Below are 229,093 nucleotides of genomic sequence, written 5' to 3'. Positions count from 1 at the left end.
GCTCGGCGGCGGTGAGCAGGTGCAGCCCGCACGCCTGAGCGCTCTCCAGATAGGCGGTGCCGTCGTCGGTGAGCAGGATCTCACCGGCGGCCGGCCGGCCGAGCGGATCGACGGTCGGCACCGGCAGCCGGCGCCCGCCGAGCGCCTCGGCGAGGACGGCGACGAAGCCGGGGCCGCCGTCGGCGAGCGGCCGGATCAGCAGTTCGTCGCCGGCGGCCACCTCTCGCCAGCCCTCGGCCACCGCGGCGGCCACCTCCTGGGCCGGCAGGGTGCCGGCGAACTTGTCCGGGCAGAGCAGCACGCGCATGCCCAGCAGTGTGGCAGCCCACATCTGGAGCGGCTGCGCGCCGGCCACGCTGTGGGACCATGGGAGGCGTGACTTCGACCTGGGTTGAGCCCTCCAACACCGCCACTGCGCTGCTGCTCCTCGGCCGCGGCAGCGACCCCGCCACCGAGCGTGGCGTGGAGTGTCCGGGTGACCTCCCCGCGCCGAGCGACCCGGACCTGGTGGCCCGGGCGGCGGCGGCCAAGGCCGCGCTCGGCACGAAGGTGTTCGTGCTGGGCCACCACTACCAGCGCGACGAGGTGATCCAGTTCGCCGACGTGACCGGCGACTCGTTCAAGCTCGCCCGCGAGGCGGCGGCCCGGCCCGACGCGGAATACATCGTCTTCTGCGGCGTGCACTTCATGGCCGAGAGCGCGGACATCCTCACCTCGGACGCCCAAAAGGTGATCCTGCCGGACCTGGCGGCCGGCTGCTCGATGGCCGACATGGCGGTGCTGTCGCAGGTCGAGACGGCCTGGGACGTGCTGACCGAGCTGGGCATCGCGCAGGACACCGTCCCGGTGACCTACATGAACTCCTCGGCCGACATCAAGGGCTTCGTCGGGCGCAACGGCGGCGTGGTCTGCACCTCGTCGAACGCGAAGCGGGCGCTGGACTGGGCGTTCGAGCAGGGGTCGAAGGTGCTCTTCCTGCCCGACCAGCACCTGGGCCGCAACACGGCCGTGCTGGAGATGGGCTTCTCGCTGGACGACTGCGTGCTCTACGACCCGCACAAGCCGAACGGCGGGTTGACCCCGGAGCAGCTGCGCGACGCGAAGATGATCCTCTGGCGCGGGCACTGCTCGGTGCACGGCCGGTTCACGCTGGACAGCGTCAACGACGTCCGGGAGCGGGTGCCGGGGGTGAACGTGCTGGTGCACCCGGAGTGCCGGCACGAGGTGGTCACCGCCGCCGATCACGTGGGCTCGACGGAATACATCATCAAGACCATCGAGGCGGCCCCGGCCGGCTCGGCGTGGGCGGTCGGCACCGAGCTGAACCTGGTCCGCCGGCTGGCGCTGGCCCACCCGGACAAGCAGATCATGTTCCTGGACAAGGCGGTCTGCTACTGCTCGACGATGAACCGGATCGACCTGCCGCACCTGGTGTGGGCGCTGGAGGAGCTGGTCGCCGGCCGGGTGGTCAACCAGATCACCGTGGACCCGGACACCGCGCACCACGCCCGGGTGGCGCTGGACCAGATGCTCGCCCTGCCCGGGGCGGACACCCCGCCGCCCACCGCCGCTTGATCACGGTCGGTCACGTCGCTGGTACGGAAACGCGCCGGACACCCCGGTTCGTGCCCTCGCTGGTGATGTGACCGATTCCATTTTCGTAACGGAGGGCTATGCTGCCGGGGCGACAACACATGCCGGCCGTTTTCACCTGGCCGCGTTTCGGGTAGCGATGCAGATCGTGAACCCCACCATCTACCCGGCAGCACCAACGCGCTGGAGGTTGCGTTGACCGACGACGTCCTGGTCGTACACGGAGGCACTCCGCTGGAAGGGCGGATCCGCGTGCGCGGCGCGAAGAACCTCGTTTCCAAGGCCATGGTCGCGGCCCTGCTGGCCGACTCGCCCAGCCGGCTGTTCGACGTGCCGCGGATCCGCGACGTCGAGGTGGTTCGCGGCCTGCTCGGCCTGCACGGGGTGAAGGTGAGCGACGGCGAGGAGGACGGCGAGCTCGTCCTCGACCCGTCGAACGTCGAGAGCGCCAGCACCGACCAGATCAACGTGCACGCGGGTTCCAGCCGGATCCCGATCCTGTTCTGCGGCCCGCTGCTGCACCGGCTCGGCCACGCCTTCATCCCCGACCTGGGCGGCTGCCACATCGGCCCCCGCCCGATCGACTTCCACATCCAGGCGCTGCGGGAGTTCGGCGCGACCGTCGACAAGACCCCCGAGGGGATGCACCTGTCGGCGCCGAACGGGCTGCACGGCACCAAGTTCGCCCTGCCGTACCCGAGCGTGGGCGCCACCGAGCAGGTGCTGCTCACCGCGGTGATGGCCGAGGGGGTCACCGAGCTGCGCAACGCGGCTGTGGAGCCGGAGATCATCGACCTGATCTGCATCCTGCAGAAGATGGGCGCGATCATCAAGGTGCACACCGACCGGGTGATCGAGATCCAGGGCGTGAAGAAGCTGCACGGCTACACCCACCGGCCGATCCCGGACCGGATCGAAGCGGCGAGCTGGGCGGCGGCGGCGCTGGCCACGCGCGGGCACGTCGAGGTGCTGGGCGCGCAGCAGGCCGACATGATGACCTTCCTGAACGTCTTCCGCTCGGTGGGCGGCGAGTACGAGGTGACCGACGCCCGCCCGCCGAAGCTGGGCGACCCGGGCCAGGAGGGCGGCATCCGGTTCTGGCACCCGGGCGGCGAGCTGAACGCGGTGGCCCTGGAGACCGACGTGCACCCCGGCTTCATGACCGACTGGCAGCAACCGCTCGTGGTGGCGCTGACCCAGGCCCGGGGCCTGTCGATCGTCCACGAGACGGTCTACGAGCAGCGGCTCGGCTACACCGAGGCGCTGAACTCGATGGGCGCCAACATCCAGGTCTACCGGGACTGCCTCGGCGGGACCCCGTGCCGCTTCGGTCGGCGCAACTTCAAGCACTCCGCGGTGATCGCCGGCCCGAGCAAGCTGCACGCGGCCGACCTGGTCATCCCGGACCTGCGGGCCGGTTTCAGCCACCTGATCGCGGCGCTCGCCGCCGAGGGCACCTCCCGGGTGTACGGCGTCGACCTGATCAACCGCGGCTACGAGGACTTCGAGGCGAAGCTGGCCGACCTGGGCGCGCACGTCGAGCGTCCGTAACGTCACACCGCTCCTCCCGCGCCCGGTGCACCCGCGATGTGCACCGGGCGCGGCTGTTTGGCTACTCTTCACCACGTGCCGTCGCTGTTTCGCCGCAAGCCCACCGACCTCGTCGAGGATTCCGTCACCCAGGTGACGACCGACGAGGCGTCCGCCGCCGCCCGCACCCGGGGCTACACCCCGAGCAAGAAGGAGCTGGGCCGGGTGACGCCGAAGCGGCCGACCGCCGGCCGCCGGACCAGCGCGCCGAGCCGCCCGCTGACCAAGGAGGAGGCCCGGGAGCAGCGCCGAACTGCCCGCGCGGAGGCGGCCTCGGAGTTCCGTCGCGAGGGCGGCCCCCGCGACCGGGGACCGGAGCGGCTGCTCGCCCGCAACGTGGTCGACTCCCGGCGTACGGTCGGCACCTGGTTCTTCGGCGGGGCGCTGATCGTGCTGGTCGGCTCCAACCAGGCCATGCCGCCGATCGTCCGGTTGGTCTCCAACGTGCTGTGGGGCGCGCTGGCGCTCGGCGTGGTGGTCGACTCCGTGCTGATCTGCCGCAAGATCAAGAAACTGATGCGGGAGCGGTTCCCGAAGAGCGACCAGAAGCTGGGCTCGCTCTACCTGTACGCGATCATGCGGTCGATCACCTTCCGCCGGATGCGCGCCCCCGCGCCGCAGGTCGACATCGGCGACAAGATCTGATCCGAACCCGTTCGGTACGAGGCGCTCGCGCCGGGCACCTTCGCCGTCCTGGTGATGGAACACCCGTGAGCCGCACACCCGGTCAGCCGGTGACCGCCGGAGCACGGTAGAGCCGGGCCACGACCTCCTCGATGTCCGGCTCGACGATCGAGATGTCGCGCAGCGTGGCCAGGCCGGCGAGCCCGGCGACCACCTCGGCGACGCCCGCCGATTCCAGGGCGAAGACCAGCCGGTGGCCGTCCGCCTCCACCCGGTGCAGCGGCGCGCCCGGCAGCGCCGGCGGCGCGGCGAGGGCGGTGTCCAGCTCGGCGACCACCAGCCGGCGGGAGCCGTACCGGCTGTGCAGAGCGGCGATCGAGCCGTCGTGCACCACCCGGCCGTGGTCGATCACCACGAGGCGGCGACACAGCCGCTCGATGTCGGCCAGGTCGTGGGTGGTGAGCACCAGGGTGGTGTCGCCGGCCCGGCCCAGCTCCCCCAGGAAGCCCCGGACGGCCTGCTTGCTCACCACGTCCAGCCCGATGGTCGGCTCGTCCAGGAAGAGCACCTCCGGGCCGTGCAGCAGGGCGGCGGTCAGCTCGCCGCGCATCCGCTGGCCGAGCGAGAGCTGCCGGACCGGGGTGTCCAGGAACTCGTCGAGGTCGAGCAGGTCCCGACAGCGACGCAGCCGGGCCGCGTGCTCGGCCGCCGGCACCCGGTAGACGTGCCGCAGCAGGTCGAACGAGTCGCGCAGCGGCAGGTCCCACCACAGCTGCGAGCGCTGGCCGAAGACCACCCCGATGCGCAGCGCCAGCCGGGTCCGCTCGGCCACCGGACGCAGGCCACAGACCCGGACCTCCCCCGCCGACGGCATCAGCACGCCGGTGAGCATCTTCAGGGTGGTCGACTTGCCGGCGCCGTTGGGCCCGATGTAGCCGAGCATCTCGCCGCGCTCCACCCGCAGGTCGACCCCGTCGACGGCGGCAACCACCCGCTTCTCCCGGCGCAACCGACCGGCCTTGACCCGGACGGTGAACTCCTTGCGCAGCTCGCGCACAAGGATGACCTCTGTTTGTGACTGCGGGGCTCGCAAGCTCACTCCTCGCACTGCACGATGACGACCTGGCTCATGACCCCGTGCTCCGGTAGTGGCGGATCCCGACCCGCCAGGCCGCGGCCGCGACCGCGGCGGCGACCAGCGCGACCGCCGGCGACGCCCAGCCGACCCAGGCCGGCAGGCCGAGCGGGTCGGGCCGGCCGAGCAGCGCCAGCGCCGGGTGGTAACTGACGAAGGCGAAGCCCATCCCGTACGCGAAGAGCGTCCGGAACCAGCCGCCGTAGATGGTGACCGGGTAGGACGTGAAGTCCCGCCCGCCGTAGGTGACCGAGTTGGCCAGCTCGCCCGAGTCGATCCAGTAGAACGACACCGTCGCGGTGGTCACGAAGACCGCGCCGAAGAAGACCACCCCGGCGAGCGGGGCGACCACGACCAGCAGCAACCGGCCCGGCGTCCAGTCGATCCCGGCCGAGGTGACCGCCACGACCAGCACGGCCAGGCCGAAGACCGCGCGGGACACCTTGCGCACCGGCAGGTCCATCAGCAGCAGCTGGGGCAGCGCGCCCAGCGGGCGGACCAGCACCGCGTCGAAGAGACCGGTGCGGACGTACCGGGGCAGCCGCTCGATGTTGCCGACCAGCAGATCGGCGGTGGCGAACGCGAACGACGAGAGGCCGACGATCACCAGCGCCTCGCGCAGGGTGAACCCGCCCAGCTCCCGGGTGACCCCGAAGAGCACCAGCACGGTGACCACGTCGAAGACGGTCGCCCCGACGTTGCCGACCAGGTCCACCACGAACGAGGTCCGGTACGCGGTCTGCGACCGGGCCTGCGCCCCCAGCAACGCCCGGTACGCGGCCAGCCGGTCAGCCACCCTGCACCACCAGCCGGCGTTCGGCCCGGCGCTGCACCAGCCGGCAGGCGGCGAGGATCAGCACCGCCCAGCCGACCTGCAGCCCCACCAGCCCGAGCTGGGCCGGGGGCGGCTCCCGCTCGACCAGCACGTCGAGCGGGGTCTGGAGCAGGCTCGGGAACGGGGTGCCGTACCAGAGCGCGTGCTGGAACCAGCCGGGCAGGAAGCGCAGCGGGAAGTACAGCCCGGCGAGCACCCCGGAGCTGAGCGTCCAGAGGATCATCGCGCCCCGCACGTCCTGCAGCCAGTACGCGGTGGCGTTGAGCAGGAACCGGCAGCCGAAGCAGAGCACCACGGCGATCAACACGGAGAGCACGAAGAGCGGCACGGTGGCCCAGCGACGCGGCAGGTACACGTCGAAGAAGAGTGGGCCGACCAGGACCGGCGGCAGTAGCCGGGAGAGCGCGGCGAACCCCGCGCGGCCCAGGTCGGTGGCGAGGTAACTGGTCACCGGGTGCACCGGCCGGAGCAGGTCGCTGGCGACCTCCCCGGTCCGGATCCGGTCCGCCAGGTCCGTCCAGCCCCAGAGCAGGATCACCGCCAGCAGGCCCTGCCCGGCCCAGACGAAGGTGGCCAGCTGCGCCCGGTCGTACCCGGCGACGGTGCCGGCCGCGCCGACCGCGGCGAGGAAGATGTAGCAGCGCAGGAAGCCGAAGACCGTGTTGGTGACCACGCCGGCGAAGGCGGCCTGCCGGTAGGTGGCATGGCGCCGGAAGCCCGACACGACTATCGCGCCAAATGTCCGAAACCATCGGGTAACGTTTGCATCCGTGGGCGGCGCCACAGTGGCGGTGACAGAGCCCACGCCGCTACCCTCCATCCGCAGCCCCGACGTGCTGGACCGGGCGACTCTACCGGCGCGTGGGGTGCCCAGCGCGCCAATTTTCAACGAGGTGACACCGCCGTGAGCGAGCGACGCGAGCCGGCCCCGGGGCCGCGCCGCGCGGGCGGCGACCGGGTGCCCCGATGAGCGGCGGCTACGACCGCTGGCCCGAGCCGGCCGAGCCCGCCTGGGCCGCCGAACCGACCACCGAGTGGCACCCCCAGTTCCCGGGCCAGCGCTACCCCGGCGACATCGGCATCGAGTACCTGACCCCGCCCGCCCCGCGCGGGCGCGCCGTCGTCGGGCGCGCCGAGGTGCAGCCGGTCAGCCCCGCCCCGGGTGGCCCGCGCGACGACGCCCACCCGGTCAGCCCCGCCTCGGACGACCGACGCGGCGCGTACCCGGTCAGCCCGGCTCCCGGCGACCGGCGCGGCACCTACCCCGTCAGCCCCGCCCCTGAGGACCGGCGCGGCACCCACCCGGTCGGCGCGGCCCCGGACGACCGACGCGGCGCGTACCCGGTAGTTCCGGGCGGCGGTGACCGGCGCGGCACCCACCCGGTCGACCCGGCCCCCGGCGACCGGCGCGGCGCGTACCCCGTGGGCCCCGGCGGCGGTGACCGGCGCGGCGCGTACCCGGTGATCCCCGGTCCGGACGCGCGGCGCGGCGCGGCGGACGGACGCGGTCGGGACGACCATCGCGGCACGCCCGACGGCCGCGAGCGTCCGGCCTGGCCGGACCGGCGCGACGACGTGGACGCCCCCTATCGGCGGCCCCGGCCGGACGGACGCGCCGAGGACGGCCGTACCGGCGACGACGCCCACCGGCGCGGCGCGGCGCAGCCCGGCGAGCGCGCCGACCACGGACCCGGCCGGTACGACCGGCGGGCGCCGGAGTGGACGGTCGACCGCGGCCGCGCCGCCGGCTGGCACGGCGACCGGCACGACCAGCCGTGGGGACGCCCGGAGTCCGGCCGGCGCACGCTCCCGCCCGACGGCGGCGCCCAGCGGCCGGTCTCCCCCGCACCGGAACCCGGCTGGCTGCCCGAGCCCGACGAGTTCCCGCGCCGGCCCCACCCGGCCGACCGGCGGCCCGACGCGCCGACGCGGTCGGAGCGGCGCTGGGGCACGCCGCCGGCCGACGGGCGGCCGACCGCCGCGCCGCGTGGGCCCGCGGACCGGCCGGACCAGGCTTCCGACGGCCCGCCGCCCCGGGAGCGCGACCCGCGCCGGGACGTCGCCGCGCGGGCCGAGACCTACCGCGACGCGCCTGCGGCGCCCGAGAGCGACGGCCTGCGCCGGCCGACCGTGGACCCGCACCGCCCGGCGCCCGGCCGGCTGGCCGGACAGCACGGCGACCCTCGTCCCGTCGGCCGGCCCGCCGCCGTCACTCCGGACGAGCGGCGGGACAGCGCCCGCCCCCAGGACGACCCCCGGTCGCGGCCCGACGCCGTCGACGAGCGGGCGGACTTCCCTCGCCGCCAGGGCGACCCCCGACCATGGTCCGACGAGCGGCCCGCCGAGCAGCGGGGCCGGACCGAGCCGGCCCGGTACCGGCCGGACGACGGGCCGCGCTCCCCGGCCGCACCGACGGGCCGGCCCGGCCCCGACGACCGGACGGCTCGCCCGGCCGACCCCGCGCCGCCCGGCCGGGACGAGCGCCGGCCCGCCGGGCCGCACCCGGACGGCTGGCAGCGCCACCCGGCCGGGGAGACCACTGCCCGGTACGACGGCCGGCGCCCCGAGTCGGGTGCCCCTCGACCCGACGACCGGCACCGGCCGGAGGACCGTCCCGCGTACCACCGCCCCGAGGAGCGGCAGGGCCACCCGGCCGAGCGGGGCACGGCCCGGCCGGCCGACGGTTGGCGTCCTCCGGCGGAGCCGGCCGCCCGGACCCGGCCCGACGAGGCGCCGAGCCGGCCGGTCGACTCCCCGCCGAACCGACACGACGACGGCCGACGCCCACCCGTCGAGCCCGCCGCCCGGGCCCGGCCCGACGACCGGCCGGTGGCGCCCACCTCGGCCGCCCCGGTGTCAGGCGGGCCGGCGTACCCGGTCTCGCCGGCGGACCAGCCGCGCCCCCGCGACCGTGCCCCGCAGCCGGCCCCGCCGGACGAGCCGACGCCGACCTCCGCGCCGCCGGCCGCCGGGCTGCGGCTGGAATTCCTCCCCGGGCCGGCGCGCACGCACGGTCCCGCCGGCCCGGACGCCGACGACGACCGGGCGGCCACGCGGCCGGCCGCGGGCCGGCACAGCGGGACGCACCCCGACGCCGACGCGCAGGCCCGCCCGGCGCCGCCGGCGTACCCCGGCCCGGCCGGACCCTGGCGGGACGAGCCGGGCACCCGGGCCGAGGACGGTACGAGGATCCCCGCGGCGCCCCGGCCGGTCTCCGCACCGCCGAGTCCGGTGTCCGCGCCGCCCGCCCGGCCGGTCGCCCCGCCGGCACCGGAGTCGGCGCCGCCCGCCCTCCCGGCGCCGGTGTCCGCGCCACCGGTCGCCGAGCCGGTCGCGCCGGCCGTCCCGTCGGCGCCGAGGTCGACGCCCCCGCCCGCCACGCCGCCAGCGGAGCGGGAGGATCCGGCCGGCCCGGTGCCCGTCGACGCCGCGCAGGCGGCTCCGCCCGGTCCCGTCGAGGAGGGCGAGGCGTGGTTCGGGCCGAGCCGCCCGACGCCGTCCTCCGAACCGGCCACGCCGACGGTCGCCGCGGAGCAGCCCGTTCCCGCGCCGCGGGCCGAGCCGGACCCCGCCGGTCCGCCCCGGTCCGCCCCACCGGCGTACCGGCCCGCCTCCGCGCCACCGGCGTACCAGCCCGCGCCACCCGCCGGGCAGGTCAGCGCCCCACCGGCAGCGCAGGTCAGCGCGCCGCCCGCCGAGCAGGTCAGTGCGCCACCGGCCCACTCGGCCCAGGTGGCACCCGCGCGGCCGATCTCCGCGCCGCCCGCGTCCGGGCCGGTCCCGCCGGCGCCCACCCCGGCCCAGGCCGGCGGGCGGCATGCCGGGACGGCCGGCACGTCGGCCGGGTCCGTCCCCGTGTCCGCCGCGGAGGGCCACCCCGCGCCGGGGCCGTCGGTGCGGCCGGTCTCCGCCCCACCGGGCGCGCCGTCGACCGCGCCGCCGGCAGTCCCCGTCTCGGCACCGCCCGCACCGGCGTCCGGGTCCGCAGCGCCCGTCTCGGCACCGCCCGCATCGGCGTCCACGCCCGCAGAGCCCGCCTCGGAGGCGCCCGCACCGGCCGACACGTCGGCGCAGCCCGGGGCCGGGCCGGCGATCCCGGTGTCGGGGCCGCCCGCGGAACCGCTGACGGCCGCTCCGGCACCGGAGTCGGACACCACCGCCGAGGCCGCAGAGCCGGCGGAGCCGCCGGCACCGGACCCGGAGCAGGCGCTGGCCGCGTTCCGGTGGCGGCTGGACCCGGAGACACTGCGCGAGGAGGCGACCGATCCGGCGGAGCTACGGGTCGTCCGGGACGGCCTCACTGCCAAGCTGGGGACCGCCCTCGACAACCGGAGCCGGGCCCGCCTGCTCAGCCTCCGCTCGGTCGCCTCGCGGATCCTCGGCGACCTGGACGACGCGCTCGCCGACGGTCGGCTCGCGGTCACGTACGCGGAGGCCACCGGCGAGTTGCGGCGGACCGCGTTGGCGCGGGCCCGGCTCGCCCAAGTGCTGCGCTGGCGGGGCGAGCACGCGGAGGCGGACCGGCTCTTCGCCGAGGCGAACTCGCCGGAGCTGCCCGACCGGCTGCGCGCGGCGCTGCACGAGCACGCCGGCCGGTCCTGCTTGGACCAGGGTCGGCTGATCGAGGCGTGCCACCACTTCGAGCGAGCGCTGGACCTGCGCCAGGGTGCCGACCCGGAGCTGGTCGCGCGTACCGGGGTGGCGCTGGACGCGGTCCGGGAGCGGGCCGCGGCCGGCGGGTTCGGCCCGTGGCCGCGCGACCGCGTCGCGATGCTGCGCGGCGAGCGGCCCCCGGCGCCGACCTTCGACGAGGAGCTGGAGCTCTGGGGGTACGCCGACGCCGAGGGCGACCTGGTGATCGACCACCGGTACGCCGAGGTGCAGCCGTTCCACGAGGGACTGGCCTGGGTACGCCGTCCGGAGGCCTCCCGGTGGGCGCTGATTGACACCTCGGGGGCCGCCCTGATCGAGGCGAACAACGGCTACCGGGCGGTCGGGGCGTTCTCGGCGGGCCTGGCCTGGGTGTCGATGGACGGCAAGGGCAACTGGATGGCGGTCGACCGGACCAACATGGTGAAGGTCCCGCCGGGCTTCGAGGACGTCCGCCCGTTCCGGGGCGGCCTGGCGGCGGTCCGCCGGGGCGGTTGGGGCGCGGTCGACCGGGCCGGTCAGCTCGTCGTCCCGACCCGGTACCACGGCTTCCCCACCGCCCTGGCCGACGGCCGGTACGTGGACGGCTTCACCGAGGAGGGCCTGGCGGTGGTGGAGGTGGCCGGCCGTCGGGGAGTGGTGGACCGGACCGGCCGGGTGGTCGTCGAGCCCGCGTACCGGGCGCTGGTGATCCATTCGGTCGCCTTCCTGGTCGGCGACGGCGCCGGGCGGTGGGGCGCGCTGGACCGGCACGGCGAGCGGCTGATCGACCCGGTGCATCCGAGCCGCGCCGACGTGGTCGCGGAGATCGACCGGCTGCTCGCCGACACCAGCCCGGTGCTCTGACCGGACGGGTCACGCCTGCGGGGGCGGTCCCAGCAGCTCGATGCCGTTGCGGGCGGCGGCGTGCCGCTGCGGCTGGGCCGAGGAGACCTTCCGCGACTGGCTCGCGACCCGGATGCGCGAGCCCTGCTGGCCGGCTGAGCGTCACACCCGGTCACGCCGACGGCTGACCACCGAACGGCGGGACTAGGGTCAGGGTATGGAATTCCGACACCTGGGCCGTTCCGGCCTGATGGTCAGCGAGATCTCGTACGGCAACTGGATCACCCACGGCTCACAGGTCGAGGAGGACGCCGCGACCGCGTGCGTCCGCGCCGCCCTGGACTCCGGCATCACCACCTTCGACACCGCCGACGTGTACGCCGGCACCAAGGCCGAGGCGGTCCTCGGGCGGGCGCTCAAGGGCGAGCGACGCGAAGGGCTGGAGATCTTCACCAAGGTCTACTGGCCGACCGGCCCGGGCCGCAACGACCGCGGCCTGTCCCGCAAGCACATCATGGAGTCGATCGACGGCTCGCTGCGTCGGCTGCAGACCGACCACGTGGACCTCTACCAGGCCCACCGGTACGACTACAGCACCCCGCTGGAGGAGACGATGGAGGCCTTCGCCGACGTCGTACGCTCCGGCAAGGCGCACTACATCGGTGTCTCCGAGTGGAAGGCGTCGCAGCTCCGGGAGGCCCACCAGCTCGCCCGCGAGCTGCGCATCCCGCTGGTCTCCAACCAGCCGCAGTACTCGATGCTGTGGCGGGTCATCGAGACCGAGGTCGTCCCCACCAGCGAGGAGCTGGGCGTCGGCCAGATCGTCTGGTCGCCGATGGCCCAGGGCGTGCTCTCCGGCAAGTACCTGCCGGGTCAGCCGCCGCCGGCCGGCTCCCGGGCCACCGACGAGAAGTCCGGCGCGGGCTTCATCGCCCGGTTCATGACCGACGACGTGCTCACCCGGGTGCAGCGGCTCAAGCCGCTGGCCGAGCAGGCCGGGCTGAGCATGGCGCAGCTCGCCATCGCCTGGGTGCTGCAGAACCCGAACGTCTCCTCGGCGATCATCGGGGCGTCCCGCCCCGAGCAGGTGCACGACAACGTCAAGGCGGCCGGCGTGAAGCTCGACGCCGACCTGCTCAAGGCGATCGACGAGATCGTCGAGCCGGTCACCGAGCGGGACGCGGCGAAGACCGAGAGCCCAGCACAGCGGCCGTGACGCTCACCCGGGCCGGCGCGGCGTCCGCGCCGGCCCGGGCCCCGTCCCGGGTACGCCCGGCCGACGCCGCCCCGCCGCTGCGCGGCGGCTGCCGGTGGGCGGCGGCTGCCGGTGGGCGGCGGCTGCCGGTGGGCGGGTCAGCCCTGCCAGAAGCGGAGCAGGTCGAGGCCGAGCGAGTAGAAGCCGGGCGGCAGGCCGAGCAGGTCGGCGATCGCGAAGACGGCGCCGAAGAACCAGCCGCCGATCCGCGGGCTCCACAGCAGCGCGAAGAGCAGGATGAAGCCGTACGGGGCGAACAGTTCGTACGTCCGGCGGTGCTGCGGGCTCAGCCACGGCTGGATCATGTTGCCGCCGTCCAGGCCGGGCACCGGCAGCAGGTTGAGCACGCTGGCGGTGAGCTGGAGGAACGCCAGCAGACCCACCCCGGCCCAGAACTCCAGCGAGCCGCCGCTGCCGAAGCCGATCCGCAGGGCCGCCACCAGCAGCAGGGTGAACAGCACGTTGGTGGCCGGGCCGGCCAGGCTGACCAGGCTGTCCCGCAGCCGGCCGGGGATGGCGCGCTGGTCCACCCAGACCGCCCCGCCGGGCAGGCCGATGCCACCGAGCAGCACCACGATCACCGGCAGCACGATCGACAGCAGCGGGTGGGTGTACTTGAACGGGTTGAGCGTCAGGTAGCCCCGGTGGGCGATGTCCCGGTCCCCGGCCCGGTACGCGACCACCGCGTGGGCGTACTCGTGCAGGCAGAGCGAGACCAGCCAGCCCGAGACCACGAAGAGGAACACGTCGAACCGGACGTTGCCGTACCGCTGCCAGGCCAGCACCCCGCTGGTCACGAAGAGCGCGACCAGGGCGAGGAAGATCGGGCTGGGTCGGAACGCCGCCCGGGGCACCCCGAGCACCAGGGGCTCGCCGGGGCGGTCGTAGCCCATCATTCGGCCGGGGGAAGCAGGCTCATCCGGTACTCCACCCGGTCGTCCTCGACGAGCGCGACGGAGGTGACGCCGGACGCCGCGAGCTCCCGCCAGGTCTGGCCGATCCACGACTCGGCGTCCGCCTGACTCGCGAACGACTCCGCCGGTCCGTCCACCGGCTTGCCGTCCGTGCCCTCGTACCGCCAGCTCCACGCCATGCCGCGTCTCCCCTCGCCGCCGTCGTCCCCCTGGGACGTAAACCCCCGCAAGCGTAGTCGGCCGGACGCGGACCGGCCCGGCCGACCACGGTCCGGACGGGCGACCGGGTGGATCAACGGGATCGGCGCCGGCCGGTACGGTGACGCGGTGCTGACTCAAGGAGTGGTGCTCAGCGACCGCTATCTGCTGAGCGAACGCATCGCGACCGGTGGCATGGGTGCCGTCTGGCGGTGCACCGACACCCTGCTCGGCCGGGAGGTCGCGGTGAAGGTGCTGCTGCCGTCGCTGGTCGCCGACCCGGAGTTCACCACCCGCTTCCACGCCGAGGCGCGGATGATGGCCGCGCTGCGGCACCCCGGCATCGTGCAGGTCCACGACTTCGGCTCGGCGACGCTCGCCGACGGCAGCCAGGTCAGCTACCTGGTGATGGAGTACGTCGACGGCGAGCCGCTGGTGACCTGGGTCCGCCGGGCCGGCCGGCTCGACCCGGCCTCCACCATGTCGGTGGTGGCGCAGGCCGCCCAGGCCCTGCACGCCGCCCACCTCGCCGGGATCGTCCACCGCGACGTCAAGCCGGGCAACCTGCTGGTCAAGCGGGACGGCAGCGTGGTGCTGGTGGACTTCGGCATCGCCCGGTCCACCACCATGGCCGGGATCACCGCCGCCCACATGGTGCTCGGCACCGCCTCCTACATGTCGCCGGAGCAGGCGGCCGGCCAGCCGGTGTCGCCGGCCACCGACGTGTACGCGCTCGGCGCGGTCGCCTACTACTGCCTCGCCGGACGCCCGCCGTTCGAGGGCGAGAACCCGCTCCAGGTGGCGCTGCGGCACGTCCAGGACGAGCCGGAGCCGCTGCCGGCGGGCACTCCCCCGGCGGTGCTGGAGGTGGTCCGCCGGGCGTTGGCCAAGAGCCCCGCCGACCGGTACCCGGCCGCGTACGCGATGGCCGAGGCCGCCCAGGACGCCCGGGACGCGACGCTGGCCAGCGTTCCGGTGCCGCCCCGGCCGCCGTGGGCGGTGCCGGGCCCCGCCGTGGCCGGTCCCGCCGCGCTCCCGACGCCCGACCCGGCGACCCCGACGCCGACCGGACCGCCGCCGGCCGGCGTCGCGCCCCGGGAGTCGCGACCGGCCGCGCCCGGGCGGACCGACGGGGCCGCTCCGGCCGCCCACCCCACCCGGGCGCCGGCGGGACCGCCGCCCGGTCAGCCCACCGGCGGACCCGGGGCCCAGTCGGGCGCGTCACCCCGGGCCGGCGCGCCCATCTCCGCACCGCCGGCCCACCCCGGCGGCTACCCGCCGGGCGCCGCCGGGCCGCGGCCCGGCGGGTACGGCCCGCGGCAGGACGGCCACGACGCTCCCGGCGCACCGCCGACCCTGGAGGAGCCGGCGGGCGGTCGGCCGCGTCGGAAGCTGGCCCTGGCGGGCGCGGCGGGCGTCGTACTGGTCGCCCTGGTCGCGGTGGCGGCGCTGCGCCCGCCGGCCGGGCCGGAGCAGGAACGCCGGGCCGCGCTGACCGGCGAGTCGGCGCCGGGCGGCCCGGGGCAGCCGGCCCCCGCGGCCAGCGGGGACACCCCGGCGGCGACGCCGAGCCGGACCGGCCGGGCCACCCGGTCCCCGTCGGCCGCGCCGACCAGCTCGACGGACCCGGTGACCGCCCCGACGACCGGCCCGGCGGCGACCCAACCGGCCGGTGGCACGTCCGCGTCGCCGAAGCCGTCCGGCACGACGAGCGCCCCGGAGAAGCCCAACCCGTACACGGCCGGGCAGGCGTGCGGCAGCGGCTACCAGGTGATCGACTCGGCGGCGTTGACCGCGGGCGGGATCCGCAAGGGCCGGGTCTACCTGCTCTACAACGCCGGCAACGGCTACAACTGCGTGGTCACCCTGAAGGACACCGACGTCGGCCGGGCCACCACCGTCTCGGCGTACCTGGAGGTGCAGGGGAAGGCTCGCAGCACCGACAGCGGGGCGTTCGAGTACTACGCCGGCCCGGTCCGGGCGGCCGCCGCGGGGGCCTGCGTGAAGTGGGGCGGCGCGGTGGCCGGGGCCAGCTACGGCAGCCCGTTCGAGCACTGCGGCTGAGCCCGGCGTCCGCCCGTCGGCCGGCGCACGGGGTGGCGGGCGGCGACCCGCCGCACGGCCTTAAGGTACGGGCATGTCCGTTGACGGGTGGAACACGCTCCTGGTGCTCGGCGGTATCCGGTCCGGCAAGTCCGAGTACGCGGAATCCCTGGTCGCCGACGCGCCGACGGTCCGCTACGTGGCCACCGCGCCGGAGGGGGATCCGGAGGACACCGAGTGGGCGACCCGGCTGGCCGCCCACCGGGCCCGGCGGCCGGGCAGCTGGACGACCGAGGAGACCGCGGACGACCCGCGCCGGCTGGCCGACGTCGTCGCCACCGCCGGGCCGAACGAGACGCTGCTCGTCGACGACCTCGGCGGCTGGGTGACCGTCCTGCTCGACCCGGCCCACCAGCCGGCCGACGACACCGCGACGGTCGAGGAACTGGCGGCGGCGATCCGGGCCAGCGCCGCGCGGATCGTGCTGGTCAGCCCGGAGGTCGGGCTCTCGCTGGTGCCGACCACCCCGCTCGGCCGGGCGTTCACCGACGCGCTGGGCGCGACCAACCGGGCGGTCGCCGACGCCTGCGACGCGGTGGTGCTGGTGGTCGCCGGGCAGCCGAGCTGGCTGAAGCCGGGCGGTGCCCCGCAGGCCGCCTCGGTGCCCGCGCAGGCCGGCCCCGGTCAGGCCGGCGCGCCCGCACAGCCCACGCCGACCCGCCCCACCGCGGCGCCGGAGGCCGAGCTGCCGGAGGTGTTCACCCCGGCCACGTCACCCGCGCCGGCCCCCGCGCCGGTCGAGGAGAGCGCGGCCTGGGCCGCACCGACCATGGCCCTGCCGATGGTCGCCACCGGCCTGGTCATCCAGCCCGGCATGGAACTACCGATGCCCGACGACTACGCCGGTCCGCAGGCCGTCGACCGCCTCGCCACCCTGGACGTGACCGGGGCCGGGCTGGGGGTGCTGGAGCGGGTGGTCGGCTTCGCCGCCGCCACCCAGGGCACCGCCACCCCGGCGCCCTGGGCCTCGGTGCGGGTGCTGCTGCTGCGCGGCGACCACGAGGGCGGGGCCGCCGCCGGCACGGTGCCCGGCGAGTCCGCCCGCCGCGCCCGGCAGGCCCGCGCGGGCCGGGGCGCGCTGGCCCGGCTGGCCGGGGAGGGCGGCGCCGGGCTCCAGGTGGTCGAGGCACCGACCTCCGCGCCGATGGAGGACGGGCCGGCGCTGACCGCCGACGAGGTCGACTCCGCGCTGCGGTACGGCTGGCGGCTGGCCGAGCAGGCCGCCGACGCGGGCGTACAGCTGCTGGTGCTGGCGGCGTGCGGTGCCGGCACCGAGGCCGCCGCCGCGGCGGTGCTCGCGGCGACGGCCGGCGCGGAACCGCCGGCCGTGCTCGGCCGGGTGGTCACCGAGGCCGGCGAGTTCGACGACGCGGCGTGGATGACCCGCTGCGCGGCGGTCCGCGACGCGCTGCACCGCACCCGGCGTTCGCCGCGTGACGCGAAGGACGTGCTGGCCGAGCTGGGCGGCGGCGACATCGCCGTGGCGACCGGGGTACTGCTCGGTGCGACCGCCCGGCGGGTGCCGGTGCTGCTCGACGGGCCGGTCGGGGTGGCCGCCGGCATGATCAGCCGGGACCTGGCCGGGCAGGCCCGGCACTGGTGCCTGCTGCCCGACCACGGCGGCCAGCCGGGGGTCCGGCTCGCCGCCGACGTGCTCGGCCTGACCCCGCTGCTCGACCTGCGGCTCGACCTCGGCGAGGGGGCCACCGCGCTGGCCACGCTGCCACTGCTGCGCTCGGCCCTGGCGCTGGCCGCCACCCTGCCGGTACACCCGTCGCTGGGCGGCGACCCGGACGACGAGGAGGACTTCGTCGAGCCGGAGCCGGCCGGGCCCGGGCCGACCACCACCGGGCCGGAGTTCGCCGAGCCGGAGCCGGCGGGGCCGGGACCCACCACCGTCGAGCCGGAGTTCGCCGAGCCGGGCCCGACCGCCGAGCCGGACGAGCGGGTCGCGGTGCCGGACTCCCCCGGTCGGCGTGCCGACTGAGTCGCGGCTCGCCGACGGGATCCGCCTGGCGGTCACCACCTTCACCACGCTGCCGCTGCGCGCCGGCCGGGTCGACCGGGCCGCGGCGGGCGCCGCGATGGCGCTCGCCCCGGCGGTCGGCGCGCTGCTCGGCGTGATCCTCGCGGCGGTGCTGCTGCTGACCGTCGCGCTCGCTCCCCCGCTGGTCGCCGCCGGGGTCACCGTCGGCGTCGGCGCGCTGCTCACCCGGGGCCTGCACCTGGACGGGCTGGCCGACACCGTGGACGCGCTGGGGTCGTACCGGCGGGGCGCCGCCGCGCTGGAGATCATGAAGAAGCCGGACGTGGGACCGTTCGGCGTGGTCGCGCTGGTGGTCGTACTGCTCGTGCAGGCGGCGGTGCTCGCGGAGCTGGCCGGGCGGTCCTGGTCGGCGGCGTTCGCGGGTGTGGTCGCCGCGACCGCGGCGGGCCGACTCGGCGTCGCGGTGGCCTGCCGGCGCGGCGTCCCGGCCGCCCGGCCGGACGGACTCGGCGCACTGGTGGCCGGCACGGTGGGGCCGGTCGCGCTGGCCGCCGGGACGGCCGCCGTGGCGCTGCTGGCGGTGCCGGCCGTGCCCGGTCGCCCGTGGCAGGGGCCGCTCGCCGTCGTCGCCGCCCTCGCCGTCGCGGTCGGGTTGCTCCGGCACGCGGTACGCCGGCTCGGCGGGGTCACCGGGGACGTGCTCGGCGCCACCGTGGAGATCGTCACCACGCTGGTCTACCTGGGACTGGTGCTGTCCGGCTGAGCGTGGCCCGCCCGGCCGGGTAGCGTTCGTGACGACAGCACCGGCGCGGTCGATGGGGGACGGCATGCTCATCACGGACGACTTCCTGCCCGTACCTGTGCCGGAGTCGCTCGACGCGACCTACCTGGTGCCCATCGCCGGGCTGCCGAAGGTCAGCCCGAAGACGGCGGTGGAGGGCCTCGCGGGGCGGCTCGCCGAGCCGGTGCACGGGCTGGCGAAGCAGATGCTCGACAGCCCGCTGATGACCGTGGACACCCGGCCGATCGGTGAGTTCCCGGAGCTGCCGCCGGACCTGCTCACCGCGTTCGGCGCCACCGAGCCCCAGCTGGCCCGGCTGGCCGCCGCGACGCATCTGGTGGTGGTCCAGGCGGAATACCGGCCGGGCTGGCCGCCCGCGCACGAGTGGGCGGCCCGGGCCGTGGCCGCCGGCATCGCCGAGACCGTCGGCAGCGACGTGGTGGACGTGTTCGGGCTGCAGTTCCTCGATCCGGCGGCGGCGCTGCGCTCGCTCCCCGACGAGCAGGGCCGGATCCGGCTGGTCGACTGGGTGCTGGTGCCGTACTCCTCCGACGCCGACGGGCTGTGGTTCACCACGAAGGGGCTGCGCCGGTTCGGGCTGCTGGAGTTGCAGGCGCAGGGGGTGCCGGACCACCTCACCCGGGCGTGGGGCGCGGTGATGACCGGCGCCGCCCGGCGGCTGCTGCGGGACTGGACCGACGGGCTGGCCGGCGAGGAGGTGCCGGCGTTCGTGCAGCTTCCGGTGCTGGCCACGGTGACCGGGCACGACATCGCGGTGGCGTACGGCAATCCGGAGCAGCACGGGGCGACGGCGCCGGTGCTGCTGCGGCTGGAGCTGGACCCGGCGACGGACCCGGACGCCGACTCGTTCCTCAGTCTCAAGCCGCCGCCCGGCCACCCGGGGCCGGCCGGACGCTACTTCGCCGCCGCCTGCGCCACGCTCTTCGCCGGCATCCAGCCGGACGTCCGGTACGCCCGCCCGGGCGACGCGATGAGCAAGGCGATCGCCACCGCGCGGGCCGGCCTGGGCGAGATCCGGACCCGGTTCCTGGCCGGTCGACTGCCCGCCGAGACCCAGCTGGTGGTCAAGTACGGCCTCCCCGGCGACGAAGGCCCCGAGTTCGTCTGGGCCGGGGTGACCTCCTGGGAGACCCCGGAGCGGATCGTCGGGGCCAGCGCCAGCGACGCCGCCACCGACCCGACGGTGCGGATCGGCGCCCCCGTGGTGATCGAGGCCACCGACGTCGTCGACTGGGCCGTCCTCGACGGCACCGGCGTCGTCGAGGGCGGCTGGACCCAGGCCGTCCTCGACGCCGGCGAACCCCCCGCCGCCGACTGACCCGCCGTACGCGTCAGCCCGATCACCGCGGGCCGGGGGGTGGGGGGTTACCTGACCGAGGGGGTGACGAAGGGGGGACGGGTGACGCGCATCTGGGCGCGGCGGCCTCGGATGTCGACCTCGACCACGTCGTCGTCGGACAGCTTCGGGTCGGTGGACAGCAGGGCCAGGGCGATGCCCTGCTTCCTGGTCGGGCTGAAGGTGCCGCTGGTGACGGTGCCGACCTGGGTGTCACCGACGTGGACCGCCATGCCGGGGCGCGGGATCGCCCGATCGACCGCCACCAGGCCGCGCAGCGTACGCCGGGGACCGGCCGCCTTCTCGGCGAGCAGCACGTCCCGGCCCCAGAAGGCCGGCTTGTCCCAGCCGACCGCCCAGCCGGAGCGGCCCTGCACCGGGGTGATCTCCAGCGACAGGTCCTGCCCGTGCAGCGGGTAGCCCATCTCGGTGCGCAGGGTATCCCGGGCGGCCAGGCCGCAGGCGCGCAGCTCGTACGCCGCCCCAGCGGCGAGGAGCGCGTCCCAGACGGCGACCGCGTGCGCCGCCGGCACGACCAGCTCGTAGCCCAGCTCACCGGTGTAGCCGGTGCGGCACACGGTCAGCCCCACCCCGTCGAGGCTGGCGGTGGAGAAGCTCATGTAGCCGTGCTCGGTGGGCAGCCCCAGCGCGCCGAGCAGCTCGGCCGAGCGCGGCCCCTGCACGGCCAGCACCGCGTACGCCTCGTGCTCGTCGGTGACCTGGACCCCGGTCGGCGCGGCGGCGCGCAGCCGGCGGACCACCTCGGCGGTGTTCGCCGCGTTCGGGATCAGGAAAACGTGGTCATCGGCGTGCAGGTAGGCGATGATGTCGTCCACCACGCCGCCGGTGGCGTCGTCGCAGCAGAGCGTGTACTGCGCCTGGCCGGGGCCGATCCGGCCGAGGTCGTTGGTGAGGCAGGCGTTGACGAAGTCCGCGGCGCCGGGCCCGGTGACCCGCGCCTTGCCCAGGTGCGAGACGTCGAAGACGCCCACCCCGGTACGGACCGCCGTGTGCTCCTTGAGCACGCCGCCACCGGCGTACTCCAGCGGCATCTCCCAGCCCCCGAACGGGGCGAACTTGGCGCCGAGAGCGGTGTGCCGCTCGTGCAGCGGGGAACGGCGCAGCGGGGTCGCGGCGGCGCCGGAGGTCACGTCGGTCATGGGTGGCAACTTACCGGGCCTGAACGGCTGGTTAGCATCGGCGGGACCCGTCAGGACGATCGGCGGGACGCACCCGACGTCCGGCGGGTAGGTTGCCGCCGGAGACCTTCATCGCCGGTACGCGACGTCGCGACCGGCCCGGCCCGCCCGGAGTAGCTTCAGTGACATCGCCCAGCACCACCCTGAGCCTGGTCGACACCGACCCCGCCGAACTCGCCGTCGACGCCATCGTGATCGGCGTGCACAGCCAGACCGGAGGGCAGGACGCCACCAGCGGACCCGCCGGTAACCTGCTGCTGGCCAGCGGCGCGGAGAGCATCGCCGCCGCGTTCGACGGCAAGCTGACCGAGACGCTGGCGCTGCTCGGCGCGACCGGCGGCCCCGGCGAGGTGATCAAGCTGGCCACGCTCGGCACCGTCACCGCCACGGTCGTGGCCGCGGTCGGCCTCGGCCCGGAGCCGACCGGCGCCGCCCCCGCCCCGGAGGCCCTGCGCCGGGCCGCCGGCGCCGCGGTGCGGGCGCTCGCCGGCGCACCGCGGGTGGCGCTGGCGCTGCCGCTGCCGGACGACGCCGACGCCCCGGCCGCGCTGCGCGCGGTCGCCGAGGGCGCGCTGCTCGGCGGGTACCGCTTCGCCGGTTACAAGACCAAGCCGCAGCCGGCCCGGCGGGAGCCGGTGGCCGAGGTGCTGGTGGCGGTGCCGGACGCCGGAGACGCGACCGCCCGGGCGGAGATCAGCCGCGCGCAGGCGGTGGCCGGCGCGGTCCGGCTCAGCCGGGACTGGGTGAACACCGCCCCGAACGAGCTGCGGCCCCCGTCGTTCGCCGACGCGGTGGCCGGCGCCGCCCGGGACGCCGGCCTCGGCGTCGAGGTGCTGGACGAGGCGGCCCTGGCGGCCGGCGGGTACGGCGGCATCATGGCCGTCGGGCAGGGCTCGGAGGCCCCGCCGCGGCTGGTCAAGCTGACCTACACGCCGGAGGGCGGTGGGTCCGGCAAGCGGGTGGCGCTGGTCGGCAAGGGCATCACCTTCGACACCGGCGGCATCTCGATCAAGCCGGCCCAGGGCATGTGGGAGATGAAGTCCGACATGGCCGGCGCGGCGGCGGTCGGCGCGGCCATGCTGGCGATCGCGGCGCTCAAGCCGTCGGTGGCGGTGACCGGGTACCTGCCGATGGCGGAGAACATGCCGTCGGGCACCAGCTACCGGCCGGGCGACGTGATCAGCATGTACAGCGGCAAGAAGGTCGAGGTGCTCAACACCGACGCCGAGGGCCGGATGATCCTCGCCGACGCCATCGCGCGGGCCTGCGAGGACGGCACCGACTACCTCTTCGAGACCTCCACCCTCACCGGTGGCCAGGTGATCGCGCTGGGCAAGAAGATCGCCGGCGTGATGGGCACCCCGGAGCTCTGCGAGCGGGTGAAGGCGGCCGGCGAGGCGACCGGCGAGCCGGCGTGGCCGATGCCGCTGCCGGACGACGTCCGCAAGGGCATGGACTCGGATGTCGCGGACATCTCCCAGGTCAACGCCGGGATGGACCGGGCCGGTCACATGCTGCAGGGCGGCGTCTTCCTGCGCGAGTTCGTCACCGACGAGGTCGCCTGGGCGCACATCGACATCGCCGGGCCGGGCTACCACTCGGGCGAGGCCACCGGCTACTGGACCAAGGGCGGCACCGGCGTCCCGGTCCGCACCCTGGTGCACCTGGTCGAGGACGTCGCCGCCAACGGCTGACGGCCACCGCACGGCACGACGGGGCGCTCCCTGCGCGGGGGCGCCCCGTCCGCGTTCCCGCCCTCAGAACAGCTCGGGGCGGCGCTTGCGGCGTTCGTTGTAGTCGCGCATGCGTTGCGGGTAGCCCATCAGCCGGACGTCGTAGATCGGGAAGGCCAGCTTGCGGGCGAAGCGACGGGCGCCCTCCGGGCCGTCGATCCGCCGGCGGGTCCACTCGCCGTCGTCGGCGATCAGCATGACGGTGGTCTCGGTGACGGTCGTCCGCGGCTCGATGTACGCCTCGACGCCCCGCCGGGTCCGGACGAAGTTCTCCAGATGGTCCAGGTCGGCGCGGTCGGCACCCCGCTCGCGGCTCGCCACGCTCGTCCGCTTCCGTCGACGGAACAACCCCACCGGACGCTCTCCTCCCCCGTGCACCATCGAAGACGGTGCCAAGCGTACGTGTCCACGACGTGTCGTTGGGCACCTCACTACGCGCCCTCGAGCTGGGAGTGACAAGATGACCGAGGTGGGGTGTGCCTGTTACTCCGCCGTAACCCTCGATGCAGCGACGCGACCTGGGAGTTGGACGTGAGCGAGCCGAACGACGCAACCTTCGACATCGTCATTCTCGGAGGTGGCAGCGGCGGCTACGCGGCGGCGCTGCGTGCCGCCCAGCTGGACCTCTCCGTCGCGCTCATCGAGAAGGGCAAGCTCGGCGGCACCTGCCTGCACAACGGCTGCATCCCGACGAAGGCCCTGCTGCACGCCGCCGAGATCGCCGACCAGACCCGCGAGTCGGAGCAGTTCGGCGTCAAGGCCGAGCTGGTCGGCATCGACATGGCCGCGGTCAACTCGTACAAGGACGGCGTGATCGCCCGGCTCTACAAGGGCCTGCAGGGCCTGGTCGGCGGCGCCAAGAACATCACCTACGTGGCGGGCGCCGGCAAGCTGGTCGGCAAGAACGTCGTCGAGGTGGACGGCAAGCGGTACACCGGCCGCAACGTCATCCTCGCCTCCGGCTCGTACGCGAAGAGCCTGCCCGGCCTCGAGATCGACGGCGAGCGGATCATCACCAGCGACCACGCCCTGGTCATGGACCGGGTCCCGTCCTCGGTGATCGTGCTCGGCGGCGGCGTGATCGGCGTCGAGTTCGCCAGCGTGTGGAAGTCCTTCGGGGTGGACGTGACCATCGTCGAGGCGCTGCCCCGCCTGGTCGCCGCCGAGGACGAGGAGTCGTCGAAGGCGCTGGAGCGGGCGTTCCGCAAGCGGAAGATCAACTTCAAGGTCGGCAAGCCGTTCGAGAAGGTCGAGAAGACCGACAACGGCGTCAAGCTGACCATCTCCGGTGGCGAGACCGTCGAGGCCGAGCTGCTGCTGGTCGCCGTCGGTCGCGGTCCGAACACCGCCAACCTTGGGTACGAGGAGCAGGGCGTCAAGATGGACCGCGGCTACGTGCTGACCGACGAGCGGCTGCGCACCAGCGTGCCGAACGTCTACGCGGTCGGCGACATCGTGCCCGGCCTCCAGCTCGCCCACCGCGGCTTCCAGCAGGGCATCTTCGTCGCCGAGGAGATCGCCGGCCAGAACCCGGCCGTGATCGACGAGGCCGGCATCCCGCGGGTCACCTACTGCGACCCGGAGCTGGCGTCTGTCGGCCTGACCGAGGCGAAGGCCAAGGAGCAGTACGGCGACAAGGTCAAGACCTACAACTACAACCTCGGTGGCAACGGCAAGAGCCAGATCCTCAAGACGGCCGGCTTCGTGAAGCTGGTCCGCCTGGAGGACGGTCCGGTGGTCGGCGTGCACATGGTCGGCGCCCGGGTCGGCGAGCTGGTCGGGGAGGCGCAGCTCATCTACAACTGGGAGGCGTACCCGGCCGAGGTGGCGCAGCTCGTGCACGCCCACCCCACGCAGACCGAGGCCCTGGGCGAGGCGCACCTGGCCCTCGCCGGCAAGCCGCTGCACGCGCACGCCTGATCACGACAACCGCGGCGTCCGGCGACGGGCGATGATCCCACCAGGGGAATGAAGGAGTCTGGAGAACATGCCGGTATCGGTCACCATGCCCCGGCTCGGCGAGAGCGTCACCGAGGGCACCGTCACGCGCTGGCTCAAGCAGGAGGGCGACACCGTCGAGGTCGACGAGCCGCTCCTCGAGGTCTCGACCGACAAGGTCGACACCGAGATCCCGTCGCCTGCGGCGGGCGTGCTGAGCCGCATCGTGGTCGGTGAGGACGAGACCGCCGAGGTCGGCAGCGAGTTGGCCGTCATCGCGGGCGAGGGCGAGGCGGCCGGCGCGGCCGCCCCGCAGCCGGAAGCCCCGGCCGAGCAGGCCGCGGAGGCCGCCGCGCAGCCGCAGGCCGAGGCCGAGCAGCCGGCCGTCGAGGCGCCGGCGGCCCCGGCCGCCCCGGCACCGTCGGGCGAGGGCACCCCGGTGAAGATGCCGGCCCTGGGCGAGAGCGTCACCGAGGGTACGGTCACCCGCTGGCTCAAGCAGGTCGGCGAGACCGTCGAGGTGGACGAGCCGCTGCTGGAGGTGTCCACCGACAAGGTCGACACCGAGATCCCGTCGCCGGTGGCCGGCACCGTGCTGGAGATCAAGGTCGCCGAGGACGAGACCGCCGAGGTCGGCACCGACCTGGCGATCATCGGCGCGGCCGGCGCCGCACCGGCCCAGCCGAAGGCGGAGCCCAAGCCGGAGCCCAAGGCCGAGGCGAAGCCCGAGCCCAAGCCCGAGCCGAAGGCCGAGGCGAAGCCGGCGCCCAAGGTCGAGGAGCCGACCCCGGGCGTGTCGTACAACGAGCCGGCCGCGGAGGCGGAGACCGCCGCCCAGCCGGTCAAGGCCGAGCAGGCGGCCCAGCCCGCCGCGCCGACGCCGACCCCGCAGCGCCCCTCCGCCCCGGTGCAGGGCGGCGGCGAGGAGGCGGCCGGCTACGTGACCCCGCTGGTGCGCAAGCTGGCCAGCGAGCACGGCGTCGACCTCTCCTCGGTCAACGGCACCGGCGTCGGCGGCCGGATCCGCAAGCAGGACGTGCTGGAGGCGGCCGAGAAGGCCAAGGCGGCCAAGGCCGCGCCGGCTCCGGCGCAGCCGGCCGCCGCTGCCCCGGCCCCGGCGAAGCCGGCCGCGAAGCCGCAGCCGAGCGGCAAGCGGGGCACCACCGAGAAGCTGACCCGGATCCGCACGGCCATCGCCAAGCGGATGCAGGAGTCGCTGCACGAGATGGCGCAGCTCACCACGGTGATCGAGGTGGACGTCACCAAGATCGCCAAGCTGCGGGCGCAGGCGAAGGACTCCTTCCAGCAGCGGCACGGCGTGAAGCTGTCCTTCCTGCCGTTCTTCGCCCTCGCCGCCGTCGAGGCGCTGCAGGCGTATCCGATCGTCAACGCCCGGATGGACCTGGCGGCCGGGACGATCACCTACCCGGACGCGGAGCACCTCGGCATCGCCGTGGACACCGAGCGGGGCCTTCTGGTGCCGGTCATCCACAACGCCGGCGACCTCAACCTGGGCGGCATCGCCAAGCGGGTCGCCGATCTGGCCGAGCGCACCCGGACCAACAAGATCAGCCCGGACGAGATCGCCGGGGCGACCTTCACGCTGACCAACACCGGCAGCCGGGGGGCGCTCTTCGACACCCCGATCGTGCCGTCGCCGCAGTCGGCGATGCTCGGCACGGGTGCCGTGGTGAAGCGTCCGGTCGTGGTCAACGACCCGGAGCTGGGCGAGGTCGTCGCGGTCCGGCAGATGGTCTACCTGGCCCTGTCCTACGACCACCGGGTGATCGACGGCGCGGACGCCGCCCGCTTCCTGGTCGCGGTCAAGGAGCGGCTGGAGGCCGGCAACTTCGAGGCCGAACTGGGCCTGTAGAACCGGTAGCAACGCCCGCAGGGGGCGCGCGGCTCACGCCGCGCGCCCCCTGCGTCGTTCCGGCCCGGTCAGGCGGCCCGCAGGTGCTCCTCGGAGACCTGCCAGAGCCGGTCGGCGGCCTCGGGGTCGCGGGCGTACGGGGCATACCCGGTGCGGGTGCCGGGCTGGTTCGGTCCGGCCTCCTGGCAGTCCTCGAAGTACCGCCCGCCGCTGCCGTTCAGCAGCGGCGAGGTGGCGACCAGCACCGACGTGGCCGCGCCCTGCTCGGTGTTCTTCCAGCTGGGCGTCGTCTCGCCGCCGCTCTCGGCGCGCAGCCGGGCGAGGTCCTCCTCGCTGACGTAGCGCTGGAGGTTGGTGCGGATCGCCCCGGGCATCAGCGCGTTGCTGAGGATGCCGTCGTCGGCCCAACGCCGGCTGGCCTCCACCGCGAAGAGCACGTTCGCGGTCTTGGACTGCCCGTAGGCCGCCCACGGCTCGTAGGGCCGCTGCCGGAAGTGGATGTCCTCGAACACCACGGGCGAGCGCAGGTGCGCTGACGAGCTGACCGAGACGATCCGGGCGCCGCCGGCCGCGGCGAGGGCCGGACGCAGCCCGGTGGCCAGGGCGAAGTGGCCCAGATGGTTGGTGGCGAACTGCATCTCCCAGCCCTGCGGGGTCCGCATCTCGGGCGAGGCCATGATGCCCGCGTTGTTGACCAGCATGTGCAGCGGCCCGTCCCAGGTCCGGACGAAGGCGGCCACCGACGCCAGGTCGGCCAGGTCCAGCGGGGCCACCAGGATCCGGTCGTTGCCGGTGGTGCCGGTGATGTCGGTGGCGGCCTGCTGACCGGCGTCGACGTTGCGTACGGCGAGCGTGACGTCGGCCCCGGCGGCGGCGAGCGCGCGGGCGGTCTCCACGCCGATTCCGGACGCGCCGCCGGTGACGACGGCCCGGCGCCCGGTGAGGTCGATCCCGCGCACCACCTCCATGGCGGTGGTCTCGCGGGAGTACGGCGTGGTGACGGGTGTGCTGGTGGTCATGATCCATCCTTGTCGGTGGCGACGCGGACGCCCGGTCCGGCCGCTACGATGAGAATCGGAGGATCCTCCGTTACGGTCGAGACTAACCGGAGGCTGCTCCGCTTGCCAACCCGACCGCGCCCCGGCCGGTCGCCCCGAGGAGGAGACGTGCCCGACACCGGCCCCCGACCGCTGCGCGCCGACGCGCTGCGCAACCGGCAACGGCTGCTGGACGCCGCGGTACGCGCGTTTTCCCACGCCGGGCCGGAGGTAACGCTCGACTCGATCGCCCGGGAGGCCGGAGTCGGCATCGGCACCCTGTACCGGCACTTCCCCACCCGGGAGGCCCTGGTCGAGGCGGCCTACCGCAACGAGCTGGCCAAGCTCTGCGACGCCGCACCCGAGCTGCTGGCCAGCCTGCCGCCGGACCGGGCGGTACGCGCCTGGATGGACCGTTTCATCGACTATCTCTCCACGAAGCGGGGCATGGCGGACGCGCTCCGGCTGGTCATCGCCTCCGGCGCCAACCCGTACGCGCAGAGCCGGGACCGCCTGGTCGCCGCGCTCGGCCTGCTGCTGGCGGCGGGCGGCGCGGCGGGCACCGTCCGGGCCGACGTCGCGCCCACGGACGTGCTGGCCGGCCTGAGCGGGGTCTCCCTGGTCGCCGGCGAACCCGACCAGCGCGAACAGGCCGGCCGCCTGCTCGACCTGCTGATGGACGGCCTGCGGCACCGTCCGCCGGGCTGATCGGATTCACGCCCGCGACCCACCCGGCGCTGACAGACTCGGTCGGTGGGCGGCAAGCGGCGGCGCTGGCGGCTGGGGCCGGCGGTCCCGGTCGCCCCCGGCGCCCGGGTGGACAAGTTCGAGATCTTCTTCGACCTCGTCTTCGTCTTCTCGTTCTTCATCATCACCCGGGCCACCGCCATGAACATCACCGCCGCGAACCTGTTCCACGCGCTGCTGGTGCTCGCCGTGCTGTGGTGGTGCTGGGTGGTGCACAGCGTGGTCGCCACCCGGGTCAGGCTCGGCGAGGGCTTCGTCCCGGTGCTCACCGTTGCCGGGATGGCCGCCCTGTTCACCTTCGCGCTGGCGCTGCCCCAGGCGTTCCGGGACCCGCGGGGCAACGCGGCGGGACCGATGGTGGTGGCGGTCAGCTACGTGGTGATCCGCGGCGTGCACCTGGCGCTCTTTCTGCACGTGGCGCGGGACGACCCGAAGGAGCGGCGGCAGCTGCTCCGGTTCGCCCCGGAGCTGGCGACCAGCACCGCCCTGCTGCTCGTCGCCGCGCTGGTCCCGCCCCGGCTCCACGACGCCGGCATGGCCGCCCTGATCCGCGACGCGCTGTGGGCGGGCGTCGTGGTGCTCCAGTACACCACCGGGCTGATCGCGCGCACCTGGGGCTGGGACGTCACCTCCGCCGAGCACTGGACGGAACGCTACGACCTCATCCTGATCATCGCCCTCGGCGAGTCGGTCATCTCGGTCGGCGTCGGCAGCAACCTGCTCGGCCAGCCGCCGACCTGGCCGGCGGTCGCCGCGGCCGTCCTCGGCATCGTCTTCACCGCCGCGCTCTGGTGGGCCCACTACGACATGATCGGGCCGGCCGCGCGGATCGCGTTGCACGCGGCCGAGGGCGCTCCCCGGGTGACGATGGCGCGTGACGCGTACGCGTACCTCTACCTGCCGATGATCGCCGGGATCATCCTGTTCGCCCTCGGCGCGGAGGGGATCGTGCACCAGATCGCCGACCCCGCGGTCGGACCCGCCGAGCGGGCGCACGGACCGAGCGTGCCGCTGCTCTTCGGCGGGGTGGCCTGCTACCTGTTCGGCAACATGCTCTTCCAGCTCCGCACCCTGCGCACGCTCACCTGGACCCGGGTCGGCACGGTGCTGCTGCTCGTGGTCGGCATCCCGGTCGCCGACCGGCTGCCGGGGCTGGCCGCCCTGGGGTTGCTGACCGCCATCTGCGTGGGGATGGCCGTGGTCGAGGTGGTGGCCATGGCCGACGCCCGCTCGGCGCTGCACCAGGTGGTTTTCGAAGAACGAACCAGCAACGAGGCGCACGACGCCGCGTACCGGGCCCGCTGGCACGAGCCGGCACCCGACGAGCCGTCGACCTGACGGACCGGGCATCCCGCACGCGGGTGCCCGGCGCGGCGACGAGACCCGTATGCTCGCCGGAGCGTCGCGGTGCGCCCGGCACGAAGACCGCCGTGGGCATGGAGGCGCGGGACAGCAGGGGACATGTGCACCCATCCCACGAGCCGAACGGGCGGCTGACCGCCCTCGGCAACCAGTTGATCGAGATTCACCTCTGGCTCCGCGAGGAGCTGGCCCGGCTCCGTACGAGCCTCGACTCCCCTGGCGGCGACCTCCGGTCGTCGCCGGACCTGCGCGCCCACTGCCTGGGTTTCTGCGCGGCGCTCACCCGACACCACGGCGACGAGGACGGCGGCGCGTTCCGGGTCCTCGCCGAACGGGAGCCGGCGCTGCGCCCGGTCCTCGCCGAGCTGGCGGAGGACCACCGGGTGGTGACGGACATCCTGCGCCGAATCGAGGACCTGACGACCGACCCGGCCGCCGGCCGGGCGGCGGTCCGCGCCGAGCTGGACGGGCTCGCCGCGCTGCTGGAGTCGCACTTCACCTACGAGGAGAAGAAGCTGGTCGCCGCGCTGAACCGGGAGGCCGGCGGCAGCGTGGAACTGCTCGGCGTCACACGTCCCGGCCGGGAGACCACCGGCTGATCGCGGATTCGCCGGTCAGCAGAATCGGCGGTCCGGGCTGGCTTCCGCGCGGCGGACGCCGGATGCTGGGCCGATGGTGATCTTCTCCGTCCAGGCCCGACCCACCGACGCGGCGAGCTGGCTCGACCTGGCCCGCCGGGTCGAGGCCGCCGGCTACGACGCCCTGCTGGCCTCGGACCACCCCGGCTACGGCGCGTCGCCGTTCGTCTCGCTGGCGGCAGCGGCGGCGGTGACCTCGACGCTCGGCCTCGGCTCGTACGTCTCCAACGCCGGCGTCCGCGAGCCGATCCTGCTCGCCACCGACGTCGCCACCCTGGACGTGGTCTCCGGCGGCCGGGCCCGGGTCGGCCTCGGCGCGGGCCACACCCCCGCCGAGTGGCGGGCCGTCGGCCGCGAGCGGCCCGACGTCGCCGCCCGGGTAGGCCGCTGTGTGGCCGTCGCCGAGGCCGTCCGGGACCTGCTGGCCGGCGGTGAGGTCACCGTGGACACCCCGGAGCTGGTCGCCCACGCGGCCCGGCTGGGCGGGCTGCGGCCCGTCCAGGACCGGGTGCCGCTGACCATGGGTACGGCCAACTCGGCGCTGCTGCGCTGGGCCGGCGCGCACGCCGACGTGGTCGGCCTGACCGGCTTCGGCCGTACCCTCGCCGACGGGCACGCCCACGACGTGCGGTGGCGGGCCGACCAGCTCGACGCGCAGCTCGCGCACGTGGCGGCCGGAGCCGCCGGCCGGGCCGAGCCGCCGGCGCTGGAGGCCCTGGTCCAGCAGGTGACGGTCACCGACGACGCCGAGGCCGCCGCCGCGGAGACCGCCGCCGACACCGGCCTGACCGTCGCCGAGCTGCTCGCCACCCCGTTCGTCCTGATCGGCACGGCGGAGGAGATCGTCGCGGCGGTCGCGGCACACCGGCACCGCTGGGGCGTCACCCGCTTCGTCGTCCGCGCCGACGCCGTCGCCCCGCTGACCCCACTACTCCCCCGCCTGGCCGCCTTGTAGCTCGTGGTACCGGAGACCCCGCCCGCCGGCCTGCTGCACGCCGCCGCGACCGCGCTGGCCGGGTGCCAGCGGCGCGCGGCGGCAGCAGCAGCCCACGCGACGCCGCCTCACTGCAGATGGAACCGTTCGTCGACGGCGAGGGCCGCCAGTTGCCGCACGGAGAACGGCATCGTCGTCAGCCCCGGCCGGCCGTCGCCGAGCTTGGCGCCCTGCGCGACGAAGACCACCACACCGTCCGGGTGCCGGTACGCCGCCCACTGGTCGAACCGGTCGTCGCCGGCAGGCCGGACGACCACGCCGACCTGTGCCGCGCCGACCGTCATCAGCTGGCACTCGCCCTGCATGCCCCAGAACTGCCGGGCCAGCGCGCACGGTTCGGCCGGTAGCTGACTGCCCGCGGCGTGCACCTCGACGAGCAATCGCCCCATCCGCTCCCCCTGAGCCAGGGCGACCGAGGACAGGTAACTCCACACGTCGACGCCATCAACCCTGTCCTCGAATTGCGCCTGGTGGGTTCGCAGCGGCAGCTGGTCAGCGGGCTGGTTCGCCGGGTTCTCCGGCGCGACGTAGCCGGGGGGCACGGCGGAGACGATCTCGTCCAGCAGCCGGACCCCCTGGTCGTACCTGGCACCCGCCCGCGCGGTCCGGTCCTCCTGCGGACGGCCGTCCGGTCCGGTTGGCCACGGCCTCGCGGTGTCCTTGGCCGACGGATGCGGGATGGCCTGCGGGCCAGGACCCGCCGGGCTGAAGCCGCCGGCACCCGGGGTGCCGATGCCCGCGACGCCGGCGACCGCAAGAACCACGGCCGCAGAGCCGGCGCAGGCCCAGGCGGTGCGGCGGCGGATACGCGCCCGCCGGGCGGCGCCGAGCGCGGCGGCCGCACTCAGCGGTGGCCGCGGGGTGGTGGCCGCCATCTCGGTGCGCAGCGCCTCGCGCAACTCCTCGCCGTTCATCGTGCCCCCTTCTCGATCCCGCTGTACGTGGTCGACAGGAGGCCGCGGAGCGTGTCCAGGCCGCGGGCCGCCTGGCTCTTCACCGTCCCGGCCGAGCACTCCAGCAGCGCCGCGGCCTCCTCGATCGACAGGTCCTCCCAGTACCGAAGAACCAGGACTGCCCGCTGGCGCGGCGGTACGGCGGCCAGTGCCTGGAGCATCACCAACCGGTTCTCCGGCGAGTCGGGCGGTGCCGGCCGCTCGGCGCCCTCCCCGCCCACCCGCTCCCGCCGCCACCAGCCGCGGCGCCGCTCATCTAGGAAGGTCCGGACCAGGATCTGGCGCACGTAGGCGTCGAGCACCTCGTGCCGGGAGATCCGGTTCCAGACCAGGTAGAGCTTCGTGAACGCGGTCTGGACCAGGTCCTCCGCCCGATGCCAGTCGCCGCAGAGCAGGTACGCGGTGCCGCGCATAGCGTCCGACCGTGCCGCGAAATACTCCGCGAACGCCGCGTCGCGATCGCCCATCCAAGCCTCCGATCCCCGATTCGAGATAGTCACGCGGGTTCCGGCTCCGAGGGTTGCTCCTCGGAGCGACATTTCGTGGCACCAGACTCCGAGCCGGCGGCGCACGCGACAGTCGGGTAGCTGAAAGATGCGTTGACCTGGCGATCGACCACGCTCACAGTCAGGGTGTCAGTGGGAAGGTGACACCGTCATGCACGTCGAGATCGCTGATCGCGCGGATCTCGATCGGGCGGAGGCGCTGGTCTCGTTGCTCCGGCGTCCCCACCTCGACCGGGTCACCGTCACGCTGCCCGGGCTCGACGCGACGGAACGCGAGCGTACGGCAGCAACAATCCGCCGCCTGTTCAACGACTGCGGCTGCGACTGGGGAGCGTCGGCCCTCGTCGCCGCCGTGGCCGGCGTCCTCGTGGTCGGCCCGAGCGGGGGCCGGGCCATCGCCACGGCCGTGCTCGGCTGCTTCGCGGCGGCGGTGGCCGGCAAGTTCCTCGGGTTGTCCTGGAGCCGCCGGCGCCTGCTCCTACGACTGCGCGCGCTGCGCGCGGCTTCCTGACTCGGAGGGGGGATCTCATGGCACTCGTCTGCACCGAAATCACCGAATGGGTCGAGGAGGAGATCTCCAAGCCCGTCGAGGAGTGGGAGGAGCGGCAGGAAAAGAAGTGCAAGGACTACCCGTGGTACGACCCACGTGGCTGGGTCTGCTGGTTCGTCACGTACTTCGTGAAGGTCGTCCGCTGGGTGATCGTCAAGGTCGGCAAGTGGGTGGTCCGTACGGTGTGCAAGCTCGTCGGGGTGGTCGTCGAGGCGGTGATCGACATCGCGATCGGGCTCTGGGACGTGATCGTCGGCATCGTCACGCTCGACTGGCGGCGGATCCTCGACGGGCTGTTGCGGCTGGGGATCGGCCTGGTGCTGGGGATCATCCGGCTGGCCCGCATCGTGTTCCTCGGCGACACGATCGAATACATCATCGAGGAGATCAACCGGGAGCGGCTGCGCCGATACGTGCGCGGCCTGCTCGAGGTGAAGTACTCCGGTGACACGCTGACCGAGATCAAGGAGGCGATCCGCCTCGACCACGGCGCGTTCGGGCTGCGCATGCACGGCACCGCGTACCGCACGATCCTGGACTCGGAGACCCCGTCGCCGCGCGAACCGGCCGTGCCCAACCTGGTCGTGCTGCACGAGCAGGGCGCGATCAACCTGCGGGAGCTCTGCGGCTTCGAGTTCCACGAGGGCTTCTGGAACCGCAAGCGGTACAAGACCCTGAAGAAGGGGACCGTCGTCGGTGGCGGCGGTGGCGGCGAGTTCGACAACCCCATCTCCGTCGACGAGCTGGACACCTACCTCAGCTCGCGGGGCGCGCAGGGGCCGGCGTTCATCGTGCTGCCGATGCGGGACGGCGCGCTGGACACCAAGGTGTCCGCGGCCCGCGAGAAGGGGCGTGAGCTCGCGCTGATGCTGGACTTCGACAGGGAAACCCAGCCGGTCACCGACCCCGACCACATCGTCCACAAGGGGTACGACCGACCGGACGCCCACCCCGCGCTGACCCGGTTCCTGATGGACGTGATCGGCCGGCACGACAAGACCACCGACCCGGACGGGGCGACGGCCGACCTCTGCCACCCGGTCGCCGTCGGGGTCTTCCGCTACACCGACACCCTGCGCGGGTTGGCCAACAACCTGCACGAGAGCGCCTGCGGGCTGAGCGGCAAGAACACCTCCGGCGCCACCTTCATCGACAACACGCCGGACCAGATCTGGAAGTACGTGCCGATCCACGAGCTGGGGCACACCTTCGGCCTCTGCCACACGGACGGGGTGGACCGCATCATGTTCTCGCCGAAGACCAACACCTGGTGGGGGAAGTGGTACCTGATCCCCCGCACGATATGGAGCACCTACCTCGACGGCGAACCGACGTTCACCTTCGACGAGGCGAAGGCGGCGTGGGACTACGTCGTGGCGCACTTCGCGCCCCAGTGCCTGGGCGCCCGACCGGTCGTCATCGGGGTGAGCCCGGCGGCGGTCCGCGGCGGCACCGTGGAGCGGCAGGGGTAGCCGGCAGGCAACGGCGGCGGCAGCACGAGCTGCCGCCGCCTCAGCTCTCGACCCGCTCGGCGACGAACACGCCGACGCCCTGGACGCCCTCCAACAGGCCCTCGGTCCTGAGCGCGAAGATGGCTTGCCGGACGACGATGGTCGAGACTCCGTGCTCCTGGCAGAGCTGAGCAGTGGACGGGAGCTTGTCTCCCGGAGCGAGTTCACCGGACGCGATCTGCGCACGGATGTGATCCGCGAGCTGCGCCCATTTGGCCTTGGCGGGCATCTGTTCTCCCTGGTCTGCCCCGCCATTTGAGCACGCAACAACTTGTTATGGCAACCGATGCCCAGCCATGCCTTGCTTTATATATCCGGTTATCTTAGGCTCGCCTCGACCGGCTCCTCCTGGTCTGCAAACCCGGAGCTGGTCGCCCGTAGGACACCCGGCCGGCCACTCCCCCGGTAGTCGGCCGGGTGCCACCCCTGCCCGCGGCCCGGTGTCGGCGGGCCCGTGAGCAGGCCCGGGGCGGGTGCCGGGCTCCGGCAGCACATTGCCGACCCCGCCCGTCTCGGCGCCGCCCCGAGGAGAGAGGCGGAGCAGCGTGCAGCCTGTGGTCGACCAACCGGTGGACGCGGTGGAGAAGGTGCTCGGCGAGTTGCCGGTGCCGTGGTTCGTCACGGCGGAGGATGTCCGGCTCGCAGTCCGGGCGGTGGTGGTGCACGCCCCCGAAGCCTGGCCCACCGGTTTGCTGTGCCGCAGCGACCGGACCCCGTACCCCTGTCTGCTGCACCGATGGGGGCGGCGGGTGCTGCGCTCCCGGGGCCTGCGCGACGACGTGATCGACGAGCTGGTGGCGCGCGGCGACCAGCCGGCGCGCGTACCGGATCGGCGGCGCTGATGATGTGGCCGCGACGGAACGCGAAGCCGGTGCCGCTCGCGCCCCGCCACCGGCGGACCTGGCGGGGCGGGCGGCGCTGGTGCTCGTGCGGCCTGCGCTGGGCCGCCTGCCCCGACCGGCACGCGCCGGCGCCCACCGAGCCGCCCGCGCCGCCGCCGAACACCCGCTGGTGGGACGAGGCGACCCGGGCGAACCCGCAGGTCGGCCGGGTCGGCCGGCTCACCCCGGCGCAGACCTGGCGAGCCAACGGCGGCCGCTGGTGAGCGGGCCCCCGCACGTGGCACTGCGCCCGCTCTGGCTCTGCCGGGCCTGCGCCGCCCCCTGGCCGTGCGCGACCGCCCGCCTCACCCTGCTCCGGGAATACGCCGACGACCGGGTGGCGCTGCTGATCTTCCTGGGCGGGCTGTTGCACGACGCGGCCGGCCACCTGCACACCCTGCACCCGCACTGCGGGCCCGGGCCTGGACAGCTCTTCGATCGCTTCCTCGGCTGGGCCGTCCCCCGCCGCACGAGGGCTGATTCCGAGGACAACATGAACCGAGAGATTTGAAGTAGCCTGGCCTCGATCATGGCCGACGATATCGACCGCATCGTGTCGATCCTCAACTCCGTCCGCGCCACCGCCGCGCCCGTACCGGAGGTGGCATAGCGGCATCGTGACGAGCTCGGCCGCCACTCCCCAGCGGTGCACCTTGTAGCACTTCGTAGCACCACACGGTAGACTGCCGCTGTGGCCGAGCATGCTTCTCGCGAGATCACGCAGCGTGAACTGCGGAACGACTCGGGTGCCATCATGCGTGGAGTCGAACGCGGGGAATCGTTCACGATCACCCGCAACGGCACTCCCATCGGTCGGCTGATCCCGATCCGGCGGCGTACGTTCGTCCCCCGAGCCGAGGTCATGGCGGCCTTCGCGACGTCGCCCGTGCTCGACGAGTCCCGATTCCGCGACGACCTCGACGCGGCGATGAACCAGGACCCCTTCGACCGTGAGTGGTGACCATCCGCTTCGCGGCCTGATCGACACCAACATCGTCATCCACCTTGCTGCCCTGGATCCCGCCGAGCTGCCGGACGAGATGGTCATCAGCGCGGTCACGCTGGCCGAGTTGTCCGCTGGACCGCACCACACCGACGACCCAAAGGAGCGGGCCCGCCGGATGAGCGTGCTCCAGCACGTCGAGGCGACGTTCGACCCGTTGCCGTTCGACGCGGAGGCCGCGCGGGCCTTCGGACTTGTCTCGGCCGCCGTGCTGGCAGCCGGACGCGGGACCCGGCGCCGGATCGCCGATCTGATGATCGCGTCGGTGGCGCACACCCACGGCCTGCCGTTGTACACCACCAACCCCGTCGACTTCGCCGGGCTGAACGACCTCCTGACGGTGCGAGCGGTACGTCGCCCGAGCTAGGCGAGCCGCACGCAGGGGCAGCGAGGCTTATCGAACTAACGTACGATCCGACAGGTGATCGATGAACGTTTCGAGCTGCCGCCCACGGCGGACGAGCGGACCCTGTTGCACACCTTCCTCGACTACCAGCGTGAGGCGCTGGTGCGGAAGTGCGCCGGGCTCACCGACGAGCAGCTACGCCGGCGGTCGGTGCCGTCGTCCAACCTCTCCCTGCTCGGCCTGGTGCGGCACCTGGCCACGGTCGAGCGGTGGTACTTCCAGGCGGTGATCGACGGGAACTTCCCGGGCGACCTGTTCACCCGCACCGACGACCGGGACGAGGACTTCAACGACGTCGAGCACGCCACCGGCGAGGAAACCTTCGCGATCTGGCGGGCTGAGGTCGAGGCGTCCCGGCGGATCGCCGCCGACCGTCCGCTGGGGGCTGTCGGCCGGTCCTTCGACACCGGCCGGGAGCACTCGCTGCGCTGGGTGCTCAACCACATGATCGACGAGTACGCCCGGCACCTCGGCCACGCCGACATCATCCGGGAGGCGATCGACGGCCAGACCGGCGAGTGAGTCGCTGATTCATCCACGTCATCAGCTCCATAGCGCACGAGCAGGCATCTTCTCCCCGTCGGTCGGCGCGGCGAAGGCGCGGCGGCCGGTTTCGGCGCAACGCATCCAAGCCGGGGTCGGTGGCAGAAGATATGGGCATGCGGATCCTCATGGCCGGTTCGTCCGGCTTCCTCGGCACCCGGCTGGTCGACCGGCTCACCTCGGGCGGGCACCAGGTCACCCGACTGGTCCGCCGGCCGGCGCGCACCCCCGACGAGCGGCAGTGGAATCCCTCGGCCGCGCAGCTCGACCCGGCGGTGGTCGCCGAGGCCGACGCGGTGGTCAACCTGGCCGGTGCCGGGGTCGGCGACAAGCGCTGGAGCGACGACTACAAGAAGCTGATCCGGTCCAGCCGGGTGGACAGCACGACCACGCTGGCCATCGCCATCGCCGGGCTGCCCGCCGCGGACCGGCCGTCGGTGCTGCTCAACTCCTCCGCCGTCGGCTGGTACGGCGACACCGGCGACCGCACGGTCGAGGAGGACGCCCCGGCGGGCGAGGGCTTCCTGGCCGACGTCTGCCGGGTCTGGGAGGCGGCGACCCGGCCGGCCGAGGACGCCGGCGTACGGGTGGTGCGGCTGCGTACCGGGCTGCCGCTGCACCGCGACGGCGGGATGCTCCAGCCGCAGCTGCTCCCGATCAAGCTGGGCCTCGGCGGGCGGCTGGGCAGCGGTCGGCAGTGGTGGTCCTGGATCTCGCTGCGCGACTGGGTGGACGCGGCGGCGTTCCTGCTGGAGCGGGACGACATTGCCGGCCCGGTCAACGGGGTCGGCCCGGACCCGGCAACCAACGCGCAGTTCACCCGGGAGCTGGCCCGCCACCTGCACCGCCCGGCGATCATCCCGATCCCGGCGCTGGCCCTGAAGGTGGCCCTCGGCGGCTTCGCCCAGGACATCCTCACCAGCACCCGCGTCCTGCCCGGCGTCCTCACCAAGGCCGGCTTCGAGTACCGCCACCCCGACCTCCCCGCCGCCCTGCACGCCGCGCTGACCGAGTGAGCGCCGCGGTCCCCCGCCTCGTCGGGGGACCGCTGCGCCAGCCGGGATCAGCAGCCGATCACCCAGTAGCTGGGGCCGGTCTGCTTGAGGGTGCTGGTGTAGAAGGTGTTGTACAGGCCCATCTTCTGGTTGCTGCCGAGGGCGTAGGCGTAGCCGCCGGACTGGTAGGCGCGGCCGGCGGTCACGTGCGCGTAGTTGCTGGCGGTGACGCAGACCGGCGAGGCCGTCGGGGTCGGGCTGGGCGAGGCGGTCGGGGTCGGGGAGGCGGTCGCGGTCGGCGTCGGGCTGGGCGTGACCCCGCCGTCGAGGCCGAAGAAGAGCGCGTCCCGGTACGTCGAGCAGATGGTGTCCAGGAAGTACGACGTGGCGGTGCCGCACTGGTCGGTCGCCGAGCCCGGGTCGACCGGGGTGCCGTGCCCCATCCCGGAGACCCGGTAGAGCCGGACCGCGTCGTTGCCGTACACCTCCAGGCTGGTGCCGGCGGGCAGCGAGGCGGTGCTGGTCGGGGTCTGCGAGACGCCGAGCACGTTGGTCCACTGGTCGCGGGACTCGGTGGCGTTCATCGGCACCACGGTGGTGTCGGAGGTGCCGTGCCAGATGGCCACCCGGGGACGCCGGCCGGTGTAGCCGGAGTAGGCGGCGCGGACCAGGTCGCCCCAGGCCGCCGGTGTCTTGTCCACCCCGCTGTACTGGCAGGTGCTGGTCGAGGCCGGCGGCGAGCAGCGGTAGGGGATGCCGGCGATGACCGAGCCGGCGGCGAAGACGTCGGGGTAGGTGGCGAGCATGACCGAGGTCATCGCGCCGCCGGCGGAGAGCCCGCTGACGTAGATCCGGTTGCCGTCCAGGCCGTAGTTGGACGTCGCGTAGTCGACCATCTGCCGGATCGACAGCGCCTCGCCCTGGCCCCGGCTGATGCCTCCCTCCGTGTACCAGTTGAAGCAGCTCAGCGGCTGGTTGGCCGACGACTGCTGGGGCACGATCAGGGCGAACTTCCACAGGTCGGCGTATTTCTGCCAGCCGGAGTTGGTGAAATAGCCGGCGGCGTTCTGAGTGCAGCCGTGCAGCAGCACCACGGCCGGCGCGTTGGCCGGCAGGCCGTCGGGGCGGTAGGCGTACATGCTCAGGTTGCCGGGGTTGGAGCCGAAGCCGGTGACCTGGGTGAGGGTGGCGGCCTGGGCGGGCACGGCGGCGGCGAGCGCGGCGGCGGCGGCCAGCACGACCGCGGTAGCCGCCCCGGCTAGCCGGGTGCGGAGGGATGGGGAACGGCGCACGGCGACCTCCTGGGTTGCGGATTGTGAACTGGGTCACCCCCGAGTTGCCGAGACGTTACGTCCGTGTTCCATCCCGCCGACATGGCCGGGACAACCACATCTGTCGATGCCGGGATATGGCCGGGGCGGACGTGGCGCAGTGAGGTTTCGTGTCTGACCGGCGGGTCCGGGTCGGGTTGGTAACGTCCGCTGCGTGCCGACCTCCCCGTCCCTGGCCACGGAACCGTCGCCCGGGTCCGCGCCCGTCACCCGGGACCGCCGCGCCGACCTGATCGTGGTGCTGGCCGCGCTGGCCCTGGCGGTCTGGGTGACCAGCGGCATGTGGCGCGACCCGAACACCCGGACGATCACCGTCAACTCCAGCGACCAGGCCCTCTTCGAGTGGCTGCTGGCCTTCGGCGGGCACTCGCTCACCCACGGGGAGAACCCGCTCTTCACCCACCTGATCAACGTCCCGGACGGGGTGAACCTCGCGGTCAACACCTCGATCACCGTGTACGCCTGGGTCCTCGCACCGCTGACGTACCTGATCGGGCCGCCCGCGACCTTCCTGGTGATCCTCACCCTCAACCTGGCCGCCACCGCGCTGGCCTGGTACTGGCTGCTCAGCCGGCACCTGGTGCGCAGCCGGCTGGCCGCCGCCGTCGCCGGACTCTTCATCGGCTACTGCCCGGCCATGGTGTCGCACGCCAACGCCCACCTGAACTGGACCGCCGGCTGGCTGGTGCCGCTGCTGATCCAGGGCGTGTTCGCGCTGCGCCGCCCCGGCAACGCGCTCCGTGGCGGGGTGCTGCTCGGCGTGCTGGTGGCGGTCGCCTTCTCGATCGCCGCCGAGGGGCTCTTCTTCACCGCCCTCGCGCTCGCCGGATTCCTCGCCCTCTGGGCGATGCAGCCGTCCCGCCGGGCCGAGGTCCGCGCCGCGCTGCCGCACTTCCTGCGCGGGCTGGGGGTGACCGCGCTGGTCGCCGGGATGCTGCTGGCGTACCCACTCTGGCTGCACTTCGCCGGGCCGCAGCGCTTCCACGGCACCGGCTTCGACCCGCTGATCCACTCCGAGGACATCGCCGCGTACGGGTCGTACCCCCGCCGGTCCCTCGCCGGCTGGGCCGGGCTGGGCACCTCGCTGGCGCCGAACCCGACCGAGGAGAACTCCTTCTTCGGCCTCCCCCTGCTGCTGCTCGCCACCGCCTGCTTCGGGCTGCTGTGGCGGCGCGCCGATCGGGCCTTCCGGGCCACCCTGTGGGCGCTGGCCGTCACCGCGATCGTCTTCGCGGTGCTCTCCTGGGGGCCGACGGCCAAGTGGAACGGCCGGCGCACCGACCAGCTGCTGCCGTTCGGCGTGCTGGACAACCTGCCGGTGATCAACGCGGCGCTGCCCTCCCGGCTGGCGCTGGTCGTGGCGCCGGTGATCGGGCTGCTGCTGGCGTACACGGTCGACCAGCTCCGGGCCCGGCCGCCCCGGCACCGCTCCACCGAGCTGGTCTGGGCGCTCGGCTTCGCCGCCGCGCTGCTGCCGCTGCTGCCCACCCCGCTGCTGACCAGCGTGCGCGAACCGATCCCGGCGTTCATCACCGCGGGCACCTGGAAGCAGCACGTCTCCCCCGGCGGGGTGCTGACCCCGCTGCCGCTGACCGTGGACGTCACGCCGGACGGCCAACGCTGGCAGGCGTACGCCCTGGCCCACCGGCAGGGCGAGTTCCGCATCCCGGCCGGCTTCTTCCTCGGCCCCGGCGGCCCGGACGGCCGCGGCCGGATCGGCCCGGTCCCCCGCACCTTCGACTCGCTGATGGACCAGGCCGGGCGGACCGGCCTCGTCCCGATCATCACCGACGGCAGCATCAGGGAGTCCCTGGCCGACCTGCGCTACTGGCACGTCGAGGCGGTGGTTCTGGCCGACCGGGTGCACGGCGCCAAGTACGACATCGACGAGGAAGCCGTCCGCCGCACCGCCACCGCCCTGCTCGGCCCCCCGCAGCGGGTCGACGACGTCTGGCTCTGGAAGGTCCCACCGGCCTGAGCGACGAGGCTCACGCAGCCCACCGGCGGTCGGCGGGACTAGTCTGGGCGGGTGAGCGTGACGACTTCCGGTTTGACCGCCGTCCGGGCTGGGCTCCTCGACTACCGCGCCGCCTGGGACGAACAGCGCCGACTGCACGAGGCCGTGGTGGCCGGCGAGCAGGGCGACACCGTGCTGCTGCTGGAGCACCCGAGCGTCTACACCGCCGGCAAGCGCACCGAGCCGTGGGACCGACCGATGGACGGCACCCCGGTGGTCGACGTGGACCGCGGCGGCAAGATCACCTGGCACGGGCCGGGGCAGCTCGTCGGCTACCCGATCGTCAAGCTGCCCGACCCGGTGGACGTGGTCGCGTACGTGCGCCGCACCGAGCAGCTGCTGATCGACGTCTGCGCCGAGTTCGGGCTGACCGCCGGCCGGGTCGAGGGACGCAGCGGCGTCTGGGTGCCGGAGGACGACCGCGGCCCCGCCCGCAAGGTCGCCGCCATCGGCATCCGGGTTGCCCGCGGGGTCACCCAGCACGGCTTCGCGATCAACTGCGACTGCGACCTGTCGTACTACGACCGGATCGTCCCGTGCGGCATCCGGGACGCCGGCACCACCTCGCTCACCGCCGAGCTGGGCCGTCCGGTCACCGTCGCCGACGTGCTCCCGGTCGTCGAGCGTCACCTGCCCACCCTGGTCGCGGTCGAGGGCTGACCGGGTGCGGCTCGATCTCGTCACCCTCGTCGTCGCCGACTACGACCCCGCCATCGACTTCTTCACCGAGGTGCTCGGCTTCGAGCTGGTCGAGGACAAGCCGTCCCTGACCAACGACGGCCGGCCAAAGCGCTGGGTGGTGGTCCGCCCGCCGGGTGGCGGGACCGGGCTGCTGCTGGCCCGCGCCGACGGCGAGCGGCAGGAGGCGGCGGTCGGCGACCAGACCGCCGGTCGGGTCGGCTTCTTCCTCCAGGTCGACGACTTCGAGGCCACCTACCGCCGGATGCGGGAGGCGAACGTCGAGTTCGTGAAACCGCCGCGCACCGAGCCGTACGGCCGGGTCGCCGTCTTCCGCGACCTCGCCGGCAACCCCTGGGACCTGCTCGGCCCCGCCTGACCGGGCGCAGGCGGGTGTCGACTCGGTCTCAACCAGATTGACCGCCCGTCCCCAGGAAGGTTGGCTGCTGTCGAGACGAGGCGCCGACGGAAGGACCCCCCGATGACCGACGTGCTGTCGATGCAGCAGCAGATCGCCGACGAACTCCAGGTGGCGACGACCTTCGACGCCGCAGGGGAGATCGAACGTCGCATCGTCTTCCTCGCCGACCGCCTGGTCGACACGGGGCTGACGGCGCTGGTCCTCGGCATCAGCGGCGGGGTGGACTCCACCACCACCGGTCGGCTCTGCCAGCTCGCGGTCGAACGGGCCCGCGACGCCGGCCATCCGGCGATCTTCGTCGCGATGCGGCTGCCGTACGGGGTGCAGGCCGACGAGCACCACGCCCAGGCCGCACTGGAGTTCATCCGGGCCGACCGGGTGCTGACGGTCGACGTCAAGCCGGCCAGCGATGCCGCGCTGGACGCGCTGGTGGCGGGCGGGCTGACCTTCCGGGACGCCGCCCAGCAGGACTTCGTGCACGGCAACATCAAGGCCCGCCAGCGCATGATCGCCCAGTACGCGGTGGCCGGGGCGATGGACGGGCTGGTGGTCGGCACCGACCACGCGGCCGAGGCGGTCACCGGCTTCTTCACCAAGCACGGCGACGGGGCCGCCGACGTCGTACCGCTGACCGGGCTGACCAAGCGGCGGGTGCGCGCGATCGCCGCGGCGCTCGGCGCCCCCGCCGAACTGGTCGGCAAGGCGCCCACCGCGGACCTGGAGAGCCTCGACCCGGGCAAGCTCGACGAGGACGCGCTCGGCCTGGCGTACGAGCACATCGACGACTACCTGGAGGGCCGGCCGGTGCCGGCCAAGGTCGAGCGGGCGCTGGTGGCCCGCTACCGGGCGACCGACCACAAGCGCCGCCTGCCGGTCACGCCGTAGCAGACCGGCAGGCCGCGTCGGCCCGGCCGGCGCCGGGCCGACGCGTACCGCTACGGGGTGAGCCGGTGCAGGTCGCGCGGGAAGGCGGTCACCTCGCGGACGTTGGCCGCGCCGGTGAGGCGGGCGACGAAGCGTTCCAGGCCGATGGCGAAGCCGCCGTGCGGCGGCATCCCGTGCCGGAACGCGTCCACGTAGCCGACGTACGGCTCGACCGGCTCGCCACGTGCGGCCAGGGCGGCCAGGTAGTCGTCGTACCGGTGCAGCCGCTGGCCCCCGGTGACCAGTTCCAACCCGCGGAAGAGCAGGTCGAACCCGTTGGAGTAGGCGGGCCGCGCCGGGTCGGGGTGGGTGTAGAAGGGGCGCTTCGCCATCGGGTACCCGGTGACGAAGAGGAAGTCCGAACCGTGCTCGGCCATGGCCCACTCCCCCAGCGCCCGCTCGTGCGCCGGGGCGAGGTCCGGCTCGTCGGCCGGCGCCCCAGCGATCTTCAACGCCTCGGTGAAGTGCACCGCCGGGATCTCGGCCGGCACCTCCGGCGCCTCGAGCCCGAGCGTGGCCAGCGCGGCGCCGGCCCGGTCCGTCACCGCGCCGAGCATCCCGGCCAGGGTGTCCCGCAGGACGACCATCACGTCCCGGTGGTCGGCGACGAAGCCCAGCTCGACGTCGAGCGAGGTGTACTGCGCCAGGTGCCGGACGGTGTCGTGCGGCTCGGCCCGGAACACCGGTCCGACCTCGTAGACCCGCTCGAACACGCCGACCATGAGCTGCTTGTAGAACTGCGGCGACTGGGCCAGGTACGCGGGCCGGCCGAACCAGTCCAGCGCGAACACGTTCGCCCCACTCTCGGTGGACGAGCCGACCACCTTCGGGGTGTGGATCTCGACGAAGTCGCGGGCGTCCAGCGCGGCCCGGAAGCCGGCCACACTCGCCGCCGAGATCCGCAGCGCCGCCGACCTCGACGGGTGGCGCAGCGCGGTCGGGGCGTTGTCGAGCTGGGTGGGCAGGGTGGCGGTCAGCGTGGGCCGGTACAGGTCGAACGGCGGCGGCACGGCGGGCGGGCCGAGCGGTCGTACCGCCGGGTCGGTCAGCTCGACCCCGGCGGGCGCGGTGTCGTTCGCGACCACCGTGGCGGTGACCTCGACGACCGTCTCCTCGGTGAGCTGCTCCAGCGCGGCGCGGGCGGCCGGGTCGGTGACCACCACCTGGGCCAGGCCGGCGGCGTCCCGGACGATCAGGAAGGCCACCGACTTGAGCAGCCGGCGGCGGTGCACCCAGCCGGCGACCCGCACGGTCTCGCCGACATGGGCACGGAGCTGGGTGGAAAGGATGCGTTGCACGGCGGTTACCTCCTCGATCAATCGCAACGCGATCCCCGGGAGGTGTGGGCGAGCGGGAACCTCGCGGTGCCACCACACCTTCGCCCCCGCCGGAGCGGGAGCCTCCTTCGTCGCCCGTGACGTGGGCCAGCCGGCGGGCTCTACTGGGCGCGGACGCCGTTCTTCCCGCAGCTCGGGAGGGTCTTCGCACGCCGGGACCAGACCGCCTCGCAGCAATCGGCGGCTCTCTGGACTGGCGGGACCGGTGCGCTACTCGGCTCCGTCGTCGCTGTTGCCGGAGACCGTAGCATCCGATCGGCCGTATGTGTGACGCTGATTTTTCGGCCCTCGGTGTCCGGTGTCACAACATCTGCGGCGTGACGCCGGTCGCCCGACGTTCATCGACGGCCGCCGTCCGGCGTAGGCTCGGTTTCGTGACGATCGAGCACTCCGCGCCGACGACTGAGCAGGCCACGCGCACCGCGACGGTCGCCCCCGAGGGGCGGCGCATGCTGCGGATCGAGGCGCGCAACGCCGAGACGCCGATCGAGCGCAAGCCGCCGTGGATCAAGGTCAAGGCCAAGATGGGGCCGGAGTACACCCAGCTGCGCGGGCTGGTCTCGCGCGAGGGGCTGCACACCGTCTGCCAGGAGGCCGGCTGTCCCAACATCTACGAATGCTGGGAGGACCGGGAGGCCACCTTCCTCATCGGTGGCGACCAGTGCACCCGGCGCTGCGACTTCTGCCAGATCGACACCGGCAAGCCCGCCGAGTTCGACGCCGACGAGCCCCGCCGGGTCGCCGAGTCGGTCGCCGCGATGGGGCTGCGCTACGCCACCATCACCGGCGTCGCCCGCGACGACCTGCCCGACGGCGGCGCCTGGCTGTACGCCGAGACGGTCCGGCAGATCCACGCCCTGCAGTCCGGCTGCGGCGTGGAGCTGCTGATCCCCGACTTCAACGCGGTCCCCGAGCAGCTCGCCGAGGTCTTCGGCTCGCGTCCGGAGGTGCTCGCGCACAACGTCGAGACCGTGCCGCGGATCTTCAAGCGGATCCGCCCGGCCTTCCGCTACGAGCGCTCCCTCGACGTGATCCGGCAGGCCCGCGCCGACGGCCTGGTCACCAAGAGCAACCTGATCCTGGGCATGGGCGAGGAGCGGGAAGAGGTCTCCCAGGCGCTGCGCGACCTGCACTCCGCCGGCTGCGAGCTGATCACCATCACCCAGTACCTGCGCCCCTCCCCCCGGCACCACCCGGTGACCCGGTGGGTCAAGCCGGAGGAGTTCGTCGAGCTCCGCGCGGAGGCCGAGGAGATCGGCTTCGCCGGCGTGATGAGCGGTCCGCTGGTCCGCTCGTCGTACCGGGCCGGTCGGCTCTACAAGCAGGCCCTCGAGGCTCGCGAAGGGGTCACCGCCGCCAGCTGAGCCGGGCAAATCCGGGCATTACCGCCCATTCGCCCGGGCCCCGATGCCACGATCACGGGCGTGTCCGCCGCCGCGGTACGCCAGGAGTCGCACGAGGCAGCGCGCCCACGCGCGCCCCGGCGTCACCGGCTGCCGGTGCTGCTCACCCTGCTCATGGTCCGCGCCGGGGTCGGCTACCGGCTGGTCCTGCTGCTGGCCGACGCGCCGCCGACCAACAGCGATGAGGCGACCATGGGCCTGGCCGCCCTGCACATCGCCCGCGGCCACGAGTTTCCGGTCTGGTTCTACGGCCAGGCGTACATGGGCACGCTGGAGGCGTACCTGGCCGCACCGCTGCTCGCGCTGACCGGGCCGTCGGTGCTCGCGCTGCGGCTGCCCACCCTCGCGCTCTACGCGCTCTTCCTCCTCCTGGTCTGGCGGCTGACCCGGCGACTCGGCGCGGACCGCTGGTTCGCCCTGCTGGTCGTCGGCTTCCTCGCGCTCGGCTCCGACCGGATCGTCAAGAACCAGTTGATCGCCGGCGGCGGCTACCCGGAGCTGAACCCGGCCGGCGTCGGGCTGGCCCTGCTCACCCTGGACCTCTGCGCCGGCCGGCCGGGCGCGCGGCTGCCCCGCTGGGCCGCGTGGGGGCTGATCTCCGGGCTGATGCTCTGGGTCGACCCGCTGCTGCTGCCGTACATCGCCGGGACGGGAGCGGTGCTGGTGGCGTGGCGGCGGCGGGAGCTGGCCGGCCGGGCCGGCATCGTGACCGTGGGGGCGACCCTGCTCGGCGCGGCGCCGATGCTGGTCGACAGCCTCCGGCACGGGCGCGACCCCTTGACGGCCGTCCTCGCCGCCAGCGGCGGAGACGCGGCGGCCGGCTGGGGCGAGCGGCTGCACGGCGGGCTCGTGCTGGGCCCCCCGCTCGGCATGGGCTTCTGTTCGCCGGGCCACTGCGCCACCTGGCAACTCTGGTGGGCCCTCGCGTTCCCGGTCCTGCTGCTGCTCGCCGCGCTCTCCGCCGGGCGCGCCCTCCGCATCCCGACCCCCACCCCCGGGTCGGTCCCGGCCGCGGCGGTGCGGCTGGCGCTGCTGGTGGGGGCGGTCGGGGTGCTCGGGGCGTACGTACTGAGCAGCGCCGCCGGGCGGACGCCGGTGGAGAGCGCCCGCTACCTGTCGTGCCTGGCGGTCGCCACCCCGGCCCTGCTCTGGCCGCTCCGGGCGGCGACCCGGGGCGGCCGGGGCCCCGCCCGGGTCGCCGCCGTCGCCGTGCTGGCCGCCATGCTCGGCACGGCCGGCGTCGCCACCGCCGCCGCCGGGCGCACCGTGCCGGCCACCCACGCCGAGGCCGACCGGTACCGCGCGCTGGTTGACACCCTCGACGAGCTGGGGGTACGGCACGTCCGCGGCGGCTACCGGACGTGCAACCGGCTCACCTTCGCCAGCGGGGAGGACGTGGTCTGCGCGGTGGTCGACGACGACCTGCGCCCGGGCCTCGACCGCTACCCCGCATACCGGCGGGCGGTGGACGCCGACCCCGGCGCGGGCTGGGTCGCGCCGGTCGGCTCGCCGCCGGCCGCCCGGCTCGACCGGCGGCTGGGCCCCGACCCGGGCGAGCTGGACGTGGTCACCGTCGAGGGCTGGCGGATCTACCTCCCCCGCGGCTGAGGCACGGTCGTGGTGGCGTCGTCCAGCAGGCCGAGGCGGTGCGCCAGCGCGGCGGCCTCGACCCGGTTGGTGACGTCCAGCTTGGCGATGATCCGGGAGACGTGCACGCTGGCCGTCTTCGGCGAGATGAAGAGCCGCTCGGCGATCCGGCTGTTGCTGTGCCCCTCGGCCACCAGCCGCAGCACCTCCTGCTCGCGGCTGGTCAGCAGGTCAGGGCCGGGGCGGCCACCACCGCGCAGCCCGACCCGACGGGCCAGGACGGTCGCCTGCTCGGCGAGCGGCGTCGCGCCGAGCCCGGCGGCGAGGTCGGCCGTCTCCCGGACCGCGGCGGCCACCGCGTCCCGTTCCCCGGCCGCGGCAGCCGCCTCCGCCAGCCCGAGCAGCGCCCGACCCAGCGGGTACGGTTGCCCGTTCGCACGCCACGCCTCGACCGCCGCCCGCCAGGCCGGCAGCGCCGCGCCGCCGGCTGCCAGGATCGCGTTCACCTGGGCGGCGTGTGCCCGCTCCGCCGGATAGCGGGCGGGCAGGGCGGCGGCCACCGCGGACACGTCGGCGGCCAGGCCGGTGTCCCCGGCCAGCGCGGCGGCGCGGGCCACGGCGCTGAGCACCGGCCAGCCCTCCCGGGGCAGGTCGGGCAGGCGCTCGTCGGCCAGCGCGGTGCGCGCCGCCCGGACCGCCTCCACCTTGTCGTCCGCGGCGAGCGCGGCCTCGACGCGCAGCTCGAGCAGCGGCAGCCGGTGGTTGGGCCAGAGGTACGGCCGGGCGAGGAAGGACAGCGCGCGACCGACCAGCTCGTCGGCGGCCGGATGCGCCCGGGCCAGCCGCAGCCCGGCCCGTAGCTGGAGCCAGTGCAGGCCGGAGACGCCGGCCGGGTCGATCCGGGCCGCCTCGGCGCAGGCCGCGTCGGCCTCGTCCCAGCGGCCCAGGGCGATCAACGCCTCGGCCCGGTTCGACAGCAGGTACGCCCCGGTGGAGCGGCTGATCCCGACCCGGCGCGCCTCGCTCACCCCGGCGGCGGCCGCCTGCTCCGACTCGGCGTAGCAGCCCAGCTCGAAGAGCACGTCGGAGAGGTGGACCAGGGCGCTGACCAGGGCGGGCGTGTTGCCGGTGGCGCGGGCCAGGGCCTCGGCCCGGCGCAGCTCGGCCAAGCCCAGGTCGGGGGCCTTGTCGGTGCGGCAGAGCAGGGCGATCCGGGTGGGCAGCAGCGCGACGTCCGCGCCGATCCGCTCGGCCGCGGCCATCGCTTCGGCAGCCACCGAGGCGGCCTGCACCGGGTCGATCTTCGCCAGGTGGGCGGCGATGTCGGCGAGCACCCGGAGCCGTTCCCGGCCGTCCGGCACCCCGGCCGCCAGCCGGTACGCCTCGCGCAGCTCGGCGGCGCCGTCGCTCTTGCCGAGCAGCGCCAGCAGTCGCCCCCGCTGGTCGAGCAGGCAGGCGGCGCGCAGCGGCTCGGCGGCGGTGTCCACCTCGGCCAGCGCGGCCCGGGTGAGGGTGGCCGCCCGGTTGTAGTCGCCGGCGGTGCTGGCGGCGGCCACGGTGTCCTCCAGCAGGCGCAGGTGGTCCATGCCGAGCCGGTCGGCGGCGTCGGGCACCAGTTCCCACAGCTCCAGCACCCGCTCCAACAGCCGACTCTGTTCGGCGTACGCGTAGCGGTCGGCGGCGGCGCAGGCCGCGGCGCGGGCGGCGACCAGGGCGCGGGGGTGGTCGTGCGCGGCGTACCAGTGGTGGGCGATCTCGGCCGGGGCACGACCGGCGGCCACCAGGTGCGGCTGTGCCTCGATCGCCGCGGCGTAGCGGGCGTGCAGCCGGGCGTGCTCGCCGGGGAGCAACTCGTCGTGGACGGCCTCGCGGACCAGCGCGTGCCGGAACTCGTAGTCGCCGTCGGGGTCGGCCACCACGAGCTGGGCGGCCACCGCGGCGCGCAGGGCGTCCTCCAGCTCGGACTCGGGCAGGCCGGCGACCTCGGCGAGGAGCTGGTGGGCGAAGCGGGTGCCGCCGGCCGCGGCGATCCGCAGCACCCGCTGGGCCGGCTCGGGCAGCCGGTCCACCCGGGCGAGCAGCAGGTCGCGCAGGGTCTCCGGCAGCGCGGCGCAGCCCACCGGGTCGCCCGCGGCGGCCAGTTCCTCGATGAAGAAGGGGTTGCCCTGGGTGCGGTCGTGCACGTCGTCGACCGCCCGCGGGGCGGGCTCGACACCGAGCAGGTCGGCCAGGATGGCGCCGGTGCCGTCCCGGTCGAGCCGGCCCAGCTCGACGCGGTCGACGCCCCGGGCCCGGTCCAGCTCGGCGAGGAAGGGCCGCAGCGGGTGGCCGCGGTGCAGCTCGTCGGTGCGGTAGGTGCAGACCAGCAGCAGCCGCGCGGTCCGAGCCGCCCGGACCAGGAAGCCGATCAGGTCCCGGGTGGACCGGTCGGCCCAGTGCAGGTCCTCGATCACCAGGACCAGGGGCTGCCCGGCGGCGAGCCGCTTGAAGAGGTCCCCCACCAGGTCGAAGAGGTAACCGCGCGGGGTGTCCGAGACGGGCAGGCCGCTCGGCGCGGCGACCCCGGCCGGCACCCGGGCCAGCTCCGGCAGCAGCCGGGCGAACTCCAGCTCGTAGCCGGAGAAGACGCCCGGGCCGTCGCGGCGCAACACCTCCCGCAGGGCCGCGGCGAACGGCGCGAAGGGCAGGCCCGCCTCACCCAGCTCCAGGCACTGGCCGACCAGGACGCGCGCCCCGGCGGCGGTGGCCAGGCCGCCGAACTCCTCCAGCAGCCGGGTCTTGCCGACGCCGGCCTCGCCGCCGACCAGGACGGTGGTGGGCTCCCCGGCCCGGGCCCGGACGAGCGCGTCGCGCAGCGCCGCCACCTCCTGGTGGCGGCCGACGAGGACGGTGCTGGCGGCGCGTACGGTCACGCCATCGAGCATGCCATGACGGGCACCGACCCCGACCCGGCCGACCGGCCGGTCTCCCGGCGGGCCGCCAGCCTCAACCCGGCTCGGGCCGGCCGCCCCCGTGGCGGCCGGCCCGGCGGTTCCGGTACCGGCGGTTCCGGTGGCGGCCGGACCGGTGACTCCGGTGCCGGCCGCCCGGTCAGTTCCCGCGGCGGCCGGAGCGGCGGTGCCGGTGGCGGGAGCCGCCGGCAGCGCGGGGGCGGTCACCGGCGGGCGTCGGTGACGCGACCGGCGTGCTGCCGCCGACTCAGCCAGCTGCGCGAGTGGCGGCGGGGCAGCGCCCGGGCGAGCCGGTCCGCGGCCGCGTCGGCCTGGAGCTCGGAGGCGTGCGTACGGTGGATGGTGAGCAGGAAGTCTGCGTCGTTGCCGAACATCTCGGTTCCCCTGTCGTGCGGTGTCGTTCGTTGTCGAGATTGACTTTCCGCCCGAAGGTGGCCCCGGGGCATGGGTGCGCCGCCTGATCTTCGCTCCGACAGCCTCCTTACCCGGGCGCCTCAGGCGCCCGGCGGCGACGTAAGGTACTCAGCCGCGTGGAGGGCCGGCCGCGGATCAAACGGGGCGGACGGCGACCACTAGACTCTGCGACATGGCAAAGCCCCAGGAGAAGGTCTCGTTCGGCCAGCGGCTGAAGCAGATCGGGATGGTGTTCCAGTTCACCGCGAAGCAGGACCGGTGGTTCGCGCCGCTGACCGCCGCGGCGGTGCTGATCCCGCTCGCGCTCACCGTGGTCGCGGTCATTCTCTGGAGTTGGATCTGGCTGCCGATCGGCATCCTGTTCGCCCTGCTCGCCGTGCTGATCGTGCTGAACCTGCGGTCCAACAAGGCGATGATGAACGCCGCCGAGGGCCAGCCGGGCGCGGCGGCGCAGATCATGGAGAGCATGCGCGGCGACTGGCGGGTGACCCCGGCGGTCAGCTCCACCACCCAGATGGACATGGTGCACCTGGTCGTCGGCCGGCCCGGCGTGATCCTGCTGGCGGAGGGGAACCCGCAGCGGGTCCGCGGCCTGCTCGGGCAGGAGAAGCGGCGGCTGGCCAAGGTGATCGGCTCCGCCCCGCTGCACGACTACGTGATCGGCCAGGACGAGGGCGAGCTGCCGATCCGCAAGCTGCGGATGACCCTGATGCGGCTGCCCCGCACGCTGGCCCCCAAGGATGTCAACGCCCTCGACAAGCGGCTGAAGGCGCTCACCGCCCGCCCGCAGATGCCCAAGGGCGCGATCCCGAAGAACATGCGGCCGCCGCGCGGCGCGTTCCGCCAGACCCGGGGCCGCTGACCCCCGTCGTACGCGCAGGAGAGCCGGGCCCCTTCGGGCCCGGCTCTTCGTCGTCCCGGATCAGGGGCGGGCGCGGCGAGGGGCGTCGGTGACGACCGAGCCGGCGAGGCGGTCGTGCAGGCCGCGACGGTGTTCGTCCATGATCAGGGCGGGCACGACCAGGGCGAGCAGCACGCCGCGGAGCAGGGCGCGGGCCACGCCGAGCCGGCCGCCGTCGGACCAGGCGACGCAGCGGATCCGGGTGATGTACATGCCGGGGGTCTGGGCGAAGAGGCCGAGGAAGAAGCCGTACTCCAGGACGAGCACCAGGACCGGGGCCCAGCCGTCGCGGACCGGGTTGGCGAAGAAGTTGGACACCAGCAGGCAGAGCACCCAGTCGACGACCAGCGCGCCGAAGCGGCGACCGAGGGTCGGCGGGGTGAAGGCGGGGTCCGTGGCGGGCGGCGCGGGGTGCTGCGGGTTGGTCACAGCGGTCAAGGGTAGTCAGCCGGCGCGGCCGGTCCGGATGCGCTCTCCCCGTCAAATCGGACCAAGCTGGTCAATTAGCACTACACCGCTACAGCAGGTATGGTCCGAACGGAGAACCAGAGGTGGCTGAGCGGCCGGGATGACGCTCCGCGAGGGACGTAACACGGCGGAAACAGAGGAGACACCGCCGGGCAACCGCACGGTCATAGCGTCGCCAGGAGCCCAGCCACCCCGTGGACGTGCCAGGAGGACGTGTGTTCGCCAATCCCGAGGAACTGCTGCGATACCTCAAGAACGAGGACGTGAAGTTCGTCGACGTACGTTTCTGTGACCTGCCCGGCGTGATGCAGCACTTCAACCTGCCGGTCGAGTCCTTCGACGACAGCGTCTTCACCGACGGCCTCGCGTTCGACGGTTCGTCGATCCGCGGCTTCCAGGCCATCCACGAGTCGGACATGCTCCTGCTCCCGGACGTCGCGACCGCCTTCATCGACCCGTTCCGCGCGCAGAAGACCCTCGCGCTGAACTTCTTCATCCACGACCCGTTCACCCGCGAGGCCTACTCGCGTGACCCGCGGAACGTGGCCAAGAAGGCCGAGGCCTACCTCGCCGCGAGCGGCATCGCCGACACCGCGTACTTCGGCGCCGAGGCGGAGTTCTACATCTTCGACTCGATCCGCCACGAGACCTCCGCGCACCAGTCGTTCTACTACATCGACTCGATCGAGGGCGCCTGGAACTCCGGCCGCGAGGAGGCGGGCGGCAACCGCGGCTACAAGACCGCGTACAAGGGCGGCTACTTCCCGGTGCCGCCGGTGGACCACTACGCCGACCTGCGCGACTCCATCGTGCGGCGCCTGGTCGACGGCGGCTTCACCGTCGAGCGTTCGCACCACGAGGTCGGCACCGCCGGCCAGTCGGAGATCAACTACAAGTTCTCCACCCTGCTGCACGCCGGTGACCAGCTCCAGCTCTTCAAGTACATCGTGAAGAACGAGGCCTGGGCGAACGGCAAGACCGCCACCTTCATGCCGAAGCCGCTCTTCGGCGACAACGGCTCCGGCATGCACACCCACCAGAGCCTCTGGCTGAACGGCGAGCCGCTGTTCTACGACGAGACCGGCTACGCCGGCCTGTCCGACACCGCCCGCTGGTACATCGGCGGTCTGCTGCACCACGCGCCGTCGCTGCTGGCCTTCACCAACCCGACGGTCAACTCGTACCGCCGCCTGGTGCCGGGCTTCGAGGCGCCGGTCAACCTGGTCTACTCGCAGCGCAACCGGTCCGCCTGCACCCGCATCCCGGTGACCGGCAGCAACCCGAAGGCCAAGCGGGTCGAGTTCCGGGTGCCGGACCCGTCCAGCAACCCGTACCTCGCCTTCTCGGCGATGATGATGGCCGGCCTGGACGGCATCAAGAACAAGATCGAGCCGCCGGCGCCGATCGACAAGGACCTGTACGACCTGCCGCCGGAGGAGTGGGGCGACGTCAAGCAGGTGCCGGGCTCGCTGCCCGAGGTGCTCGACGCCCTCGAGGCCGACCACGACTACCTGCTCGACGGCGGCGTGTTCACGCCGGACCTGATCTCCACCTGGGTGGGTTGGAAGCGGGCCAACGAGGTCGACCCGGTGCGCCTGCGCCCGACGCCGCACGAGTTCGCCATGTACTTCGACTGCTGAGGTCGATCAAGGCGCTGACCAGCACGAACAGGATCGCTACCGATCTTGGGTACAGGTTGGGTACAACCTGAGGGACGGCGGTCATGCTCGGCTCCCAGCCGGCGTGGCCGCCGTTTCGTGTTGACCTAGCGCGCTGTCAATAAGCAGCCGGGTCCGGTCGACCGCGTCCGGCCACTCGTGGACGTACGTGTTGAGCGTGACGGTAGGGGTGCTGTGCCCAAGCGAGAGCTGGACCGTCTTGACCGATGCGCCCGCGTGAATCAGCACCGTCGCGTAGTAGTGCCGCAGCCCGTGTATCCCCCACCGAGCCGGAAGGCCGACCGCTTCCCGAGCGGTCGCCCATGTCCGGGAGAAGGTCGCTGCGTTGACCGGCTCGCCCGCGACGCCCCTGAACAGCAGGCGTGCGGCCCGGCGTACCGGTCGGCGACGGTCCGTATCATCATCGACTTCAACCGCACCGCAGTCGTCGGCCAGGTGCTGACGCAGCGCCGCCGCTACGACCTCAGGTAGCTCGACGGTGCGAGCGCTAGTGGTGGTCTTGACCGGGCCGAGGAACGGCTGACGACCATTGATTACCTTGAGCTGGCGGCATACATGAACCTCTCGCGTCTCGAAGTCGACGTCGTCCACCTCTAGGCCGAGGATCTCGCCCATGCGCAGACCACAACCGGCCGCGAGATAGACCGTCGCGGCCAGCCGAGGCGGTAGCAGACGCGCCAAGTTGTGAACTTGGTCCGCCGTTGGGAGGATCCTGGTTCCCCGGCTGACCGATGGAAGCCGGATGCCCTTGTCGCACGGGCTGGCCGGAATCAGTCGGTCCCGCACGGCCATGGCAAACATCGAGCTCAGGTAGGTGTAGACCACCCGCAGCGTGGTCGGAGCAAGCACCGCCGACCGGTCCCGTACCCACCCTTGAATGTGACTCGGGCGGACATCCTTGATTTGCTGCTGGCCCAGCCCTGGCAGCACGTGGAGCCGGACGGCCTGCTCCACCCGGATGGTCGTGCTGTCGGTATGGAGCTGGGCGTTTCGCCACAGCCCAGCAAGGGCCGCAACAGTAATGCGGCCCGCCCGCTCATCGATGTACTGGCCCCGGCTCAGGTCGGCGCGAACGTTGGCGTCGTAGCGGTCGGCATCCACCTTCCGTTCGAACAACTGCGTACGCGTCTCGCCGAGGTTGTCCGTCCAGCGGACCCGCCACCGCTTGCCCCGCCCGTGCCGCTTTGACGGCAGCCGTGCCCCGTCAGGCCCCCGCGAGTTCAGGTACCACAGGTCATCGACGGGCATGGCCTACGCCGCCTGCTCGGCAAACCACGACCGCACGTCCTGCGGGTCGTATCTCAGGTGCCGTCCAACTTTGGCCGCAGGAGGCCCGAAACGGCGGTGCCGCCACTGGTACAGGGTGCCAACCGGAACGCCGAGGAAGGCGGAGACATCCTCCACCGTCCACAGCCGGTCGGCAGCGGTTGTCTGCCTCGGTGTGCTCATCAGTCCAGTACTCCAGTCACGAGTGCGGGCGGCCGAGGTTCGGCCGGTTCGGTGTCAAGGTGGGCTTGACGCTGGATGGTGCGTCAGGCGACGAGGGCCTGTAGGTACTCGCGGGCGTTGTCCTGGTGCTCTCGGGCCATCGCGGCGGAGGTGTTGGCGAGCAGCGCGTCAGCGGTGGTGTGCCAGCCGGCGCCCACGAATTGCAGGAAGTTGACCACGAGCGTGGTCGGCTCGGTGCCGGCCGCGGCTTCCTGCGGCCCGCTGCTCTGGGTGCGGCGGAACACGATGCGTTGGTTGCGCAGCAGGGCGAAGGTGACCGAGTAGCGGCGGGACTTGGTGAGGAAGTGGCCGCCGAAGCCGAGCATGTGCGCCCAGCGGCGCAGCCGTCGCCAGTCGCGGGGACGGCCGAGCATCCAGCACGCGTCGATGAGGCGTTCGGTGTGGCTGCCGGCCGGGTCGGCGTAGATGTCGACGGTGTCGCCGGTGAGCCGGGCAGAGGCGTGGCCGGTGACCTCGGTCGACTTGGTGGCGTACTTGGCCAGGTACGCCGCCACCTGGGCGTCGGTCACCTCGCCCCGGCCCGCCACGGTGATCACCTTGGTCAACACCTGAGTGCCCCAGGTGATCGGCCAGCCGCCCGGGTGAGCGGGATGGTCGGCGGTGGTGAAGCCGACGGTGGCGGCGGCGTGGTCGACGGCGGCCACCAGGTCGGCGGCGTCGAGCTGCGGCGGGGCCGGGACGATGGCGTCCGGGTCGTCGGGGTCGCGGCCGTCGAGGCGGATGATGGCGTGGAAGTGCACGACGCCGCGTCGCTGCATCTCGGCGGCCTTGCCAAACGACAGCCGCACCGGGGACACCCAACGGGTCTTGCCGGTGCGCTCGGAGACCACCGGAACGTCGGGGATGCCGCGAGCGGTCGCCAGCCGGTGCATGTAGCGGTTGATCGCGATGGTGGTGCGCCGCCACAGCTCCCCGGCGGACAGGTTCCAGACCGCCTGCGCGTCGTGGTCGTAGCAGTCCAGGCACAGCGGCGTGCCCAACCGAGCGTCGTCGGCTTCGTGGCGGGCGAAGCAGACCAGCCGCACGCCGTGCGGGCAGACGGTCAGCTCTCGGCGGGCGTGGCAGGGTTCGGCGCGGCAGTCGCAGGCAGTACGGCGGGTGCAGGTGTGCCGCTTGACGTGGCGGGTGTGGACCTGGCCGAAGGAGGGGGCGGTGAAGGTCGGGAACACCGCCGGGTGGTGCGCCACCTGCTCGGGCACGCCCTTACCGCCGACCAGGCCGGCGCGCACCACCTGGTAGGCGTCGCGCTGGTAGAGCTTGGAGCAGGTCGGGCACACGGCGGCGCGCCGGTTGCCGCACGGCTTGTAGATGACGCCGTCGGGCATGTCGGCCGTGGCGCGTTCGGCCAGGATCCGGCCGGTGGCCGCTTCGACGGTGGCGATGCTGCCGACCAGGCGGACAGGGCGGGTGCAGCCAGCCGCCGGGCGGACGTGACGCAGCCAGCCGGCCAGGTCGGGTTGGGTGAGCCGCGCGGCGGCCTGGCGTCGGATGTCCGAAGAGGTGGCGTACCAGGCGGGGGCGGTCGGCTCGGCGCACGGGGCCGTGCCCGAAGCAGGTGCTTCGGGTACGACGGTCAGCGTCGAGACGGTCAACGGGTGGCCTTCACGGGGCGTCCGTTGACGGGCCGGATGGGTCGGTTGTCGGTGTTCGGGTCGAGATCCATGACCGCGAGGGCTTGCGTGGCCTCATCGGAGGTCACCTTGAGGCGGACGGCCAGTTGGCCCGGGGTGATCGGCGTGCCGTGCTCGGTGCGGTACTGCTTCGCGACGCGGGTCGCTCGGGCGAGCAGGTCCGGGGCCACGATCGGCAGCGGAAGTTGGGCAGCGTCAGACGCGGTGACAGGAGTGTCGGTGGTGGACGGTGCCAACGTCGGAGCCGGGGTGTTCTCGGGCTTGCTCGGTCGGGGACGGGCGGGGCGGGCAGTGGCATCGGGCCGGGGCGTCGAGAGCTCCGGGATGACGGCCGGTCGCGGTGCGGCGATCCGGTCGGCCAGTTGCGCCGGGGTCGGGATCTCGGGCCGGGCCGGCGTCGGTGCCGGTTCGGCGGGTTCGATGGCGGGAACGATGGGCAGCTCGGGCCGGCCGGGCGTCGGTGCCGGGACGGCGGGAACGGTCACGGTGGGTGTGGGCGTGACGGCGGGTGCCGGGAACGTCGGTACGGTGCCGGTAGCGGTCGAGGTTCGGCCGCTTTCCCGGCGGATCAGGGCGCGCATGTGCACGGCCAGGCCGGCGACGGCCGGGGGCAGTGCCCCGACGATCGCTGCCAGGACCACGCGCCACACCTCGACTCCGGTGGAGAAGGTGGACAGCAGGTGGTACGCCGACTGGGCAGCGATGCCGATACCGGCCGCACCGTAGGTGTTCTTCTTGGCGAAAGCGGCAACCCGTGCGGGCACGGGCGCCATCCACAGCACCAGGGCGACGACGACGTAGCCGTCGACCGCGATGGGCATCAGCCAGGCCAAGGCGAGACTGACCCCGGCGATGGGGACGGTGATGCGGTCGGTGAAGCCGGCGAGCGTGGCCAGCGCGATCCAGGTCGAGGCGGACAGGCCGAACGACGCGGCCAGCACCGCCCACGACGCGATCGACGCCAACCGGGGCTCACCGGCCGCCGGTCGGACAGTGGTTGGATTCGGGTAGGTCTTCACGCCGTGGCCCTCCCGTCAGCGAGGCCGAACAAGGCCGGTTCCTCACCAGGAGCGGTGGACGTGGGTTGGACCGCCCTGCGGGTGGCCGTCCGGTTGGACCGGGCGACCTTGCGGTTGTGCAGGTCGGCGAACTGGTCAGGCGTCAGCACGCTGAGCGCCTGCTTGTCCTCGCCGCGCCGCCGGTAGAGCAGGGGGCGGATCGTGGCGTTGGTGGCGGGTCGACCCTGACTCGGGACTCCATGACTGTCGATGGCGAAGCCCCAGCCGGGTGTACCAGGCCAAGCTGGATTAGCCGATCGAGTGGCCTTATCCTGCCGCAATGCAGCAGACGTGGCGGGTGTCATTAGTGGGGCGGGCTTTCGGCATCTTCGTTCTGGTTCTGGCTGGCATCGTCGCCTCGGCCATCGTCGTCAGCGGGCTCGATCTCGCTTCGAAGATCGCCTCTGTGGTCCTGATCGGGGGTTTCGCGGCTTATGCCTACACGAGCGCATTGCGCCCATCGATCACGTTGACCAACTCCGAGCTGGTGATCCGGAACAAGTTCAGGACGTACCGGATCGATCTCAACACGATCGTGCGCGTAGACGCCGGCTATCACGGCGTAGGCGTGCAGACAAGGCACGGTCAGGTGGTCCACGGTTGGGCTGTCCAGAAGTCGAACCTCGCCCGATGGCTTGGCCGACAGACCCGCGCGGATCTCGTCGTCGAGGCGATCGAGAAGGCCAGATGGTCTACGCGGGATTCTCCGGCCTCTTCCTCGTTGCCGTCGTAGGGCTCGTCGCGGCCCCGTGGAAGCCGAAGGGCTGACGCAAGATGCGCAACGTACGAAGGCGGTCCTGACCCCTCGCTTGTAAGTTCTGGGCAGCCTTCCGACCGCGTCCACCTCAGGCCGGCCCGTCTCCGTCCGGCCCGCAGGGAACACGTGATCGTGCGCCGTCGTCCGTCAGGGTTGCTACAGGCGCTGCTACACCCGGCATTCGACGGGACCAGCGGATTAAGAGAAGACCGCGGATGGCTGGTCGAGCGGCTGCGCACCTGGTCAGATGGTCCGTAGTTGTCGGGCAGCGTCGGCGTGGGCGGGCGGTCTTGGCTGTACGGATGGCTGTACGGCCGGTCCGCCGACTCGACTGCTACCTGCTACGTGTCTCCTACCGACCATCCGTGGCGATGCAGCTCGTCCAACACTTTGCGCACGCCGATGGCCCAAAAGATCACCGCTTCGTGGTGGCCATGTGCCACGAACTTGACGCCGCTGGCCAGCACGGGGACGCGGCCGAAGCGGGAGATCGATACGAGGTTCGTCCGCGTAACTCGGAATTCTCCGAACATAGAGGAGATCACGATCTCCTTCGCTCCAACGCGGAGCCGAGCGAAGGGCCAGGTAGCGCGCCGGTGGCTCTTGAAACCGGATCCCCACGTTCCAACCTGCCGGTCGACGTAGGCAACGCCGCCGCGAGTGCTGAAGTCCTTGTCAGTCACGGAGCGATCATCGCTGACGCCGACAAGCGCTGGCCTCCGTGGGCTCAGGGCTGGGTCCAGGAACTCGCAGCTTGGGAATTGTCGATGTCTGGCTGCATGCTGGGCTGGAGGCCTGGTCTGGGCGGTCCCTGGTGGCCCCGGCTGACCCCTGCTGTCCTGGCCCAATGGCACGCTAATGGCACGCCGGGGCGCATTGGCGTCCGCACTAGATGATCTTCTAGGGAGTTCACCTTGAGTGGCAGTGATCTTGCGGCGCTGGTCCGCTCGTACCTCGATGACGGCGAGGTGGCGTTGCTGCCCGACGAGCCCGACCGGGAGCCTCGGCTAAACACCTGGTGCTACGGGGTACCCGAGGGGCAGATGGACGTGACAGCGGTGGTGGCAGCCCTTCACCTCGTCCGCCTCGAACTCCAGAAGCGGTGGTCCGGGCAAGACGCCTCCGGCACCTTCTATGCCTGGTACGACGAGCAAGCGGGTCAGCTCCGTTGCTCGCTGACCTCAGCATCTCCGGACCGGCTTCCGTTCGGTGCGCCGTACCGCTCGACGTCCGACGCGGCCGAGGTCGTCGCCCTGGCCGCCGCCGACCCCAGCCCCGGTCTCGTTCCATGGGAAGAGCTGGAAACCGAGTCCGCCGCGGCTTCCTCCGGTGACCAGGAGCTACCGTCGCCCTTCCCTGTCTGGGTCGCGCCCCTCGTTTGAGGGAGCCTCAACCTCTGCCTTGCAAAGATCAAGACTCCTGTCGGCTGGTGTCGGCTACTGCGTCTGGCCTGCCCGTCTCGTCGCCGTGCGTCCGCCAACAACGGTTGCTGTAGCCCGGCTTGGCTGTACCGATGGCTGTACAGTCGATCGATGTCGCTGGCTAGAACAGGTGAGAGTGACGAGATGGTCCGCAGTTGCACCTCCTCCCTGGAAGCACCGGACAGACTCTTCCAGATCACCCATGTCGCGAGGACGCACACACAGGTGTGGCTCCAGTCGGACCGATCACAGAGCACGGGCCGGTACCGCCTGGAGGTGCTGTTCCAGTGGGTTCAGTACGTCTGCATGCCGTTCGTGCTGCGCGGCCTCTCGCTGCGCCGCGCCACACAGGATGAGGGGGCTCGCTTGAGCGAGCTGCACCAGCTGGAGCATGATCCGCGGTGGAGCCTCTACATGCTCTCCCGCAGCCATGACTGGTTCATCGTGTCCGCCACACCCCTGTGGGCGGAGGCGGATCTGAGCTACGACGACGCGACGGCGATCTGGGGCCTCCCCGAGAATGATGACCGGCTGATCTCAAGGGGGACTCTGGAGTAGAGCGCGTTCGCGCCTGCGCTCGGCTGATCCGCCCACCCCGCTTCTCACCGGTGTGCCGTCGACTCACCCGAGGCGAGCCGACCCGCGGCGGGCCTCCCTGAGGTGACCGACGGAGGAGCGGCAACGTCAGTTTGGAAGAGCGTGCTCAACCGGCCGTAATGCCCGGAACGGCTGTTCGCGGCGGCCTGCCCGATCGCGTTTCGTGCCCGCTCGTGCCCGCTCAGCCTCGTGGTTACTGGCCCGTGGAAGGCCCACGGCGGCCCGATGATCCGAAGAAAGATCACGCCCGGCTGTACGGTCAGTCCGTGAACCGCGAGGTGCTGGTCTCCCCGCTTGCCGCCGAGCGCCGGGCGTTTGAGGCGTGCCGCAGGGCTGTGGATCGGGGATCATCCTTGGATATCTGGGAGGGGATGAGGAATGTCGGCGAGTGATCACCGCATGCCAGATCGCGGATCCGAAGCTGTGTGTGTGAACGACTCCGCACGGGTCGCCTGTACGGCGTGCGCGCAGGACTGGCAGACCTGGTACCGGGTCCGTGAGGACGGCCGGGTGTTCCTGCTCTGCCCGGAGTGCGACTCGATCTGGCTACCCGGCGACGATCGCCATGGGCCTCCGACGGGAGACCTGCGCGACCTGTTCGGTCCGCAGCCGAAGTTCTTCAATGCCTGGGAGCTGATCGAGGAGTGCGAGCCGCCGTCCGCTGGCTGAGAGCGGATCTCCTCGTCGGGCAGTCGCCAGACCGTCCAGCCTCCCCGGACGGGGACAAGGTGGAGCGCCCTACCGGACGAACGACCTTGGCCCCGTCCGGGGAGGCTGGTAGCCCTTGTGGTGCCCGGCGAGGGGATCCGCGGCTGATCTCTGAGGAGGGCCGGGGTTCGGGGCGGAGCCCCGAGGTCTTCAGGGTCCTAGTCATCCATCACCGGTGCCGGCCGGACCGGCCGATGCCGGCCGGAGGTCGCCAGCAGGCCGGGGCCGGGCCGGCGCGGCCCGCTTTGCGGGCCGCCTTGATCTATCCATAGGCCAACTCGGCAACAAGTGCGTGCAGACCGGGTTGTTGTCGGCATCAGGGTTTACCGCGGCCTGGCGCTGAGGTAGGTCGCGCCGTGGCACCGTCAGTTTGGAAGGTACCGAGTCTCAGCTTGGGAATCGGATTGATCTGCACGTTGGGTAGCCGCATCGCCCGGTAGGGGAACACGGAGCGTTCGGGTTGCGGCCGGCACGGTGCCGGCGTTTGGCTCGTGTTGACCTCTGCATCGGGCACGGATCGGGCACGCGATCGAGGCCTGCCGTCGTCCGGGTGAGAGGCTGAGCGGGTGGGGCTGGTGACGATCATGGGCCGGCTCTCACGGTCTCGGTCATCCGCCAAAGTGCGCTGCGACCCTCCACGTCGAACCGGTGCGCTTGACCCAGCACGCCCGCAGCATGCTCTTGACACTGACATGACGAGAGGAGGAAGACTCACCGCATGGACATCGACGATTATCGGACGCACTCCCCCTACAGTGATCCCCGCCAGCACGCCGTGCTCCTCGACGCCGTGCCCGCCGACATCGCCACCGTCGCGGCGACAGCCCGCAACGTGATCGTCCACTACCGCGCCGGTGGCGTGGAGCTGCCCGCGGACCGGCTGGACGAGGTGAACTGCCGCTGGGTGGATCGCATCCTCGACACTGACCAGTCCCGCTTTCCTCTGCCGCTCACCGCCGTGCGTCCGGTCGCCGACCGGGTCGCGGGCTGCTGCCGGGACCACACGCTGCTGTCTGTCGCGGTGCTGCGTCAGCACGGCATCCCCGCCCGCAGCCGGGTTGGCTTCGCCTCCTACTTCGCGCCCGGCTGGCACCACGATCACGTGCTGGTGGAGTACTGGAACGGCGAGCGCTGGGTCTGGGCCGATCCGGAGCTTGACCCGGCCGGTGAATGGCGGTTCGACGGCTATGACATCGACCCGAGGGCAGGGCTTTTCGACTCGGCGGCGCGGGTGTGGTCGGCGTACCGGGCCGGGACGATCGACCCCGACGTCTACGGCGTGGACTCAGGGCTGCCGATCCGCGGCGCGTGGTTCATCTACGACTACGTCCTGCACGAGCTCGCCCATCGACAGAAGGACGAGCTACTGCTCTGGGACGGCTTCGGCGCGATGACCGGCGACATCGCGGACGCGGATCTCGCGCTCGCCGACGAGATCGCCACACTGCTGCTCGCCGCTGACGACGGCGACGAGGCCGCGGAGAAGGTGCTCGCCGACCGGTACGCGGCCGACGCCCGACTGCGCCCCGGCCCCGAGATCCGCAGTAACTCCCCCACCACAGGCGTCTTCACCACGGTCGACCTGCACCGTTGAGGCACCACCGCGTTGCGCCCGACGCGATCGCTGATTCACCGACTCCTTCGTCCCGAAAGAACGATCATGACGAGTTGAGCTGCGTCATCACTCGCCGTGACCTGCTGGAACCATCCGTCGATGTCCGCGCTAGTCCATCGACGTCCCTTCCGGTTGTCACCCAGTTTGTCACTCAGCTCAGGTCGGGCTACCAGGAGATTCCGTCTCCACTGCGGAGTCCGAGACCCCGTTGATGAACCGCTGTCCTGCGTATGTAGCGAGCACCTGAATTACTTGGTCTTGTGATGCGCGGAGCGAGTCCAGAGGCAGCAGGATGATGGAGGGCCGGCCGTCGACCTTGTTCTGATATTCGGCCACCGTGCCCAAATCGGCGTCTGCCGACGGTACCAACAGCAGCCGCGGCGCGCCGGTGCTGTCCAACGTTCCCTGGTATGGCTCAAGTATCAACGCGTCAATCGACGCCCACGGTACGGACCGGTCGATGCCTGCCACGCGCAGCCGGAGTCCCGACTCATCCAGCGTAATCGGCGCGGGACGGAACATGCTGGCAAGACCGGCAAGAGCGCCCAGAACCATGATCAGGCCGACAACAAACAGAGCTCCCGAGCCCAACGGCACGACCAGGATTCTCAGCTGCCATCCGTTCTGGGAAGCCCAGATGATGCCGAGGCCCCCCACGATGAAGAAGGCGATCCAGAAGAGGTTGGGACGACGGCGGCGAAGCTCCATCGAGATCTCCAGAGAGCAGGGCAGATACTCCTTGGCCAAGGCCGTAGAGCAAGATCACGGTGAAGCTAGCAGTTGCGTCCATGGATGACAACGGCTCATGCACGTGCATGCACCGGTCATCCCGTATCCCGTTGTCCAGCCCCGGCTGGCGGGCCGTCGCCTGGGTCCGCCCCCCGTCAAGAGGACCTCAAATCCCGAGGCGCTGGCCGGCTGGCTGCTGGGCGACGAGGCCGTGGTGGGGATGCGGCGCGTGTACCCCGGGCAGGCCCCCGGCCTGCCGGCAATAGCCGGCCCGAGGGGTCGCAGAGGCTCCGGGGTCAAGGGCGGCCCGCAGGGCCGTCGCGCAGCGACGCGAAGCGCCCTTGACCTTGGAGGGGCGGCCCCGCACACTCCGCGCCGCATCCCCACCACGACCGGCGGTGACTCGCCCTACGGCGCGGCGGTGCGGCGGCCGCCGCGCCCTGGCCGGCTGCCGGCCCACCAGCTCGTCACTCAACGGCCTGTCGTGCTGCGGCGGCCCCCGGGCTCCCCGCTCTCCGCGCCAGCCGCCGGGCATCAGGCGTGACGGCCGCAGAGCGCCGGCGGCAGCGGCCGGCGCGCGCCCAGGCGGCGGCGCGTGCGGCCCGTTCAGGGCCGCCTTGAAGACGTACAGAAGCTTGAACCATCTCACCGGCAGCCAGCTCTGCCTCGTCTTGTCTAGTCCCACCTGATGCTTGACGAATCCGTCCCAGCACATGCACGACAGTCGGCCTTGGTTCCTCGGTCGTCCTGGTTACAGTCGGTGACATCTGAGTGCCTGCGGGCGCACTCACATGCCGAAGAGCGGATGTCCGATCTAACCTGCGCCGACGAGCGTCCCGCCTGGCGCCCGTCGTTCACGCCATCGCCAGTAGGGCGATGCCCATACCCGCGCTCATCACACCGTGGCACAGCGCCGACCAGTCCAGGGGACACGCCACCGCGTCCGTCGTCGCCGCGGACAGACCACCGATGCGCATCCCGCGGGCCACCCACCAGAATGCGGCGAGCACCAGGTAGCCCCCGAGCAGCGCATTGACCCATCCGGCACACCCGACCGGCGCATGACCCATCCCGGCCATGTCCATGCCGCCGTGACCGCCGGCGGAGGCGTGCCCCGGTATCGAGGCACCCATCCACACCATGGTCCCTGTCGCGGTGGCGAAGAACACCGGGACCGCACGACGTCGCGACGTCCGCACCGCCGGCACCACGAACCACCCCGTCGACATCATGAAAACGACAATCCAGGCAGCTGCCGGGACCGTCGCGCCCCACGGCCAGATCATCGCGATCATCGACAGGCCCATGACCAGGTGCAACATCTCGGAGAGTCGATGCTCCGCCACCGGAGAGAGCCACGCAGCGGGTGGGCGCAGGCACCGGAGCAGGTGAAAGACGGCGGCCCCTCCGAACGCCACCGTCAGCAACCATCGGAGAGGGTCAATATCGATCATCGTAGGAGACCTCCGGCGCATAAGCGGCGTGTCACCGTGCCCCCACGATAGGTGGCGGAGCATCGCCTTACCGACGGGCCGAGGCCGATAGCGATGCGGCGCACATACGCGGCCATCAACTCGGTAGGTCCGCGCCCTCGGCGGGCTATTTCATCCGATCGGCAGGCACCGAAGCTCAGTGGCAGCAATGGTGCTCGCTGCCGGCGGGCCCGGTGGCGCCCAAGTCGTCGTCACGGCCGGCGGCGAGGCGCGACCACTGCGAGGTGGGCCGCCCGTCGAGCCGGAACTGGTCGCCGTCGGTCCGGAAGCCCTGCGGCCAGCCGTCCGGCGAGTCCTCCCAGTCCTCCTGGCGACCGTAGACGGTCATGTCGAGCAGCCCGTACGACGGCGCCATCGCCTCGACGCCCCGCCCGGCGGTCCAGTAGGTCTCGAACACCCGGTCGCCCTGGCGCAGGTAGCACACCTTCATCCCGAACGCGCGCCCGGCGACGAGGGAGTCGAGCGACTCCCCGGGCACCGAGTACCAGGGCGCCTCCCAGCCCATGAAGTCGCGGTAGCGCGACGTCTCCTCGAACGGCCCCTGACAGAAGACCGCGAACGTGACGTCGCGCGAGTGCAGGTAGGACAGCTCGAGCACCTGGCCGGTGAAGAACGTACAGCCCTCGCACTGGTCGGCGGCCGGCCTGCCCGTGTGCCACATGTGGTACGACGCGAACAACTGGCTCCTGCCCTCGAAGGCGTCGAGCAGGGGGACCGGGCCGTCGGCGCCGACCAGGCGGGTGGTCGGGTCGACCTCGACCATCGGCAGCCGCCGGCGGGCCGCGGCGATGGCGTCGCCCTCGCGGGTGTGCGCCTTCTCGCGGAGCCGGAGCTCGTCGAGCTGCTTCTGCCAGGTCTCGCGGTCGGTGAGCGGGGGTGTTGCTGGCGTGGACATGGGTTCCTCCTCGTGTCGGGAGCTATGAGGCTAATAGTGAATGCTAGGATCGAGCAAGTACGAAATTCGTGAACTCGCCAGTGTGACGAACGGGCGGCGCGGTTCCGGACAAGGCGCAGGGAGGTATTCGGTGCCGACCCAGCGGGGTTATCGGCAGGCGTGCGGTGTCGCGCGTGGCCTCGACATCGTGGGTGAGCGGTGGTCGCTGCTCGTGGTGCGCGAGCTGCTGCTCGGGCCGAAGCGGTTCACCGACCTGCAGCAGGCGCTCCCGACCGCCAGCCCGAACGCGCTGTCCGACCGGCTGCGCGAGCTGGCCGACGCGGGCGTCGTACGCCGTCGGCAACTGCCTCCGCCAGGCAATGTGCGGGTCTACGAGCTGACCGCGTGGGGTCGCGGCCTCGAGCCGATCGTGGTCGCGCTCGGCACCTGGGCGCTGGCCGCCCCGCCGACCGCGGAACAGCTCTTCGTGAGCGCGGACAGCGCCATGCTGAGCATCCGCACCTTCTTCGCGCCCGGGCCGGAGCAGCCCGAGGCGACGCTCCGGATCGAACTACGCGACCACGGTCCCGCCGGAGTGTTCGGCGTCCGCCTCACGTCGGCCGGCGCCGACGTCGCCCACGAGCCGCCCGAAGAGCCGGACGCCGTCCTGGTCACCACGACGAATGCCCTCCTCGCCGCCTTCGGCAGCGACGACCTGGCCGGGCTCGTAGCTGCCGGCGCCGTCATCATCGGCGATCCCGAGGTCGTCCGCCATCTCGTCGCGGGCGTGCGTGTCCTGGCCTCCACAGATCGGTACTCAAACGGCACCTCCGGCCAAGGAGGGCGGGCGGATCGCCGCCAGACGCCGCCCGAAAGGTGACCCACTGTCGCGCCAGCTCGGGTTCGCCCTGTTCTGGTCGACACTCCGGCCCGGCGTCGACCAAGGTCACGTGCACGCATCAGCCGCGATCCGCGCGCTACACAGCGTTACGCCGAGCTGGCCCGGTTATCGTCCGGACGTGCCGATGAGCGCGAAACCGCGGAAGCGTCGGCTGGCATATGATCACCAGGTACGTGCAGTGCGATGTCTGCTCGACGAGGTGCCGTGGTGAATCGTGTGACTGCTGACCGGCTGATGCTCGTCAACGTGGTGGATCACTGGTTCTACCTGCAAGAGCCGACCTTCATCGACGCCGGGCAGACCTATTGGATCGATCACGAGACCAACGAGTTGTGCGTGGACCGCGGTGGTGACCGTGTAACGCGGCATGGTCGCGCCCGATACGCCGCTTGGATGTGTCGTTAGTCGAGACTGTCGCTCGCCAAGGTCAGCTATCCGCATCTGCCGCGATCCGATCGCTACGGGGCGTGGCGACCCATCGCCGGCGGTTCGGCCATGCCGCGATGCGCGCCCGTGTCGCGGACCGTGAAGGCTTCCGCGGCGCCCTCTGAGGATCATGTCGGGCATCAGGTGTGACGTGAGCGTCAAGCATGTCCCGTGACAGGACACGGCTCTGCCTCGTCTCGCCGGTGAGAACTTTCCATACGTCTTCAAGGCGGCCCTGCGGGCCGCTGCGCGCCGCTCGGGGCACGCCGCGCCTTGCCGCTTCGCTCCCGGCGCGGCGACCCCGGCTGCGCGCGGGCACCGGCGGGCATGACGAAGCCCGGCACCGCCGAGGTACAGCGATCACCGGGCTTCCGGACAGCACGTCGAGGACTACGGCGGCGAGCCGCCCCGCCGCTCCGGCCGACCAAGCGACGACCACGCTGCACGGGGCCGGCTCGACCGGGCCGGGTCGACGGCGTACCGCTCCCGCCAGTCGTGGACGCGCCGGTCCGAGGCCGCAGGGGCGATGCCTCCGGCGGGCAGGGCCTCCGGCCCTACGACCCGGGGAAGGCCTCCGGCGGCCGGGGCTACTCGCCCCGGACCCTCGGCGACTCTGGGATGCCCCGGCCGCCATCGGGTACCCGTCGCACACCGGAGGCCACCAGACCGCGCCGACCTGGTCCAGGTCGTTCGTCCAGCGGGGCGCTCCACCTGGACCAGGTCGGCGCGGCCCGGCAGGGCGGAGCCTGCGCGACGGGATGCTCCACCGGCCCACTTCCGAGCCACCCGCACACAACACGATTCCATGATCGTTAGGCACACGACGGGTACAAGGGCCACCAGGAAACGCCGAATAACGATGGCAGTTGATGTATGGCGTACGAGCTGCTCAGGGGCTTGATCGACACCACTCCCCCAGGTCAGCCGCAACGGGCAGTTAGTTCGCCATGTACTTCGACTGCTGACCTGCTCCACCAGCACCGCCCGGGCCGGCTCCGCGTTCGCGGGGCCGGCCCGGGCCGTTTCGCACCTCGCCGGGTTCAGCGGGCGCGTCGGGCCAGCGCCGCCCGGACCGCCCACCCCCCGACCGCCACCACCAGGGCGGTCATCGCGATCGCGCCCGGCGCCTTGGTGAACCGGGCCAGGTTGGTGCCGTCCGGCAGGGCCAGGAACGAGACCACCGCGCTGGGCAGCACGAACCAGACCGTCCGCGCCACCGGGACCGTGGCCACCGACAGCACCGCGAGGGGCCAGGTGGCGTACCAGGGGTGGAACACCGGGGCGAGCAGGACGGTGGCGGCCAACGCCAGGCCGGCCCCGGTGAGCGCCACCCGGGGTCGGGCGGCGGCCAGCCGGGCCGCCCGCTGCCGCACGTCGTTCAGCCGGCGCAGCGTCGACCAGGCCCACCACCAGAGCGCGACCAGCAGCACCGCCAACACCAGCAGCGCCACCAGCCGGGCCGCCGGCACCGCGTGCGGCTCCCGGCCGACCAGCGCCCCGGCGTAGTCGACGACGAAGCCCACGGCGGTCGGCGGCGAGGTCCACTGCTTCGAGTCACCGCTGTGGGTCAGGCCGCCCACCCAGCCGAAGCCGAGCCCGGTGACCAGGGACGTGGCCAGCAGCGCGGCCACCACTCCCCCGGCCAGCCAGGCCGCGTCCCGCAGCAGCGCGCGCGGCGTGTAGCGGCCCAGCACGGCGGCGAGCGCCGCGAACGGGAGCACCACCACCGCCACCGCCTTCACCGCCACCGCCAACCCGAGCAGCACCCCGGCCAACACCAGCGCCCGCGGCTTGCCGGGCCGGCGGACCAGCACCAGCAGGCCGAACAGCAGCAGGCCGAGCGGCAGCGCGTCGTTGTGCGCGCCGCCGACCAGATGCACGCCGACCAGCGGGCAGGCCAGCGCCAGCCAGGCCGCCCGCCGGGTCGGCACGCCGACGGCCCGGGCCAGCCCGGGCAGGCAGAGCGCGGCCAGCAGCACCCCCGCCACCGCGAGGACCCGCAGCAGCACGATCGCCCCGACCAGGCCACCGCCGAGCGCCACCGCCAGCCCGGCCAGCAGGACGAAGAACGGCCCGTACGGCGCCGGGGTGTCCCGCCAGATCGGCGACACCGCGTCCGTCCAGGGGCAGCCGGCCGCCGCGACCCCGACCCGGTACGGATCGGCGCCGTGCGTCCACGACCAGCCCTGGCAGACGTACGAGTAGACGTCCCGGCTGCCGACCGGCGGCGCGGCCAGCAGCGGCAGCAGCCAGAGCCCGGCGGTCAGGTACGCCCACCGCGTCGACGGCGCGCCCCGCCGCAGCGCCCACCAGGCGCCGACCAGCAGGACCGTGCCGGCCAGCCAGCAGCCGAGAACGGCCGGCCCGTGCGGGCCGCGCCAGATGCCGACCGGAGTGGTGGCGGGGGCGTCCGGCAGCGCCCCGCCCAGCCAGCCGGCGACGGTCAGCAGGGCCGCCCCGACCAGGCCGGCGTAGCGCGCGGCGCGGGCCCGGCCGAAGCCGTCGGGCACACCGCCGGGATCGCTCACCGGCACCTCTCCTCAGTCGGCGGGGGCCGGCTGGCGGGCCGCCCGAGCCGACCGTACCAACCGCACGGCCACCCAGATCACCAACAGCGTCATCAGCGGCGCCCCGGGCAATTTGCTGAACCGGGCCAGGCCGGTCCCGTCCGCCAGCACCAGGAACGACGACACCAGCGCGACGACGGTGAACCAGCCGGTACGCCGGGCGGTCGCCGCGAGCACGGCCAGCGGCCACGTCCAGTACCAGGGGTGGAACAGCGGGGCCAGGGCCACGGTGGCGGCCAGCGCCAGGCCGGCGTGCCAGAGCGGCTCCCGGTGTCGGGCCCGCCACCAGAGCCAGACCAGCAGCACCGCCAGCACCAGCACGCCGATCGCCCGGGTGGCCGGCAGCGCGTCCACGTGCGCGCCGAAGAGCGCCGCCAGGTACCCGACGGTCTGGCCGACCGCGGTGGACGGCGATGTCCAGGCGATGACGAGGTTGCCCTGCTCCAGCCCGGTGACCCAGCCGAAGTCCAGACCGGCAGCGAACGTGACGCCGACCACGGTGGCGACGGCCGCGCCGACGACCCACCCGCCGTCGCGCAGCAGCGCGCGGAACCGGTACGGCCCGGCGATCGCGGCCAGCGCGGCGAACGGCACCACGACCAGCGCGGTCACCTTGAGCCCGGCGGCCAGCCCGAGCAGCAGACCACCCGCGAGCAGCGGTCCGGGGCGGCCCGGACGGGACGCCACCACCGCGAGTCCCGCGGTCAGCAGGCCCACCATCAGCGCGTCGTTGTGCGCACCGCCGACCAGGTGCACGGCTACCAGCGGGCAGGCCAGCGCCAGCCACAACGCCCGCTCCACGGGGACCCCGCAGCGACGGGCCAGCGTGGGCAGGGCCCACGCGGTCAACGCCACGCCGGCCAGAGCCAGCAGCCGGAACAGCACGATGCTGCCGATCAGCGACCCGGTGGCCGAGACGACCGCCCCGGCGAGGACCACGAAGAGCGGGCCGTACGGCGCTGCGGTGTCCCGCCAGATGTAGGAAATGGTGTCCAGCCACGGGCAGGGCAGGGCGGAGACGCCCTGCTCGTACGGGTTGATCCCGCCGGACCAGCTCGCCCCCTGGCAGGCGTACGCGTAGACGTCGCGGCTGCCCAGCGGCGGGCAGACCAGCATCGGCAGCAGCCAGAGCGCGATCGTGACCAGCACCCAGCGGGTCGACGGCGCCCGGTCGCGCAGCGACCACCAGGCCCAGGCCATCAGGCCGGTGCCGATCAGCCAGAGCGCGATGATCAGCGGCCCGTTGCGGCCCTGCCAGATGCTGACCGGGGTGGGTCTCAGGTCGCCGTGGGGCAGCGCACCGCCGAGGAAGGCGGCCACGGCGAGCAGCACCGAGCCCGCCAGGCCGGTCCAGCGCGAGAGGTGGTGAGGCACGCGGGACATGCTGCCAGTACCGTGGTCGCGGTCAGGAGGTGGGCATGCGGGGCAGTCGGGTGGTGGCGGTGTCCGCCGCGTCCGCGCTCGCCCTCGGCGTGCTGTACCTGGCCCTGCCGGCCACGGGTTCGGACCTGTCCGCCCAGGTGGCCCGCGCCGACTTCTTCGCCGCCCACGGGACGACACCGGTGGACCTGCGCTGGTACGGCGGCGTCCACCCCTGGGGCTACAGCCTGGTCTCGCCGCCGCTGATGGCCCTGCTCGGGGTACGCCTCACCGGCGCGCTGGCGCTGCTCGCGGCGGCGACCGCGTTCGCGGCCCTGCTGGTGCGCGCCGGGGTGCCCCGGCCGCTGCCCGGCAGCCTGGTCGGGGTGCTCACCATCGCCGGCAACCTCGTCTCCGGCCGGGTGACGTACGCCCTCGGGGTGGCCTTCGGCCTGGCCGCGCTGCTCGCGCTGACCCTGCCGGCGCACGCCCCGCCGGGTCGCCGCTGGCTGCGGCCGGCGCTGGTCGCGGCCGGCGCCCTGCTGGCCTCGGCGACCAGCCCGGTGGCCGGGCTCTTCGTCGGCCTGGCCGGCGTCGCGCTGCTGCTGACCCGCCGGTACGTCGACGGTCTGCTGCTCGGCGCGGCCGCCGCGCTGCCGCTGGGGGTGACCGGGCTGCTCTTCGGCGAGGGCGGCTGGATGAACATCAGCCGCACCGACGCCCTGCACGCGGTGGTGACCAGCCTGCTGGTGGCGGCCCTGGTGAGCTACCGGCCGGTGCGGGTGGGGGCGCTGCTGTCGGCGGCCGGGGTGCTGGCCGCGGCGGTGGCACACACCCCGGTCGGATTGAACGCCACCCGCCTGGTGGTGATGTTCGCGCTGCCCGTGCTGGCCGCCGCGGCCCGACTGCCCCTGCTGGCCGCGCGGCTGCCCGGCCGGGTCGACCCGCCGCGCCGCCGGGTGGTCGGGGCAGTCGCCCTGGCGGTGCTGCTGGGCGCGGTGTGCTGGTGGCAGCCGCCGGTGGTGGCGGCCGACCTGCGCAGCGCGGGCGACCCGACCAGCGAACGGGCGTACTTCGACCCGCTCCGGGCGGAACTGGCCCGGCGGGGGTTGACCGGCCGGGTGGAGGTGCCACCGACCCGGAACTACTGGGAGGCCGCACACCTCGGCGAGACGCCGCTGGCCCGGGGCTGGCTGCGGCAGGCGGACATCGCCCGCAACCCGCTCTTCTTCACCACCGTCCCCGGCGCCACCGGCACCGGCGTGCCGCTGACCGCCGAGTCCTACCGGGCCTGGCTGACCGACAACGCGGTGCAATTCGTCGCCGTACCGGACACCGAGCTGTCCTGGGTGGGCCGGGCCGAGGCCGAGCTGGTCACCGCCGGCCTGCCGTACCTGACCGAGGTCTGGTCGGACCGGCGCTGGCGGCTGTACGCGGTCACCGACCCGACCCCGCTGGTGGGCGCCCCCGGTGAGCTGGTCCGCCAGGATGGCGCCTCGGTCACCTTCCGCACCTCCGGGGCGGCAACCGTGCCCGTCCGGGTGCGACACGACCGCTGGCTGGCCGTCTCCGGCGGTGCGACGACCGCCGCCGACGGCGAGTGGACGACGGTCACCGTGCCGCACGCAGGCACGTACACCCTGGGCGGCTGAGCCCCCGCCGCGAACCCGGCTGGACACCCCGGCCCCGCACCCCGGGCCCCACGCACCCCGCTCGCGCGGCCCAACCTCGCGCCCCAACCTCGCGCCCCAACCTCGCACCCCGCCCTCGCGGCCCAGCCTCGCGGCCGACCCTGCGCCGGCGCGGAACCGGCGAGGGCCAGGGACGGATATCCCTGTCATGCCCTATGGAGCTGATGTCGTAGACGAATCACCGAGCGGGCGCCGCACGGACGGACCACGGGCGGCATCGCACGGACGGACCACGGGCGGCATCGCACGGACGGACCACGGGCGGCATCGCACGGTGATTCGTTTACGACATCAGCTCCATAGCTACCCAGCACCATGTTCCTGGCTGGGCGAACCGCGTCGGCCGCAGGTGGCTCGGAAGGGCGGACCGCAACCGCCGGTCCCCCACCCGCCGACTCCCGAGCGAGCGAGAGGGCCAGGCCGCCGATGGTCAGCCCAGGCGGCCGGACCGGACGGTGCCGGGCCGGACCGGACGGTGCCGGGCCGGACCGGACGGTGCCGGGCCGGACCGGACGGTGCCGGGCCGGACCGAAGCGGGACCGACCACGCCGGGCCGCACCTGGGTGCCAGGCCGGGCCGCCAGGCGAGGGCGTCAGGCCGGGCCGTCAGGCGGGGGCGTCGAGGACGCGCTCCATGGCTGCCCGGGAGCGACGGCCCGTGCGCAGGTACTCGTCGAGGAACTCGCCGGGGTCCTCCCGGCCGAGCAGCCGGACCACGCCGGCCAGCTCCACCCCGTGCCGGGGCAGCTGGTCCCCGGCCCGACCGCGGACCAGCATCAACGCGTTACGGACCTGCGCGGCCAGGGTCCAGCCGGCGGCCATCGCCGCGGCGTCGTCCGCGTCGATCAGGCCGACGTCCCGGGCGGCGGCGAGCGCGTCGAGGGTACGCGTGCCGCGCAGCGCCGACAGCCGACCGGCGTGTCGGAGCTGGAGCAGCTGCACCGCCCACTCGACGTCGGCGAGCCCGCCCCGGCCCAGCTTGGTGTGGGTGGCCGGGTCGGCGCCCCGGGGCAGCCGCTCGTTCTCCACCCGGGCCTTGATCCGGCGGATCTCCACCACCTGCTCACGGGTCAGCCCGTCGGCCGGGTAACGGACCGGCTCGACCATCGCCTCGAACTCGGCGCCGAGGTCGGCGTCCCCGCAGACGAACCGGGCGCGCAGCAGCGCCTGCGCCTCCCACACCTTCGACCAGCGCGCGTAGTACTGGGCGTAAGCGGCGAGGCTGCGGACCAGCGGGCCCTGCCGCCCCTCCGGGCGCAGGTCGGCGTCCACGCCGAGCGGGGGATCGGGGGCGGGCACGCCGAGCAGCCGGCGCAACTCCTCGGCGATCGCTTGGGCGGCAGCGCTGGCCGCGCTCTCGTTCGCCCCGGCCGGCGGGTCATAGACAAAGAGCACGTCGGCGTCGGAGAGGTAGTTGGACTCGTACCCGCCGAGCCGGCCCATGCCGATCACCGCGAAGCGCAGCCCGGGCAGCTCCGGCTGGGTGGCCCGCGCGGTCCGCAGCGCGGCGGCCAGGGTGGCGTCGGTGACGTCGGACAGGGCGGCGCCGACCGCGCCGATGTCGCCGAGCGTGGGCACCCGCTCGGCGCGTACCCCGGGGTCGCCGGCGCGGGGCGTGAGCGGAGCGAGCACGCCGCCCCGACTGAGTACGTCGGCGCAGGCCAGCCGAACCAGCTCCCGGCGGCGCAGCGCGCGGACCGCCCTGGTGGCCTGCTCCGGGTCGGCGTGCCGGGCCGCCGCGGCGGCGAAGCCCTCGCAGAGCACTTCGCGGGGGCGGGGGGTCAGTTCGCTGTCCTCGGCGAGCAGTCGCAGCGCCTCCGGCTCCCGGGCCAGTAGGTCGGCTGCATACCGGGAGGAGGACAGCACCCGGGCCAGCCGGCGGGCCACCGGGCCCTCGTCGCGGAGCAGCCGGAGATACCAGGGGGTGCTGCCGAGCTTGTCGGAGACCTGCCGGTAGTTGAGCAGCCCTCGATCCGGCTCCGGCGCGTCGGCGAACTCGCTGAGCAGCACCGGCAGCAGGGTGCGCTGGATCGCGGCGGTCCGGCTGACCCCGCCGGTGAGGGCCTGGAGGTGCCGCAGCGCCCCGGCCGGATCGGCGAAGCCGAGGATCTCCAGCCGGTGCCGGGCCGCCTCCGGGGTCAGCCGCAGCCCGTCGGCGGGTACTCGGGCCACCGACTCCAGCAGCGGCCGGTAGAGCAACTTGGCGTGCAGCCGGCGTACCTCGGTGGCGTGAGTGACCCACTCGGCCCGGAACTCCTCGACGGCGCTGCGGCCCGGCGTGGCCGTGTAGCCCAGCGCGGCGGCCAGCCAGCGCAGCGCGGCCGGCTCCGTTGGCACGGTGTGGGTGCGGCGCAGGCCCTGGAGCTGGAGGCGGTGCTCGACGCCGCGCAGGAAGCGGTAGCCGCGCAACAGCGCCTCGCCGTCGGCCCGGCCGACGTACCCGCCGGCGACCAGCGCGCGCAGCGCCGGGATGGTGCCCGGCACCCGCAGCGACTCGTCGCCCCGGCCGTGCACCAGCTGGAGCAGCTGGACGGCGAACTCGATGTCGCGCAGCCCGCCCGGGCCGCGCTTGATCTCCCGCTCCAGCTCCTTGGGCGGGACGTTGTCGATGATCTTCCGGCGCATCGACCGGACGTCCTCGACCGCCTCAGGGCGCTCCGCGGCCGACCACACCAGCGGCGCGAGCTGGTCGATCCACTCCCGGGCCAGGTCCAGGTCGCCGGCCGCCGGCCGGGCCTTGAGCAGCGCCTGGAATTCCCAGGTGCGGGCCCAGCGCCGGTAGTAGGCCAGGTGGCTGGCGAGGGTACGCACCAGCGGCCCGCGGTTGCCCTCCGGCCGCAGCGCCGCGTCCACCGGCCAGGCGACCAACCCGCAGACGTGGATCAGCCGGGTGGCGACCAGGGTCGCGGCGGAAAGGTCGTCGTCGGAGGCGGCGACGAAGATGACGTCCACGTCGGAGACGTAGTTCAGCTCGTCCCCACCGCACTTGCCCATCGCCGCCACGGCCAGCCGGGGGCGCGGCGTCCCCACCGGCAGCTCCTCGACGGCGATCTCGTACGCGGCGGCCAGGGTGGCGTCGGCCAGCGCGGAGAGCGCCGCCATGGTCTGCTCCAGGCCGCGCCCGCCGGTCAGGTCGGCCGCCGCGATCCGCAGCAACGCCAGCCGGTACGCCTGCCGCAACACGGCGACCGGCTGGGTCGACGGGGTGAACCGGGCCGCAGCAGCCAGGTCGAGCCGGCCGTCGGCGGTCGGCGCGAGCCCGTCCGGGGCGGTGACCAGCACCGACCACTGGTGCGGGTTGGCCACCAAATGGTCGCCGAGCGCCGAGGACGCCCCCAGCACGGCGACCAGCCGGCGGCGCAGCCCCGGATCGTCATGCAACCCGTCGAGCAGCGCGGAGCCGGCTGTCTCCCCGGCGTCGCCGTCGGCAGCACCCGGCCGCCCGGCCCCCGCGGCGCGGCGTTCCGCCTCGACGAGGCGGTGCAGCTGGCGCAGCGCCAGGTCCGGGTCGGCGGCCCGGGACAGGGCGGCCAGCAGCTCGACGGCCCGCTCGCCGGCGGGCTCCTGGGCGTCCGGCCGCCACAGCCCGAGCCCGTCGGGGCCGAGCAGGTCGGCGGCGCGCGCCCGGCCGTCACCCTCGGCGAAGCCGTACCGGGCGAGGCGGCTCCTGGCCGGTCGCGTCATCTCAGTGCCCGAGCAGCGGCAGACCGCGGCGGGTGGCGTCGTGGTCCAGCTCGCCGAGGGCGAGCGCGGCGAACCGGATGGCGAACGGCTGCCAGACCTCCTCGACGTCGGCCATCACCCGGTCACAGGCGGCCACCACGAGTTCCTCGTCGTACCCCAGCTCGGCCAGCAGCTCCGAGTCGCGGGCCCAGTCGGCGATCATCGCGGTGTCGCACTCGATGTGGAACTGGAGCCCCCAGGCCCGGTCGCCGAGGCGGAACGCCTGGTGCGGGTAGCGGGTGGAGGCGGCCAGCAGGGTCGCGCCCCGGGGCAACTCGGTGATCTCGTCGGAGTGCCACTGGAGCACGTCCGGGATCAGCGGCACGTACCGGAAGAGCGGGTCGGCGTCGGCCGCGTCCCGCTTGCCGACCACGCCCGGGCCGACCTCCGGGCCGGACGGGCTCCGCTCGACCAGGCCGGCGTGCGCGGTGGCCAGCAGTTGGGCGCCGAGGCAGACGCCGAGGGTCGGGACGCGGTACCGCACTGCCTTGCGCAGCAGCCCCTCCAACGCCGGGAACCAGGGTGCGCCGGGGGTGCCGTCGGGCAGCGGGTACGCCTGCTGCTCGCCGCCGAGCACCACCAGCGCGGCGTACCCCGCCAGGTCGGCGGGGAGCTCCTCGCCCTCGTGCGGGCGGAGCACCCGCAGTTGGAGGCCCCCCTCGGTCAGCCACTCCCCCAGTCGGCGGAGGTCGTCGGTCGGGTCGTTCTCGATCACCAGCGCGGTCGCCACGGTGTCGAGGCTATCCCGTGCGCCGACGGCCGCCCGGAACGGCTCGGCCGGGTCAAGGCGACCGTTAGGCTGTGCCGCTGTGATCGAGACCGTCCTGCCACCCGTCCTGCGCCCCGGCGACACGGTGATGCTGGTGTCCCCGTCCGGCCCGACCCGGCCTGAGCGGGTGGCCCGGGGCGTCGAGCTGCTCACCGGCTGGGGGCTGCGCCCGGTGCTGGCGCCGAACGCGTACGCCCGGCGGGGCTACCTGGCCGGCGGCGACGAGCTGCGCGCGGCCGACCTGAACACCGCCTTCGCCGACCCGGAGGTACGCGGGGTGCTCTGCACCCGCGGCGGCTACGGCGCGCAGCGGGTGGTGGACCTGATCGACATGGCGGCGGTCCGCCGGGACCCGAAGGTGGTGGCCGGCTTCTCGGACATCACCGCCCTGCAGTTCGCGCTCTGGCGGGGGGCCCGGCTGGCCAGCGTGCACGGCCCGGGGGCGGCCTGGCTGGACGAGCGGACCCCGCTGCGCTCGGCGGAGTCGCTGCACGCCGCGCTGATGACCACCGAGCTGGTGACGGTGGCCGCCGTGGCCGAGGAGGAGACCTTCGGCGTGCGGGTGCCCGGGCGGGCGGTCGGCCCGCTGCTCGGCGGCAACCTCTGCCTGATCACCGCGTCGATCGGCACCCCGGACATGCCGGACCTGACCGGGGCGGTGCTGCTGGTCGAGGAGGTGCAGGAGCCGCCGTATAAGGTCGATCGGATGCTCACCCAGCTGCGCCGCTGCGGCGCCCTGGACGGGGTGGCCGGGGTGGCGGTGGGCCAGTTCACCGACTGCGCCGACGGCTGGGAGACGACTGTCGCGGACGTGCTCGGCGAGCGGCTGGGCGACCTCGGGGTGCCGGTCCTCGGCGGTCTCCCGATCGGCCACGGCGTGGGTCAGCTCACGGTCCCGGTCGGCACCCGGGCCGTTTTGGACGCCGACGCGGGCACCCTGACCGTGGCGCCGGCCGTCCGCTGAAGGCAGGACTTTCAGCTGGGTGACAGGGTCGGGACGGGTTTCCTCCAGGTTCGGCAGTCACTGTCGGTGAGGTCATCGCACCACCACCGATCAACTGGAGGACTGATGTCCCGCACGATGTCGAAGAAGCACCTGCTGGTGGGCCTGGCCGCCGCCGGCGTGCTCGGCGTGGGGATCGCCGCCCCCACGGTGGCGTTCGCCGAGGACGGCACCCCGACGCCGAGCGCCAGCAGCAGCAGTGACCAGGGCGCCGACCGGCAGCAGCAGCGGGCCGACCGGCAGGCCGACTTCGCCGCGGCGCTCGCCAAGGAGCTGGGCGTCCCGACCGACAAGGTCACCGCCGCGCTGGAGAAGCTGCGCGAGCAGCGTAAGGCCGACCGGCCGGAGCGGCCGTCCACCGAGGACCGGCAGGCCGCGCTCAAGGAGCGGCTGGACCAGGCGGTGAAGGACGGCAAGCTCACCCAGGAGCAGGCCGACGCGATCACCAAGGCCGCCGAGGCCGGCGTCTTCCCGGGCCCGGGCGGCCGGGGCCACCACGGCCCGGAGGGTAGGACCGGCAACTGACCCGGTGGCCCCGCCGTCTCCGCACCGGCCGCTCCTCCCTCCCGGCCGGACCGTCGCCGCGGCGGGGCCACCACTCCCGGACAGCGCTCGGCCCCGCCGTCGTGCGGGGCCGAGCGTCGGGTCCGCCCCGGCGGCGCTGCCGAGGCGGACGTGGCCGGGTCACCTCAGGTACGGCCCGTCCGCGCCGATCTTCCCCGGCGCCGGGTTGCCGGGCAGGCCGAGCACGTAGACGCGCAGGTTGCCCTTGCCGCTGACCGAGGCGGTGAGGGTGCCGTTGGCGACGGTCCGGACGTCCCCGGTCACCACGTCGGTGTACGTGCCGTTGAGTATTGGTGGCGCAGGGGTCGCCGGAGCCGACCTTGCCGGCGGCGACGGTGACCGTGCCGGTGCCGAGCCGGTAGTTCACGCCGTTGTTGTTGTCCCAGACGCCAGTGCCGTTGGTGAAGACCACCTGGAGGCCGCTGGCCGTGCCGAGGTCGATGGTCCGGCGGCGCCAGCCGGCACAGGCGGTGTCCATGGCGACGCCCGGCACCGGCGTCCAGGCCGCGCCGTCGACGCCGTAGTGGATGTTGACCGAGCTGCCCCAGGCGATGGGCGGCTGGTAGTAGACGGTGACCGTGTTCGCGGCGACCGCCGCGGTGAACGGCAGCAGGCTCGCGGTCAGGCCGGCGGCCAGCGCGAGGGCGCCCCACCGGCGACGGAAGCTGGTCGTGGTACGCCTCATCCTGGCTCTCCTGACCCCCCGCGCCCGCCCGGCGGGCGCAAGAAGCTGAAGGCTTTGCAAAAACTTGCGGGGTGTGGTGCCAGGAAGTTACCAGCTTCAATCCCCGGAAACCAGGGGTTCACAATCGACGAATATGAACGTCTTCGGCGTTCCTAACTGGAAGAGCTTGCACCTGCGGAAATGCCTTCCGAGGCATCTTCCTGCCGCCCGCCGGGGTGTCCGCCGCGCGACGGACACCCCGAGCGCGGTCATGCCGTGGCGGGCGGCGTGAAGACGCCGAGGTGGTTGCCGGAGGGGTCGAGCAGGTGGGCGAGGGTGAGCCCGCTCGGCGTCGTCTTCACCGGCACCAGCACCTTGCCGCCGGCCGCCTCGGCCCGCCGGCAGGTCTCCGCCACGTCGGCGACCTCCGCGTAGAAGATCGCGTAATTCGGCGACTGGCCGCCGGTGGACCGGATCGCGCCGCCGATCCCCCGCTCCCCACCTGCCTCCGTCTGCCGGTACGACGCACCCGGGCCGCCCTGCTCCTCGAAGCTCCAGCCGAAGAGCTCGGCGTAGAACTCCTCGGCCTCCTCCGGCCGCTCGGAGCCGATCTCGAACCAGGTGATGGGCGTGCTGGACATGCTGCCTCCTCCTCGTCGCGCCGGCCGGTCGGCCGGCGCCGTCAGGAAGCAGCCTCACCCCCGTCCGCGACACCGTCCTGTCGGTGTTTCCCAACGACCTCAGACCAGGCTGAGCGGGCGGACCACCTGCGCGGGGATGTCCAGGTCGCCTGGGTCGAGCTCTCGGGTCACCACCTCCGACAGCGCGGTCACCGACACCATCCGGTCGGTGCGGAAGCAGCGCAGCTCGCCGCGGAGCCGGCACCAGGCCAGCAGGTACCAGTGCCGGGGGTTGCCGAGGTAGCCGAGTGGCTCCACGTCCCGCGACGAGACCACGCCGGAGCGGTCCGCGTACGCCAGGCGGAGCACCCGCCGCGCGGTGACCGCGTCGGCGACGACGGCCGGGACGGGCGTGGCCGGCCCGTCGCCGATCAGGTGCACCCGGCCGGCCAGCCGGTGCGCCTCGGCCACATCGGCGGCCGGCATCACCGCGACCAGCTTGCGCAGCGCGGCGCCGGCGGCCGCCGCGAACGGCGTGCCGCCGAGCCGGTGCAGGGCCACGGCCATCGCCACCGCCTCGCCGGCGGTCAGGTTGACCGGCGGCAGGGTGTGCGCGCGGTCGACCACGTAGCCGCCGGTGCGGCCCGGCTCGGCCCAGATCGGCACGCCAGAGGCCTGCAACGCGCCGATGTCACGCTCGACGGTGCGGGTGCTGACCTCGAAGCGGCGGGCCAGCCAGGAGGCGCTGCGCGGGCGCGGCGACACCGCGCGCAGCTCCTCGACGAGGGCGTAGAGACGGTCGGTGCGGTTCACCCCCGGAAGCTAAGCCCCCGGTACGACACTCCCGCTAGAGCGACAGGTAGCGCTGCCGCTCGTACGGGGTGACCTCGCGGCGGTACTGCTCCCACTCGGCGCGCTTGTTGCGCAGGAAGAAGTCGAAGACGTGCTCGCCGAGCACCTCGGCGACCAGCTCCGAGCCAGCCATCACGTCGATGGCCTCGGCCAGGTTCTCCGGAAGGGCCTCGTAGCCCATCGCGCGGCGCTCGGCGCTGCTCAGCGACCAGACGTCGTCCTCGGCGCCCGGGGGCAGCTCGTAGCCCTCCTCGATGCCCTTGAGGCCGGCGCCGAGCATGACCGCGAAGGCCAGGTACGGGTTGGCCGCCGAGTCCAGCGAACGGACCTCGACCCGGGCCGAGTTCGGCTTGCCGTACGCCGGCACCCGGACGAGCGCGGAGCGGTTCAGGTGACCCCAGCAGACGTACGCCGGGCTCTCGGTGATCCGGTCCGGCAGCGCCTGCGGGAAGAGCCGCTTGTACGAGTTGACCCACTGGTTGGTGACGGCGGTGTACTCCCGAGCGTGCATCAGCAGGCCGGCGATGAAGGACTTCGCCACCTTGGAGAGCTTCATCGGGTCGCCGGCGTCGTGGAACGCGTTGCGCTCGCCCTCGAAGAGCGACAGGTGGGTGTGCATGCCGCTGCCGGGCTGGTCGGTGAAGGGCTTCGGCATGAAGCTGGCCTGCACCCCGGTGGAGAGCGCCACCTCCTTGACCACGTGCCGGAAGGTCATGATGTTGTCGGCGGTGGTCAGCGCGTCGGCGTAGCGCAGGTCGATCTCCTGCTGGCCCGGTGCCACCTCGTGGTGGCTGAACTCCACCGAGATGCCGATCCGCTCCAGCGCCAGTACGGCCTGCCGGCGGAAGTCCCGGGCGACGGCGTGGGTGGTGTGCTCGAAGTAGCCGCCGGTGTCGACCGGGATGGGCACCGAGCCGTCCTGGGCACCGTTCTCCAGCAGGAAGAACTCGATCTCGGGGTGGGTGTAGAAGGTGAAGCCCTTCTCGGCCGCCTTGGAGAGCATCCGGCGCAGCACGTGCCGCGGGTCGGCCCAGGAGGGCCCGCCGTCGGGCAGCAGGATGTCGCAGAACATCCGGGCGCTCTCGCCGCTGACGCCGCCCTCGAAGGGGAAGACCTGGAAGGTGGTCGGGTCGGGCATGGCCACCATGTCGGACTCGAAGACCCGGGCGAAGCCCTCGATCGCCGAGCCGTCGAAGCCGATGCCCTCCTCGAAGGCCGCCTCCAGCTCGGCGGGGGCCACCGACACGCTCTTCAGCGTCCCGAGCACGTCGGTGAACCACAGCCGGACGAACCGGATGTCCCGCTCTTCCAGCGTACGGAGGACGAACTCCTGCTGACGGTCCACTTCCACCCCTCGCGACACTGATCTCCGGCAACCGGTCGGGCCGGTCCGGCCTGACCGCCCAGTCTCCACCGGCCTCGTTACGCAGACGTTACGCGACCCTCCGGCGCGCGTCCCGCCGTGTCCCGCCGGGTGGCGCCAGGGGCGTCCGCCCGGTCCGGGCGGGGGTGGCCGGCGTCTCCCGCGTCCTGCCGTGAAGGGCCTGCGACGCTGGGGCAAGATGAGGACATGCCCACCCTGCGTCTCGCCCTGTGCCAGGTCAACCCGACCGTCGGCGACATCGCCGGCAACGCCGACCTGGTCCGCCGCTGGACCCGTAGGGCCGCCGACGCCGGCGCCCAGCTCGCACTCTTCCCGGAACTGATGCTGACCGGTTACCCGGTCGAGGACCTGGTCTTCCGCCGCTCCTTCGTCGCCGCTTCGAAGGCCGCGCTCCAGCGGCTCGCCGCGGATCTGGCCGCCGACGGGCTCGGCGACCTGCCGGTCCTGGTCGGCTACCTGGACGCGGACGGGCCGCCGCAGGTCAGCTCGGACGCCGAGCCGGGCCGAGGCGCCCGCAACGCCGCCGCGCTGCTGCACCGTGGGGCGGTCGTGGCCACCTACTTCAAGCACCACCTGCCCAACTACGGGGTGTTCGACGAGGACCGCTACTTCGTGTCCGGCGACACGCTGACCGTGGTGCGGATCGGCGGGGTGGACGTCGCGCTGACCATCTGCGAGGACCTCTGGCAGGCCGGCGGGCCGTTCGCGGTGGCCCGGCAGGCCGGCGTGGGACTGGTCCTCAACATCAACGGCTCGCCGTACGAGCTGAACAAGGACGACATCCGGCTGCCGCTGGTCCGCCGCCGGGCCGCGGAGGCGGGCGCCGCCATCGCGTACGTCAACATGGTCGGCGGCCAGGATGAGCTGGTCTTCGACGGCGACTCGATGATCGTGAGCGCGGATGGCGCGCTGCTCGCCCGGGCGCCACAGTTCATCGAGCACCTGCTGGTGCACGACGTGGAGCTGCCCCCGGCGAAGGAGCCGGTCGACGAGGCCGAGCAGCCCGCCGACGGGATGCGCATCGTCCGGTCGAAGGTCAGCGACATCCTGCCGCCCGCCCCCACCGACGAGATCGCCCGCGGCGGCATCATCGAGCCGGTCGCCGACGAGGCCGAGGTGTGGCAGGCGCTGGTGCTGGGCCTGCGCGACTACGTCAACAAGAACCGCTTCCCGTCGGTGGTGCTCGGCCTTTCCGGCGGCATCGACTCGGCCGTGGTCGGGGCCCTGGCCGTCGACGCGCTCGGCCCGGACCGGGTGGTCGGGGTGTCGCTGCCCAGCCAGCACTCCTCGGAGCACTCCCGCGCCGACGCCGAGGAGCTGGCCAAGCGGACCGGCCTGGACTACCGGATCGAGCCGATCCAGCCGATGGTGGACGCCTACCTGGCCAACATGTCGCTGTCCGGGGTGGCCGTGGAGAACCTCCAGGCCCGGGTGCGCGGCGTGATCCTGATGGCGCTGTCGAACCAGGAGGGCCACCTGGTCCTCACCACCGGCAACAAGAGCGAGCTGGCGGTGGGCTACTCCACCCTCTACGGCGACTCCGTGGGCGGCTACAACCCGGTCAAGGACGTCTGGAAGACGCTGATCTGGCGGCTGGCCAAGTGGCGCAACGCCGACGCGGTCCGCCGGGGCGAGACCGCCCCGATCCCGGAGAACTCGATCGGTAAGCCGCCGTCGGCGGAGTTGAGCCCCGGCCAGCTCGACAGCGACACCCTGCCGGACTACGACGTCCTCGACCCGATCCTGATCGGCTACGTCGACGGCGACCTCGGTCGGGACGGCCTGGTCGCGTCGGGGCACGACCCGGCGATCGTGGACAAGGTGCTGCGGATGGTGGATACCGCCGAGTACAAGCGGCGGCAGTCCGCCCCGGGCACCAAGATCTCCATCAAGGCGTTCGGCCGGGACCGCCGGCTGCCCATCACCAACCGCTGGCGCGAGCACGGCTGAGCCGCCGTCTCCCGCGGCCCGCGGGCCGGGGAGTGAAATCCTCCACTCCGCCCTGCCGTGGGCGGGTCGTCCGGTGCGACGATCGCGGCGGAACCCGGGGACCGCGGAGGCGGCCTCGAGGAAGGAGAGAGTCATGGTGGAGTCCACCCCGACCGAGGTGACCGCCCTGTACGGCGGGCCGGCCACCCGACGGGTCCGTACCCGCGACCTGATCACCGCCAAGGAGCGCGGTGAGCGCTGGGCGATGCTCACCTCGTACGACCAGTACACCGCCTCGATCTTCGACCAGGCGGGGATCCCGGTGCTGCTGGTCGGCGACTCGGCGGCGAACAACGTCTTCGGCTACGAGACCACCCTGCCGGTGACCGCCGAGGAGCTGCTGCCGCTGGTCCGCGCGGTGGTACGGGCGACCCGGCACTCGCTGATCGTCGGCGACCTGCCCTTCGGCTCGTACGAGGAGGGGCCGACGCAGGCGCTGCGCACGGCGGTGCGGTTCATGAAGGAGGGCGGCTGCCACGCGGTGAAGCTGGAGGGCGGCCGACGCTGCGCCGACCAGATCGCCGCGATCGTCGGCGCCGGCATCCCGGTGATGGCGCACATCGGCTTCACCCCGCAGAGCGAGCACACCCTGGGCGGGTACCGGGTGCAGGGCCGCGGCGACACGGCCGACGAGGTGATCGCCGACGCGCGGGCGGTGGCCGAGGCGGGCGCGTTCGCGGTGGTGCTGGAGATGGTGCCCGGCGAGGTGGCCAAGCGAATCACCGCCGAGCTGCGGATCCCCACCGTCGGCATCGGCGCCGGGCCGGACACCGACGCGCAGGTGCTGGTCTGGCAGGACATGGCCGGGCTGCGTACCGGCAAGGCGCCGCGCTTCGTGAAGCGCTACGCCGACCTGGCGGGCGCGCTGACCGACGCGACCCGCCGCTTCGCCGAGGAGGTCCGCGGCGGCGAGTTCCCGGCCGCCGAGCACACCTTCTGAGTACGACGGGCGGTGCGGCCGACCGGCCGCACCGCCCCACCACCGCGCCGGCCGGCTCCGGTCAGCCCACGCAGAACTCGTTGTCCTCGGGGTCGGCGAGCTGGACCGAGTAGTAGTTGTTCTCCGGGTCGTCCATCGCCCCCAGCACCCGCGCCCCGAGCGCCACCAGCCGGGCCACCTCGGCGTCGATCCTCGCCCGCCGCTCCGGCAGGGGCACCGACCGCCCACCACCGACCTTGAGGTCGATGTGCAGCCGGTTCTTCACCGACTTCGGCTCGGGCACCGGCTGGAACCAGATCCGCTGCCCGGCGCCGGTCGGGTCCTCCAAGCGGTCCAGGCAGTCGTCCTCACCCAGCTCGTCCGCCGGGACGCCGACCGACAGATACCAGTCACGCCAGGTCGGGTGCCCGTCCGGCGGCGGCTGCGGACGGTACCGCAGCGCCTCGGCCCAGAACGCGACGAGCCGCGCGGGCTCCCGACAGTCGATCACCAGTTGCCACTCCACCCGGAGATCCTCCCTGGCGGGTACGACATGCCCGACGCCGCCCCGGCGCTCGGCCGGCGCGGCGGCTCAGAGGTCGGTGACCCGGATGCCGGCGTGCGCCTTGTAGCGCTTGTTGATGGCGATCAGGTTGGCGGTGAACGCCTCGATCTGGTGGGCGTTACGCAACCGTCCGGCGTAGATGCCCCGCATGCCGGGGATCCGGGCGGCGAGCGCGGCCACCACGTCGACCAGCTCCCGGTCCTCGGTGCAGATCAGCACGTCGAGGTCGATCCGGTCGATCTCCGGGTCGGCCAGCAGCGGCGCGCTGACGTGGTTGAACGCCGCGCAGACCCGGGAGTCGGGCAGCAGCCGGGCGGCCTGCTGGACGGCGCTGCCCTCGTCGACCCGGAGGGCGTACGGGCCCTGCTTGTCGAAGCCGAGCGGGTTGACGCAGTCGACCACGATCTTGCCGGCGAGCGGCTCGGCCAGCGCGGCGACGGTGGCGGCGTGCCCGTCCCACGGGACGGCGATGATCACCACGTCGCTGGCACGGGCGACCTCGTCGTTGTCACCGCCGGACACCTGCGCGCCGGTGGGCACGCCGGGCAGCGCGGCGATCTCGGCGGCGGACTGCGCCGCGCGCTCGGCGGAACGGGAACCGATCAGCACGGTCTGCCCGGCCCGGGCGAACCGGTACGCGAGACCTCGCCCCTGGTCGCCGGTGCCACCGATGATGCCGACGGTCAGCCCGGAGACGTCGGGCAGCGTGGTCGCGTCGTAAGCCATACGGCCATCCTCGCAAACCGTCTCGGCGGGCAGCAGCGCGAGCCGCTGTGACAAACCCCGCTGGCCACCGCCGGCCGTCCGCGCGGCGGAGGGCGGTCAGGCCCGGGCGAAGAGGACCTTGCGCTGGGTCGGGTCGGCGGTGACCAGGCGGACCTGGATCCGCTCGCCGAGCGGCAGTTCGCCGGTGCACCGGGCGCGGACCGGCGGCTCGTCCAGGGCCACCGCGCCGCCGGGCTCCCGGACCGGCCTGGCGTTGCCGTTCGGCGGGGCGTCCACGTCCAGCACGGCCGCGGAGAAGGTCTCCCCCACCCGGTGCTCCAGCAGCACCGCCTCGGCCAGCTCGACCGCGCCGCGGGTGGCCGCCCCGGCGGTCCGGTCGGTGCTGGCCATCGCCTCGGGCAGCTTCGGCAGCGCGGCGCGGGCCCAGTCGGGCACCTCCCGGCCCTCGTGCAGAGCCAGGCAGACCTCCGTCGCGTACCGGTCGGCCAGCCGGCGCAGCGGCGCCGTGACGTGGGCGTACGCGGCGGCCACCCCGCCGTGCTCCGGCTGCTCCGGCAGCTCGCCGTCGAAGGCGGTGTACGCCGCGCCGCGCATCAGCTCGGCGGCCTGGTCGATGAAGGCCGCCGCCCGGGGCCGGGAGGCGTCCAACCCCGCGAGTACCTCGCCGACGCTGCGGTCCGCCGGCCAGTCCACGCCGAGCGGGGCGGCGGCGAGGCGCAGCCGGGCCACCGCCTCCGGCCTCGGCGGCGGCATGGTCCGCAGCAGCCCGATCCGGCCGGCGAGCATGATGTCGGCGGCGGCCATCCCGGTCAGTAGGGAGATCTGGGCGTTGTGGTCCTCCATCGGCCCCGGCCCGCGCAGCACCAGCTGCCAACCGTCGCCGTCGGATTCGACGTCCTGCTCGGGCAGGGGCAGGTTGATCGCGCCCCGGCGCAGCCCCCGGGCGGTGAGCAGCGCGCCGATCTCGGGCAGCAGGGCGATCGGCTCGGGCAGCCGGCCGGCATCGGCGTCACGCTGCACGCCGACGTAGTCGAGCTTGGCGCGGCTGCGCACCCGGGCGCGTTCCAGCGCGACGGCGACGGTGGCGCCGTCGGCGTCCAGGTCGATGGTCCACAGCACCGCCGCCCGGTCGGCGTCGGGCAGCAGGCTGGCCGCCCCCTCGCTGAGCGTGTGCGGGTGCAGCGGCACGTTGCCGTCGGGCAGGTAGACGGTCTGGCCGCGACGCCAGGTCTCCTCCTGCAACGGCCCGCCGGGGCGGACGTGCGTGGCGACGTCGGCGATCGCGTACCGGATCCGGAAGCCGCCACCGGGACGGCGGCTGAGGTGCATCGCCTGGTCGAGGTCGCGGGAGGTCGCGGGGTCGACCGTGACGAACGGGATGTCGGTGCGGTCGGCGGCGGCCGGCAGCGGTGCGGCCGCCGCCTCGTCCGCCTCGCGCTGCGCCGCGACCGGGAAGCCCTCGGGCAGTCCCAGCTCGCGGCGCAGCGCGCCGAAGTCGATGCGGGGCGCCAGTACGCGTCGGATCACCACGGGGTCAATCCTGACAGCGCTGCGCGTGATCCGCTCACCCGCGTGGCGGACGTCCGGTCAGCGGTGGGCGGCGGGCGTCAGCCGGCCGCCTTCCGGGCGCTCGCCGGCTTGATCGTCGAACGGCCGGCGACGACCCTCGTGCCGGCCGGCTTCCGGGCGGCGGTCATCCGCTTGTGGGTGCCCGTCGAGGTGCTCGTCCTGGCCTCGACAGGGCCCACGGACGACGCCGCGGAGGTCGCCTTCCTCGCCGCCGACTTGCGCGTGGTGGTCGAGGACGTGGCGGTGGCCTTCTTCGCCGGAGCCTTCTTCGCCGCCGCCTTGCGGGCGCCCCCGGTCGGGCGGGTCGAGGCGGCCTTCGTGGCGGTGGTCTTCTTGGCCGGGGCCTTCTTCGCCGCGGTCGTGGTCTTCTTCGCCGCGGTCTTCTTCGCCGCGGGGGCGGCCTTCTTCACCGCCGCGGTGGCCTTCTTCCCGGTGGAGGTGACCTTCCGGGTGGCGGCCGTGGTCTTCGCTGGGGCCTTCTTCGCCGCCGCCGTGGTCCTGGCGGGCGCCTTCTTGGCCGCAGGCGCCTTCTTGGCCGCGGTGGTCTCCTTGACCGCGGCGGTCTTCGCCGCCGCCTTGCGCGCGGGTGCCTTCTTCGCCGCCGCGGTGGTCTTCGCCGCCGCCTTGCGGGCGGGAGCCTTCTTCGCCGCCACGGTGGTCTTCCGGGCGGGGGCCTTCTTGGCGGGCGCCTTCTTGGCCGTGGTCCTCGTGGCCGGGGCCTTCTTGGCGGGTGCCTTCTTGGCCGTGGTCTTCGTGGCCGGGGCCTTCTTCGCGGGCGCCTTGCGCGCCGCCGACACGACCTTCTTGGCGGCCGCCTTCTTCGCGACGGCCTGCTTCGCCGGCACCCGACCGGCGCCGGCGCCCGAGGCGTTCGGCGAGGCCTTGGTGACCGTCGCCGTCCGGCCCGTGGCGGCCCCCGTGGACCGCCGCGTCGCGGCGGTCTTCTTCGCGGTCGTACGTTTGCCGGCCGGGCGGGTGGTGGCCTGTTGTGCTTCGGCCATCTCGGTTCCCTCCTTGGGGACGTGCTCTCGTGGCTCCTCGCGGAGCACGGAGTACCTCGACGCGGGCCGTCCCGCGCCGTCTACCTGCCCTCCCCGGCCCAACGGGCGTCCTCGGCGTCCCACGCTTCGTTGCGCTCCCGCACCTGCTGCAGGGCGTTCTCCGCGTCGGCGGCTGAGGCGTACGGTCCGAGAACGTGCTTCGCAGGGCACACGTCGGCGTCGGTCTCGACCCGGTGGTGTCGGGTGCACCAGTAGTAGTGCGCACCACTTCCGCTGTCGCTCATGAGATCACTGTGCACCGCATAGCGCCCGGCCGCCACCGGATCGCCACAAATAGCCGCCGATGTCCTCCACAGTAGACGTGCTGCCGGCCGCCGGATGCCGGAACGGCGAAGAACGGGGCAGCCGGGCACCGGGTGGGTGACGGACAATCCCCGGGTGCGGTTCGGGGGAGGAACATCAGCACGGCGGCGGCGACGCCTGGTGGCCGCCGCCGCGCTCGCGGCGCTCGCCGCGGCCGGGGTGCTGGCGGCGGTGCCGCTGCTGCGGGACCGGTCGCAGGACCGGCTGGACCGGCGCGCCGACCGGGAGGTGACGGCGACGGCGCAGCGGACCCGCGCCGCGCTGCTGGCCACGCCGTCGGCGTCCGGGCCGGCGCTGCGGGACGCCGCCGACGCCGTCGACGGGGTCGAGGTGCTGACGGTCGAGAGCGCCGGTGCGGGCGTACGGCTGGTTTTCCGGGTCCGGGTGGCGAAGACCGCCGCCTCGGTCTTCGGCTGGCAGCAGGCGAACGTCGGCGCGTGTTTCGCCCAGGTCGTGCGCCCCGCCGCCACCCCGGCGCCGATGGAGCGGCTGCCCTGCCCGGACTGACCCCGCGGCCGGGCGACGCCCGTCCCGCCACCGCCCGGCCCGGTCGGCTGAACGGCCGGTTCCGCCGGCCGGGGCCGCTCGGCAGGATCGGTCGTCGTGATCGACACGACGACCGGGACGGGCGCCTGTCCCCGCTGCACGGCGATCACCGTGTCGCTGCGGGACGCGACGCCGTGGTGTGCCGGCTGCGAGTGGAACCTGGACGCGTACGACCGGGACCGGCGAGGGCGCGAGTTCGGCTGGGTCCGGGTGGACCGGTGGACGTACCGGCTGGCGTACCGGATGACCACGCGGCAGTTCGACCGGCTGGTCGGACGGCCGCTGGACGACACCGGGCCGGCCACCGCCCGGGTGGTCACCGCGATCGCCTCGGTGCTGCTGCTCGGCGGCGCGCTCGCCCTCGCGGCCACCGGGGTGTGGCTGATCGTGGCCTTCTCCTTCCCCAACCCGTCGGTGGTGCTCGGCGTCGCGCTGCTCGGCCTCGCGTACGCGCTGCGGCCCCGGTTCGGCCGGCTGGACGAGGACCTGACGGTGCTCTCCCGGGACCGGGTGCCGGAGCTGTTCGCCCTCGTCGACGAGGTGGCCGCGGCGATCGGTGCGCCGGCGCCGCAGCTGGTCGGGGTGGACGGCGACATCAACGCGTACGCCGGCGTCGTCGGGCTGCGCCGGCGGCGGGTGCTCTGCCTGGGGCTGCCGCTGTGGGGGTCGCTGCCGGCGCGGGAGCGGGTGGCGCTGCTCGGCCACGAGCTGGGCCACTTCGTCAACGGCGACCCACGCCGGACACTGCTGGTGCAGCCGGCCGTCACCATGCTCGGCTCCGCCGCCGACCTGGTGCGTCCGGTGCGTACCGTCTCCGGCGGCGGGATCGCCGAGCTGGTCGGCACGGCCCTGGCGAACGCCGTCCAGTGGGTGCTGGCGCGGCTGCTCTTCGGCGCGCACCTGGTGCTGGTCAGCGTCGCGCTGCGGGACAGCCAGCGCGCCGAGTACCTGGCCGACGAGCTGGCGGCGCGGGCCGCCGGCACGGCGGCGGCGTCCGGCCTGCTCGACGCCTTCCTCGCCGCGGAGTCGATCGCGCTCGCCGTCCGCCGGGAGTCGCGGGCCGGGCACGGGCCGGACCGGTGGCGTACGGCGGTCGCCGGGTCCCGGTCCGCCGCGGCGGACCGGCTGCCGCTGCTGCGGCAGCTGTCGCTACGGGAGGAGGCCTCGCTGTTCGCCACCTATCCGCCGGCCGGGCTGCGGCAGCGGATGCTGGCGGGCCGGCCGGCGCACGAGCCGGCCGTGGAGCTGACCGAGGAGCGGATGGCGCGCATCGACGCCGAGCTGGCCCGCGAGTACGAGCGGGCACGCCGCGAGGTGAGCTGGTCGGGCTGACGGTCGGGGCGGGTCGGCTACGACAAGAAGATCCCTGATCGCGATGCCGGCCGTGATCTGCAACAGGAAGGGCTTCGGCGGCCATAGTGTGGTGTGACGCATCAGGTACGGCCGTCGGACGAGGAGCTGTGGTCCTCGATCACTGCTGGTGACCAGACGGCCTTCGGCTGGATCTTCGACAGGTACTCCCGCGCGGTCTACAACCATGCCTTCCGGCTGACCGGGTCGTGGACGACGGCAGAAGACATCACGCAGGAGACGTTCCTGATCGCGTGGCGCCGCCGTGACGTTGTCCGCCTGGTGGAGGGTTCGGCGTTGCCGTGGTTGCTCGTGGTGGCGACCAACGCGGTGCGTTCGGAGTGGCGGTCGGGCCGCCGGTGGCTGGCGTTGCTGCGACGGCTGCCGTCAGAGCGGCACACCGACGGTGATCTTGCCGACGCGGTAGCCGCGCGGCTGGACGACGAGCGGCGGATGGCCGAGATCTTGGCGGTGGTGCGCCGGCTTTCGCCAGCGGAACGGGAGGCGGTCGCGTTGTGCCTGTGGTCGGGCGTCTCGTATCCGGATGCGGCGATCGTGCTGGGAATCAGTGAGGTGGCGGTGCGATCCCGGGTGAGTCGTGCCCGCGGCCGCCTGGCCCGCCTGATACCTGAGGAGATCCAGGAGGGGAAGCGGTGAACGAGATCCTTGACCCGCCGGTTGAGCGGGACCTGCCGCCGGTAGCGGCGCGGAAGATGCGAGCGCATCTGCTTCATGCGGTGGCCCGTCGCCCGGCTCGTACGCCGCGGCTGAGGGTCGCCGTGGCTGCGGCCGTGCTGCTGGTCGTAACGTCTGGCGTGGCGGCATCTGTCTGGGACAGGCCGGACGGCCGGACGGTCCAGGTACTGGCGATGGGACCTGGCGAGTTGTCACCGACGCTGCGTGACGCGGCCGAGCAATGTCTCAGGTGGAGCGCCCGCGAGGAGAAGACCGGATCGGCCGGGGATGGGCGACAGGTCCTGCTGTCCCTGGCCGATCTTGCGGTGGCGACAGAGCGCGGTAACCGTGTCCTGGTGTTGTTCATGAACGATGTCGGCTATGCGACGTGTGACATGCAGTCGGCCGGACCGAACCAGGAGCCGTCCGGCGGGGGCTCAGCCGAATCCTGGCCGCATGGTGAATGGCTACCGGGCCCAGTGCAAAGGCTTCTGCTGACGTCCACCGAGTTTGATGGCGGGGACGTCAGTGTCAGTGGCCGGGTCAGCGGGCGCGTCGGCCGGTTGGTGCTCGACCACGGTGATGGCCGTACCACCGTCGCACGCCTCTCCGGCGGGGCGTTCGGACTGATGACGACCGGCGCTCGGCTCAAGGCCGACGACGATCCCCAGTTGGTCAGCTACGACGACCAGGGAGTGGAAATCGACAGGCGTCCGCTATTTCAAGCCGAGGACCAACTTGATCACTGCTACACCACACCGTCCGGGACGGTGATCTACGGTAAGCCCGCTACCAACTGCCTACCCGCCGAAGCGTGGAAGCGGTAGGTGTCCGCCGCCGAGGAATGGGAATCACGCAATTCGCCGGTCACCGTGCCATCCACGTGCCAGTAGTCGGTACCGCGGACGGTCACCAGGGGGCACGAACGGACACGCACTTCCCTGCCTTGACCTGGCCCACCAGGTCCTTGTCGGCCGTGATCTTCGTCCTTCCAAACTGGCGGTGTCGGTACGCGGGTGGATCGAGGATATACACCGAGGTCACCGCCTTGATCAAGGCGGTGACCTGTGGGCGACGGACGAGTCGACCTGTACGCCGGATTCTGTGACCGACGCGCCGTGCGGCGCGTCGGCGGCGGCCATCCATCTCGGCCTGCCGTCGCCGGCAGGCTCCAGCGGCCTACCCGCAGACATCGGGCGGGCAGCCCTCAAGCGTCTGCGCGGACCGTCATCTTGCGGTGACGACCCTTTCTTGGCCTTGCTCCGGGTGGGGTTTACCTAGCCATCCCGGTCACCCGGGATGCTGGTGGGCTCTTACCCCACCGTTTCACCCTTACCGTCCCATTTAGGGCCGGCGGTCTGTTTTCTGTGGCACTGTCCCGCGGGTCACCCCGGGTTGCCGTTAGCAACCACCCTGCCCTGTGGAGTCCGGACGTTCCTCGGCGACGGGCCGGAGCCCGTCGACGCGACCGCCCGGTCGACTCGTCCGTCGCGCTCTCATCCTAACGACGCGACGGCCTCGCTCATTTCCGACCCGGACACGGGTGGACGGCGGCGACCCGCCCGTCCCCGCCGCCGGATCACCAGTCCGACACCAGCCCTTCGCCGAAGAGGCGCTCACCCCGGTCCGGCTCGCGTACCGGGATCGACGCGAGGACCTGGCCGGCGGCGTCCAGCGCACGCACGTCCGCGGGTTCCCCGAGCGGCAGGGTGACCACCGCCGCGCCGTTGGTCACCGGCGCGGAGGAGCGCACCGTGCCGGATCCGACCACCTCCACCCGCGCGGCGCCCTCCTCCTCGGGTACGACGAGGAGCTGGTCGGTGAGTGCCGCGTGCCCACCCACCCGGGTCGGCACCCTGACCGCGATCAGGTCCGGAGAACTGCCGACGACCGTGCTCACCAGCGCCCAGTCGGTCCGGCTGGCCGCTCGGGTCTCCGTGTCGTCGGGTCGGGCGTCATCCGGCGCGGCCAGCGCCACGAGGGCGTCGTAGCTCGCCCCGACCTGCAGAACGGCCGGGCCGGTGCCCGAGGCCGGACCGACGAGCGCCGCCCCGGTGCCGTCCCCGCCGGGGACGCGGCCGCTCCAGCGCCGCACCGGCCCGGGATCGCCCGCCAGGCCGGTGGTCTCGACCAGCAGCGCGTAGGAGCTCATGGCCGTCTCCTCGGCCTGCCTGATCTCGCCGCCGACCGTCAGCGGTTCGCCGGCGCCCGCGCTCGGGTCCGGCGCCGGAGCGGAGTCTCGGCCGCTGATCTCGCCGGTCCCGAAGCCCATGGGGCCCTGGTCGCGGATCCTGCCGTCGCACTCGACCCGCCACCAGCCACGGATCGGTTGCCCGTCGAGGAGCAGATAGCCGGGCGTCGGCGTGGGGCGCCAGGCGCGGCGCAGCGTACCGTCCGGGGTCACCGTCGCCGATCCAGCGGACGAGACGGCGCAGCCGGCCGGCGCGAGACCCAGCAGCCACCGGGGCGTGTCCCTCTTCCCCTCGACAACGCCGTCGATCACGGTGAACGGCGAGATCCGCACGTTGCTGATACCGCCGGCGCGTACCAGGTCCCGGGGCGTGGAGCCGGCCGCACCCGTCGTCGCCACCAGGGCCGCGGAGGTGTCGGAGTGGTAGGCCACCACGACCCGGCGTGCCCCGAACGAGTCGTCGGCGAAGAGCACCTTGACCGTCGGCAGCGCGGAGTCCATGCCCGCCTCGTCGCGGTCCCGGTCGAAGACGCGGGTAAGCTCTTCGACCAACCGCCCGTCGGCGGCCAGGCTGCCCCGGGTGGGCGAGTCGATGAGTCGCCACACCCAGTCGTCGGTGACCGGGTAGCCGGACCCCGGCTCGGGGTCGCGGAACAGGTCGCCGAGACCGCCCGCCCCCACGCCGAGGGCAGGGGCGAAGATCACGGTGGCGAGCAGGCCGGCGAGCAGGGCAACGGCGCCGGACCACCGGTGCCGCCGACGGCGACGGGCATGCCTCATGAGCCGCCCGTACGGGTCGTCGTCGGGGACCACCGACGCGGCGACCCGGGCCAGACCGGCACGCAGTTCGTCCACACTCATGCCCGTTCCCCGATCACTCTGCCGGTCGCCATCGACCGGCCGGTCGACGCCGACGCCAAGACGTTCCGCAGCCGGGCGAGGCCCCGCGCCGCCTGGCTCTTCACCGTTCCGACGGAACACGCCATCACCGCCGCCACCTCGGCTTCCGGCAGGTCCTCCCAGTAGCGCAGCACCAGCACGGTCCGCATCCGGACCGGCAGCCGGTCCAGCGCGGTCAACAGCTCGTCCCGGACGGCGACGCCGTCGGTGGTGTCGGGCCCGACCGGGTCCGGTACTGCCGAGGTGAGCAGCTCCCGCAGGCCGATCCGGCGCCAGCGGCTGGCGCGTTCGTTCACCATCACCCGGCGGACGTACGCCATCGGCTCGTCGACCCGCCGCCAGTGCCGCATCACCTTCAGCAGCGCCTCGTGCACCAGGTCCTGGGCCACGTCCCGACTGCCGGTCAGCAGGTACGCGGTGCGCAGCAGGTCGGCGTAGCGAACCTCGACGAATTCACGGAACTCCGGGTCATCCACCCGTCGACCCCCCGTTGTGACCGTGCACGTCCGCTCCCCTCGTCGACCCTGTCGCAGGGAACGACGCGACAGGGTGACGAAAGGTTGAGTCCGGGGTTGCGTGGTGCGGACGGGAGCGGACTAGCCTCTGGGGATCATGAACCTCTCCGACGCCGCGCTCCTGCTCGCCGCCGGTCTCGCCGCGGGCACGGTGAACGCGGTGGCCGGGGGCGGTTCCCTCATCACCTTCCCGGCGTTGATCGCGGTCGGGCTGCCGCCGGTGCCGGCGAACGTGAGCAATTCGGTCTCCGTCTTCCCGGGGTACGTCGCGGCCGTCGCGGGCAGCCGGACGGACCTGCCGCCCGGGCGGCGGCTGTGGACGCTGCTGCCCACCGCCGTGCTCGGCACGGTCGTCGGCTGCGTGCTGCTGCTGGCCACCCCGGCGCGGGCCTTCGAGGTGGTGGTGCCGTTCCTGGTGCTGGGGGCGACCGCCGTGCTGGCCTTCCAGGATCCGCTGCGCCGGCTGGTCGGCCACCCGGCCGACCTCAGCCCGCGCCGCCGTACCGTCACCGTGCAGGCGATGGTCGCGGTGGGCACCGTGTACGGCGGCTACTTCGGCGCGGCGCTCGGGGTGATGCTGGTCGCCGGCTTGGCCCTGGTGCTGGACGCCACGCTGGCCCGGGTGTCGGCGATCAAGAATCTGCTCTCCGCGGTGGTGGGGCTGACCACCCTGGTCGTCTTCGCGCTCTTCGGCCCGGTCAACTGGGCAGCCGTCGCGGTGGTCGCGCCGGCGACGCTGGTCGGCGGGTACGTGGGCGCCCGGCTGGTCCGCCGGCTGCCGCCGGTGGTGCTGCGGACGGTGATCGTGGTCTTCGGTACGACGATCGGCCTCTACCTGCTCTGGCGCGCGCTGCGCTGACACCCGTCGCGCGCGCGGACGCCGAACCGCCCCGGCGCTGCGCGGCGCCGGGGCGGTTCGACCAGGGGCGGAGGGGAAGGCTCAATACGCTTCGCCGACCGGTTCCTCGGGGGCGTGCTCGGCGTCGCGGGCGGCGGAGTTCCAGCGGGACCAGAGCACCCGCTCGCCGTAGCCGGCAGCCATCACGTGCGCGAAGGCCAGGTAGACCAGCACGCCCACGGCGAGGACGGCGAAGCCGACCCAGAACGGCAGTGCCAGCCCGTGCTCGGCGAGCTTGCCGGAGATGATCGGCGCGGGCGCGGCGGCGCCCCAGCGGACCAGGTTGAACGCGCCGGTGGCCACCCGCCGGTCGCTGGAGCCGAGGCCGAGCGCCAGGTCGGTGAGGTTGGCGTTGGCCAGGCCCATGCAGAGGCCGGCGAGCACCAGCACGACCAGCGACTCGGCGGTGGAGCCGGAGGTGGCGAAGAGGACCATGCAGACCAGCAGGCCGCCGATGGCCACGCCGACGGTCTGCACCGCGCCGATCCGGTGGGCGAGCCGGTGTCCGATCAGCAGGATGCCGGCGGCCAGCCCGAGGCCCCACGCGGTGAACGCCAGTCCCAGTGGCACCACGTCGAGGTGCAGGAAGAGCGGGGTGTAGCCGAGCACCACGAAGAAGACGAAGTTGTAGGCGGCGGTGACCACGCAGAGGGTGATGAACGCGGGCTTGCGGTAGGTGGCGAAGATCTGGCCGACGCGTACGGGTGCCTGCCGGTTGGCCGGCTCGCGCAGCTTCCGGGACGCGACGGCCAGCGCGAGGACCATGAAGACGCCGCAGACGAAGAACGGCAGCCGCCAGCTCACGTGGCCCAGCAGCCCACCGATCAGCGGGCCGACGGCGAAGCCGAGACCGAGCGCGGTCTCGAAGAGCCCGACCACCCACTCCCGGTCGACGGCGAGGTTGACCAGCACCACCATGGCGGTGGCGAAGAACATCGCGTTGCCCAGCCCCCAGACGCCGCGCAGCACCGACAGCTGCACGATGTTGTCGCTGAACGAGGCGAGGATCGCCGCCGCGCCGACCACCGAGACGCCGGTGATCAGCACCGGCTTGAAGCCGAACTTCCCGCTCGCCAGGGTCGCCGGAATCATGCCGAGCGCCATCACCGCGATGTACGCGGTGAAGAGCAGCTCGACCTGCCAAGCGGTGACCCCGATCGCCTCACCGATGGCGGGCAGGATCGGGTCCACCACGGCGATGCCGGCGATGGCGAGGAAGGCCACCAGGGTGGTGGCGTAGATGGCACTGCGGTTGGGTTCGGATCGCCGATCCACTCCGCGCCTCCAGACAGATAGCTGTATCGTACAGATAATTCTGTTGTATCGTACAGCTATGACGGATGACCACACGACGGGTACGGGTCAGGACGAGGCCACACTCGGCCGGATCGAGACCGAGGTGGCCCTGCTGATGCGCTTCGGCGAGGCCACCCGGCGGGCCACCGGGACCGCCGAGCACCGCGTGCTCGACCGGGCGGCGTACGTGATCCTGCGGCACCTGGAAACGGCCGGGCCGCAGAACGTCTCCGCGCTCGCCGCGAAGCTCAACCTGGACGGCTCGACCGTGACCCGGCAGGTCTCGGCGATGCAGCGGGACGCCCTGATCGCCCGCACCCCCGACCCGGCCGACGGCCGCGGCACGGTCATCTCCCCCACCCCCGCCGGCCTGTCGCGGATGGCCGCCGTCCGGGCGGCCCGCACCCGGCTCTACGGCGACATCCTCGCCGCCTGGGACCCCGCGGACCGGGACACCCTCGCGGAGCTGCTGCACCGCCTCAACCAGGCCCTGATGTCCCGCCCCCGCGCCCGCTGACGCGCACGGAAGGGGCCCCCGGCTCACCAGCCGGGGACCCCTTCGCTCACCTCAGGCGACCGGCTCGCGGGCGGAGTCGGCGTCGCTCTCGGTGCCGGGGGCGACCCGCGGGTCGCCCTCGTCGGCGAAGTAGTCGTCGGGCGTGGTGTGGTCCACCCCGTCCGTCACCTTCGCGGCCCGCAGGGCCAGGGTCACCAGCGCGGCCACCACCAGGTTGACCAGCACCGCCACGATGCCCACGTAGATCGTCTTCTTGGTGTCGAAGCCGAACTCGGAGAGCGGGAAGGCCGAGCCGGCGAAGTGCTTCTTCCCGGTCGTCGGGTTCGCCACCTGGTAGAGCATCCACATGCCCATGCCCATGCCGGCGACCCAGCCGGCGATCAGGGCGCCCCGGTGGAACCACCGGGTGTAGAGGCCCAGTGCCACCGCCGGCAGCGTCTGAAGGATGATCACGCCGCCGATCAGCTGGAGGTCGATGGAGAACTGCGGGTCGAGGAAGATGATGAACGCGAGCGCGCCCACCTTGACCAGCAGCGAGGTCAGCTTCGAGACCTGTGCCTCCTGCGCCGGGCTGGCGTCCCGCTTCAGATACTCCTTGTAGATGTTGCGGGTGAACAGGTTCGCCGCCGCGATCGACATGATCGCCGCCGGCACCAGCGCGCCGATGCCGATGGCCGCGTACGCGACGCCCGCGAACCAGTTCGGGAACTGCTGGTCGAACAGCAGCGGCACCACGGTGTTGCTGTCCACACTGCCCGCCGAGGCCCCCGCCAGCGGCTTCACCTTCGCCGCGATCGCCATGTAGCCGAGCAGCGCGATCAGCCCGAGCAGCAGGCTGTACGCCGGCAGCGCGGACATGTTCCGCTTGATCACGTCCCGGTTCCGGCTGGCCAGCACGCCGGTGATGCTGTGCGGGTAGAGGAACAGCGCCAGCGCCGAGCCGAACGCCAGGGTGACGTACTGGAGCTGGTTGTTGGCGTTGAGCAGGATCCCGTCACCCGGGTTCGGGGATGCCTTGAACTTGGCGTCGGCCGCGTCGAAGATGCTGCCCCAGCCGCCGAGCTTGTACGGCAGGTAGATGATCGCCACCAGGATCACGATGTAGATCAGTGAGTCCTTGACGAAGGCGATCAGCGCCGGGGCGCGCAGCCCCGACTGGTAGGTGTAGGCCGCCAGGATGGCGAACGCGATGATGATCGGCAGGTGCCGGGCCAGCGCGTTGTCACCGGTCACACCCATCGTCTTGAGCACCGACTCGATGCCGACCAGCTGCAGGGCGATGTACGGCATGGTGGCGACGATGCCGGTGATGGCGACCAGCAGCGCCAGGATCGGCGAGTCGAACCGGTTGCGGACGAAGTCGGCCGGGGTGACGTAGCCGTGCCGGTGCGACACCGACCAGAGCCGGCAGAGCACCAGGAAGACCAGCGGGTAGATGACGATCGTGTACGGCACGGCGAAGAAGCCCATTGCGCCCGCGCCGAACACCAGCGCCGGCACCGCCACGAAGGTGTACGCGGTGTAGAGGTCGCCGCCGACCAGGAACCAGGTGATCCAGCCGCCGAAGTTGCGGCCGCCCAGCCCCCACTCGTCCAGGTGCGCCATGTCCCTCGGCGCCCGCCACCGGGCCGCCACGAAGCCCATCGCGCTCACCAGCAGGAAGAGGAACGTGAAGACGATGATCTCGGTCAGATGGTCACGCCACATCAGTGGTCACCCCGCTTCTTCGTCATCTGGTAGACCAGCGTGGTGGTGGCCACGCCGAGGATGATCCAGGCCAGTTGCAGCCAGTAGAAACGCGGGAAGCCGAACAGCCGGGGCGAGTCGGCGTTGAACAGGGCCGGGATGAGCGGCACCACGATCGGTATGAAGAGCAACCAGTTCCAGGGACTGTGGTCCTTCGCCCTGGATCGCGCCGAGGTCGGCGCCTCCGGTTCGGGTGCTGCCATGTGACACACCTCCGGGAAAAGTCGTAACTAGCCATGTGACGGCCGGAGGCTACGACCCGGTGACCGCGGTCACGTTGAACGCTGCGACCACCATGCGCCGAACGGCCGCCCGGATGCGCCGAGCGGCGCGGGCGGGCGGCCCCGGTGGCGGGGACGTCAGAGGTCGGTCAGGTGGGAGGTGTCGTTGACCGTGCGGACGGCCACGCCGCCGTCGGGGTAGAGGTCGAGCAGGGAGATGCCGGCGGTGTCCAGGTAGAGGCGGTGCAGGAAGGCGTCACCGGCCGCCAGGGCGTCGCGCAGCACCAGCTTGATCGGCGAGACGTGCGAGACCACCACCACGGTCTCCCCCGGGTACGCCGCGCGCAGCCGGTCGACCGCCCGGCCGGTCCGCTCGGCGACGGCGACGAACGACTCCCCCTCGGGCGGAGCGACCCGGGTCGAGGCGAGCCAGGCGTCCAGCTCCCCCGCCCAGCCCGCGCGCACCTCGGCGAAGGTGCACCCCTCCCACACCCCGAAGTCGCACTCGATCAGGTCGTCGTCGGGGCGTACCGGCGGGTTGCCGACGACCGCGGCGATCGCCTCGGCGGTGGCCGTACAGCGGGACAGCGGGGAACTGACCACGGCCGCGACGGACGGCGCGAGCGCGGCCACCCGGGCGGCCGTGGCCCGGGCCTGGGCCCGGCCCCGGTCGGTCAGCGGCACGTCGCCGCGACCCGAGTAGCGCTTCTGCACGGTCCGCTCACTCTCGCCGTGCCGGACCAGGATGAGCCGGGTGGCCTCGGCGGTGGGGCGGGGCTCCCACGAGGCCGGGATGGTGGCCGGGTCGGTGCCGGCGGCGCGCCCGGTGGCCGCCCGGGCGGCCACCTCGCGGGCGGCGGCGCGGGCCGCCGAGTCCGGGCCGGCGACCTCGCGCGGCGGCTCCACGATCCGGGGTGGCGCGACGGCCGCCCGGGTCGGGGCCTTCCCGGCGGCGACGTCCATCGCCGCGTTGGCGAGGGCGTCGGCGTGCTTGTTGCGCTCCCGCGGGATCCAGCTGAACCGCACGCTGTCGAACCGGCCGACCAGGCCGGCGGCCTGCGCGGCGAGCGGCCGCAGGCCGGGGTGCTTGATCTGCCAGCGGCCGCACATCTGCTCGACCACCAGCTTGGAGTCCATCCGCGCGTCGACCTCGACCGCGCCCAGCTCGGCGGCGGCCTCCAGCCCGGCGATCAGGCCGCGGTACTCCGCCACGTTGTTGGTGGCGGTGCCGATCGACTCCGAACGCTCGGCCAGCACCTCGCCGGTCTCCGGGTCACGGACCACCGCGCCGTAGCCGGCGGGACCGGGATTGCCCCGGGACCCGCCGTCGGCCTCGACCACGACCGCGCGCACCGCCACGGCGACTACAGGCCCGACTCGTTCGTACGCACCATGATCCGCCGGCACTCCTCGCAGCGGACCACGTCCTCCGGGTCGGCCTTGCGGATCCGGGCCAGGTCGGCGCCGGAGAGCTCCAGCCGGCAGCCGCCGCAGCGGCCCCCGGTGAGCAGCGCCGCGCCCAGCCCGGTGTCCTCGCGGATCTTGTCGTAGAGGCCGACCAGGTCGGCGGGGAGGTCACCGGCGAGCGGCTGGCGGGCGGAGCGCTTGAACTCCTCCTCCTTGGCGATCTCGGCGAGGCTGTCGTCGCGGCGCTGCTCGACCGTGGCGCGCCGGTCCCGGGCCTCGGCGATGCGCCGCTCGATGCCGTCGAGCACCCCCTGCGCGGTCTCCCGCTGCTCCATCAGCTCCAGCTCGGCGTCCTCCAGGTCGCTCTGCCGGCGGTTCAGCGAGACCAGCTCGTGCTGCAGCGCCTCCAGCTCCCGGGCCGGGCCGCTGCCGGCGGCCAGCCGGGCCTCGTCCTTGCTCTTGCGCGCCCGGACCTGGTCGACGTCCTTCTCCAGCCGGGCGATGTCCCGGTCCAGGTCGTCGACGGCCACCTGGGCGCGGACCCGCTCGTCCTCCAGCGCGGAGAGCTCCCGCGCCAGGGCCTCCAGCTCGGCCCGCTCCGGCAGCGACCGGCGGCGGTGGGCGAGCTGGGCGAGGGCGGTGTCGATCGCCTGCAGGTCGAGCAGGCGGCGCTGCACCTTCGGGTCAGCCTTCACGGGCGGGGCTCCTTGTCGTCCGGTCGGGGTGCGGCGGCATGCACGGTCCATGGGTCGGTGTCCAGGTCGGACACCACGGTCTCGACGCCCAGCGCCGCCCGCAGGTGGGCGGCCAGGTCGTCCAACCAGGGTCGTTCGGTCGCCCAGTGTGCGGCGTCCAGCAGAGCGGGGCCGCCGGCGGCGAGGTGCTCACCGGCGGGGTGGTGGCGCAGGTCGGCGGTGAGGAACGCGTCCACCCCGGCGGCGGTGGCCTCGGCGAGGAAACTGTCCCCGGCGCCGCCGCTGACGGCGAGGGTACGAACGATACGCCCGGGATCCCCGGCGGCGCGAACTCCCCAGGCGGTGACGGGCAGCACGGCGGCGGCGTGCCGGGTCAGCTCGCCGAGGGTCATCGGGGTGGGCAGCTCGCCGATCCGGCCGGCGCCCCGCCCCGGGCCGTCGGCCGGGGAGCCGGGGCGCGGCCGGTGCAGCGGGCGCAGCCCGGTCAGCCCGAAGCGGGCCGCCAGTGCGTCCGAGACGCCGGGGTCGGCCACGTCGGCGTTGGTGTGCGCCACGTACAGCGCCACGTCCGCCTTGATCAACCGGTGGACGATCCGCCCCTTGTACGTGGTCGCGGCGACCGAGGAGACCCCGCGCAGCAGCAGTGGGTGATGGGCGACGATCAGGTCGGCCCCGGCGGCGAGCGCCTCCTCCACCGTTTCGGGCACCACGTCCACCACACAGGCGACCCGGCGTACCCCGGTGGTGGGCTCCCCCAGGACCAGGCCCACCCGGTCCCACTCCTCCGCCCAGGCGGGCGGGTAGCGGCCGTCCAGCACGGCCACCACGTCGGCCACCGTGGGCGGGGATCCCGTTGTGCTCACGGCCGGCCAGCTTACCGGCGCGGGCCGTGACACACGCCCTCGACCACCGGGACGCGCAGCGGGCAGGACCGGACGACGCGCCGGCCGGACCCGGCGGACGACGACCCGGCGGCGCGCCCCGAGGCCATCCCGACCCGGCTCAGGCGACCGGGACGACCGGCCGCCGCACGCCGCGCAGCGCCGCCAGGCCGACCCCCCACGGGAAGGCGTCCTGCTGGCGCTCGCCGGCGCCGGGCGGGTGCAGCGGTACGACGTGGTCGCCGAAGACCACCGCCACCCCCCACTCCCGCAGCCGGGCCAGGCTGGCCCGGAACGCCGGGTGGCCGGCCATCGCCGCGTTCGTGTACGGCACCGCGGCGATCGGCAACCCGAGCCCCTGGCCCTCGACCAGCAGCCCGAGGGCGAGGGTGTCGGTGATCCCGACCGCCCACTTGTTGACCGTGTTGACCGTCGCCGGGCAGACCAGCATCGCGTCCGCCGGAGGCAGCACGTCCGGATCGCCCGGGTTCTTGTAGTGGGTGCGGACCGGATGGCCGGTCTGGCGGGCCAGCGCGGTCCGGTCCACGAACTTCGCGCCGTCCGGCGTGGTGATTACGCAGACGTCCCACCCGTCCTGGTGGGCCAGCTCGACCAGCCGACCCACCTGCCGAGCCAACGGCGAACCGCAGGCGATGACGTAGAGCACCTCGCGGCGCCCGTCGCTGATGCGCGGACCGTTCATCCGACCGGCGCCAGGCTCATACCCCGACTCCCATGTGCTCAGCCAACTCCGCAATCGGCGGAGGCGGCGTACCCCGTGTGCGACGGAGCACGTCCGCCATCACCTCGTGGGCGATCGGCCGGCAGCGGATCTCGGACGGCGCCAGCCGGTCGCCGCGCAGCAGCATCTCGCCCGCGTTCGACACGTCGCCGAGCTGCGCGTAGCCCCGGGCGATGTCGAGCAGGTGGTGCGCCCGCCGCTCGGGCAGCAGCGCGTTGAACGCCGCCTCGGAGATGGCGTGGTGGATCTCCACCGCCCGCCCGCCGTCGCCCAGCTCCACGGCGGCGGCCGCCCGGTGCAGCTCCAGGTTGGTCGGGCCGAACGAGGTCCAGTAGTGGTTCTGGTCGCCGCCGAGCAGTGTCGCCGCCTCCTGCGCGCCGGCGAGCAGGTCGTCGACGGTGGCGGAGTCGCCGATCCGGGCGGCGGCCATCGCGCCCTGCAGCAGCAGCATGCCGTAGACGGAGAGGCGGCCCGGGGAGGCGTCGTTGCCGCCGCCCGGGGCGAGTCGGTTGGCGATGTTGACGTTGAGTTCGAGCGCCGGCCGGGGCCGGCCCATGGCGACCAGCGCGTTGCAGACCCGGGTGGTGGCGATGCCGGCCAGCAGCTGGTCGTCGGCACGCTGGGCGACCGCCATCGAGCGGTCCGCGGCCAGCCAGGCCAGGTCGCACTCACCCAGCTTGCGCAGCACCGAGGAGGCGATCTGGTAGACCTGCCCGAGCAGGTGGGCCGACTCCCGGGCCTGGTCGCCGCCGTAGCCGGCGTCGGCGGCCTGGGCGTCGCGCAGCAGCTTCGGCAGGGCGCGGGTGAGCATCCCGTAGCGGCCGTACTGATAGGTGAGCCAGGCGTGGTTGACCGCCTTGCGCATGTCGGCCAGCGGCGGCGGGTACGGCGCGGCGTCGAAGTACGCGCTCATCGAGTCGTACCGCTCCAGCGCGGCCCGGATCTCCTCGACCTCGACCTGGTCGATGCAGTTCAGCGCGTCGGTACGCCGCTCCGGGTCCTTGCCGAGCAGCAGTTGGACGTCGACCTGGAGGATGTCGGCGATCTCGTAGAGGACGGAGAACTTGTCCAGCCGGCGGACGCCGCGCTCGACCTTGTCCACCCAGCTCTTGGACTTGCCGAGCCGGTCGGCGAAGACCTGCTGGGACATCTTGCGCCGGCCGCGCCAGTACGCCACCCGGCGGCCTATCGGTAGTTCGTCCATCCGGTCCTCCCCATTGAGATGCCGATCGATCCCCCACGCCACCAGGTTTTCGCTGGTCGCACACGCTGTACGTCGGCCGTACGGCCAGTCCTCGTAGTTTTCGTGCAAGTTGCACCAGCCGTTTCGTCAGCTCAACGATCCTGGGTTACGGCAGTGACGGCGTTCGACACGGGACGTGGGGACAGTCCGGCAGGGCGAGAGGAGATGGCACACATGTGGGGGAATGTCGGACCGCGCGTCGCTCACCTGTCGCCCCTGGAGCGGGTCCGGCTGCGCCGGGTCGCGGTCCGCTACGCCGGGCACGGCTGGGAGGTCACCCCCGGCGCCTGCCTCGCCAACAGCCGCTTCGTCTGCGGCCGGGCCGGCTGCCCCACGGTCGGCTGCCACCCCGCCCTGGAGAACTGGGAGCAGGCGGCCAGCGCCGACCCGGCCCGGGTGGCCACCTGGTGGCGCAGCCGCCCGCACGGGTTGCTGCTCCCCACCGGGCGCTCCTTCGACGTGCTGGAGGTCTCCGCCCACCTCGGCCGGCACGTGCTGGACGCCGTCGCGACCCACCCCGCCGGCTTCGGGGTACGCGGACCGGTCCTGGTCACCCCCACGGGCCGGTGGATGTTCCTGGTCCGCCCCGGCGACCCGCTCCGGCCCGAGCTGGAACACTGCTCCCACGTGGTGCGGCACGGCCCCGGCTCGTGGATCGCGGCGCCGCCGACCCGGCTGCCGGAGGGCGTCGTCCACTGGGCCGTCGCCCCCGAACAGGCCCGCTGGCAACTGCCCGACTCGTACCTGGTGCAGAACGCGCTGATCGACGCGTTACGGGCCGCCGGCGTGACGCTCACCTCCGACCTGCTCCCCGGCCAGCTCCCGCTGCCCCGCCGCGGCTGGTGACCGACCGCCGCCCCGGCCGGGTGAACGACCGCCTCGCGACAGCGACCCTGACGGCGTCGACCTCGTTGAACCCGGTGACGGCACACCGACGCCATTGAGCGGGGGTAGACCATGTCCAGGGACGACGCGGCACGCCACACCGGCGGCACCGGACCATCGCGGCCCGGCCGCCGCCCGTACGGCTGGGCCGGCACCCGCCCGTGGGGCACCCGCCCTGGCCGCCCCCGCCCGCCGGGCTCCCGCCCGGCCACCACCCACCGCCCCCTGCGCTGAGCCCGGGCCCCGGGTCAGTCCGCCAGGGGGAGACGGGTGGAGTGGAGCAGGCGGGCGTCATCGGTGACCACCGCGTGCAGGTGGTCGGGGAGACGGTCCAGCCAGCCGATGCCGGACCGGCCCATTGCCACGGCGGCGGTGGCGTACGCGTCGGCGACGCCGAGGTCCGCGCCGACCACGGTGACCGAGCGCAGGCCCTGGACCGCGGCGCCCCGGCGGGGGTCCAGCACGTGCTCGCCGCGCTCGTACACCCCGGAGGTGGCCACCGCCAGGTCGGTGCCGGTGAGCACCAGGCAGGTGGCCGACGGGTCCCACGGGTGCCGAACGCCGATCCGCCACGGGCCGCCGGTGGCGGAGTGGCCGCGTACCCGCACGTCGCCGCCGGCGTTGACGCAGTGGTTGGCGGCGCCGGCGGCGAGCAGCCGGTCCGAGGCGACCTGCGCCGACCAGCCCTTGACGTAGCCCGACGGGTCCAGCCGCCCGGTGACGTACGCGTCGAAGAAGCCGTCGGTGGCGCCCCACAGGTCGGCGCACCGCTCCAGCACCAACCGCAGGTCCGCCGACGCCTCGGCGAGCGGCAGCTCGCCCCGGTCGAACCGGCGCACCTCGCTGTCCTCCCGGTAGGTGCTGAACCGGGCGTCGACCTCGCGCAGCCAGCCGAAGGTCTCCTCGGCCAGCTCGTGCAGGGTCGCGGCGGGCAGGTCGTCGGCGAGGTCCAGGCTGATCGCCGTACCCATGATCTGCTCGACCCGGCGCAGGCCGGGACGGGCGCGGGACGCCGTCACCTCGACCACCACCTCAGGCCTTGTCGATCGCGGCCTGGAGCGACTGCTTGTACGCCGTGCTGGTGTAGGTGGCCCCGGAGACGGTGTTGAGGTTGGCGCTCTGCTTCGCCACCACCTCGCCGGAGGTGCCGCTGTAGCGGGCCTGCACGTCGTCGCTGCGCAGCCCGGACTGGCCGTCCTGCGGCATGCCGAGCGCGGTGGCGTCGACGATCCGGGTCCCGCTCAGGGTGATCCGCACCTGGAGGGAGCCGTACTTGTAGCTCACCGTCGGCCCGCTCACCGTGCGGGTGCTCGGCTTCGGCGCGGTGGTGGTCCGCGGCGCGGCCGTGGTCGCCTTGGCGGTGCCGGTGGTCTTCGTGGTGCCCGGCGTCCGGCTCGCCCCGGCGCTGGGCCGGACCGACGGTGCCGGACCGGACGCGGAGCCGGGAGCCGGGGTCACCCCGGGTGCGGGCCCGGACGCGCCCGGCACGACGGACGCCTGGTCGGCGGGGAGGTCCTGGGCGACCTGGCTGGCGCCCGGGGAGCCCTTGAGCACCACCAGCGCGGTGGTGCTGGCGGCCAGGCCGGTGATCGCGAGGACGGCGCGACGCATTCTAGGAGTGCCTTTCTACAGCTCGAAGGTGGCGAGGTGGATCTGCCGGCGGGGCACGCCGGTCCGGCGCAGCACCCGGACCGCCTCGTCGACCAGCCCGGCGGGACCGCAGAGGTAGATGTCGCGGCGGGTCACGTCCGGCACCAGCCGGCGCAGGCCCTCCGGGCTCATCACCTGGCGGGGGCCGGGATCGTCGCGGGAACCGATGACGTACCAGACGGCGGTCCGCCGGGCCTGGGCCAGCCAGTCCAGCTCCGGGTGGAGCAGCACGTCGGCCGGGGTGCGGGCGCGGTAGATCAGCGCGGCGCCGGGCGGCAGTTCCTCCAGCATCGCCCGCAGCGGGGCGATGCCGCTGCCGCCGGCGATGAGCAGGGCCCGTTCCCGGGTGCGGTGCGCGGCGGTGAAGGTGCCCGACGGTCCCTCCGCCCAGACCAGGGTGCCCGGCCGGAGGTCGCGCAGGTCGGCGGTGTGCCTACCGACCACCTTCACGGTCAGCCGGAGCCAACGGCCGTTGGTCGCGGCGGAGAGCGAGAACGGGTGCGACTGCCACCAGCCGCCGACGTTGAGGAAACGCCAGCGGAAGTACTGCCCGCCGAGCATGTCGATCTGGTTGAGCCGGCGACCGGTCAGGTAGATCGAAATGGTGTCCGGGCTCTCCGCCACCACGTCCGCCACCCGCAGCCGGTGCCGCAGGTTGAAGTGCAGCGGGGCGACCACCCGGCCCCAGATCAGCGCGGCGAGGACCAGCAGGTACGCGACGATCCAGCCGGTGCGGACCGGACCGGGCTCGAAGAGCTGGGCGCCGTTGCTGAACTGGTGGCCGAAGCCGAGCAGCAGGGCGGCGTAGCTGATCAGATGCAGGTGGTACCAGAGCTCGTACGGCAGGACCGTGCGGATCGCCCGGATGCCGGTGAAGCCGACCAGCATCATGATGCCGGCGGCCACGAACGCGGACACCATGTCCTCGTAGTCGCGCAGCAGCGAGCCGACCTCGCCGAGGATGGACTTGTCCTCCAGGCCGGCGTAGGCGACCACGATCAGCGACAGGTGGGCGAGCACCGCGACGAGGAGGGTGGCGCCGAGGTCCCGGTGCAGGCGGGACAGCCGCTCCCCACCGACCCAGCGTTCCAGCACGCCGAGCCGGCTCATCATCGCCACCTGGACCAGCAGGAGGTAGCCGGCGACCAGGCCGGTGATCCGCCCGGCCGCGGTGAGCACGTCGGTGCTGCCGGCGACCGAGCCGGCCGGGGTGTCCAGCCACCAGGGCAGCACCGCGGCCACCAGGCCGAGCCAGAACAGGGTGGTCAGGGTCCGCCGGCCGCCGGGCCCGCGGCGGGGCAGCGCCGGCGGCGGTGGCGGGGGTACGGGGGCAGCCGAACGGCCGCCGTACGGGAGCGAGGTCCCGGTACGGCGGCCGGTGGCGTGGATGTCCTGATACGTCACGCGTACAACTTCATGGGTACGTATTTCTGCCGGGGGAAGACCTTGTCCACTTCCGCAGTCGTGAGTCCGAATCGGCCCTGGGCCACGGACCCGTAAACGTTGAACATGTTGTTGTACTCGGGTACGTCTCCCGAGTCCAGTTCGTTCAACCCGTTCCACGTGCCGAGCAGCGACCCCGCGAGCTTACGCCCGGACAGGACGGTCACCACCCCACCGTGCCCGTGGTCGGTGCCGCCGCTGTTGGAGGCGACCCGGCGACCGAACTCGCTGGACACCATGACCGTCACGTCGGCGGCCCGGTCACCCAGGTCGGTGAAGAACGCGGCCATGGCGGTGGCCAGCTCCTTGAGCTTGCGCCAGAGGTTCCCGCCGTCCTGGGTGCCCTGGTTCTCGTGGGTGTCGTAGCCGCCCATGCCGACGGTGGCGACCCGCACGTTCGCCCCGCCCTTGATCAGCTGGGCGAGCTGCTGGAACGCGTACCCGACGCCCTCGTACCTCACCCCGGCCGCGGGCTGGTACGGCTTCGCCGCGAGCCGCTGGGCGGTGGCCAGCGCGCCCATCCCCTCGATGACCGCCTCCTCCACCGGGTGGTTGATCCCGGTGAACAGCCCGCGGATCGCCTTCTCGGTGGCCGCCCGGAACTTCTCGTCGCCGTTGAGTCGCAGCTCGCCGACGCTGTTCAGGGCGAGCGCGCCGTTGACCCCGACCAGCGACCGGGGCAGCGTGCTGCCGATGCCCACGCTGCGGAACGCGGTGCCCTTGCCGAGCGCGTCGACCAGGCTGTCCAGCCAGCCCCGGCCGCCGGTCTCGCCGGGCAGGCCACCCAGGTTGCAGGCGTCGGCGGCCTGGAAGTGGCTGCGGGACAGCCGGGGGTCGGAGACCGCCGGGATGAAGCCGAGTTGGCCGGCCTTGAGCCATTTCTCCAGCGGCGCGAACGCGCTGGTCAGCTTGAAGCCGCGGCCCAGGGCCAGCGAGTCGTTGCCGAGCAGCAGGTCCGGCCGGACCTTGCCGAGGATCGGGTCGGCGGTCGGGGCGACCAGGCTCAGCCCGTCCAGCCCGCCGTAGAGGAAGACGTGGATCAGGGTGCCGGTCTTCGTCGCCGCGAACGACGCCGAGGTGGTGACGAACGGGGCGGTGGCGAGCGCGGTGGCGGTGACGGCGGCTCCGGCGACGAAGGTGCGCCGGGTGACGCCCCGGCCGTCCTGCTGGGCCTCCTCCAGCTCCTCCAGCCGCCGGTAGCGGTCCGCCTCGGCGGCGTTCTCCGCCGCGACGATGTCGGCCTCCGCGCGCAGCAGCGCCTCGGCCGGGTCGTCGGCCAGCCGCCGCAGGTCCGGGCATTCGGGGTGCAGGGGGTACGAGTACACAGTCTTCTCCATCGAATGCCTCACCGGAGGTGGTGCTGGGGGGAAGCGAGGATCGTCCGCGCGACGGCGGCGACGGCCCCGTTGAACGTGGCGTCGACCTTGGTGGTCGCCGAGACGCCGGCGACGCCGAGGACCAGCGCCTTCTCCTTGGCGCTCAGCTTCTGGTGCACCAGCCGTTTGGCCAGCTCGTCCAGGTACGCCCCGGCGGTGGCCGGCGGGCGGGCCACCAGCTTCTCCGGCGCCGGGTACGTGAACTGCTTGCGCCAGCCGCCGAGCAGGTCACCGGCCTCGTTCCAGCCGTCGACCATGGTGCCGGCCGAGGTCCAGGCGACGTAGACGTCGGCGTAGCCGTCCGGGGTGGGCTTGCCCATCGGGTACTGGCCCAGCTCGCGCATCTTGTCCTGGATCTGCCGCAGCCCCTGGGCGTACGGGGTGCGCCGGTTGTCGCCCTGGAAACCGGGTGACGCCTCCGGCCGGACGCCGAGGGTCCGGTAGGTGGCGACCAGGTACTCCATCGGCCGGCGCACCTTCTGGCCCACCGCCGCCCAGAACTCCGACGAGCTGAAGAGCGTCAGCAGCACCGGCTTGATCAGGCCCTTGTTCGCCGCGTACGTCTTGGCCAGGCGATCCACCAGCGACTTCGGCGGGGTGTCCGAGACGAACCGGGTGGCCAGGCTCTGCGCCACGTACCGGGCGGTCGAGGGGTGCGTCGCGAGGTAGGCGATGTACTGGTCGATCACCCGGTCGGCGACCTTCGGGTCGGTCGAGCTGTTCGGGTGGCTGAAGCCCAGGATCTTCACCTTGCCGACGTAGTGCCGCTCCGGGTGGAAGACGTACTTCCCGTCGGCGACGCCCCGGCCGGTCTGCAGCATCGCGGCCTGCCGGACGTCCTTCTCGGTGTACCCGCCGTCGACGCCGACCGAGTACAGCTCCAGGTTCTCCCGGGCCAGGTTCTCGTTGACCGCGTCCTTGCGGGAGTCGACCTGGTTCAGGTAGAGCAGCAGCGCCGGGTGCCGGTTCGCGGCGATCAGCATCTCCGGGTAGCTGCCCAGCGCGTGCCTGCGGATGACGTCCCGGTCGAACGAGTTGCGGTACACCTCGCCGCCGTCGAAGTCGGCGGCGACGTGCAGGAAGTCGTTCCAGAAGTCGACCATCACCTCGAACAGCTGCCGGTCGGACCAGATCTGCCGGGCGATGGTGGCGTCGATCGTCTCCTTCTCCGGCTGGGCGCCCCGCTCGTTGAGCTGATCCCGCTGGTCGCGCAGCTGCTGCGGGCTCAGCTTGAGGGTGGGCAGCTCGGCGAGCTTCAGCTCGGCCGTCGTCGGGGCGATCTTGTCCGGTTCGAGCTGCCAGCGCAGCCAGCCGTCGATGCCGAGCCGCTTGATGTCGGCCAGCACCTTCGGGGTGGCGCCGAAGGTGGCCCGGCTGGCCAGGTGCCGGACCGGGTCCTTGGCGAGCACGGTCTTCACCGTCACCGGGGTCGCCGCGGCGGCGGCCGCCGGGCCGTCGAAGAGCCGGCCGCTGGTCGGCGAGTTGCGCCTCAGCGCCGCGCCGGCCCGGGAGCCCATGTAGCTCTCGTTCTGCTCGGTGTAGGTGCGCACCGTGCTCGGCTGCTGCCCGCTGGGCCGGGCGGCGGTGCCGTCGGTGACCACGGTGCCGGTGGCGTCGCCGGCCACCGGGTCCTCGCGGAACAGCCCGCGCACCTGGGGAGTCATGGCGAGGGCGGCCCCACCGGCGACCACCGCCGCGCCGCCGAGCGCGACGAGGGCGCGCCGTCGGCCGGCGCGGCGGCCCGGCTCGTCGTCATCGTCCAGGTTGGGCAGTCCCGCGCCGGGCGCGGGGGCGAAACCCTGGCGGCCGAAGCCGTCCGGGCCGACCCACTGCGAGCCCTGGGCGGGCCGGGCCGTGGTGGCGCCGGGGTACCCGGCGGATCCGCCGTAGCCGGCGGCGGGCCTGTACGTGCCCGCGTGGTCCGGGTCGCGGTACCCGTCCCCGGGGTGCTGTCGTCCGTCCCACCCGCGGTCGTCCCGGGGTCGACGTGGTGGCACATTCTGGTCGGCCATCTACCAATCCCGTTTTCTTCGAGCGCCGGCACGCCTGCGACCGGGGAGGAGAGCAGGGGCGGCGACTGTTGCGGCGGAGTTGCTACGGGAAAGTAACCACGGGTTCCCGGGCGCTCAAGGCGGGCGGAAAGCGCTCGGCAGGGCACTTAAGACGGTGCTCATGACCCCGGCCGGGCGGTCGGTCCGGCGCCCTCCGGGGGCGGGGACCTCCCCAGCAGGGCCGACATCCCCCCGGAACGCCCGGACGTAACGTTTTGGCCCGCCGTGGCGCTGCGTGCGCCGTTCAAGCGCACAGGCAAACTTAAGGTGCGGATAAGCCCGCGCTGAGGTCGTCCGACCGGAACCTGCCGGCCCCACGCCCGCACCCGCGGCGCCTCGCCGCCCCGGGCGAAAGTAGCAGCTGGAGCGGCGCGTGACCCGCCTCCGTTGCGGGTATGCCGCCGAACCGCTGAAGCCGTGAGGGGAAGGCACCGCCATGCTCAGCAAAGAGGATCAGCGCAGGTTCGAGCAGATCACCCGCCAGCTGCGGGAGAGCGATCCGCAGTTCTTCGCCCGGCTCGATCACCGGGCGCGCGCCCGCCGGGGCCGGTACCTCATGCTGTTGACGATCGTGCTGTGGGCCTCACTGCCGGCGATGACCGTGCTGGCCGGGCGGCTGGCCGGCGCGATCTGCGCCGTGGTGCTGCTGGCCAACGCCGGCCTCATGTGGCGGTTCCGACGACGCTGGCTGTGACCGTGCCGGCCCCGACCGGTCCGTCGACTCGGCCGGGCCGGTGCCGGTAGGCCGGTCCGACCTGGCCCGGCCGAGGTCCCGGTAGGCGCGGCGCAGCCGTTCCACCAGCCCCGGGCCGCCGATGGCCGACCCGGGCGGGCCGAGCTGGCGCAGCAGCAGGTCGGGGGTGGTCGACAGGGTCGGTGGCCGGTCCGGCACCGGCACCGGCGCCGTCCAGAACCGGTCGAGCGCGTCGGCCGCCGACGCCGCAGGCAGGGCGCCGAGCACCCGGGCCGCCCCGGCTGCCGTCGACGACGGGGGCGGCGCGACTCCCGCTGCCCGGGCGGGCGGCCGGCTCGTCGCCGGCGCCGCGCCGGGTGCGTGCGCCCCACCGGTCACCGGTTCCGGGGTACCGGTTCCGGCGGCGGCGCGCAGCGTACGGAGCCGGTCGAGCAGTTCGGCCCGGCTACGACCCCGCCAGTGCAGCAGCTGGAACGGGTCGGCGTCGAACGCCTCGGCGAGCAGGTAGAAGGTGGCCGCGAGGTGCTTGCACGGCACCGCGAAGTCGGGGCAGCCGCAGCGCTGGGTCAGTTCCTCCACGGTGGACGGGAAGAGCGGCGCGCCCGCCCCGGCGAACAACTCCTCGAGCTCGGCCGGGAGGTCGCCGGCGAGCAGCCGGGCACTGAAGAACGCCTGCCCGGCGAGTTCCGCCTCGATCCGGTCCCACACCTCGGCTGGGAAGGCCGGCAGCTCGATCCGGACCGGGTACGGGTCGGGCCGGGAACCCTGCACGGCGGCGGTGACCAGCCCGGGCGCGATGTCCAGCCGGAGCACCTGGCCACGGCGCGCGTACGCCCGACCCCGGGTGAGCCGGGTGCCGAGGGCGAAGGACTCCAGCACCTCCAGGAACCGCCGGGACCACCAGGACTGTCCGATCGCGCCCCGGGTGCTGCGCGCCCGCAGCCCGCCCTCCACCCGGCGCGGCGGCCCGAACTCGGCGAACCGCCCCGTCGTGTTCCCCTCCGGCGTGGTCACTCGACCACCGCCCCGGACTCCAGGGCGAACAGCTCGCGCAGCGCGCCGGTGGAGAGTTCGGTGACCCACTGCTCGCCGCTACCCACCACTCGTCCCGCCAGGCTCCGCTTGTCGGCGATCATGGCGGCCACCTTCTCCTCCACGGTGCCGGCGGAGACGAACTTGCGGACCTGGACGCGGCGACGCTGGCCGATCCGGAACGCGCGGTCGGTGGCCTGGTCCTCGACGGCCGGGTTCCACCACCGGTCGACGTGCACCACGTGGTTCGCCGCGGTGAGGGTGAGCCCGGTGCCGCCGGCCTTGAGCGAGAGGACGAAGAGCGGCGGTCCGTCCGGGGACTGGAACCGGGTGACCATGGTGTCCCGGTCGGCCTTGCCGACGCCGCCGTGCAGGAAGAGCACCTCCCGGCCGACCCGGGCCGACAGGTGCCCGCGCAGCATCCCGCCGAACTCGGCGTACTGGGTGAAGAGCAGGGCCTTCTCCCCCGCGGCGAGGACCTCGTCGACGATCTCCTCCAGCCGCTCCAGCTTGCCGGAGCGGCCGGGCAGCGGCGAGCCGTCCCGCAGCAACTGCGCCGGATGGTTGCAGACCTGCTTGAGCCGGGTCATGGTGGCCAGCACCAGCCCTCGGCGCTCCATCCCGTCGCTGGACTCGATCTTCGCCAGCATGTCGTCGACCACCGCCCGGTAGAGCGCGGCCTGCTCGGCGGTGAGGTTGCAGAGCACCTCCATCTCCAGTTTCTCCGGCAGGTCGGAGATGATCGACGAGTCGGTCTTGAGTCGGCGCAGCACGAACGGTCCGGTGATCCGGCGCAGCCGGCCGGCCACCTCGTCGTCGCCGTGCCGCTCGATCGGCTCGGCGAAGGTCTTCTTGAACGTGGCGGCCGGGCCGAGCAGGCCGGGATTCGCGAACTGCATGATCGACCAGAGGTCGGCCAGCCGGTTCTCCACCGGCGTACCGGTGACCGCGACCCGGTGCCGCGCGGGCAGCGATCGGACGGCCTCGGCCTGCCGGGTCGAGGCGTTCTTGATCGCCTGCGCCTCGTCGACCACGACCCGGTGCCAGTCGATGCCGGCGAACGCGAACGCATCCCGCGCGGCCACCGAGTAGGTGGTCAGGACCAGGTCCGCGCCGTGCACGGCCGCCCGGAACTCCGCCCCCCGCGCCCGCTCGGCCCCGTGATGCACGTGTACGCGCAGTCCCGGCGTGAACCGGGCCGCCTCCCGCTGCCAGTTGCCGACCAGCGACATCGGACAGACCAACAGGGTCGGTCCGGCCTCCGGCGGGTCCCCGGCCAGCAGGGCGAGCAGCTGCACGGTCTTGCCCAGCCCCATGTCGTCGGCGAGGATCCCGCCCAGCCCGAGCGACTGGAGGAAGGCCAGCCAGGCCAGCCCTCGCCGCTGGTACGGCCGCAGCGTGCCGTGGAAGCCGGGCGGCGGGTCGGCCGGGGTGAGCCGCCGCTCCGCGGCCCCGGCGAGCAGCTCGCCAAGCGCGCCGTCGGCGGTGACCTCCAGCACCGGCAGCTCGTCCGGCCGGTCGCTCTCGGCGAGGCCCAGCCGGAGCAGGTCGGCGACGGTCAGCTCGCCGGCCGAGCGGAGCAGCCGGAGACCGGCGGCGAGCCGCTTCGGGTCCAGTTCGACCCATTGCCCGCGCAGCCGGACCAGCGGGGACTTCAGCTCGGCCAGGGCGGCCAGCTCCTCGGCGGTCAGCGGCTGGTCGCCGAGGGCGACCTCCCAGCGGTAGTCGACCAGCGCGTCCAGCCCCAGCCCGCCGGAGGCGGCGGCGACGGTCCCCGGGGCGGTCCGGCTGCGCGCCCGCAGCCGGGCGCCGAGCCGCGTCGACGGCCGCCGCCACCAGGACGGCAGCAGCACCCCGAAGCCGGCCGCGTGCAGCACCGGGGCGCCCTCCCGCAGGAAACGGTGCGCCCCCTCCGGGTCCAGCTCCATCCCCTCCGGCGTGGCGGTACGCAGCGCGCCCTCCAGCTGGGGCCAGAGCCGGATGGCCCGGCCCAGCTCGGCGAGCAGGGTCTCCTGCGGATCGTCCACGGCGAGGGCGGGCAGGTCACCCGGTGCCCGCCACACCTGGCCCGCCTCGACCAGCAGCCCCGGCTCGTCGGCCGGCTGCAGGCCGAACTCGACCCGCCACCGGCCACCCTGCGCCACCACGGTGTCGGGGTCGGTCGGCACCACCAGCAGCGGTTCGGCGATCTCGTCGGGATCCGGCTCGACCAGGCGGAAGCTGGCCCGTACCGGGCCACCGGCGGCGTCGCGCTGCCAGGCGTCCAGCTCGGCTCGGAGGGTGTCCAGCCCGGCCGGGTCGGCGGTGAACTCCCGGCGGTCACCGGTGAGCGCCGCCAGCCAGGCCGGCACCGCCCCGACCGGCCGCAGGCCCCGGCCCAGCACGGTCCCCGCGAGAGCGGCCCGGGCCGCGGCGTCGGTCAACGCGTCCAGCGCGTCGGCGACCAGAGCGCCGGCCTCCGCCAGCCCACCCGGCCCGACCGGCGGACCTGCCTCGGCCGATGCCTGGGGCTCGGCCGCCGGACCTGCCTCGACCGGCGGACCCGGCTCGACCCGGGCGGGTGGAGCGGCGGCGGCGCGGGCGGCCGGCGGCAGCGCGAGGGCCAGGGATCGGGCCCAGCCGGCGTCCGTGCCGGTCAGCAGTGGCAGCCAGCCGGCCCGGGCGGTCACCACGGCGGCGTCGTCCGCCGGACCGGACCGGGCCGGCCGGTCCGGGCCGGCGGTCGGCGCGGCACCCGGCGCGGAGGCGGCCGGCGCGGTGCCGGCGGCGGAGACGACGCCGGGCAGGACCCGGCCGCGGGTGACCAGGTCGGCGGCGAAGTCGGCCAGCTCGGCCAGGTGGCGCAGGTCCGCCCCGGGCACGGCCGCGCCCAGGTCGAGCTCCCGCAGCAGGGCGAACGCGGCGCCCGGGGCGTACGTCAGGGTGGGAACCCGCCAGCCGGCGAGGGTGACCGGGCCGCGGACCGGTTCCGCGATGGCGGTCCGGACCAGCTCCGGCGAGTCGAGCGGCGAGCCGGCCCGGGTGGGGAGGGTGAGCAGGACGGACGTGGCCCGCGTCGGATGGTCGCCGAGCGCCCCGGCCAGCGTGGCGTGGCCGGCGGCGAACGGGTGCGGCCGCTCGCGCGGGGCCCGGCCGGGCCGACGCGGCGCCCGCGCCGGCAGCGTGGTGTCCTCGGCCCAGACGGCGAGCCCGACGCCGCACCGCCACACCCCGTGGATGACCAGCACGCACTCCCCCTCGTCGACGCCCGGGGCAAGGATAGGGGGACCCGGCCGGCTACTGTCGGCGCCATGTTCGATCTGCTCGTGATCGGCGGCCTGGGGGTCGATGTGCGGACCTGGGTCCCCGAGCTCCCGCTGCCGGCCGCCGACTCGCTGACCGTGCCCCCCATCGACCTGAGGATCGGCAACACCGGCGCCGGTGTGGCGCTCGCCGCGCACGCGCTCGGGCTGCGGGTGGCCCTGGTGGACGTGCTGGGCGCCGACCCGGCCGGGGACGTGGTCCGGGCGGCGCTGGCCCGCACCTCGGTGCACGCCGTGCTCGCCGACGCCCCGGCCGGGACCCGCCGCTCGGTCAACCTGGTCGACCCCGGCGGCCGGCGGATGTCCCTCTACGATCCGCGGCCCTGGCAGGGGCCGTCGCCGTTCCCGCCGGACGCGCTCACCGCGCTGGTCCGGGAGGCGGCCCACGTGCACGTGTCGATCATGGACTGGGCCCGCGACGTGCTGCCGGTCCTGCGCGCCGGGCTCGCCGAGGGCGCGCGACTCTCCACCGACCTGCACGACTGGGACGGGGACAACCCGTACCACCGGCCCTTCGCCGACGCGGCAGACCTGGTCTTCGTCAGCGGCGTCCGGCTCGGCGAGCGGGCCGGGAAGCTCGCGGCGGAGTTGGCGCCCCGGACGGTGCTGGTGACCGGCGGGGAGGCGGGTGCGACCCTGCACGCGCCGGGCGAGCTGCCGGTGCCGGTGCCCGCGACCACCCCGCCGGGCCGGGTGGTCGACAGCAACGGCGCGGGCGACGCCTTCGCCGCGGGCCTGATCGCCGCCCGGCTGCGCGGTGCCGCCCTGCCCGACGCGGCCGGGTACGCCGCCCGGGTCGCCGCCGCCGCCTGCACCCACGACGGGATGGAGTATCCGCCGAGCCTGCTGCCGCGCGAGTGAGCCGGCGGCCGGTCAGAGCGTGCCGGTCTCACCGTCGGTCAACTCGCGGAGGATGTCGGCGTGCCCGGCGTGCCGGGCCGTCTCCTCGATCAGGTGGACCATGATCCAGCGCAGCGACACCTCGCCGAGCTGCGGGTGCGGCACCACGTGGTCCAGGTCGAAGCGGGCGGCCACCTCGCGGGACCGGGCGCAGGCCCGCTCGTACGCCGCGGCCAGTTCCTCGACGGTGTCCGTCTCCTCGAGGGTGAAGCTCGCCAGCGCCTCCTCCTCGGTGGTCAGGTAGACGTCACCCGGTTCGGGCGCGAGGAGGCAGGGGAACCAGTTGCGTTCCACCAGGGCCAGGTGCTTGAGCAGGCCGGCGAGGGTGGTCAGGGAGGGCACCAGGCGCCGGCTCGCCTCGGCGTGGGAGAGGCCGCGCGCCTTGCGCAGCACCATGGCCCGGTGGAAGTCGAGGAACGATTCGAGGACCGCCCGTTCGTCACCCGTGCGGGCGAGGACCGGACCGAGCGTGGGGTCGATCGTGGTGTCCGCCATCCCCGGACGGTAGTCCCGGCGAGGGCCGGCCCGCTGCCCTGCCATCCGCTGCGGGCAGGGCGGCGTCCGGGGCAGGATGGGCGCATGGCATCCACGGTGCAGATCCCCCTGGTGGGCGGCACGGCCGACGGCGAGACCGTCACCGTCGAACTGGACGGCAACGGCCGTCCGCCGCTGACCCACCACCATCTCGGCCCGGAGGGGCTGGCCGAGGCGCAGATCTACGAGCTGGAGTCGGACGAACGGGCGGGCCGGCCGTGGATCTACACCTGGCGTGGGCCGGCGGTCTGACCGGCTGTCGGTGGGCGCCGGGCCGACTCAGGCCGCGTGGACCCCCGTCAGCCGCCGGGAGCGGATGCTCTCCAGCACGCCACGGGTCACCTGGGAGGTGCCCCGGGCCTGCTCGCACACCTCGGCCACCCGCCGGGCGGTCTCCTCCGCCCGCGCCTCCCGCTCGTCCCAGAGCCGATCCACCTCGGCCAGCAGCGGGCCTTCCACCTCCCGTTCCACGCCGCGCAGTGCCGGCACTCCGAGCCGCTGGGCCAGGTCGAAGACCTTCCCGGCGTACGGCAGCGGCAGGAACGGCGTGCCCACCATGGCCGCGAAGATCAGGAAGTGCAGCCGCATGCCGACCGCCAGGTCGAAGTGCCTCATCAGCCCGAGGACCTGGCGGGGCGAGTAGTCGCCGTGCAGGACCCGGCCCCGCTCGGCGGCGACCATGTGCGACATCACGCCGTGGGAGTGCCGGATGTCGTCGCGTTCCATCGGCACGAACAGCACGTACGCGTCGATCCGGTGCACCAGGAAGTCGCTGATCTGGGCGAGCAGCCGGTGGTAGCCGTCCACGTCGAGGCGTTCCGCCGCCCGACCCGGCTCGCGGACGCTGAGCCCGACGAGCCTCGTGCCGGCCGGGACCCCCTCCTCGCGCAGCCAGCTCGCCGGGAACTCCTCCGGTTCGAGCAGGAACGCCGGGTCGGCGGTGACGGTGATCGGGTTCACCAGGCCGGCCTCCTCCAGGACCATCCGGGACTCCTGGTCCCGCACGGTGACCTCGGTCGCCCCGGCCAGGGTCTCCCGGACCATCCCGGTGTCCACCCCGTCGCTGAGCGGCCCGACCCCCACCGCGTACGTCAGCAGGGGCAGGCCGCGTTCCTGGGCGACCCGGACCACCCGCAGGTAACGCCGTGCTTCCCGGTCGTAGAGGATGCCGCCGCCGCCGAGGATGAGCAGGTCCAGCTCGGACAGGGTCACCGACGAGTCGGCCCGGCTGACGCCCTCCCAGGGCACCGCCTCGACGTCCGGGTGGGCCAGGGCGGTGTGCGCCGGGTTGCGGGAGAAGACGATGATCCGGGCGTTCGGCTCCTGGTGCCGCAGGTCGTCCAGGAGTCCGCTGAGGATCGCCTCGTCACCGAGGTTGCGGCCTCCGTACGAACCGAGCACACCGATGGTCAGTCCGGCGCCATCCGTCATCCGTCGCTCCTCCCCAGGTGCGTCCGCGCCGGTTTCCCGCTGCGCCGGTGGACATACCTGGGCCTGTCGTCACCTCGCCGCTGTGGCGACCAGGCGGGACACCAGGGCGGAAACCACCTGGTCGGTGTCGAAGCCGGCGTCGACCGAGGTGGTGAGCAGGTCCAGCAGCAGCCCGTCGACGGCGTAGTGGAGCAGGGCGACCTCGAAGGCGCCGCCGGGCAGTCCCGCCGCGACGTGGAACGCGACGTCGTCGGCGTACCCCCGGCGGAGCACGTCGGAGAGAGCGCGGCGCAGCTCGGGCCGGCGGGATGCCTCCAGCCGCAGCTCGAACAGCGCGCGGGTGAGCTCGGGCTCCCGGGTGGCCCGCTCCACGATGTGGCGGAGGTAGTCGGTGACCAGTTCCAGGGACGGCTCGCGGGCGCCCAGCCGGGCCAGGACCGCCGGTTCGGGGGCCATCCGGTCGAAGATCCGCTCGCCGAGGGCGCCGAGCAGCGCGGCCCGGGACGGGAAGTAGTTGGAGGCGGTGCCGGTCGGCACGCCGGCCTCGGCGTCCACCGCGCGGTGGGTCAGCCCGCGCGCGCCGGACGCGGCGAGCACCCGCAGCCCCGCGTCGGCTAGCAGGGCGCGTCGTTCCGGATTCCTGGCCACGGGATCACCCTAGCGAAGACCACGACAGATGTTGTAGTTTACGAACCACGACATCCGTAGTGATTGAGGAGTACGTTTGCCCAAGCTCGTGTACTACGTCGCCAGCACCCTCGACGGGTTCATCGCCGCCCCCGACGGGTCCTACGACTTCTTCCCGCTGGAGCCCGACGTGGCCGCCCACCTGGCCGCCGAGTGGCCCCAGACCTTCCCCACCGCCGCCCACTCGCACTTCGGCATCGACGCCCCGCGGGGCCGCTTCGACACCCTGGTGATGGGCCGCGGCACCTACGACCCGGCCCTGAAGATCGGCGTCACCAGCCCGTACGCCCACCTGAAGCAGTACGTCTTCTCCCGCTCCCTGCCCCCGTCGGACGACCCGCAGGTGGAGATCGTCGTCGGCGACCCGGTCGCCTTCGTCCGCGAGCTGAAGCGGCGACCGGGCGGGGACATCTGGCTCTGCGGCGGCGGTCAGCTCGCCGGCCAGCTCCTGCCGGAGGTCGACGAGCTGGTGGTCAAGCTGCACCCGATCGTGGCCGGCAAGGGAATCCCGCTCGCCGATCGCGGATTCGCGCCGCACCGATTCGCCCTGGTCGACACACGCCCCTTCGACAGTGGACTGGTGATCCTCCGCTACGCCGCCACGCCCCGGTAATCGGCTTGCCCGGCGGCCCGGTCGGGCCCACGGTGGGGGGATGCGGAGCGCGGCGAAGACCCGGATCGGCTGGGCCGACCTGCCGGCCGACGTCCGGGCCACGGTCGAACAGATCCTCGGCGACCGGGTCGTCGACGCGGTGTCCCAGCCGGGCGGCTACTCCCCCGGCACCGCCGACCGGGTCCGCACCGCCGGCGGCCGGCGGGCCTTCGTCAAGGCGGTCAGCCCGGCGCAGAACGACCGCAGCCCGCACCTGCACCGCGCGGAGGCGCGGATCGCGGCCGCGCTGCCGTCGTACGCGCCGGCACCCCGGCTGCTGGGCAGCCACGACGACGGCGAGTGGGTGGCCCTGGTACTCACCGACGTCGACGGCCGGCACCCGGCCACGCCCTGGCTCGCCACCGAGCTGACGGCCGTGCTCGCCGCCCTGGCGGCCATGGCCGCCGCGCTGACCCCGACTCCGGTCGCGGCGGCGCCCACCGCCGCCGAGCAGCTCGGGTACGACTTCGCCGGCTGGCGGCGGATCGCGGCGGACCCGCCGGCCGACCTGGCGCCGTGGGCCCGCGCGCACCTGCCCGAGCTGTGCGCCGCGGCGGACCGGGGACTCACCGCCCTGACCGGCGACACGCTGTGCCACCTGGACGTCCGCGCCGACAACCTGCTGGTCGGCGCGGACGGCACGGTCAGCGTGGTGGACTGGCCGTGGGCCTGCCGGGGGCCGTCCTGGTTGGACACCCTGCTCCTGCTGGTCAACGTCCGGCTGCACGGCGGCCACGACACCGAGGCGCTGCTGCGCGACCTGCCACTGACCGCCGCGGTGGAGCCGGCCGCGCTGACCGGGGTGCTGGCCGGTCTCGCCGGGTTCTTCCTCGACGCCGCCCGGCAGCCACCCCCGCCCGGCATCCCGACGGTTCGGGCGTTCCAGCGGGCGCAGGGCGACGCGCTGCTGCCGTGGCTCGCCGAGCGCCTGGGCTGAGAGCCGGCGGGGCCGCGCCGAGGAGGTCCCTGCCGAACGAGACGTCCGATCTCCGCCGGACCGACGCCGCCGCAGCGGCGATGCTCATCTCATGACGATCACACTGGACGGAAAAGTCGCACTTGTCACCGGGGGTGGCCGGGGCATCGGGGCCGGGATCGCCCTGCGCCTGGCCACCGAGGGCGCCGACGTGGTGCTGACCTACCAGCGGGACGCCGATCGGGCCGGGTCGGTGGTGAAGGAGATCGAGGCGCTGGGCCGGCGAGGGCTGGCGGTGCGGGCCGACAGCGCGGACCCGGACGCGGTACGGGCGGCCGTGGACCGGACGGTCGAGGAACTGGGACGGCTCGACATCCTGGTCAACAACGCCGCCGTGTTCCTGGTCGGCCCGGTCGAGGAACTCGGCCCCGACGAGCTGGACCGGACGCTGGCGGTCAACGTCCGGGCGCCGTACGTGGCCGCCCGGGCGGCCGCCCGGCACATGACCGACGGCGGCCGGATCATCAACATCGGCAGCAACGTCGCCCGCCGGGCCCCGTTCCCCGGCCTCGCCCTCTACTCGATGAGCAAGACGGCGCTGGTCGGCCTCACCAAGGGGCTCGGCCGGGAGCTGGGTCCGCGTGGGATCACCGTCAACCTGGTGAACCCGGGTCCGACCGACACCGACGCCAACCCGGCGGACGGGCCGAACGCCGCGGCGATCAGCGGCCTCACCGCCCTCGGCCGGTACGCCGCACCGGCGGAGATCGCCGCCATGGTCGCCCACCTCGCCGGCGTCGGCGGCGGCTACGTCACCGGCGCGAGCATCGACGTCGACGGCGGCTTCGCCATCTGAGCCGTGGACCGCGGCGGCGGGGGTGCGGGGCCGATCGCCCCCACCCCCGCCGTCCGAGGGCGGGAGCGGGCGGGCGGTCAGGCCGTGGGACGGACCTCGTGGGTGAGGAAGGGCAGGACGGCGGCGGGCAGCGCCGTCGAGGTGATGATGTCGTAGTGGGTCAGGCCGGGCAGCACGGCCAGCCGCGCGGACGGCCGGTCCGAGCCGTCCCAGCCGGCGTCCCGGTGCCCGCCGCCGAGCAGGCCGAAGAACTCCGCCATGTGGGTGACCGGGATCGAGTCGGCGTCGGCGAAGACCAGCATCGTCGGCACGGTGAGCGCGGCCACCTCCGCTGACCAGTCGTACTCGCGGCGGAGCAGGTCGCCGGTCTTCGCCCAGAGCCGCGGCCAGTCCTCGGGGCGCGGCGCGACGGCCGCGTAGAGCTCGTGCGGCGGGGTGCCCCGCATCTGCTCGGCGAACCGCTCGTCCTGCATCGCCATGGCCGCCAGCACCTCGGGATACCAGCCGCGGCGCGCGCAGGGCGTGGAGACCAGCACCAGCCGGCGGGCCAGCCCGGGATGCTGGATCGCGGTACGCAGCGCCACCCCGCCGCCCAGCGAGTAGCCGAGCACGTCCGCCTCGGGCAGGTCGAGGTGCCGGAGCAGCTCGGCGATGTCGTCGGCCATCGACTCGAAGCGCAGCGGCCGGTCGACGTCCGCGGTGCGCCCGTGACCCTGCAGGTCGACCGCGACGACCCGCCGCCGGGCGGCGAGCGCGGGCAGGATTGGGGCGAACATCTCCACCGCGCCGTAGCCACCGTGCAACAGCACCAGCGGCCGGCCGGACCCGCTGATCTCGTACCAGAGCCGCACCCCGTTGACGTCCGCGTAGCTCACCCTCGGTTCCTCCGTCACTCGTGTCCGGGTCGCGCGACCGCCGCCCGTTTGCGGGGCGCATCCGATGAAACGCCGGCGACGGCGGAAAGTCATCGGCGCCCACCCCTTAGCGGGAAGGGACGCCGGTGGTGTGCCAGAGTGCAACGTGGCCATCCTCTCCGATTACCAGCTCCGCGACGAGATCCTTCGCCGGGAACCGGTCGACGGCATCCGGATCGTCGGCGTGGACGGGCCGAGCGGCGGCGGCAAGAGCACGCTGGCCCGGCGGCTGGCGGACCTGACCTCCGCGCCGATGGTCGAGGTCGACGACTTCCTCTCCTGGGACGACTTCGCCGGCTGGTGGCCCCGCTTCGACGCGCAGGTCCTCACCCCGCTACTCGCCGGCCGGGACGCCCACTACCAGGTACGCGACTGGGCCGGCGACTGGCGGGGCGGTTCGTTGGCCGGCTGGAAGGCCGTCCCCTGGCCTCCGCTGGTGATCGTCGAGGGGGTGACCTGCACCCGCCGGGACACGGTCGGCCGGCTCGCGTACGCGATCTGGGTGGAGGCCGATCCGGCCGTACGCCTGGCGCGCGGCCTGGCCCGCGACGGCGATGAGCACCGCGACCTGTGGCAGCGGTGGATGGGCGAGGAGGCGGCGTTCTTTGCCGCCGACGGCACCCGGGATCGGGCCGACCTGCGGTTGGACACCTCGGACCGCTGACCGGCCCGGCGGTGGGTGACCCTCCGCCGGGCCGGACCAGTACTACCCGGCGACGTACCGGTGCAGCGTCCCCTCGTCGGAGGCGACGACGCCGTCCCGGCGCAGGCCGGCCTTCTCCAGCACCCGAACGGACGGCACGTTGGCCGGGTCCACGGTGGCGAAGACCTCCGCCACCCCGGGCACGGTGCGGGAGAAGGCGACGAGGGCGCGGACGGCCTCGGTGGTGTAGCCCTGGCAGCGCCGGGATGGGACGACGCCGTAGCCGAACTCGACCGACCCGTCGGTGGGCGGCCACTTCAGCCCGATGGCGCCGATGGTCAGGCCGGTCTCCCGTTCGATCATCAGGTAGTGCCCGTGCGGCCGCTCCGGCTCGCGGGTGAGCAAGCCGGCGATCATGCGGTCGGCCTCGCCGGGGAAGCCCGACGCCCAGTGCGGGCGGCGCTCACCGGCGACGGCGGCGGCGGCCTCCTCGGCGGGCCACGGGCGCAGCACGAGACGGTCGGTGGTCAGGTCGGGAAAGGACAACGCGATTCTCCAAGGTCGTGGAGTGACCCGGGTCGCGGTCGGTCAGTCAGCGTGCGCGACCCGGAAAAAGGCATGGCAGGGGAAGCTCATGGCGGTCCATGGCCTCATCTCCCCTGCGCCCACGACGGTCGCGTGTCCGCGCGACGGCACTCTAACCCATGATCCGGCTACGCCGCACCCCCGCTGCCGTCGGGCCGGAGGCAGCGGGGGCGCGTCGAGGATCGGTCAGCTGACGCCGGTGACGGCCTTGACCAGGTTGATGCCGAAGTAGAACACGAACGCGACCGCGACCGCCCACATCAGCGGGTGGATCTGCCGGGCCTTGCCCTGCGCCACCCGGATCGCCACCCAGCTGACGAAGCCGGCGCCGATGCCGTTGGTGATCGAGTACGTGAACGGCATCAGCGTCATGGTGAGGAACGCCGGGACCGCGACACCGACGTCGGTGAAGTCGATGTCCTTGACCTGACGGATCATCAGCGCGCCGACGACGACCAGTGCCGGACCGGCGGCCTCGCTGGGGACCAGCGACACCAGCGGGGTGAGCAGCAGCGCGCCGAGGAAGAGCGCACCGGTGACCACGCTGGTCAGGCCGGTACGGCCGCCGTCCGCGATGCCCGAGGACGACTCCACGTACGTGGTGGCCGAGGAGGCGCTGCCCGCGCCACCGGCGACCGCGGCGACGCCGTCGACGAAGAGCACCTTGCCCAACCGGGGCATGTCGCTGCCGTCGGCGGTGGCCAGGCCGGCCTGCTTGGCCAGGCCGACGGTCGTGCCCATCACGTCGAAGAAGTCGGCGAGGACGAGGGTGAAGACCAGCAGCACGGCGGTCATCACGCCGACGTGCGCGAACGCCGTGAACGACACGTTGCCGAGCAGGTGCAGGTCGGGCGCCTTGACCAGCGGGTCCGGCAGGGTCGGCACGTTGAGCTGCCAGCCGGTCGGGTTGGGCTTGCCGTTCACGAACGCCGGACCCGGCTTGGCCAGCGCGTTGACGATCACGGCGACGACCGTGGTGGCCACGATGCCGATCAGGATGCCGGCCTTCACCTTGCGGGCGACCAGGATGCCGGTGACCAGCAGGCCGACCAGGAAGACGACGGTCGTCCAGCCGCGCAGCGTGCCATCGCCGCCGAGCTGCACCGGCACCGTCGTGCCGGCGGCGTCCGGCATCCGGCGGACGAGACCGCCGTCGACGAAGCCGATCAGCGCGATGAACAGGCCGATGCCGGCGGCGATGGCCGCCTTCAGCTCGCCGGGAATGGCCCGGAACACGGCCTTGCGGAACCCGGTCAGCACCAGCACGGTGATGATCAGACCCTCGATGACGACCAGGCCCATCGCCTCGGCCCAGGTCATCTGGGAGGCCACGGCGTACGCGACGAAGGCGTTCAGGCCCAGGCCGGTCGCGACCGCGAACGGCACCCGACCGACGACACCCATCAGGATGGTCATCACCGCGGCGACGAGGGCGGTGACCCCGGCGACCGGCGCGATGCCGAGCAGCTTGCCGTCGGCGTCCGGCGCGGTGCCGATGATCAGCGGGTTGAGCACGACGATGTAGGCCATCGTCGCGAAGGTGGTGAGCCCGGCCAGCACCTCACGCTTGACGGTCGAACCCCGCCGGGTGATCTCGAAGAAGCGGTCGAGACGGCCGCGCTCAGCGGGTTCCATCGGCTCGACCGGGACAGCAGAATCCTGCGTAGTCACGCTCATGGCGTGGCTTACTCCGTTCCGGGTTGGCCCGCCGGACGCGCCGGTGGGCGAGGGGGTGCAGCCGCCCCGGAGCGGTTGGCCCGGAGAACGTCGGAACGGCTGGGCTCCACGGATCCCGTGAAGCACTACGAAGCCGCACCCCGCCGGGGAGCGACTTCGCCCCACCACCTTAACTGCCGGGTAACGTCGGATGACCTGCCCCTACGCCTGCTCCCGTGTGGGGGTGGGCAACGTCACCGTCGGCCGCGGCGGCGGGCCGTGGGCCCGCCCGGCCGAGGCGGCCGGCCGCGACACGCGTCGAGACCCACGTGCGGGGCACCGGCTTGACACCGCGGCGTGCGAACCCACCGGGCCCTGACCCGCCGGACGCTCGGGACGGGTCATGATCCGACGGGGACGACGCTGCGTAGGCTGTCCGGCGTGATCAGGTTGGAACGGCTGCGGGCCGACCACGCGCCGGCTCTGCTGGCCTTCGAGCGGGAGAACCGGGAGTGGTTCGCCCGGTCCGTGCCGGACCGCGGGGACGCCTACTTCGCCGACTTCGCCGCCCGGCACCGCGCCCTGCTGGCCGAGCAGGACGCCGGTTCGATCCAATTCCACGTCGTCCTGGACGACCGCGGAGCCCTGATCGGCCGGGTCAACCTCGTCGACGTCGAGGACGGCACGGCCGAGCTGGGCTACCGGATCGGCGAGCGCGCCACCGGTCGCGGCGTGGCAACGGCGGCGGTCGAGCAGGTGTGCCGGCTGGCCGCCACGGCGTACGCGCTCTCCGCGCTCACCGCGGTCACCACCCGGGACAACCCGGCGTCCATGGCCGTGCTCGCACGCAGCGGGTTCGTCTCGGTCGCGGACATCGTCCTCGACGGTCGCCCCGGGGTGCGGTACCACCGCCGACTCGTGGGGTGAGCGCGGACGGCTGGTGATGGTGGGCGCGGCAGGTTTCGAACCTGCGACCCCCCGCTTGTAAGGCGGGTGCTCTCCCACTGAGCTACGCGCCCGGAACGCCCGTACGGCGGGCCGGTGGCTGGCAAGCTTACCTGCCGGTCACCGGCCCGGTCGAACGGTATGCCCGGTTCTGGGATCAGGCGGCGACGGCCTCGGCGAGGGCCTTGCGCCAGCCCTCCTGGTCCCGCGCCTCGCCCGGCATGTTCATCTCGGCGAACCGGACCACGCCGGCCTTGTCGATCACGAAGGTGCCCCGGTTGGCGATGCCCGCGACGTCGTTGAAGACGCCATACGCCTGGGCCACCGCGCCGTGCGGCCAGAAGTCGGCCAGCAGCGGGAACTGGTAGCCCTCCCGGTCGGCCCAGATCTTGTGGGCGTAGACGGAGTCGACGCTGACGGTCAGCACCTGGACGTCGTCGTTGACATACTCGTTGAGGTTGTCCCGCACCTCGCACAGCTCGCCCTGGCAGATGCCGGTGAAGGCGAGCGGGTAGAAGACCAGCAGCACGGTGCGCCTGCCACGGAAGTCGGCGAGCCGGACCTCCTGGTTGTTCTGGTCCTTCAGCACGAAGTCCGGCGCCTCGGCGCCAACCTCGATGGTCATGCGAGCTCCTCGGGGTCGAGTCTGGAGAAGATCAGCCTGCCACACCCGGCGACGCGGGCCGCCGGGGCGTGGACGCGTCCGCTACTTCTTCGCCTTGGACCCGCGCCGAAGTACCAGGCGGGCGCCGCTCCAGTCCCGGCCCGCGTTGACGGTGGAGGTCTGCTGGAGGCCGGCGGTCTGCGCGCTCTCCGCGACCTCGCTCGGCTCGACGTGCCCGTCCCGCCCGGCCTTGGGCGTCAGGAGCCACACCACCCCGTTGTCGGCCAGCGGCCCGAGGGCGTCGACGAGGATCTCGAAGAGGTCCCCATCGCCGTCGCGGTACCAGACGAGCACCGAGTCGACCACCTCGTCGGTGTCCTCGTCGACCAGCTCTCCACAGCGGTCGGTCAGGGCGTCCCGGAGATCCTGGTCGACGTCGTCGTCGTACCCCATCTCCATGACGACCATCCCCGGCTCGATCCCGAACCGGTCCGCCAGGCTGCGTACCCCGTCGGCGGCCTGACCAGCGGTCGCGCTCACTGTCGCGTGCCTCCTCATCTCATCCCTGCTCGCGACGTCGTCCGACGTCGTCGCGCCCAGTCCACACAGTTGTGGCTCCCCGCGCAAGTGGCGCACCGGGTGGAACGGAATTTACCGTGCCAGCAGCGTACGGGCACCCTGGGTAATGGCTTCCTCGGAGACCAGAACCTGACGCGCCGCCGGACCTAATGGTACAAACGAGTCAACTCCGGCCACCCGCCGCGCCGCTCCGACGTACCCGGCGTCGACCAGCGCGGCGATCACCCCCTCGCCCACCCCGCCGGACCGGCGGGTCTCGTCAACGACCAGCACCCGACCGGTGGCCGAGGCCTCCCGGATGATGTCCGCCACCGGCAGCGGGGCCAGCCAGCGCAGGTCCACCACCCGGCTGCCGATCCCGTCGTCGGCCAGGGCGGCCGCCGCCCGCAGCGACATTCGCACGCCGTTACCGAAGGTGATGATGGTGACGTCCTCGGCGGAGCCGACCCCGTACACGCGGGCCCGGCCGATCGGGACGTGGCCGGCCGCCCACCCGCCCGGCTCGGCGTACTCGCCCAGCCACTCGCCGTCGCCGTCGGCGTACAGGTCGCGGGTGTGGTAGAGCGCGATGGGCTCCAGGAAGACGCAGACGATGCCGTCCACCGCCGCGGCGGCCAGACAGGTCCGCAGCATGGGCGCGGCGTCGTCCGGCCGCGCCGGCACCGCGATCACCAGGCCGGGCACGTCCCGCAGTACGGCCACCGAGTTGTCGTTGTGGAAATGCCCGCCGAACCCCTCCTGGTACGCCAGCCCGGCGACCCGCACCACCATCGGGTTGCGGAACGCCCCGCCGGAGAAGAACTGCATGGTGGCCGCCTCGCCGCGCAGCTGGTCCTCGGCGTTGTGCAGGTACGCCAGGTACTGGATCTCCGGCACCGGCAGCATCCCGGCGACCCCGGCGCCGAGGCCCAGCCCGAGGATCGAGGTCTCGTCGAGCAGCGTGTCGAAGACCCGGGCCGCGCCGAACCTGTCCCGCAGCCCCTTCGTCACCCCGTACACCCCGCCCTTGGCGGCGACGTCCTCGCCGAACACCGCCATCCCCGGGTGGTCGAGCATTCCGTCGGCGAGCGCCGCGTTGATGTTCTGTGCCAGGGTCAGCGGGCCGGCCAGCTCCGGTGGCTTGCCGCCGAACGCCTCGCCGCGCGCGCCCGCGTTCGGCCCAGCCGCCCGGGCCGCCGCGTCGCCCACGGCGCGAGAGATGCGGACCGGCCGGCGCGGGGCCAGCGCCGCCACCACCTCGGCCGGGGAGGCGAGCTTCGGCTCGTCGAGCACCTCCTCGGCCACCCGGCGGATCTGCCAGCCCCGCTCGTCGTACCGGGCCAGCAGCTCCTCGCCGGTGGCGAAGCCCCCCTCGACCAGCAGCCGGGCGGTGGCCAGCAGCGGGTCCCGCGCGGCGTCCGCGGCGATCTCCGCCGGGCTCCGGTACGCGGTCTCCGCGTCCGCCCCGGCGTGCCCCATCAGCCGTACGGTGCTCAGGTGCAGCACGGCGGGCCGCCGGTACCGGCGCACCCAGGCCGCCGCCTCCCCCGCCACCCGGTACGCCTCGACCGGGTCGCTGCCGTCGGCGGCGAAGTACCGGATCCCCGGCTTGGCCCGCAGCGTCGCCGCCACCCAGCCCTTCGGCGAGCGGACGCTGATGCCGAGGCCGTTGTCCTCGCAGACGAAGAGGACCGGGATGCGCAGGCCGGTGTGGTCGTACCAACCGGCGGTGTTGAACGCGGCGGTGGCGCTGGCATGGTTGACCGAGGCGTCGCCGAACGAGCAGACCACGATCGCGTCCGGCGGCCACGGCGAGCCGGTCGCCTCGCCGGTCGACGCGGCGGAGCCGACCCGGCGCCCGCCGCCGACCCGGCGCAGCCGTTCCAGGGCCAGCCCCATGCCGACCGCCCGGGGCAGGTGCGAGGCGATGGTGGAGGTGGTGGGAATGACGGCCAGGTCGGCCCGGCCGAACACCTTGTGCCGGCCACCGGCGATCGGCTCCCGGGCCGAGGCGACCATCCCCCGCAGCACGTCCCGCGCCGCCTCGGCGTGCGCGTCCTCGGTCACCCCGGCCGGGGCGCCGACCACCGCCTCGCCGGTGGCGTCGACCGCGACCCCGGCCCCGGGCGGCACGGCGGTGGCCTCGGCCGCGCCGTCCCCCTCCGAGGTCGCCGCGTCCGGCCGGGCGTCGGTCGACCCGACCTCGCCGTCGGGCTGCCCGCCCGGCGGGTCGGCGTCGTCGGGCTGCCCGCCGGCACCGGCCCCCGGAGGCGCAGCGCCGCCGTCGCCGGTCGGGAAGCTCCCGGCGGCCTGGGCGGCCCGGACGCAGTAGAAGGCGCCGGAGCGGTAGTGCAGGAGGGCGGGGTCGGTGGGCCGGAGGGCGGCGGCCACCGCCGCGTTGCCCTCGTGGCCGGCGGAGCCGATGGTGTAGAACCCCTCCCCGAAGCTGCGCAGCCAGCGCCCGGCGAGGTCCAGCAGTCGACTGGTGACCTGGGCGTCGAAGAGGGCCAGCGCCTGCGCGCCGGTCAGCGGCGCGCCCTCGGTGGGCGGCTCGTCGAGGTCACGCCGCCGGGTGGGGACGCCGAGCGCGCCCAGGGCCTCCCGGAACCGGTCGTCGAGATCTTGCGGGGTGGTCACGTCGGACAGCATTACCGACGAAGGGGCGCCGCGCCCACTCGGACACGATCCCCCCGCCGTGCGTCACTCGCTGCCGCACTGCTCCGGGCAGCCGCCGTCGGAGACCTTCCAGACCAGCTCACGAAGGGCGCCCAGCTCGTCGGTGGTGAGCCCGCCGAGCAGTCGCGAATCGGACATCACCTGGTGCACCCGGTCCCGCATCCGCCGGCCGGCGGCGGTCACCACCAGCGTCTTCTGCCGCCGGTCTGCGGGGTCGACCCGCCGCTCCACCAGCCCGGCCTGCTCCAGCTTGTCGACCAGCCCGGTGACGTTGGAGCGGTCGCAGCGCAGCTGCTCGGCGAGGTCCCGGGCGGGCAGCGGCCGGTCCGGGTCCAGCTCGTGCAGCGCCCGGGCGACGGCCGGGGTGAGACCCAGCTCCGAGATCTCCACGTCCTGGTAGTGCCGGATCGCGGCGGCGATGTGCATGATCCGGCGCACCGCGTCCCCGGCCAGGCCGGAGCGGTCGCCCGCCTCGGGGCCGACGGTCGGAACGGTGGGTTGCGCCATGCCTCAGATGCTACGTGCGCTCCGGCACCTCCCCGCAGTGCTCAACAACACCCCACCCCGCCGCAGCTGATCATGAAGCTATCGCGCCGGCGCGTCGCGCCGGCCGACAACATCCTCATGATCAACTGCGCCATGGGCCGAGGACGGGGACCTGGTGGGTGGGGGCGGGGTGGGGTGGGGGGCGCGGCGGGCGGCGAGGGCGCCGAACAGGAGGAGGGCCGCGGTGAGGCCGGCCGGGGCCAGGGCGACGGGCGCCGGCGGGTGAGCGGCGGCGGTCAGGGCCAGGTGCAGGCCGCCGACCGCGGTCACGCCGAGCACCGCGGCGAGCAGAGTGCCGGTGGAGACCAGCGCGGAGAGCGCGGCCGCCGAGTTCACCGGCACGACGCCGGCCAGCCGGCTCACCAGCGGGCTGAACGCCGCCGCGTGCGCCGCGCCGCCGGCCAGCAGCAGCGCGCTGCCGGGCGCCCACGGCCAGCCGGCGCGGGACAGCCAGGCCAGCGCGACCACCACCGTCGCGAGCACCACCGGGCCGACGACCGGCAGCACCCCCCGTACCCGGTCCGGCAGCCGCGGCACCGCCAGGCCGCAGAGGGCGAAACCCGCGGCGTACGGGAGGAAGGCCAGTCCTGCCGCCAGTGCGGTGAAGCCGAACCCGTCCTGCAGGCGCAGGGTGAGCACGAAGAGGAAGCCGGCGTAACAGCCCATCACCAGGCAACAGGCGAGCAGGCCGGCGGGCACGCCGGGGTGCCGCAGCACCGCCACGTCCAGCAGCGGGTCCGCGCCGCGCCGGGCGCGCCGCCCCTCGTGCCCGAGGAAGAGCCGGAGCCCGACGAGCCCGGCGGCGACCGCGGCGGGCATCGTCCAGGCGGGCCAGTCCAGGTCGCGGCCGAGCACCAGCGGCAGCACCAGGATCAGCATCGCCGCGGCGAGCAGCAGCACCCCCGGCAGGTCCAGGCTCTCCCGGCGCGGGGGCGCGCCCGGCAGTGCGGCGAGCACCCGCCGCCCGACCGGCAGCAGCACCGCCCCGACCGGCACGTTCACCAGGAACGCCGTCCGCCACGTCAGCCCGCCCGGGTCGAGGGTGACCAGCAGCCCGCCGACGACCTGACCGGCGGCCACGCCGAGGGCCAGCACCACCGAGTACGCCCCGATCGCGCGGGCCCGGGCCACCCCCGTGAAGGAGGCCTGGATCAGCGACAGCACCTGCGGCACCAGTAGCGCCGCGGCGGCGCCCTGGACGGCCCGGGCGAGCACCAGCGCGACCGGGCCCGGCGCGAGCCCGCAGGCCAGCGAGGCGAGGCTGAACCCGGCCAGGCCGAGCAGGAAGATCCGGCCGTACCCGTGCCGGGCGCCGAGCCGCGCGCCGGTGACCACCAGCACCGCGAAGGTCAGCGTGTAACCGGCGAGCACGAGCTGCTGGACGGCGGGCGGGCCGGCCAGGTCGGCGCGGATGGCGGGCGCGGCGACCGCCGCGATCGAGGTGTCCATGGAGGCCATCGCCTGCCCGGTCAGCAGGACGACCAGCAGCGCGGCCCCGCGGTCGGTGATCGGCTCGGTCATGGCCACCAGCCTGCCGGGCGGGCCGGCCCCCGGTCTTGACGATTCTTGCGCCCGCCAGCCGTCCGATGGGCGTCGCGGCGGCCTACGCTGGCCGACGTGCGGAGTGCGGTGGAACTGTTGCGGCAGCCCGACTTCCAGGTCGCCGCGGTGCGCTGCCGGGACGACCACACCGGATGGTCCGATCCGGAGCCGGGTGACGCGTACGGGCTGGTGCTGACCCGCCGGGGCGGCTTCCGGCGCGCTGGGCGGGGCGGGGCCGAGTTCATCGACCCGACGGTGGCCTACCTGGTCGTGCCGGGTGAGGAGGAGCGGTTCGCCCACCCGGCGGGCGGTGACGACTGCACCTCCGTGCACCTGTCCGACCGGTTGTGGCAGGAGTTGTTCGCCGACGGCCCGGTCCCGACGGTCGTCCACGCGGACGCCCGGGTCGACCTGGCCCACCGGCTGCTGCTGCGACCCGGCGGCCGCAACGACCCGGACTTCGCCGCCGCCGAACGGCTGGTGCGGCTGGTCGCCGCAGCGACCGGGCCGGTGGCCGACGGCGCCGGACGGGGCAGCCGGCTGGTCGAGCGGGCCCGTGCCGCGCTGCACGACAGGCACCCCGACGCCGCCGGGCTCGTCCCGCTGGCCCGGGCGCTCGGGGTGTCGCCGTACCGGCTCAGCCGGGAGTTCCAGGCGCTGGTCGGGGTGCCGTTGACCCGGTACCGCAACCGGCTGCGGGTCGGGCAGGTGCTGGACCGGCTGGAGGCGGGCGCGGAGAGCCTGGCGGACGTCTCCGCCGAGCTGGGCTTCGCCGACCAGGCACACCTGACCCGGACGGTCCGCGCCCACCTGGGCCACACCCCGGGCCAGCTCCGCCGCCTGCTGCGCAGGGAAGGGCCCCCTGTTGACGCCTCCGGTGGAGCAGGGTCCCCTGCTTGACACTCGCCGCCGACCGGCAGGGCGGGCCCCGGGCTGTTGAGAGGGGGCGTCGTTCGTGATCGAGGACGGGGTGCCCGGCCTGCACCAGACGTACGACCACCCGCCCGCCGCACCCGGCTTCGCCGCCGAGTCCGACGCGGACGCCGACCAGCAGACGGTCGACGCGGAGACCGTCCGCCCCTGACCCGGGGCGGTACGCGGGGTGGCCGCCCGGACCGGGTGGCCACCCTTCGTCGGATCCGGTCAGCCCGGCAGGAACGAGAAGCGGACCTTGCGGGTGGGGTTGTCGCCGTTGGTGTCGACCAGGCAGATCGACTGCCAGGTGCCGAGGGCCAGCCGCCCGTCGACCACCGGCAGGGTCGCGTACGGCGGGACGAACGCGGGCAGCACGTGGTCCCGCCCGTGGCCGGGTGAGCCGTGCCGGTGCCGCCAGCGGTCGTCGGCGGGGAGCAGGTCGTCGATCGCCCGCAGCAGGTCGTCGTCGGAGCCGGAGCCGGTCTCGATGATCGCCAGGCCGGCGGTGGCGTGCGGCACGAAGACGTGCAGCAGGCCGTCGCCCTGCCCGGAGACGAACCCCTCGGCCTCGGCGGTGATGTCCCGGACGGTCGGCCGGGACCCGGTCTGGACGGTGATCACCTCACTGCGCATACGGCGCATTCTGCCCTAGCCGGTCAGGAACCGCCCCCGCCACCGCCACCGTCGGCACCCCGGGATCAGCAGCACCGGTCGTCGCAGGTCGGCAGGGTGGCCGGGTGGCTCCGACCGCGCCGGCCCAGCGCACCCGGCGATCGCACAAAGTTACTGGCGAGTACCTGTGTTGAGCATCGCGTCTGGGGGAGGGAGACGTGACGACGAGCGCCACCAGGGGGCAGGATGGCGCTAGAGACCTATCCCACACACAACCGAGGGAACGCCTGTGGCTACGGAACGCAAGCGCCCGGTGATCACCGCTGGTCTGCCGAGCCAGCTTCCGGACATCGACCCTGAAGAGACCGGCGAATGGGTCGAGTCGCTCGACGGTGTCATCGACGAGCGCGGAACCAAACGCGCCCGGTACGTCATGCTGCGCCTGCTGGAGCGGGCCCGCGAGCGACAGGTCGGGGTGCCGTCGCTGACCACCACCGACTACATCAACTCCATCCCGCCGGAGCGCGAGCCGTGGTTCCCGGGTGACGAGCACATCGAGCGGCGGATCCGGGCGTACATCCGGTGGAACGCCGCCATGCTGGTGCACCGGGCGCAGCGTCCGGAGATCGGCGTCGGCGGGCACATCTCCACCTTCGCCAGCTCGGCGTCGCTCTACGAGGTGGGCTTCAACCACTTCTTCCGCGGCAAGGACCACCCGGGCGGCGGCGACCAGATCTTCTACCAGGGTCACGCCTCCCCCGGCATGTACGCCCGGGCGTTCATGGAGGGCCGGCTGAGCGAGGACCAGCTCGACGGCTTCCGCCAGGAGCTGTCGCACCCGGGTGGCTCACTGCCCTCGTACCCGCACCCGCGGCTGATGCCGGACTTCTGGGAGTTCCCCACCGTCTCCATGGGCCTCGGGCCGCTCAACGCGATCTACCAGGCCCGGTTCAACCGCTACCTGCACCACCGCGGCATCAAGGACACCTCCGACCAGCACGTCTGGGCGTTCCTCGGCGACGGCGAGATGGACGAGGTCGAGTCGCTGGGCGCGATCGGGGTGGCCGCCCGCGAGGAGCTGGACAACCTCACCTTCGTGATCAACTGCAACCTCCAGCGCCTGGACGGTCCGGTCCGCGGCAACGGCAAGGTCATGCAGGAGCTGGAGGCGTTCTTCCGGGGCGCCGGCTGGAACGTGATCAAGGTGGTCTGGGGCCGGGAGTGGGACCCGCTGCTCGCCGCGGACACCGACGGCGCGCTGGTCAACCTGATGAACACGACGCCCGACGGTGACTACCAGACCTACAAGGCGGAGTCCGGGGCGTACGTCCGGGAGCACTTCTTCGGCCGCGACCCGCGGACCCGCAAGATGGTCGAGCACCTGAGCGACGACGAGATCTGGAACCTCAAGCGGGGTGGCCACGACTACCGCAAGCTCTACGCGGCCTACAAGGCGGCGATGGAGCACACCGGCCAGCCGACGGTGATCCTGGCCAAGACGATCAAGGGCTGGACGCTGGGCTCGCACTTCGAGGCCCGCAACGCCACCCACCAGATGAAGAAGCTGACGCTGGAGGACCTGAAGCTCTTCCGCGACCGGCTCTACCTGGACATCCCGGACAAGCAGCTGGAGGAGAACCCCTACCTGCCGCCGTACTACCACCCGGGTGAGAAGTCCGACGAGATCGCGTACCTCAAGGAGCGGCGGCAGCAGCTCGGCGGGTACCTCCCGTCCCGGCGGACCGCCGGCAAGCGGCTGCAGATCCCCGGCCCCGAGCGGTTCTCCGACGTCAAGCGCGGCTCGGGCAAGCAGAAGGTGGCCACCACGATGGCCTTCGTCCGCCTACTCAAGGACGTGATGAAGGACAAGGAGTTCGGCAAGCGCTGGGTGCCGATCATCCCGGACGAGGCCCGCACCTTCGGCATGGACTCGCTCTTCCCGACGGCGAAGATCTACTCGCCGCACGGCCAGCGGTACACGTCGGTGGACCGGGAGCTGTTCCTGTCGTACAAGGAGGCCACCGGCGGGCAGATCCTGCACGAGGGGATCAACGAGGCCGGCTCGGTCGCCTCGTTCACCGCCGCCGGCAGCTCGTACGCCACGCACGGCGAGCCGATGATCCCGATGTACATGTTCTACTCGATGTTCGGGTTCCAGCGGACCGCCGACGGGCTCTGGGCGGCGGCGGACCAGATGGCGCGGGGCTTCCTGCTCGGCGCGACCGCCGGGCGGACCACGCTCAACGGTGAGGGCCTCCAGCACGAGGACGGCCACTCGCTGCTGATCGCCGCCACCAACCCGGCGGTGGTCGCGTACGACCCGGCGTTCGCGTTCGAGATCGCGCACATCATGGAGAACGGCCTGCACCGGATGTACGGCGAGGCGCAGGAGAACGTCTTCTACTACCTGACGGTCTACAACGAGCCGATCTTCCAGCCGGCCGAGCCGCAGGGCGTGGACGTCGACGGCATCCTCAAGGGCATCTACCGCTACTCCCCCGCGCCGAAGGTGGACGGGGACGCGCCGAAGGCGAACATCCTCGCCTCCGGCACCGGCATGCAGTGGGCGCTGAAGGCGCAGGAGATCCTCGCCGAGGACTGGGGCGTGGCCGCCGACGTCTGGTCGGTGACCTCCTGGACCGAACTGCGCCGGGACGCGGTGGAGTGCGAGGAGCACAACCTGCTCAACCCGGGCGGCGAGCAGCGGGTGCCGTACATCCAGCAGAAGCTGGCCGACGCCGACGGGCCGAAGGTCGCGGTCAGCGACTGGATGCGCGCGGTACCGGACCTCATCTCCCGCTGGGTACCGGGCGACTACACCTCGCTCGGCACCGACGGCTTCGGCATGTCGGACACCCGGCACGCGCTGCGGCGGCACTTCCACGTCGACGCCGAGTCGGTGGCGGTCGCGACGCTGCGTCAGCTCGCGCTGCGCGGCGCGGTGCCGGCGAACGTGCCGGCCGAGGCCGCCAAGAAGTACGCGCTGGACGACGTCAACGCCGCCCCGGTGGGCGAGACCGGCGGCGACAGCTAGGTCGTACGCGACAAGGGCCCGGCGCGGTGTCACCGCGCCGGGCCCTTCGCTTTCTCGGGCCGGGTCTCAGCCCGCGGCGTGCACGGCGTGGGGAGCGCGGGCGGTCAGCTCGGCCACGAAGGGCTCGACGGCCGCCTGCCAGCCGTCGGGGTTGTCGTAGTACAGGACGTGGCCGGCATCCGGCACCACGGCCCAGCGGCCGTCGGGCAGCAGCTCGGCCATCTCCCGCTGCCGGTCGACGGGCTGGTCGCTCTGCGCGCCGGCCACCACCAGCGCCGGGCAGGTGACCGCGGTCAGCTCGGGCCGGTGGTCCCGCGCCGACCAGTGCGCCAGCGAGGCGAGCACGTGGTCGGCGTGGGCGAGCGGCCGCCAGCCGTCGGGGCCGCCGGACATCACCTCCACGAAGGACTCCCCCTCGGTACGCCGTTCGGCGCCGAAGTAGTCGCGCACGTCAGCCAGGGTCGGGAACGGCACCGGCCAGTCGGCCAGCCAGCCCGCCCAGCGGTCCACCAGGTCGGGCGGGGTCACCGGGCTCATGTCGGCGATCACCACGGCGGCCACCAGGTCGGGACGGGCAGCGGCGAGCTGCCACGCGGTGAGTCCGCCCATCGAGTGCCCGATCACCACCGCGGGCGCCAGGTCGAGCGCCTCGATCACCGCGACCGCGTCGCCGACGTACGCCGGCCGGTCGTACGGGCCGTCGGGCTTGTCGCTGTGGCCGTGGCCCCGGGCGTCGTATCCGACGACCCGGCCGTGTCGGCTGAGCCAGCGGGCGGTGGCCGTCCAGTTGGCGGCGCGACCGGTCAGCCCGTGCAGCAGCAGGATGCCCGGGCCCTCGCCGCCGAAGTCGACCACCTTCAACCCGGTCCCGCCATGTCCCTCGACGCGCATGCGTCCTCCCTCATGCCTCGAATCGAGGTACACCGTATCGAGGCATGACCGGACGGGCAAGGCAGAATGCGGGAATGCTGGAGTTGGCGATTCTGGGGTTCCTCGGCGAGGGACCGCTGCACGGGTACGAGCTGCGGACCCGCATCTCGCAGCTCGCCGGGTACGCCCGCCCGGTGAGCGACGGCAGTCTCTACCCGGCGATCAACCGCCTGGAGCGGGCGGGTCTGCTCACCCGGCAGCGGGAGCCGGGGGCCGCCGCGGCGCCCCGGCACACCCTCTCGCTCACCGAGGCCGGGCGGGACGAGCTGCGGCGGCGGCTGCGCGAGCCGGCCGAGCTCGACGTCACCGACCAGAACCGTTTCTTCACCCTGCTCGCCTTCCTCGGCCAGCTCGCGGATCCGGCGGCGCAGGCGGCCGTCCTCCAGCGGCGGCTGGACTTCCTCGACCAGCCGGCGAGCTTCTTCTACACCGGGGACCGGCCGCAGCGCGCCGCCGACCAGGCCGACCGGTTCCGCCGGGGCATGCTGGTCATGGCCGGGGGGATCAGCCGGGCGGAGCGGGCCTGGCTGCGGGAGGCCATCGCCGAGCTGCGGGAGCAGGCCGGCTGACCGGGCGCGGAGTGGACGATGGTCCGGCGTCCCTGGCGGGGACGCCGGACCATCACCATCGCGGGTGACGCCGGACGGGCCCGTCAGCCGACGGCGGCCAGGTCGGTCAGTCGGGCCAGCGAGTCCTCCAGGTCGGCGCCGACCCGACGCAGGCCGAGCCGGAGCAGGGCGGCCTTCACCGGGCCGGCGGGCCACCGTACGACGATGAGCCGCACGATCGTCCCGCCCTCCTCCTCGTCCGGGGTCAGCTGTACGTAGATCTCGGTGCGCGCCTCGGCCCGGGCCCCGGCGCCCTTGGCCCGCTCGCGCCACCCGATCAGGGTCGGCCCCTGGTAGGCGATCACCTCGGCCTCGTGCGCCGAGCCGCGTCCGGCCTGGACCAGCTGCCGCCGGCCGAAGCCCTCCCCCGAGAGGACCTCCGCCGCGCGGACCCCCGCCAGCCAGGCGGGCAACTGCTCGGCCCGCTGCACGACGTCCCAGACCGCTTCCACCGGCGCCACCACGTGCGCACTGCGTTCCACGAGGATCATTTCTGTTTTTCCCCCACTTAAAACACATCCGCGATATTCGGCACTCTATGTGTAAATCGGACTTACCCGGACGGGTTCGTAAAAAGACACGCCGAAAACCCTTGCGTGGCCGGCACTCCCGGGCCTATGGCGCATCGGCGGCCCGCGCCCTAGAGTCGCGAACACGCTTCGCGTTTCTGGGAGGGCGAATGACGACCGCGTCGATGCCGGACTTCCCCACCGGGTTCCGCTGGGGGGTGTCCACCTCCGCCTACCAGATCGAGGGCGCGGTCGACGCCGACGGCCGAGGGCCGTCCATCTGGGACACCTTCGCCCACTCCCCCGGACGGATCGCCGACGGCAGCACCGGCGACGTCGCCTGCGACCACTACCACCGGTACCGCGAGGACGTCGCGCTGCTGGCCGGGCTCGGGGTGTCCGCGTACCGGTTCTCCATCGCCTGGCCCCGGGTTCAGCCCACCGGGGCCGGGGCGGCCGACTCCGCCGGGTTGGACTTCTACGAACGGCTGGTGGACGAACTGCTCGGCCACGGCGTCGACCCGGTCGCCACCCTCTTCCACTGGGACCTGCCGCAGGCTCTGGAGGACGCCGGCGGCTGGCTCAACCGGGACACCGCCGCCCGCTTCGCCGAGTACGCCGACCTGGTCGCGGCCCGCCTCGGGGACCGGGTGAAACTCTGGATCACCCTCAACGAGCCGTTCGTCCACATGAGCCTCGGGCACGGCATGGGCGTGCACGCCCCCGGCCGGATGCTGCTCTTCGACGCCTTCCCGGTGGCCCACCACCAGTTGCTCGGGCACGGCCTCGCGGTCTCGGCGCTGCGCGCCCGCAGCAGCAGCCCGGTGGCGATCGCGAACAACTACTCACCGGTGCGCCTGGCCGGCGACACCGACGCCGACCGGGCTGCCGGGGCGGCGTACGACGCGCTGCACAACCGGCTTTTCACCGACCCGCTGCTCGGGCTCGGGTACCCGGAGGAGCCGGGCTTCGACCCGGGCGTGGTCCGCGACGGCGACCTCGACGTGATCGCCGCCCCGATCGACGTGCTCGGGGTGAACTACTACAACCCCACCGGCATCCGGGCGGCCGAGGAGGGCTCGCCGCTGCCCTTCGAGATCGTCCCGCTGGACGGCTACCCGCGGACCGCCTTCGACTGGCCGGTGGTCCCCGACGGGCTGCGCGACCTGCTCGTCGGGCTCCGCGACACCTACGGCGACCGACTGCCGCCGATCCAGGTCACCGAGAGCGGCTGCGCGTACGACGACGTGCCGGACGCCGACGGCCGGGTGGACGACCCGGAACGGATCGCGTACCTGGACGGGCACCTGCGCGCCGTTCGCGAGGCGATCGACGCGGGGGTCGACGTGACCGGGTACTTCGTCTGGTCGCTGCTGGACAACTGGGAGTGGGCCGAGGGGTTCACCAAACGGTTCGGCCTGGTGCACGTCGACTACGCCACACAGACGCGGACACCCAAGTCGTCGTACGCCTGGTTCCGCGACGCGGTGGTCCGGCCGTGACCACGGTCAACCCGACGCCGACCTCGCTGCCGGCGGCGCTCGCCGAACCGACCGCGCCGGTCCGGCGGAGCTGGATCGCGTTGATCTTCGCGGCCAACCTGGGCGTCTGGATGGCCTTCTTCACCCCGATCCAGGTTCTGCTGCCGCAGCAGATCGAGCGGATCGCCCCGGGCGACAAGGAGGCCATGCTCGCGGTCGTCACCGGATTCGGCGCACTCGCCGCCGTGCTGGCCAACCCGCTCGCCGGGGCGTTGTCCGACCGGACCGCGATCCGGCTGGCTAGCCGGCACCTCGGCCGGCGACACGTCTGGACGGCCTCCGGCGCGGTGCTCGGCGCGCTCGCGCTGGTCCTGCTGGCCCGGCAGGAAACCATCGCCGGGGTGGCCGTCGGCTGGGTCGCCGCGCAGGTCTGCTTCAACGCGATGCTGGCCAGCCTGACCGCCGCCATCCCGGACCGGGTGCCGGTGGCCCAGCGCGGCGGCGTCTCCGGCTGGGTGGGCATCCCGCAGGCGCTCGGCCTGGTGGTCGGGGCGGTGCTGGTCACCGCGCTGGTCACCGGCAACGCCGCCGGGTACGCCGCCATCGCGCTGGTGATGCTGCTGCTGTCGCTGCCGTTCGCGCTGCTCACCGCCGACGACCCGCTGCCCCGGGAGCACCGGCCGGCGCTGCGGCTGCGCGGCCTGCTCGCCTCGATGTGGATCAGCCCGCGCCGGCACCCCGACTTCGCCTGGGCCTGGTTCACCCGGTTCCTGGTCCAGACCGGCAACGCCCTCGGCACGCTGTACCTGCTGTACTTCCTGACCGACGGGGTGCGGGTGGCCGACCCGGAGGGCGCGCTGCTGGTGCTGATCCTGCTCTACACGCTCGGCATGATGCTCACCGCCGTGGTCGCCGGCCGGCTGTCCGACCGGTCCGGCCGGCGCAAGGTCTTCGTGATCGTCTCCGGGCTGATCATGGCGGTGGCGGCGCTGCTGCTGGCCGTGGCCCCGGTCTGGCCGATGGCGGTGACCGCCGCGCTGCTGCTCGGCGCCGGCTACGGCGTCTACCTTGCGGTGGACGCGGCGCTGATCACCCAGGTGCTGCCGGCGGCCACCGACCGGGCCAAGGACCTCGGCGTGATCAACATCGCGAACTCGGCGCCGCAGGTGCTCGGGCCGGCCATCTCCGCCCCGATCGTGGTGCACCTCGGCGGCTACCCCACCCTCTACGCGGTCACCGCGGCGGTCACCCTGCTCGGCAGCGCCCTGGTCCTCAAGATCCGTTCGGTGCCCTGACCCGGCCCCCTGGCGGAAAGCGGTCGCGGCCGGCCGTAGGCTGGAGGCGTGACGGTACGTGTACGCTTCGCCCCTTCCCCGACTGGTATGTTCCACGTCGGCGGCGCCCGCTCGGCCCTGCAGAACTGGATCTACGCCAAGCAGCAGGGCGGGGTGTTCGTGCTCCGCATCGAGGACACCGACGCGGCCCGCAACAAGCCCGAGTGGACCGAGGGCATCCTGTCGGCGCTCGACTGGATCGGCATCGAGCGGGGCAGCTACGAGGGCCCGTACTTCCAGTCGTCGTACGCCGGGGAGCACCGGGCGGCCGCCCAGCGGCTGTACGACGCCGGCCGGGCGTACTACTGCGACTGCACCCGGGAGGCCGTGCAGGCCCGCACCGGCTCGCAGTACCAGGGCTACGACGGCTTCCACCGCGACAAGGGCCTCGGCCCGGGTGAGGGGCGGGCGCTGCGCTTCCGTACGCCGGACGAGGGCGAGACCGTGGTGGTCGACCTGATCCGCGGCGAGCCGACCTTCGAGAACAAGCTGATCGAGGACTTCGTCATCGCCCGGGGCGACGGGTCGCCGGTCTTCCTGCTCGCCAACGTGGTCGACGACATGACCATGGGCATCACCCACGTGATCCGGGCCGAGGAGCACCTGCCCAACACCCCGAAGCAGCAGCTCCTCTGGGACGCCCTCGGGGTCAAGCCCCCGATCTGGGCGCACGTCCCGGTGGTGGTCAACGAGAAGCGGCAGAAGCTCTCCAAGCGGCGCGACAAGGTCGCCCTGGAGGCGTACCGGGACGAGGGCTACCTCGCCGCGGCGATGCGCAACTACCTGATGCTGCTCGGCTGGGCCCCCTCCGGCGACCGGGAGATCGTGCCCTGGTCGGTGATCGAGGAGGAGTTCCGGTTGGCGGAGGTGAACCCCTCCCCGGCGTTCTTCGACGAGAAGAAGCTGCGCGCGTTCAACGGCGAGTACATCCGGGCGCTGCCGGTCGAGGAGTTCATCGCGGCCTGCCAGCCGTGGCTGACCGGCACCGGGACCATCGCCCCGCCGCCGTGGCAGCCGGAGGAGTTCGACGCCGCCGCGTTCGCCGCGGTCGCGCCGCTGGCCCAGACCCGGATCGCGGTGCTCAGCGAGATCGTGCCGAACGTCGACTTCCTCTTCGTGGCCGACCCGCTGATCGACGAGGCGGCCTGGGCGAAGGCGATGAAGGAGGGCGCGGCGGAACTGCTGGACGCCGCCATCGCCGCCTTCGACGCGCTGGACTCCTGGGACGCCGAGTCGCTGAAGTCCACCCTGGAGGCGGTCGGTGCGGAGCGCGGCCTGAAGCTGGGCAAGGCCCAGGCGCCGGTCCGGGTCGCGGTCACCGGCCGGACCGTGGGGCTGCCGCTCTTCGAGTCTCTCGAGGTGCTCGGCCGCGAGCGCGCCCTGACCCGGCTGCGCGCCGCCCGGGTCCGCCTGGTCTGACCCCGACAGCGAAGGGCCCGCCGGTCATCCGGCGGGCCCTTCGTCGTACGTCCCCGCTCCGCCCACCGGCCACCGGGCGCGCCGCGTCGTCCCCCCGGCACCCCGCTGCACCCGCTTTGCTCTGCTGCAACCCACGCAACAGCGGCGGGCCGTGGGTGTTGCCGTCGCTGCAGCAGAGCAAAGCGGCCCACGAAGGGTGTCGCCCCCGGGGCGAACGCCACGCGGCCGGCGACGACGCCGTGCGGGTCAGCGCCGGCTGGAGCGGCGGCGGAGCAGGACGACGCCACCAACCAGGACCAGCATCACGACGGCCGCGAGCAGCCAGAACCAGCCTGATGCGCGCTCGTCCGAGCCCTCGTCGGCGGCCGCGGCCGGGCTCACCGGCGACCCGCTCGCCGAGGCCGTCGGCGACCCGGCGGACGTCGCCCCGCCGGTGGGCGACGGGGCGGTGGGCGACGGGGCGGTGGCGCTGGCGGACGGGAGGGTGGGGCTCGCTGACGGCGGCTCGGCCGGGGTGCCGGTGGTGAGGGTGAAGCGGATCTCGCCGGTCACCGGGTGGCCGTCGGTCGACCCGACCTGGTAGCCGACGATGTAGAGGCCGGCCGCCCCGGGCTTGAACGGCACGCTCACCCGGCTGCCGGAAAAGGTCGGCGCGCCGCCCGCCGCCGGCACATTGTCCGGCCCGGTGACTGTGATCTTGGTCGTAGCGGGAGCGGGCGTGGCGAGGAATCGGAGCTCGATCCGCTTCGGCGCGGCGGCCAGCCGCGCCCCGTTGCGCGGGTCGCTGCCGGTCAACGAGTTGTGGGCGGCCGCCGGGGTGGCCGGCAGCACCACCGACACTCCGATCGCCATGCCGACAACCGCCAGCCAGGTACGCGCCACGCGTGCCACGCTGCCCCCCATGAGCCCCTCCGCAAAGGTACGATCCGCCCGCTGATCAACGGACGCCCATTTAGTCGGCCCCAGATCGCAGATAGTTCCAAATACTCTTCCAGCAGCTGCAACCAAGCTACGTTCTGCGGAGTCTTTGAAGTGGGCACCCGGTCTGTGGGCATGACCACCATCGTCGGCCGATCAACGTGTGACCTGCAGCGGAAGCCAGCCATCGAACGGGGCGAGGAGGCGGCGATGGTCCGGAAGGTGAGGCGGCTGCTGGCCGCGGTGACCGGTGCGCTGATAGCGACGGCCTGCTCGCTGGCGTTCGCCGGCGCGGCCAGGGCGACGGGGCCGAAGCTGCCACCCGCCGGAGTGGACATCAGCGGCTACCAGCTCGACCAGCCGCTGCGGCTGCGCGCCGACACCCGGCCCACCGAGGTCGTCGCCGTCATCGACCAGGTGAGCTGGCTCGGCCGGACCGGCCAGCAGCGGGGCCCGGAGGTGAAGAACCTCGGTCCGAAGTACACGGTCGTGGTGTTCGCCGGGGACGTGCCGATGCGGACGTACGACCTCTACCCGCTGGCCAAGGGCGGCCCCCGGGTCTACCGGCCGGCCAAGCAGCCCGACCTGAGCAAGACCGCGGCCGGCTGGTTCTTCGGCCGGCTCAACATGTCGGAGACGCTGCGCACCGTCGGCGTGCCGCTGGAGCGGCGGTTCGACACGGTCACCGGCGGCGTGGGTGGCGGCGAACGGGTCATCCCGGAGGACTCGCTCAACCCGGTGCGGGACATCGACGACGCGATGGGCGAGCTGCGGCGGCTGCTGCTGCTCAACGTCGGGGTGGTGCTGGTCATCACGACCGGCCTCGCCGGGATCGCGCTGCTGATCCGACACCGCACCCGCTGAACGGTCGCCGTCGGCCGGCTGGGCGCCGCGCTCACACCTCCAGCACGACCTTGCCCCGGACGTGCCCCGCCGCCACCAGCCGCTGCGCCTCGGCGGCCTCGGCGAGCGGGAACGTCCGGGCCACATGCACGGTGAGCCGGTCGGCGTCGACCAGCCCGGCCAGCACGCTCAGGTCGGCGGTCGACGGCTTGACGAACAGGTAGCTGCCGCCGAGGCGGGTGACGTGCTCCGGGTCGGCGGTCGAGATCAGCCGGGCGGGCCGGTTCAGCAGCTCGGCGGAGACGTCCAACGACTCGCCGCCGAAGAGGTCCAGCGCCACGTCCACCCCGTCGGGCGCGACGGCGCGGAGCCGGTCCAGCAACCCGTCGCCGTAGGCCACCGGCTCGGCGCCCAGCGACCGGACGAAGTCGTGGTTGGCCTCGCTCGCGGTGCCGATCACCCGGTGCGCGCCGAGCGCCCGGGCCAGCTGCACGGCCAGATGCCCCACCCCGCCCGACGCGCCGTGCACCAGGACGGTGTCCCCGGCGCCGGTCCGCGCCTGCTGCAACGCCTGGTACGCGGTCAGCCCGGCCAGCGGCAGGCCACCCGCCTCGGCCCAGGACGCCTGCACCGGCTTGTCGGCGAGCGTCCGCTCCGGGGCGGGCACCAGCTCGGCGTACGTGCCGTGCTGGATGTCGTCGCGCCGGACGTACCCGATCACCTCGTCCCCGACGGCGAAGCCGGCCACCGCCGGACCGGCGGCGGCCACCACGCCGGCGGCGTCCCAGCCGAGCACCAGCGGGAAGTGACTCGGCATGGCGCCGGCCAGGTGGCCCTCACGGACCTTCCAGTCGACCGGGTTAACCCCGGCGGCGCGCACCCGCACCAGCACCGTGTCCGGGCCGACCGGCGGCTCCGGCAGCTCGCGCAGGGTGAGCCGGTCGGCCGCGCCGTACGCGTCGATCGCGATCGCCTTCACCCTGCTCACGCTAGTCGCCGGCGGGCGGCGGCGGGGTCAGCACCAGCGGTGCGGCGGTCGTTCCCGGCGGTGCGTCCGGTTGCGCGGCCGGACCGCGCCGTGCCGGTGCGCGCCGGCCCAGCCGGCCAGGTCGCTGCGGCAGCCCTGGGCGGGCGCCGGCTCCGGCGCGGCCAGCTCGGCCGGCTCAGGCCCGCGCTGGCGCGGGGCGGGCGGGTCGTCGTCGACGCGGTCGGGCCCGCGCCCGGCGGTCGGCTCCCCCGGATGCGTCACGCCGCCCAGCCGGCGGGGGTGCTTGGCGGACCCCGGCTGTTCGTGGTGGCCCAGCCGGCAGGGCTCGCCCTGGGCGCAGCCGTGCTCGGCCTCCCCGTGCGCCATCCCGGTCTCCTCACGCTCGCCATCGCCCGTCGGGCAGGTCGCCCCGACGTGCCCTGACACCGTACTGGCCGGGGCTGACGGGCCGTGCGCCGCGTACCGGGTCGGCGCGCGCCGGAGATCGTCCGGCCGGCCCGGACCGCCGGTGGTCGGTCAGGCGCGCCGGTGCGCCTCCAGGTCGGCGCGGGTGAGCAGGGCGCGCAGCGCGATGTGGTGCGCGGCGAGGGCCTCCGTGCCCCCCCTCGGAGCGGTCGATCACGCAGAGCGCGTGGTCGATCCGGGCGCCCAGCTCGCGGAGCTGCCCGGTGGAGATCACCACCTGGCCGCCGGAGGTCACCACGTCCTCGACCACGAGCACCCGGCGGCCGGCGACGTCGGCGCCCTCGGCCAGCCGGGCGGTGCCGTACTCCTTGGCGGTCTTGCGGACGAAGGCGCAGGGCAGGCCGGTGTGCCGGGCCAGGGCGGTCACCACCGGGATGCCGCCCATCTCCAGCCCGGCCAGCACCTCCGTGCCGGGCGGGACCAGCGCGGCGAGCCCGGCGGCGACCCGGTCCAGCAGCACCGGGTCGGCTTCGAACCGATACTTGTCGAAGTACTCGTCGGCGGTGCGGCCGGAGCGGAGCACGAAGCGTCCGGTGAGCCGGCAGGTGGCGTCGATGTCGCGGGCCAGGGCGGCAAGGTCGTGATCGGTCACGGAAGAGCATTCTGGCGGAATCCCCCGACGCGTCCCCGCCGGCCGGCCCCTCGGTGTGGAGGCCCAGCTCAGGACGTGTCAGGCTGGAGCGGTGAGCGAGCCGGGCGCCAGCGACCTGTCGGCCACGCTCCGCCGGATCGAACGGGCGGCGGGGGCGTTGGCCACCGCCAGCGTGGCCCGGATGGACGAGACGCTGCCCTGGTTCCGGGAACTCCCGGCGGACCAGCGCTCCTGGGTCATGCTGGTCGCCCAGGCGGGCGCCCGGTCCCTGGTGCAGTGGCTGCGCTCCGGTGGCGGCACCGCGGACAGCACCCAGGAGGTCTCCGACGAGGTCTTCGCCACCGCCCCGCAGGCCCTCGCCCGCTCGATCAGCCTCCAGCAGACCGTCGCCCTGATCAAGGTCACCATCGACGTGGTCGAGGAGCAGGTGTCGCACCTGGCCGTGAAGGGTGAGGAGCAGCAGCTGCGCGAGGCGGTGCTGCGCTTCTCCCGGGAGATCGCCTTCGCCGCCGCCCGGGTCTACGCCCGCGCCGCCGAGTCCCGCGGGTCGTGGGACGCCCGGTTGCAGGCCCTGCTGGTGGACGCCCTGCTGCGCGGTGACTCGCCGGACGTGCTGGCCAGCCGGGCGGCGGCGCTGGGCTGGACGGACGCTCCACCGGTGGCAGTGGCGGTGGGCCGCTCCCCGGGCGGCGAGGTGGCCGCCGTGCTGCACACCGTCTACCGGCAGGCCCGGCGGATCGGGGTGGAGGTGATCGGCGGCGTGCACGGCGACCGGCTGGTCATCGTGCTCGGCGGGGCGGCCGACCCGATGGCGGCGACGGAGAAGCTGCTGACCGCGTTCGGCGACGGCCCGGTGGTGGTCGGTCCGGCCGTACCCAGTCTGGACGAGGCGACGGACTCGGCGCGGGCCGCGCTGGCCGGGTTCCGTGCGGCCCCTGCCTGGCCGGCCGCGCCGCGCCCGGTGCCGGCCGCCGACCTGCTGCCGGAGCGGGCCCTGGCCGGCGACGCGGAGGCCCGCCGCCGGCTCCGCCATGACGTGTACGCCACGCTGGTCCGGGCCGGTGGCGAGCTGCTGGAGACCCTGGACGCGTTCTTCGCCGCCGGCGGCACGCTGGAGAGCGCGGCCCGGGCGCTCTTCGTGCACCCGAACACCGTCCGCTACCGACTGAAGCGGATCGCCGAGGTGACGGGCTTTTCCCCGCTGGCGCCGCGGGACGCGTTCGCCCTCCAGGTGGCGCTGACCGTGGGTCGGCTGGACCCGGTCGTCCCGGGGGTCGCACCCGTCCCGACCCAGACAATGACCCCACCCGTGAGGAAAACATCACAGCTGGGTGATGATCACCGCCGATTTTTGTAGGAACCCGCCAAAGGTTCTAGTGCGGTTTGGTGTCGCTCGCTACAGCGCGACCGGTGAGTATCCGTCAGAGTCGTAGACGTGCTCGCCGTACTCTCGCCCGGCCAGGGTTCCCAGAAACCCGGCTTCCTGACTCCCTGGCTCGACCTGACCGGCTCCGAGGCGCGTCTGCGCTGGTGGTCCGCGCTGGCCGGCGTCGACCTGGTCCACCTTGGCACCAAGGCCGACGCCGAGGAGATCAAGGACACCGCCCGCACCCAGCCGCTGCTGGTCGCGGCCGGGCTGCTCGCCGCCGAGCAGCTGCCGATGTACGACGTCGCGGTGACCGCCGGGCACAGCGTAGGTGAGCTGGGCGCGGCCGCCCTCGCCGGAGTGCTGCCCGCCGAGGCGGCGATCACCCTCGCCGGGGTACGCGGTCGGGAGATGGCCGCCGCCTGCGCGCTGGAGCCCACCGGGATGGCCGCCGTGCTCGGCAGCGACCCGGACGAGGTGCTGGCCGCGATCGAGGCGCACGGGCTGTACCCGGCCAACCGCAACGGCGCCGGCCAGGTCGTCGCCGCGGGCGCGGTGGCCGGGCTGGACAAGCTGGCCGCCGAGCCGCCGGCGAAGACCCGGGTGATCCGGCTCCAGGTGGCCGGCGCCTTCCACACCCCGTACATGGCCCCCGCCGAGGCCGCGCTGGCCGGCGTCGCCGCCGGGATCACCCCGGCCGACCCCGCCCGGATCCTGCTGTCCAACCTCGACGGTTCGGCGGTCAACCACGGCCGGGAGATGGTGCAGCGGCTGGTCCGGCAGGTGACCGCGCCGGTGCGCTGGGACCTGTGCATGCGCACGCTGGCCGACCTCGGTGTCACCGGAGTGATCGAGCTGCCCCCCGCCGGCACCCTGGCCGGCCTGGTCAAGCGGGAGCTGAAGGCCACCGGAGTGCCCGAGATCGTCACCCTGAACACCCCCGACGACCTGCCCGCCGCGCGGGACCTGATCGCCCGGCACAGCGGCCTGGGCGGCCACGAGCCGGTGATCCAGTTCCGGGTGGTGGTCTCCCCCGCCGCCGGCACCTTCGAGCCGGCCACCGAGCTGGCCGAGGGGGCGGACCTGCGGGTCGGCCAGGTCATCGGTCACGTCGCGACCCGGCAGGGGCCGGTCGAGGTGACCGCGCACGACAGCGGGCTGCTCACCGAGTGGCTCGCCCACCACGACGACCCGGTCGCCCCGGGCCAGCCGCTCGCCCGCATCGGAGGACAGCACTAATGGCAGGCAGTCGGATCGTCTCGATGGGCCACTACCAGCCGTCCCGGGTGGTGACCAACGACGACCTCGCCCAGCTCGTGGACACCAACGACGAGTGGATCCGGGACCGGGTCGGCATCGTCACCCGGCGGATCGCCGGGGACGAGACGGTGGCCGACATGGCCACCGCCGCCGCCGGCAAGGCGCTGGCCAACTCGGGCCTCACCGCCGCCGACATCGACCTCGTCGTCGTGGCCACCTGCACCTCGGTCGACCGCAGCCCGAACGTGGCCTGCCGGGTCGCCGCCAAGCTGGGCATCACCGCCCCGGCCGCGTACGACATCAACACCGCCTGCTCCGGCTTCGCCTACGCCCTCGGCACCGTCGATCACGCGATCCGGGCCGGGGCGGCGCGCAACGCGATCGTGATCGGCGCGGAGAAGCTCTCCGACTTCACCGACTGGACCGACCGCTCGACCTGCATCATCTTCGGTGACGGCGCCGGCGCGGCCGTGGTGACCGCCGCCGCCGAGGGCGAGCCGGCCGGGGTGGGCCCGGTGGTCTGGGGTTCGGTGCCGGAGAAGAGCGACGCGGTCCGGATCGAGGGCTGGCGCCCGTACATCGCGCAGGAGGGGCAGGCGGTCTTCCGCTGGGCCACCACCGCGCTGGCCCCGCTGGCGCTGCAGGCCTGCGAGAAGGCCGGGGTCGCGCCGTCGGAGCTGGCCGCGTTCGTGCCGCACCAGGCCAACGCCCGGATCATCGACGGCATCGTCAAGCGGCTGAACATCCCGGACGCGATCATCGCCAAGGACATCGTCGAGTCCGGCAACACCTCGGCGGCGAGCGTGCCGCTGGCCCTGTCCAAGCTGGTCGAGCGGCGGGAGGTGCCCGCGGGCGCCCCGGTGCTGCTGTTCGGCTTCGGCGGCGGCCTGACCTACGCCGGTCAGGTCGTCCGCTGCCCCTGAGACCCCCTCCGGCGCGCACGCGCCGAGGAGTGGCGGCCGGCAACGCCGGCCGTCGAGAACCCCCGATGAAAGGAACCAACCGAAATGACCCGTGACGAGATCACCGCCGGCCTCGCCGAGATCCTCGAAGAGGTTGCCGGGGTGAACCCGGACGACGTGGCCGAGGGGAAGTCCTTCACCGACGACCTCGACGTCGACTCCCTCTCCATGGTGGAGGTCGTGGTGGCGGCCGAGGAGAAGTTCGGCGTCAAGATCCCGGACAACGAGGTGCAGAACCTCAAGACCGTCGGGGACGCCGTCAGCTACATCGCGGCGCAGTCCTGATCATGAGTCGCCCCGACGTCGTCGTCACCGGGCTCGGCGCGACGACCCCGCTCGGCGGGGACGTCGCGTCGACCTGGGACGCCATGCTCGCCGGCCGCTCCGGGGTGAGTGCGCTCACCCAGGAGTGGGCCGGGCAACTTTCCGTCCGGATCGCCGCCCAGCTCGCGGTGGACCCGTCCGAGGTGCTGGAGCGGGTCAAGCTGCGCCGGCTGGACCGGTCCGAGGCGATCGCGATCATCGCGGCGCAGCAGGCCTGGGCCGACGCCGGCCTGGCCGACTCCGGGCTCGACCCGGAGCGGCTGGCGGTCAGCGTCGGCTCCGGAATCGGCGGCGCCACCACCATGCTCGCCCAGGACGACATCCTGGAGGCGTCCGGGCCGCGGCGGGTCTCCCCGCACACGGTGCCGATGCTGATGCCGAACGGTCCGGCCGCCTGGGTCGGGCTGGAGCTGGGCGCCAAGGCCGGCGTGCACTCGGTGGCCAGCGCCTGCGCGACCGGCGCGGAGGCGATCGCGCTCGGCCTGGACATCATCCGCGCCGGTCGGGCCGACGTGGTGGTGGCCGGCGGCACCGAGGCGGTCATCCACCCGCTGCCGATCGCCGGTTTCGCCTCGATGCGGGCCATGTCGACCCGCAACGACGAGCCGGAGCGGGCCTCCCGCCCCTGGGACAAGGGCCGCGACGGCTTCGTGCTCGGTGAGGGCGCGGGCGTGGTGGTCCTGGAGCGCGCCGACCACGCCGCCGCGCGCGGCGCCCGGGTTTACGCGCGCCTCGCCGGCGCAGGCATCACCTCCGACGCGTACGACATCGTGCAGCCGCACGCCGAGGGCGAGGGCGCGATCCGGGCCATCACGAAGGCCATCGCCGACTCCGGTGTCGCGAAGACGGACATCATGCACGTCAACGCGCACGCCACGTCCACCCCGGTGGGCGACATGCTGGAGATCGGCGCGCTGCACAAGGCGCTCGGCGACCACCCGGTGCTGTCGGCCACCAAGTCGATGACCGGGCACCTGCTCGGCGCGGCCGGCGCGCTGGAGTCCATCGCCGCGATCCTGGCGATCCGCGACAGTGTCGTACCTCCGACGATCAACCTGGACGACCCGGACGAGGGCCTGACCATGGATGTGGCCGCCCACAAGGCACGCCACCTGGAGATCCCCGCCGCGCTGAACAACGCGTTCGGCTTCGGCGGTCACAATGTGGCTCTCGTCTTCACGCGGGCCTGAGACCACAGCCTTGGAGGCACCAGTGACCACGACCGCCGTCAGCGCGGACAGCACGACTGTGGACTACCGAGATCCGGAGGCCCGGCTGCGGGCCCTGTTCGACGCCGGCACGCTGCGGCTGGCCTCGCCGCGGGACACCTCCGGCGCGCTCTGGGCGCGGGGGGAGATCGACGGTACGCCGGCGATCGCGTTCGCCACCGACGCCACCAGGATGGGCGGCGCGATGGGCACCGACGGGTGCCGACACGTCGTCGACGCGATCGACACCGCCGTCCGGGAGCGGGTGCCGGTGCTCGGCCTCTGGCACTCCGGCGGCGCCCGGCTCGCCGAGGGCGTCGTCGCGCTCGACGCCGTCGGGCAGGTCTTCGCCGCCATGGTCCGGGCCTCCGGCCGGGTGCCGCAGATCTCGGTGGTGCTCGGCCCGGCCGCCGGCGGCGCCGCGTACGGCCCGGCGCTGACCGACATCGTGGTGATGAGCGGCGCCGGTCGGATCTTCGTCACCGGCCCCGAGGTGGTCCGCAGCGTCACCGGTGAGCAGGTCGACATGGAGCGCCTGGGCGGCCCCGAGCCGCACGGCCGGCGCTCCGGCGTGGTGCACGTGACCTGCGCCGACGACGAGGCGGCGATGGTCGAGTCGCGCAAGCTCGCCGCGCTGCTGGGTCACCAGGGCCGGCTCTCCCCGGACGACGTGCCGGTCGGCGTGACGGACGGGCACGACCTGGCCGCGAAGATGCCCGCCGAGACCAACCGGGCGTACGACGTGAAGCCGGTGGTGATGGCCCTGCTCGACGCGCCGGGCGTGGAGCTGCACGCCAAGTGGGCGCCCAACGTGGTCACCACGCTCGGCCGGTTCGCCGGCCGGACGGTCGGCGTGATCGCCAACAACCCGCTGCGGCTGGGTGGCTGCCTCGACGCGTCCAGCGCCGAGAAGGCGGCTCGGTTCGTGCGGATGTGCGACTCGCTCGGGGTGCCGCTGATCGTGCTGGTGGACGTCCCCGGCTACCTGCCCGGCCTGGGCCAGGAGTGGGACGGCGTGGTCCGGCGCGGCGCGAAGCTGCTGCACGCGTTCGCCGAGGCGGTGGTGCCGCGGGTGACGCTGGTGACCCGCAAGGCGTACGGCGGCGCGTACATCGCGATGAACTCCCGCTCGCTCGGCGCCACCGCGGTGTTCGCCTGGCCGAACGCGGAGGTCGCCGTGATGGGCGCCAGCGCGGCGGTCAACATCCTGCACCGCAAGAAGCTGGCCGCCGCCCCCGCCGAGGAGCGGGAGGCGCTGCGCGCCCAACTGATCGAGGAGCAGACCCGGGTCGCCGGTGGCGTCAACCGGGCGCTGGAGATCGGCGTGGTGGACGACATGATCAAGCCGGAGGAGACCCGGCGCCGGATCGCCGAGGCGCTCGCCGCGGCGCCGGCCGCCCGGGGCGCGCACGGCAACATCCCGCTGTAACACCGGTCGTACCGTCAGGGTCCGCGCCCGTCCGGGTGCGGACCCTGACCGCGTCTCAGCCCCGGTTGCGGGGATGCTGCCGGGCGGTCCGTTCGTTGCCCCGCCGGTAGTTGCCGGTCCACCGGGCCATCACCAGCTGCGCCGGCCGGGGCCCGCACCCCGATTTGCCGCCGCCCCGGTCGGCCGCCGCGGGGGCCGTTAGGGTGAGGGCCGCCGACACCCGCCGAGGAGTACGCCGTGGAAGCGACCGAGATCCGCAAGCTCGCCGCGCTCGAGGACACCCACTGGTGGTACCGGGAGCGGCGTGCCCTGCTCCGCCGGGCGCTGCGCCGGCTGGCGGCGGCCGGGACGCGACCGGAGCGGGCGTTGGACATCGGCGCGGCCGGCGGCGGCAACACCCGGGTGCTGCGGGCGCACGGCTGGCGACCGCTGGCCCTGGAGTACAGCGCCGAGGGCGCCGGCGGGGCCCGGGAGCGCGGCCTGGACGTTATCCGGGCGGACGCCCGGTGCCTGCCGGTCCCCTCCGCCAGCCTGGGCCTGGTGGTCGCGTTCGACATCCTGGAGCACTTCGACGAGGACCACCTGGCCGCCGCCGAGATCCGCCGCACGCTGCGCCCCGGCGGGACGGCGCTGATCGCCGTGCCCTGCGACATGCGGCTCTGGTCCGCGCACGACGTGGCGGTCGGGCACGTCCGCCGCTACGACCGCGCCTCGCTGCGGGCCGTGGTGGAAAAGGCCGGGCTGGTCGTCGACGAGCTGTGGAGCTGGAACGTGGTGCTCCGCCCGGTGGCCGCCTGGCGGCGGCGCCGGTCCACCGGCAGCGACCTGGACGACCTGCACCCGGTGGTCAACCTCGGGCTGCGCACGATCATCACCGCCGAGCGGTACCTGCCGGTGCGGTCGCTCCCCGGCGTATCGCTGATGCTGCGCGCTCACCGGCCCACCGACGACGGCCCCGGCCGCGACTGACAGCGGCGGCGACGGGCCGGAGACCGCGGTCAGCCGGCCGCGGGTACCGCCTCGCGGGCCAGGGTCACCGCGCCCAGCAGCGCGGCGTCGTCGGCGAACCGGGACAGCACCACGTCCGGCCGGTGCGGCAGCACCTCGGTGAGCCGGCCGATGAGCAGACCACGGATCAGCTCGCTGCCGGCCACCCCACCGACCAGCACCACCCGCTGGGGGTCGAGCAGGAGGCAGCAGGTGACCAAGTGGCGGGCCAGTTCGTCGACCCGGGCGGTGAGCGCGTCCCGAGCCGCCCCCGGGTGCTCGGCCCGGGCGGCCAGCCCGGCCGCCCCACCGGGCACGCCCAGCTCGTCGGCGAGCCGGTCCAGCGCCCGGCCGGAGAAGTCCAGCTCCAGCATGGTGCCGGGCCACGGGCCGCCGGCCACCGCGTACCCGATCTCACCGGCCGCGCCGTGGTGACCGGGCAGCACCGCGCCGCGGACGGTGACCGCCGCCGCGACCCCGGTGCCGAGCCCGACCACCAGGCCCGGGTCGGCGTCGCGGAGCTCGCCGAGCCGCAGCTCGGCCAGGGCGGCGGCGTTCAGGTCGTTGTCCACCGCCACCCGGGCCACGCCGAGCCACTCCCGCACCGCCTCGGCGAGCCGCAGCCGCTCCCAGCCGGGCACGTTGGGGGCAAGGTCGATGCCGTCCGGCCGGACCACGCCGGGCGAGGCCACCCCGGCGGCGGCCACCGGCCCGCCGACGCCGGCGACCAGCTCGGCGGCCAGCTCCAGCGCCCGTTCCAGGGCCTGCGGGGCACCCCGCTCGGCGTACGTGGGGAGCCGCTCGCGGGCCAGCAGCCGGCCCTGCGCGTCGGCGACCCCGACCGCCATCTTGGTGCCGCCGAAGTCGATGCCGAGCAGCAACGGCTCGATGCCGGTCCCCCTGGCGGGCTGACCGGACCGGCCGGCCAGGCGGACCTTCATCGGGCCGTCCCCGCGGCCTCGTCCAGCGCGGCGTCGGCCCGGCCGAGCCGGTCGCGTACCTCGGCCAGCCGGCCGGCGACCGTGTCGAAGGCGGCGCGCAGCACGCCGACCTGGGCGCGGACGGCCGCGGCGCCCGGACCGTCCACCTGGGCCCGGTCGAGGACCAGCTCGGGGCGGACGGCGGCGGCGATCAGGTCGGCGACCGCGGCGTCGTCGAGCGGGGCGTCGAGCCCGACGGCGTCCGCCGCGGCCCGCACGTCCGCCGCCGTCCAGGAGGCCGGATCACCGCCGCGGACCAGCCGCCCGACCACCGAGTGCGCGGCCCGGAACGGTACGCCGTGCCGGGTGAGCGCGTCGGCGGCGGCGGTCGTGGTGGCGCCGGAGGCGACGATCTCCTCGGCCGACGGCGGCTCCAGCGGCTCCAGCTCGGCGAGGAAGCCGCCGAGCAGGGCGAAGAACCGGTCGGTGCGGTCGTTGCTGTCCCAGAGCCGGACCTGCACGTCGGTGGTGGCGTTGTTGGAGTCCTCCCACCAGGCCGCGCCGACGTTGTTGAGCACCGACGCGGCGTCCGCCGCGGCGGCCCCGGCCATGGAGACCAGGTGCTCCAGCACCACCGGGTTGCGCTTTTGCGGCATGATGCTGCTGCCCTGGGTGAAGTCGCCCGGGGTGACCACCCAGCGCCAGGTCAGCCAGTCCATCAGGGTGCGGGCCAGCCGGGCGCCGGTGGCCAACGACCGGGCGTTGAGGGTGCCCACCTCCACCAGGTGGTCGGCGCCGGCGACCGCCTCGTACGAGTTGGTGACCAGGCCGTCGAAGCCGAGCAGCTCGGCCACCCGGGCCGGGGCGATGTCCAGGTCGGTGCCGGCGAAGGCGCAGGAGCCCAGCGGCGAGGTGTTCAGGTGGTCGATCAGGTCCGCGTACGCGGCCGCCTCACCGGCCAGCGCCTCGGCGTAGCCGGCGAGGGCGTGCCCGATGGTGGTGGGCTGGGCGGGCCGGCGGTGGGTGTAGCCGGTGATGACCACGTCGGCGTACCGGTCGGCCCGGTCCAGCGCGGTCCGGCCGGCGGCCAGCACCCGGTCCAGCACGCCGAGCAGCTGGTCGCGCAGCAGCATCCGGAACACCCCGGCGTCGAGGTCGTTGCGGCTGCGGGCCATCTGCACGTCCAGCTCGGACGTCGGGATGCCACACGCCTCGGCGAGCCGCTTCTCGAGCAGGTAGTAGGTGTCCTCGAAGCTGCCGTCGTACGCGGGTGCCGGCGCGGTGTCGGCGCGCAGCTCGGCCAGCCCGCGCAGCAGCCGGGCGCCGCGCTCGGCGGGGATCAGCCCCTGCTCGGTCAGCATCACCACGTGCGCCTGGCTGGCGCGCACCATCGCCGGGTAGAGGTGGCCGACGTGGTGGTCGTAGGTGGGCCCCAGGTGGTGCCGCTGGTAGGTGGTCAGCGCGGGTGTGCTCATGGCGGGTCCTTACTTTCTTCCAGGCCGGGGCGGGCGGACTCGCCGCCGCCCCGGATTCCGGCCGGTCAGCCGCTCAGGCCGAGCAGCCGTTCGGCGTTGCCGGCGAAGATCGCGCGGAGGTGGTCGTCGGGCATGCCCAGCTCGCGGCAGACCCGGAGCTGGTCGTCGAGGTAACGGGTGACGTAGCCGCGCGGGAACCACGACGAGTCGCTGCCGAACACGATCCGGTGCGGACCGATGGTCTCGTAGCAGCGGCGGAAGAGGTCCTCCAGCGTCAGCTTGTACGGCATCCAGCGCACCCACTGGTTGGAGCCGGAGGTGTCGATGTGGATGTTGGGGCAGCCCCAGGCGGCGAAGAACAGCTCCTGCACGTGCTGCACGCCGAAGTGCGGCACCACCACGTTCAGCTCGGGGAAGCGGCGGGCCATCCGGGCCAGCTCCTCCGGGCCGCCGTACCGGCCGAAGGTGAGGCCGCCGGCGCTGCCGTAGTGCCCGATGTGGATCAGCACCGGCACGCCGAGCCGCTGCGCGGTGCCCCAGAGCGGGTCGAGGGCCTCGTCGTCGAGCGGGCCGCGCAGCAGCGGGGCGAACAGCTTCAGCCCGCGCAGACCGCGCTCGACCACCGCGCGCTCCAGCTCGGTGGCCGCGCCTGGGGCGTACGGGTCGTGGTGGGCGAAGCCGAGCAGCAGGTCCGGGTGCCGGTCGACCACGTCGGCGACGGCGTCGTTGCCGCCACCGGTGACGAAGACCGCCCGGCGGATGTTCACCGCGCGCAGCTCGTCGGCCCACCGGTCGGCCTCGTCCTGCCAGCGCTGCGCCGGGGGCTCCGGGTCGGGGAACCCCCACGCCGTTCGCCACTGCCGGGCGTACGGCGCGGAGCCGGCCGCCCGGACCGCCCGCTCGTGCTCCCCGCCGGGGTGCATGCCGGCGGCCTGCTCACAGGCGTGGACGGTCTCGTCGGCGCCGATGCGGAAGTGCAGGTGGAAGTCGACGATGTCGAGTCCCCGGTCGACGGTCATCCGGTCTCCCCGGTCTCGGTGGTGTCGCCGGCCGTCGGCGCCGGGACCGGCACCGAGGCGGACGGCAGCGGGTCGGCGGTGGGCGGGTTGGGGGGCTCGGCGGCGATCCAGGCCGCGACGATCTCCCGCAGCCGCTCCCCGGCGAGCGCGCGGACCCGCCGGCCGGCCTTCTCGTTGGCCAGCGAGACGTGCCCGGACCAGCCCTGCCAGGGGTCGGGGCGGGACTCCACCAGCACGTACGGGTGGGTCACCGGCAGCTTGGGCTTCGGCGGCAGGTCGGTGGTGGCGTCGAGGCGTACCGCGGCCGGGTCGAAGCCGAGCACGCCGGAGGTCTCGTACGCCCCGCCGTGCCCGCGGGCCGGCCGCTCGCCGTAGATGTCGATGGTCTCCGCCGGGGTGACCAGCTGGAACCAGTTGACCAGCAGCAGGCTGGCGGTGCGGCGGCCGGAGACCCACTCCATCGCGGCCCGGACGGTGGACATGTTGGCGTCGTGCCCGTTGACGATCAGCAGCCGGGGGAAGCCGGCGGCGACGATCCCCTCGATCACGTCAGCCAGGTAGCCGACCGCGATCTCCGGCCGGATCGCCACCGTCCCCGGCCAGGGCCGGGTCTGCCCGGGGCAGGCCGCGTACGCCACGGCCGGGAAGAGCACCCCGCGCGGCCCGCCGGCGACCGGCACGGCCGACTCGGCGGCGAAGCCGTCGGCGAGGATCAGGTCGGTGCCGAGCGGCAGGTGCGGGCCGTGCCACTCGACCGCACCGACCGGCAGCACCGCGAAGTTTGCCGCCGCCGCGACCTCGGCCAGCTCGCCGCCGGGGATTCGGGCGGCGGGCACCAGGCCGCCGCCCGCCGGCCACGCGGTGGTCACGCCGTCCACTGCGCCGCCTCCCGGCTGGCCTTCCGGCCGCTCTCCAAGCGGCCGGAGACCACCATCACCACGAAGATCAGGACGACCTGGAGCATGCCGTACGCGGCAGCGGTGCCGACCTCGAACGAGTACATCCGGTTGTTGATCTCGACCGAGATCGGCGAGGTCTCCGAGGTGTAGATCAGCACCGAGGCGACGAACTCGCCGACGCCGTGCACGAAGGCGAGCAGCGCGCCGGCCACCACGCCGGGCAGCATCAGCCGTAGGGTGACCGTGCCGAACGCCCGCCACCAGGGGGCGCCGAGGTTGCGGGCGGCCTCCTCAAGCGAGGGGTCGAGCTGGGCCAGGGTGGCGGAGCTGGACCGGAAGACCAGCGGCAGGAACCGCACGAAGTACGCCAGCGGCATGATCCAGAAGGTGCCGATCAGCACCTGACCGAAGCTGAACGCGTTGCCGGTGCTGAACGCCGAGATCAGGTTGATCGCCACCACCGTGCCGGGCAGCGCCCAGGCCAGCATGACCGCCACGTCGAGCAGGCCCCGGCCGCGGAAGTTCAGCCGGCGCACCGCGTACGCGATCAGCACGCCGACCACCACGCAGCCGAGGGTGGCGATCAGGCTCATCTGCAGCGAATTGACGATCGGCTGGAACGCCTTCGGGTCGGAGAAGATCGTGACGAAGTTCTGCATGGTGTACGCCGACGGGATCACCTCGGTGGTCCACGAGCCGTCCTGCGAGAAGGCCACCAGGGCGATGGTCGCCACCGGGGCGAGCAGCACGGCGGTGGCCAGCAGCGAGGCGGCCAGCGCCAGCCAGCGGCCGACCGGGTTGGTGATCTCCCGGCGGTGCGCGGCGATGCCCTTGGACTGGGAGCGGTAGCTGCGCCGCCCCTCGTACCAGCGCATGCCGAGCAGGAAGAGCACGGAGACCACGCCGAGCACGGAGGCGTACGTGGAGGCCATCGGCAGGTCGCCGTTGGTGCGGTTGATGTAGATCTGCATGGTCATCGTCTGGTCCACCCCGAACAGCAGCGGGGCCGTGTACGACGCCAGCGACGTCATGAAGACCAGCAGCGAGGCCGAGACCAGCGCCGGGGTGAGCATCGGCAGCAGCACCGTGCGCCAGACCCGGATCCGGCCGGCGCCGAGGTTGTAGGCGGCCTCCTCGACGGACGGGTCCATCCCGACCAGTGCGGCCGAGGCGGCCAGGTAGAAGAACGGATACATGGTGAAGGTGTGCACCACCAGTACCCCGGCGATGCCGCTGAACGGCAGCACCGGCTGGTCGGTGCCGAAGAGGTGCTGGAGCCCGCGCGGCAGGATGCCGGTCTCGCTGTAGAGCAGCTGGAACGAGATCGCCCCGATCAGCGGCGGCAGCGCCGCCGGTACCAGGATGATCGCCTCGATCAGCCGGCGGCCGGGGAACGAGAAGCGCTTGAGCAGGAAGGCCATCGCCACGCCGACGATCCCGCACAGCAGCACGCTGGCCGCCGAGATGATCAGCGAAGTGACCAGCGCGGACCGGGCCACCCCGTCGCCGGTGAGGAAGGTGGCGTAGTTCTCCACCCCGTCCACGCCGACGCTTTCGGCAAAGGTGGCGAACATCGGCTGCACCACGTACCCGAAGAGGATCAGGGCCAGCGGCAGCACCAGGAGGTACGGGAACCAGGGCGAGTTGGCGCCGAAGGCGTTCCAGGACCGGCGCCCGCGGGGCGGCGTCGGGTCCTCGGTGACCGGCGGGACGGTGACCGCGCTCGGGCTGGCGGGGAGGGTGCTCACGGTCGGACCACCCACATCCGCTCGCGGGACAGCCGCAGCCCGACCTGGTCCCCCACCGCCAGGCCGACCGGAACCTCGATCGCGGCGACCTGCACCGGCTCCCCGGCCAGGTCGACGACGAGGTTGGTGGCCATGCCGGTGAACTCCAGCTCCGTCACCCGGCCGGTGAGCGCCCCGGCCTCGGTGGCCGAGGTCAGACCGATGTGCTCGGGGCGTACCGAGACCAGGGCGGTCCCGCCCTCGTGCAGGCCGTGGTCGGTCGGGGCGGCGACGCCCACCTGGTCGCCGCCGGGCAGCGCCACGGTGACGGTGTCCGGGCCGGCGGCCACCACGGGCAGGCTGAGCACGTTGCTGCGGCCGATGAACCGGGCGACGAAGCTGGTCGCCGGCTGGTGGTAGATCTCCTGCGGGGTGCCGATCTGCTGCACCCGGCCCGACTCCATCACCGCGATCCGGTCGGACATCGCCATCGCCTCGGCCTGGTCATGGGTGACGTAGATCGAGGTGGTGCCGGCCTCGCGCTGGATCCGCCGGATCTCCACCCGGGTCTCCTCGCGCAGCTTGGCGTCGAGATTCGACAGCGGCTCGTCGAGCAGCAGCGTCCGCGGCCGGATGACCAGCGCCCGGGCCAGCGCGACCCGCTGCTGCTGGCCGCCGGAGAGCTGGTCGATCCGGCGGTCGCCGTATCCGGCGAGGTGGACCTGGCCGAGCGCCTCCTCGACCCGGCGCTTCGACTCGGCCCGGCCGACCTTGCGGATCTTCAGCCCGTACGCGACGTTCTGCGCCACGCTCATGTGCGGGAAGAGCGCGTAGTTCTGGAACACCATGCCGGTGTCGCGCTTGTTCGGCGGCCGGTGGGTGACGTCCTCCTGGCCGAATCTGATCCGCCCTGAGGTGGGGAAGTAGAACCCCGCCACCATGCGCAGCGTGGTGGTCTTGCCGCAGCCGCTCGGGCCGAGCAGGGTGAAGAATTCCCCGGCGGCGATGGTGATGTCGACGTCGTCGACGGCAGCGGTGTCGCCGGCACGCGCGAAGCGCTTGCTCACCGACTCCAGCGTGACATCGATCATGATGTCTCTCCTTGCGTGCGGTACCGGGTCTGGCCGGTGGGGCGGGGTGGTGGAACCAGGCCGGGGATCAACGGTACGAGCGGGCAGGCGCCGGGTACGGGGAGGCAGCCCGTACCCGGCGCCGAGCGGGTCAGCCCTTGTTCTTGATCTGGCTGTTCCAGTGGTTGATCCAGTCGGTCTCGTTCTTGCCGATCACGTTCCAGTCGACGTCCATCGGCTTGAGCTGGAGCTGGGCCAGCCACTCCGGCTTCTCGGCGATGTCCACGGCCGGGATCTGGTAGTAGTCCTTGGCCAGACCGGCGCGGAGCGAGTCGTCGAAGAGGAACTCGATGAACTTCTGGGCACCGGTGGTGTTGCCGCCCTTGACCGCGGCCAGGCCGTCGACCAGGACCGGCGCGCCGGAGGCCGGCACCACGTAGCCGAACGGCATCTTCGACTGGTTGGCCTGGAGCAGGATGTCCTGGAGGTTCCAGGCGCTGAGCACGCCCTGCTGGCGGGACATCTTCAGGTAGAGGTCGGTCGGGTTGGCCGCGTACGCCCCGGTGTTGGCGTCGAGCTTCTTGAGCCAGTCGTAGCCGGGCTGCGGGTTGCTGCCGTCGGGCGACTGCCGCTGGATCATGGAGGCGTAGATCGACCGCATGGTGCCGGACGCCGCCACGTCCCGGATGATGATCTTGTCCTTCCACTCCGGCTTCAGCAGGTCGTCCCAGTCCTTCGGGGCCTGCTCCGGGGTGAGCGCCTTGTTGTTGTACATGATGACCTCGGGCAGCAGGATCTCGCCGAACCAGCGGCCCTCGGGGTCCTTGTACCTGGCGTCCATCTTGCCGGCGAAGCTCGGCTGCCAGCCGGTCAGCAGGTCCTCGGACGCGCCCGCGGCCAGCCCCTGCTGGGTGCCGCCCCACCAGACGTCGGCCTGCGGGTTGGCCTTCTCCGCCCGGACCCGCTCCAGGATCTCCTGGGCGCCGAGGTTGAGGACCTCGACCTTCCCCTTGTACTCGGGGTACTTGGCGGTGAACTTGTCGATGACGAAGGTGGAGACCTTCTTGTCGCGCGCGGTGTAGATGGTGAGCTTCTCGGCGCTCGCGCCACCGGCCGCGTCGTCCCCGCCGCCGGCGCAGGCGGTGCCGGCGGCCAGCACGGTGGCGAGCGCTCCGGCGAGGAGCAGACGACGTTTCATGGGGTACCTCCGAGGGGGGTGATAGGGGAAACCTGGGGAAACGGAGATCTCAGGGCGCCGGGAGCAGGGTGGGCAGCCCGGCCGCGGCGGCGGAGAGCGCGTAGCTGACCGCGCCGTGCAGCACGGCCCGGTCGCCGAGCATCGCCCGGCGCACCTCGGTCGCGCTCGGAGCGGCGGCGGTGACCAGCGCCTGCAGCCGGTCGACGGCTGCGTCGTCGAGCTGGGCGGCGGCCCCGCTGAGCAGCACCCGACCCGGGTCGACGACGCATACGCAGGAGACGATCAGCCGGGACCAGGCCGCCAGCAGCTCGTCCAGGTACGCGGCGGCCCGCTCGTCGGTGCGGGCCAGCTCGACCATGGCGGCCACCGGGGCGTCGGGGCGACGACCGGGGGCCAGCGCGACCACCCGCTCGGCGATCGCGTTCTCCGACCAGCGGGCCTCGAAGGGGCCGATCCCGTCGTGGCCCCGGTCGGTCGGGTCCAGCGGCAGGAAGCCCACCTCGCCGGCGGCCCCGCCGGCACCGCGGCGGACCTGCCCGTCGAGCACCAGCCCGGCGCCGATGCCGTCCGCCACGTGCAGCAGCAGCAGGTCGGCGACGTCGCTGCCGGCACCGACGGCGTGCTCGCCGGCCGCCATCAGGTTCACGTCGTTGTCGACCACCACCGGCACGCCGAGCCGCCGCTGGACCGACTCCCCTACCGGACGCCCTTCGACGAGGCCGACCGAGGGGGCGAGCCGGACCGCGCCGCCGGACGAGACGCCGGGTGCGGCGATGGCCACCCCGCGCAGCGCCGGAAGGCCGTCACCGGCCAGCTCCGGCACCGAGCGGCAGATCGTGTCGACGATGTCGCCCGCGAGCCGGACCGCCCGGTGGGCGACCACCGTGCCGTCGCTGTCGGCGATCTCGCAGCTGAGCCGGGACGGCTCCAGCGAGACAGCGGCGACGAGCTCGGCCCGGGGGTTGAACTCCAACATTGCCCGGGGACGACCGGCGCGGGACGCGCCGGGTCCCCGCTCGATGAGGTAGCCCTCGGCGATCAGCTCGCGCACCAGCGGGGTGAGCGTGGCCGGACTCAGCCCGGTGAGCTCGGTCAGCTCGGCGCGGGACAGCACCCGCACCTGGCGGGCGGTGGAGATCACGGAAAGCCGCTTGATCTCCTTCGACCGCTCCCGGCTCACCGGGCTCGTCGGTGGCGTCACCACGTCATTCACACTTCCTTCCTACGGCGAACGAACTATCGAGTCAAGTAACAAATGCGTCTCGCCCGTCGACCTCTCCGCCTCTAACCAGCAGAAACATCGAGAGGGTCGACCCCTCACCGAGGCGGGCGGCCGGCGGGCCGGACGCGGAGGCACCCACCAGCGGCTCGCGTTTATTTCTTCCACAAAGAAAGAAAACGCTTGCAAGGCATTGACGAGCCGCCGTGTCGATCTTTAGCGTCACCCGGCGAAGGCCTTCCAGTGTGTATGGACCACCCGTACCGCTGTGTACCGGTGTGCCGCCGCCCCCGGCGGCCCCCCACTGTCCACTTCCCCGTCACCGATCCGAGCCTCGGCCACGTCGGCGCCTGGCCGCGCCCGACGTCGATGACCGCTGCCCGGATCACCTGGCGCGAAAGGATCTGCATGCGACTCAAGGCGTTCCTGCTACCCACGGCCCTGGCACTGGCACTGTCCGGGTCACCCGCCGCGCTCGCCGCACCGGCCGGCCCGTCAACCGACCGACCGGGGCAGCCGGCCGACCTGGACGTGCTCTTCGTCAGCGCCCACCCCGACGACGAGTCGGGCAGCCTCGCCACCCTCGGCCAGTGGAAGGAGAAGTACGGCGCCAAGGCCGGCGTCGTCACCATCACCCGCGGCGAGGGCGGCGGCAACGCCGTCGGCCTCGAGGAGGGGCCGCCGCTGGGCATCATCCGCGAGCGCGAGGAGCGCACGGCGATCGGCCGCGCCGGCGTGGAGAACCTGTACAACCTGGACCGGGTCGACTTCTGGTACACCGCCTCCGCTCCCCTGTCCGAGCAGATCTGGGGCCACGACGACACGCTCGCCCAGATCGTCCGGGTGATCCGGCAGACCCGGCCGGAGATCGTCATGACGATGAACCCGTCGCCGACCCCGGGCAACCACGGCAACCACCAGCAGGCCGCCCGGTTCGCCGCCGAGGCGTTCCACGCCGCCGCCGACCCGGACGCCTTCCCCGAGCAGCTCGCCAAGGAAGGGCTCAAGCCGTTCCGGGCGGCGAAGTTCCTGCGTACCGGGGGCACCGGCAGCTCGTCGGCCGGGCCGGAGTGCGCGTCGAGCTTCCGCCCGACGGTCCCGACCGACCAGGTCTTCGGCGTCTGGGAGGGCACCCCGAGCACCACCGGGAAGACCTGGGCGGAGACCGAAGTCGACGCCCGCCGGGAGTACGTCACCCAGGGCTGGGCCGGCACCGCCGCCGCCCCGACCGACCCGGCGCAGCTCCGCTGCGACTTCTACACCCTGGTCGACAGCCGGGTGCCGTACGACCCGGCCGACGCCTCCCCCGCGGCGATCCTGCGCGGATCGGTGCTGCCGAACGCGGCCGGCGGGCTGCCCCGGGGCACCGAGCTCTACCTGACCACCGACCGGTTCGACCTCGCGCCCGGTGAGACCGTCGAGGTCACCGCCCACGTCCGGGCCCCCCTCGACCGGGCGCTCACCGCACCGGCGGTGTCCCTGCGGCTGCCGGCGGGCTGGACCGCCACCGGATCCGGTGACCTCGGCGGCGCGCTCGCGGCCGGCCGGGAGCGCACCGCGACCTTCAGGGTCACCGTGCCGGCGAACGCCGACACCAACCAGCAGCAGCTGCTCGGGGCGACCCTGACCACCCGCGGGCAGGGCGCGGGCCGCACCGACCGGGCGGTCCGGATCGTCGCGGACGTGCGCGGAACCCTCGAACCGCTGCCCGAGGTGGGCCTGTTCCGCGACTGGGCCGCCGAGAGCGGCTACCCGCAGCTGGACACCCTGATCAAGCCGGTGCTTGCCGTCGGCTCCGGGAAGAGCCGGTCGGTCCGGGTCGACCTGCGCAACAACGGCGAGGCCACCCAGCACGGCACCGTCGCCCTCGGCCTGCCCGCCGGCTTCACCGCCGACGCCGCGACCAGGAGCTACGCCGACCTGGCCCCCGGCGCCACCGGGGCGGTCACCTTCACCGTGACCAACAGCGACGCCACCCTGCCGACCGCCAACGAGGGTGGCTCGGGCGGCGACTACGGCATCACCATCACCACCACCAGCACGGCCGGCAGCACCGTGGAGACCGGCGCTCTGGAGATCGTGCCGACCAGCGACGTCCCGCACGCCGGGGCGGACCACGCCGTTGACGGGGTGGCCACCCCGGGCGAGTACCCCGGCGAGGAGCTGAACCTCTCCCGGATCTGGGAGGGGGAGGCCACCACCCCGCAGGACGCCTCCGCGACCGGCCGGATCGCCTGGACGGAGGACGCACTGAAGGTGTTCGTGCGGGTCACCGACGACGTGCTCGGCAGGAAGGTGGTGCCGCAGGACTGCAAGCGGCAGCGCCGTACCGACAGTGTGGAGATCATCGTCGACCCGAAGGGGAACTCGGCGGACACCTCCACCGTGTTCAAGACCGGCGTCTTCCCGGTCACCGACGACCCGGCCAACGGTGACCCGCCATGCTGGCAGCGGGATGCCGACAACCGGCAGGGACCGGGCGCCACCACCGCACCGGGGATGAGCGTGGTCAGCAAGGTCAGCGCGCCGTACACCGGCTACACGATCGAGGCGAGCATCCCGTTCGCGGTGCTGCCGGACGCGGTCGACCCGGCCCGGATGGGCTTCAACGTGCTGGTCTACGACTCGGACACCCAGGACCTCACCTCGCAGTCCCGGCTGGGCTGGTCGACCTTCACCGGGGTCCGGGCCGACCCGTACCGCTACGGGCTGGTGACCCTGCCCGGCTACCCCCCGGCCCAGCGTGGGGCGAGCACGCCGGTCTTCCCGGACACCGCCGCGCGTAGCGTGCACAGCCCGCAGACCATCGCCCAGTCGGCGGTGGACGGGGTCGCCCCGGCCGCCGTACCCCGGCTGCCGGACGGGGCGCTGCGGCTGACCGGTGCCCGTCCGGTCCAGGACGGCGTCTCGGTCACCCTCCGATCGGACCGGACCGGCACCGCGTACCTGTACGGCTGGGACGGTGACCAGGCGTCGGGCACCCGCACGGTGGAGCTGACCGCCGGCCGCGCGGTGACCGTCGTGGTCCCGATGGCGGGCGGCAGCCCGACCTCCCTGCTGGCCGCCTTCGAGGCGGACGGTTCGGCCCTGGCCCGCGCGGTTCCGCTCGGCTGATCCCCACCCCATCGGCCGTCGTGGGCAGTTGCCGTTCCTGGGGGACGGCAACTGCCCACGATCTGTCGGTGGACGCGAATGGCGGGCGGGGCGGACCGGACGGCGGGTCAGCGCAGCCGGTAGACGGCCGTGCGGGAGTTCTCGAAGCGCAGGTCGGCCAGGGTGCGCAGGGTCGGCGACTCCGCGGCGACGGCCCGGTCGACCACCAGCCAACGCACCCCGTACCGGTCGCGGAGGGCGGCCAGGCCGGCGGCCGTCGGGGCGGTGAAGGCGGCGTCGTTGGCGCGCAGCCGGTCGGCGTCCCAGAACGGGGCGTACGGGCCCTCGGGCAGCCCGACCATCCGAGGCGCGAACGCCCACCCCTCCACCAGCACCGCGCGCTCGGCGTAGCCGCTCAGCCAGAACGAGCGGGCGTCGCACCAGCCGTCCACCACGGCCCGGCAGTGCACGTTGGTGGCGACCACGTCGTCCGGGTCACTGTGCGCGTGGACCCAGCGGGCCGCCTCCACCCGGGAGGCGGGCATCGACACCACCGGGTACGCCCCGCCGTTCGGCTGCTTCCCGGCGGCGGCCGCGTCCATGACCAGGCCGGGCGCGCCGGCGGCCAGCGCGGCGGTGAGCAGCAGCAGCCCGCCCCGGCCGGCCAGCCCGGGCCAGCGCCCGACCAGCGCCGGCCAGCACAGGGCCACCACCAGCGCCACCACCGTCAGGGCGGCGGCCCAGCAGAGCAGTGGCAGCACCGGGGCGTACGCGGGGACGGCGGGCGTGCTGGTCGCGGAGCCGAGCTGGACCACGGTCAACAGCACCGCGAACCCGGCGGTACCCACCCCGAGCAGCAGCCGGCCCCGGGCCGACAGGGCGGCCCGATCGGCCACCTCGACCCAGCCCCAGGCGGAGAGGAGCACGCCGAAGGCGAAGCCCGTCCGGGTGAAGTACTGGTTGCTACTGCCCGGGTGGCCGACCAGCAGGTAGATCGCCGGCCCGGCGAGCGCGCCGCCGAGCAGCAGGAGCTGCACCGGCTCCAGCCGCCCGCGGCGCACCCGCAGCAGCGCCAGGATGCCGGCCAGCCGGAGCTGGAGGCTGAGCAGGAAGGCCAGCAGGACCGCCACCCATGCCGCCGCGGTGACCCCGGCGGAGCGGCCCTCGGGCAGGTACGTCCGCAGCCCGGAGAACGGGTCGACGGTCACCCCGTGGCTCTCGAAGGCGAAGAGCACGGCGGTGGCGAAGACCTGCGCGGCGAGGGCCAGCCCGGCGGCGACGAGCACCGCGCGGGGCAGCCGGCGCCGGACCGCCAGCAGCAGCACGGCGGTGAACGCGAGCGCGGCCAGCACCACCGGCACCGTGCTGGCCTTCGCGCCGGTGGAGGCGGCCAGGAAGAGCGCCGCGAGCACCCAGGCGCGGCGCCCGAGCGGGGGCACCACCACCCCGCGGGCCCGCCCGACGATCTCCCCGAGCGCCGCGATCAGCGGCAGCAGCAGCACCCAGCTGTACGTCATCGACGGGCTGCCCCAGACGATGAAGGTGGCCTGGGTGCCGAAGAGCTGCCGCCACCCGTTCTCGAAGCCGAACTCGCCGACGGTGAACATCAGCGCCGCGGCGACCACCCCGGCGTACGGCCGGCCGCTGATCCGCCAGCCGACCACGGCGACCAGCACGGCGGCGAGCGCGCAGAGCGCCGGCACGGCGAGCCGGAAGAAGGCCGTCGGCAGGTCGACCCCGCTGACCAGGCTGGTCGCCGCCAGGTGGGCGAAGCCGAACCAGTGGTAGTGCAGCGGCTCCCCGGCCGCCTGCGGCACGTCCAGCGGCACCTGATGGGTGGCCGCCCCGGCGAGGGAGAGCTGGAACGCCAGGTCGATGTACTGCGCCTGCCCCTCGTCGGCGGGGAGCACCGGGTTGACGGCCAGGAACGACTCGTACAGGTAGAGGGTGAAGCCGGCGACCACCGCGGCCAGCGACCAGGCCCAGCCGGTCGGGGCGACGGTGTCGTAGCGGACCCGCCAGTGCCGGCGCAGCCGCGGCACGGCGGCGAACGGCGCCAGTACCACCAGCGGCCACAGCCGCAGCCAGCCGGACGCCCCGACGGCGGTGAACGCCGCCCACGCGGCCAGCTCCAGCACCAGCCCGACCGCCGCGCCCATGGCCAGGTCCTCGACCAGGGTGTGCGGCCCGCGGCGCAGGGCCCGGAACACCAGGGTCCCGGGCAGCAGCACGGCCAGCAGGGCGTACGCCGTCCAGCGGGCCAGGTCGGGCGCGGGCGTGCCCGTGGTGAGCAGGACGACCGCGACGAACGCGTAGCCGGCCAGGGCCGGGGCGAACCGGGCGGTGCTCCGCCGGCGGCGCGGGCCCACGGTCGACGGGGTGGCGTCCCCGGTGGCGAGCGTGGTCACCGCAGCGTGTCGGCCAGCTCGACGACGTCCCGGCCGGGGGACGCCGGCCCGGCGGCGGCGCTGTCGTCGGCCACGAAGTACGCGGGCCGGCCCTGCACCGCCGTGTAGATCCGGGCGACGTACTCGCCGAGCAGGCCGAGGCAGAGCAGCTGCACCGCGCCGAGGAAGAGGATCGCCACGTAGAGCGACGGCCAGCCGGTCACCGTGGCGCCGGCGAACCAGGCGAGCACCGCCACCACCACCAGCACCCCGCAGACGGCCACCCCGACCAGCCCCAGCCAGGTGGCCACCCGCAGCGGCGCGGCGGAGAAGCTGGTGACGCTCTCCGCGGCCAGGCCGGCCATCCGGGACAGCGGGTACTTGGTCCGCCCGGCGGCGCGATCCTGCCGCTCGTAGCCGACCTCCCCGCTGGGGAAGCCGAGCCAGGGCACCACCAGCCGGAGCACCGGGTTGCGCTCGGGCAGCTCCCGCAGCGCCTCCACGGCGGCCCGGCTGAGCAGCCGGAAGTCGCCGGCCTGGGCGGGCACCTGCTTGCCGACCAGCCGTCGCATGAGGCGGTAGTAGCCGGCCGCGGTCCACCGCTTGAACGCGCTGTCCCGGCTCCGGTCGGCCCGGACGCCGTAGACGATGTCCAGCTCGTCGGCGCGGGCCCGGCGGAGCATCTCGACGATCACCTCGGGCGGGTCCTGGAGGTCGGCGTCGATGCTGACCACGTACCGACCGCGGGCGCGGAGCAGCCCGGCGATCAGGGCGGCCTGGTGGCCGCTGTTGCGGCGCAGCCGCAGCACCCGCAGCTCCGGCCAGCCCGCGCGCAGGGCGGTCAGCCCGGCGACGGTGCCGTCGGTGCTGCCGTCGTCGACCGCCACCACCTCGTACGCCTCGCCGAGGCCGTCGAGCACGCCGCGCATCCGTTCGGCCAGCAGCGGCAGGACGCTCTCCTCGTTGAACATCGGCACCACCACGGAGAGTGCCGGCTCCGGTCGCGTCACGGCGCTCGACCCTCCGTTTCCTGCGGCGGTGGACGGCCCGACGCTACCAGTCGGGCCGGTCCCGCCCGGCCCGTCGCGGTCGACCGTCCACCCCGCACCGGTGGCGCGGTCGGCGGCACCGGCGGCGGCCGCCGGTCAGGTGCCGCAGGTGGTGGCGGGCAGCCCGGTCACCGCGACCGGCGACCGGCCGCCCGGCCGGGCCTTGCCGGCGAGCACCCGGGCCAGCGCGGTCATCGACGCCCGGCTGGACGAGTACGTGGCCAGCAGCGTCGGCGACTTCGCCGAGGCCAGCACGTACGGGGTGTCCATGGCCACCGTCACCGCGGCGTCGGCGCGCAGGTCGTCGGCGTCGTCGCCGTACCCGACGAGGTGGACGACCGTGCCGCCGCTGGACACCACCTTCATCCCGGCCGCGGTGAGCGCCTGGGTCAGCGTCGCCCGGGTCCGGTCGCGCCCGCCGGAGGAGGTCACGGTGACCGGCCCGGTCACCGGGCCGCCGCACCGGCCGCGCAGCACGGTGACCGCCGCCGCGGCCAGGTCGGCCGCCGCCCGGCGATGCTCCGGGCTGTCCAGCCCGGCCAGCTCCGGGGTCGGCCGGTCGGCCAGCTTGAACTTCATGGTGAGCACCCGGGTGACCGCCTCCACCAGCCGGTTCCGGGGCAGCGAGCCGTCCCGGAGCGCGGCGAGCAGCCCGTCGTACGCCTGGCTCACGTTCGGGGTCATCAGGATGAGGTCGTTGCCCGCGGTAAGGGCCCGCACCGCCGCCTCCCCCGGCGACCAGCGCTTGGCCGGCGGCATGTTCATCCCGTCGGTGATCACCACGCCCTGGAAACCGAGCTGGCCGCGCAGCACGTCGGTGAGGAGCTTGTGGGAGAAGGTGGCCGGGGTGCCCGGGTCGATCGCCTGCACGTCGAGGTGGGCCGACATGACCGCCATGGCGCCGGCGTCGATGCCGGCGCGGAACGGCGGGAACGCCGTCCCGTCCAGCACCGCGCGGGACTGGCCGATCACCGGCAGGTCCTTGTGCGAGTCGGTGGCGCTCAGGCCGTGCCCGGGGAAGTGCTTGACGCTGGCCGCCACCCCCTGGGCCTGGAGGCCCCGCACCGCGCCGGCGACCTGGGCGGAGGCGACCGCCGGGTCGGCGCCGAAGGAGCGGGAGCCGATCACCGTGCTACGGGTGACCAGCACGTCGGCGACCGGGGCGAAGTCGAGGTTGATCCCCATCGCGGCGAGCTCCGCGCCGGCGGCCCGCCAGGCGGCCTCGGTCAGCGCCGGCTTCCCGGCCGCCCCGGCGGCCATCGGGCTGGGCAGCAGGGTCACCCCGTCGGTGACCCGGGTGACCACGCCGTACTCCTGGTCGGTGCCGATCAGGAAGGGGGCCGGCCCGGCGGGGAGCTTCCCGGCGGCCGCCCGCAGCCCCGTGGTCAGCTCCCGGACCTGCTTCGGGTTGTCGACGTTGGTGGTGGCCTGGTTGCCGGAGGTGGGGTCGTCGGCGCTGAAACCGACCAGGATCACCCCGCCGAGGCGGTACTTCGCCACCATCTCCGCCGGGGTGTCGACCCCGGCGAGAGCCCGGTTGCCGGCGGCCGACCCGGGCGAGACCGTGGTCGCGGAGCTGCCGTAGGCGTAGGGCATCAGCACCTGGCCGACCAGGTCCTCGTCGGCGAGCGTGCGGACCAGGGCCGTGGCCCGGGCGGCTGGGTCGGCGGAGGTGGGCGTCGGGGTCGGGCTGGGGGCGGCCGAGGACGGGCTCGGCGACCCCGCGAGCGGCGCCCCGCCCGGCCCCTTCGCGCACCCGGAGACGAGCAGCGCGGTCAGTGCGGCGAGCGCGACGACGGTACGTCGAGGGGTGGTCGACACGCGACCCATCCCACCAGTTCACCGCGTATCGGGCAACTTGACCTTCGGTCAACCGACCCGGGTGAGCAGCGTCACCGGGGCGCCGTCGCCGGCGTACCGGTAGGGCTCCAGCTCGGCGTCCCAGGCGGTGCCGAGCGCCTTGTCCAGGGCGTGCGCGAGGGCCTCCGGGGCGCGGGCGGACGCCATGATGCTGCGCAGCCGGTCCTCGCCGAGCTGGATGTCGCCGGCCGCGCCGACGGCGGCCCGGAACAGGCCCCGCCCCGGGACGTACATGAAACGCTCGCCGTCGGCGCCGGGGCTGGGTTCCTCGGTGACCTCGAAACGGATCATGGGCCACTGCCGGAGGGCAGCAGCCAGCTCGGCGCCCGTCCCCGGGCTACCGGTCCACCCGCACTCGGCGCGGCGGGCGCCGGGATCGACGGGCTGGGCCGTCCACTGCAGGTTGACCGGCGCGGCGAGGACGCGCGCGATCGCCCACTCGACGTGTGACGACACGGCGAGCGGGGTCGAGTGGACGTATACGACGCCACGCGTTGGCACGGTGACCTCCCGGAGAGCGAGGTGCGTCTTCCCCTACGACCTCGTCCACCCGAGTGGCCTCTGCAACACATGATGACCCTGTGACGGGTGGTGCGCCAGCGAATCGGAAAATTCGGCGGCGGGATCGGGCCGGAATAGCCGGGCGGGTGACCCCGTTGACCACCATGACGGCGCGACGACCAGCCAGGTGTCGCGGTCGTGTACAGTTTCATGGGCGGTTCTGTGCCGCCGTACATCTTCGCGGGCCGAGGCTCATCCGGGCGTCACCCGCAACAGCCCCCGGACGATCAAGTCCTCCCGTACGTCTGCAAGGAGTACCTCCGTGGCGAGCAACACCTCTAAGACCGCGCGCGCGTCAGTCCGGGCCGGCCAGGCTGGCCAGGGTGGCGCCCTCAGCGTGCTGGGCGAGTTCAAGTACCTCATCCCGCTGAACGGCGGCAAGCACGCCTACGTGCGCAACCTGACCAACGGCAAGACCGCGCACCTGCGCACCGACTCCGAGGCCTTTGTCGAGGAGATCCGGGTGCTGGCCGCGGCCGGTCACGCCGCCAAGATCCGGGCGGAGATCAACGGCCTCGCCGCCGCTCACCCGGAGCACGGCTGGGACGCCACCGAGAAGCGTCTCGTCGAGGCCGGCGTCTTCGAGGGCTGAGTCCCTCACCAGCGACACCATGAACCGCCCGTCGGGTGATCCCGGCGGGCGGTTCGTCGTCTCCGCGGCCGGTCACTCCGCCAGCAGGGCGACGTTTCCGGTGGCCAGGTCGTAGAGGGCGCCGACCACGGCCACCCGGCCGGCGGCGACCGGACCGGCCAGCAGGTCGTCCGCCCGCAGCGTGGCCACCGTGCGCAGCACGTGCCGGCGGACGGCCATCGGGTGCGCCCGGGGGTCGTCCACGCCCACCTCGGTCACCGCCGGAGCGATCTGGTCCACCAGGTACGCCAGCGAGCCCTCCGGCCGCTCCCCCGTGCGCAGCGTCTCCACCGCCGAGCCGACCGCCCCGCAGCGCTCGTGCCCGAGCACCATCACCAGCGGCACCCCGAGCTGGCCCACCACGTACTCGATCGAGCCACGGACCGCCCGGTCGAGGACGTGCGCGCCGGTGCGGATCACACAGATCGACCCGAACGTCTGGTCGAAGATCGCCTCCAGTGGGACCCGCGAGTCGATACAGCCCAGCACCACCGCGTACGGCTCCTGGTCGCCCGAGGCCACCGCCGCCGCGGCGGTCACGTCGTGCCCGTGCACGGGTTGGCCGCTGACGAAGCGGCGGTTCCCGGCGAGCAGCTCGGCCAGGGCGCTACGCGGGTTCCGGCCCGCTCCGGCCGGGGTCGGGGACGGCGGCATGCCCTCCAGCCTGGTCACCGATCCGACCGCGCGGGGGTGGTTGCGAATCTTCTCACCACCGCGGTTGGCGTGTTGTCATGACGGGTAGCCGGTGTTGCCGCCGGGTTACGCCGGTGTGAGCGACATCGGCCGGCCCGGGGGAGGTAATCATGCCGGAGCACCTGGAGGTCCAGCTTCCCGACGACGTACGCCTGCACGTGGCGGTGACCGGGCCGGACGACGCCGAGGTGACCGCGATCCTGCTGCACGGCTGGACGCTGGACGGCCGCAGCTGGCACCGACAGCTCGCCGAGATCCGGGAGCGGTTCGGCGACCGGGTGCGGGTCGTCACCTACGACGCCCGGGGGCACGGCCGGTCGAGCTGCATGGCGCTGCGCACGGCCACCCTGGCCCAGCTCGGCGACGACCTGGCCGCGGTGGTGGACGAGGTCGCCCCCGTGGGGAAGGTGGTCCTGGTCGGGCACTCGATGGGCGGGATGACCGTGATGGAGTACGCCCACCGTCACCCCGGCCACTTCGCCGCCCGTACCGCCGGTCTGGTCTTCGTCTCGACCACCGCCGAGGGGCACACGCACACCGTCTACGGCTTGTCGCCCCGGATCGCCCGGTTGATCCGGCTCGCCGAGACCACCGGCGCCGGGGTGCTGGCCCGCTGCGGGTCCTGGCGGCCGCCCCGGGCGCTGCTGCGCGCGCTGCGCCCCAGCATCCGCTGGATGCTCTTCGGCGACCGCTGCGACCCGGCGGACATCCGGCTGGTCACCTCGGCGGTGGCGCACGCCTCGCTGCGCTCGATCGGCGGGTTCCGTGCCTCGATCGGCGCCCAGCACCGGCTGGACACCCTGGCCGCGCTGGGCCACCTGCCGGCCGCCGCGCTGGTCGGCGACCGGGACCGGCTCACCCCGCCGCCCTGCGCGGCGTCGATCGCCGCCGCGCTGCCGACCACCGACCTGACCGTCTGCCCCGGCGCCGGGCACATGCTGATGATGGAGCGGCCGGACGAGGTGAACGCGGCCCTCGTCGCGGTGCTCCGGCGGGTGCTGGACCGGCCCGCGCCGGGCGCGACCCGGGCCGGCGACGGCCCGGTGGCCGGGGTGGGAACAGCCGGATAACGGGCAACCCGGGCGGGCGGCCTCCCGGACCGGCATGGCCCCGGCGCGGGCTGCGACGCCGGCCCGTACCCTCATTCAGCCACCGTGCCCGCCGCCCGGACCACAGGAGTTGCCGCGTTGACCGACCAGACCACCCTGGAACGGGAGATGGCCGCCGAACAGCGACATCTCGACCAGGTGTACGCCCGGCTGGCGGAGCTGCGCCGGTCGGCCGCCGACGCCGAGCGGGAGGGCTACCGGCTGGCCCGGGTGGGCAACTTCGGGGCGCTGGTCGAACGGGACGCGATGGTCTTCCACGCCGCGCGGCGCCGGCACGCGCTGGACGCCGAGCACGAGGGGCTGGTCTTCGGCCGGCTCGACCTGCGTACCCGGCAGGTGCTGCACGTCGGGCGGCTCGGGGTGCGCGGCGAGCACGCCGAAACCCTGGTGGTGGACTGGCGGGCGCCGGCCGCGGCGGCCTTCTACCAGGCGACGCCGGCGGAGCCGATGGGCGTGGTGCGGCGGCGCACCATCCAGTCCTCGGCCGAGAAGGTGACCCGGATCGAGGACGACCTGCTGGACCCGGAGTCGGCGCCGGCGGACATGGCGGTGGTGGGCGACGGGGCGCTGCTGGCCACCCTGTCGCGGGCCACCGGGCGCGGCATGCGGGACATCGTCGCGACCATCCAGCGGGAGCAGGACGAGGCGATCCGCTCCCCCGGCTCGGGCGTCACGATCGTCTCCGGCGGCCCGGGCACCGGCAAGACGGCGGTGGCGCTGCACCGGGCGGCGTACCTGCTCTACTCCGACCGCAGCCGGTACGCCGGCGGCGGCATCCTGGTCGTCGGTCCGTCGAGTGTCTTCGTGGAGTACATCGCCTCGGTGCTGCCCTCGCTCGGCGAGGAGACGGCCACCCTGCACTCGCTCGGCTCGCTCTTCCCGGGCATGTCGGCGACCCGGACGGACCCGCCGGAGGTGGCGGCGGTCAAGGGGTCGCTGCGGATGCGCCGGGTGCTGGAGCGGGCGGTCCGGGACACCGTGCCGGACGCGCCGGCCGAGCTGCGGCTGCTCTACCGGGGCGAGCTGCTCCGGCTGGAGCGCCGGGAGCTGGACGGCATCCGGGACCGGGCGCTGCCCCGGGGGGCGCGCCGCAACGAGGTGCGCCGGGCCGGCTTCGACGGGGTCCTGGCGACGCTGTACGCCCAGGCTCGCCAGCTGCGGGTCGGCCGGCTGCCGGAGCAGCGCGCCTTCGAGGACGAGATCATCGACCGGCCGGAGTTCCGGGAGTTCCTGAAGGCCTGGTGGCCCCGGCTGCACCCCCGGCACGTGCTCGGCTGGCTGGCCCGGCCGGAGCGGCTGCGCCGGTACGCCGGCGGCATCCTCGCCGGCAGCGAGATCCGGCTGCTGACGGAGGCGTACCGGAGCCTGGACACCGCGGGGCTGACCATCGCGGACATCGCGCTGCTCGACGAACTGGACGCGCTGCTCGGCAAGCCGATGCGGCCGGCGAAGGCGAAGCGTGACCCGTTCCAGCTCGCCGGCGGGGTCCGCGAGCTGACCACCTTCGCCGACCGGCAGCGGGCCGCCCGGGCCGCGGCCCGGGAGCGGCCGGAGGACTACCGGGAGTACGCGCACGTGGTGGTCGACGAGGCGCAGGACGTCTCGCCGATGCAGTGGCGCATGATCGGCCGGCGCGGCCGGTTGGCCTCCTGGACGGTGGTGGGCGATCCGGCGCAGACCGCCTGGACCGGCGATCCGGAGGAGCTGACCCGGGCCCGCGACCAGGCGCTGGGGCGCCGCCGCCGGCACCAGTTCACGCTGACCACCAACTACCGCAACTCGGCGGAGATCTTCGCGGTAGCGGCGGCTGAGATCCGCCGGCTCTACCCGGACCTGCCGCTGCCCACCGCGGTGCGCTCCACCGGGGTCGAGCCGGTCGAGCGGACCGTGCCGGCCGCCGAACTGGCGACGGCCGCCGTGGCGGCGGCCGGGACCCTGCTGGCCGAGGTGGAGGGGACGGTCGGGGTGATCACGCCGGTGCCGCGCCGGGACGAGGTGGCCGGCTGGCTCGGCGACCTGGGCGGCTCCCGGCTCCAGGTGGTGACGAGCCTGCAGGCCAAGGGCATGGAGTACGACGGGGTCGTGCTGGTCGCGCCGAGCGAGATCCGGGCGGATCCGGGTTCCGGCGTACGGACCCTGTACGTGGCGCTGTCCCGGGCGACGCAGCGGCTCACCACCGTCGACCCGCTGGGCTGAGCGGGGCTTCGACCGCGAGGGGGCGGATGCCGGCCGCTCAGTTGCATACATAGCGATGTGAACATAGATTGGGCCCGGCCGGGGCGAGGGCGAAAGGGTGTGGGCGTGGGCGCAGGTCATGACCACAGCGGGGCGGTGACCAACGCCGCGTACCGCCACCGGGGCCGGCTCTGGGCCGCGTTCGGGCTGCTCACCGCCCTGATGCTGGTCGAGGCGGTCGCCGCCTTCACGACCGGCTCGCTGGCCCTGCTCTCGGACGCCGGGCACATGTTCACCGACGTGCTGGGCATCGGCATGGCCCTCGCGGCAATCACCGCCACCCGGCACGCCGACACCGACCCGCAGCGCACCTTCGGGCTCTACCGGCTGGAGGTGCTGGCCGCCCTGGCCAACGCGGTGCTGCTCGGCGCGGTCGCGGTCTACGTGCTGGTCGAGGCGGTACGCCGGTTCGGCGAGCCGCCGGAGGTCCTCGCCGGTCCCATGCTCGCGGTGGCGGTGCTCGGCCTGCTGGCCAACATCGCCGCGTTCGCCCTGCTGCGTACCGGGGCGCAGGAGAGCATCAACCTGCGCGGCGCGTACCTGGAGGTGCTCGGCGACCTGCTCGGCTCGCTCGGGGTGATCGGCGCCGCGCTGGTCATCGCGCTCACCGACTGGTGGTGGGCGGACCCCCTGGTCGCGGTCGCGATCGGGCTGTTCATCCTGCCCCGCACCTGGCGGCTGGGGCGGGCCGCGGTGCGCATCCTCGTGCAGGCCGCCCCGGAGCACCTCCAGGTGACCGCGGTGCACGACCGGCTGGCCGCGGTGCCCGGCGTCGCCGAGGTGCACGACCTGCACGTCTGGACGCTGACCTCCGGCATGGAGGTGGCCTCGGCACACCTGACCATGGCGCCGGACGCCGAGGTGGGCACCGTGCTGGCGGCCGCGCGGGCGGCCCTGCACGAGGACTTCCGGATCGACCACGCCACGTTGCAGATCGAGCCCGGAGCGTCATCCGGGGCTTGTGGTGCGGTCGAGTGGTAGTTAGGACAAACTTAAATCAAAGTGGGTATTGTGCGCTAATGCCGGTTTTGCTCCCGGCTGCGGCCTTCGCTCACCGGGCCGAGCCGGAGCACCACCGGTAGGCTCGGCCCCGGCCTCCGCCGGGCGGCGCCCTCCGGCGCCTGCGGTGGCCGCCGCCTAATCGCCGCCCGCGGCGAACCGGGGAACCATGTTCGTGGGGTGCATCCGCGCCAGCGGTAGGGATCTTCCGTCCCGAACCCGTCAGCTAACCCGGTCGGCGGCTGACGGAAGGAAAGTGAATGCCAGCAGTGGCACCTGTACGACGGACGGCCGCCCGGTTGGCGGCCCTGCTCGTCGCGACGCTCGCGCTTGGCGTCGCCGCCGTGCCGGTCGGCCCCGCCTCGGCGGCGCCCCGGGCCGGCCTGCTCGCCGCCGCTCCCGGCGACGACGAGGGCGGCACCCCGGCGCTGCGCGCCCAACTCGACGCGGCCAGCAAGGGCTGGCTGGACGCGAAGGCCGCGCTGGCCCGCTCGGTCGGCCGGCAGAAGCAGCTCACCGACCAGCTCACCACGATCAACGCCGAGCTGAGCGTCCGCGACACCAAGGTCGGCGAGATCGCCGGCGTGGCGTACCGGACCGGACGGCTCGGCACCGCTGGGGCGCTGCTCAACAGCGACAGCCCGGAAGGCTTCCTGGACCGCGCCGCCGCGCTGGGCCAGGTCGCCGCCCACGAGGACCGGGCGCTGCGCGACCTGATCGACACCCGGGACCGGGCGACGACCACCCGGACCGCGCTGGACGCCGAGATCCAGGAACAGCGCAAGCAGGTCGCGGTGATGGCCAAGCGCAAGCAGCAGGCCGAGCGCGCGCTGGAGGTGGCGAACGACCGCGCGAGCAGCGGCGGCTCGGCCCGCGGCACGTCCACCGCGAACGCCACCCCGGCACCGCGCAACTCCGACGGCTCCTGGCCGCCCGAGTCGTGCAGCGTCGACGACCCCACCCCGGCCGACGGCTGCATCACCCCGCGCACCCTGCACGCGCTCAACCAGGCCAAGGCGGCCGGGTTCACCCGGTACGTCTCCTGCCACCGGCCCAGCGGGTCGGGTGAGCACCCCAAGGGCCGGGCGTGCGACTTCGCCGCGCAGTCCGACGGCTTCGGCGGGGTCGCCACCGGCGGCGACCGGACGTACGGCAACAACCTGTCCGCCTACTTCATCCGCAACGCCGACGCGCTGGCCGTGCTCTACGTGATCTGGTTCAAGCAGATCTGGCTGCCCAGCAGCGGCTGGAAGGCGTACAGCGGGGGCAACGGCGACCCGTCCAGCGACCACACCAACCACGTGCACCTGTCGGTCTACTGAGCGAGCGGGGTGGCCCGTCGCCGCACGGGCCACCCCGGCTACGTCCGCCGACGTACGCCGGATGTCGCCGCCGGCCCCACGACGCGGCCGGGCCGCCGGACCAGCATGGTCGGCATGAGTCGACTCGCCCCCGCCAGCCGCAAGGCCCTGCTGACCCTGCACCTGGTCACCGCGCTGGGTTGGCTCGGCGCGGACCTGGTGCTGCTCACCCTGGGCGTCGCCGGGCTGCGCGGCGCCGACCCCGCGGTGGTCTACCCCACCGCGGGGCTGGTCGTCACCTACCTCTTCGCGCCGCTGAGCGTCGTGGTCTGGCTGGTCGGGGTGGTGAGTTCGCTGCTCACCCCGTGGGGGCTGCTGCGCTGGCGGTGGGTGCTGGTCAAGTTCGCGCTCACCACCGTGATGCTCGGCCTGGTCCTGCTGCTGCTGACGCCCCGGATCCGGGAGCTCGGCGCGCTGGGCGCCGCCGCCTCCACCCACCACCGGGTGGACCTGGTCGTCGCCCCAGCGGTCTCCAGCACGCTGCTGCTGATCGCCACCGTGCTCTCCACCTACAAGCCGTGGGGCCGGCTGCGCCCCGCCACCCCGGCCCGCCGCCGCCCGGCGGCCGCCGCGCCCCGGTCCTGACCGACCGCCGTCGGACCGCGACCCGGGCTGCAGCCAACGGGTCAGCCCGGGCGGACGCGGCCGGCCGTGCCGGCGGTCAGCTCTCGGCGGGGGCGTCCGGGCCGCGGTCCAGCGCCGCACCGAGCCGGCTGGCCAGCCCGAGGTGGGCCGCCCGGGCCTGCCGGAAGGCGTACCCGAACAGGGGCGCCGGCGCGGAGAGGGTGATCTCGACGTCGATCCGCGTCACGCCGCCCGGCTCGTCCCGCAGCCGGGTGTGGTTGCGGACGGTGGTGGCGGGGCGCTGCCGGGCTACGGTCACCACCTCGTCCTCGCTCGCGATCAGCACGTCGGCCTGGTAGGTGACCGGGAAGCGCAGCGGCCCGACCGCCAGCCGGTCGGTGATCGCGTAGCTGGCCAGGGCGCCCGGGTGGGGCGGCAGCCGGCGCACGCCGACGATCAGCGGGTGCAGCTCACCCTGGCGGCTCAGGTCGCCGAGAAGCGCGACCGCCTCGGCCCGCGTACAGCGCGCCTGCACGGTGTAGCTGAACGTCTCGCGGCTGAGCACACCGTCCCCCTCGCCGTCGGCGGTCCGCACGATCGTCCCGTACCTGGAGCGGGCTGGCAACGCTCCGCATGACGCGGGGCGCGCGGGGAATCCGGGCCTCCGGATTCGAGGAGGCGGCGCGCATGGACGGGTACGGCGGATGACCGGCCGACCTGTACCGGCGGTTCGCCGCCGACCTGGGCGCCAACGGCAGCCGGGTGGTGGTGGACCTGGCCGGCGGGCGGCCGAACGATGACGCTGCGGGTGCTGGTCACCAACGACGACGGGATGGCCGCACCCGGCATCGGCTGGCTGGCCCGGACGGCGGTGGAGCGGGAGGGGCACGTGGTGCTCTCCGGGATCAACCGGGGTGCGAACGCCGGCCGCGCGGTGCTGCACTCGGGCACCGTGGGCGCCGCGTTCACCGCCGCCGCGAACGGCTGCCGGGCGATGGCGGTCTCCCTCGACGTGCTCTCCGCCGGGGAGGCCACGGCGGCCAGCGGCGGCGCCGCGGTGGCCGCCGCCGCCCGGGTCCGCGACGCCGAGCGGCACTGGTCCACCGCCGCCCGGGTGGCCCTCGCCCTGCTGCCCCGACTGCTGGCCGGGCCGGTGGAGAGCGTGCTCAACGTCAACGCGCCCGACCTGCCGCACGGCCGGCTGCGCGAGGTACGGAAGGGGACCCTGGCCAGCTTCGGCCAGGTGCAGATGACGGTCGCCGAGTCGGGGTACGGGTTCGTGCGTACCTCACTCGAGGAGCCCGGGCAGGCCGTCCAGCCCGGCACCGACCTGGCCCTGCTGGCCGACGGGTACGCCTCGGTGACCGCGGTGCGGGCAGTGATCGAGGTCTCCGACGTCGACCTGTCCGGGCTCGGCGCGCCCGAAGGCTGACGCCACGAACCGTGACCGGGAGTCGGCGCTCAGGCGCCGGGGAGCACCTCGGGAGTCGCGGCGCCGGCGAAGTAGGGCTCGGGGGCGCCGAAGAGGCCGAGCAGGCCGGTGACCCAGAGCTGCCGGTGCACGAACCGGCTCGGCTCGGTCACGACCAGCTTCACGCCACTGACCTCGCAGGTCTGGAAGCCGGCGACCATCGCGCTGATGCCAACGGAGTCGATGAAGGTGACCAACCGCATGTTCAGCTCGATCCGGGACGGACGGCCCTTCGCGAGCACCTCCGCGATCGCCTCGCGGACCTCGTAGGCGGTGTCGACGTCGATCTCACCCCGCGGGGCGATCTGGATGACACCGCCCGACAGCACCGACTTCACGATCGACAGGCTCACGCGAGCACCTCCACTCGCCCGTTGACGGGCGCCTCATCAGTACGCGGGCCGCGACCGAGAGTATTCCTCCGACGGCCTCGGTCGCCACCCCTCGGGATGAGCAATTCGCGGATCGGGCACACCTGGGCAGCCCAATCCCGACCTTCTGGTTCCTATTTTCCCGATGACCGGGTTGCTCATTCTCCAACGATCGACCTGGCCGGCCGATCCGCCGCACCAGGGTAGCGGCCCGACGCCCGCCGGTCGCGCACCCCGCACGTCGGCGCGTTCGGTTGACCCCGCGGCCTAGCATCGGCCGGGAGTGCCCCCGACGGAGAGGATGATCGATGATCAGGAGACTGCTCGGGCTGGCCGGCGTCGGCACCCTGCTCGCCCTCATGCTGGCCTGCGGCTTCGGCGGCGCGGGCGACGACGATGACGACGACGATGACGACTTCGCCCGTGGGGCCGCGACCGTGTCGGTCCGCTGAGCGAACCCCCGGATGGTTTGCGCCGGCGCCCTGAGGGGCACAGGCGGGTAAGCGAACAGTCACGCGCCGGACAGCCGCCGGAGTCCGAAGTTGCCCCCGGGCTTCGGCACCCCGAGGAGGTAAGCACCATGTTCGGAACCACTCTGCTGGACCGCCGCAGGCCGGAGCGGATCGCGGATCAGGCGTGGCAGCACCTGGTCTCCGCCGTCAGCTCCGCCGGTGACAGCGTCCGGGACACCGCCCGGTCCGCCCGTCGCGGTGGCTCGGGCCTGGCCGGCGACGCCACCGACCTGGTCGGCTCCGCCGCCGAGGAGGCCCGTCGCCGGGCCACCCTCGCCTTCGACGCGCTCGCCGGCCGCCGTCCGGCGCCGCCCTGGACCCTGCTGATCAGCACCGCGCTGGTCGGCGCGGCTCTCGGCTGGGCCGCCGGCACCGCCGCCCGGGCCGCCGGCAGCCGCACCCGGGACGCCGACGAGATCGAGTTCGTCGACGTGGACCGGCCCAACTTCCCCGTCGGCCTGGACGGCTGAGCCGACGCACCCACCCCAGCCCGCGATCTTGCACTTGGGGGCCGTGTGCTGGGCGATTCGCCCTGTTCGTCAGGGCCGAAACTGCAAGATCGCGGGGGTGGGTCCGGGGCGGGTCACCCGGGAGGGGTGAGGGCGGGTCACCCTGGGCGGGATCAGGATCGGGGTTGGCGGGGTGCGTGCCGGTGGGTGCGCGCGTGCCGCGAATCCCTACCCGCGAAGGAGTGACCGATGGCCACCGCAACCGTCACCCGGACCGACCAGGACATCCAGACCGACGTCCTCGACGAGCTGACGTGGGAGCCCCGGGTACGCCCCAACGAGATCGGGGTGACCGTCACCGACGGCGTGGTGACGCTGACCGGGTGGGTGGACAGCTACGCCAAGAAGTGGGCCGCCGAACGGGCCGCGCACCGGGTGCCGCGGGTCCGGGCGGTCGCCAACGACCTGGCCGTCCGGATCGCCACCTCGGCCGAGAAGAGCGACCCGGAGATCGCCGTCGCGGCCACCCGCGCGCTGGAATGGGACGCGTTCGTGCCGATCGAGGCCCTCGACGTGACCGTGGCGGACGGCTGGGTCACCCTGCACGGCGAGGTCGAGTGGGAGTACCAGCGCCGGGCCGCCGAACGCGCGGTCGGCCGGCTGACCGGCGTACGCGGGGTGAGCAACGGCATCACCGTCCGCCCGGCGGTCCGGGCCGACGGCCGCGACCTGGCCGAGCGGATCGTGGACGCGTTGGCCCGCAACGGCGCGACCGAGGCCGAGGGGATCAGCGTCCGGGTGCACGGCGACACCGTCGTGCTGGAGGGCCTGGTGCACTCGGTGCCCGAACGCGAGGAGATCGAACGGGTCGTCTGGTCGGCGCCCGGCATCCGCGAGGTGCACAACCACGTCTCGGTGGGCCGCTGAGCGGGCCGGGCCGGGTGGCCGGCCGAACCACCCGGCCCGGGTGATCCCGGCTCACCCCCTGGGGAGCGAGCGTGGGACCCATGACTGATCCGAACGGGCTGATCAGACCCGGGCGCCCCGCGCCCGGCTTCACCCTGCCGGCAACCCCCGACGGACGACAGGTGGGCCCGGAGCAGTTCCGCGGCCACCCGGTCGTCCTCGCCTTCTACCCGGCCGACTGGACCCCGGTCTGCGGTGACCAGATGGCGCTGTACCAGGCCGCCATGCCCGAGCTCGAGCGCTACGACGCCGTGGTGCTCGGCATCTCGGTGGACAGCCGCTGGTCGCACCAGGCGTTCGCCGACAGCCGCGGGATCCGTTTCCCGTTGCTCGCCGACTTCGAGCCGAAGGGCGAGGTGGCCCGCCGGTACGGCGCGTACACCCCGCAGGGCCAGGCGGCCCGGGCGCTCGTCGTCGTCGACCGCCAGGGCACGGTCGCCTGGACCCAGCTCTCCCCGGCGGACGTCAACCCGGGCGTGGACGGCATCCTCGACGCCCTCGACCGGCTGGCGGCGGGTCGGCAGGTGGTGGCCGGATGACCACGCCACTGCAGGTCACCACCGCGAAGTTGCGGATCCCGGTGACCGAGACGGACCACGCCCGCGGGCCGGTGGACGCGGCGGTCACCCTCGTCGAGTACGGCGACTTCCAGTGCCGGTTCTGCGGAGCCGCGTACGCGAACCTGACCGAGGTGCTGCGCCAGCGCGCGGACCAGGTCCGCCTGGTGTACCGGCACTTCCCCATCGCCAACGTGCACCCGTACGCGGAGAGCGCGGCGGAGGCGGCCGAGGCCGCCGGGCGGCGCGGACGGTTCTGGGAGATGCACGACTGGCTCTTCGAGCACCAGGACCAGCTCGATCCGGTGCACCTGTCGCTCGGCGTCGAACAGCTCGGGCTGCCGCCCGACGAGGTCGACGCGGAGGTGGCCGGCCACGCGCACGCCGACCGGGTCCGGCGGGACTTCGTCGGCGGCATCCGCAGCGGCGTCAACGGCACCCCGACGCTGTTCGTCAACGAGGACCGCCACGACGGCGGCTACGACCTGGCGGACCTGCTGGCCGCGGTGGACGCCGCCGCGAACGCCTGACCCGGACCGGCCAGGCCGCCACGGCCGGCCAGGCCGCCACGGGCCGGCCACGCCGTCAACATCAACGGCCACGCCGTCAGATCAAGCGGAGCTCGCGGGCCCGCCGGACCGCCTCGCGCCGGCGGGTCGCGTCGAGCTTGCGGTAGATGTTGCGCACGTGCGTCTTCACCGTGTTGACCGACAGCGACAGCTCGCTGGCGATCTCCACGTTGGACAGGATGCTCTGCAGGTACCGCAGGATGGTCAGCTCCCGCTCGGTGAGCGGCTCGTCCAACGCCCGCTCCGGCCCGCCCGGCCGGTCCGCCGGCTCGTCCGCGCGCCGGGAGTCCGCGCCGCGCACCAGCTCGCTCACCGTCGGCCAGTGCGCCGTGCCGGAGTCCAGGTGGACGGCGAGCAGGTCGCGCAACCCGGGCTCGGCGCGGGTGAAGACCCGGCGGTAGCCGGCCGGCTCGGCCAGGTCGAGCACCCGCTCCACGAGCCGACCGGCCCGCCGGTCGTCGCCGCCGTCCCGGGCCAGGACCACGTCGAGCACGCCGGCGGCGAGGCGTACCGGCAGCGGCCAGGACTCCGCCTGCGGGGCCGACCAGTCCGGCAGCGCGTGCGCGGCGGCCCGGGGGTCACCGGCCCGCAGCTCCACCCGGGCCAGCGCCACCCCCAGCGCCGCCGCCTCCCCCGCGGGCCGTCCCGCGCCGCCGTCCACCGGCCCCAGCGCGTCGCGCAGCAGGCCACGGGCGGTGTCGAGGTCCCCGACGGTGGCGCGCAGCCGCGCCTCGGCCGCGATCAGCCAGGCGGTCAACTCCCCGGCCCCGGACCGCGCGGCCGATCCGCCCCTGCCGTCGGCCAGCCCCGACCGGGCCTCGGCCAGCGCTTCCCGGGCCTCGACCAGGGTCCGGAGGGCGGCGGCCGGCTCGCCGGTCTCGGCGAGCAGTTCCGCCCGGCAGAGCGCGGCCAACGCGGCGACGCCCGGCTCCCCGGCGGCCGGCGCGGCGAGGGCCAGGTTCGCCGCCGCCTCCGCCGGCTCGTCCCGGTGCAACGCCACCAGCGCCAGCGCCAGGTACGCGTGCCCGCAGTCCACCCGGCAGGACCACCCCTGGCAGGGCGGCAGGGCCAGCGCCTCCCGGGCACTCCGGTCGGCCGACCGCAGGTCACCCCGGACCGCGTCGAGCAGGGCGGACCGGCTGAGGCAGACCAGCTCGGTCCGGGGCCGGCCGGCCTGGCGCGCGGCGGCCAGCGCGTCGGCGAACCGGTCCCCGGCCGCGCGCGGCTCCCCTCGGCCAGCTCGACCAGGCCGACCGCCGTGCCGGCCGCGGCCCGGGCGTCGGCGTTCTCACCGGCCCCCGCACGCGGGTCGTCCCGGGGGCCCGGCGCCGTGCGGGTGGCCAGCAGCCGGGCGGCGGCCCGGCGTACCTCCGCATGGTCGCCGGCGAGTCGGGCCAGGGTGAGTTCCAGCGCGGTGGCCAGCCGCCGGAACCGGTCCCGGCGCGGCTCGGGCAGCGCGCGGGCGTGTTCCACGGCCCGCTGCAGGTGCCCGGCGGCGGCGGGCGCGTCCCCGGCGTACGCCCGTTCCGCCGCGCAGGCCAGCGCGAGCTCCGGGTCCCGGCGGACCGCCTCGGCCGGCGGGTGGGCGGGCGGCGGCGCGGCGGGCAGTTCCCGGTCGTACGGTGCCAGCTCCGGCCAGTGCCCGATGAGCAGCTCGGTGGCCCGGTCCCAGGCGCCCCCGGCCAGCGCGTGCCGCAGCGCCTCCGCCGGCCGGCCGTTCCCCGCGTACCAGTCGGCCACCCGGGCGTGCAGGTCGCGCAGCTCGTCGGCGGGGAGCCGGCCCAGCTCCTCGCGGAGCACGTCGGCCAGCAGGGGGTGGCAGCGGTACCAGGGTGGGCTGCCGCCGTCCTGCCGCAGGAAACCGCCGTCCCGGGCCAGGGCCGCCAGCAGCTGCCCCGAGTCCGACCGGCCGGTGACCGCGTCGGCCAGGTCGGCGCAGACGGCGTCGGCGACCGCGCCGCGCCCCAGCACGTCCCGGGCGTCCGGGGCGAGCGGGCCGAGCACCTCCTCGCGCAGGTACCCGGCGACGTCCGGCTGGTCGCCGCCGAACCGTTCCACCCAGCGGGCCGGGTCCGGCTGGGCGCGCAACGCCAACGCGGCGAAACGCAGCCCGGCCGGCCAGCCCCCGGTGCGGTCGACCAGCCGGGCCAGCGCGGCGGCTGGCAGCGGCACCCCGTGGGCAACCAGCAGGTCGGCCACCTCGTCACGGGTGAAGGCCAGCTCGTCCGGGCCGATCTCGGTCAGCTCCCCGGCCAGTCGCCAGCGGTGCAGGGCCAGCGGCAGGTCGGTCCGGGCGCCGACCACCAGCCGCAGCCGCTGCTCGGCGTGGCGCAGCAGGAACTCCAGCCCGGTCAGCGCGGCCGGATCGGTGACCCGGTGCAGGTCGTCGAGGACCAGCAGCACCGGACGTTCCCGGGCGGCCAGCGCCGCCGCCAGCAGTTCCAGCTGGTCGGGACGGGGCGGGGCGTCCGGCACCGGGGGACGGGGCCCGTCGTCCGCGGCGCCCTCGACGACCCCCCGCAGCGCCGCCGCCAGGTACGACCAGAGCCGCTCCCCGGTGTCGCCGGCCTCCACCGCGACCCAGGCGGGCGGCGGCTCGGCCGGGGACGCCCGCGCCCACGAGGCGAGCAGCGTGGTCTTGCCCCAGCCGGCCGGCGCGCGGACCAGGGTGACCGGGCCGGTCACCCCCTGGTCCAGCCGGTCCAGCAGCCGGGGCCGGACCACCACCGGTTCGGGCAGGACCGTGGGTGACAGCCGGGACGCCAGCAGCGGCGGCGCGTCGGCGGTCCCGACGCGGTCGCGGTCCTCCGGCATGCGGCCCCCTCCCCCGTCGCGTCCCGGCCGTGCGGCGAGCGGTTACCCGGCCCGCGCCGGTTCACCCCTTCGGGGCGAGCCGGCTTCACCCGGGCCGCCCCGATGCTGGACGTCCGCGGGCGGTCGGCTGCGCGTGACCGGCCGCCCGCCGACCCGCGACGAGGCGAGGGGCAGGTGGTACGGATGGGACGGCTGGCCCGGGGCGCGATCGCCCTCGCGGTGGCCGGGGCGGGGGCGGCGGGGGTCCGGGTGCTGGTCGTACCCCGGCACCGGAGCTGGCCGCGGGTCGCCGGCGCCGACCCGCGGCCCGCGCGGTGGCAGGTGGTGACCGTGGCCGGCCCGCCGGAGGCGGTGCTGCCCGGCGGACGCTGGCCGGAGCCGCTGCGCCGGCTCGACGGCGCGGTGGAGGTGCACACCCGCCCGGCCCCCGGCGGGCGCGGCACCGAGCTGGCCGCCCGACCGCTCGGCGACCCGCCGGGGCTGCCCGGCCTGGCCGCCCACCTGGTCGGCAACGACCCGGGGCTGCTGATCCGGCAGGCGCTGCGGGAGGCCAAGCAGCTCGCCGAGACCGGCGAGGTGCTGCGCGCGGACCGCTCGCGGCTGGACCGCCCGGGGGCGGCCGGGTGAGGGCGCTGTGCTGGGAGGGCGTCGACGCGCTGGCCGTACGGCAGGTGCCCGACCCGGAGCTGCGCAACGCCCACGACATGATCGTGCGGGTGCGGCGGAGCGCCACCTGCGGCGCGGACCTGCCGCTGCTGGGCGGGCGGATCCCGTTCCTCGCCGCCGGGGACGTGCTCGGCCACGAGTTCCTCGGCGAGGTGGTCGAGGTCGGCCCGGAGGTGCGCCGGCACCGGGTCGACGACCGGGTGGTGGTCTGCGCGGCGGTCGCCTGCGGCGCCTGCTGGTTCTGCCGGCAGGGCCTCTTCGCCTGCTGCGACAACGGCGGAACCGGCGCGGCGGCCACCGAGTCGGCCTGGGGTCAGCCCACCGGGGGCTGCTACGGCCACCCCGCCCCGCTCGGCGGCTTCGCCGGCAGCCACGCCGAGTACGTCCGGGTGCCGTACGCGGACGTGGGCGCGTTCACCGTGCCGGACCCGGTCAGCGACGACCGGGCGGTGTTCGCCTCGGACGCCGCACCGACCGGCTGGATGGGCGCCGAGCTGGGTGAGGTCGGGCCCGGTGACGTGGTGGCGGTCTGGGGGGGCGGGGGCGGTCGGGCAGCTCACCGCCGGAGCCGCCCTGCTGCGCGGCGCGGACCGGGTGATCGTGATCGACGGGTACGACGACCGGCTGCGCATGGTCGACCGGCACGTGGGCGCGGAACCGCTCAACTACCGGTACGTCGACGTCCCGGCCGAGCTGCGGGAACGCAGCGGCGGCCGGGGCCCGGACGTGTGCGTGGAGGCGGTCGGCATGGAACCGGAGCCGCCGGGGCTGCTCGCCGGCCGGCTCGGCGGCGCGGCGGACCGGCCGTTGGCGCTCCGCGAGGCGGTGCACGCCTGCCGCAAGGGCGGCACGGTGGTCGTCCTCGGCACCTGGACCGGGTTCGTCGACACGTTCCCGCTCGGCGCGGTGATGAACAAGGGGTTGACCCTGCGCAGTGCCCGGCAGCACGGGCAGCGCTGGATCCCGATGCTGCTGGACCGGATGGCCCGCGACGAGCTGCGCACCGAGCACCTGGCCACCCACCGGCTGCCGCTGGAGCGGGGCGCCGACGGTTACGCACTGTTCCGGGAGCGGGCGGACGGGTGCGTCCGGGCGGTCTTCTCCCCGTGATCGGTGCGCCGCCAGGTGGCACACTCGGCGGATGCGCGACGACCGCCCGTACGACCTCGTCCTGTTCGGCGCGACCGGCTTCACCGGCACGCTCACCGCCGAGTACCTGGCCCGGCACGCCCCGACCGGACTGCGCTGGGCCCTCGCGGGCCGCAACCCGGCCAAGCTGGCCGCGGTGCGGGACCGGCTCGCCGCCATCGACCCGGCGCTGGAGGGGCTGCCGCTGCTGACCGCCGACGTGACGGACCCGGAGTCGCTGCGCGCGGTCGCCGCGGGCGCCCGGGTGGTGGCCAGCACTGTCGGCCCGTACATCCACCACGGCGAGCCGCTGGTCGCGGCGTGCGCCGCCGCCGGCACCGACTACCTGGACATCACCGGCGAACCGGAGTTCGTCGACCTGATGTACGTCCGGCACCACGCCGAGGCGGTCCGCACCGGCGCGCGGCTGGTCCACGCCTGCGGCTTCGACTCGATCCCGCACGACCTCGGCGCCTGGTACACCGTCAAGCAGCTCCCGTCGGACGGGCCGATCACCGTGGACGGCTTCGTCCGGGCCGGTGGCCGGTTCTCCGCCGGGACGTATCACTCGGCGCTGACCGCGTTCTCCCGGACCGGGGAGATGAGCCGGGCCGCGAAGGCGCGCAAGGCGGTCGAGCCGCGCCCGGCGGGCCGCCGGGTGCGGGCGGTGCCCGGCAAGGTGGGCCGCTCGAAGGAGCTGGGCCGGTGGGTGGTGCCGCTGCCGACGATCGACCCGCAGGTGGTCCGCCGGTCGGCGGCGGCCCGCCCGGAGTACGGCCCAGACTTCCGTTACCGGCACTTCGCCGCGGTGAAGCGGCTGCCGACGATCCTGGTCGCCGGGGTCGGGATGGCCGGCCTGGTCGGGCTGGTGAAGCTGCCGCCGACCCGACGCTGGCTGCTCGGCCGGCTCGCCTCCGGTCAGGGGCCGACCGCCGAGCAGCGGGCGAAGTCCTGGTTCAGGGTGCGCTTCCTGGGTTCCGGCGGCGGCCGGAAGGTGCTCACCGAGGTGGCCGGCGGCGACCCCGGGTACGACGAGACCGCGAAGATGCTCGCCGAGTCGGCGCTCTGCCTGGCCTGCGACGACCTGCCGCCGACGTCGGGGCAGGTGACCCCGGTGACCGCGATGGGCGACGCGCTGCTGGACCGCCTGGTCAAGGCGGGGATCACGTTCCGCGTCGTCGACGAGGGCACGGCTTGACCCTCGACCGGGTTGAGGGCACAGGATCGGGCGTCGTGGAGAGCGAACTGCGCAGCATCGGCGAGCTGGCCCGGGCCAGCGGGCTGACGGTGAGCGCGCTGCGGTTCTACGACCGGTCCGGCGTGCTGGTGCCCGCCCTGGTCGACCCGGTGACCGGCTACCGCTGGTACACCGACGACCAGGTCGCCCCGGCCCGCCTGGTGGCCGGGCTGCGCCGGGTCGGCATGCCGCTGGCCGAGATCGGCGCCGCGCTGCGGCACCGGTCGGAGCCGGCGGTGGTCGGCCGGCTGCTGGACGCGCACCTGCGCCGGCTGGAGGACGGCCTGGCCGACGCCCGCCGTGAGCTCTCCCGGGTCCGTGCCCTGATCGACCCCGAGGAGTCCCCGATGGCCACCCGTCTCGTGCTGCACCGTGCCGACCTCGCCGCCGCGATCGACGCGGTCCGGTTCGCCGTCGGCGCCGACCCCGAGCTGCCGGTGCTGGCCGGAGTGCTGCTGGAGGTGGAGGCGGACGGCGGACGGCTGGTCGCCACCGACCGGCACCGGCTGGCGGTGGCCCGGACCGGCGGCAAGGTGGACGGCCCGGCGGTGCGGACGCTGGTCCCGGTGGACGCGGTCGACGAGCTCCGCGCCCTGCTGGACACCGGCGTCGGGGTGACGCCGGAGGCGCACCTGACCGTGGCGCCCGGCTCGGTCACCGTCTCGGTGGCGGGCCGGACGGTGGCCGCCACGCCCCTGCCGTACGACTTCCCGGACTACCGGCGGCTGCTCCGCGGTCTGGTCACCGGCGCGCCGGTTCACCGGGTGGCGGTGGACGTGGTGGCGCTGCGCGCGGCGATGACCGCCGAGGGCGCGCCGGTGCTGGTGAAGGAGCACGACGGGGTACGCGCCGAGGTGACCGTGCTGGGGTTGGACGAGGGCGGCGTGGTGCGGGTGGTCGGGCCGGACGAGGCGCCGGAGGCGGACGCCGTCCGGGTCGGGGTGAACCGGGAATACCTGCTCGACGCCCTCGACGCCGGCGACCGGGGGCAGCTCCTGCTGGAGCTGGACGGGCCGATCGCCCCGCTGGCCGTGCGCCGCCCGGACGACGAGCACGCCTTCTCCATCCTGATGCCCGTCCGGCTCTGACGGCCGGTCCCGGGTGCGGGACGGCCGGACGGGACCGCGACGGTAGCATCTGGTGGTCCCACCTGACTGCCTGGACGGAGGCGTACGAGCAGCATGCTCGACATGGAGTTGATCCGGAAGGATCGCGAGGCGGTGGCGACCGCGCTGGCGAAGCGTCTGGATCCCGCCGAGGTCAACCGGGCGCTGGACGAGATCCAGCGGCTCGACCAGGAGCGTCGCGCCCTGATCACGGAGATCGACGCCGAGCGGCAGCGCCGCAAGGCGGAGGCTCGGGCGTACGCGCAGGCGAAGCGGGCCGGCACCACGCCGGAGTCCGTCGCGCCGGAGGCCGAGCGCAAGCAGCTCGCCGAGCTGGAGTCCCAGCTGGACGAGGTGCAGTCCCGGCTGCGCACCACGATGAGCGAGCTGCCCAACCTGCCCGCCGACGACGTCCTCCCCGGCGGCAAGGAGGCCAACCGGGTGGTGAAGACCTTCGGCGAGCTCCCGGTGCTGGAGAAGGTCCGCGACCACGTCGAGCTGAGCCGGATGTTGGGCCTGGTGGACCACGAGCGGGGGGTCAAGCTCGGGGGCTCCGGCTTCTGGATGTACACGGGCATGGGCGCCCGGCTGGAGTGGGCGCTGATCAGCTGGTTCATCGACGAGCACGTCAAGGCCGGCTACGAGTTCCTGCTCCCGCCGCACCTGCTGCTGGACACCGCAGGCTTCGCCGCCGGCCAGTTCCCCAAGTTCTACGACGACGTCTACCACCTGGACCGGGAGTCGGCCCCACGCGGCCAGTTCCTGCTGCCCACCTCGGAGACGGCGATCCTCGGGGCGTTCCAGAACGAGATCCTGGAGACGGCGAAGCTGCCGCTGAAGGCGTTCGCGTACACCCCGTGCTACCGGCGGGAGGCGGCCGGCGCGCACTCCGACGAGCGCGGCACCGTGCGGGGTCACCAGTTCAACAAGGTGGAGATCTTCCAGTTCACCCTGCCGGAGCAGGCGGACACCGCGCTGGAGGAGATGCTCACCCACGCGGAGAGCCTGGTCGAGCGGCTGGGCTTGCACTACCAGCGGAGCCTGCTCTCGGCCGGCGATGCCAGCGCCGCGATGAAGAGGACCCTCGACATCGAGGTCTGGATGCCGAGCATGGGCAAGTACAAGGAGGTGTCGTCGGTCTCCTGGGCCGGTGACTACCAGGCCCGCCGGGCGGCCATCCGCTACCGCGAGCCGGGCGGCAAGCAGACCCGCTTCGTGCACACCCTGAACGGGTCGGCGCTGGCCACCAGCCGGCTCTTCCCGGCCATCCTGGAGCAGTTCCAGCAGCCCGACGGTTCGGTGCTGGTGCCGGAGGTGCTCCGTGACAAGTTGGGCACCGACCGGCTCACGCCGGTCCGCTGACCGCACGCGCCGAACGGCGGGCGTCGGGTCCTCCCGATCCCGCCGTTCGTCGTCCCCGCTCGGCTCGGCACCTCGCCGCGCGCACCCGGGGTCCGATCCGGGTCGAGGCTGACCGCCCGACCCGTTCCGGGTCGGATCCGGCTGGGGCCCGCCCCGGCGCCCCCGACGACAACATGTCCGCCAACGGTTATGACTGTCAGGCATAAATATGCCTGACAGTCATAACGCTCACGGAGACAGTGCTGTCCGCCGGCACCGCGGAGCGTGACGACCGGACCGATCCGGCGCGGACCACCGCCGTCAGCGCACCCGCTGTCCACGCATCCGCCGTCAGCGACCCGCCGCCACCGGCCCACCCGCAGCCGGCGAGGCCGACGCCGGCACGGGACCGGCAGCCACGCATTCGGCCGCCGCCCCGGGGCCTTCGGGCGCAGGGCCGTCGGGCGCCGTGCCTTCGGGTCCGCGTCCGTCGCTGCGGGCGGCGACCAGGGCCTGCTGGACCCGGGCCGCGGCCACCACGACCGGGTCGCCGAAGACGTCGTGCCGGCCCTGCGCGAGCCGGACCTCGTACCAGCCGTACCAGGCGACGTAGCCGCCGGCGACGACCAGCACCAGGCCGCTCAGCCGGGGCACGAGCGCGCCGGCGCCGCGCAGCCGGGCCACCACCTGGCCGCGCAGCAGCGCCACGCCGAGCGCGGCCACCGCGACCACCAGCCCCATGCCGATCGCGTACGCGCCGAACAGCGCCAGCCCGCGCAGCGTCGAGCCGGCCTGGAGGCTGGTCACCACGATCGCCAGGAACGGGCCGATCGTGCAGGTCAGCGCGTACGCCATGCCGAAGAGCGCCATGGACACCCAGGAACGGGTCAGCCGGGGCGCCCGGGCGAACGGGCGCGGGGCGGGCAGCCGCCGGCCGGCGAGCAGCCAGCAGCCGGCCGCGGCCAGCAGCACGCCGAGCGTCACGGTCGACCAGGGCAGCCGGGGGCGCAGCCAGTCCGCCAGCGGCGCCAGGGCCAGTCCGAACGCGCCGAAGACCACGGCGTACCCGAGGGTCAGCCCGGCCGTCGCGGTGAGCGCGCGGCCGACCGCGCCGCGCCCGTCCGGCGGTCCGGCGACCAGCAGCGACAAATACGCGGGCAGCATCGCGAAGCCGCACGGGTTCACCGCGCCGAACATCCCGGCGGTCAGCGCGAGCAGCAGCGGGGTGGTCACCGGCCGGCCAGCGCGGCGACCTGCCGGCTGAGCGACTCCCCGTCGAGGAAGCCGTGGTGGACGACCCGGCCGTCCCGGTCGATGATCAGGAAGGTGCTCTGCTCGACCACCTCGAACCGGCGCCACAACGCCCCGGCCCGGTCGTCGAGCTGCGGCGTGCCGGCCAGGTCGAACTCGGTGACGAACTCCTTCATCGCCCGCTGCTCACCCAGGCCGGCGACGCCGACGATCGGCACCGTGTCCCGGTACTTCGGCGCGATCTCGGCGACCGTCCACGCCTGACTGGCGCAGGTGGCGCACCAGGGCGCCCAGAACCACAGCACCACCGGCTTCCCGGCCAGCTCCGCGGCGGAGAACCACGTACCGTCCAGGGTCTTCGCGGTGAATTTCAGCGTCGCCGGCACCCGGGCCGGGACCACCGGCGCGGCGACGACGCCCACCGGCTTCCCCGGCGCCGGGCCGACCGCGCAGGATGCCACGCCGAGCAGCGCTGCGACCAGCGCGGCCGTGCTGACCAGGCGTCGGGGCCGGATCGCCCGGACCCGCAATGACGTGCGACGCGACATCGCGTCTCCTCTCGGTCGGCTACTCGGCCCTGGCGAGCCGGAGCGCGAGTTCGGGACAGACCTTGACCGCCTTGAGCGCGCCCTCCCGCAGCCAGGTCGGCACCGGGGTGGGCGGGAAGGCCGGGTAACCGTTGCCGTCGAGCCGGATGAAGTCCGGGACCACGTGCGCGCAGAGCCCGTGCCCGTCGCACCGGGACCAGTCCAGGGTGAGCTTCTGCGGGTTCGCGTCGGGCGCCCCGGGTAGCCCCATCACGCCCTTGACCCGCTTGCCGCAGCCCTCACCGGTGGTGTGCAGCCGCAGGTCCTCGGCGAAGACCTCCATCGCGGAGAGGGCGAACCGGGCGGTGCCGTCCGGATGGCTGCACGCGCCGCGCCCCTTCACGTCGCCGGCCGCGGCCCGGACGATCTCGATCGGGGCGCTGCCGGAGACCGCGAGGTCGACGGCGCGGGCCAGGTCGGGCAGGCCCATCTTGCACGGCCCGCACTGCCCGGCGGACTCGCCGGCCAGGTAGCGGACCACCTGGGCGGCCTCGCCGAGCGGGCAGGTGTCCCGGCCGAGCGGGACGATGATGCCGGCGCCGAGGGTGCCGCCGACGGCGGTCAGCCCCTTGCGGGACACCTCCGCCCGGTCCGTGACCTCGGGGGTGATCCACTTGCCGTGGTAGCCGCCCATCAGGATGCCCGGCCCGTCGGGCACCTCGCAGAGGTCGAGGATCTCCCGCAGCGGGGTGCCGGCGGCGCACTCCACCACGGCCGGTCGGGCCGCCGCCCCGGTGACGGTGAGCAGCACGCTGCCCGGTTCGTCGTCGGTGCCGAGCGCGGCGTACTCGTACGGGCCGAGCCGGGCGGCGACGGCCAGCTGGGCGAAGGTCTCGGCGTTGGAGAGCAGGGTGGGCAGCCCGCCGACCCCGGAGTCGCTGGAGCGCTTCTTGGTGCCGGGCGGGATGTGCGGCAGGCCGTTGATGCCGTTGACCAGCGCGCCGCCCTCGCCGGAGATGAACCGGTGCGGCACGGTGACGATCGTGGTCGGCACCGGCATCCGGCGTTCCTGCAACGCCTCGGTCAGCGACGGGCGGCCCACGTCGTCGTCGGCCACCCCGATCACGATCTCCTCGGCATCGAGCGCGTACGCGGCCAGGGCGGCGCCGTCGAGGATCAGGTGCGGCGCCCGGGTGAGCAGCACCTTGTCCTTCCAGCTCGCCGGCTCCCCCTCGGTGGCGTTGACCACCACCACGGCGGAGAGGCGCTGCCGCTCGCAGGACTCCAGCACGGCGCGCAGCTTGCGGGCGACCGGGAAACCGGCGCCGCCCTTGCCCTTGAGGTCGATGGCCTCGGCCAGCCGGAGCAGGCTGGCCGGTTCCATCGGCCCGATCGGGCCGTGCACCTCCTCGTGGGCCAGCAGGTCGAGCCGGCCGAACTCGGCGAAGCCGGCGGTGAGCCGGGGTTCGCCGACGCAGGCGACCGGCGGCACCGTCGTCCGCATCACTTCGCCTCACCCCGCAGCCCCGCCCAGTACGCCCCGTCGACCGCCTCCGCGCTGGCTCGACGCCGCCGCGACGACCGGCTCTCGCCGGAGGCCCGCAGCGCCCGCCGGGACGCGAGGTCGACCAGGGTGGGGGTGTCGTCGACGGGCGGGTCCTCCGGGACGTACCGGGCCGGCGGCCGCCAGTAGTCCGGCTCCTCCGGCACCTCGTCCTCAGCACTGTGCCGGCCGGCGCCGCTGCGCGGCGCCGCGGAGATCGGCCGTTCGCCGCTCTCCCACCGGCGCGGGCTGTCCCACGCCTCCTCCGGCTCGACCGGCCGCTGCGGCGGCGCCGAGTAGCGGGCGTCCACCTCGGCACGGGACCGGCGGGAGACGACCTCGTCCTCGTCCCGGTACCGGCGGGCGGCGGCCGGCGTCAGCTCCTCCTCGCGCGGACGTCGGGCCGCCGCCCGGACGGGTTCGCGCAGCGAGCCGGGCTCGGGCACCACGGGCACGGCGAACCGGTCGGGGTCGCTGCGGCGGGCGGTGCCGGCGGGCGCGGTCCACGAGTTGGCGGTGGTCTCCGCCCAGCCATTCTCGCGCCCGCGCCCGGCGTGGCTCTTCTCCTCCTCGCCGGAGCGGCGGCGGACCAGGCCGGCGAGCAGCCCCCGGCTCTCCTCGGCCGGCCTGCCGGCCATGGCCTGGTTCAGCGCGGCGGCCTGGTGCTGCTCCCGGGTGCGCTTGCCCAGGTGGACGGAGAAGCGGACCAGCAGCGCCACCACCACCAGCAGCACGCAGGCGAGGTAGCTGACCACCACCCAGGACTTCGCCGCCCGCCCGGCGTTGAGGCCGTGGACCAGGGCGAACGGCCAGGAGACGTACGCCATGGAGTGCAGCACGCGCCAGAACCACTTCGGACCGACCCCGGCGAAGCGGACCCGGATCAGGCCGGTCCAGAGCACGCTGACCATGAGGAAGGCGGCGACCGTGCCGAGTCCGACGTAGAGCCCGCGACCGCCGATGAACGGCACCACGGCGTCGGTCGGGCCGGCCCGGCCGATCGAGATCTTGGTGATGACGTGGCAGACGAGGCCGGCCACGCCGAGGATGCCGGTGGCCCGGTGCGCCGACTGGAGCAGCACCCGGTGCCGGATCTGCAGCACCAGCCGGTCGGTGGCGAGCAGTCCCATCATCACGGTGAGGCTGAGCGCGACCAGGGCGACCACCCCGGCGAAGAACTCGGTGAAGAAGAAGCCGTACGCGTACATCATGGTGCCCGCGCCGGCCAGTTCGACGCCGACCCAGGCGAGGGCCAGCGCGGACACGGTGAGCGCGACCAGCGCAGACCTCGACCGGGTCCGGGCACCTCGACTGGTGCTGGTGGTCCGGATGGTCGCCGCTTTCTCGTTCTGCTTTGCCCGGGCCATCTGCTCCTCGATCGTGTCTCACGGCGGCGCCCCCACCGGCCGACCCTGCTCCCTCCTCAGGTACGGAGCGGCGCGGCGAGCGGATCAGCCCGGTGGCGAATTTCTCGGCCGCCGGTTCGAACCATCCCGCTGCGGCGCGCGTGTAGCGCCGGAACGTCCGTCGGGCCCGGCTGGCCACCGTCACGCGCCGGGGCCCGTCTGACGCACTACGCAACGACGTATTTCCATCCGTTGACAGCCGTTGCAACGCGCTTGTAACCTTGCCGAAAATTTCAGTCCGGATTTGCAAGAACCCGGCACTGAGATCCCCTCCCCCGCGCCGCGCCACCCCCGTCCCCCGCACCCCCAGGAGTCCCGATGCATCGACACCGATGCCGCTCGGCGATCCTCGCCCTCGGCGTGATCGCCAGCCTGCTCGTACCGACCGCCGTGGCGGCTCCCCCGGCCGCCGCGGCCCCGTCCGGCAGCAAGAAGGTCATCGTCCAGCTCTTCGAGTGGAACTGGCCCTCGGTGGCCAGCGAGTGCACCAACGTGCTCGGCCCCAAGGGCTACGGCTACGTCCAGGTCTCCCCACCGCAGGAGCACGTCAACGCCAGCCCGTGGTGGGTGGCCTACCAGCCGGTCAGCTACCGGATCGAGTCCCGCAAGGGCACCCGGGCGCAGTTCCAGTCCATGGTGAACACCTGCCACGCCGCCGGTGTGAAGGTCATCGTCGACACCGTCATCAACCACATGTCCGGTCAGGACAACGGCGGCACCGGCTGGGCCGGCTCCTCGTACGGGCACTACGACTACCCGGGCATCTACCAGACCCAGGACTTCCACCACTGCGGTCGCAACGGCGGCGACGACATCGTCAACTACAACGACCGGTACGAGGTGCAGAACTGCGAGCTGGTCAACCTCTCCGACCTCAGGACCGAGTCGGACTACGTCCGTACGAAGATCGCCGGATACATGAACGACCTGCTCTCGCTCGGCGTGGACGGGTTCCGGCTGGACGCCAGCAAGCACATGCCGGCCGCCGACATCGCGGCCATCAAGGGCAAGCTCTCCCGCTCGGCGTACGTGGTGCAGGAGGTGATCTACGGCGCCGGTGAGCCGATCCAGCCGACCGAGTACACCGGCAACGGCGACGTGCACGAGTTCCGGTACGGCAAGGACCTCGCCCGGATGTTCAACAGCGAGCGGCTGGCGTACCTGAAGAACTTCGGCGAGGCCTGGGGCTACCTGCCCAGCGGCTCGGCGGTCGCCTTCGTGGACAACCACGACACCCAGCGCGACGGCGGGGTGCTGACCTACAAGGACCGCGGCGAGTACGCCCTGGCCAACGCGTTCATGCTGGCCTGGCCGTACGGCACCCCGGCGGTGATGTCGAGCTTCACCTTCAGCGGCAAGGACCAGGGACCGCCCTCGGACGCCAGTAACAAGGTCCGGAACACCACCTGCTACTCGGGCTGGGAGTGCGAGCACCGCTGGCGGGTGATCGCCAACATGGTCGCGTTCAACAACGCCACCCAGGGCGCCGCGGTGGCCAACTGGTACGACAACGGCTACCAGCACATCGCGTTCAGCCGGGCCGGCAAGGGCTACCTGACCATCAACGACGAGGACTTCGCGGTCACCGGCCGCTCCTACTACGCCGGGCTGCCCGCCGGCCGGTACTGCGACGTCATCCACGGCGACTTCAGCAACGGCTCGTGCAGCGGGCCGGTGCTCACCGTGGACTCCGCCGGCTGGTTCGCGGCGAACATCAACGCCCACGACGCGGTCGCCATCCACATCGGCGCGAAGCTGCCCTGACCCGGCCCGGCCGGCCCGATCCGACCGGCCCGAGCCGACCCGGAGGCCCCCGCCCCGCCTTTCTCGGAGCGGGGGTCTCCTCTCCTTCAGAGTGGTTTGGTGCCGCGCTCACTCGCCGAGCAGCCAGCCGTTCTCCTCGGCGATGCGCACCGCGTCGGCCCGGTTCCGGGCGCCGGTCTTGCCGATCGCCGCGGAGAGGTGGTTACGCACCGTCCCCTCGGACAGGTGCAGCACGGCGGCGAGCTGGGCGACCGTGCCGCCGCCCCGGGCCGTCCGCAGCACCTCGGTCTCCCGCTCGGTCAGCGGGCTGGCCCCGGTGGCCAGGGTCTCCGCGGCCAGGGTCGGGTCGACCACCCGCAGCCCGGCGTGCACCCGACGGACCGCGTCGGCGAGCTGCCGGGCCGGCGTGTCCTTGACCACGAAGCCGTTGGCGCCCGCCTCCATCGCCCGCCGCAGATAGCCGGGACGGCCGAAGGTGGTCACCACCAGCACCCGGCAGCCGGGCACGGCGGCGCGCAGCGCGGTGGTCGCGGCGATCCCGTCCAGGCCGGGCATCTCCACGTCGAGCAGGGCCACGTCGGGCGTGGTGCGGCGGGCCTCGGGGACCACCTCGTCCCCCCGCCCGACCTCCGCGACCACGGTGAGGTCCGGCTCGAGCGACAGCAACGCGGCCAGCGCGCCCCGGACCAGCGCCTGGTCGTCGGCGAGCAGCAGCCGGATCTGTCCGCTCATCGCCGCCCCACCCCCGCTCGCCGGCGGCTCGCCGCGCTCACCGGTCCACCGGCAGGGTGACGCGGAGCAGAAAGCCCGGTCCGTCCTGGCGACGGCCGACGGTGACGGTGGCGTCCAACCGCCGGGCCCGCTCGCGCAGCCCGACCAGCCCGTGCCCGTCCGGCCCGGGCGACGCCGCGGCCGGTCCCCGCCCGTCGTCGCGGACCTCGACCAGGCCCGGTTCCACCCGGATCACGCAGCACCGCGCCCCGCTGTGCCGGACCACGTTGGTCACCCCTTCCCGTACCGTCCAGCCGAAGAGCTCGTCCCGCTCGGCCGGCAGATCCGGCGCCGCGTCCGGCAGCTCCGCGGCGATGCCCGCGGCGGCGAGCGCGGAGCGGGCGCCGGCCAGCTCCCCGGCGAGGCTGATCCCCCGGTACGCCCCGACGGTGCCCCGCACGTCGGCGAGGGCCTCCCGGGCCAGCCGCTCCACGTCGGCGATCTCGGTGGCCGCCCGGGCCGGGTCCAGCTCCAGCAACCGGCCGGCCAGCTCGGCCTTCACCGCGACCACGGTCAGCGAGTGGCCGAGGATGTCGTGCAGGTCCCGGGCGGTACGCGCCCGCTCCTCGGCCACCGCCAGCCGGTGGATCTCCTGCTGGGCGGCCTGGAGTTCGCTGTTGCGCTGGGCCAGCCGGGTCACCCCGAACATGGCGAACGAGGCGAGCAGCACCGCGAAGACCACGGTGCCCTCCGCCTCCCAGCCGGGCACCAGCGCGGCCGCCACCGGCGGGGTCAGCGCGGCGAGGGCGACCACCACCAGCGCCTGCCGGCTCGGCAGCAGGAACACCGCCGCCGCCGCGACGAACACCAGCGTGGTCAACCAGTCGCCACCGGTCCCCGGGATGCCGGCCAGCCCGAGCGCGAGCAGCAGCGCCACGGCCCCCCAGGCACGAGCGGCGGGGATGCCCCGGTGCGCCTGCCGCCGGGCTCGCGCCCACTGGAAGACACCCACGTAGAACACGCCGAAGACGACCAGCGTCGTCGCGCCCAGCACCCGCCGCCAGAGCTCCGGCTGGTGCAGGGCGGCGAGCAGCGGGATGTTGAGGAAGAAGAGCCAGACCGCGGCCAACAGCCAGCCGGTGACCCGCCAGTGGCGGCTCACCGGCCGGGGCTGGTCCGACGGCAGGTCCATCCGGAACACGCTAACCTCCGTCGGTCACGGTCAGACGCGAGTGGTGTCCCGGCGGAAGAGCCGGGCCGCGCCAAGGCCGAAGAGTACGGTCCAGGCGGCCACGTTGCCCAGCGCCACCCAGTCCAGCCCGGTCCCGGTCAGCGGGGCCCGGGAGAGCTGGCCGACGCCGTAGACCGGGGTGAACTTGGCGATCTGCTGGAGCGCGTGCGGCAGCACGTCCAGCGGGACGAAGAGGCCGCCGAGCATGGCCAGGATCGCCAGGATCGGGCCCATGAACTGCATGACGTTCTCGGCCGGGGCGAGATAGCCGACGAAGAGCCCGAAGGCGGCGAAGACCAGCGAGCCGAGCCAGGCGGTGAGCCCGCTCACCAGCCAGACCTCGACGGGCAGCCGGACCCCGGCGGCCGCGCCGACGGCGAACTCCACGAGCACCGCGATCAGCCCGAGCACCATGGCGGTGGCCACCTTCGTCGCCACGTACGCGGCGGGGCGCAGCGGGGTGAGCCGGAGCTGTCGGCTCCAGCCCAGCGCCCGCTCGGTGGCCACCGCCGCGCCGGCACTGGTGGTGGCCACCATGGCGCCGTACACGGCGAGGCTGATCATGATCCAGCCGGTGACCGGGCGGCCGTTGGGCAGCTCCTGTCCCCGTTGCGGGAGTCCGAAGAGGAGGAAGAAGACCGCCGGCATGACGAGGATGAAGATCAGCGTCCGGCGGTTGCGCAACACCCGGCGGATCTCGATGGCCAGCACGGCGGTGGAGAACCCGCCCAGGGCGGGCGGCCGCCGGTCGGCGCGGGCGGCGGACGGGGCGGGGGCGGCGACGGTCATCTCAGGCTCCGATGGGCTGGGCGGTCGGACGGGCGGCGGTCGGGCGGTCCGTGGTGAGGCTGTCGGTGGTGAGGGCCAGGAACGCGTCCTCCAGGTTGCGGGAGGTGATCTCCACGTCCCGGGCGGCGGTACGAGTGAGCAGGTGCCGGGCGACCTCGTCCGAGTCGTCGGTGCGGACCAGCACCGCGTCGCCGCGTACCTCGACCGCCCGGACGCCGGGCAGGGCGGCGAGCACGGCCTGGTCGGCGCCGGGGAGGGTGGCCCGGACGACCCGGCCGGCGGCCAGGTTCTTGATCTCGGCGGTGGTGCCGTCCGCGACCACCCGGCCCTGCCGCACCAGCACGATCCGGTCCGCGTACGCGTCGGCCTCGTCCAGGTAGTGGGTGGCGAAGAGGATGGTCCGGCCGGCCCGGGCGTCGGCCCGGATGGCCTGCCAGAAGTCCCGCCGCCCCTCGACGTCCATGCCGGTGGTCGGCTCGTCGAGCACCATCAGGTCGGGGTCCGGGAGCAGCGCCAGGGCGAAACGCAGCCGCTGCTGCTGGCCGCCGGAGCACTTGCCGACCGGGCGGTCGGCGATCGACGCGATACCGGCCCGGTCCAGCACCTCGGCCACCGGACGGGTCCGGCCGTAGAAGCACGCGGTCATCCGGACCGTCTCGCCGACGGTGAGGTCCTTGAGCAGCCCGCCGGTCTGCATCACGGCGGCGACCCGGCCGAGCCGGACCGCGTCGGCGGGGGTGCCGCCGAACAGCCGGACCCGGCCGGCGTCCGGGCGGGCCAGCCCGAGCAGCATGTCCACGGTGGTGGTCTTGCCGGCGCCGTTGGGGCCGAGGAAGGCCACCACCTCACCGGGCTCGATCCGGAGGCTGAGCCCGTCGACGGCGGTCACCGGGCCGAAGGTCTTGGTGAGTCCGGCCAGTTCGACGGCCGGTGCGGTGTCGGTCATGACAACGATGTTCCGGCGAGCGGTTGGTCCGTTCCCGGAGCGGGCGTCACCTTCGGACCGTGACATTTGTCAGGGCGTCACAGGTGCGGGGCCGGCCGCACCGGGTAAGCGCCTGCGGTCCACCGCGCGGAACATAGGGGAGGAACGCCATGGCCAGCGCGCCGACGGTACGGGTCGACACGATCGTGCTCATCCACGGCCTCTGGATGACATCCCGCAGCTGGGAACACTGGGTCGACCGGTACACGGCCCGGGGCTTCCGGGTGCTCGCCCCGGCGTGGCCGGGCATGGAGGGCGACGTGGAGGCGCTACGGGCGGACCCGACACCGATCGCCGGGCAGCGGCTCGCCGACATCGTCGACCATTACGCCGCGATCATCCGGGAGCAGCCCCGCCCCCCGATCATCATGGGCCACTCGTTCGGCGGCCTGGTCACCCAACTGGTGGTCTCCCGCGGGCTCGGCGCCGCCGGGGTCGCAATCCACCCGGCACCGGTCAAGGGGGTGCTGAAGCTGCCGCTCAGCACGCTGCGCTCCGGGTTCTCCATCCTGCGCAGCCCGGCCAACCGGCACCGCGCGGTGCCGTTCACCGCCGACGACTTCGCGTACGCCTTCGGCAACACGATGAGCCGCGAGGACTCCGACGCGGCCTGGGAGCGGTACGCCGTCCCCGCTGCCGGGCACGTCTTCTTCGAGGACGCCTTCGCCAACCTGGACCCGAACTCGGCCACGACGGCCGACACGCACCGGGACGACCGGGCTCCGCTGCTGCTGACGACCGGGAGCGAGGACCACGTGGTGCCGCCGTCGCTGGCCCGGTCCGCCGCCCAGCTCTACCGGCCCTCCCGGGCGGTGACCGCGTACCACGAGTTCCCGGGGCGGTCGCACTTCGTGGGCGGCGAGCCGGGCTGGGAGGTGGAGGCCGACTACGCGCTGGACTGGGCGGTGGAGGCGGCCAACACCGTCTCGCCGACCGTGGTCGGCGAGGCGCCCCGCCGGTGAGCCGCCGAGTTACCCAGCGCCCTCAGCTCAGGCACCGGAATCCGTGGCCAGCTCTCTCGTCCCCCGGTCAGCCGGCGAGACCTGGCGTGCCGGGCGGTGATGTGCCTGTCGGCCCAGCTTTCGCCACAGGAACTCCAGCGTCAGCGCCCAGACGAAGGCGCGTTGCTCGCTGTTCGCCGCCGCGCCGTGCCCGCCCTCGACGTTCTCGTAGTAGGCCACCTCGTGGCCGTGCTCGCGCAGCCGGGCCGCCATCTTCCGGGCGTGCCCGGGATGCACCCGGTCGTCGCGGGTCGAGGTGACGAACAGGACCGGCGGGTACGACCGGTCACCGCGGACGTGGTGGTACGGCGAGTACTGCCGCAGGTGGGCCCAGTCGGCCGCCCGGTCCGGGTCGCCGTACTCGGCCATCCACGATGCGCCGGCCAGCAGCCGGTGGTACCGCCGCATGTCCAGCACCGGCACGTGCGCGACGACCGCGCCGAACAGCGCCGGGTAGCGGGTCAGCATCACCCCCATCAACAGCCCGCCGTTGCTGCCCCCCTCGATGCCGAGCCGCGCCGGCGTGGTGATCCCGCGCGTCACCAGGTCGGCCGCCACCGCCGCGAAGTCCTCGTACGCCCGGGGCCGGTTCTCCCGCATCGCGGCGCGGTGCCACTCCGGGCCGTACTCCCCGCCGCCGCGGATGTTCGCCACCACGTACGTGCCGCCCCGGGCCAGCCAGCCCCGGCCGATGACCCCGCTGTAGTGCGGGGTCAGGGAGATCTCGTACCCGCCGTACCCGGTGAGCAGCGTCGGCCCGGCCGGCGCGTCCGGATCCCCCACCACGAAGTACGGCACCCGCGTGCCGTCGACGGAGGAGGCGAAGAACTGGCGGACCGCCAGGCCGTCCGTGTCGAAGAACGCCGGCTCCCGCTTGAGCGTCTCGACCGCGCCACCGACCTGTCCGAGCCGCAGCGTCGCCGGTTGCAGGAACCCTTCCGAAGCGAGCAGGTAGGCGTCGCTGCGGTGCGGGTCGGTGACCACGATCCCGCTGTGCTCGAGCTCCGGCACCCCGGCGAGCGGCTCCCGCCGCCACCCCGTCTCGCCGGGCGTCAGTACCTCCAGCCGGCTCTGCACGTCGGCGAGGGTGGCCAGGATCAGGTGGTTCCGGGTCCAAAAGTAATGGCTCAGCGCGGTGCGGTCGTCGGGCCAGAACAGCACCGTCAGCTCCCGCCCGCCGGCGAGGAACTCGTCGAACCGGGTCGCCAGCAGCGCCCCCGGCGGATGCGTCACCCCGCCAACCGTCCACGGCGAGCGCGGCCGGATCACCAACCATTCCCGGTGCACGTCCCAGTGGGCGTCCTCCGGCACCTCAAGCCGGGTCAGCTCGCCGGTCCCGGTCAGCAGGTGGTTCTCGCTGCGGTAGAAGTCCAGGCCGCGGCCCACGAAGTCGCGCTCGAAGCCGGGCGTCGAATCGTGCGAGGCGTAGACGCCGACATCGTCCGCGCGCCCCTCGTAAACGACGTCGGCCGCGGCCAGCGGCATGCCTCGCCGCCACCGCTTGGCGATGCGTGGGTACCCGGACGAGGTGAGCGATCCGGGCCCGAAGTCCGTGCCGACGAAGATGTGGTCGGCGTCGATCCAGCAGACCACGCTCTTTGCCTCGGGAAGCGTGAAGCCGTCCTCGACGAAGGCGCGGCGTCCCAGGTCGAACTCGCGCACCACGACCGCGTCGGCACCGCCCCGGGACAGGCTGATCAGGCAGCGCTCGTAACCGGTGCGCAGCACGGTCACCCCGCTCCAGACCCAGTTCTCGCCCTCCTCGGCCGCCAGCGCGTCGACGTCGAGCAACACGTCCCACTCGGGCTCAGGCCGGCGGTACTGGTCGAGCGTCGTCCGCCGCCAGACCCCCCGCGGGTGCGTCGCGTCCCTCCAGAAGTTGTAGTGGAGGCGATCCCCGCGCCACCCCGGCCAGGGGATGCGGTCCTCGGCGTCGAGCACCTGCCGGAGTTCGGTCCGCAAGCCGGCGAATGCCTCGCCTGCGGTCAATGCGGCGACGGTCTCCGCGTTGCGGTCCCGCACCCACCCGGCGGCGTCCGCGCCATCAAGATCTTCCAGCCAGAGGTACGGGTCATCGCCCTCGTCGGTCAGCCTCGCCACCTTCGCAACTATCCCGACCGGCGACCCGCATCCGTGTCGGATGTCAGCATGGCGACTCAGCGGGGTCTGATATCCAAAACGGCACAGATTGATATCATCGGCGAGTATCGCCGACCAGAGGAGGCACCCGTGAGCCGGACGATCCTAGATGTCGATGACGAGCTACTCGCCGAGGCCGGCAAGATCCTTGGCACCACGACGAAGAAGTCCACCGTCAACGCCGCCCTCAAGGCTGTCGTCGACCGCGAGAAGCGGCGGCAGTTCGCCGACTGGCTCAAGAGCGGAGGGCTGCCCGATCTGACGGGTCCCGTCGAGGCGGCCAAGCCGGACGCAGCGTGAATCACGAGCACTACCTGCTGGACAAGTCAGCCCTCGCCCGCTGGCCCAAGCCACGCGTGGCTCCGGTGCTCGGCGAACTCTCCGACCGCGGGCTGCTCGCGGTGTGCGGGGCGGTCGAGATCGAGGTCATCCACAGCGCCCGCACCGCCAAGGACGCACAGCGCGCCCGGTGGTTGCTGAGCGGCTTCCGGTGGCTGGCCATGCCCGACGAAGTCTGGGATCGAGCGATCGACATCCAGGTGCAGGCGTTGCACAAGGGCAACCACCGGGCCCTGTCCATGGCGGATCTGCTGATCGCCGCCACCGCCGAGCGACACGGAGTCACCGTCCTGCACTACGACGGCGACTTCGACCTGATCACTGCGATCACCGGCCAACCCACCACCTGGGTGGCCCCCGCCGGCACCGCCGACTGAGCACACCGTGCGCGGCGCAGCTCACTCCAGCAGGCTCCTGATGTCGCCCACGGTGAGCTGCGCGGAGGCGAACTCGCCGCCGTCCAGGACGCTGCTGAAGAGCTCCGCCTTACGGGCCTGCAACGCCATCACCTTCTCCTCGATGGTGTCCTTGGCGACCAGCCGGTAGACCATGACGTTGCGGGTCTGGCCGATGCGGTGCGTCCGGTCGACCGCCTGATTCTCGGCGGCCGGGTTCCACCACGGATCGAGCAGCAGGCAGTAGTCGGCCTCGGTGAGGTTGAGGCCGAAACCGCCGGCCTTGAGGCTGATCAGGAAGACCGGGTTGCCGCCGTTCTTGAACTCATCGATCACCGCGGCCCGGTCACGAGTGCTCCCATCCAGATAGCTGCACCCGATCCCGGCCGCCTCCAGCCGCTGCCGGGCCGCGTCGAGGAAGCGGGTGAACTGGCTGAACACCAGGCTGCGGTGCCCCTCGGCGACCAGGCTGGAGATCCGATCGGTGAGCACGTCCAGCTTGGTCGCCGGCACGTTCTGCTGCGTTGGGTCGACCAGCGCCACGTCGAGGCTCGCCTGCCGCAGCAGGGTCAACGACCGGAAGATCTCGAACCGGTTCTTCTCCAGGTCGCCCAGGAGACCGAGGACCTTCTGCCGCTCCCGCTGCAGGTACGCCTGATACACCCGGCGGTGCCGGCGATCCAGCTCCACCTCGATGACCTGCTCCTGCTTGGCCGGCAGGTCCGTGGCCACGTCCGCCTTGCGGCGGCGCAGCATCAGCGGCCGGATCCGGCGGCGCAGCTGGGCGAGCCGCTCCGCGTCCCGCTCCTTCTCGATCGGGTTGCGGTAGTACTCGGTGAACCGGTCGGCGCGGGGCAGCAGCCCCGGTGCGGTGATCGAGCAGAGCGCCCAGAGCTCGCCGAGGTGGTTCTCCATCGGCGTGCCGGTGATCGCCAGCTTGAACGGGGCCGGCAGCAGCTTCGCGCACCGGTGCGCCTGGGACTGCGAATTCTTGACGAACTGTGCCTCGTCGAGGATCAGCCCGGCCCAGTCGAGGGCGCGGTAGTCGTCGTACTCCAGCCGGAACAGCGTGTACGAGGTGACCACGATGTCCGCACCGGCCACCGCCTCGGCCAGGGGGGCGCCACGCCGCGCCGCGGTCTGGGTGACCGCCCGGACGTCCAGCTCCGGCGTGAAGCGGGCCGCCTCGCTCGCCCAGTTGGCGACGACGCTGGCCGGGGCGACCACCAGGAACGGCGACTCGGCGCGCGCGTGGCAGATCAGCGCCAGCGTCTGCAGGGTCTTGCCGAGCCCCATGTCGTCGGCGAGGACACCGCCGAGGCCGTGATCGTGCAGGGTGGCGAGCCAGCGGAACCCGTCGCGCTGATACGGGCGCAGCTGCGCGCGTACCCCGGACGGGACCTGCTGCTCGGCGGCGGGTTCCGCCTCGCTGAGCGCGCGTACCGACCGCTGCCAGGCCGCGGCCTGGCCGGTGACCTCGCCCAGCTCGGCCAGCTCGTCCCAGAACCCGGCCTGGAACCGGCCGACCCGCAGCACCCCGGGCGGGGCGTCCGCGAGCGCCCGCGACTCGGCGATCAGGTCCCGCAGCTGCTGGAACTCCGGTCGTTCGAGGGTGAAGTAGCTGCCGCTGGGCAGGATCAGGAACTGCTGTTCCTGGGCCAGCGCCGCGAAGAGCTCGACGAAGTCGACCTCCTCCCCACCGATGCTGACCCGCACCGACAGGTCGAACCAGTCGTGCTCGCCGGGCCCGCCGCCGTCCGCGAAGGTGATGGTCGGCGCGGCGAGCGTCTCCTGGTAGTCGGGGAGCGCCCCGTCGGGCGGCACGACCAGCTCGACGCCGTCGAGCTCGGCCAGTCGCGGCGTGACGTCGGCGACGAACCGGATCAGGGCGTCACCGGCGAGGCTCACCGAGGCGGCCAGCCGGAGCCCGGTCGGCGACGGCTCCAGGAGCTCGGGCACCGGCTTGGCGATCAGCTCGACGACCCGCCGCAGCAGCTCCTCACGGCGCTCATCCGCGACGGCGGTCACCCCGTCGCGCAGCGGCTCGGGATGGCGCCGGCCACCGACCTCCCGGTGCCACTCCCAGTCCACGCGGAGACGGTGATCGGGCTCGGGGCTCACCGTGGCGATCAGGGTGACCGGCCCGGCCGCCGGAAGCTCGATGGCCGGATCGGCGGCGAGCACCTCCACCTGGCGGAGCAGCTCGGGGTAGAAGCGGTCGAAGAACCGCTGCTCCTCGGCGGCCGGGATCCGGATCGCCGGCCCGGCGAGCGCCCGCACCGTCTCCGGCGGTATCGCCCTGGCCAGCGGCACCAGCCAGAGTGCCGGTACGCCGGGGCGGGCGTCGGCCCCACCTGGCTCCTCCCACCCGGCGAGGCCGTGTGCCGGTTCGCCGACGAGGAGCACGCGCGACACGGGGATCGGCGCGCCGCCGGCCGACAGGGTCGGCGCCAGCAGCAGCTCCCCGTCGGCCCGGCCGACCTGCACCGAGAGGCGGGCCGGACGGCCCAGCACGACCGGCCCGGCGCGCTTGCCGGCCTGCACCAGCGGCAGCCCGGCCTCGTCCGCCTCAGCCAGCAGGTCCCAGATCCGGCGGCTGGCGAAGTCGTGCAGCGCGACCGCCGGCCGTTGGCCGCCGTAGTAGTGGTCATAGACGTCGATGTCCATGGTCGCCAGTCGAGCGATCTCGACGAGCAGTCGCCGGTGCCGCTCGACCAGCGTCGACCGGCCGAGATGGGCGTAGCTCAACGTCGACCAGCTGATCCCGGACCGCACCCAGCCGGTGCGGCCCGGCACCACCGGCCGCAGCTCGACGTGGAAGCCCGCCGCGTCGTCCGCGCCCTGCGAGACGACGTCGAACTGCAGGCCGAGGCCCGGCTGCTCCGACTGCACCACAGCAGGCGGCGGGGCTACGTCCCGGACCAGCGCCGAGACCGCCCGCTCCCAGCTCGCCGCCGGCCGCGCCCGGCGGCTTCTGCGGGGCGCGGCCTCGGTGAGCGTCGCGAGCACCAGTGCGGCGGGGTGGGCACAGCCGGCCTCCCCGCAGGTGCACGAACCATCCATCGCCTCGACCATGCCGTCGGCGCCCAGCCGCACCGTCGCCGCCACCCGTCCGGCTCCGCTGCGGTCGAGCCGCCCGTTCCCCTGGCCGGTTTCCGGATCCCACTGCACGTCGACCAGCTCCCCGCGCTCGAGCAGCTGCCGCGCCCGCACGAAGGTCCGGGAGCCGACAAGCTCATAGAGCACGGCCTCGGCCGGACTCAACGCGAGCTTTGCCATGATTCAATCCCTTCGCTGGATCACCGTTTCCGGGCGCCCAGCAACGGTAGCCGCCATTCGACAGGCGAGCGTCACCGCGCCGTGCGCCTACCTTTCAACCCGTCGGCGATGACGCCCGGCCCGACGACTCGATCCAGTCGTCGGCGAGCCACAGCGACTGGCTCCCTGGTGAGGTCAGCGGCAACTGCACCCCGTCCAGCACCGCCGGGTCGGGGCGAAGCGCCGGCACCAGCAGCAGCCGGGCCACCGGCCGGGGCCGGGTCGGGTCGGCCAACTCCTGGAGCAGCCCGACCTGCCCGTACCGGGCCAGCGGCGCCGCCTCGGTGATCAGCACCGCTCCGTCGGCGGCGGCGATCGCCTCGCTGAGCGCCGGCACGACCTAATGCCGGACCAGGTCCACCAGGCTGCGGAAGTCCGCGTCCAGCGGCGAGCCGTTGTCTGCCGCCACGATCGCCTCCGGCGACCGTCAACTCGCTGCCGGCGGGCAGCACGGCGCGCAGCGCCCGCGCCTGGGCGAGGATCTCCTTGCGGGTGGCGTCCAGCATCCCCTTGGCCCGGGTCAGCGCCGACGGCTCCGCGTCCAGCAGCTCGCCGACGGTGTGCAGGCCGAGCCGTTCCAGCGCCGAGCGGGCCCGGGCGGTCAGCTCGGTGACCTCCAGCGGCGACTCGCGGGTCAGCCCCACCACCGCCGGGACCGGGCCGACCGGGGTCACGGCCGGCTGCGGGACCTGCTGGAAGATGGCCCGCCAGGCGTCGGTCATCTCGTCGACCGTGTCGAACCGGGCCGCCGCGTCGCGGGCCAGCGCCCGGCCGAAGAACTCCACCAGCCGGTCGGCGACCGCCGGGTCGAACGCCGCCGGGTCGAGGGTCACCTCGTCGCTGATCACGGCCGGGTTGGCGTTGTCGCCCCACTGGGGCAGCACGCCCGTCGCCATCTCGTAGAGGACGACGGCCGCCGCGAACCGCTCGGCCGCCGCGTCGAAGCGCAGCCGGCGCGGGGGGCCGAGGAACGGATCGAGGTAGCCGACCGTGCCCGCGCCCAGCTGGTCGGCGGGGGCCGACGACAGCGAGAAGTCGAAGACGCACAGGTGCGGCTGCTTGTCCTTCGGCCGGGGCCGGGCCGCCAGGTTGGCCGGCTTCAGGTCACGGTGCCAGACACCCTGGCTGTCCAGGTAGTTGACGATGTCGAGCAGGTCCCGCCCGTACCGCTCCAACAGGTCCAGCGCGAGCCGGCCGCCGCGCAGCTCCTCGGCGAGGGTCCGCGGCCCGGCGCTCTCCATCAGCAGGGCGGTCCGGCCGCCGACCCGCACCGGGCCGTCGACCAGCGCGGCCACCTGGGGGTGCTTCAACCTCGCGAGGGTACGCGCCTCCGCCGTCAGCCGTTCCTCGTGCTGCTCGTCGCGGGCCACCTTCAACACCAGCTCGCGGGAGGCCCCGCCGGCCCGGGTGACCAGCAGGGCGACGGCGGTGGCCCCGGAACCGAGCCGGTCCTTCACCTCCAGGCCGCCGTCGAGCAGGTCGCCCCGGTGCGCGGAGAGCGGATCGGCCACCGGCTCCGGCTCCGGTGCGGTCAGCTCCTCCCAGACCTTCTCCAGGCCGGCGCGGATCGCCGACACTCCGGCCAGCCGCTGCCCGGGATCGCCCCGGGTCGCGTCGTAGACCAGCTTGACCAGCTCAAGTTGCATGCCGTCGACGGCGGCGTCCAGGTGCAGGCCGCCGTCGCGGACCGCGGCGACCAGCTCTTCCGGCGTGGCGGCCGGGGCCGCCCCGGCGAAGATCCGGTACGCCAGCGCGCCGAGCGAGAACACGTCGAGCTGGTGACCGGGCAGGCGGGCGGCGTTCTCGGCCTCCGGCGCCTGGTAGCGGCGGACCTCGTCGTCGAAGAACAGCTCCAGGCTGGCCGGATCGCTCGACGGACCCAGTCGGGTGAGCTGGGTGCTGCCGCTCAACCGCCCACCGGTCTGCCAGTCCGTCACCACCAGCGTCGGGCGCGACCCTTCCGGGTCGCCGACATAGACCGCCCGGGGCGAGAGCGCCCGGTGGGCCAGCCGGCGGGAGTGCGCATAGTCGATGATCTCGGCCAGATCCTGCACCAGTTGCAGCCGCTGGGCCAGGGTCAACGAGTCACCGCGGCGCAGCAGCCACTAGTCGAGGCGTACCCACTCCTGCTGGTGGTCGAAGACGACCGCGGGGCCCCAGGCGTGCTCGACCAGGTCGTGCGCCCGGGCCACCCCAGGGTGGTGGATGCCCTGCAACAGTCGGAACTCCCGCTCCGCCGCCCTGCGGATGGCCGGCACCTCGTGCTCCGCGGCCCGGCTGGTCAGGTAGAACCGCACCCGGCGCACCAGCGAGGTGTCCAGGGCGTGCCCGGCGAGGAAGTCCTGCCAGCCGAGCCCCTCCGCGAACGGCTTGGGGTGCAGCAGCAGTTGGCCGATTTTCCGGCCCGCCACCGACGGCCGGATTTTGGCGCCGCGGACCAGCTCGACGATCTGCCGCCCGCGCGCCTCGTCCACCCGGTGCGCCGGGTTGCGGGGCGGCGTGATCAGCAAAATCCTTGAGGCCGGGCAGCCCGGAGTCGTGCCCCTCCAGGCCGTAGACGTGCTGGCCGCCGATCGCGTCCAGGCTCGCCCGCATTCCCCTGGCGTGCAGGAACACCGCCGCGCCGACGTAGGGCGACTGGCCCTCCCGGCCGTGCTGCCGGGCGTAGTAGCGGATCAGGCTGGCCAGCCGCTTCGCCTTGCGGTTGGCCAGGATGTACGGGTTGTCCTCGGGAATCAGCCGGGAGTTCGGTGCCCGGCGCACCCACTGGGTGCCGTCGCCGCGGATCTCCCCCTGCCAGTGCTTCAGCTCCAGCACGTAGAGCCCGCTGGGGGTGAGCACCAGCGCGTCGACCTCGTTGATCGAGCCGTCGGCGCCGACGAACTCGACGTTGGCCCAGACGCGGAACGGGTCGGCGTCAGGCAGGTAGCTGGCCAGCTCGCGTAGCCCGTCCTGTTCCCAGGTGTAGGAGCTGGCGTTGATCTGCTCCCAGCGCGGCGAATTCTCACGCATGCGCCGCCCCCTCCACCCTGGCCGTCGGTGTTCCGGCTCAGCTTTCGCACCTTACCGGTCGCGTGCCTGGTCAGTGGAACGCCGTCAGCCAGCACGACCGCCCAGCACTTTCCGCACTTGTTCGAACACGTTCCGCATCAATAGACTTCCGTCGACGCACTTTCCCGTCCCCTCCGGGAGGTCGCCTTGGGCACATCGACCCGTCTGCTCGGCCCGAAGAACGGCGGATGGACCGGCGCGAAGGGCCGGTTGACCAAGTGGACGCCCGATGAAGACAGTCGGCCGAACTCACTCACCGAGGACGGCCGGCGTGCCGCCGAGGAGGTGGCGGTGCAGTTCCGACGCGCTCTCCGCGAGGCGCTCCTCGAAGACCCGGACCGGTTCGGCCTACGCAACGCCACCCAGGACGCTGGAAAGCGGCTCATCACCGCCCTCGACGAGCTGCGCCGGCCCGATCCCCCGATGCTCCAACACCTTCAGGATCTGACCTCAACCACTTCGGCGGACGAATTCGTGCGCCGTTTCGTCAACGAGGTCGGCGGAGACGGCCGACTCATCGTGGACGCCGCCGTCCGGCGTGCCGCGCGCCGCCCCGCCGAACGCCTGACCGCACCAGACGGCCCGCTCGCCGACCCAGCTCGCCCCGGAGCGGGTCACCGGCGAGCTGTTCTGCACCCTCTACCGGTTGTTCTTCGGCGAGCTGGTCGGCGAATTCGTGCACATCCTGATCGCGGAGAACATCAAGCTCGCCATGCCGGCGCTGATGGTGCTCGACCCCACCGACACGGTCGCCGGCTTCGCCGCCGACCAGATCGTCAAAGTGCTGCCCGACCTCTGCGCGGAAGCGACGGCACGTGAACCCGAACGACCACGCCTCGCCGACGTCGCCCGGGAGCTGCTTGTCGACACCGTCACCGAAGCCCTGGGCCTCGGGGACACCGGTCTTGAGTTGGTGGCATGAGCCCCGCCCGCCACGCCTATCAATACGCGACCAACGGCCGCTCGGGCGTCGAGCGCGGCCGGGAGCCGATCGACCCGACCCTGCTCGCGCCGGCAGATGGCCAACTGCAAAGGCATGCTGAGGTGACCCGCGACCGACCGGTCTGGGCGCAGGACCTGTTACAGGTCGCTCGGGCCGTCTTTCTGGCCGACAAGCTGTCTCTGCGGGCCGAGACCGACGACCGGTGGACCAGGCGCATCGATCTTTCCGTCCAGGTGGCGCATGCCGATGTGTGGACGGAGGTGGCGCTGACGCTGTTGAACCGGCTGACGGAGACGCTGACCGCGGACCGCTGGACCATCCGTGTGCATCCGGGCGCGGCTGTCTGGCCGCAGCAGGACACCCTGCTCGCCACCTCGAGGGTCGAGGAGGCGGCCCTCTTCTCCGGTGGCCTGGATTCCTCCGCATACGCGGCCGAGCGGTCCCGGGCGTCGGCCGGCGACCTCCTGCTCGTTTCCTACTACGAACCACAGTGGGGGACGCAACAGGACCGGGTCCTCACCGCGATCCGTCGCTCGTCACCGAGGGACATCTGGCAGTTCAAGGCGTCACAGCAGGTCCGAGCCCAGCACAGGGAGCTCGAACCGTCGGCGCGTACCCGCGGGCTGCTCTACGCGGCGACCGCCGTGTATCTCGCCGCCGCCCACGAAGTGCCGCGGGTCGCCGTCCCGAAAAACGGTCAACTGGGGCTCAACCCGGCACTGACGGCCGCCCGGGTGGCCGCCTGCTCCACCCGATCCGTGCACCCGTACACGCTGAGCCTGCTCAACGAGTTGATCTGCGCACTGGGTGGAACCGTCGCCGTCGTCAACCGTACCTGCAGCTGACCAAGGGCGAGGTCTGCCAGCGCGCGGTGAGTGCCGGGCTGCCACCGACGACACTGACCGGGACCACCCTGAGTTGCGGTCGCCCGCCGCGGGATCGCCCTGAACTGCACTGCGGGTGCTGCTACCCGTGCCTGGTGCGCCGATCCGGTCTGCTCACGGCACTGAGCGCCGACGACACGCCGTACGCGAAGGATGTCTGGACCGTCCCGGACGACCTGGACGCCGCCGTGGACCGGCGGGCGCTGCACCGCTGGTTGAACTGTCGGTTCGGCGTTCGAGACCTGGTCACCGACATGCCGCTGCCGGACGGTCTCGACCTGGCCCCGCTCGTGGAGGTGGTCCAGCGAGGGCGGGTGGAGCTGACGAGCATGTTCGCCCGGCATGGCGAAGCGGTCAGACAACTTCAACGGTGACCTTCCGCCCCTGGCATGGGACCACTTTCCAGGGGTATGACGGACGTATGAGGGCGAGCTTCCGGCTTGGCCGGATCGCGGGGGTACCCGTCGGGGTCAACTGGAGCGTCCTGGTCATCTTCCTGCTGATCGCGTGGGCGCTGTCGGCCAGCCTCTTCCCACGCTCGTACCCCGGCCACTCGGCCTGGGCGTACGGGCTGGCGGGGTTGAGCGCCGCGGTGGTGTTCTTCGGCGGCCTGCTCGCCCACGAGGTGGCCCACGCGGTGATCGCCAAGCGCAACGGGATCGCCGTCGAGGGGATCACGCTCTGGCTCTTCGGCGGGGTCTCCGAGCTGAAGGGGGAGGCCCGCGACCCGGGTGCGGAGCTGCGCATCGCCGGGATCGGACCGCTGGTGAGCCTGCTCATCGGCCTCTTCTTCGGCGGCATCGCCATCGTGCTCGCCCTCGCCGGTGCGCACGGGCTGCTGCTCGGCGCGTTGTCCTGGCTGGCCGGCATCAACGTGCTGCTGGCCATCTTCAACGTGCTGCCGGCCGCCCCGCTGGACGGCGGTCGGCTGCTGCGCGCGGCGGTGTGGAAGGCCACCGGCGACCGGACGAAGGCCTCGGTGGTGGCCGCCCGGGCGGGCTGGGGCCTCGGCATCCTCCTGATCGCCTTCGGGCTCTGGCGGTTCCTGGTCGGCGCCGGGATCGGCGGGCTCTGGCTGGCGCTGATCGGCTGGTTCCTGATCGGCGCGGCCGGCATGGAGGAGCGGCAGGCCCGGATGGGCAGCGCGCTGCGCGGGGTCCGGGTCGGCGACGTGATGACGCCGCAGCCGCAGACCGCGTCCGGGGACATGACCGTCGCCGACTTCGTGGACCACTACCTCTTCGCGTACCGGCACTCGGCGCTGCCGCTGACCGAGGACGGCCGGCCGGTGGGGCTGGTCACCCTGGACCGGGTCCGCGGCATCCCCGCCGACCGGCGGGCCACCACCACGCTGGCCGAGGTGTCCTGCCGGGCCGAGGAGCTGGTGCTCGCCGGCCCGGACGAGGCGCTCAACGACCTGCTTCCCCGGCTCAGCGAGTGCGCCGACGGCCGGGCGCTGGTGGTGACCGACCAGCGGCTGGTGGGCATCGTCTCGCCGAGCGACATCAGCCGGGCGGTGCAGCGCAGCAGCCTGCGCGACCAGATGGTCGGCGGGCGGCGTTAGCGCTGCGCCGGGGAGAGCCGGGCGGTGAGGGCCCCGGCGCCGGGGCCGGACAGCTCCGCGAGGGCCGCGTGGCGGCCGGTGAGCAGGAGCAGGATCGCCCCGATCGGCCCCTCGACCCGTGGGCCCTGCCCGACCGACCAGGCGTGGTCGACGGCGACGAGCTCGAAACCGTCCAGCTTGCGGCGGGCGTGGAACGGCCAGCCCATGGTCCAGGCCCGCGTCGCGGCCGTCGCCGCGGCGTCCGTGGGCATCGGGCGGCTCCGGCCCAGGGGCCGGGCGATGTCCTGGCCGTGCACGAGGATGTCCAGCAGCGGCTCCAGGTGCGTCACGCCCGGCGCCTTCCGCCGCGACCCGACCATGCCCAGCAGGCGGACGGCGTACTCGGCGACGGGCAGCGCGGCCTGTCGTACGGCGGTGTCGTGGACCATGCGGTCGAAACTGCCACGGGCCCGCAGCATCGCCACGGCCGCGGACCCCACTCCGGTGTGGGCGAGGGTGAGGTGCGCGGCGACCTCGCGGACCCGCCAGCCGGCGCAGAGGGACGGCGTCTCCCACTCCGGTCCGGACAGGTCGTCGAGGAGGTCGGCGAGGCTGGACCGCTCGTCGTCGATGGCCCGCCACACGTCGTCACGGTGCATCCCCGCCTCCTTGATTTGGTACGATCCTCTGACCAATAATCGTCAGATTGTCTGACCAAAGTCAAGGGGTCGAATGAGCGAGCGCCCACCCGACGAGCCGAACCTGGGACTGCTCTGCTTCATCGCGTACCGGGCCATGGAGTCCCGGGTGCTCGACGCCGTCGCCGCCGCCGGCTTCGACGACGTCACCGCGGCGCAGGGCCGGGTGTTCGCCCGGATCGGCCCGGACGGCACCCGGCTCACCGAGCTCGCCGAGCAGGCCCGGGTCACCAAGCAGACCGCCGCCTTCCTCGTCGACCAGCTCGAACGCGCCGGCTACGTCCGCCGGGCGCCCGACCCGTCCGACGCCCGGGCCCGGCTGGTGACCATCACCGAGCGCGGCCACGCCGCGATCCGGGCGGCGAGGGCCGCCGAGGCGGAGGTCGAAGCCGAATGGACGCGGCACCTGGGCCGGCCGGCCACGATGCAGCTACGGCGGGCGCTCACCCGGCTCCGGGTGATCACCGACCCGTACCAGTGACCGGTCAGGCGACCCAGTGCGGTCGCGGCGTCGCGGCGGCCAGCGGACGGCCGTCGGCCAGCGCGGCGGCCAGCCGGCGCACGGCCTCGCGCAGGGTGTCGGGGGACGTCGTGTAGGGCACGCGCAGGCGCTGTTCGAACAGGCCGGGGTCGGTGGCGAAGTAGCCGCCGCCCTCGATCCGCACCCCGTAGTCCAGCGCCCGCTCGGCCAGCGGCGCGGCGATCGGCTCGCCCAGGTCGACCCAGAGTGACAGACCACCGGGTGGCAGCTGCCACGTCCACTGTGGAAGATGTTCGGTCAGGGCCGCGGTGAGCGCGGCGCGCTGCGCGCGCAACTGCGCCAGGCGGCCTGGCAGCTCCCCCGCCCGATCCAGGAGGTCGAGGGCCAGGAGCTGATCCAGGACCGAGCCGCCCATGTCGGTGGCGATCCGCTGGCCGGCGAGTTCGGTCACCAGCCGGGCGGGCGCGCGCAGCCAGCCGATGCGCAGACCACCCCAGTGGGTCTTGCTCATCGACCCGATGGTGATCACCTGGCCGGCCCCACCGGCCGGGGCGAGGGCGGCGAACGGTGGCGGGGCGGGGACGTCGAGGGCGAGGTCGGCCAGCGTCTCGTCGATGACCAGCCAGGTGCCGGAGCGTTGGGCGGCCCGCAGGACGCGGACGCGCTGCCGGTCCGGCATGAGGCAACCGGTCGGGTTGTGGAAATCGGGGATCAGATAGGCCAGGGCGGGCACCACCTGGCGCAGGGTCGACTCGATGATCTCGACGTCCCAGCCGGCCTCCGTCACCGGGACCGCGACGGTGCGGAGTCGGGCGCGCCGCATGGCGTCGAGGGCGTTCGGGTAGGACGGGTTCTCCACCATCAGCCGGTCACCCGGCCCACCCAGGAGTCCCAGCACCAGGGTGAGGGCGTGCTGGGCGCCGGAGGTCACCAGGATCTGCTCGGGCACGGTGGCCAGGCCCCGTTCGGTGAACCGCTCGGCGACGGCGGCGCGCAGCTCGGGCAGGCCGTACGGGTGGTAGCCGGGCGTGTGTGCGTGCGCGGACAGCCGGGGAGCGACCCGGGCGAGCGCGTCGACGATCACCTGCTCCGGCAGTCCGGGGGCGGCCCGGGCCAGGTCGATGGCGGTCTCCGAGGGGCTGAGGACCCGACTGACGCCGCGCGGAGCGCGTCCCTCCGGCAGGGTCGTCCAGGTGCCGGAGCCCTGGCGGCTCTGCGCGAAGCCGCTCTCGCGCAGCAGGTCGTACCCCGCGGTGACGGTGGCCCTGCTGAGGCCGACGGTGCTCGCCAGTTCCCGCTCGGCGGGGAGCTTGACGTGCAACGCGACCCGCCCGTCGAGGATCAGTGCGCTCATCGCCTGGGCCAGGTGGCGGTAGGCGGGCCGCACCCCCGTCAGGTCGGGCAGCAGGGCGGCCAGTTGCCGGCTCCCCACGACCCGGTCGGTGCGACTCATCAGGCCCACCGACGGTGCCGAACGCGCACCCCGACCATGCCATTCCCCCTTGATTGGCCCTGCAATTAACGCCAATCAGCGTACAGACTCGCCGGCATTGGCCAGCAAGTTGCGGCCTGAAGGAGATTGGTATGGCACAGCAGACCACGGAGCGGCCCGCGCGTCCGGCACCGCCCTCCCTCGGCTACGTCGCGGTCGGTGCGCATCCGCTCAGACGCCTTCCCCAGCTGTTCCTCGGTCTCGCCCTGTACGGATTCAGCCTCGCGGCCATGGTCCGGGCCGCGCTGGGCGTCAACCCCTGGAGCGTGCTCTACGAGGGTCTGGCCCGGCAGACCCCGCTGAGCTTCGGCACGATCAGCGCGGTGGTCGGCGTTCTCGTGCTGCTGTTCTGGATCCCGCTGCGGCAGCGACCGACTCTCGGCACCGTCGCGAACATCGTCGTGCTGGCGTACTCGTCGGACGCCGGCCTCGCGCTCCTCCCTGAGCACCTCGGCTTCCCGGCCCGGGTCTGCCTGCTCGTCGGAGGCGTCCTGCTCAACGGGTTCTCCGTCGCGGTCTACGTCGGCGCCCGCTTCGGTCCAGGCCCCCGGGACGGGTTGATGACCGGTGCGGCAGCGGCGACCGGGCGGTCCATCCGGCTGGTCCGCACCCTGATCGAGGTCACCGTGCTGGCCGTGGGCTGGTTGCTCGGCGGACGCGTGGGTGCCGGCACGGTGCTGTACGCGCTCGCGGTCGGCCCGGTCACCCAGTTCTTCCTGCCCTGGTTCGCCTACCGGGACCAGCCCGGCCGTCAGCGCCGGGGCAGGTAGCGGTCCAGCAGGTCGGTCCGGAACTTGCCGGCCGGGTCCAGCTCTCCCAGCAGGGCGAGGAAGTCGGCGTACCGGGGGTACGCGGCGGCGACCGCCGCCGGGGCGAGGCCGAAGACCTTGCCCCAGTGCGGGCGGGGCGCGAACGGGGCCAGCCGCTCCTCCACCGCGGCCACCACCGGCGTCACCGCCGCCTCGTCGCCGATCCAGGTGAAGTGGATCGCCAGGCTGTCCCGCCCGTGGTTCGGGCTGAGCCAGAACCCGTCGGCGGCGACCGTACGCAGCTCGCAGACCTGGAGAACGGCGGCGATCCGGTCGGCCACCGCGTCCAGGGCGGCCAGCGCCTCGGCGGCCACCTCCCGCGCCACGTGGTACTCCGACTGGAGCTCGTCGCCGCTGCTCGGGGTGAAGCCGAGCCGGAAGTGCGGCAGCCGCTCGTGCCACGGCCCGGGCACGCCGAGCTGCGGGGTGCAGTTCCCCGCCGGCATGTCGGGCACCGGGTGGCACTGCGCCGGGGCCGCCGTCGTGCCGAGCCAGTCGGCCGGGAGCGGCGGCTGGTCGGCGCGCTGCTTGCGCCACACCTGGTCGATGCGCCGGGTGCGCCAGTCGGTGAAGGCGCTGACGCTGTAGGCGGAGGCGAAGGCGGCGTCGAGGGCGTCGCGCGCCAGGCCGAGCCGGACGTACTGCCGGACGTCGAAGGTGGGCACCACGTCGAGGGTCAGCCGGGTGACCACGCCGAGCGCGCCCAGGTTGACCACCAGGCCGGCGAACCGGTCGTCGGTGCGGTCGACGGTCAGCAGCTCGCCGTCGGCGGTGACCAGTTCCAGGGCGGCGACCGCGGTGGCCAGATTGCCGTGCGCGTCGCCGGAGCCGTGCGTGCCGGTGGCCACCGCGCCGGCCACCGAGATGTGCGGCAGCGAGGCGAGGTTGGCCAGGGCGTACCCCTGGGCGTGCAGCCAGGTGGCGATGTCGCCGTAGCGCAGGCCGGCCGCGACGGTGACCAGGCCGCGTTCCGGGTCGAGGTCGACGGTGGGCGGCAGCCCGGCCAGGGAGACCAGGTCGCCGGTGGTGTCGCCGAGCCGGTTGAAGGAGTGGCCGGTGCCGACGGCCCGGATCCGGTCGCTGCCGGCGACGAGCCGGCGCAGCTCGTCCACGGTGGACGGCTCGTGCCAGCGCCGGGCGGCGTAACGGACGTTGCCGGCCCAGTTCCGGCCGGCGCGGTCGTGCGGAGCAAAGCCGCTGGTCGGCCGGGCAGCGGTGTCGCCGGCGAGCCGTCCGTCCGCGGCGGTGGGGGCGTCGGTCACGGGGCGCTCTCCCGGTCGGTGAAGTCGAGGTCCGCGCCGGCTAGCCGCGTGGCGGCGCGGGTACGCGTGTCGGTGAAGCGGTTGCCCCCGTACCTGGCCAGGGCCGTCGCCACCTCGTCGGCGCTCTGGCGCACCTGGGCCAGGTCGAGCAGTTCCACGGCGGCCCGCCCGTCGACCGGGTGGCGCGCGGTGGCCAGGATCTCGGGGGGCAGCGCCGCGCCGGGCACGCCGAGCAACCGCGGTGGTCCGGGACGGCCCTGCACCGGCGGCCCGTCGGCGAGCGCCAGCGCCTCGAACTGCTCCCATGGGTACGTTCCGCGCAGGCCCGGCCGCCGGACGTCCAGCCCGTCCGGGCCGATCGCGAAGCGGAACGGCCGCAGCGCACCGAGCAGCACCACGCCGCCGAGCACGATGGCACCCACGGCGACCAGCGTCGGCAGGAACCGGCTGGCGCCGCCGACGGCCAGCACGGTCACGCCGCCGACGACGCAGACGGCGGCCAGCACGAGCGGCCCCCGGGTCCGGCGCAGCTCCATGTCGTACCCCCGATCGCGGCGTCGTGGTCGGGTGCATCATCCGTCGCCTTGTCAAGGGGCGGACACCGGTCGATCGGGCACGGTTGCAACGGGCGTGGACGGGGAACCCTGTGCCGATGAGCAGCTACCACGATCCGACCCTGCGCGGCGACGTGTACCCCTCGGAGGAGGAGAGCGACCCGACCGGGGTCGGTCCCGACCCGGCGTACCCGACCACCCCGGCCCCGGCCCCGACGCCGGAACCGGAGCCGGCGCCCGCACCCGGCCCCGGGCCGGCGCCCCGGACCGCGGACAGCACCTACCTGGACGGCGACCGCGACGGGCGGCTGGACACGGTGCTGCGCGAGCCGGGTGGACCGGCCCGCTGACCCGGGCCGGTCCGGTCCCCACGGGGAGCTCAGAGCTGCGGCATGACCTCGGCGGCGACGAGGTCCAGGTGGTCCCGGTCGGCCAGGTCGAGCACCTGGAGGTAGACGCGGCTGCTGCCGACCTCGGCATACCGGCCGAGCTTGTCGACGATCTCGGCGGGGGTGCCGGCGAGGCCGTTCTCCCGCAGCTCCGCCGGCTCCCGGCCGATCGTCGCGGCCCGCCGGGCGAACTCCGCCTCGTCGCGCCCACAGCAGAGCACGAACAGGTTGGACCAGACCATGCCGGACGGGTCCCGGTCGATCTCGGCGCAGGCCGCCTTCACCCGGGCGAACTGGGCGGCGGAGTCCTCGACCGAGGCGAACGGCAGGTTGAACTCGTCGGCGTAGCGGGCGGCGAGCCGCGGGGTGCGCTTCGGGCCCGTCCCGCCGAGCAGGATCGGCGGGCGCGGCTGCTGCACCGGCTTGGGCAGCGCCGGCGAGTCGCTGACCGGGTAGTACTTGCCCTGGAAGTCGAACGTCGCGCCGGCCGGCGTCTCCCAGAGGCCGGTGATGACCGCGAGCTGCTCCGCCAGCCGGTCGAAGCGCTCCCCCACCGCCGGGAACGGGATCCCGTACGCGGCGTGCTCCTCGGCGTACCAGCCGGCGCCGATGCCCAGCTCGACCCGGCCGCCGCTCATCTGGTCGACCTGCGCGACGGTGATCGCGAGCGGGCCGGGCAGCCGGAAGGTGGCCGCGGTCATCAGGGTGCCCAGCCGGATCCGGCTGGTGTCCCGGGCCAGGCCGGCGAGGGTGGTCCAGGCGTCGGTGGGGCCGGGATCGCCGCTCACCGAGCCCATCTTGAGGTAGTGGTCGGAGCGGAAGAACGCGCCGAAGCCCGTTTCCTCGGCTCGGCGGGCCACGGCGAGCAGCTGGTCGTAGCTGGCGCCCTGCTGGGGTTCGGTGAAGATCCGCAGTTCCATGCCCCGAGCATATGGAGCGGGCGTGCCCGCCGAGCCGGGCTCCCGACAAAGCCGGGACCAGCTTCTATTACTTGGCAAGCATATGAACAGCGGGGCATATTGTCATCATGTCCGTCGACGCCTTCGCCGTGCTGGCCGAGCCGAGCCGGCGCCGCATCCTGGAACGGCTGCGCCGCGCCGAGAGCAGCGTCGGCGACCTGGTGGACGCGCTGGGGATGAGCCAGCCGGCCGTCTCCAAGCACCTCAAGGTGCTCCGCGAGGCCGGCTTCGTGACCGTCCGCACCGCCGCGCAGCAGCGCATCTACCGACTCGACATCCGTCCGCTGCGGGCCGTGGACGACTGGCTCGGGCCGTACCGCCGGCTCTGGACGGACCACCTCGACGCCCTCGAACGCCATCTCGACAGTCAGGAGTGACGATGGACCGCGACCACTTCCGACCCGGCCCGCTCGCCGAGGTCGCCCGGGTGCCCGCCGACGACCGTTGGGACCTCGTCTTCGTCCGGGACCTGCGGCACCCACCCGAGAAGGTGTGGGCCGCGCTGACCGACCCGGACCAACTCGCCCGGTGGGCGCCGTTCCTGGCCAGCCGGGACCTCGGCACCCCGGGCGAGGCCACGCTCAGCACGGTCAACGGGGACGAGACCTTCCCCCAGCCGGCGACCGTGCTCCGCGCCGAGCCGCCGACCCTGCTGGAGCACACCTGGGGCGACGGTCTGCTGCGCTGGGAGCTGACCCCGTCGGCCACGGGCACCCGGCTGACCCTGCGGCACACCGTCGACGAGCCCGGACTGGCGCCGGTCATGGCCGCCGGCTGGCACCTCTGCCTGGACGTCGCCGGCCACCTGCTCGACGGCGACCCGGTCGGCCCGATCCGGGGCGCCGAGGCGAAGAACTTCGGCTGGGACGAGCTGCGCGCCGCGTACGCCGAACGCCTGGACGACGACGCGGCGCCGCGCTGACCCGCGGACCTCACGCACCGCGGGGCGCCGGGATCTCCGGGAGGGTGATCGCGGTGGCCGCCCGGCGGATCGGCTCGGTCACCCGGCGGATCATCCGCTCCCGGCCGGGCAGGTGCGGCATCAGGCGCAGCATCAGCGTCTGGAACCGGATCTGCGCGGCCGACCCCAGCACCATGCCCTTCAGATTGCGCTCGGCGAGGGCCTGGTTCGCCTCGACGAAGGGGCGCATCCGCCGCTCGTAGTCGGCGAACCCGGCCACCGGGTCGCCCGACGCCGCTGCCAGCGAGGCGGCCAGCACGTACGCCCCGACCAGGCCGAGGCTGGTGCCCTGCCCGGATGCCGGCGACGGCCCGTACGCCGCGTCCCCGACCAGGGCGATCCGCCAGGTCGACCAGCGGTCCATCCGGACCTGGCTCATCGAGTCGAAGTAGAAGTCCGGGGCGTCCCACATCGCGTCGAGCAGGCGCGGCACCTGCCACCCGGCGCCGGCGAA

At 73.7% G+C, this 229,093-nt stretch carries 211 protein-coding genes, 1 tRNA gene, 1 other RNA gene, 6 pseudogenes and 1 riboswitch (2 of these 220 only partly in view); of the genes and pseudogenes, 107 read left to right on the top strand and 112 right to left on the bottom strand.

Annotated features, from left to right (window positions below; all coding sequences use genetic code 11):
* A protein-coding gene (locus OG799_RS01905) for a glycerate kinase (protein WP_406046170.1) crosses the window boundary here: on the bottom strand, positions 1-331 show its 5' portion. Its footprint begins 830 nt before the window's first position; only the first 331 of its 1,161 coding nucleotides appear in the window; the start codon lies at positions 329-331; its stop codon lies off the left edge, out of view.
* 44 nt (positions 332-375) lie between these two features.
* Between OG799_RS01905 and nadA the strand changes: the two genes are divergently transcribed.
* From nadA to OG799_RS01890, 3 genes are all read left to right on the top strand, one after another.
* Positions 376-1,575, top strand: a complete 1,200-nt coding sequence (gene nadA / locus OG799_RS01900; RefSeq protein ID WP_406042451.1) for a quinolinate synthase NadA — start codon at positions 376-378, stop codon at positions 1,573-1,575.
* Between the two features lie 213 nt (positions 1,576-1,788).
* On the top strand, positions 1,789-3,144 hold the full coding sequence (gene murA, locus OG799_RS01895; protein ID WP_406042449.1) for a UDP-N-acetylglucosamine 1-carboxyvinyltransferase: 1,356 nt from the start codon (positions 1,789-1,791) through the stop codon (positions 3,142-3,144).
* 75 nt (positions 3,145-3,219) lie between these two features.
* Entirely contained in the window at positions 3,220-3,828 is a 609-nt protein-coding gene (locus OG799_RS01890) for a DUF3043 domain-containing protein (RefSeq protein WP_406042447.1), read from the top strand.
* Positions 3,829-3,910: 82 nt separating this feature from the next.
* Here OG799_RS01890 and OG799_RS01885 read toward each other — a convergent pair whose 3' ends face one another.
* The 3 genes from OG799_RS01885 to OG799_RS01875 are packed head-to-tail and all read right to left on the bottom strand — an operon-like array spanning position 3,911 to position 6,582.
* The gene (locus OG799_RS01885) at positions 3,911-4,900 is read right to left on the bottom strand and encodes an ATP-binding cassette domain-containing protein (RefSeq protein WP_406042445.1); all 990 of its coding nucleotides are present in this window, start codon (positions 4,898-4,900) and stop codon (positions 3,911-3,913) included.
* Between the two features lie 34 nt (positions 4,901-4,934).
* Complete coding sequence (locus tag OG799_RS01880; RefSeq protein WP_406042443.1) at positions 4,935-5,738, bottom strand: ABC transporter permease; 804 nt, start codon at positions 5,736-5,738, stop codon at positions 4,935-4,937.
* Positions 5,731-6,582 carry an ABC transporter permease gene (locus OG799_RS01875; RefSeq protein ID WP_406042441.1) on the bottom strand — a complete coding sequence of 284 codons (852 nt, stop codon included), beginning with the start codon at positions 6,580-6,582 and terminating at the stop codon, positions 5,731-5,733. Before OG799_RS01875 ends, OG799_RS01880 begins: the two co-directional genes overlap by 8 nt.
* Before the next feature lie 161 nt (positions 6,583-6,743).
* On the opposite strand from OG799_RS01875, the gene OG799_RS01870 reads away from it, so the two are divergent.
* On the top strand, positions 6,744-11,273 hold the full coding sequence (locus OG799_RS01870) for a WG repeat-containing protein (RefSeq protein WP_406042439.1): 4,530 nt from the start codon (positions 6,744-6,746) through the stop codon (positions 11,271-11,273).
* 196 nt (positions 11,274-11,469) lie between these two features.
* Complete coding sequence (locus OG799_RS01865) at positions 11,470-12,468, top strand: aldo/keto reductase family protein (RefSeq protein ID WP_406042437.1); 999 nt, start codon at positions 11,470-11,472, stop codon at positions 12,466-12,468.
* 137 nt (positions 12,469-12,605) lie between these two features.
* On the opposite strand, the gene OG799_RS01860 is transcribed toward OG799_RS01865, so the two are convergent.
* The gene (locus OG799_RS01860) at positions 12,606-13,403 is read right to left on the bottom strand and encodes a site-2 protease family protein (RefSeq protein ID WP_406042435.1); all 798 of its coding nucleotides are present in this window, start codon (positions 13,401-13,403) and stop codon (positions 12,606-12,608) included.
* A complete protein-coding gene (locus OG799_RS01855; RefSeq protein ID WP_406042433.1) occupies positions 13,400-13,600 on the bottom strand; it encodes a hypothetical protein in 201 nt (66 codons plus the stop codon). Before OG799_RS01855 ends, OG799_RS01860 begins: the two co-directional genes overlap by 4 nt.
* Positions 13,601-13,748: 148 nt before the next feature.
* Here OG799_RS01855 and OG799_RS01850 point away from each other — a divergent pair, with 148 nt between their 5' ends.
* The 4 genes from OG799_RS01850 to OG799_RS01835 all read left to right on the top strand — a co-directional run bounded on the left by OG799_RS01850 (position 13,749) and on the right by OG799_RS01835 (position 19,829).
* Positions 13,749-15,683, top strand: coding sequence for a protein kinase domain-containing protein (locus OG799_RS01850; RefSeq protein ID WP_406042431.1), 1,935 nt, complete (start codon positions 13,749-13,751; stop codon positions 15,681-15,683).
* Between the two features lie 73 nt (positions 15,684-15,756).
* Positions 15,757-17,709: a bifunctional adenosylcobinamide kinase/adenosylcobinamide-phosphate guanylyltransferase gene (locus OG799_RS01845; protein WP_406042429.1), complete on the top strand. Its 1,953-nt coding sequence runs from the start codon at positions 15,757-15,759 to the stop codon at positions 17,707-17,709.
* Positions 17,699-18,472, top strand: a complete 774-nt coding sequence (locus OG799_RS01840) for an adenosylcobinamide-GDP ribazoletransferase (RefSeq protein WP_406042427.1) — start codon at positions 17,699-17,701, stop codon at positions 18,470-18,472. Before OG799_RS01845 ends, OG799_RS01840 begins: the two co-directional genes overlap by 11 nt.
* A 64-nt stretch (positions 18,473-18,536) precedes the next feature.
* Positions 18,537-19,829 carry a DUF2314 domain-containing protein gene (locus OG799_RS01835; protein ID WP_406042425.1) on the top strand — a complete coding sequence of 431 codons (1,293 nt, stop codon included), beginning with the start codon at positions 18,537-18,539 and terminating at the stop codon, positions 19,827-19,829.
* A 47-nt stretch (positions 19,830-19,876) separates the two neighbouring features.
* Here OG799_RS01835 and gcvT read toward each other — a convergent pair whose 3' ends face one another.
* Positions 19,877-21,007 carry a glycine cleavage system aminomethyltransferase GcvT gene (gene gcvT, locus OG799_RS01830; RefSeq protein ID WP_406042423.1) on the bottom strand — a complete coding sequence of 377 codons (1,131 nt, stop codon included), beginning with the start codon at positions 21,005-21,007 and terminating at the stop codon, positions 19,877-19,879.
* A gap of 161 nt (positions 21,008-21,168) precedes the next feature.
* Here gcvT and OG799_RS01825 point away from each other — a divergent pair, with 161 nt between their 5' ends.
* Complete coding sequence (locus tag OG799_RS01825; protein ID WP_406042421.1) at positions 21,169-22,740, top strand: leucyl aminopeptidase; 1,572 nt, start codon at positions 21,169-21,171, stop codon at positions 22,738-22,740.
* Positions 22,741-22,803: 63 nt separating this feature from the next.
* On the opposite strand, the gene OG799_RS01820 is transcribed toward OG799_RS01825, so the two are convergent.
* Positions 22,804-23,133, bottom strand: a complete 330-nt coding sequence (locus OG799_RS01820; RefSeq protein WP_406042419.1) for a hypothetical protein — start codon at positions 23,131-23,133, stop codon at positions 22,804-22,806.
* 177 nt (positions 23,134-23,310) lie between these two features.
* On the opposite strand from OG799_RS01820, the gene lpdA reads away from it, so the two are divergent.
* A complete protein-coding gene (gene lpdA, locus OG799_RS01815) occupies positions 23,311-24,699 on the top strand; it encodes a dihydrolipoyl dehydrogenase (protein ID WP_406042417.1) in 1,389 nt (462 codons plus the stop codon).
* 67 nt (positions 24,700-24,766) lie between these two features.
* Positions 24,767-26,590 carry a 2-oxoglutarate dehydrogenase, E2 component, dihydrolipoamide succinyltransferase gene (sucB, locus tag OG799_RS01810; RefSeq protein ID WP_406042415.1) on the top strand — a complete coding sequence of 608 codons (1,824 nt, stop codon included), beginning with the start codon at positions 24,767-24,769 and terminating at the stop codon, positions 26,588-26,590.
* A 68-nt stretch (positions 26,591-26,658) separates the two neighbouring features.
* Here the strand turns inward: sucB and OG799_RS01805 are convergent, their stop codons facing one another.
* Positions 26,659-27,609: an SDR family NAD(P)-dependent oxidoreductase gene (locus OG799_RS01805; protein ID WP_406042413.1), complete on the bottom strand. Its 951-nt coding sequence runs from the start codon at positions 27,607-27,609 to the stop codon at positions 26,659-26,661.
* Positions 27,610-27,756: 147 nt separating this feature from the next.
* Between OG799_RS01805 and OG799_RS01800 the strand changes: the two genes are divergently transcribed.
* From OG799_RS01800 to OG799_RS01785, 4 genes are all read left to right on the top strand, one after another.
* Positions 27,757-28,335: a TetR/AcrR family transcriptional regulator gene (locus OG799_RS01800; protein WP_406042411.1), complete on the top strand. Its 579-nt coding sequence runs from the start codon at positions 27,757-27,759 to the stop codon at positions 28,333-28,335.
* 45 nt (positions 28,336-28,380) lie between these two features.
* Positions 28,381-29,712, top strand: a complete 1,332-nt coding sequence (locus OG799_RS01795) for a low temperature requirement protein A (RefSeq protein WP_406042409.1) — start codon at positions 28,381-28,383, stop codon at positions 29,710-29,712.
* A gap of 98 nt (positions 29,713-29,810) precedes the next feature.
* Positions 29,811-30,335 (top strand): hemerythrin domain-containing protein, encoded by a 525-nt coding sequence (locus OG799_RS01790; RefSeq protein ID WP_406046169.1) that lies wholly within the window; start codon positions 29,811-29,813, stop codon positions 30,333-30,335.
* Positions 30,336-30,408: 73 nt separating this feature from the next.
* The gene (locus OG799_RS01785; protein WP_406042407.1) at positions 30,409-31,329 is read left to right on the top strand and encodes an LLM class flavin-dependent oxidoreductase; all 921 of its coding nucleotides are present in this window, start codon (positions 30,409-30,411) and stop codon (positions 31,327-31,329) included.
* A 107-nt stretch (positions 31,330-31,436) separates the two neighbouring features.
* On the opposite strand, the gene OG799_RS01780 is transcribed toward OG799_RS01785, so the two are convergent.
* Together OG799_RS01780 and OG799_RS01775 are read right to left on the bottom strand one after the other, a co-directional pair.
* Positions 31,437-32,282, bottom strand: coding sequence for a hypothetical protein (locus OG799_RS01780; RefSeq protein WP_406042405.1), 846 nt, complete (start codon positions 32,280-32,282; stop codon positions 31,437-31,439).
* Positions 32,279-32,788, bottom strand: a complete 510-nt coding sequence (locus OG799_RS01775; protein WP_406042403.1) for a SigE family RNA polymerase sigma factor — start codon at positions 32,786-32,788, stop codon at positions 32,279-32,281. Before OG799_RS01775 ends, OG799_RS01780 begins: the two co-directional genes overlap by 4 nt.
* Positions 32,789-32,978: 190 nt before the next feature.
* On the opposite strand from OG799_RS01775, the gene OG799_RS01770 reads away from it, so the two are divergent.
* Together OG799_RS01770 and OG799_RS01765 are read left to right on the top strand one after the other, a co-directional pair.
* The gene (locus tag OG799_RS01770) at positions 32,979-33,338 is read left to right on the top strand and encodes a hypothetical protein (protein WP_406042401.1); all 360 of its coding nucleotides are present in this window, start codon (positions 32,979-32,981) and stop codon (positions 33,336-33,338) included.
* A 17-nt stretch (positions 33,339-33,355) separates the two neighbouring features.
* Positions 33,356-34,849, top strand: a complete 1,494-nt coding sequence (locus OG799_RS01765; RefSeq protein WP_406042399.1) for a hypothetical protein — start codon at positions 33,356-33,358, stop codon at positions 34,847-34,849.
* A gap of 40 nt (positions 34,850-34,889) precedes the next feature.
* Here the strand turns inward: OG799_RS01765 and OG799_RS01760 are convergent, their stop codons facing one another.
* Entirely contained in the window at positions 34,890-35,117 is a 228-nt protein-coding gene (locus tag OG799_RS01760) for a GntR family transcriptional regulator (RefSeq protein WP_406042397.1), read from the bottom strand.
* Positions 35,118-35,442: 325 nt separating this feature from the next.
* On the opposite strand from OG799_RS01760, the gene OG799_RS01755 reads away from it, so the two are divergent.
* From OG799_RS01755 to OG799_RS01725, 7 genes are all read left to right on the top strand, one after another.
* On the top strand, positions 35,443-35,730 hold the full coding sequence (locus OG799_RS01755; RefSeq protein WP_406042395.1) for a hypothetical protein: 288 nt from the start codon (positions 35,443-35,445) through the stop codon (positions 35,728-35,730).
* Entirely contained in the window at positions 35,730-35,993 is a 264-nt protein-coding gene (locus tag OG799_RS01750) for a hypothetical protein (RefSeq protein WP_406042393.1), read from the top strand. The genes OG799_RS01755 and OG799_RS01750 overlap by 1 nt, the downstream gene beginning before the upstream one ends.
* Positions 35,990-36,280, top strand: a complete 291-nt coding sequence (locus tag OG799_RS01745) for a hypothetical protein (RefSeq protein ID WP_406042391.1) — start codon at positions 35,990-35,992, stop codon at positions 36,278-36,280. Before OG799_RS01750 ends, OG799_RS01745 begins: the two co-directional genes overlap by 4 nt.
* Positions 36,281-36,460: 180 nt before the next feature.
* Complete coding sequence (locus OG799_RS01740; protein ID WP_406042389.1) at positions 36,461-36,730, top strand: type II toxin-antitoxin system Phd/YefM family antitoxin; 270 nt, start codon at positions 36,461-36,463, stop codon at positions 36,728-36,730.
* Complete coding sequence (locus tag OG799_RS01735; RefSeq protein WP_406042387.1) at positions 36,720-37,139, top strand: type II toxin-antitoxin system VapC family toxin; 420 nt, start codon at positions 36,720-36,722, stop codon at positions 37,137-37,139. Before OG799_RS01740 ends, OG799_RS01735 begins: the two co-directional genes overlap by 11 nt.
* A 54-nt stretch (positions 37,140-37,193) precedes the next feature.
* Positions 37,194-37,700, top strand: a complete 507-nt coding sequence (locus tag OG799_RS01730) for a DinB family protein (protein ID WP_406042385.1) — start codon at positions 37,194-37,196, stop codon at positions 37,698-37,700.
* Between the two features lie 137 nt (positions 37,701-37,837).
* Entirely contained in the window at positions 37,838-38,737 is a 900-nt protein-coding gene (locus OG799_RS01725) for a TIGR01777 family oxidoreductase (RefSeq protein ID WP_406042383.1), read from the top strand.
* Positions 38,738-38,784: 47 nt separating this feature from the next.
* Here OG799_RS01725 and OG799_RS01720 read toward each other — a convergent pair whose 3' ends face one another.
* Positions 38,785-40,008 carry a PHB depolymerase family esterase gene (locus OG799_RS01720; protein ID WP_406042381.1) on the bottom strand — a complete coding sequence of 408 codons (1,224 nt, stop codon included), beginning with the start codon at positions 40,006-40,008 and terminating at the stop codon, positions 38,785-38,787.
* Between the two features lie 193 nt (positions 40,009-40,201).
* Here OG799_RS01720 and OG799_RS01715 point away from each other — a divergent pair, with 193 nt between their 5' ends.
* The 4 genes from OG799_RS01715 (at position 40,202) to nadE (ending at position 44,048) form a co-directional block, all read left to right on the top strand.
* A complete protein-coding gene (locus OG799_RS01715; protein ID WP_406042379.1) occupies positions 40,202-42,025 on the top strand; it encodes a DUF2079 domain-containing protein in 1,824 nt (607 codons plus the stop codon).
* A gap of 51 nt (positions 42,026-42,076) precedes the next feature.
* Entirely contained in the window at positions 42,077-42,724 is a 648-nt protein-coding gene (gene lipB, locus OG799_RS01710) for a lipoyl(octanoyl) transferase LipB (RefSeq protein WP_406042377.1), read from the top strand.
* Positions 42,725-42,728: 4 nt separating this feature from the next.
* A complete protein-coding gene (locus OG799_RS01705; protein ID WP_406042375.1) occupies positions 42,729-43,121 on the top strand; it encodes a VOC family protein in 393 nt (130 codons plus the stop codon).
* A 102-nt stretch (positions 43,122-43,223) separates the two neighbouring features.
* Entirely contained in the window at positions 43,224-44,048 is an 825-nt protein-coding gene (nadE, locus tag OG799_RS01700) for an ammonia-dependent NAD(+) synthetase (RefSeq protein WP_406042373.1), read from the top strand.
* Between the two features lie 50 nt (positions 44,049-44,098).
* Here nadE and aspS read toward each other — a convergent pair whose 3' ends face one another.
* Complete coding sequence (aspS, locus tag OG799_RS01695) at positions 44,099-45,385, bottom strand: aspartate--tRNA(Asn) ligase (protein WP_406042371.1); 1,287 nt, start codon at positions 45,383-45,385, stop codon at positions 44,099-44,101.
* A gap of 356 nt (positions 45,386-45,741) precedes the next feature.
* On the opposite strand from aspS, the gene lipA reads away from it, so the two are divergent.
* Positions 45,742-46,788: a lipoyl synthase gene (gene lipA, locus OG799_RS01690; protein WP_406042369.1), complete on the top strand. Its 1,047-nt coding sequence runs from the start codon at positions 45,742-45,744 to the stop codon at positions 46,786-46,788.
* A gap of 60 nt (positions 46,789-46,848) precedes the next feature.
* Positions 46,849-48,435 carry a DUF423 domain-containing protein gene (locus OG799_RS01685; RefSeq protein ID WP_406042367.1) on the top strand — a complete coding sequence of 529 codons (1,587 nt, stop codon included), beginning with the start codon at positions 46,849-46,851 and terminating at the stop codon, positions 48,433-48,435.
* Here the strand turns inward: OG799_RS01685 and OG799_RS01680 are convergent.
* Together OG799_RS01680 and OG799_RS01675 are read right to left on the bottom strand one after the other, a co-directional pair.
* Entirely contained in the window at positions 48,417-51,326 is a 2,910-nt protein-coding gene (locus tag OG799_RS01680; protein ID WP_406042365.1) for an AAA family ATPase, read from the bottom strand. The two genes, OG799_RS01685 and OG799_RS01680, sit on opposite strands and share 19 nt — an antisense overlap.
* 242 nt (positions 51,327-51,568) lie before the next feature.
* Complete coding sequence (locus tag OG799_RS01675; RefSeq protein WP_406042363.1) at positions 51,569-51,739, bottom strand: hypothetical protein; 171 nt, start codon at positions 51,737-51,739, stop codon at positions 51,569-51,571.
* A gap of 212 nt (positions 51,740-51,951) precedes the next feature.
* Between OG799_RS01675 and OG799_RS01670 the strand changes: the two genes are divergently transcribed.
* Positions 51,952-52,641, top strand: a complete 690-nt coding sequence (locus OG799_RS01670; protein WP_406042361.1) for a DUF4191 domain-containing protein — start codon at positions 51,952-51,954, stop codon at positions 52,639-52,641.
* Between the two features lie 60 nt (positions 52,642-52,701).
* Here the strand turns inward: OG799_RS01670 and OG799_RS01665 are convergent, their stop codons facing one another.
* Positions 52,702-53,109: an RDD family protein gene (locus tag OG799_RS01665; protein ID WP_406042359.1), complete on the bottom strand. Its 408-nt coding sequence runs from the start codon at positions 53,107-53,109 to the stop codon at positions 52,702-52,704.
* Between the two features lie 254 nt (positions 53,110-53,363).
* Here OG799_RS01665 and glnA (OG799_RS01660) point away from each other — a divergent pair, with 254 nt between their 5' ends.
* Positions 53,364-54,788 (top strand): type I glutamate--ammonia ligase, encoded by a 1,425-nt coding sequence (gene glnA / locus OG799_RS01660; protein WP_406042357.1) that lies wholly within the window; start codon positions 53,364-53,366, stop codon positions 54,786-54,788.
* 81 nt (positions 54,789-54,869) lie between these two features.
* Here glnA (OG799_RS01660) and OG799_RS01655 read toward each other — a convergent pair whose 3' ends face one another.
* The 4 genes from OG799_RS01655 to OG799_RS01640 form a co-directional block, all read right to left on the bottom strand.
* Positions 54,870-56,075: a tyrosine-type recombinase/integrase gene (locus OG799_RS01655; RefSeq protein ID WP_406042355.1), complete on the bottom strand. Its 1,206-nt coding sequence runs from the start codon at positions 56,073-56,075 to the stop codon at positions 54,870-54,872.
* A 3-nt stretch (positions 56,076-56,078) separates the two neighbouring features.
* A complete protein-coding gene (locus OG799_RS01650) occupies positions 56,079-56,276 on the bottom strand; it encodes a helix-turn-helix domain-containing protein (protein WP_406042353.1) in 198 nt (65 codons plus the stop codon).
* A gap of 83 nt (positions 56,277-56,359) precedes the next feature.
* Positions 56,360-57,928: a replication initiator gene (locus OG799_RS01645; protein WP_406042351.1), complete on the bottom strand. Its 1,569-nt coding sequence runs from the start codon at positions 57,926-57,928 to the stop codon at positions 56,360-56,362.
* Positions 57,925-58,932, bottom strand: a complete 1,008-nt coding sequence (locus OG799_RS01640) for a hypothetical protein (RefSeq protein ID WP_406042349.1) — start codon at positions 58,930-58,932, stop codon at positions 57,925-57,927. Before OG799_RS01640 ends, OG799_RS01645 begins: the two co-directional genes overlap by 4 nt.
* Before the next feature lie 373 nt (positions 58,933-59,305).
* Between OG799_RS01640 and OG799_RS01635 the strand changes: the two genes are divergently transcribed.
* Positions 59,306-59,758 (top strand): hypothetical protein, encoded by a 453-nt coding sequence (locus OG799_RS01635; RefSeq protein ID WP_406042347.1) that lies wholly within the window; start codon positions 59,306-59,308, stop codon positions 59,756-59,758.
* A gap of 365 nt (positions 59,759-60,123) precedes the next feature.
* Here the strand turns inward: OG799_RS01635 and OG799_RS01630 are convergent, their stop codons facing one another.
* Complete coding sequence (locus OG799_RS01630) at positions 60,124-60,465, bottom strand: hypothetical protein (RefSeq protein WP_406042345.1); 342 nt, start codon at positions 60,463-60,465, stop codon at positions 60,124-60,126.
* A gap of 231 nt (positions 60,466-60,696) precedes the next feature.
* Here OG799_RS01630 and OG799_RS01625 point away from each other — a divergent pair, with 231 nt between their 5' ends.
* From OG799_RS01625 to OG799_RS01605, 5 genes are all read left to right on the top strand, one after another.
* A complete protein-coding gene (locus OG799_RS01625) occupies positions 60,697-61,164 on the top strand; it encodes a hypothetical protein (protein WP_406042343.1) in 468 nt (155 codons plus the stop codon).
* A gap of 315 nt (positions 61,165-61,479) precedes the next feature.
* A complete protein-coding gene (locus OG799_RS01620) occupies positions 61,480-61,761 on the top strand; it encodes a hypothetical protein (RefSeq protein WP_406042341.1) in 282 nt (93 codons plus the stop codon).
* A gap of 305 nt (positions 61,762-62,066) precedes the next feature.
* Positions 62,067-62,192: a hypothetical protein gene (locus tag OG799_RS01615; RefSeq protein ID WP_406042339.1), complete on the top strand. Its 126-nt coding sequence runs from the start codon at positions 62,067-62,069 to the stop codon at positions 62,190-62,192.
* A gap of 37 nt (positions 62,193-62,229) precedes the next feature.
* A complete protein-coding gene (locus tag OG799_RS01610) occupies positions 62,230-62,469 on the top strand; it encodes a hypothetical protein (RefSeq protein ID WP_406042337.1) in 240 nt (79 codons plus the stop codon).
* Positions 62,470-63,226: 757 nt separating this feature from the next.
* Positions 63,227-64,102 carry a transglutaminase domain-containing protein gene (locus OG799_RS01605; protein WP_406042335.1) on the top strand — a complete coding sequence of 292 codons (876 nt, stop codon included), beginning with the start codon at positions 63,227-63,229 and terminating at the stop codon, positions 64,100-64,102.
* A gap of 177 nt (positions 64,103-64,279) precedes the next feature.
* On the opposite strand, the gene OG799_RS01600 is transcribed toward OG799_RS01605, so the two are convergent.
* The 3 genes from OG799_RS01600 to OG799_RS01590 all read right to left on the bottom strand — a co-directional run bounded on the left by OG799_RS01600 (position 64,280) and on the right by OG799_RS01590 (position 67,240).
* A complete protein-coding gene (locus OG799_RS01600; protein WP_406042333.1) occupies positions 64,280-64,870 on the bottom strand; it encodes a hypothetical protein in 591 nt (196 codons plus the stop codon).
* A gap of 836 nt (positions 64,871-65,706) precedes the next feature.
* A complete protein-coding gene (locus OG799_RS01595; protein ID WP_406042331.1) occupies positions 65,707-66,306 on the bottom strand; it encodes a DUF5134 domain-containing protein in 600 nt (199 codons plus the stop codon).
* Positions 66,307-66,481: 175 nt separating this feature from the next.
* Entirely contained in the window at positions 66,482-67,240 is a 759-nt protein-coding gene (locus OG799_RS01590) for a DUF899 family protein (protein ID WP_406042329.1), read from the bottom strand.
* 130 nt (positions 67,241-67,370) lie between these two features.
* Here OG799_RS01590 and OG799_RS01585 point away from each other — a divergent pair, with 130 nt between their 5' ends.
* Positions 67,371-68,099 (top strand): winged helix-turn-helix transcriptional regulator, encoded by a 729-nt coding sequence (locus OG799_RS01585; protein WP_406042327.1) that lies wholly within the window; start codon positions 67,371-67,373, stop codon positions 68,097-68,099.
* A gap of 228 nt (positions 68,100-68,327) precedes the next feature.
* Complete coding sequence (locus tag OG799_RS01580) at positions 68,328-68,525, top strand: hypothetical protein (RefSeq protein WP_406042325.1); 198 nt, start codon at positions 68,328-68,330, stop codon at positions 68,523-68,525.
* Between the two features lie 1,061 nt (positions 68,526-69,586).
* Here the strand turns inward: OG799_RS01580 and mptB (OG799_RS01575) are convergent.
* Both mptB (OG799_RS01575) and mptB (OG799_RS01570) read right to left on the bottom strand, forming a co-directional pair.
* Positions 69,587-71,074, bottom strand: coding sequence for a polyprenol phosphomannose-dependent alpha 1,6 mannosyltransferase MptB (gene mptB, locus OG799_RS01575; protein WP_406042323.1), 1,488 nt, complete (start codon positions 71,072-71,074; stop codon positions 69,587-69,589).
* Positions 71,075-71,086: 12 nt separating this feature from the next.
* Positions 71,087-72,487, bottom strand: coding sequence for a polyprenol phosphomannose-dependent alpha 1,6 mannosyltransferase MptB (gene mptB, locus OG799_RS01570; RefSeq protein ID WP_406042321.1), 1,401 nt, complete (start codon positions 72,485-72,487; stop codon positions 71,087-71,089).
* Positions 72,488-72,531: 44 nt separating this feature from the next.
* On the opposite strand from mptB (OG799_RS01570), the gene OG799_RS01565 reads away from it, so the two are divergent.
* On the top strand, positions 72,532-74,124 hold the full coding sequence (locus OG799_RS01565) for a hypothetical protein (RefSeq protein ID WP_406042319.1): 1,593 nt from the start codon (positions 72,532-72,534) through the stop codon (positions 74,122-74,124).
* Between the two features lie 644 nt (positions 74,125-74,768).
* Here the strand turns inward: OG799_RS01565 and OG799_RS01560 are convergent.
* Both OG799_RS01560 and OG799_RS01555 read right to left on the bottom strand, forming a co-directional pair.
* Complete coding sequence (locus OG799_RS01560) at positions 74,769-77,846, bottom strand: bifunctional [glutamine synthetase] adenylyltransferase/[glutamine synthetase]-adenylyl-L-tyrosine phosphorylase (RefSeq protein ID WP_406042317.1); 3,078 nt, start codon at positions 77,844-77,846, stop codon at positions 74,769-74,771.
* Between the two features lies 1 nt (position 77,847).
* Positions 77,848-78,615 carry a type 1 glutamine amidotransferase gene (locus OG799_RS01555; RefSeq protein WP_406042315.1) on the bottom strand — a complete coding sequence of 256 codons (768 nt, stop codon included), beginning with the start codon at positions 78,613-78,615 and terminating at the stop codon, positions 77,848-77,850.
* A gap of 127 nt (positions 78,616-78,742) precedes the next feature.
* On the opposite strand from OG799_RS01555, the gene OG799_RS01550 reads away from it, so the two are divergent.
* Together OG799_RS01550 and OG799_RS01545 are read left to right on the top strand one after the other, a co-directional pair.
* Complete coding sequence (locus tag OG799_RS01550; RefSeq protein WP_406046168.1) at positions 78,743-79,618, top strand: LD-carboxypeptidase; 876 nt, start codon at positions 78,743-78,745, stop codon at positions 79,616-79,618.
* A gap of 105 nt (positions 79,619-79,723) precedes the next feature.
* Entirely contained in the window at positions 79,724-80,182 is a 459-nt protein-coding gene (locus OG799_RS01545; protein WP_406042313.1) for a hypothetical protein, read from the top strand.
* A gap of 159 nt (positions 80,183-80,341) precedes the next feature.
* On the opposite strand, the gene OG799_RS01540 is transcribed toward OG799_RS01545, so the two are convergent.
* The 5 genes and pseudogenes from OG799_RS01540 to glnA (OG799_RS01520) form a co-directional block, all read right to left on the bottom strand.
* Complete coding sequence (locus OG799_RS01540) at positions 80,342-80,485, bottom strand: hypothetical protein (RefSeq protein ID WP_406046522.1); 144 nt, start codon at positions 80,483-80,485, stop codon at positions 80,342-80,344.
* A gap of 85 nt (positions 80,486-80,570) precedes the next feature.
* Positions 80,571-80,906 (bottom strand): annotated as a pseudogene (locus OG799_RS01535) (carbohydrate binding domain-containing protein); the annotation flags it as partial.
* A 248-nt stretch (positions 80,907-81,154) separates the two neighbouring features.
* Positions 81,155-81,526 (bottom strand): VOC family protein, encoded by a 372-nt coding sequence (locus OG799_RS01530; protein ID WP_406042311.1) that lies wholly within the window; start codon positions 81,524-81,526, stop codon positions 81,155-81,157.
* Between the two features lie 99 nt (positions 81,527-81,625).
* Positions 81,626-82,318 carry a helix-turn-helix transcriptional regulator gene (locus OG799_RS01525; protein WP_406042309.1) on the bottom strand — a complete coding sequence of 231 codons (693 nt, stop codon included), beginning with the start codon at positions 82,316-82,318 and terminating at the stop codon, positions 81,626-81,628.
* A gap of 34 nt (positions 82,319-82,352) precedes the next feature.
* A complete protein-coding gene (gene glnA, locus OG799_RS01520) occupies positions 82,353-83,702 on the bottom strand; it encodes a type I glutamate--ammonia ligase (RefSeq protein ID WP_406042307.1) in 1,350 nt (449 codons plus the stop codon).
* A gap of 225 nt (positions 83,703-83,927) precedes the next feature.
* On the opposite strand from glnA (OG799_RS01520), the gene OG799_RS01515 reads away from it, so the two are divergent.
* Both OG799_RS01515 and panB read left to right on the top strand, forming a co-directional pair.
* Positions 83,928-85,691 carry an NAD+ synthase gene (locus OG799_RS01515; protein WP_406042305.1) on the top strand — a complete coding sequence of 588 codons (1,764 nt, stop codon included), beginning with the start codon at positions 83,928-83,930 and terminating at the stop codon, positions 85,689-85,691.
* Positions 85,692-85,824: 133 nt separating this feature from the next.
* On the top strand, positions 85,825-86,670 hold the full coding sequence (panB, locus tag OG799_RS01510; RefSeq protein ID WP_089013215.1) for a 3-methyl-2-oxobutanoate hydroxymethyltransferase: 846 nt from the start codon (positions 85,825-85,827) through the stop codon (positions 86,668-86,670).
* A 61-nt stretch (positions 86,671-86,731) separates the two neighbouring features.
* Here the strand turns inward: panB and OG799_RS01505 are convergent, their stop codons facing one another.
* From OG799_RS01505 to OG799_RS01485, 5 genes are all read right to left on the bottom strand, one after another.
* On the bottom strand, positions 86,732-87,175 hold the full coding sequence (locus OG799_RS01505) for a VOC family protein (RefSeq protein ID WP_406042303.1): 444 nt from the start codon (positions 87,173-87,175) through the stop codon (positions 86,732-86,734).
* A 66-nt stretch (positions 87,176-87,241) separates the two neighbouring features.
* Positions 87,242-87,940, bottom strand: a complete 699-nt coding sequence (gene npdG, locus OG799_RS01500; RefSeq protein WP_406042301.1) for an NADPH-dependent F420 reductase — start codon at positions 87,938-87,940, stop codon at positions 87,242-87,244.
* Positions 87,941-88,036: 96 nt separating this feature from the next.
* A complete protein-coding gene (locus OG799_RS01495) occupies positions 88,037-89,470 on the bottom strand; it encodes an RNB domain-containing ribonuclease (protein WP_406042299.1) in 1,434 nt (477 codons plus the stop codon).
* A 77-nt stretch (positions 89,471-89,547) separates the two neighbouring features.
* Positions 89,548-90,510, bottom strand: a complete 963-nt coding sequence (locus OG799_RS01490; RefSeq protein WP_406042297.1) for a histone — start codon at positions 90,508-90,510, stop codon at positions 89,548-89,550.
* An 80-nt stretch (positions 90,511-90,590) separates the two neighbouring features.
* Complete coding sequence (locus OG799_RS01485; RefSeq protein WP_406042295.1) at positions 90,591-90,794, bottom strand: hypothetical protein; 204 nt, start codon at positions 90,792-90,794, stop codon at positions 90,591-90,593.
* A 154-nt stretch (positions 90,795-90,948) separates the two neighbouring features.
* On the opposite strand from OG799_RS01485, the gene OG799_RS01480 reads away from it, so the two are divergent.
* The 4 genes from OG799_RS01480 (at position 90,949) to OG799_RS01465 (ending at position 94,271) form a co-directional block, all read left to right on the top strand.
* Positions 90,949-91,380, top strand: coding sequence for a hypothetical protein (locus tag OG799_RS01480; protein ID WP_406042293.1), 432 nt, complete (start codon positions 90,949-90,951; stop codon positions 91,378-91,380).
* Between the two features lie 96 nt (positions 91,381-91,476).
* Positions 91,477-92,751 carry a M48 family metalloprotease gene (locus OG799_RS01475; protein ID WP_406042291.1) on the top strand — a complete coding sequence of 425 codons (1,275 nt, stop codon included), beginning with the start codon at positions 91,477-91,479 and terminating at the stop codon, positions 92,749-92,751.
* 93 nt (positions 92,752-92,844) lie between these two features.
* Complete coding sequence (locus tag OG799_RS01470; protein WP_406042289.1) at positions 92,845-93,426, top strand: RNA polymerase sigma factor; 582 nt, start codon at positions 92,845-92,847, stop codon at positions 93,424-93,426.
* The gene (locus tag OG799_RS01465; protein WP_406042287.1) at positions 93,423-94,271 is read left to right on the top strand and encodes a hypothetical protein; all 849 of its coding nucleotides are present in this window, start codon (positions 93,423-93,425) and stop codon (positions 94,269-94,271) included. The genes OG799_RS01470 and OG799_RS01465 overlap by 4 nt, the downstream gene beginning before the upstream one ends.
* Positions 94,272-94,519: 248 nt before the next feature.
* Here OG799_RS01465 and rnpB read toward each other — a convergent pair.
* From rnpB to OG799_RS01450, 3 genes are all read right to left on the bottom strand, one after another.
* Positions 94,520-94,928: RNase P RNA component class A (gene rnpB / locus OG799_RS01460), an RNA gene on the bottom strand.
* A 95-nt stretch (positions 94,929-95,023) separates the two neighbouring features.
* A complete protein-coding gene (locus OG799_RS01455) occupies positions 95,024-96,496 on the bottom strand; it encodes a hypothetical protein (protein WP_406042285.1) in 1,473 nt (490 codons plus the stop codon).
* Positions 96,493-97,011, bottom strand: coding sequence for a SigE family RNA polymerase sigma factor (locus OG799_RS01450; protein WP_406042283.1), 519 nt, complete (start codon positions 97,009-97,011; stop codon positions 96,493-96,495). The genes OG799_RS01455 and OG799_RS01450 overlap by 4 nt, the downstream gene beginning before the upstream one ends.
* 136 nt (positions 97,012-97,147) lie before the next feature.
* On the opposite strand from OG799_RS01450, the gene OG799_RS01445 reads away from it, so the two are divergent.
* Entirely contained in the window at positions 97,148-97,909 is a 762-nt protein-coding gene (locus OG799_RS01445; RefSeq protein ID WP_406042281.1) for a sulfite exporter TauE/SafE family protein, read from the top strand.
* 81 nt (positions 97,910-97,990) lie between these two features.
* Here the strand turns inward: OG799_RS01445 and OG799_RS01440 are convergent, their stop codons facing one another.
* Positions 97,991-99,223: an MFS transporter gene (locus OG799_RS01440; protein WP_406042279.1), complete on the bottom strand. Its 1,233-nt coding sequence runs from the start codon at positions 99,221-99,223 to the stop codon at positions 97,991-97,993.
* Positions 99,224-99,281: 58 nt separating this feature from the next.
* Between OG799_RS01440 and OG799_RS01435 the strand changes: the two genes are divergently transcribed.
* Positions 99,282-99,761 (top strand): MarR family winged helix-turn-helix transcriptional regulator, encoded by a 480-nt coding sequence (locus OG799_RS01435; RefSeq protein ID WP_406042277.1) that lies wholly within the window; start codon positions 99,282-99,284, stop codon positions 99,759-99,761.
* Between the two features lie 51 nt (positions 99,762-99,812).
* On the opposite strand, the gene mctP is transcribed toward OG799_RS01435, so the two are convergent.
* The 7 genes from mctP to OG799_RS01400 form a co-directional block, all read right to left on the bottom strand.
* On the bottom strand, positions 99,813-101,468 hold the full coding sequence (mctP, locus tag OG799_RS01430; RefSeq protein ID WP_406042275.1) for a monocarboxylate uptake permease MctP: 1,656 nt from the start codon (positions 101,466-101,468) through the stop codon (positions 99,813-99,815).
* A complete protein-coding gene (locus OG799_RS01425) occupies positions 101,468-101,710 on the bottom strand; it encodes a DUF3311 domain-containing protein (RefSeq protein ID WP_406042273.1) in 243 nt (80 codons plus the stop codon). The genes mctP and OG799_RS01425 overlap by 1 nt, the downstream gene beginning before the upstream one ends.
* Positions 101,711-101,866: 156 nt before the next feature.
* Positions 101,867-103,087, bottom strand: coding sequence for a bifunctional RNase H/acid phosphatase (locus tag OG799_RS01420; protein WP_406042271.1), 1,221 nt, complete (start codon positions 103,085-103,087; stop codon positions 101,867-101,869).
* Positions 103,088-103,092: 5 nt separating this feature from the next.
* Positions 103,093-103,830 (bottom strand): zinc ribbon domain-containing protein, encoded by a 738-nt coding sequence (locus OG799_RS01415; protein WP_406042269.1) that lies wholly within the window; start codon positions 103,828-103,830, stop codon positions 103,093-103,095.
* A complete protein-coding gene (locus OG799_RS01410) occupies positions 103,827-104,693 on the bottom strand; it encodes a Nif3-like dinuclear metal center hexameric protein (protein WP_406042267.1) in 867 nt (288 codons plus the stop codon). The genes OG799_RS01415 and OG799_RS01410 overlap by 4 nt, the downstream gene beginning before the upstream one ends.
* A 139-nt stretch (positions 104,694-104,832) precedes the next feature.
* Positions 104,833-105,414, bottom strand: coding sequence for a flavoprotein (locus OG799_RS01405; protein WP_406042265.1), 582 nt, complete (start codon positions 105,412-105,414; stop codon positions 104,833-104,835).
* Between the two features lie 16 nt (positions 105,415-105,430).
* Positions 105,431-106,657: a helix-turn-helix domain-containing protein gene (locus tag OG799_RS01400; protein WP_406042263.1), complete on the bottom strand. Its 1,227-nt coding sequence runs from the start codon at positions 106,655-106,657 to the stop codon at positions 105,431-105,433.
* 213 nt (positions 106,658-106,870) lie between these two features.
* On the opposite strand from OG799_RS01400, the gene OG799_RS01395 reads away from it, so the two are divergent.
* Complete coding sequence (locus OG799_RS01395; RefSeq protein ID WP_406042261.1) at positions 106,871-107,542, top strand: bifunctional DNA primase/polymerase; 672 nt, start codon at positions 106,871-106,873, stop codon at positions 107,540-107,542.
* 287 nt (positions 107,543-107,829) lie between these two features.
* Here the strand turns inward: OG799_RS01395 and OG799_RS01390 are convergent, their stop codons facing one another.
* The 5 genes from OG799_RS01390 to OG799_RS01370 all read right to left on the bottom strand — a co-directional run bounded on the left by OG799_RS01390 (position 107,830) and on the right by OG799_RS01370 (position 114,062).
* Positions 107,830-108,552 (bottom strand): FAD:protein FMN transferase, encoded by a 723-nt coding sequence (locus OG799_RS01390; RefSeq protein ID WP_406046167.1) that lies wholly within the window; start codon positions 108,550-108,552, stop codon positions 107,830-107,832.
* Positions 108,553-108,613: 61 nt separating this feature from the next.
* A complete protein-coding gene (locus OG799_RS01385) occupies positions 108,614-109,192 on the bottom strand; it encodes an FMN-binding protein (RefSeq protein ID WP_406042259.1) in 579 nt (192 codons plus the stop codon).
* Between the two features lie 15 nt (positions 109,193-109,207).
* On the bottom strand, positions 109,208-110,635 hold the full coding sequence (locus OG799_RS01380) for a ferric reductase-like transmembrane domain-containing protein (protein WP_406042257.1): 1,428 nt from the start codon (positions 110,633-110,635) through the stop codon (positions 109,208-109,210).
* Positions 110,632-112,011: a DUF1501 domain-containing protein gene (locus OG799_RS01375; protein WP_406042255.1), complete on the bottom strand. Its 1,380-nt coding sequence runs from the start codon at positions 112,009-112,011 to the stop codon at positions 110,632-110,634. The genes OG799_RS01380 and OG799_RS01375 overlap by 4 nt, the downstream gene beginning before the upstream one ends.
* Before the next feature lie 8 nt (positions 112,012-112,019).
* A complete protein-coding gene (locus OG799_RS01370) occupies positions 112,020-114,062 on the bottom strand; it encodes a DUF1800 domain-containing protein (RefSeq protein ID WP_406042253.1) in 2,043 nt (680 codons plus the stop codon).
* Between the two features lie 475 nt (positions 114,063-114,537).
* Here OG799_RS01370 and OG799_RS01365 point away from each other — a divergent pair, with 475 nt between their 5' ends.
* Positions 114,538-114,795 carry a DUF3040 domain-containing protein gene (locus OG799_RS01365; RefSeq protein WP_089013185.1) on the top strand — a complete coding sequence of 86 codons (258 nt, stop codon included), beginning with the start codon at positions 114,538-114,540 and terminating at the stop codon, positions 114,793-114,795.
* On the opposite strand, the gene OG799_RS01360 is transcribed toward OG799_RS01365, so the two are convergent.
* Both OG799_RS01360 and OG799_RS01355 read right to left on the bottom strand, forming a co-directional pair.
* The gene (locus OG799_RS01360; protein ID WP_406042250.1) at positions 114,685-115,809 is read right to left on the bottom strand and encodes an SWIM zinc finger family protein; all 1,125 of its coding nucleotides are present in this window, start codon (positions 115,807-115,809) and stop codon (positions 114,685-114,687) included. The genes OG799_RS01365 and OG799_RS01360 overlap by 111 nt on opposite strands.
* Positions 115,806-119,054, bottom strand: coding sequence for an SNF2-related protein (locus tag OG799_RS01355; RefSeq protein WP_406042248.1), 3,249 nt, complete (start codon positions 119,052-119,054; stop codon positions 115,806-115,808). Before OG799_RS01355 ends, OG799_RS01360 begins: the two co-directional genes overlap by 4 nt.
* 63 nt (positions 119,055-119,117) lie before the next feature.
* Here OG799_RS01355 and OG799_RS01350 point away from each other — a divergent pair, with 63 nt between their 5' ends.
* On the top strand, positions 119,118-119,990 hold the full coding sequence (locus OG799_RS01350) for a carbohydrate kinase family protein (protein WP_406042246.1): 873 nt from the start codon (positions 119,118-119,120) through the stop codon (positions 119,988-119,990).
* A 12-nt stretch (positions 119,991-120,002) separates the two neighbouring features.
* On the opposite strand, the gene OG799_RS01345 is transcribed toward OG799_RS01350, so the two are convergent.
* A complete protein-coding gene (locus tag OG799_RS01345; RefSeq protein WP_406042244.1) occupies positions 120,003-120,524 on the bottom strand; it encodes a DinB family protein in 522 nt (173 codons plus the stop codon).
* A gap of 84 nt (positions 120,525-120,608) precedes the next feature.
* Here OG799_RS01345 and OG799_RS01340 point away from each other — a divergent pair, with 84 nt between their 5' ends.
* Positions 120,609-120,815: a hypothetical protein gene (locus tag OG799_RS01340; RefSeq protein WP_406042242.1), complete on the top strand. Its 207-nt coding sequence runs from the start codon at positions 120,609-120,611 to the stop codon at positions 120,813-120,815.
* Positions 120,816-120,842: 27 nt separating this feature from the next.
* Here OG799_RS01340 and OG799_RS01335 read toward each other — a convergent pair whose 3' ends face one another.
* Positions 120,843-121,994 carry a polysaccharide pyruvyl transferase family protein gene (locus OG799_RS01335; RefSeq protein ID WP_406042240.1) on the bottom strand — a complete coding sequence of 384 codons (1,152 nt, stop codon included), beginning with the start codon at positions 121,992-121,994 and terminating at the stop codon, positions 120,843-120,845.
* Positions 121,995-122,063: 69 nt separating this feature from the next.
* Entirely contained in the window at positions 122,064-122,642 is a 579-nt protein-coding gene (locus tag OG799_RS01330; protein ID WP_406042238.1) for a TetR/AcrR family transcriptional regulator, read from the bottom strand.
* 76 nt (positions 122,643-122,718) lie between these two features.
* Between OG799_RS01330 and OG799_RS01325 the strand changes: the two genes are divergently transcribed.
* The 3 genes from OG799_RS01325 to OG799_RS01315 all read left to right on the top strand — a co-directional run bounded on the left by OG799_RS01325 (position 122,719) and on the right by OG799_RS01315 (position 125,105).
* Positions 122,719-123,294 carry a dihydrofolate reductase family protein gene (locus OG799_RS01325; RefSeq protein WP_406042236.1) on the top strand — a complete coding sequence of 192 codons (576 nt, stop codon included), beginning with the start codon at positions 122,719-122,721 and terminating at the stop codon, positions 123,292-123,294.
* A gap of 40 nt (positions 123,295-123,334) precedes the next feature.
* Entirely contained in the window at positions 123,335-124,270 is a 936-nt protein-coding gene (locus tag OG799_RS01320; RefSeq protein ID WP_406042234.1) for a phosphotransferase, read from the top strand.
* 91 nt (positions 124,271-124,361) lie between these two features.
* Positions 124,362-125,105 (top strand): SDR family oxidoreductase, encoded by a 744-nt coding sequence (locus tag OG799_RS01315; protein WP_406042232.1) that lies wholly within the window; start codon positions 124,362-124,364, stop codon positions 125,103-125,105.
* 77 nt (positions 125,106-125,182) lie between these two features.
* Here the strand turns inward: OG799_RS01315 and OG799_RS01310 are convergent, their stop codons facing one another.
* A complete protein-coding gene (locus OG799_RS01310; RefSeq protein WP_406042230.1) occupies positions 125,183-125,980 on the bottom strand; it encodes an alpha/beta fold hydrolase in 798 nt (265 codons plus the stop codon).
* A 130-nt stretch (positions 125,981-126,110) separates the two neighbouring features.
* On the opposite strand from OG799_RS01310, the gene OG799_RS01305 reads away from it, so the two are divergent.
* Positions 126,111-126,683 carry a uridine kinase gene (locus OG799_RS01305; RefSeq protein WP_406042228.1) on the top strand — a complete coding sequence of 191 codons (573 nt, stop codon included), beginning with the start codon at positions 126,111-126,113 and terminating at the stop codon, positions 126,681-126,683.
* 42 nt (positions 126,684-126,725) lie between these two features.
* Here OG799_RS01305 and OG799_RS01300 read toward each other — a convergent pair whose 3' ends face one another.
* Entirely contained in the window at positions 126,726-127,208 is a 483-nt protein-coding gene (locus tag OG799_RS01300) for a GNAT family N-acetyltransferase (protein WP_406042226.1), read from the bottom strand.
* Between the two features lie 225 nt (positions 127,209-127,433).
* Complete coding sequence (locus OG799_RS01295) at positions 127,434-128,924, bottom strand: NCS2 family permease (RefSeq protein ID WP_406042224.1); 1,491 nt, start codon at positions 128,922-128,924, stop codon at positions 127,434-127,436.
* A 420-nt stretch (positions 128,925-129,344) separates the two neighbouring features.
* Here OG799_RS01295 and OG799_RS01290 point away from each other — a divergent pair, with 420 nt between their 5' ends.
* Positions 129,345-129,830, top strand: a complete 486-nt coding sequence (locus OG799_RS01290; protein WP_406042222.1) for a GNAT family N-acetyltransferase — start codon at positions 129,345-129,347, stop codon at positions 129,828-129,830.
* A gap of 17 nt (positions 129,831-129,847) precedes the next feature.
* Here OG799_RS01290 and OG799_RS01285 read toward each other — a convergent pair.
* The 6 genes from OG799_RS01285 to OG799_RS01260 form a co-directional block, all read right to left on the bottom strand.
* Positions 129,848-129,922: transfer RNA gene (locus OG799_RS01285), tRNA-Val, on the bottom strand.
* Between the two features lie 83 nt (positions 129,923-130,005).
* A complete protein-coding gene (locus OG799_RS01280; RefSeq protein ID WP_406042220.1) occupies positions 130,006-130,473 on the bottom strand; it encodes a peroxiredoxin in 468 nt (155 codons plus the stop codon).
* Positions 130,474-130,554: 81 nt separating this feature from the next.
* Entirely contained in the window at positions 130,555-130,992 is a 438-nt protein-coding gene (locus tag OG799_RS01275; RefSeq protein WP_406042218.1) for a DUF3052 domain-containing protein, read from the bottom strand.
* 111 nt (positions 130,993-131,103) lie between these two features.
* Positions 131,104-133,659: a thiamine pyrophosphate-dependent enzyme gene (locus OG799_RS01270; protein WP_406042216.1), complete on the bottom strand. Its 2,556-nt coding sequence runs from the start codon at positions 133,657-133,659 to the stop codon at positions 131,104-131,106.
* Positions 133,660-133,710: 51 nt separating this feature from the next.
* Positions 133,711-134,193, bottom strand: coding sequence for a MarR family winged helix-turn-helix transcriptional regulator (locus tag OG799_RS01265; RefSeq protein ID WP_406042214.1), 483 nt, complete (start codon positions 134,191-134,193; stop codon positions 133,711-133,713).
* A gap of 78 nt (positions 134,194-134,271) precedes the next feature.
* Positions 134,272-135,753 carry an MFS transporter gene (locus OG799_RS01260; protein WP_406042212.1) on the bottom strand — a complete coding sequence of 494 codons (1,482 nt, stop codon included), beginning with the start codon at positions 135,751-135,753 and terminating at the stop codon, positions 134,272-134,274.
* 96 nt (positions 135,754-135,849) lie between these two features.
* Between OG799_RS01260 and OG799_RS01255 the strand changes: the two genes are divergently transcribed.
* Both OG799_RS01255 and OG799_RS01250 read left to right on the top strand, forming a co-directional pair.
* Complete coding sequence (locus OG799_RS01255) at positions 135,850-136,674, top strand: helix-turn-helix domain-containing protein (RefSeq protein ID WP_406042210.1); 825 nt, start codon at positions 135,850-135,852, stop codon at positions 136,672-136,674.
* 55 nt (positions 136,675-136,729) lie between these two features.
* Entirely contained in the window at positions 136,730-136,858 is a 129-nt protein-coding gene (locus tag OG799_RS01250; RefSeq protein WP_406042208.1) for a hypothetical protein, read from the top strand.
* Positions 136,859-136,917: 59 nt separating this feature from the next.
* Here the strand turns inward: OG799_RS01250 and OG799_RS01245 are convergent, their stop codons facing one another.
* A complete protein-coding gene (locus OG799_RS01245; RefSeq protein ID WP_406042206.1) occupies positions 136,918-137,322 on the bottom strand; it encodes a secondary thiamine-phosphate synthase enzyme YjbQ in 405 nt (134 codons plus the stop codon).
* Between the two features lie 268 nt (positions 137,323-137,590).
* On the opposite strand from OG799_RS01245, the gene aceE reads away from it, so the two are divergent.
* Positions 137,591-140,335 (top strand): pyruvate dehydrogenase (acetyl-transferring), homodimeric type, encoded by a 2,745-nt coding sequence (gene aceE, locus OG799_RS01240; RefSeq protein WP_406042204.1) that lies wholly within the window; start codon positions 137,591-137,593, stop codon positions 140,333-140,335.
* 66 nt (positions 140,336-140,401) lie between these two features.
* Here the strand turns inward: aceE and OG799_RS01235 are convergent, their stop codons facing one another.
* Entirely contained in the window at positions 140,402-141,226 is an 825-nt protein-coding gene (locus OG799_RS01235; RefSeq protein ID WP_406042202.1) for an alpha/beta fold hydrolase, read from the bottom strand.
* Between the two features lie 74 nt (positions 141,227-141,300).
* Here OG799_RS01235 and OG799_RS01230 point away from each other — a divergent pair, with 74 nt between their 5' ends.
* A complete protein-coding gene (locus OG799_RS01230; RefSeq protein WP_406042200.1) occupies positions 141,301-141,834 on the top strand; it encodes a PadR family transcriptional regulator in 534 nt (177 codons plus the stop codon).
* Between the two features lie 83 nt (positions 141,835-141,917).
* Here the strand turns inward: OG799_RS01230 and OG799_RS01225 are convergent, their stop codons facing one another.
* Positions 141,918-142,364: an SRPBCC family protein gene (locus OG799_RS01225; RefSeq protein ID WP_406042198.1), complete on the bottom strand. Its 447-nt coding sequence runs from the start codon at positions 142,362-142,364 to the stop codon at positions 141,918-141,920.
* 188 nt (positions 142,365-142,552) lie between these two features.
* On the opposite strand from OG799_RS01225, the gene OG799_RS01220 reads away from it, so the two are divergent.
* The 3 genes from OG799_RS01220 to gltX are packed head-to-tail and all read left to right on the top strand — an operon-like array spanning position 142,553 to position 146,616.
* Entirely contained in the window at positions 142,553-143,884 is a 1,332-nt protein-coding gene (locus OG799_RS01220) for a GH1 family beta-glucosidase (RefSeq protein WP_406042196.1), read from the top strand.
* On the top strand, positions 143,881-145,158 hold the full coding sequence (locus OG799_RS01215; RefSeq protein ID WP_406042194.1) for an MFS transporter: 1,278 nt from the start codon (positions 143,881-143,883) through the stop codon (positions 145,156-145,158). Before OG799_RS01220 ends, OG799_RS01215 begins: the two co-directional genes overlap by 4 nt.
* A gap of 48 nt (positions 145,159-145,206) precedes the next feature.
* Positions 145,207-146,616, top strand: a complete 1,410-nt coding sequence (gltX, locus tag OG799_RS01210; RefSeq protein WP_406042192.1) for a glutamate--tRNA ligase — start codon at positions 145,207-145,209, stop codon at positions 146,614-146,616.
* A 246-nt stretch (positions 146,617-146,862) separates the two neighbouring features.
* On the opposite strand, the gene OG799_RS01205 is transcribed toward gltX, so the two are convergent.
* Positions 146,863-147,498 carry a copper resistance protein CopC gene (locus tag OG799_RS01205; RefSeq protein WP_406042190.1) on the bottom strand — a complete coding sequence of 212 codons (636 nt, stop codon included), beginning with the start codon at positions 147,496-147,498 and terminating at the stop codon, positions 146,863-146,865.
* 246 nt (positions 147,499-147,744) lie between these two features.
* Between OG799_RS01205 and OG799_RS01200 the strand changes: the two genes are divergently transcribed.
* Positions 147,745-148,398: a hypothetical protein gene (locus OG799_RS01200; RefSeq protein ID WP_406042188.1), complete on the top strand. Its 654-nt coding sequence runs from the start codon at positions 147,745-147,747 to the stop codon at positions 148,396-148,398.
* Positions 148,399-148,429: 31 nt separating this feature from the next.
* On the opposite strand, the gene OG799_RS01195 is transcribed toward OG799_RS01200, so the two are convergent.
* From OG799_RS01195 to pyrE, 3 genes and pseudogenes are all read right to left on the bottom strand, one after another.
* The gene (locus OG799_RS01195; RefSeq protein ID WP_406042186.1) at positions 148,430-149,356 is read right to left on the bottom strand and encodes an NADP-dependent oxidoreductase; all 927 of its coding nucleotides are present in this window, start codon (positions 149,354-149,356) and stop codon (positions 148,430-148,432) included.
* A 36-nt stretch (positions 149,357-149,392) separates the two neighbouring features.
* Positions 149,393-149,731, bottom strand: coding sequence for a hypothetical protein (locus OG799_RS01190; RefSeq protein WP_406042184.1), 339 nt, complete (start codon positions 149,729-149,731; stop codon positions 149,393-149,395).
* Between the two features lie 150 nt (positions 149,732-149,881).
* Positions 149,882-150,422, bottom strand: a pseudogene (gene pyrE / locus OG799_RS01185) (orotate phosphoribosyltransferase).
* Between the two features lie 55 nt (positions 150,423-150,477).
* Here pyrE and OG799_RS01180 point away from each other — a divergent pair.
* The 7 genes from OG799_RS01180 (at position 150,478) to OG799_RS01150 (ending at position 157,940) form a co-directional block, all read left to right on the top strand.
* Entirely contained in the window at positions 150,478-151,779 is a 1,302-nt protein-coding gene (locus OG799_RS01180) for a PucR family transcriptional regulator (RefSeq protein WP_406042182.1), read from the top strand.
* 78 nt (positions 151,780-151,857) lie between these two features.
* Positions 151,858-153,027, top strand: a complete 1,170-nt coding sequence (locus OG799_RS01175; protein ID WP_406042180.1) for an acyltransferase domain-containing protein — start codon at positions 151,858-151,860, stop codon at positions 153,025-153,027.
* Entirely contained in the window at positions 153,027-153,971 is a 945-nt protein-coding gene (locus OG799_RS01170) for a beta-ketoacyl-ACP synthase III (protein WP_089013152.1), read from the top strand. The genes OG799_RS01175 and OG799_RS01170 overlap by 1 nt, the downstream gene beginning before the upstream one ends.
* A gap of 84 nt (positions 153,972-154,055) precedes the next feature.
* Positions 154,056-154,295 carry an acyl carrier protein gene (locus OG799_RS01165; protein WP_088972559.1) on the top strand — a complete coding sequence of 80 codons (240 nt, stop codon included), beginning with the start codon at positions 154,056-154,058 and terminating at the stop codon, positions 154,293-154,295.
* 2 nt (positions 154,296-154,297) lie between these two features.
* Positions 154,298-155,524, top strand: a complete 1,227-nt coding sequence (fabF, locus tag OG799_RS01160) for a beta-ketoacyl-ACP synthase II (RefSeq protein ID WP_406042177.1) — start codon at positions 154,298-154,300, stop codon at positions 155,522-155,524.
* Between the two features lie 22 nt (positions 155,525-155,546).
* Positions 155,547-156,971: an acyl-CoA carboxylase subunit beta gene (locus tag OG799_RS01155; RefSeq protein ID WP_406042175.1), complete on the top strand. Its 1,425-nt coding sequence runs from the start codon at positions 155,547-155,549 to the stop codon at positions 156,969-156,971.
* A gap of 237 nt (positions 156,972-157,208) precedes the next feature.
* Complete coding sequence (locus OG799_RS01150) at positions 157,209-157,940, top strand: class I SAM-dependent methyltransferase (protein WP_406042173.1); 732 nt, start codon at positions 157,209-157,211, stop codon at positions 157,938-157,940.
* 29 nt (positions 157,941-157,969) lie between these two features.
* Here the strand turns inward: OG799_RS01150 and OG799_RS01145 are convergent, their stop codons facing one another.
* From OG799_RS01145 to OG799_RS01110, 8 genes are all read right to left on the bottom strand, one after another.
* A complete protein-coding gene (locus OG799_RS01145; protein ID WP_406042171.1) occupies positions 157,970-158,899 on the bottom strand; it encodes an ROK family protein in 930 nt (309 codons plus the stop codon).
* Entirely contained in the window at positions 158,896-160,353 is a 1,458-nt protein-coding gene (locus OG799_RS01140) for a lyase family protein (RefSeq protein WP_406042169.1), read from the bottom strand. The genes OG799_RS01145 and OG799_RS01140 overlap by 4 nt, the downstream gene beginning before the upstream one ends.
* 65 nt (positions 160,354-160,418) lie before the next feature.
* Positions 160,419-161,372: an amidohydrolase family protein gene (locus tag OG799_RS01135; protein ID WP_406042167.1), complete on the bottom strand. Its 954-nt coding sequence runs from the start codon at positions 161,370-161,372 to the stop codon at positions 160,419-160,421.
* Positions 161,369-162,241 carry a creatininase family protein gene (locus tag OG799_RS01130; protein WP_406042165.1) on the bottom strand — a complete coding sequence of 291 codons (873 nt, stop codon included), beginning with the start codon at positions 162,239-162,241 and terminating at the stop codon, positions 161,369-161,371. Before OG799_RS01130 ends, OG799_RS01135 begins: the two co-directional genes overlap by 4 nt.
* A complete protein-coding gene (locus OG799_RS01125) occupies positions 162,238-164,019 on the bottom strand; it encodes an ABC transporter permease (protein WP_406042163.1) in 1,782 nt (593 codons plus the stop codon). The genes OG799_RS01130 and OG799_RS01125 overlap by 4 nt, the downstream gene beginning before the upstream one ends.
* Positions 164,016-165,089 (bottom strand): ABC transporter ATP-binding protein, encoded by a 1,074-nt coding sequence (locus OG799_RS01120; protein ID WP_406042161.1) that lies wholly within the window; start codon positions 165,087-165,089, stop codon positions 164,016-164,018. The genes OG799_RS01125 and OG799_RS01120 overlap by 4 nt, the downstream gene beginning before the upstream one ends.
* 130 nt (positions 165,090-165,219) lie before the next feature.
* Complete coding sequence (locus OG799_RS01115) at positions 165,220-166,266, bottom strand: extracellular solute-binding protein (RefSeq protein WP_406042159.1); 1,047 nt, start codon at positions 166,264-166,266, stop codon at positions 165,220-165,222.
* 49 nt (positions 166,267-166,315) lie between these two features.
* Complete coding sequence (locus OG799_RS01110) at positions 166,316-167,479, bottom strand: ROK family protein (protein WP_406042157.1); 1,164 nt, start codon at positions 167,477-167,479, stop codon at positions 166,316-166,318.
* Positions 167,480-167,893: 414 nt separating this feature from the next.
* Between OG799_RS01110 and OG799_RS01105 the strand changes: the two genes are divergently transcribed.
* Positions 167,894-170,599, top strand: a complete 2,706-nt coding sequence (locus OG799_RS01105; protein ID WP_406042155.1) for a sugar-binding protein — start codon at positions 167,894-167,896, stop codon at positions 170,597-170,599.
* A gap of 107 nt (positions 170,600-170,706) precedes the next feature.
* Here OG799_RS01105 and OG799_RS01100 read toward each other — a convergent pair whose 3' ends face one another.
* From OG799_RS01100 to OG799_RS01085, 4 genes are all read right to left on the bottom strand, one after another.
* Positions 170,707-172,986, bottom strand: coding sequence for a hypothetical protein (locus OG799_RS01100; RefSeq protein WP_406042153.1), 2,280 nt, complete (start codon positions 172,984-172,986; stop codon positions 170,707-170,709).
* Complete coding sequence (locus OG799_RS01095; protein ID WP_406042151.1) at positions 172,983-173,975, bottom strand: glycosyltransferase family 2 protein; 993 nt, start codon at positions 173,973-173,975, stop codon at positions 172,983-172,985. Before OG799_RS01095 ends, OG799_RS01100 begins: the two co-directional genes overlap by 4 nt.
* 135 nt (positions 173,976-174,110) lie before the next feature.
* The gene (locus OG799_RS01090; RefSeq protein ID WP_406042149.1) at positions 174,111-175,844 is read right to left on the bottom strand and encodes a glycoside hydrolase family 3 protein; all 1,734 of its coding nucleotides are present in this window, start codon (positions 175,842-175,844) and stop codon (positions 174,111-174,113) included.
* Between the two features lie 39 nt (positions 175,845-175,883).
* Positions 175,884-176,375: a DUF3145 domain-containing protein gene (locus OG799_RS01085; protein ID WP_406042147.1), complete on the bottom strand. Its 492-nt coding sequence runs from the start codon at positions 176,373-176,375 to the stop codon at positions 175,884-175,886.
* A gap of 322 nt (positions 176,376-176,697) precedes the next feature.
* Here OG799_RS01085 and OG799_RS01080 point away from each other — a divergent pair, with 322 nt between their 5' ends.
* Entirely contained in the window at positions 176,698-177,027 is a 330-nt protein-coding gene (locus OG799_RS01080; protein ID WP_406042145.1) for a hypothetical protein, read from the top strand.
* A gap of 72 nt (positions 177,028-177,099) precedes the next feature.
* Here OG799_RS01080 and OG799_RS01075 read toward each other — a convergent pair whose 3' ends face one another.
* Positions 177,100-177,720, bottom strand: coding sequence for a carbonic anhydrase (locus OG799_RS01075; RefSeq protein ID WP_406046166.1), 621 nt, complete (start codon positions 177,718-177,720; stop codon positions 177,100-177,102).
* 149 nt (positions 177,721-177,869) lie between these two features.
* Here OG799_RS01075 and OG799_RS01070 point away from each other — a divergent pair, with 149 nt between their 5' ends.
* The 5 genes from OG799_RS01070 (at position 177,870) to OG799_RS01050 (ending at position 184,048) form a co-directional block, all read left to right on the top strand.
* Positions 177,870-178,829, top strand: a complete 960-nt coding sequence (locus OG799_RS01070) for an alpha/beta fold hydrolase (protein ID WP_406042143.1) — start codon at positions 177,870-177,872, stop codon at positions 178,827-178,829.
* Between the two features lie 117 nt (positions 178,830-178,946).
* A complete protein-coding gene (locus tag OG799_RS01065) occupies positions 178,947-181,064 on the top strand; it encodes a HelD family protein (protein ID WP_406042141.1) in 2,118 nt (705 codons plus the stop codon).
* A gap of 105 nt (positions 181,065-181,169) precedes the next feature.
* Positions 181,170-182,084: a cation diffusion facilitator family transporter gene (locus OG799_RS01060; protein ID WP_406042139.1), complete on the top strand. Its 915-nt coding sequence runs from the start codon at positions 181,170-181,172 to the stop codon at positions 182,082-182,084.
* Between the two features lie 143 nt (positions 182,085-182,227).
* Positions 182,228-182,359, top strand: a riboswitch (cyclic di-AMP (ydaO/yuaA leader).
* A gap of 3 nt (positions 182,360-182,362) precedes the next feature.
* A complete protein-coding gene (locus tag OG799_RS01055; protein ID WP_406042137.1) occupies positions 182,363-183,424 on the top strand; it encodes a coiled-coil domain-containing protein in 1,062 nt (353 codons plus the stop codon).
* A 114-nt stretch (positions 183,425-183,538) separates the two neighbouring features.
* Positions 183,539-184,048, top strand: a complete 510-nt coding sequence (locus OG799_RS01050) for a hypothetical protein (protein ID WP_406042135.1) — start codon at positions 183,539-183,541, stop codon at positions 184,046-184,048.
* A gap of 76 nt (positions 184,049-184,124) precedes the next feature.
* Here the strand turns inward: OG799_RS01050 and OG799_RS01045 are convergent, their stop codons facing one another.
* Complete coding sequence (locus OG799_RS01045) at positions 184,125-184,622, bottom strand: SRPBCC family protein (RefSeq protein WP_406042133.1); 498 nt, start codon at positions 184,620-184,622, stop codon at positions 184,125-184,127.
* A 201-nt stretch (positions 184,623-184,823) separates the two neighbouring features.
* Here OG799_RS01045 and OG799_RS01040 point away from each other — a divergent pair, with 201 nt between their 5' ends.
* Complete coding sequence (locus tag OG799_RS01040; RefSeq protein ID WP_406042131.1) at positions 184,824-185,459, top strand: 5'/3'-nucleotidase SurE; 636 nt, start codon at positions 184,824-184,826, stop codon at positions 185,457-185,459.
* Between the two features lie 29 nt (positions 185,460-185,488).
* Here the strand turns inward: OG799_RS01040 and OG799_RS01035 are convergent, their stop codons facing one another.
* Positions 185,489-185,851 carry an STAS domain-containing protein gene (locus OG799_RS01035; protein WP_406042129.1) on the bottom strand — a complete coding sequence of 121 codons (363 nt, stop codon included), beginning with the start codon at positions 185,849-185,851 and terminating at the stop codon, positions 185,489-185,491.
* 326 nt (positions 185,852-186,177) lie between these two features.
* On the opposite strand from OG799_RS01035, the gene OG799_RS01030 reads away from it, so the two are divergent.
* The 5 genes from OG799_RS01030 to OG799_RS01010 all read left to right on the top strand — a co-directional run bounded on the left by OG799_RS01030 (position 186,178) and on the right by OG799_RS01010 (position 188,883).
* On the top strand, positions 186,178-186,321 hold the full coding sequence (locus tag OG799_RS01030; RefSeq protein WP_406042127.1) for a hypothetical protein: 144 nt from the start codon (positions 186,178-186,180) through the stop codon (positions 186,319-186,321).
* Between the two features lie 128 nt (positions 186,322-186,449).
* Positions 186,450-186,851, top strand: a complete 402-nt coding sequence (locus OG799_RS01025; protein WP_406042125.1) for a hypothetical protein — start codon at positions 186,450-186,452, stop codon at positions 186,849-186,851.
* A 228-nt stretch (positions 186,852-187,079) separates the two neighbouring features.
* A complete protein-coding gene (locus tag OG799_RS01020; protein WP_406042123.1) occupies positions 187,080-187,757 on the top strand; it encodes a BON domain-containing protein in 678 nt (225 codons plus the stop codon).
* 80 nt (positions 187,758-187,837) lie between these two features.
* Positions 187,838-188,335 (top strand): redoxin domain-containing protein, encoded by a 498-nt coding sequence (locus OG799_RS01015; RefSeq protein WP_406042121.1) that lies wholly within the window; start codon positions 187,838-187,840, stop codon positions 188,333-188,335.
* Positions 188,332-188,883, top strand: a complete 552-nt coding sequence (locus OG799_RS01010) for a DsbA family protein (protein ID WP_406042119.1) — start codon at positions 188,332-188,334, stop codon at positions 188,881-188,883. Before OG799_RS01015 ends, OG799_RS01010 begins: the two co-directional genes overlap by 4 nt.
* 76 nt (positions 188,884-188,959) lie before the next feature.
* Here the strand turns inward: OG799_RS01010 and OG799_RS01005 are convergent.
* Positions 188,960-191,736, bottom strand: a pseudogene (locus OG799_RS01005) (LuxR C-terminal-related transcriptional regulator).
* 183 nt (positions 191,737-191,919) lie between these two features.
* On the opposite strand from OG799_RS01005, the gene OG799_RS01000 reads away from it, so the two are divergent.
* From OG799_RS01000 to serS, 5 genes and pseudogenes are all read left to right on the top strand, one after another.
* Positions 191,920-192,363, top strand: coding sequence for a hypothetical protein (locus OG799_RS01000; protein WP_406042117.1), 444 nt, complete (start codon positions 191,920-191,922; stop codon positions 192,361-192,363).
* Positions 192,360-193,512: pseudogene (locus OG799_RS00995) on the top strand (zinc-dependent alcohol dehydrogenase). Before OG799_RS01000 ends, OG799_RS00995 begins: the two are co-directional and overlap by 4 nt.
* 31 nt (positions 193,513-193,543) lie before the next feature.
* Positions 193,544-194,728: a saccharopine dehydrogenase family protein gene (locus tag OG799_RS00990; RefSeq protein WP_406042115.1), complete on the top strand. Its 1,185-nt coding sequence runs from the start codon at positions 193,544-193,546 to the stop codon at positions 194,726-194,728.
* 47 nt (positions 194,729-194,775) lie between these two features.
* Positions 194,776-195,855, top strand: coding sequence for a MerR family transcriptional regulator (locus tag OG799_RS00985; RefSeq protein WP_406046165.1), 1,080 nt, complete (start codon positions 194,776-194,778; stop codon positions 195,853-195,855).
* A gap of 93 nt (positions 195,856-195,948) precedes the next feature.
* The gene (serS, locus tag OG799_RS00980) at positions 195,949-197,235 is read left to right on the top strand and encodes a serine--tRNA ligase (protein ID WP_406042113.1); all 1,287 of its coding nucleotides are present in this window, start codon (positions 195,949-195,951) and stop codon (positions 197,233-197,235) included.
* A gap of 330 nt (positions 197,236-197,565) precedes the next feature.
* Here the strand turns inward: serS and OG799_RS00975 are convergent, their stop codons facing one another.
* Genes OG799_RS00975 through OG799_RS00960 form a run of 4 tightly spaced genes read right to left on the bottom strand, consistent with a single transcriptional unit; the run spans position 197,566 to position 201,902 of the window.
* Positions 197,566-198,447, bottom strand: coding sequence for a cytochrome c biogenesis CcdA family protein (locus tag OG799_RS00975; RefSeq protein WP_406042111.1), 882 nt, complete (start codon positions 198,445-198,447; stop codon positions 197,566-197,568).
* A complete protein-coding gene (locus tag OG799_RS00970; protein WP_406042109.1) occupies positions 198,444-199,013 on the bottom strand; it encodes a redoxin domain-containing protein in 570 nt (189 codons plus the stop codon). Before OG799_RS00970 ends, OG799_RS00975 begins: the two co-directional genes overlap by 4 nt.
* Positions 199,014-199,032: 19 nt before the next feature.
* The gene (locus OG799_RS00965; RefSeq protein ID WP_406042107.1) at positions 199,033-200,499 is read right to left on the bottom strand and encodes an NADH-ubiquinone oxidoreductase-F iron-sulfur binding region domain-containing protein; all 1,467 of its coding nucleotides are present in this window, start codon (positions 200,497-200,499) and stop codon (positions 199,033-199,035) included.
* Positions 200,496-201,902 (bottom strand): hypothetical protein, encoded by a 1,407-nt coding sequence (locus OG799_RS00960; RefSeq protein WP_406042105.1) that lies wholly within the window; start codon positions 201,900-201,902, stop codon positions 200,496-200,498. The genes OG799_RS00965 and OG799_RS00960 overlap by 4 nt, the downstream gene beginning before the upstream one ends.
* Before the next feature lie 357 nt (positions 201,903-202,259).
* Here OG799_RS00960 and OG799_RS00955 point away from each other — a divergent pair, with 357 nt between their 5' ends.
* The gene (locus tag OG799_RS00955) at positions 202,260-203,705 is read left to right on the top strand and encodes an alpha-amylase family protein (RefSeq protein ID WP_406042103.1); all 1,446 of its coding nucleotides are present in this window, start codon (positions 202,260-202,262) and stop codon (positions 203,703-203,705) included.
* Between the two features lie 108 nt (positions 203,706-203,813).
* On the opposite strand, the gene OG799_RS00950 is transcribed toward OG799_RS00955, so the two are convergent.
* From OG799_RS00950 to OG799_RS00935, 4 genes are read right to left on the bottom strand one after another with little or no spacing between them, the layout of a single operon-like run.
* Positions 203,814-204,437, bottom strand: coding sequence for a response regulator transcription factor (locus OG799_RS00950; protein WP_406042101.1), 624 nt, complete (start codon positions 204,435-204,437; stop codon positions 203,814-203,816).
* Between the two features lie 37 nt (positions 204,438-204,474).
* The gene (locus tag OG799_RS00945) at positions 204,475-205,608 is read right to left on the bottom strand and encodes a sensor histidine kinase (RefSeq protein WP_406042099.1); all 1,134 of its coding nucleotides are present in this window, start codon (positions 205,606-205,608) and stop codon (positions 204,475-204,477) included.
* 30 nt (positions 205,609-205,638) lie between these two features.
* Complete coding sequence (locus OG799_RS00940; RefSeq protein WP_406042097.1) at positions 205,639-206,436, bottom strand: ABC transporter permease; 798 nt, start codon at positions 206,434-206,436, stop codon at positions 205,639-205,641.
* A gap of 1 nt (position 206,437) precedes the next feature.
* The gene (locus OG799_RS00935; protein ID WP_406042095.1) at positions 206,438-207,382 is read right to left on the bottom strand and encodes an ABC transporter ATP-binding protein; all 945 of its coding nucleotides are present in this window, start codon (positions 207,380-207,382) and stop codon (positions 206,438-206,440) included.
* A gap of 149 nt (positions 207,383-207,531) precedes the next feature.
* On the opposite strand from OG799_RS00935, the gene OG799_RS00930 reads away from it, so the two are divergent.
* Complete coding sequence (locus OG799_RS00930; protein ID WP_406042093.1) at positions 207,532-208,383, top strand: alpha/beta hydrolase; 852 nt, start codon at positions 207,532-207,534, stop codon at positions 208,381-208,383.
* A gap of 27 nt (positions 208,384-208,410) precedes the next feature.
* Here the strand turns inward: OG799_RS00930 and OG799_RS00925 are convergent, their stop codons facing one another.
* On the bottom strand, positions 208,411-210,522 hold the full coding sequence (locus tag OG799_RS00925; protein ID WP_406042091.1) for a prolyl oligopeptidase family protein: 2,112 nt from the start codon (positions 210,520-210,522) through the stop codon (positions 208,411-208,413).
* A 129-nt stretch (positions 210,523-210,651) separates the two neighbouring features.
* Here OG799_RS00925 and OG799_RS00920 point away from each other — a divergent pair, with 129 nt between their 5' ends.
* Together OG799_RS00920 and OG799_RS00915 are read left to right on the top strand one after the other, a co-directional pair.
* A complete protein-coding gene (locus OG799_RS00920; RefSeq protein WP_406042089.1) occupies positions 210,652-210,861 on the top strand; it encodes a type II toxin-antitoxin system VapB family antitoxin in 210 nt (69 codons plus the stop codon).
* Positions 210,858-211,277, top strand: a complete 420-nt coding sequence (locus tag OG799_RS00915) for a PIN domain nuclease (RefSeq protein WP_406042087.1) — start codon at positions 210,858-210,860, stop codon at positions 211,275-211,277. Before OG799_RS00920 ends, OG799_RS00915 begins: the two co-directional genes overlap by 4 nt.
* Before the next feature lie 21 nt (positions 211,278-211,298).
* Here OG799_RS00915 and OG799_RS00910 read toward each other — a convergent pair whose 3' ends face one another.
* From OG799_RS00910 to OG799_RS00890, 5 genes and pseudogenes are all read right to left on the bottom strand, one after another.
* Positions 211,299-214,574: a DEAD/DEAH box helicase gene (locus OG799_RS00910; protein WP_406042085.1), complete on the bottom strand. Its 3,276-nt coding sequence runs from the start codon at positions 214,572-214,574 to the stop codon at positions 211,299-211,301.
* A gap of 71 nt (positions 214,575-214,645) precedes the next feature.
* Positions 214,646-216,694, bottom strand: coding sequence for a protein kinase domain-containing protein (locus tag OG799_RS00905; RefSeq protein WP_406042083.1), 2,049 nt, complete (start codon positions 216,692-216,694; stop codon positions 214,646-214,648).
* A 24-nt stretch (positions 216,695-216,718) separates the two neighbouring features.
* A complete protein-coding gene (locus OG799_RS00900; RefSeq protein ID WP_406046521.1) occupies positions 216,719-217,123 on the bottom strand; it encodes a hypothetical protein in 405 nt (134 codons plus the stop codon).
* A 163-nt stretch (positions 217,124-217,286) separates the two neighbouring features.
* Positions 217,287-217,625: pseudogene (locus OG799_RS00895) on the bottom strand (NERD domain-containing protein); the annotation flags it as partial.
* Between the two features lie 489 nt (positions 217,626-218,114).
* The gene (locus OG799_RS00890) at positions 218,115-218,300 is read right to left on the bottom strand and encodes a hypothetical protein (protein WP_406042081.1); all 186 of its coding nucleotides are present in this window, start codon (positions 218,298-218,300) and stop codon (positions 218,115-218,117) included.
* A gap of 10 nt (positions 218,301-218,310) precedes the next feature.
* On the opposite strand from OG799_RS00890, the gene OG799_RS00885 reads away from it, so the two are divergent.
* From OG799_RS00885 to OG799_RS00870, 4 genes are all read left to right on the top strand, one after another.
* Positions 218,311-218,586 carry a hypothetical protein gene (locus OG799_RS00885; protein ID WP_406042079.1) on the top strand — a complete coding sequence of 92 codons (276 nt, stop codon included), beginning with the start codon at positions 218,311-218,313 and terminating at the stop codon, positions 218,584-218,586.
* On the top strand, positions 218,583-219,452 hold the full coding sequence (locus tag OG799_RS00880; RefSeq protein WP_406042077.1) for a hypothetical protein: 870 nt from the start codon (positions 218,583-218,585) through the stop codon (positions 219,450-219,452). The genes OG799_RS00885 and OG799_RS00880 overlap by 4 nt, the downstream gene beginning before the upstream one ends.
* Positions 219,453-219,586: 134 nt before the next feature.
* The gene (locus OG799_RS00875; RefSeq protein WP_406042075.1) at positions 219,587-219,865 is read left to right on the top strand and encodes a hypothetical protein; all 279 of its coding nucleotides are present in this window, start codon (positions 219,587-219,589) and stop codon (positions 219,863-219,865) included.
* Between the two features lie 47 nt (positions 219,866-219,912).
* Positions 219,913-221,055, top strand: coding sequence for a site-2 protease family protein (locus tag OG799_RS00870; protein WP_406042073.1), 1,143 nt, complete (start codon positions 219,913-219,915; stop codon positions 221,053-221,055).
* On the opposite strand, the gene OG799_RS00865 is transcribed toward OG799_RS00870, so the two are convergent.
* Positions 221,052-221,693: a maleylpyruvate isomerase family mycothiol-dependent enzyme gene (locus OG799_RS00865; RefSeq protein ID WP_406042071.1), complete on the bottom strand. Its 642-nt coding sequence runs from the start codon at positions 221,691-221,693 to the stop codon at positions 221,052-221,054. The two genes, OG799_RS00870 and OG799_RS00865, sit on opposite strands and share 4 nt — an antisense overlap.
* A 73-nt stretch (positions 221,694-221,766) precedes the next feature.
* Between OG799_RS00865 and OG799_RS00860 the strand changes: the two genes are divergently transcribed.
* A complete protein-coding gene (locus OG799_RS00860; RefSeq protein WP_406042069.1) occupies positions 221,767-222,213 on the top strand; it encodes a MarR family winged helix-turn-helix transcriptional regulator in 447 nt (148 codons plus the stop codon).
* A 4-nt stretch (positions 222,214-222,217) separates the two neighbouring features.
* Here the strand turns inward: OG799_RS00860 and OG799_RS00855 are convergent, their stop codons facing one another.
* The gene (locus OG799_RS00855) at positions 222,218-223,666 is read right to left on the bottom strand and encodes a PLP-dependent aminotransferase family protein (protein WP_406042067.1); all 1,449 of its coding nucleotides are present in this window, start codon (positions 223,664-223,666) and stop codon (positions 222,218-222,220) included.
* A gap of 227 nt (positions 223,667-223,893) precedes the next feature.
* Here OG799_RS00855 and OG799_RS00850 point away from each other — a divergent pair.
* A pseudogene (locus OG799_RS00850) lies at positions 223,894-224,465 on the top strand (YitT family protein); the annotation flags it as partial.
* On the opposite strand, the gene OG799_RS00845 reads toward OG799_RS00850, so the two are convergent.
* Positions 224,457-225,626, bottom strand: a complete 1,170-nt coding sequence (locus OG799_RS00845; protein WP_406046164.1) for an FAD-binding protein — start codon at positions 225,624-225,626, stop codon at positions 224,457-224,459. The pseudogene OG799_RS00850 and the gene OG799_RS00845 overlap by 9 nt on opposite strands.
* A 146-nt stretch (positions 225,627-225,772) precedes the next feature.
* The gene (locus OG799_RS00840; RefSeq protein WP_406042065.1) at positions 225,773-226,312 is read right to left on the bottom strand and encodes a hypothetical protein; all 540 of its coding nucleotides are present in this window, start codon (positions 226,310-226,312) and stop codon (positions 225,773-225,775) included.
* Between the two features lie 116 nt (positions 226,313-226,428).
* On the opposite strand from OG799_RS00840, the gene OG799_RS00835 reads away from it, so the two are divergent.
* Positions 226,429-226,680: a hypothetical protein gene (locus tag OG799_RS00835; RefSeq protein ID WP_406042063.1), complete on the top strand. Its 252-nt coding sequence runs from the start codon at positions 226,429-226,431 to the stop codon at positions 226,678-226,680.
* A gap of 29 nt (positions 226,681-226,709) precedes the next feature.
* Here OG799_RS00835 and OG799_RS00830 read toward each other — a convergent pair whose 3' ends face one another.
* A complete protein-coding gene (locus OG799_RS00830; RefSeq protein ID WP_406042061.1) occupies positions 226,710-227,639 on the bottom strand; it encodes an LLM class F420-dependent oxidoreductase in 930 nt (309 codons plus the stop codon).
* Between the two features lie 107 nt (positions 227,640-227,746).
* On the opposite strand from OG799_RS00830, the gene OG799_RS00825 reads away from it, so the two are divergent.
* Entirely contained in the window at positions 227,747-228,055 is a 309-nt protein-coding gene (locus tag OG799_RS00825; protein WP_406042059.1) for an ArsR/SmtB family transcription factor, read from the top strand.
* A gap of 2 nt (positions 228,056-228,057) precedes the next feature.
* The gene (locus OG799_RS00820; protein WP_406042057.1) at positions 228,058-228,600 is read left to right on the top strand and encodes an SRPBCC family protein; all 543 of its coding nucleotides are present in this window, start codon (positions 228,058-228,060) and stop codon (positions 228,598-228,600) included.
* 10 nt (positions 228,601-228,610) lie between these two features.
* On the opposite strand, the gene OG799_RS00815 is transcribed toward OG799_RS00820, so the two are convergent.
* Positions 228,611-229,093 carry the end of an FAD-dependent monooxygenase gene (locus OG799_RS00815; protein WP_406042055.1) on the bottom strand. It continues 726 nt past the right edge of the window, so only the last 483 of its 1,209 coding nucleotides appear in the window; its start codon lies off the right edge, out of view; its stop codon occupies positions 228,611-228,613.

Source organism: Micromonospora sp. NBC_00898 (genome assembly GCF_045207895.1).
Classification (GTDB): domain Bacteria; phylum Actinomycetota; class Actinomycetes; order Mycobacteriales; family Micromonosporaceae; genus Micromonospora.
Note: the sequence above shows the minus strand (reverse complement) of the source record. Positions and strands in the feature narration are given on the sequence as shown.

Excerpts from the sequence above, each read along its gene's own strand:
- OG799_RS01870 (WP_406042439.1), top strand. The coding sequence starts at position 6,744 with ATGAGCGGCGGCTACGACCGCTGGCCCGAGCCGGCCGAGCCCGCCTGG.
- OG799_RS01865 (WP_406042437.1), top strand. The coding sequence starts at position 11,470 with ATGGAATTCCGACACCTGGGCCGTTCCGGCCTGATGGTCAGCGAGATC.
- OG799_RS01860 (WP_406042435.1), bottom strand. The coding sequence starts at position 13,403 with ATGATGGGCTACGACCGCCCCGGCGAGCCCCTGGTGCTCGGGGTGCCC.
- OG799_RS01855 (WP_406042433.1), bottom strand. The coding sequence starts at position 13,600 with ATGGCGTGGAGCTGGCGGTACGAGGGCACGGACGGCAAGCCGGTGGAC.
- OG799_RS01845 (WP_406042429.1), top strand. The coding sequence starts at position 15,757 with ATGTCCGTTGACGGGTGGAACACGCTCCTGGTGCTCGGCGGTATCCGG.
- OG799_RS01835 (WP_406042425.1), top strand. The coding sequence starts at position 18,537 with ATGCTCATCACGGACGACTTCCTGCCCGTACCTGTGCCGGAGTCGCTC.
- gcvT (WP_406042423.1), bottom strand. The coding sequence starts at position 21,007 with ATGACCGACGTGACCTCCGGCGCCGCCGCGACCCCGCTGCGCCGTTCC.
- sucB (WP_406042415.1), top strand. The coding sequence starts at position 24,767 with ATGCCGGTATCGGTCACCATGCCCCGGCTCGGCGAGAGCGTCACCGAG.
- OG799_RS01805 (WP_406042413.1), bottom strand. The coding sequence starts at position 27,609 with ATGACCACCAGCACACCCGTCACCACGCCGTACTCCCGCGAGACCACC.
- OG799_RS01790 (WP_406046169.1), top strand. The coding sequence starts at position 29,811 with ATGGAGGCGCGGGACAGCAGGGGACATGTGCACCCATCCCACGAGCCG.
- OG799_RS01785 (WP_406042407.1), top strand. The coding sequence starts at position 30,409 with ATGGTGATCTTCTCCGTCCAGGCCCGACCCACCGACGCGGCGAGCTGG.
- OG799_RS01780 (WP_406042405.1), bottom strand. The coding sequence starts at position 32,282 with ATGAACGGCGAGGAGTTGCGCGAGGCGCTGCGCACCGAGATGGCGGCC.
- OG799_RS01775 (WP_406042403.1), bottom strand. The coding sequence starts at position 32,788 with ATGGGCGATCGCGACGCGGCGTTCGCGGAGTATTTCGCGGCACGGTCG.
- OG799_RS01770 (WP_406042401.1), top strand. The coding sequence starts at position 32,979 with ATGCACGTCGAGATCGCTGATCGCGCGGATCTCGATCGGGCGGAGGCG.
- OG799_RS01765 (WP_406042399.1), top strand. The coding sequence starts at position 33,356 with ATGGCACTCGTCTGCACCGAAATCACCGAATGGGTCGAGGAGGAGATC.
- OG799_RS01760 (WP_406042397.1), bottom strand. The coding sequence starts at position 35,117 with ATGCCCGCCAAGGCCAAATGGGCGCAGCTCGCGGATCACATCCGTGCG.
- OG799_RS01750 (WP_406042393.1), top strand. The coding sequence starts at position 35,730 with ATGATGTGGCCGCGACGGAACGCGAAGCCGGTGCCGCTCGCGCCCCGC.
- OG799_RS01725 (WP_406042383.1), top strand. The coding sequence starts at position 37,838 with ATGCGGATCCTCATGGCCGGTTCGTCCGGCTTCCTCGGCACCCGGCTG.
- nadE (WP_406042373.1), top strand. The coding sequence starts at position 43,224 with ATGACCGACGTGCTGTCGATGCAGCAGCAGATCGCCGACGAACTCCAG.
- OG799_RS01675 (WP_406042363.1), bottom strand. The coding sequence starts at position 51,739 with ATGTTCGGCAACGACGCAGACTTCCTGCTCACCATCCACCGTACGCAC.
- OG799_RS01670 (WP_406042361.1), top strand. The coding sequence starts at position 51,952 with ATGGCAAAGCCCCAGGAGAAGGTCTCGTTCGGCCAGCGGCTGAAGCAG.
- OG799_RS01655 (WP_406042355.1), bottom strand. The coding sequence starts at position 56,075 with ATGCCCGTCGATGACCTGTGGTACCTGAACTCGCGGGGGCCTGACGGG.
- OG799_RS01650 (WP_406042353.1), bottom strand. The coding sequence starts at position 56,276 with ATGAGCACACCGAGGCAGACAACCGCTGCCGACCGGCTGTGGACGGTG.
- OG799_RS01635 (WP_406042347.1), top strand. The coding sequence starts at position 59,306 with ATGCAGCAGACGTGGCGGGTGTCATTAGTGGGGCGGGCTTTCGGCATC.
- OG799_RS01605 (WP_406042335.1), top strand. The coding sequence starts at position 63,227 with ATGGACATCGACGATTATCGGACGCACTCCCCCTACAGTGATCCCCGC.
- OG799_RS01595 (WP_406042331.1), bottom strand. The coding sequence starts at position 66,306 with ATGATCGATATTGACCCTCTCCGATGGTTGCTGACGGTGGCGTTCGGA.
- OG799_RS01590 (WP_406042329.1), bottom strand. The coding sequence starts at position 67,240 with ATGTCCACGCCAGCAACACCCCCGCTCACCGACCGCGAGACCTGGCAG.
- OG799_RS01565 (WP_406042319.1), top strand. The coding sequence starts at position 72,532 with ATGCGGGGCAGTCGGGTGGTGGCGGTGTCCGCCGCGTCCGCGCTCGCC.
- OG799_RS01560 (WP_406042317.1), bottom strand. The coding sequence starts at position 77,846 with ATGACGCGACCGGCCAGGAGCCGCCTCGCCCGGTACGGCTTCGCCGAG.
- OG799_RS01550 (WP_406046168.1), top strand. The coding sequence starts at position 78,743 with ATGCTGGTGTCCCCGTCCGGCCCGACCCGGCCTGAGCGGGTGGCCCGG.
- OG799_RS01545 (WP_406042313.1), top strand. The coding sequence starts at position 79,724 with ATGTCCCGCACGATGTCGAAGAAGCACCTGCTGGTGGGCCTGGCCGCC.
- OG799_RS01530 (WP_406042311.1), bottom strand. The coding sequence starts at position 81,526 with ATGTCCAGCACGCCCATCACCTGGTTCGAGATCGGCTCCGAGCGGCCG.
- OG799_RS01515 (WP_406042305.1), top strand. The coding sequence starts at position 83,928 with ATGCCCACCCTGCGTCTCGCCCTGTGCCAGGTCAACCCGACCGTCGGC.
- panB (WP_089013215.1), top strand. The coding sequence starts at position 85,825 with ATGGTGGAGTCCACCCCGACCGAGGTGACCGCCCTGTACGGCGGGCCG.
- npdG (WP_406042301.1), bottom strand. The coding sequence starts at position 87,940 with ATGGCTTACGACGCGACCACGCTGCCCGACGTCTCCGGGCTGACCGTC.
- OG799_RS01490 (WP_406042297.1), bottom strand. The coding sequence starts at position 90,510 with ATGGCCGAAGCACAACAGGCCACCACCCGCCCGGCCGGCAAACGTACG.
- OG799_RS01485 (WP_406042295.1), bottom strand. The coding sequence starts at position 90,794 with ATGAGCGACAGCGGAAGTGGTGCGCACTACTACTGGTGCACCCGACAC.
- OG799_RS01455 (WP_406042285.1), bottom strand. The coding sequence starts at position 96,496 with ATGAGTGTGGACGAACTGCGTGCCGGTCTGGCCCGGGTCGCCGCGTCG.
- OG799_RS01445 (WP_406042281.1), top strand. The coding sequence starts at position 97,148 with ATGAACCTCTCCGACGCCGCGCTCCTGCTCGCCGCCGGTCTCGCCGCG.
- OG799_RS01435 (WP_406042277.1), top strand. The coding sequence starts at position 99,282 with ATGACGGATGACCACACGACGGGTACGGGTCAGGACGAGGCCACACTC.
- mctP (WP_406042275.1), bottom strand. The coding sequence starts at position 101,468 with ATGTGGCGTGACCATCTGACCGAGATCATCGTCTTCACGTTCCTCTTC.
- OG799_RS01425 (WP_406042273.1), bottom strand. The coding sequence starts at position 101,710 with ATGGCAGCACCCGAACCGGAGGCGCCGACCTCGGCGCGATCCAGGGCG.
- OG799_RS01405 (WP_406042265.1), bottom strand. The coding sequence starts at position 105,414 with ATGAACGGTCCGCGCATCAGCGACGGGCGCCGCGAGGTGCTCTACGTC.
- OG799_RS01400 (WP_406042263.1), bottom strand. The coding sequence starts at position 106,657 with ATGGACGAACTACCGATAGGCCGCCGGGTGGCGTACTGGCGCGGCCGG.
- OG799_RS01395 (WP_406042261.1), top strand. The coding sequence starts at position 106,871 with ATGTGGGGGAATGTCGGACCGCGCGTCGCTCACCTGTCGCCCCTGGAG.
- OG799_RS01390 (WP_406046167.1), bottom strand. The coding sequence starts at position 108,552 with ATGGGTACGGCGATCAGCCTGGACCTCGCCGACGACCTGCCCGCCGCG.
- OG799_RS01385 (WP_406042259.1), bottom strand. The coding sequence starts at position 109,192 with ATGCGTCGCGCCGTCCTCGCGATCACCGGCCTGGCCGCCAGCACCACC.
- OG799_RS01375 (WP_406042255.1), bottom strand. The coding sequence starts at position 112,011 with ATGGAGAAGACTGTGTACTCGTACCCCCTGCACCCCGAATGCCCGGAC.
- OG799_RS01370 (WP_406042253.1), bottom strand. The coding sequence starts at position 114,062 with ATGGCCGACCAGAATGTGCCACCACGTCGACCCCGGGACGACCGCGGG.
- OG799_RS01365 (WP_089013185.1), top strand. The coding sequence starts at position 114,538 with ATGCTCAGCAAAGAGGATCAGCGCAGGTTCGAGCAGATCACCCGCCAG.
- OG799_RS01350 (WP_406042246.1), top strand. The coding sequence starts at position 119,118 with ATGTTCGATCTGCTCGTGATCGGCGGCCTGGGGGTCGATGTGCGGACC.
- OG799_RS01345 (WP_406042244.1), bottom strand. The coding sequence starts at position 120,524 with ATGGCGGACACCACGATCGACCCCACGCTCGGTCCGGTCCTCGCCCGC.
- OG799_RS01340 (WP_406042242.1), top strand. The coding sequence starts at position 120,609 with ATGGCATCCACGGTGCAGATCCCCCTGGTGGGCGGCACGGCCGACGGC.
- OG799_RS01335 (WP_406042240.1), bottom strand. The coding sequence starts at position 121,994 with ATGACGGATGGCGCCGGACTGACCATCGGTGTGCTCGGTTCGTACGGA.
- OG799_RS01320 (WP_406042234.1), top strand. The coding sequence starts at position 123,335 with ATGCGGAGCGCGGCGAAGACCCGGATCGGCTGGGCCGACCTGCCGGCC.
- OG799_RS01315 (WP_406042232.1), top strand. The coding sequence starts at position 124,362 with ATGACGATCACACTGGACGGAAAAGTCGCACTTGTCACCGGGGGTGGC.
- OG799_RS01295 (WP_406042224.1), bottom strand. The coding sequence starts at position 128,924 with ATGAGCGTGACTACGCAGGATTCTGCTGTCCCGGTCGAGCCGATGGAA.
- OG799_RS01280 (WP_406042220.1), bottom strand. The coding sequence starts at position 130,473 with ATGACCATCGAGGTTGGCGCCGAGGCGCCGGACTTCGTGCTGAAGGAC.
- OG799_RS01270 (WP_406042216.1), bottom strand. The coding sequence starts at position 133,659 with ATGCTGTCCGACGTGACCACCCCGCAAGATCTCGACGACCGGTTCCGG.
- OG799_RS01265 (WP_406042214.1), bottom strand. The coding sequence starts at position 134,193 with ATGGCGCAACCCACCGTTCCGACCGTCGGCCCCGAGGCGGGCGACCGC.
- OG799_RS01260 (WP_406042212.1), bottom strand. The coding sequence starts at position 135,753 with ATGACCGAGCCGATCACCGACCGCGGGGCCGCGCTGCTGGTCGTCCTG.
- OG799_RS01245 (WP_406042206.1), bottom strand. The coding sequence starts at position 137,322 with ATGCGCAGTGAGGTGATCACCGTCCAGACCGGGTCCCGGCCGACCGTC.
- OG799_RS01235 (WP_406042202.1), bottom strand. The coding sequence starts at position 141,226 with ATGCGCGTCGAGGGACATGGCGGGACCGGGTTGAAGGTGGTCGACTTC.
- OG799_RS01230 (WP_406042200.1), top strand. The coding sequence starts at position 141,301 with ATGCTGGAGTTGGCGATTCTGGGGTTCCTCGGCGAGGGACCGCTGCAC.
- OG799_RS01225 (WP_406042198.1), bottom strand. The coding sequence starts at position 142,364 with ATGATCCTCGTGGAACGCAGTGCGCACGTGGTGGCGCCGGTGGAAGCG.
- OG799_RS01220 (WP_406042196.1), top strand. The coding sequence starts at position 142,553 with ATGACGACCGCGTCGATGCCGGACTTCCCCACCGGGTTCCGCTGGGGG.
- OG799_RS01200 (WP_406042188.1), top strand. The coding sequence starts at position 147,745 with ATGGTCCGGAAGGTGAGGCGGCTGCTGGCCGCGGTGACCGGTGCGCTG.
- OG799_RS01190 (WP_406042184.1), bottom strand. The coding sequence starts at position 149,731 with ATGGCGCACGGGGAGGCCGAGCACGGCTGCGCCCAGGGCGAGCCCTGC.
- OG799_RS01170 (WP_089013152.1), top strand. The coding sequence starts at position 153,027 with ATGGCAGGCAGTCGGATCGTCTCGATGGGCCACTACCAGCCGTCCCGG.
- OG799_RS01165 (WP_088972559.1), top strand. The coding sequence starts at position 154,056 with ATGACCCGTGACGAGATCACCGCCGGCCTCGCCGAGATCCTCGAAGAG.
- fabF (WP_406042177.1), top strand. The coding sequence starts at position 154,298 with ATGAGTCGCCCCGACGTCGTCGTCACCGGGCTCGGCGCGACGACCCCG.
- OG799_RS01145 (WP_406042171.1), bottom strand. The coding sequence starts at position 158,899 with ATGAAGGTCCGCCTGGCCGGCCGGTCCGGTCAGCCCGCCAGGGGGACC.
- OG799_RS01140 (WP_406042169.1), bottom strand. The coding sequence starts at position 160,353 with ATGAGCACACCCGCGCTGACCACCTACCAGCGGCACCACCTGGGGCCC.
- OG799_RS01135 (WP_406042167.1), bottom strand. The coding sequence starts at position 161,372 with ATGACCGTCGACCGGGGACTCGACATCGTCGACTTCCACCTGCACTTC.
- OG799_RS01120 (WP_406042161.1), bottom strand. The coding sequence starts at position 165,089 with ATGATCGATGTCACGCTGGAGTCGGTGAGCAAGCGCTTCGCGCGTGCC.
- OG799_RS01115 (WP_406042159.1), bottom strand. The coding sequence starts at position 166,266 with ATGAAACGTCGTCTGCTCCTCGCCGGAGCGCTCGCCACCGTGCTGGCC.
- OG799_RS01105 (WP_406042155.1), top strand. The coding sequence starts at position 167,894 with ATGCGACTCAAGGCGTTCCTGCTACCCACGGCCCTGGCACTGGCACTG.
- OG799_RS01090 (WP_406042149.1), bottom strand. The coding sequence starts at position 175,844 with ATGGGTCGCGTGTCGACCACCCCTCGACGTACCGTCGTCGCGCTCGCC.
- OG799_RS01075 (WP_406046166.1), bottom strand. The coding sequence starts at position 177,720 with ATGCCGCCGTCCCCGACCCCGGCCGGAGCGGGCCGGAACCCGCGTAGC.
- OG799_RS01070 (WP_406042143.1), top strand. The coding sequence starts at position 177,870 with ATGCCGGAGCACCTGGAGGTCCAGCTTCCCGACGACGTACGCCTGCAC.
- OG799_RS01055 (WP_406042137.1), top strand. The coding sequence starts at position 182,363 with ATGCCAGCAGTGGCACCTGTACGACGGACGGCCGCCCGGTTGGCGGCC.
- OG799_RS01050 (WP_406042135.1), top strand. The coding sequence starts at position 183,539 with ATGAGTCGACTCGCCCCCGCCAGCCGCAAGGCCCTGCTGACCCTGCAC.
- OG799_RS01040 (WP_406042131.1), top strand. The coding sequence starts at position 184,824 with ATGACGCTGCGGGTGCTGGTCACCAACGACGACGGGATGGCCGCACCC.
- OG799_RS01030 (WP_406042127.1), top strand. The coding sequence starts at position 186,178 with ATGATCAGGAGACTGCTCGGGCTGGCCGGCGTCGGCACCCTGCTCGCC.
- OG799_RS01025 (WP_406042125.1), top strand. The coding sequence starts at position 186,450 with ATGTTCGGAACCACTCTGCTGGACCGCCGCAGGCCGGAGCGGATCGCG.
- OG799_RS01020 (WP_406042123.1), top strand. The coding sequence starts at position 187,080 with ATGGCCACCGCAACCGTCACCCGGACCGACCAGGACATCCAGACCGAC.
- OG799_RS01015 (WP_406042121.1), top strand. The coding sequence starts at position 187,838 with ATGACTGATCCGAACGGGCTGATCAGACCCGGGCGCCCCGCGCCCGGC.
- OG799_RS01010 (WP_406042119.1), top strand. The coding sequence starts at position 188,332 with ATGACCACGCCACTGCAGGTCACCACCGCGAAGTTGCGGATCCCGGTG.
- OG799_RS01000 (WP_406042117.1), top strand. The coding sequence starts at position 191,920 with ATGGGACGGCTGGCCCGGGGCGCGATCGCCCTCGCGGTGGCCGGGGCG.
- OG799_RS00990 (WP_406042115.1), top strand. The coding sequence starts at position 193,544 with ATGCGCGACGACCGCCCGTACGACCTCGTCCTGTTCGGCGCGACCGGC.
- serS (WP_406042113.1), top strand. The coding sequence starts at position 195,949 with ATGCTCGACATGGAGTTGATCCGGAAGGATCGCGAGGCGGTGGCGACC.
- OG799_RS00970 (WP_406042109.1), bottom strand. The coding sequence starts at position 199,013 with ATGTCGCGTCGCACGTCATTGCGGGTCCGGGCGATCCGGCCCCGACGC.
- OG799_RS00960 (WP_406042105.1), bottom strand. The coding sequence starts at position 201,902 with ATGGCCCGGGCAAAGCAGAACGAGAAAGCGGCGACCATCCGGACCACC.
- OG799_RS00955 (WP_406042103.1), top strand. The coding sequence starts at position 202,260 with ATGCATCGACACCGATGCCGCTCGGCGATCCTCGCCCTCGGCGTGATC.
- OG799_RS00950 (WP_406042101.1), bottom strand. The coding sequence starts at position 204,437 with ATGAGCGGACAGATCCGGCTGCTGCTCGCCGACGACCAGGCGCTGGTC.
- OG799_RS00945 (WP_406042099.1), bottom strand. The coding sequence starts at position 205,608 with ATGGACCTGCCGTCGGACCAGCCCCGGCCGGTGAGCCGCCACTGGCGG.
- OG799_RS00940 (WP_406042097.1), bottom strand. The coding sequence starts at position 206,436 with ATGACCGTCGCCGCCCCCGCCCCGTCCGCCGCCCGCGCCGACCGGCGG.
- OG799_RS00935 (WP_406042095.1), bottom strand. The coding sequence starts at position 207,382 with ATGACCGACACCGCACCGGCCGTCGAACTGGCCGGACTCACCAAGACC.
- OG799_RS00930 (WP_406042093.1), top strand. The coding sequence starts at position 207,532 with ATGGCCAGCGCGCCGACGGTACGGGTCGACACGATCGTGCTCATCCAC.
- OG799_RS00910 (WP_406042085.1), bottom strand. The coding sequence starts at position 214,574 with ATGGCAAAGCTCGCGTTGAGTCCGGCCGAGGCCGTGCTCTATGAGCTT.
- OG799_RS00880 (WP_406042077.1), top strand. The coding sequence starts at position 218,583 with ATGAGCCCCGCCCGCCACGCCTATCAATACGCGACCAACGGCCGCTCG.
- OG799_RS00870 (WP_406042073.1), top strand. The coding sequence starts at position 219,913 with ATGAGGGCGAGCTTCCGGCTTGGCCGGATCGCGGGGGTACCCGTCGGG.
- OG799_RS00865 (WP_406042071.1), bottom strand. The coding sequence starts at position 221,693 with ATGCACCGTGACGACGTGTGGCGGGCCATCGACGACGAGCGGTCCAGC.
- OG799_RS00860 (WP_406042069.1), top strand. The coding sequence starts at position 221,767 with ATGAGCGAGCGCCCACCCGACGAGCCGAACCTGGGACTGCTCTGCTTC.
- OG799_RS00855 (WP_406042067.1), bottom strand. The coding sequence starts at position 223,666 with ATGAGTCGCACCGACCGGGTCGTGGGGAGCCGGCAACTGGCCGCCCTG.
- OG799_RS00840 (WP_406042065.1), bottom strand. The coding sequence starts at position 226,312 with ATGGAGCTGCGCCGGACCCGGGGGCCGCTCGTGCTGGCCGCCGTCTGC.
- OG799_RS00835 (WP_406042063.1), top strand. The coding sequence starts at position 226,429 with ATGAGCAGCTACCACGATCCGACCCTGCGCGGCGACGTGTACCCCTCG.
- OG799_RS00830 (WP_406042061.1), bottom strand. The coding sequence starts at position 227,639 with ATGGAACTGCGGATCTTCACCGAACCCCAGCAGGGCGCCAGCTACGAC.
- OG799_RS00825 (WP_406042059.1), top strand. The coding sequence starts at position 227,747 with ATGTCCGTCGACGCCTTCGCCGTGCTGGCCGAGCCGAGCCGGCGCCGC.
- OG799_RS00820 (WP_406042057.1), top strand. The coding sequence starts at position 228,058 with ATGGACCGCGACCACTTCCGACCCGGCCCGCTCGCCGAGGTCGCCCGG.